Raw genomic sequence first — 167,621 nt, 5'->3', positions numbered from 1 at the left:
CAGGTGCACACCGAGGCGGTCACCCTCGCGGGCGACGGCCTCCAGAGCCCGTACGACCGAACCGGCCGCCGGCCGTCCCGGGGAACCCAGCGCGGGGGAGAGCAGCGCGTCCAGGTCGTCGATGATGACGACGAGACGGGCCAACGGGGGGCCCGGATCCGTCCGTTCGCGGGCAGCCGCCGGGCGCAGCCGCAGGGTCGAACTGGGGGGCGCGTCGAGATCCGCGGCGCCGGAGGCGGAGGAAGAGGCCGGGCCGGGCTTCGCTCCCGGGGTGGGTTTGGGCGTGCGCTGGGCGACCATCCGGCCCGACACCTCGCCGCGCGTGTGCCACTCCGCGAAGCCGAGCCGGCCCAGGAGCTCGGCCCGCCGCTTCAGCTCGGCGCTGAGCGACTGGGCGAACTCCCGCATCCGTACGGGGTCGTTGGCGGTGAGGTGGGTGGTGACATGGGGCAGGTCCGTACAGACCCGCAGCCCCTCCGCTCCTTGGCCCGCGCCGTGGCCCCCGGTGCTGTCCCGACCGTCCATCAGCACGATCCCGAGCCGGTCGGGGCGCTCCGCGGCGGCCAGGGACGCGGCGATCGCGCGGAGCAGCTCCGTACGACCGCTGCCGGGCGGGCCCTCGATCAGCAGGTGCGGGCCCTCGGCGGGGAGGTCCACGGCGACCGGGCCGCGCGGCCCGGCGCCGAGGACGGCCCGGCCACGGCCGCCGACCGCCTCCGTGTCGTCCGCTGCGTCCGCCCAACGGGCCATGAGCGACGCAGGGGTGGCCCGGGCCAGTCCCAACTCGTCCAGCAGACGGGCCGCTTGAGGGAGCGGCGCGGACACGCGCGCGTGGCGATCGGCGTGCGCCCCGTCCGTACGGAGAGGGGCGAGGGCGCGCGCGAAACGCTCCGCCCAGGCCAGTGACACCGCGTCCACCGCGGCGACCGTGCCGTGCCCCACGGGCCCGTCGGATCCCACCCGCATCAGCCGCAACGCCGTCGCCACGTCCCCGCTGAGCAGCGCGGCCGCTCCGCACTCCCGGAACGCCGGTGACGCCTCGCAGGCCGCCTCGTACGTCTCCGTCACCGGGGACGCGGGCGACGCGGACACGGTCTCGGCCAGACACACCACATGTATGCCTGCCCGCGCGCCCTCGTGCGTCAGCCGGAGCACCGCCTCCCGTACATCGGCGCCTCCGGGGTCCCCGTCCACGACGAGCACGGTGAACGGCCCCTCGAATTCCCGGTCCGCGCCCGTCGGGTCCTCGTCGCGGGCCCAGGACGGGCGCCGTGCGCCGCCCCGCGCGTCCACGGGGACGCGATCGGCCTTGTCGTACGCACCCCGGGCGCCGCCCGTTTCCGTCAGCTGGTCCTCCAGGCGGCGCAGGAGCTCGTCCGTGCGGGCCGTCGCCTGCTCACGGTCGTAGGCGAGGAGGAGACGGCAGTCCTGGCCGTGGGTGGGGCGCAGATGCGGGAGCCAGCCGAGCCAGGACCACTCGGCGGTGCGCTCCTCCACCGTGCGGGAGCGGTCCGCGCTGATCAGGACGATGTCGAGGGCGTCGGGGGAGTGCAGCGCGGCGAGCTGGGCGACCACTGAGCGGGCCAGCCCGGCCAGCCGCGCCCGCGGCCCCGCCAGGCCCAGTGAGCCGACTTCCCGCAGGCCCGCGGTCACCGGCACCGCCGGTACCAGCCCCGAACCGTCGGGCGCCGCCCGGTCCGCCGTGCCCAGCCGCACTGTCAGCGTCTCTGGGTGGCCCGGGCCACGCTCCCACAGCCGGGGTCCCGGACCCAGCGCGGTGAGCAGCAGCGTCGCGGGATCGGGCCAGCTCTCCGGGGCCTGCGTGGGCAGGGAGGCCGCCAGGAACTCCGCCGCCCCGCCATCCCCGTCCGTGTCGTACGGATCCCCCGGTCCGGTGCCCGGCAGCTCGCCCCGGCCGCCGGCCAGCCGACGCGCCCACGCGCCGAACCCGCCCCGCCTGCGCACACCGGGCGGTACGTCGGTGCCCCGTGTGGGGGTGCCTTTGCGGGTGCCCGGCTCATGGCCGGCCGCGGCTCGGGGTGTGGCTCCGTCCGTAGACGTGTCGGGGCCGGACGGCTGCGCGGGCCTGCTCTCGATCCGGGGCGCCCGGCCCTGCTCCGGCACGACCGGGCCGTGCTCCTGCGCTCCGGGGACGCCACCCGCGGCTCCCCACTCCGCCGATCCGAAGCCGTGATGTGTGTCACCGACGGGCGGCACGGGCAGCGCGCCGACACCGGAGGCGCCCCCCACGCGCGCGTGGGGCACGACAGGAGCGGAAGGACCGGCGGCGGCCGTGGGACCGGCGGGGGCGGCGGAGGACGACGTGGGGCCGGGGCCGGTGGGCGGCTTCGGGCGGGCGGCCGTACCGGTCGGGGTGGTGACCCTGACGTGGCCCTCCCCGTCGGGCGTCGTGCTCACCGGATCCGCGCCACCGGGCGGGGCCAGTCGCAGGGCGGACTCGCCGACGCGCAGGAGCGCGCCCTGCCCGAAGCGGACCGGGCGGGTGCCGACGGGGGTGCCGTCCAGCGTCGTGCCGTTCGTGGAGCCCAGGTCGGCGACCGAGACGCGGCCCTCGGGAGTGACCGTGACCGCGCAGTGCAGGCGGGAGACGTCGGGGTCGTCCAGCGGGACGTCCGCGTCGGCGGAGCGGCCGATGTCGATCCGGCCGCCGTGCAGCAGATGGACGCCGCCCGCGTCGGGGCCCGCGACGACATGGAGCCGGGCCGCGACCCCGTCCACGTCGGGACCGGGTTCGGCGGGGGAGCCCAGGGACAGCACGGCGCCGTCCGTCAGGGGCGGCTCGCCCAGCGTGCAGCGCTGGCCGTCGAGGCGCTCGGCGCCCGCGTACAGCACGACGGGACCTCCGCCGAGCTCGCGACCGCGGTCGTGCTGGCCTGCGCCCTCACCGCCGACCGCCGAGGCCAGACCCGCCGCCACCGCTGCCAACGCCGTCCCGGCGGGAGCGGTGACCAGCACATCGCAGGCCGCGGCCCGCCCCCGCGGCTCCGAGGGCGAGCCCAGCGGGTCTACGACGGTCAGCCGGATCTGCATCGCCGCCAGCGGTCCCTTCCGCGCAGGCACCCGCGAGGAGGGCGAGGCTGTGCCGCGGTCCCCCCACCGCAGATTCCCCCACCGCACACGGGCACGTCGGCCAGTACTGAAGGCATCCTCGCACCTGGCACTGACAACACGCCCGCCACCCACCGGCAAGTGATCTTGATTGGTCGGCTCTGCCCGTAAAAGTGCCTGACCAGTGCCCGACCGGTGCCCGCTTGAGATCGGTCACGTCGCCCCCGCGGGCGCCGTTCGGCAACCAACAGCCGAATGCAAGCGTCTTTCCATCGAACATGTACGGGAACGCGTACGTAAGCGCTTATGCGAACCACAGGCGCTCATGGGAAGCAGTGGAAAGCACAGGAAGACGACAGTCCAGTGCCAGGTGTCTCGGCACTACAGTGGGGCGGAAGCCGCCGCAGCACGCTGACGACGGCGGACGGACCAGGCAAGCAAGCAACAGGGAGCGCATGACGTGCGGCCGGTAGGGAGCAAGTACCTCCTTGAGGAGCCGCTTGGGCGCGGCGCCACAGGCACCGTCTGGCGAGCCCGCCAGAGGGAGACCGCGGGCGCCGAGGCGGCCGTCGCCGGCCAGCCCGGCGAGACCGTGGCGATCAAGGTCCTCAAGGAAGAGCTCGCCAACGACGCGGACATCGTGATGCGGTTCCTCCGGGAGCGCTCCGTCCTGCTGCGCCTGACCCACCCGAACATCGTGCGGGTGCGGGACCTCGTCGTCGAGGGCGACCTGCTCGCCCTGGTCATGGACCTGGTCGACGGCCCCGACCTCCACCGCTACCTGCGCGAGAACGGCCCGTTCTCGCCCGTCGCCGCCGCCCTGCTCACCGCCCAGGTCGCCGACGCGCTCGCCGCCAGCCACGCCGACGGCGTCGTGCACCGCGACCTGAAGCCCGCGAACGTCCTGCTCAAGCAGGACGGCGGCCAGATGCACCCGATGCTCACCGACTTCGGCATCGCCCGGCTCGCCGACTCCCCGGGCCTCACCCGGACCCACGAGTTCGTCGGCACGCCCGCGTACGTCGCGCCGGAGTCCGCCGAGGGACGCCCGCAGACGTCCGCCGTCGACATCTATGGCGCGGGCATCCTGCTGTACGAGCTGGTCACCGGGCGTCCCCCGTTCGCCGGCGAGTCCGCCCTCGAAGTGCTGCACCAGCACCTGAGCGCCGAGCCGCGCCGCCCCTCCACGGTCCCGGACCCCCTGTGGACCGTCATAGAGCGCTGCCTGCGCAAGAACCCGGACGAGCGGCCCAGCGCCGAGAACCTCGCCCGCGGGCTGCGCACCGTCGCCCAGGGCATCGGTGTGCACGCCAACTCCGCGCAGATCGCCGCCGCGGAGGGCGTGGGCGCGCTGCTCGCCCCCGACCCGGCGCCGCCCGCGGTGCCGGGCGTACCCGGTGCGGCCGACCCCACGCAGGTGCTGCCGCACGGCGCCCCCGGGGCGTACGACCCGAACGGCGCGACCAGCGTCCTGCCGCACACCGGCGCCCCCGGCATGCCCGGTGCCGCCGACCCCACCGCCGTACTGCCGCACCGCGGCGCGGCCGACCCGACCGCCGTCATGCCGCCGGTGCCCCAGCACCAGCCGGGCGGACAGCAGGGACAGCCCGGACAGCCGGGGCAGGGCGAGGACCCGCACCCCTGGCAGAACCAGCTGCGCGCGGCCCGGGACCGCAACGAGCAGACCCAGGTCCAGTACCTCGACCCCGACCAGGACCCGCTGCGCCGCCGTCCCCAGCGACAGGTCGCGCGGCCCCAGCAACAGCAGCGCCCGCCGCAGGGGCAGCAGCCGCCGCCCGGATACGGGTATCCGCAGCAGCAACAGCCGCAGCAGTACGCGCAGCAACAGCCGCAGCAGTACGCGCCCCAGCAGCAACAGCCGCAGCGCCGCCAGCGGCAGCAGCAGCCGCAGGGGTACGCTCTCGCGCCCCAGCAGCAGCCTCAGCGGTACGCGCCCCCGCCGCAGCAGCCCGAGGCGCCGGCGCCCCGGCAGTCGCGCGAGCCGCGGCAGCGCAGCGCCAACCCGATGAAGATCCCGGGACTCGGCTGCCTCAAGGGCTGCCTGTTCACGATCGTCATCCTGTTCGTGGCCGGCTGGCTGGTCTGGGAGTTCAGCCCGCTCCAGCATTGGATCGGGACGACCAAGGGGTACTGGGGTGTGCTGAAGGACGGGTTCCACACCGCCACCAAGTGGATCGGGGATCTCGGCGGTTCCGGGAATTAGCTCCCGCCAATTCCCTTTTGATTCCCGGTGAATCCCTCGCGGTTCCCCCACGACTCTGGGGATTTGTCGACATCTGACGGGTGATTTCCGTCTCCGGAGTGAAGGTTGGCTCTTCGGGCGCGTACTTTTAGCGGCAACACGCGTCAGTAGGAGCAGCCTTGGCACGGAAGATCGGCAGCCGGTACACCGCCCACCAGATTCTGGGGCGGGGCAGCGCCGGCACGGTGTGGCTCGGCGAGGGACCTGAGGGGCCCGTCGCCATCAAGCTGCTGCGCGAGGACCTCGCGTCCGACCAGGAGCTGGTGGGCCGCTTCGTACAGGAGCGCACGGCTCTGCTCGGGCTCGATCACCCGCATGTCGTGGCGGTACGGGACCTCGTCGTCGACGGCAATGACCTCGCGCTCGTCATGGACCTCGTACGGGGCACGGATCTGCGCACCCGGCTCGACCGGGAACGGCGGCTGGCGCCCGAGGCCGCGGTCGCGATCGTGGCCGACGTCGCGGACGGGCTGGCGGCGGCGCACGCGGCCGGGGTCGTGCACCGGGACGTGAAGCCGGAGAACGTGCTGCTGGACATGCAGGGTCCGCTGGGCCCGGGGGGCTCGCACCCCGCGCTGCTCACGGACTTCGGTGTGGCCAAACTCATCGACTCGCCGCGGCGGACCCGGGCCACGAAGATCATCGGCACGCCGGACTATCTCGCCCCCGAGATCATCGAGGGGCTGCCGCCGCGGGCCGCCGTCGACATCTACGCCTTGGCGACGGTGCTGTACGAGCTCCTCGCCGGGTTCACGCCCTTCGGGGGCGGGCATCCCGGTGCGGTACTGCGGCGGCACGTGACGGAGACCGTCGTACCCCTCCCTGGTATCCCCGAGGAGCTGTGGCAGCTGCTCGTGCAGTGCCTGGCCAAGGCGCCGGCGTCGCGGTTGCGGGCGTCCGAGCTGGGGGCGCGGCTGCGGGAGCAGCTGCCCTTGCTGGCGGGGATGCCGCCGCTGGACGTCGACGAACCGGACGGGGAGTCGGCGGAGGACGCCCCCGAGGCGGGCGAGACGGCGGAGCCGACGGCGCCGGCCTCGCGGGCACGGCGGGGGGCGGTGCCGTTGGTGCCGGGGGCTGCGCCGGACTCCAACCGGGACACGCATACCTCGATGCGGGTGCCGGGGCCGGACGAGCTGGCGGGTGGGGCGCGCGGGACGGCTCGGGTGCCGCGGGCGGCGGGGGCGCCTCGGCCGGGGTCGGCTCGGCACCGGGCGTCGGCGCGGCGACGTCGGATCACGTTGGGGGTGGCGGGGGTCGTTCTTGTCGCCGCGGTGGGGGTCGGTACGTGGCTGGCCACGTCGGGTGACGACGCGGGGGCGACGCCGCACGACACGAAGAACTCGGCCCCGGCGTCTCCCTAGCCCCCACACCGACCCGGGGCTCCGCCCCAGACCCCGGGTTGTTCGTCTGCCTGCGGGTGGGCGGGGGCTGGTCGCGCAGTTCCCCGCGCCCCTGGAGGCCGGGGCTTCGCCCCTGGCCCCGGCTGGGGGTTGTTCGGCTGCGGGTGGGTGGGGGCTGGTCGCGCGGTTCCTCGCGCCCCTGGAGGCTGGGGCTTCGCCCCTGGCCCGCTGACTGGTGGGTCTTCGCCTGCGGGCCGGTGGGGGCTGATCGCGCGGTTCCTCGCGCCCCTGGCCCCCGGAGGGACCCTGCGTCGCCCCCGTCGGACGAGGGGCAAGCCTCGCTTGCGGCAGCCGTTACGCTGGAGGCGTGGCAGTCGTCGATGTATCCGAAGAGCTCAAGTCCCTCTCCTCGACCATGGAGTCGATCGAGGCCGTCCTGGACCTCGACAAGCTGAGGGCAGATGTCGCCGTGCTCGAGGAGCAGGCGGCCGCGCCGTCCCTGTGGGACGACCCGGACGAGGCGCAGAAGATCACCAGCAAGCTGAGCCACCTCCAGGCGGAGGTCAGGAAGGCCGAGGCGCTGCGCGGGCGTATCGACGATCTGAGCGTGCTCTTCGAGATGGCCGAGGAGGAGGACGACCCGGACACCCGTGCCGAGGCCGAGTCCGAGCTCGTCGCCGTCAAGAAGGCGCTGGACGAGATGGAAGTCCGGACGCTGCTCTCCGGGGAGTACGACTCCCGTGAGGCCGTCGTCACCATCCGTGCCGAGGCCGGCGGCGTCGACGCCTCCGACTTCGCCGAGAAGCTCCAGCGCATGTACCTGCGCTGGGCCGAGCGCCACGGATACAAGACCGAGCTCTACGAGACCTCGTACGCGGAAGAGGCGGGCATCAAGTCCACCACCTTCGCCGTCCACGTCCCGTACGCGTACGGAACGCTGTCCGTGGAGCAGGGCACCCACCGCCTCGTGCGCATCTCGCCGTTCGACAACCAGGGACGCCGCCAGACGTCCTTCGCGGGTGTCGAGATCCTGCCCGTCGTCGAGCAGACCGATCACATCGAGATCGACGAGTCAGAGCTGCGCGTCGACGTGTACCGGTCGTCCGGCCCCGGCGGCCAGGGCGTCAACACCACCGACTCCGCGGTGCGCCTCACCCACCTCCCCACCGGCATCGTCGTCTCCTGCCAGAACGAGCGGTCGCAGATCCAGAACAAGGCGAGCGCCATGAACGTGCTCCAGGCCAAGCTGCTCGAGCGGCGCCGCCAGGAGGAGCAGGCCAAGATGAACGCCCTCAAGGGCGACGGCGGCAACTCCTGGGGAAACCAGATGCGTTCGTACGTCCTGCACCCCTACCAGATGGTCAAGGATCTGCGGACCGAGTTCGAAGTCGGTAACCCCGAGGCCGTTTTCGGCGGGGAGATCGACGGATTCATCGAGGCCGGAATTCGCTGGCGCAAGCAGCAGGAGAAGTAGTTCGAGGTATCAACATCACCTCGATGCCTCTTTGTCGACAAGGCAACTGCCGCCCATCGGGCGGCAGTTGCCTTTTGTGTGGGGGAATTCTGGGTTTTACGTCACAGTCACATGTCCGCACGGCGGGCAAATGTCGTTGATCCGGACATCGCGTACGCAACGACCTTGACGTTGCTGTGAAAACTGGGAATGGTGACGCGTGGCATGCGTATTTCTGGGGCGCATGTGAACCGGGGGGCTGAGAGCCACCTGTGACGCCGTGGCCCCGGGCGCTGCTCCATTGACGATCAGCTACTGGGGGTAGCAAACAAATGACCAAGAAGACGCGGATCCGCGTGGCACGCATAGCAGCCGGTGTGGTGATCGCCGCCGGTGCTTCGCTGACTGCCGCGGGTGCCGCCTCGGCTTCCGGCATCAACGTCGGTGTCACGCTCGACGGAGACCCGAGCGCCACCCCGACCGAGACGGGCATTCCCACCGACCCGGCCACCCCGACCGACCCGACGACGGACCCGGGCACGCCGACCGACCCGGGTACGCCCACCATCCCGAGCACGCCGACCGACCCGGCCACGCCCACCACGCCGCCGACGGACGAGCCCACCGACCCCACCGAGAACCCCACCGAGCCCACCGACCCGACGGACAGCCCGACGCACGGTTCCGGCACCGGCACCGGTGGCAATGACAGCAACCCCGACGGCGGCTCCAAGCCCGTCGAGCAGGGCAAGGGTTCCTCCGGTCTGACCGACACCGGCGCGAACACCTCGTCCGACACCTCCGCCCAGGGCAAGAAGGGGCAGCTGGCCGAGACGGGTGCCGCCGAGACCACGTTCCTGCTGGTCGGTGCCGCCACGATGATCGCGGGCGGTATCGGCTTCCGTCTGCTGCCGCGCCTCGCGAACGGCCGCGGCGCCGTTGCCTGACGCAGCTGATCGCAGCACGAGAGGGGCCCGGAGCAGCTTGCTCCGGGCCCCTCTCGCGTCAGGCACATCAAGGATGCTTTAAAAGGTGACCGCCTCGGATGGTGGTCACCTCAGACGGTGACCGCCATGGCGACCGCCTCGGATGGTGACTGTGGTCACACCGCCGCTCTCACGAGACTCATACCGTCTGGTGCGCCAGCAGTGCCACCGCCGCGATCAGCACGGCGAGCAGCGCGATCAGCGCCATCGGGTTCAGCCCCGCGAAGGGGCTCTCCTGCTGCAACCGCTCCCGGTTCGCGCGGCAGACCGGGCAGCGGCCCTCGCTGACGGGCGCCGCGCAGTTCGCGCACACCAATCGGTCGTACGTCATGCGCTTGCCCTCCTTGCGCCGTCCTCCGCCGTTTACATAACGCTGCGGGGAACGCAACCGTTCCCCTTCCACTGTGCCAGGTTCCGCGGGAAACGGCGCGGCTCGCCTTATCCTGCCCTGTGCTCCGCGGGTTAGGCGGGGAAACGGGCGCTTCCGGAAGGGCGGCCGGCGTCGGGATCGCGGCCGCCGACCGGTGGGGGCCGGGCGCGCAGCTCCTCGCGCCCCTACGGGGTGCCCGTACAAAGGCCCGTACAAAAGGGCCGCGCAAAAGACCTGTACAAAAACGCACAAGCCCCGCACAACCCCCGCTCAACCCTGACCGGCGACTGCGCTCGTGCACCCGGTTCGCGTATGGTCACGCTCACCTACCCCCGGCGACCCGTGGTGCATCCGTGATCCGATTCGACAGTGTCTCCAAGGTCTACCCCAAGCAGACCCGCCCCGCTCTCAGGGATGTCACCCTGGAGGTCGAGCGTGGTGAGTTCGTGTTCCTCGTGGGGTCCTCCGGCTCCGGAAAGTCCACCTTCCTGCGGCTGATCCTCCGCGAGGAGCGGACCAGCCAAGGCCAGGTGCACGTCCTGGGCAAGGACCTCGCGCGCCTCTCCAACTGGAAGGTGCCGCAGATGCGCCGCCAGCTGGGAACCGTGTTCCAGGACTTCCGCCTGCTGCCGAACAAGACGGTCTCCGAGAACGTCGCCTTCGCGCAGGAGGTCATCGGCAAGTCCCGCGGCGAGATCCGCAAGTCCGTGCCCCAGGTGCTCGACCTCGTCGGGCTCGGCGGCAAGGAGGACCGGATGCCCGGGGAGCTGTCCGGTGGTGAGCAGCAGCGTGTGGCCATCGCGAGAGCCTTCGTGAACCGGCCCAAGCTCCTCATCGCGGACGAGCCGACCGGCAACCTCGACCCGCAGACCTCCGTCGGCATCATGAAGCTGCTCGACCGCATCAACCGGACGGGCACCACCGTGCTGATGGCGACGCACGACCAGAACATCGTGGACCAGATGCGCAAGCGCGTCATCGAGCTGGAGCAGGGCCGCCTCGTCCGCGACCAGGCGCGCGGCGTCTACGGCTACCAGCACTGACGACGGTCCACGGAAAGGCTTAGCAGACGCCATGCGCGCCCAGTTCGTTCTGTCGGAGATCGGTGTCGGTCTCCGTCGCAATCTGACGATGACCTTCGCGGTCGTCGTCTCGGTCGCCCTCTCCCTCGCCCTGTTCGGCGGTTCGCTGCTGATGAGCGACCAGGTGAGCACCATGAAGGGCTACTGGTACGACAAGGTCAACGTCTCGATCTTCCTCTGCAACAAGAGTGACGCGGAGTCCGACCCCCACTGCGCCAAGGGGGCCGTGACCACCGAGCAGAAGGACCAGATCCTCAGCGACCTCAAGAAGATGACCGTGGTCGAGAAGGTCGCGTACGAGTCGTCGGACCAGGCGTACAAGCACTACAAGGAGCAGTTCGGCGACTCCCCGCTGGCCAGCTCCCTCACGCCGGACCAGATGCAGGAGTCGTACCGCATCAAGCTGAAGGATCCGCAGAAGTACCAGGTCATCGCGACCGCCTTCGACGGCCGTGACGGCGTGCAGTCCGTGCAGGACCAGAAGGGCATCCTGGACAACCTCTTCGGGCTGCTCAACGGCATGAACTGGGCCGCGCGCGCGGTCATGGCGATGATGCTCGTCGTCGCCCTGATGCTGATCGTCAACACGGTGCGCGTCTCGGCGTTCAGCCGGCGCAGGGAAACCGGCATCATGCGGCTCGTGGGCGCCTCCGGGTTCTACATCCAGGCGCCGTTCATCATGGAGGCCGCGGTCGCCGGACTGATCGGCGGAGGTGTCGCCTGCGGATTCCTCTTGGTCGCGCGGTACTTCATCATCGATCACGGCCTCGCGCTGTCCCAGAAGCTGAATCTGATCAACTTCATCGGCTGGGACGCCGTGTTCACCAAGCTGCCGCTCATCCTCGCGACGAGTCTGCTGATGCCCGCGCTTGCGGCGTTCTTCGCGTTGCGCAAGTACCTGAAGGTGTGACGCATGCCAAGGGGGCCGTACTGCCAACCGGCGGTACGGCCCTTTGCGTTGTCCTAGACTCACCGCCATGTCAGGCCGAGACCTGTTCTGCCAGCCCCGCCGCGCAGGCCGCGGGGCCGCCCTGACATTGCTTTTCGCGAGTGTCCTCGTCGCGGGGGCCGCGACCGGGTCCTTCGGTGATCCCGACCGGAAAACCGTGCCTCCTTCGGCGCGTTCGACCTCGGCGGCCCACCGCGAGACGGTCACCGACGCCGCCGCCGAGGCGATGGCCGACGGCAAGTCCCCCATGGAGGCCGCGGAGCGGGCCGTCAGCCGCAGCGGGGACCGCTGGGGCGCCGTTTACTCCCAGGGCGAGTACGAGGAGTTCGAGGAGGCCCTCGACGGTCAGTACACGGGCGTGGGGCTGTGGGCCCGGCGCGAGCGTGACGGCCGTATCGAGGTGACCCGGGTGCAGAGCGGCTCGCCCGCTGCCGCCGCCGGGATCCGCGCGGGCGACCGGCTGCGCAGCGTCGACGGCGAGAAGGTGGACGGCCGGCCGGTCACCGAGGTCGTCTCGTTACTGCGCGGGGACGCGGACGACGCCGCCGCCGGTACGAAGGTCTCCCTCGGCCTGGAGCGCGGCACACGCGCGTGGAGCGAGACGCTGCGCCGGGCGAGGCTGTCCACGGACTCCCTGACCGTCCACAAGCTTCCCGGCGGCGTCACCGTGATCAAGGTCGCCGCCTTCACCAAGGGCGTCGGCGACGCCGTACGGAACGCCGTCGAGCAGACCCCCGAGCACGCCGGGATCGTCCTCGACCTGCGCGGCAACTCCGGCGGACTGGTCACCGAGGCCGTCACCGCCGCCTCCGCCTTCCTCGACGGCGGCCTCGTCGCCACCTACGACGTCAACGGCGCGCAGCGCTCCCTGCACGCCGACCCCGGCGGCGACACCACCAGACCCCTGGTCGCGCTTGTCGACGGCGGCACGATGAGCGCGGCCGAAATGCTCACCGGGGCCCTCCAGGATCGCGGCCGTGCGGTTGTCGTGGGCTCCAGGACCTTCGGCAAGGGCTCGATCCAGATGCCGAGCCGACTGCCCGACGGCTCCGTCGCCGAGCTGACCGTCGGCCACTACCGCACCCCCGCCGGGCACGCCGTCGACGGGCGGGGCATCACCCCCGACCTGGAGGTGGACGCGGAGGCCCTGGAGCGGGCGGAGACCGTACTGAGCGGTCTCGGCGGCCCTTCGTAGTCGCCGGCTCGGTGCTCTCGTAATCGGCTTTCCCCCGGACCCCCCTGTAGTGCGAAAATGGCAGCACTATGAGTAAGGGAATGTACGTACCGAAGGAGTCCCAGCCCAAGCAGGGCGGAGGGGCCGCGAAGGCCAAGGACGGCAAGCGCAAGATCGTCGCGCAGAACAAGAAGGCACGGCACGACTACGCGATCATCGACACCTACGAGGCCGGGCTCGTGCTCACCGGCACCGAGGTGAAGTCGCTGCGCCAGGGACGCGCCTCGCTGACCGACGGCTTCGTCCAGATCGACGGGAACGAGGCGTGGCTGCACAACGCCCACATTCCCGAGTACAGCCAGGGCACCTGGACCAACCACACGGTGCGCCGCAAGCGCAAGCTGCTGTTGCACCGCGAGGAGATCGACAAGCTGGCGTCGAAGTCGGAGGAGACGGGTCACACGATCGTGCCCCTCGCCCTGTACTTCAAGGACGGCCGGGCCAAGGCCGAGATCGCGCTCGCCCGCGGCAAGAAGGAGTACGACAAGCGGCAGACCCTGCGCGAGAAGCAGGACCGCCGGGAGTCGGACCGCGCGATCGCGGCGGCGAAGCGGAAGCAGCGGGGCGAGTAGCCACGGGGAATACGGTGGCATCGACGTGCGTTGGTCACGTACGATGGGATCTGCACCTCACAGCGGGTGCGCAACCCTCCTCGGAGGGGCTTGAAAAAACAACATGGGGATGATCGGTTTCGACAGCGGCTGTCGAAGCAGGGGAAGCGTGTCGAGGAAGCGACAATGATCTCGTTAACCATATGTCGCAACCAATAATCGCCAATTCCAAGAGCGATTCCCAGTCCTTCGCCCTCGCTGCCTAATAACAGCGACTGAAGGACCCTAAATGGGTGTCAGCCCGGGGGTGTTCCCGACCCGGACCCTGGCATAATCTAGGGAACTAAACCATCGAGCCCGGTCACGGGGTTCGATGGGAAATCAAACAGTGGCTGGGCCCGTCGGCGACTTGTTCGCGTGATCACCGGGGCCGAGAAAATCGCAGCGAACTGCACACGGAGAAGCCCTGATTCTGCACCGGTGGACGCGGGTTCGATTCCCGCCATCTCCACGATCAGGAGGTCCTCCCGGACCTCCACATCCCATGTGGGCAAAGGCCTCGTCGCTTTCGAGCGGCGGGGCCTTTGTCATGCCTGGTGTGTCATGCCCGGCGTGTCATGCCCCGTGGCCGACGGCGCCGACCCTGCCGGGCGCTCGGCCGGGGGGCGGTTTTCGGCCGACTCTGGCGTGGGATGGTCTGCTGGGCCCACCTCGTCCGCCCCGAACAACTCCGCCAGGACCAGTGCCTGATGGCCGACGGCGCTGCGGCTCGGCGGCACCGCAGGGGGCCCGCACTCATCCGAGATGCTGTTGGTCAATTCGGGCTTCTGATCACTTCGCCCCGGCGGTCAAGAGATCGGCGGGGCGAAGTGCTGCGAAGTGGCTGGTGCGAGTGCGGGCTCGTGGTGTGCCGGTGAGGTGGGCGTCGATGCGGGCGAGATTGACGGCGACGCCGGTGAGCTGGTGTTGCAGGGTGGTCTTGGCCAGGCCCCGGTAGTGGGATCTGCCCAGGCCGCAGCGCTGGACAGCCTGGGAGACGGTGCCCTCCACTCCGGCACGGATCTTGTAACGGTCCTTCCACGCCTCGGTCTGCTGATCAGCTCCGGCCGCGCGGAGCGCGTGGTGGACGCGAGGGGCCCGCACTCACCTGAAGCGCGGGCCCTCTCCGTGCGCTGCGCTCCCGCCTCTCGGTTCAGCGCAAGAGCTATTACGTGCAAACCTGCTATCCGATATGAGGAGATGACACAGGGTGCAGCGCTTCAGTGACTTTGATTTCGGTGCCTCGTGGGTGATGAGTTTCTTCCACCAGGACGGGACTCACGACGGGGACACGGCCGCCGACATCGTCGCGAAACACCTCTCGGAATCGGCCGACGAGCTGGCACTGGCGGTCCGCCGCGATGCCCGGACACTCCTCGACAACCTCTCTTCGGAGACGCTCGAGGTGCTGTGGACGGCCGGAGCGCAGTACATGGCGAGCTTCGAGGGGACCTCGGGATCGGAGTGGACGCGGACGGTCATCGGCCTGTGTGATGCCCGGCTGGCCGCGAAGGCGGGCGTATGCCCGCTCACCGGGGCCGACGTGGAGGACGGCTGGGCGTGCCGGGACGCCGTCATCGCCGAGATCGAGCGGGCGGACTTCCTGGCCGTCGAGGTGCGCGAGGCGCTCGTCGACTGCGCTCGCCGCTGCACTCCGGATCTGGCGTTCCGGGTGCTACTGAGGGCCATCCTGAACGCCCCAGGTGGGTCGCTGTCTCCGGAGCAGTACACGAGGATGGAGACCATCGGATCGGCCCTCCACTACGGCGAGTTCGTGGTGGACTCCGTCGATTTCCTGGTCGAACAGGAGCCGCCGTCACCGGTGCGACCGTCGGCCGACGGCTGAACGCACCACAGGGACCGCACTCACCCGAGTGCGAGCCCCACTCTGCGCCCCCGCACCGGTCGAGTCTGTGATCCGGTGAATTCCTACTGACCCGGTGCCTGACTCCGTAAAGGACCCACCTGCCCGTGTTTCTGCTCCGTTTCCTCCCTCCGCTGCCCCGCGAGATATCCCTCGCCGTTGTCGGGCTTGTCTTCGGGCTGTTCCTGGCTGTGCACGGTGCCCAGCAGGCCTATGCCGAGGCGACCGGCGTCCCCGGCACGGTCACCCTCACCGACTGCACGCCGGCGACCGGTGGCTTGAGCGACCTGTGGCAGGACGGCTGGGCCTGCGAGGGCTCGTTCGCCGCCACCGACCACACCGTCAGCATCAGCAGCGTCGCCGTCGACGGGGTCATCGACACCCGCCCAGCCGACGGCACCCTGCCCGCCCTCGTCGACAGCTCCGGCGACCACACCGCGACCCGCGACGGCTCCGGCAGTTGGAAGATTCCGACGCTCACCGGCGTCGTCATCCTCGGCTTCACCGCTTGGCGGATCCGCTCAGTCAGGGCCCTGTTGCGCCTGCGCCGAGCCGTACGGACCCCCGAGTCGGCTACCTGACGGCTGGACGGGGACCTTGCAGTTCGAATGAGACCGTCTTGCCGATGCCGATGCCGATGCCGATGCCGAACGGGCGGGGTTCGCTGCCCCACTTGTCCGCCAGCGTGGCCACCAGGGTCAGGCCCCGGCCGGACTCGTCGTCCGGTGACGCGTCGCGGGGTGTGGGCAGCGTGTCGTTCGCATCCGTCACCGAGATACGGCCTGGGGGCGGCGTCGGCATGTGCGCTGGGTTCCTTGCGTGTGATTCTCCGTCGTTCGTCGTGATCAGGCTGGTGGCTGGTGCGTAGCCTCGGGAGGTCAGGTTGTGGCGTGAGGAGGCGGGGGTCGGCCGACGCTCAGGTTGTTGCAGGTTGCGGATCAGATGTGCGGGGCGCGGGGGAAGCTGGTGGCCGCGCATGAGTACCTGAAGCCGGAGCCGTTTCCTCAGCGCACGCAGCAGTACGTGTTGGTGGAGGCCGAGGCGATCACCGTGCAGTGGTACGAACCCGCCCCCGACGCACTTCAGCTTTGTGATCCACGAGGCCGCGCTGCGCTCGGTGGTTGGCAGCCAGAACGTTGTGCACAAGCAGTGCGATCACTTGCTGGAGATCGGGAAGCAGCGGCACCTCTCGATCCAGGTGCTGCCCTTCGCGACTGCTCCCACCGCGGCGCTCAGTGGTCCGATGGTCCTCGTGGAAACTGCCGATCACGAGCGCTACGCCTTTGTGGACGGGCAGTCGACAGGGGCTTTGTACTCCGGTGGAGACAAGCTCAGTACGCTGACGCAGCGCTATGGAATGATCCGGATGCAGGCACTTGGCGTTGAGGAGTCGGCCCGGTTCATCAGGAAGGTGGCGGGGGAGCTGTGAGTGACGAACTGGCATGGTTCAAGTCCAGCTATAGCGACTCCGAAGGGAGCGCCTGCCTCGAAGTCGCCTACACCTGGCGAAAGTCCAGCTACAGCGACTCCCAGGGCGGCGAATGCCTCGAAGTCGCCGTCTGCCCCCACACCACCCACGTCCGCGACTCGAAGCTCGGCGCTGGAAGCCCCCGCTTCGCGGTACCGGCGGACGCCTGGGCCGCGTTCCTCGCGTACGCCGCCCGCGAGGCCTGAGGCGGAGCGGCCGGTGACGGCGGCATGAGCACCGGTCACGAACCGCGTCACCTCCTTGTCCGTGCCCTCGGCACCCCGTCTCCGCTGTACGGGACGGACGCGGGCCCCCTCGCGGAGGTCGCCGACTTCACGCAGAGCGTGCCGGCCGATTCACTCGGACTCCCCGGCGAGTTGGCTCGCAAGCTGCTGTCCTGGTCACAGACGCGCCCACCCGGCGGGTTCACCGCAGGTCCGGCCTTGCGGAAGCACGTCGAACGGGGCCTGGAGGTCGCCCGGGCGTTGGCAGGACACCTGGGGTCCGCATGGGTGGTGCGCTACTGGGACGAGCGGCAGGACAGGGCAAAGTTCGTGTGCTGGGGGTGCGGACGCCTGGACTGGGCCCTTGAGGAGCACGGCGAGCCCCCGCACCCGCTCCACATCGTGGTCGAAGGCGAGTTCAAGTGGTACCCGCTCCGCGCCGAGGGATTCGGAGACTTCGCGCCGGACGGTCCCGTCGGCGGTCTCCATCTGTCCGAGGAACTGGTGGCCGACCTGTACGCGTGGGCGAAGAGCATCGACACCACGGTGAACCTGGACCTGCGGGACCGGGAGGACGGTAAGTACGACGACGAGTGGGAGCGGCTGTTCCACGAAGGGACGGAGCTGGCCAGACGCGTCGCGCGCGAGCTCGGCCCTGCCCGGAAGGTGACCTACAAAGGCCTGGCGAACGGTGGTCTGGCCGCCATGACGTCGGTCACCTGGCAGGGGGACCGGGAGGTGTGAAAGTCCGCTGGACGCGACCGGTGAAGTGCGGTTCGTGTATGCCGTGAGAGGCCTGAAAGGCTGGAGGGGACGACTGTGACGGGACGGCAGGAGCCGTACTACGTGGACTACGACGCGGACTTCGGGCTCAGTGGGCTGACCGAGGCGTTCACGCTCTCCCCCGCTCCGGAGAACACCGGCGCTGCACTCGGGCTCGTCACGGCGAAGCTCGACGCGTATGACCGTGAGTGTCCCGTGGGCAGCGTCGACCATCTCAGCGCGGATGAGCGGAGCATCCTCGGCTATGACACCAGCCACGACGACTGGGGGTACGCCGATGAGCTGCGCGAGGACGTGCGCGGGCTCGTCGAGTCCCCGCTGGCGGACGAGGCGATCCGGGCCGTGTGGCGAGCGGCCGCCGGAGGCGGGTGGGATCCCGCGGCGCACGGCATGAGCGCCCGTGACTGGCTGCGGCGCATCGACGAGACCTGCGCCGCGCGCCCGCCCCGGAAAATCCCCGGGCGACGCCCGGCACCTTCCTCGTGGTGGGGCGCCTGGCGGCCGGCGGCCGACGAGGTGCGTGACGACGTCGTCGCGGAGATCGCGGAGATCGCGGAGATCGCGGAGATCGCGGAGATCGCGGGCATCGCGGGCATCGCGGAGATACGGTCCTGTCGCGAGCAGTCGGCCGGTCCCCTCTCTTCCCCCGGTCCCCTCCCTTCCCCCGACACCCTGTCGGCCCTCGAAGAGGTGGCCGCCCGCGTGCATCCCGATCTCGGCTTCCGGCTCTTCCTCCGCGCGCTGAAGGTGCACTCCGTGCGGATCGAAAAGGCGCGCTACGACCGGTTCCAAGCGCTCGGTCAGAGGTTCGGCCACCCCGCTCCGCTCATCGACTTCGGTCTCGACATCGCGTGGCCGCCCATCGACACCGCCCGCCGCGATGCCACCTGGGACTTCGGGTTCTCCCACCTCGCCGGGCAGGCACATCAGGACTGGTGTCCAAACCGGGAGGAGATCCGGAAGGCAGCCGAGGGCGACGACATCGGACAGACCCCGGGCTCCGCGGCGGCCGTCCTCCTGGAGGACGCGCTCCGTCTGCTGCGGTCCGCACTGCCCGACGCCGCGGTCACCGCCCTGTGGGCCGGCGCCTCGGACAGGCCAGGGAGTACCGACGGCCGGGACTGGCTTCGGCTGATCGCGGACGTGTGCCGGGAGCGGCTGAGGGAGGCCGCCCCCACGTACACACCCTTTGTGGCGCCCGCCCGCACCGAACTCGCCGACACGGTGCTGCGGGAAGTCCGGGAGACAGCGCCCGCGGTGGTGGACAAGGTCATCAGCCCCCACTGGCATCCTGTTCCCGCCACGGACGTCATGGACCCGCTGGAACACGTGGTCACCCGGATCGATCCCGATCTCGGGTTCCGGTTGTTCCTCCGCGTCCTGAACGCGCTGTCCGTGCGACTCACGCAGGAGCAGTACGACCGGTACGAGGCGATCGGCGAGCGCTTCGGGTACGGCGAGTATCACGTCTCCGGCGTGGATCACCTGATCGAGGCCGGCTGACCCGCCTCAGCGCAGGGTGAACGTGGACAGCCGCACACCCCCGCTCAGCACCAGGTACACGCCCGTACGGCCCTTCGTCGCGCCGGAGAGGGCGGTGGTCACCGTCGTGTAGTCGTACGGGGATGCCGTGCCGTCCGTACGAGCGGTGCCGACGAGCGGGCCGGTCGGCGAGCCCAGCCGGACCTCGACCGTGCCGGACGAACCGGCGACGCGTGCGCTGAACTCGGACGCACCAGAACCCAGTTGGGCGTCCGCGAACTTCAGCCAGGCCCCGTCGGCCGTCGCGCCCACCGCCGTCCCGCGCGCCTTCGACTCGTCGACCAGGCGGACGGAACCGGGCGTGTAGTCGTCGAAGTTCTCGGCGCGCGTCACCTTCGTGAGGTCCCGGGGCGGGATCGTCTCGCCCCGCACCGTCCATGACGTCCGGGAGCGGATGTCCGAGGACGAGGCGCCGACCAGGACGTCGTACGTGCCGCTCTCCACCACCCACTTCGAGCGGGTGACGTCCCAGTGCGCGAGGTCCTTCGCATGGACCTTCAGCCGGACGGTCTTCGTCTCGCCCGGCTTCAGGGACACCCTCGCGTACGCCTTCAGCTGCTTCAGGGGCTGCTTGTCCCTCGATGCCCGCTGGTGGGTGTAGAGCTGTACGACCTCGTCGCCCGCCCGCCTGCCCGTGTTCGTGACCGCCACCTCATAGCCGCCGGAGACGCGCTTCAGCGTGCCGTAGCGGAACGTCGTGTACGACAGGCCGTAGCCGAACGGGTAGAGCGGCTGCCCCTGGAAGTACTGGTACGTGCGGTCGGACTTGATGATGTCGTAGTCGAGGATCGAGGGGAGGTCCGACGTCGACCGGTACCAGGTCTGGGTGAGGCGGCCCGCCGGGTTCGTGGCACCGTAGAGGACGTCGGCGAGCGCGTTGCCCGTCTCCTGGCCCGCGTGGGTGGTCCACAGGAGGGCCGGGACCTCCTTCTGGAGGGCGCCGAGGGTGGTCGGGTAGCTGTTCTCCACGATCACGACCGTCTTCGGGTTGGCCGCGCGCACCGCCCTGACCAGGGACTCCTGTGACGGGGCCAGGCCCATGTCCGTACGGTCGTGGTTCTCCCGGCCGTTGATCGACGGCATCGAGCCGACCACGACGACCGCTGTGTCCTTGCCCTTCACCGCGGCAACCGCCTCGTCCACACCGCTGCGGACGACGTCCTTGGAGTAGTGGGCGGCCTCCGACTTCTCGACCAGGCCCAGGGTGCCGTCGGGGCCCGTCGGGCCGAGGTAGACCGGGTTCGACCACCAGGACTCGGTGGTCTCGTATCCGGCGTACCGGAGCAGGTACGTGCCGTCGTCCTGCTGCTCCAGCTTGAACTGCTGCTGGACGTACCAACCGTTCGGCTGGACCTGGTCGTTGACGAAGTTCGACCAGTTGTAGCCGACGTACTTGCCGTTGGCGGCCGAGCGCAGGGTCACGATGCCGGAGCCCCAGTCGAACGCGTCGAACTGGGCCGCCACCCCTGTCTCGGTGCTCTCCTTCAGGGCTCCACCGGCCTGAGACGCCCCCGCCGTCACGTACTTCCCCGTCGCCGTGTCCTTCAGCGCGATGCGGTCGACGCCCTCGCTGCTCCCCACCGAGGTACCCAGCTTCGTGGCGATGCCGTCCGCGGGCGTGACCGCGTACGGCAGTGTGCCCGAGTACCAGTCGGTGTAGAGGGTGTCGGCGAGCGGTCCGACCACGGCCACGTTCTTCGCCGAGGTCTTCAGGGGCAGTACGCCGTTGTTCTTGAGCAGGACCGCGCTCTCCGCCGCCGCCTTGCGGGCCAGCTTCTGGTGGGCCGGGCTGTTGATCACGGACTGGTCGATCGAGCCGTACGTGCCGCCGTTCGGGTCGAACTCGCCGAGCCGGACGCGGACGGCGAGGATGTGGGAGACGGCCGTGTCGACGTCCGACTCCTTCAACAGGCCGGCGGTCAGGGCCGACGTGACGGCCGTGGTCGTCGGGGTCGGGTCGCCGTTGTTGTCCGTGAAGCTGTCGATGCCCGCCTTGAGCGCCGCCGCGTCACCCTCGGCGAGGGTGTCGTAGTAGTTCTGGGTGCCGGGGAGCAGGTTTCCCGGGGCGAAGGCGTCGGTGACGTTCAGGAGATCTCGGGAGGTCCACGTCCGCACGACGTCGTCCAGGTCCGGGTTCACCGTGTCGGGGCGGCCGTTGACCAGGTTGTACGACGCCATCACGCCCGTCGTCGCGTCCGCCTTGACGGCCGGCTCGAAAGCCGCCTCGTCATACTCGTGCTGGACGCGTGGGCGCAGGTCGGAGGACGTGGTCGCGCGGTTCACCTCGTTGTTGTTGGCGAGGTAGTGCTTGAGGGTGGGGGCCGTCTTGAGGTGGTCGGGGTCGCCGCCGGTCAGGCCCTCGCCGTACGCCGTGGAGATCGAACCGGTGAGGTACGGGTCCTCGGAGTAGCCCTCTTCGTTGCGTCCCCAGCGCGGGTCGCGCAGCAGGTTGACCACGGGCGCCCACAGGTTGAGGCCCCAGCCGTCGGGGCGTTCCCGCTGGAAGCCGCGCGCCTCGTCGCCGACCGCCGAGCCGACCTGCTGGATCAGTGCCGGGTCCCAGGTGGAGGCGAGGCCGATCGCCTGGGGGAAGACGGTCGCCTTGCCGAGCCAGGCGACGCCGTGCAGGGCCTCGGTGCCGGTGCGGAAGGACTGGATGCCGAGGCGGGGGATCGCGGGCTCGTACTGGTGGAGGAGGGAGACCTTCTCGTCGAGGGTCAGCCTCCCGAGCAGGTCGTTCACTCGTTCGGTGACGGTGAGACGGGGGTTGCGGAAGGCGTACACGGGGTCGTCCGCCCCCGCCGGAACGGTGGCCGTCAGACCGGCGGTCAGCGCGAGCGCCAGGACGAGGGAGGCCCGCTGTCTTCTCCTGCTTCCTCTGCTTCTCTTGCCTTTCCTCATGTCACGGCTCCTCAAGAGGTCAGCGTGCGCGGTGCGGTACTCGCGCGTTCCGTCAGCCGGGGTGCGAGGAGCGTGGCCTCGGGTACGTCGGTGCCGCCCAGCTTCTTCATCAGCAGTTCCACCGCCCGCGCGCCCACCTCGGTGGACGGGATGGCGACGGAGGTGACGGGGACACGGACGTTCTCGGCGAGCTCGTCCGGGCAGATCGCGGTGACGGAGAGGTCGACGGGAACGCGCAGGCCGAGCTGCTCGAAGGCGTCGATCAGCGGTTCCAGGACCGGTTCGTTGTGCACGACGACGCCGGTGAGCGCCGGCTGTTCACGCAGGAGCTGTTCGGCGATCCGGCGGGCGGCGGCGGGCGAGGCCTCGCAGGGGTGGACGGAGGACGCGAGCCCGTTCCGGTCGGCGGCGGCGGTGAAGCCCTCCACCACGCGCTGCGCGAACGCCGTCCCCCGTACGTACACCTCCGGCGGCGACCCGACCAGCGCCACGACCCGGTGCCCGAGCCCCGCCAGCCGCTCGACGCACAGCTCGCCGGCCGCCTTGAAGTCCAGGTCGATACAGGTCAGTCCGGCGGGCCGGGCAGGGAACCCGATGAGGACGGAGGGGCGGTCCAGGGCGCGCAGCAGCGGCAGCCTGGGGTCGTGGAGCTGGACGTCCATCACGATCAGGGCGTCCACGAGCGCGGTGTCCGCGACCCGCCGCAGCCCCTCCTCGCCCTCCTCCTGCGTCAGCAGCAGGACGTCGTGATCGTGTTGCCGCGCCGCCGTCACCACCGACACCGCGAACTGCATCACCACCGGCACGTGGATGCCCGCCCGCAGCGGCACCACCAGCGCCAGGACGTTGGACCGGCTGCTGGCCAGCGCCCGAGCCCCCGCGTGCGGGCGGTAGCCGAGCTCGCGGATGCTGGCCTCGATGCGCTGCCGGGTCTCCTCGGAGATGGGCCGCTTGCCGCTGAGGGCGTAGGAGACGGTACTGGGGGAGACCCCGGCGTGCCGCGCCACATCGGTGATCTTCACCATCACTCGGACTCCAGCTCCAGCTCCAGCTCCAGTTCGGGTTCCAGGTCCAGGGACAGGAATCCCGTCCCCGCCTTCGCCCGTACCTCGCGCCCGCCCGCCGCCAGCCCCCAGGGCGCCGCCGGATCACTCGACGAGGCGCGCAGGGTGTTGCCCTCACGGACGACGGTGAAGGCCACCCCGCCCACCGGCACCGTGACCTGGGCGCCCCGCTCCAGTCCGTACGCGCGCAGGGTGACGCCGTCGGCGTAGACGTAGTCGGGCCGGTCGTCCACCGCGCCCACCGGGATCACCGCGCCCGGCCGCACCAGCAGCGGCACGCTCAGGAAGCCGTGCCGCTCGCGCACCCAGCGCGGACCGGTCACCGTCCGCCCCGTGAGGAAGTGGGTCCAGGTGCCGTCCGGAACGTAGTAGGAGACGTCTCCCTCGTCGCTGAAGACGGGCGCGACCAGCAGGTCCGGGCCGAGCATGTACTGCCGTTCCAGGTGCGCGCACCCCGGATCGCCGGGGAATTCGAGGACCATCGCCCGCATCATCGGGACGCCCTCCGCGTGGGCGGCGCGCGCGGCCTCGTACAGATAGGGCATGAGGCCGAGCTTCAGCCGGGTGAACAGCCGCAGCACGTCCACGGCCTCCTCGTCGAACAGCCACGGCACCCGGTACGAGGACGAGCCGTGCAGCCGGCTGTGGGAGGAGAGGAGGCCGAAGGCGATCCAGCGTTTGAACAGGGCGGGTGTCGGCGTTCCCTCGAAGCCGCCGATGTCGTGGCTCCAGAACCCGAACCCCGACATCCCGAGGCTCAGCCCGCCCCGCAGCGACTCGGCCATCGACTCGTACGTCGCCTCGCAGTCGCCGCCCCAGTGCACCGGGAACTGCTGGCTGCCGGCCGTCGCCGAGCGTGCGAAGACGACGGCCTCCGCCTCGCCCCGGTGCTTGCGCAGCACCTCGAAGACGGTGCGGTTGTAGAGGTAGGTGTAGTAGTTGTGCATGCGTTCCGGGTCGGCGCCGTCGGCGTACGCCACGTCGACGGGGACCCGCTCGCCGAAGTCGGTCTTGAAGCAGTCGACGCCCTGGGCGAGCAGCGCCTCCAGTTTGGCGGCGTACCAGTCGCGGGCGGCCGGGCTGGTGAAGTCGACCAGTGCCATGCCCGGCTGCCACAGGTCCCACTGCCACACACTGCCGTCGGGCTTCCTGAGCAGATGGCCCAGGGCCTTGCCCTCCGCGAAGAGCGGGGAGCGCTGCGCGATGTACGGGTTGATCCAGACGCAGATGTGCAGGCCCTTGTCCTTCAGCCGGGTCAGCATGCCTTCCGGGTCGGGGAACACGCGTGGGTCCCACTGGAAGTCGCACCAGTTGAACTCGCGCATCCAGAAGCAATCGAAGTGGAAGACGGAGAGGGGGAGTTCGCGCTCGCGCATGCCGTCGATGAAGGAGGTGACGGTGGCCTCGTCGTAGGAGGTGGTGAAGGACGTCGACAGCCACAGGCCGAAGGACCAGGCGGGCGGGAGGGCCGGGCGGCCGGTGAGCTGCGTGTACTTGCGCAGGATGTCCTTCGGGGTCGGCCCGTAGATCACGTAGTACGTCAGCTGCTGTGTCTCGGCGCTGAACTGGACCCGTGAGACCGCTTCCGAGGCGACCTCGAAGGAGACCCGGCCCGGATGGTCGACGAAGACTCCGTAGCCCGCGTCCGTCAGATAGAACGGCACGTTCTTGTAGGCCTGCTCGGTGGCGGTGCCGCCGTCGGCGTTCCACATGTCCACGACCTGGCCGTTCTTGACGAGCGGGCCGAAGCGCTCGCCGAGGCCGTAGACCTGGGTGCCGACCCCGAGGTTCAGCTGCTCGCGCAGATAGTGGGCGCCGGCCGCGTCCCGCATGATGCCCATGCCCTTGGGGCCGCTGGTGGTGAGGACACGGCCGTGGGCGAGGAAGTCGACGTGCCAGGGGGTGGTGCGGGCGACCCGGACGGACAGGGCGCCCGCGGTGAGGGTCGCGTGCTCGTCGTCGTGCTCCACCGTGGGGGTGAACTCACCCCTGTGCAGCCCGAAGCGGGGGCCGCGCGGTTCCTCGCCCTGGAAGTGCGTGAACGTGACGCCGATGACGTCCGGCATCGGCGCGTGCGCGCTGATCGTCACGACCGGTCCCTTCAGCAGGTCGCCGCGGTGGCGGATGGGCTGGGTCGGCGCGTGGATGTCGAGGGTTCCCTGTGCTGCGCTGACGTCGAGGACCTCGACCGGGTGCGCCGCGGTGACGCCTTCGCGCAGCAGCCAGTAGCCGTCGGTGAACTTCACGCCCACACCCCTTACTTGACCGCGCCCACGGCGATGCCGCGGGTCAGCGTCCGCTGGAAGACGAGGAAGAAGACGATCGCGGGGAGGACGCCCAGGAGGGCCGCCGCGTTGGTCATGGTCGCGTCCATCAGGCGCTGGCCCTGGAGGACGCCGAGCGCCACCGACACCGTCTGGTTGTCGTTGGAGATCAGCATGACCAGCGGCAGCAGGAACTCGTTCCAGGTCCAGATGAAGAAGAAGACCAGGAGGACGCCGATGGTGGGGCGGCTGACCGGCACCACGATCCGCCACAGCACCTGCCACTTGTTCGCCCCGTCGATCCGGGCGGCCTCGATGATCTCGCGCGGGAACCGCCCGAGGACGGAGGACAGGAGATACGTGCCGAAGGCCGCCTGGACGACGGTGAACACGATGATCACGCTGAGCCGGGTGTCGTAGAGGCCCGCCTGCTTGCTCAGGTAGTAGATCGGGTAGACCAGCGCCTCCTGCGGCAGCATGTTCGCCAGCACGAAGAAGGCGAGGACCCAGGTGCGGCCCTTGATACGGCCGATGCCGATCGCGTACGCGTTCAGGACGGACAGCACGGCGGCGCCGATGGCCACCGAGCCGGAGATCAGGATCGAGTTGACCAGCTTCTGGCCGTAGTCGACGCGCTGCCAGAAGTCCTTGAGGCCGTCGAGGTAGAGGCCGTGGGGCAGGCTGAGGGGCCCGTTCGACGAGTACTCGGCCGGGGACTTGACCGCGTTGATCGCGACGATGCCGAACGGCAGCACCATGAACAGGGCCGCGATGATCAGGGCCACGAGGACGGGATAGCGGCGTACGGCGGTCATGCGCGGAGTCCTTCCTCGGCGTCCTCGGCGCGGGTCTGGAGCTTCAGACCGATCAGGGCGAGTACGAGGATGATCACGGTCAGCACAGTGGAGATCGCGGCGCCGTAGCCGACCTGGGTCTTCTCGAAGAAGGTGGTGAAGGAGAAGTAGGACGGCACGTCGGTCGCGCCGCCGGGACCGCCCTTGGTGAGGACGTACACCGCGCCGAACACCTTGAGGGCGGCGATCGTGCACCAGAGGAGGACGACGTAGATCTCCGGTCGGATCTGCGGCAGCGTGATGTGCCAGAAGCGGCGCCACCAGCCCGCGCCGTCCAGCTCCGCCGCCTCGTACAGTTGCGGGTCGACGCGTTGCAGCCCCGCCATGAAGACGACCAGCGGGAAGCCGATCTGCACCCACACCATCACGCCCATGACGCTGTAGAGGGCGAAGTCGGGATCGCCGAGCCAGTCCCGCTGGAGCGAGCCGAGGCCCACCGCCTTCAGGAGTTCGTTCAGGGAGCCGTTGTCGGGGGCGAGGATCCAGCTCCAGACGATGCCGGCGACGGCGATGGGCAGGACCTGGGGGAGGTAGAAGCAGGCGCGCAGGACGGCGGCGATCTTCGTACCGAAGTGCTTGCCGACGAAGTCGAAGAGGGCGGCGGCCAGCACGAGCCCGAGGACCGTCGGTACGGCGGCCATCGCGACGACCATGAAGAGGCTGTGCCGGAACGACGCCCAGAACTCGGAGTCGTCCATCAGCTGGCGGTAGTTGGCGAGCCCCGACCACTTCGGCGAGCCGACGCCCTGCCAGTCGGTGAAGCTCACGCCGGTGTTCATCAGGAACGGGACGACGATCACCGCGAGGAAGGCGAGGACGCCGGGGAGAAGGAAGAGGGCGTAGGAGGTGTGGGGGCGGCGCGGGCGCGTCGTACGGCCGTGGTGCCGTTGGTGCCCCCGCACCACCCGGCCGCCCCGTTCGACGGTGACCGTCATGTCTTCGGCGCGCCCTTGTCGTACGCCGTCTGGAGCGCGCTCAGATAGGCGTCCGGTTTCTCGTTCCCCGTGATCAGCTTCTGGGTCTCGGAGACGAGGACGTCGTAGAAGCCGGCGACCGGCCAGTCCGGGTAGAAGGCCAGGCCGTCCTTGCCGGAGAGCGTGTTGAAGTCGGCGATCAGGGTCTTCGCCTTCGGGTCGGTGATGGCGGCGGTGTCGGCGCCCACCGGGACCCCGCCCTTGTTGCCCAGCAGGTTCTGGATCTTCCGCGACATGGTGATGTCGATGAAGTCGTAGGCGAGGTCCTTGTTCTTGGCGCCCTTGGGGACGACCCAGAGGTTGCCGCCGGAGCCGAGGGTGAGATTGCTGCCCGGCCAGAGGAAGGTGCCCCAGGCGAACTTGTTCTCCGTCTGGAACCGCCCGTACCACCAGCTGCCGCTGAACAGGATCGGGCTCTTGCCCTGGATGAAGGAGACGCCCGCGTCCTCGGCCTTGAGCGAGGTGGACTTCTTGCTGATGTAGCCCTTCTTCACCCAGTCGGCGAAGGTCGTGGCGGCGTACGTCCAGGCGGCGTCGTGGAAGTCGGTCTTGCCCTTGTAGAGCTCGTACTTGTCGACCCACGAGCGGTCGGCCTTGGAGAGGGCGAGCTGGTACAGGTACTGCTGGGCCATGTACTCGGCGCCTGCGTTCGCCAGCGGGGTGATGCCCTTCGACACGAACGTGTCCATGGCGGCGGTGAGCTCGTCGAGGGTGGTGGGCTCCGCGATGCCGTACTTCTTGAAGAGGTCCTTGTTGTAGAACACCATCGTGTACTCGGCGTAGTTGGGCACGCCGTACCACTTGCCGGAGCCCATGACCCCGTTGGTGTCGTACTGGCTGGTGGTGCGCACACCCGCGCTGAGCTTCTTGTCCCAGCCGCGCTTGGCCGCCTCGGCGGTCAGATCTGTGAGAAGCCCCTGCTTGGAGAGCAGCCCGGCCGTCGCGTTGCCCTTGTTGTACTCCATGATGTCGGGCGCGTCGTTCGAGTTGAGGACCATCGGGGCCGTCTTCTGGATCTGCTCGAAGCCCTTCTCCTCGAACTTCACCTTGACGCCGGGATGCTTCGCCTCGAACTCCTTGATGGCCTCGTTCCAGGCCACGCCCATCGCGCTGTCCGGCCCTTCGTAGTGCCACAGCTTCAGTGTCTTGCCGTCCGAGGAACCGCTGTCCGAACTGCCGCAGGACGCCAGCAGCAGGGAGCCCGCCAGGGCCGCCGCCGCTGTCGCCACCGCACGCCTTCGTGTCGTCAACATCCATTGCCTCCGGGGGAGTTGGATGGGTTTCGGGACCGTCACGCAGCGTTCGTCGAATCGTTTCGATGCGTGACGTCGAAGCGCTTCGACGGGGGAAGGTATGTGGGGGTCCCGGGCGCGTCAATGGGGTGCGCGGGAATTGGGGCCGAGGGATTGGCGGCGGTTCGACGGGTCGGACGAGCGGTACGCGTCCCGTGTCCTTGACGCGCGTGTGGGCGTGATCGGGTACGCGGCCGTCACCGGGCCCTGAGTCGGGAGAGGGCCGGTGGGATCGCGAGGGAGATCGCCAGGGCGCTCCCCGCCGCCGCGACCGGCACCCCGTACCCCGCCGTCGCCGAGACGTGTTCGACCACCCAGCCGCCGGTCGCCGAACCGCAGGCGATCCCGCCGAGCAGGCCCGTCACCGCGAGGGTCATGCCCTCGTTCAGCCGGCCCTCGGGAGTGCGCTGCTGGACGAGGGCCATGCCGGTGACCATGGTCGGCGCGGTCGCGGCTCCGGCGAGCAGCAGCGCGCCCGCGAGGGCCGGGAGCGAGCCGGTCAGGGAGGCCGCGAGCAGAGGGAGGGTCAAGAGGGCCGTCATGGCGGCGAGGCACAGCGGATGGCGCCGCTCGGCCGGACCGGTCGGCTTCCGCGCCCCGTACAGCAGCCCCGCCACGCACGACCCGGCCGCCTGGAGGGCGAGCACCGCGCCCGCCGCCGACCGGTGCCCCTGCGCGTCCGCGAAGGCGATCGTGACGACCTCCATCGAACCGAACACGGCACCGGTGGCCAGGAAACAGAGAAGCAGGGGCGGCATTCCGGGGGCCCGGAGGGGCGACTTGGAGGGCGTACGGGGCTGAGGCGGCGGCTCCGTCGAACGCTGGGCGGCGAAGAGCAGCACGCCGGTCATCATCAGCACGCCGGCCACCAGCGTGCCCGCCTCCGGGAAGAACGTCCCGCACAGGAAGGCCGCGCACACCGGGCCCAGCATGAAACAGAGCTCGTCCGCGGCCTGTTCGAAGGAGTTCGCGGTGTGCGCGGCGGCCGGGTCGTCCCGGAGGAGGTGGGCCCAGCGGGCGCGTGACATGCCGCCCGTGTTGGGGGTCGTGGCCGTGGCGGCGTACGCGGCGAACAGGGTCCAGTCCGGCGCCCCGAAGCGCACGCACAGCAGCAGCGCGATGCTTCCCAGCAGGGCGAAGGCCGTGGCCGGCACCGCGATCCGGGCCTGACCGTGGCGGTCGACGAGCCGTGCGGTCCAGGGGGCGACCAGCGCGGTGGCCGCGAGACCGGTCGCCGTCACGGCGCCGGCGAGGGCGTACGAGCCGCGCGAGCCCGCGATCATGATCACCGCGCTGACGCTGAACATACCCATGGGGAGCCGGGCGAGCAGGTTCCCGACGGTGAAGGCGCGGGTGCCGGGGATGGTGAAGAGGCGGTGGTACGGGGTTGTCCGGCGGCGCGGGGCCTTCTTCCGGCGTGGGTGGAAGTCGGCGATCACCAGGCTGTCGCCGGTGGCGGTGAGCAGGGGCGCGAACGTGTGCTCGGAGGGCTGTTGCGGCATGGGTCAACCGTCGCCGGGTGTGGGGTGGACGGTCCAACACTTACTCCGTGGCCATTGACGCACCCGCGTTGTAAGTTCGCGCGATGCCCGCCCCTCTCCACCACCATCTCGATCCCCGGCTCCTGCGCGGGTTCCTCGTCGTCGCCGAGGAACTGCACTTCACGCGGGCCGCCGCCCGGCTGTACGTCGCCCAACAGGCCCTCAGCCGTGACATCCGGCGACTGGAGCGCGAACTCGGGGCGGAGCTGTTCGTGCGGACGACCCGGCAGGTGACGCTGACCGCCGACGGTGAGCGGCTGGTGCCGTACGCGCGACGGGTGCTGGAGGCGCAGGACGCGCTGCTGTCCGCGTTCGCGGGGGACGGACCGGAGCGGCCGCTGCTCGTCGACGTCAACTCCCCGGGCCTCGTCTTCGGCCGCGTCCTGGACCGGGCCCGTGCGCTCGCGCCCGACTGCGAGCTGATGGCCCGCTTCGAGAGCGGGCTCACCGGCGCGGCGGGGGAGATCCTCGCGGGGCGCCTGGACGCGTCGTTCGGACGGTTCGCGGGTCTCGATCCGGCGGTCCGGACCCGGCTCGAACAGCAGCCCGTACGGTACGAGCCGATGGCCGTGATCCTGCCCGAGGACCATCACCTCGCCGCCCTGGACGCGGTGCCGCTGGACGCGCTCGCGGGCGAGACCGTGTACGCCGGGGCGGGGAATCCGCGGACGCGGGAGTGGACCGACTTGGCGCTTCACCTTTTCGAGGGACGCGGTATCGCGCTGGCGCCACCCGCGCCGGTGGCCGTCGGAGCCGATGAGTTCCGGCGGGTCATGGCCAAGAAGCGGAACCCTGTCCTCGCTGTGGTGGATTTTCCAGCCATGTCTGAAACCGTGCGGAAACCGCTTGTTGGACCCGTTCCGTTGTCACCCGTGTCATTGGTGTGGCGGAAGGGGCTGGTGCACCCCGGGATCGATGCCCTTCGACGAGCCGCCGACGAGCTGGCTGCCGAGGAGGGGTGGCTGCGGCGCCCGGCGGACGGCTGGATTCCGGCCAGCGATGAGCTGGTGATGGCGGGGCAGGATTGACACATAAGCACACGGGTCTTCCCCGTGCGCTACATTCATCGTCCGGGTGCAGTGTGGTAAAGGGGGGCGCTCGGGACGGGTGGGGGCTCGTTCCGGACGACATATACGTAATGCCCGGAGTCGTGCGCGCACCCGAAACCTGTCCCTGGGGGGATGTGCGTGCACGTGGAGAAGTGGCGGAAAGACGCCCAACCTGATCACCGAGATGTCGATCAGGCGGAGGGGTGTGGAGCCGGGGAGCCGGCCGCGCCGACGGGGTCCGGAGAGTCGGTGGTGTGGCCCGAACCCGCCCGTGCGACGTCGACGTGGCCGCAGATCGCGGGCGGCGCCACCGTGGGGCTCGCCGCGGAAGCGGAATCTGACACCGACGTCGAACGCGGTGTCGAAAGAGAGCCTGGAGCTGGCGTGGAAGGCCGATCGGGATCGGGCGCCGATACGAGAACTGGGACGGAACGTGGACCGGGCGCGGAGGGTGTGCTCGGTGCGGGCCGGTTGCCGGGCGCGGGCCGTTCGTCCGGTTCCGAGGATCTGTCCGGTGTGGGTCGTCCATCCGGTTCTGAAGGTCTGTCCGGTGCGGGTCGTTCGTCCGATATCGGTCGTCGGTCGGGTGTTGAACAACGGTTCGGTGTGGACCGTCGGTTGAGCGCGGACGACGACGCGGGCGCGGACCGCCTCGGCGCGGAGCGTCACGACGAGGCGAACCATGGAGAAGAGGCGGAGCTGCGGGCCGAGGCGGGCCGTCGTACCGGGGTTGTCGACCGGGCGGCCGGACCGGACGACGTTGCCGGGGTGCCCGATCAGCCCGCCGGGCCGCGTGACCGTACTGGAGTGGATCGAGGAGAAAAGGCTGCCCTGGAGGCAGGGTTGGCGGGCCGGGCTGCGGCGGCTGCACGTGCCGGGGCGGACCGTCGTGCTGGGGCTGCTGGGGCTGCTGGGGCTGCTGGGGCTGCTGGGGTTGCCGGGGTTGCCGGGGTTGTCAAGGCTGCTGAGGTTGCCGGTGGGGCGGTCGGATCGGACGGCCTTCCCGGGGTGCCCGACCAGCCCGCCGGGCCCAACTCCAGCGCCGGGGTGCCCGATCAGCCCGCCGGACCGCGCGACCGGGCAGGGGCGGATGGGCGCGCCGAGGCGACCGGCCAGCCCGCCGGACCGCGTGACCGTGCCAGAACGGATCGGCGCGCCGGGGTGCTTGATCAGTCTGCCGGGCCGCACGACCGGGCAGGGGCGGATGGGCGCGCCGAGGCGACCGGCCAGCCCGCCGGACCGCGTGACCGCATTGCACCGGATCAACTCGCCGGAGTGCCTGACCAGCCCGCCGGACCGCGTGACCGTGCCAAAACGGATCGGCGCGCCGGGGTGCTTGATCAGTCTGCCGGGCCGCACGACCGGGCAGGGGCGGATCGGCGCGCCGAGGCGACCGGCCAGCCCGCCGGACCGCGTGACCGCATTGCACCGGATCAACTCGCCGGAGTGCCCGACCAGCCCGCCGGACCGCGCGACCGCGCCGGAGCCGATCGCCGCGTCGGCAAGGACGATCGACCGGCAACGGGTGGCTGGCCGGACGCGCGCAGGCGACCTGACAGCCTCGGTCGACCTGGCAGCCTCGGCCGACCCGACACCCTCGGCCGACCCGATACGCCCAGCCGATCCGACACGCCCGGCCGACCCGAGAGGGGAGGCTGGCCGGTCGTGGACCGGAGGCCGGACACGCTCGGTCGGTCGACCGTGGGCCGTGGGGCCGACACGCCCGCCAGGCCGGCGGCCTCGCCCTGGGAGCAGCCCGGTGAGCCGGGACACACCCACGATCCGCACGAGGTGACGGTTCAACTCGACGGAGTCGGACGGCGCAAGACGGAGGACTGGCTGGTTCAGCAGGCCAAGGACGCTCCCGGTGCCCAGGACGGCTCGGACGGCCCGGTGTTCGTCGACGAGTCCGGCCGCCGCAGCCGCAGGTTCCGCCGGCTCGGCATCCTCGTCGGCATCGCCTGCGCGGTGTACGCCGTCGTCATCGTCGCCACGCTGCTGTCCGGCAACTCCAACGCGCCCTGGCTTCCGGTGCCTGGCCAGCAGGACGACACGCCGGCCGGGAAGGTCGAGACCTCGCCACTGCCCACCGACTCGGTGTCGCCGTCCGGTTCGAGCGGCGCCGCACCCGGCGCGAGCGCCTCGGTGAGTGACGGTACGGCCCCGGCACCGGGTGTCAGCCCGACACCGGGCGCCTCCGCGAGCGCCTCCGCGAGCGCCACCGACCCGGGCACGTCCGCGGACCCGAAGCCCTCGACATCCGTCACCACCAGGCCGAAACCGAGCACCAGCACCACCAAGGACCCCGTCACCCCGCCGTCCCTCCCGGTATCCGACTCGCCCGACCCCAGCCCCTCGGAGGACGGCGCCGCCTCGCCGAGCCCCTCGGAGAGCACGGTCGGCGCCGGTGGCACCGACACGGTCGCCGACAGCCCCGCAGAACCGGGCCCCGTCGCGTCCGAGCCCGGCATCACCAGCTCCTCGTCCCCGGAGAACCCGGTGAGCCCGGCGACCCCGCAAAACCTGGAGAGCATCCTCTGATGGCATCCCGCACCAACGCGCACGGGCCCGCTCCCCGCGCGCGGCGTCCGGCGCCCGATGTCCGGCGCCGACGGCTGCCCATGCGCTGACTGCTGCCCTCGCGTGGCTGGGCGTCCTCGCCGTCCAGGCGGCCTGCGCGGCGTACGCCTTCCGGCTCGACCGTGAGCGCATGAGGCATCTCATCTCGCTCCCGCTCCAGCAGATCCTCTACCGGCAGTTGATGTACATGGTCCTTCTCCAGTCCTGGATCACCGCGCTCACCGGCGGCCGGCTGCGCCGGCAGAAGCTGCGGCGCACGGGCGTCGTGGAGGCACCGGGATCGATCCCGCGGCAGCGGACGGCACAGAGCGGGAACGATCGGAGGCCGGTCGCACGACCACGCACGAGTACACGGCGGGTGCGACACCGCCGCTGGGATCGGCCCGGATCCACCCCGAACCGGCACCATCGCCGACACCCGCGCCGGCACCCACCCTGGGATCGGCCCGGGGACCAGCCCCGGATCCGGCCCCGCGGTCCTCTGGGCGTCCCGCAACGCGTCCCCCGCTATCTGGCGATCTCCTGCTCGGCCCTGCTCATGGCCTTCGGCCTGTGGTGGGCCTCGGGGCACCTGGGCCCCGACGGCTGGGACCTGAACGACATCCCGCTCGCCCAGGCGGCCTGGTCCTTCGGCTTCGTCGTCATCCTGCTCCAGTACTCCCCGTCCTGGCAGGAACTCCCCGGCCGGCCGGCCCGCTGGGACAAGCTGATCACCCTGTCCAACAACCGGGCCGTCACGATCTACCTCTGGCACAACATGCTGATCATGGCCACGGTCCCGATCACCGACCAGGCCTACAACCTCCCGTTCATGCAGAGCGACAGCGCGGTGGCCGCGCTCGACTCCTCGTACAGGGTGTGGATGTTCCTCCTGGTCTGGCCCCTCATCGGCCTGACGATCCTGGCCTTCGGCTGGATCGAGGACATCGCCGCCAAGCGCAGCCCGAGGCTGTGGCCCAACGGCGCGAAGAGGAAGCAGGGCGGCTCGCGGGGGAGCCACCGGGTCTAGACGCAGGCAGGGGGGCGACGGCACCCCCGACGTCCTCACCCGGACGTTCACATCCGGAAGTCCTCACCGTCGCCCCCTCCCCCTCGTGAGAGCAACGTTCCTTTCCGGTCACTCACAGCCACAGCCTCGAAACGCGTCCTCCCTACCTTCGGGACTCAGCCAGTCGTTGTACGACACCTGGGCACAGCACCGGAGAACCGTGGAGGCGTCATGACAGCCCCTAGTACAGCCCCCGCAGCGAGCAGGGGAGGCCGCTGGATCCAGGAGTGGGATCCGGAGAACGAGACCTTCTGGAAAGAGACGGGTGAGAAGGTCGCGCGGCGGAATCTGCTCTTCTCCGTGCTCTCCGAGCACATCGGGTTCTCGATCTGGACCATGTGGTCGGTGATGGTGCTCTTCATGGGCCCCGAGTACGGGCTCACCCCGGCCGACAAGTTCATGCTCACCTCGATGGTGACGCTGGTCGGAGCCGTGGTGCGGGTGCCGTACACCTTCGCGGTGGCGATCTTCGGCGGCCGGAACTGGACCATCGTCTCGGCGAGCCTGCTGCTCGTCCCGAGCGTCGCCGCGTTCGCGGTGATGAAGCCGGGGACCTCCTTCAACACCTTCCTGCTGGTCGGGCTGCTCGCCGGCATCGGCGGCGGCAACTTCGCCTCCAGCATGACCAACATCAACGCCTTCTTCCCGTTGAAGAAGAAGGGCTGGGCGCTCGGCCTCAACGCGGGCGGCGGAAACATCGGCGTGCCCGTCATCCAGCTCGTGGCGCTCGCGATCATCGGCGCGAGCGGGGGGCCGAGGGTCCTGCTGGGGATCTACATTCCGCTGATCGTCGTCGCCGCGGTGCTCGCCGCCGTCTACATGGACAACATCGCGTCCGTGAAGAACGACACCGGCGCGGCCAGGGACGCCGCGAAGGACGCCCACACCTGGATCATGTCCTTCCTCTACATCGGCACCTTCGGGTCGTTCATCGGCTACAGCTTCGCCTTCGGGCAGGTGCTCCAGAACCAGTTCGGCCGCACTCCGCTGCAGGCGGCCTATGTCACCTTCATCGGCCCGCTGCTCGGCTCGCTGATCCGGCCCGTGGGCGGCTGGCTCGCCGACCGCTACGGGGGCGCGCGCATCACGCTGTGGAACTTCGTCGCCATGGCAGGCGCGACCGGTGTCATCGTCGTCGCCTCCACTCAGAAGTCGCTTCCCCTGTTCACGATCGCGTTCATCGCGCTGTTCGTGCTCACCGGGCTCGGCAACGGCTCGACGTACAAGATGATCCCGGGCATCTTCCAGGCCAAGGCCGTCGCCAAGGGCCTTGAAGGGGAGGAGGCGGCCTCCTACGGGCGGCGGCTGTCCGGGGCCTCCATGGGCCTCATCGGCGCGGTGGGCGCGCTCGGCGGCGTCGGCATCAACCTCGCCTTCCGGCAGTCCTTCCTTTCCTACGGCTCCGGCACCGGCGCCTTCGTGGCCTTCCTCGCCTTCTACGCGGTGTGCTTCCTGGTGACCTGGGCCGTATACCTTCGCGGCCCCGCCACCCAGACCTCCGCGGCCACGGCCGCAGAGGCGAAGCCGCAGCTCAGCTACGTCGAGGTCTGACGTAACACGGGCGACATCAAGGGGTACCGAGCCTGTCACGGGGCATTGACAGGCTCGGTCAGCCGTATCCGCACGAAGCCCCCAGCGCGAGACGAGAGCCATGGACGACGAACAGCAGCGACCGGCCCGGCAGGACTGCGGCCCCCTCGCGGGGTTCACCGTGGGCGTGACGGCCGCGCGTCGGGCCGACGAACTCGGGGCTTTGCTCCAGCGACGCGGCGCCGCCGTCCAGCACGCGCCCGCCCTGCGCATCGTGCCGCTCGCCGACGACAGCGAACTCCTCGCCGCCACCAAGGAGCTGATCGACCAGGCCCCCGACATCGTGGTCGCCACCACCGCGATCGGCTTCCGCGGCTGGGTCGAGGCCGCCGACGGGTGGGGGCTCGGCGAGGCCCTGCTCGGTCGGCTGCGCGGGGTCGAAGTGCTCGCGCGCGGCCCCAAGGTCAAGGGCGCCATACGGGCCCAGGGACTGACCGAGGAATGGTCGCCCTCCTCCGAGTCCATGGCCGAGGTGCTCGACCGGCTCCTGGAGGAGGGAGTCGAGGGCCGCCGTATCGCCGTACAGCTGCACGGCGAGCCGCTGCCCGGGTTCGTGGAGTCGCTGCGGGCCGCCGGAGCCGAGGTCGTGGGGGTCCCCGTCTACCGGTGGATGCCGCCGGAGGACATCGGTCCCGTCGACCGGCTCCTCGACGCCACCGTCACCCGGGGCCTGGACGCGCTCACCTTCACCAGCGCGCCCGCCGCCGCCTCCCTGCTGTCCAGGGCCGAGGACCGCGGCCTGCTGTCCGAACTCCTCGCCGCCCTCCACCACGACGTCCTGCCCGCCTGCGTCGGCCCCGTCACCGCGCTCCCTCTGCAGGCGCACGGCATCGACACCGTCCAGCCCGAGCGCTTCCGGCTCGGCCCCCTCGTCCAGCTGCTCTGCCAGGAACTCCCCGGCCGGGCCCGTACGTTGCCCATCGCCGGCCACCGGGTCGAGATCCGCGGTCACGCCGTGATGGTCGACGGGGCGCTGCGGCCCGTACCGCCTGCCGGGATGTCGCTGCTGCGGGCCCTGTCCCGCCGCCCCGGCTGGGTGGTCGCCCGGGCCGAGCTGCTGCGGGCGCTGCCGGGCGCCGGGCGGGACGAGCACGCCGTCGAGACGGCCATGGCCCGGCTGCGTACGGCACTCGGCGCGCCCAAGCTCATCCAGACCGTCGTCAAGCGCGGCTACCGACTCGCACTCGACCCGGCCGCCGACTCCAAGTACGCCGACGCGTAGGGCCGGTGGCGGTACAGGAGCAGGGCGCGGGCGAGGCAGGCCAGGGCGAGCGTCGACAGCAGCGCTCGTACGACGTTCCAGGCGACCCAGGTGTCCTCGAACCTCTGGCGTACGGCGGCCGGGTCGGCGATCGTCGCGGGGTTCCCGGCGTTTGCCAGGCGGTTGTTGAGCGGGATGTTCACGGCGAGCGTGAACAGGAAGGCCAGCGCGTACGCGGCGAGGGCGGCGAACACCCACCACCGGTGGGGGGACTTCCGCGACTGCCAGGCGCAGACCGCCGTGAGGACCAGTGCACCCATGAAGCTCAGGAAGAACACCGGGTTCTGGATCACGTCGTTGACGTTCTGCATGACCTCGATGAAGACGCGGTCGTCACTGCGGGCCAGTGACGGCATGACGTCGCAGGCGAAAATGTAGAAGACCCCGGCGATCAGGCCCATCGCGACCGTGGCCGCACCCAGGACACCTCCGGCGGTGCTACGCCGCCCCGTGCTGTTCTCTGTCATGTCATCGAGTCAACCGGCGTGGTGCGGCTGCGGACATGGCCGAGGCGCGCGGTCCCATAAGCGGGCGTCCACCCCCCTGACCGGCACAGGTCTTCCGGTCGCGGGTGCAGCCGTGCACTGTAGGGGGTACGACCCCTACCGACCCCTCACGGCGGTAACCCCAAGGTGGTGACAGGCGCATGGCATCGGGCATGGTCACGGCCTCGTACGAGCTGAGGTTCGACTCCGGGCGGATCTGCCTGGACCTCCTGGCGACCACCCACCCCGAGGAACGGCTCGACGCGGTGGACCGGCTGCGCGCCTGGATCACCCGCTCCGGGCTGGTCCCCGCGGGCACCCCGCTCGCGGCGGCCGACATCTCCTGGCTCGTGGGCTTTCACGAACTACGCGCTCATGTCGCCCAGTTGGTCCGCGGTGAGCTGGACGCGCGGCCCGCCGACACCGCGCTCGCCCGCGTCAACGCCGTCGCGCTCGCCGCCCCGCCCGCCCCCTGGGCCGTACGCGCGGACGACGGCTCGCTGCGGCGTCGGCTGCACACCCCGCCCGGCTGCCCCGGGCTGCTCGCCGTCATCGCCCGCGACGCCCTCGAACTGCTCACCGACCCGATGGCGCGCGCGAGCCTCAGACAGTGCGAGGGGGACAACTGCCCGATCGTCTACCTCGACACCTCCCGGGGGCGGCGCCGACGGTGGTGTTCCAGCGAGGTGTGCGGAAACCGGGAGCGGGTGGCCCGGCATCGGCGCCGGGCGGCCCTCGCCCGCGCGTGAACCGTGCGTGACGCGCGTGAAGCGTGTGTGACGCGCGTGAACGGTGTATGAAACGCGTCACAGCGTCCCGGTCTCGGCGACGCGATCCGGAGCCTTCGCTTCACCCCTATGTGATGTGTCGATCGCTTGAAGTGATCAACAAACTTCCTTCACAACTATTCCAAGAAATATGTCCCACCTCTTTGAACATGCGCACGCCCAGACACGTACTCCGGGACGAGCGACCGACTGGGGGATCCCCCGGACACCGGAGGTAGGCGTGCGCAAGGATTCCGCCGTGGCTGATGAACGAAGGTCAAGGGCCCGACATCGCATGAATCCGTCTGCGTCGGCTTCGTCGAACGAACCCGACGAGGAGCTGATGCGTGCGCTGTACCGGGAACACGCGGGTCCGTTGCTCGCGTATGTGCTGCGGCTGGTCGCGGGGGATCGGCAGCGTGCCGAGGACGTTGTGCAGGAAACACTCATCCGTGCCTGGAAGAACGCCGGTCAGCTCAATCGGGCGACCGGTTCGGTACGACCCTGGCTTGTGACGGTCGCCCGGCGCATCGTCATCGACGGCCACCGCAGCCGGCAGGCCCGGCCGCAGGAGGTGGACCCGTCACCGCTGGAGGTCATCCCCGCGGAGGACGAGATCGACAAGGCGTTGTGGCTGATGACACTGTCGGACGCGCTGGACGACCTGACCCCTGCTCACAGGGAAGTTCTGGTCGAAACGTACTTCAAAGGGCGTACGGTCAATGAGGCGGCCGAGACGCTCGGCATACCCAGCGGCACCGTGCGCTCCCGGGTGTTCTACGCCCTGCGGTCGATGAAGCTGGCGCTGGAGGAGCGGGGGGTGACGGCATGAACACATACGGGGGTTACGGAACGGGCGGTCCAGGAGCCATGCAGGGACCACGGGGACAACAGAACCCCGGTGACAACATTCACGAAACCGTCGGCGCCTACGCCCTCGGCATCCTCGACGACGCCGAAGCGACAGCCTTCGAGGCCCACCTCGCCACCTGCGAGTGGTGCGGCCAGCAGCTCGACGAGCTCGCCGGTATGGAACCGATGCTCGCCGCGCTCGCGGATCTGCCCGCCTCGCAGGGCACCCCTGCCATCGGTGAGTCGCTGGCCGCACGCCCGAGCCCACGGCTCGCGGAGCGGCTGGTCGACGAGGTGTCCGAGCGACGCGCGGTCAAGCGCCGGCGTGGCCTCTACCTGGTGGCGGCCGCGGCCGCGCTGATCATCGGCGGCCCGCTGACGGTGATGGCCGTCAACGGCGGCGGCAGCACCACCACCACCGCGTCGCCCGACAAGGCGATGGCCACCAGCCCGGCCAAGGCCGCCTTCGACGTCATGACGGACAAGAAGTCGGCCACGGACCCGAGCACCAAGGTCAACGCGGTCGTCGCGATCGAGAAGAAGGACTGGGGCACCCACGCAGTCCTCCAGCTCAAGAACGTCAAGGGCCCGCTGAAGTGCTCCCTGATCGCCGTCGGCAAGAACGGCGAGCGCGAGACGGTGACCTCCTGGGCCGTCCCGAACTGGGGCTACGGCATCGCGAACGCCAAGACGGAAGAGGCGAAGAAGCCCCTCTACGTCCACGGCGGCGCGGCCTTCAGCCCGAACGAGATCGACCACTTCGAGGTCATGACCTTCGACGGGAAGCGGCTCGTCGAGGTGAACGTGTGAGCGATCTCAGGGCGCGCACGTAGCCTCACGGGGTCCCCTTCGCGTACGGTTGACGGCTGCCCAGCACGTCAGAAGGGGGCCCGGTGGCCGCTCAGGCTCAGCAGGAAACCGCGCTCGACCAGATCCACGATTCCGCACAGGACGATTCCGTACGGGATCGTGAGATCAGCGTCGAGCAGCAACATCTGGACCGGGTGTACCGGCGCCTCGAGGAGAAGATCCACGAGGCGGAGTTCCTGATGAACGACGCCGCCCAGCGCGGCCAGGTCGGTACACCGGGGGCGCTCGCGGAGCGCGACGCCCAGGTGTTCCGCGCGGGGATTCATCTGAATCGCCTGAACAACGAGTTCGAGGACTTCCTCTTCGGCCGGATCGACCTGCTGCTGGGGAAGGACGGCCAGAAGGGTCCGGACGGCGCCTACACGGCCGTCGAACCGGCCGAGGGTGTCGTACAGGTGGACGAGACCGGTCAGTACGCCTCCATCGCCGAGACGCTCCACATCGGCCGCATCGGGGTGCTGGACGCGGACTACGCGCCGCTGGTCATCGACTGGCGGGCGCCCGCCGCGGCCCCCTTCTACCGCTCGACACCGGTCGACCCGGGCCGCGTCGTACGCCGCAGGGTCATCCGCTCCAAGGGCCGCAAGGTCCTCGGCGTCGAGGACGACCTGATGCGTCCCGAGCTCAAGGCCACCCTCGACGGCCGGGAACTCCCGGTGATCGGCGACGGCGCCCTGATGGCCGCGCTCGGCCAGGCCCGCAGCCACACCATGCGCGACATCGTGGCGTCCATCCAGGCCGAACAGGACCTGGTGATCCGCGCCCCCGCCGCGTCGGTGACCTACGTGGAGGGCGGCCCCGGCACCGGCAAGACGGCCGTGGCCCTGCACCGGGCGGCCTACCTCCTCTACCAGGACCGCCGCCGGTACGCGGGCGGCATCCTGATCGTCTCCCCGACCCCGCTCCTGGTCGCCTACACCGAGGGCGTGCTGCCCTCCCTCGGTGAGGAGGGCCAGGTCGCCATCCGCGCCATCGGCTCCCTCGTCGACGGCGCGGAGGCCACCCTGTACGACTCCCCGGCCGTCGCCCGCGCCAAGGGCTCGTACAGGATGCTCAAGGTGCTGAGGAAGGCCGCCCGGGGCGCGCTGGAGACGCCCGGCAGCGGCCCGGGCCGGTCCATCGCCGACCGGGACCGGTCGGAGCAGCTCGCCTTCGGCGAGGAGGCCGCCCCGGCCCCCGCGGGCACCCCCACCCGCCTGCGTGTCGTCGCCTTCGGGCGGCGCCTGGAGCTGGAGGCCGCCGAGCTCGACCGCATCAAGCACAACGCGCTGAGCGGGACCGCGCCGGTGAACCTGCTGCGCCCGCGCGCCCGCAAGCTGCTGCTGGACGCGCTGTGGGCGAAGTCCGGGGCCGGTACGCGGCACACGGACCCGGAGCTGGCCGCCGAGCTGCGGTCGTCCTTCGACGAGGACGTCGCCTCCGAGGACAGCTTCATCGACTTCGTGAACGCGTGGTGGCCGGAACTGACCCCGCGGGGCGTCCTCGCCGCCATGTCCGACGAGCGGCGCCTCGGCCGCTGGGCGCGGCGGATCCTCAACCCCGGCGAGGTGCGCCGGGTCGCGCGTTCGCTCAAGCGGGACGGGCTGTCCGTCCACGACGTGGCGATGCTGGACGAGCTCCAGGCGATCCTGGGGATGCCCGTCCGGCCCCGCAGGCGCCGCGAGCTGGACCCGCTGGACCAGCTCACCGGTCTTGAGGAGCTCATGCCCGTACGCGAGGAGTCGCAGCGCGAGCGGGCCGAGCGGCTGGCGCAGGAGCGCGTCGAGTACGCGCACGTCATCGTCGACGAGGCGCAGGACCTCACGCCCATGCAGTGGCGGATGGTGGGCAGACGCGGCAGGCAGGCCACCTGGACCGTCGTGGGCGACCCGGCGCAGTCCTCGTGGTCGGACCCGGACGAGGCCGCGGAGGCCCGTGACGAGGCCCTGGGGAGCCGTCCCCGGCGCCGCTTCACCCTCACCGTCAACTACCGCAACCCGGCCGAGATCGCCGAGCTGGCCGCCAAGGTCCTCGCCCTCGCCATGCCCGGCTCCGAGTCCCCCTCGGCCGTTCGGTCCACCGGGGTCGAGCCGCGTTTCGTGGCGACGAACAACGCGGGCGCCGTCGTACGGGACTCGCTCGCGGGGACCGTGCGCGCCGAGGCCGCGCGTCTGCTGGACCGTGTGGACGGCACGGTGGGCGTCGTGGTGGCCATGAACCGGCGCGAGGAGGCCGCCCGCTGGCTGGCCGGGCTCGGCGAACGGGTGGTGGCACTCGGGAGCCTGGAGGCGAAGGGACTGGAGTACGACGCGACGGTGGTCGTCTCGCCGGCGGAGATCGCCGACGAGTCGCCCGCGGGGCTGCGGGTGCTGTACGTCGCCCTCACCCGGGCCACGCAGCAGCTGACGATCGTCTCCGGCGACCGCGACGAACCCGACGCGAACGGGGTGCCGGATCTGCTCCGGGACTGACGCCCCCGGGGCCGACGCCCCAAATGAACTCTCGGGGTGGGAATTGCCTTACGGGGATCGTTTGTTACCTTGGATGTGACACCGGCCCGATCCAAGCCCCCGGGCCCAACCTTCGTCGCTACGAGCGACCACTTGCCGCGAGGCGAGCATGGCGGGTCGGTGTCACTGAACGAGGAGAGGCTCACGTCACCTGACGTGAGCCTCTTTCCTTGTCCGGCTTTCGTCGGCCGACCGTTTCCCCTGGGGGCACGTACTCTCGTATGGTGGAAGTTGTCTTCCGAAGTCGCGGACCTTGCCTGCGAACAAAACGTTCGCAATCCGGGGCGGCTACCACGTACTGGGGGGTAGGTGCGACGATCGGACGGCGTACCCGCGACACAGCAGTACACGGTGAAAGCAGAGGAAGTCGGCCATGGCAACGGCGCCCAGCGTCTCCTACTCGATTACGGTCCGGCTGGAGGTGCCCGCGAGCGGAACCGCGGTCTCCCAGATCACCACGGCCGTAGAGTCCCACGGAGGCTCGGTGACCGGCCTCGACGTGACCGCCTCAGGCCACGAGAAGCTCCGGATCGACGTCACCATCGCGGCGAGCTCCACGGCCCACGCCGACGAGATCGTCCAGCAGCTGCGTGGCATCGAGGGCGTCACCCTCGGCAAGGTCTCCGACCGTACGTTCCTCATGCACCTCGGCGGCAAGATCGAGATGCAGTCCAAGCACCCGATCCGCAACCGTGACGACCTCTCCATGATCTACACCCCGGGTGTGGCCCGCGTGTGCATGGCGATCGCCGAGAACCCCGAGGACGCCCGCCGCCTCACCATCAAGCGCAACTCCGTTGCGGTCGTGACGGACGGCTCCGCCGTGCTCGGCCTCGGGAACATCGGCCCCAAGGCCGCCCTCCCGGTCATGGAGGGCAAGGCGGCCCTCTTCAAGCGCTTCGCCGGCATCGACGCCTGGCCGCTGTGCCTGGACACCCAGGACACCGACGCGATCGTCGAGATCGTCAAGGCCATCGCCCCCGGCTTCGCGGGCATCAACCTGGAGGACATCTCCGCGCCGCGCTGCTTCGAGATCGAGGCCCGGCTGCGCGAGGCCCTCGACATCCCCGTCTTCCACGACGACCAGCACGGCACCGCGATCGTCGTCCTCGCCGCCCTCACCAACGCCCTGCGTGTGGCGGGCAAGGCCATCGGCGACATCCGGGTCGTCATGTCCGGCGCGGGCGCGGCCGGCACGGCCATCCTGAAGCTGCTCCTCGCCGCGGGCGTCAAGAACGCCGTCGTCGCCGACATCCACGGTGTCGTGCACGCGGACCGCGCGGACCTCGTCGACGCGGCCTCCGACTCGCCGCTGCGTTGGATCGCCGACAACACCAACCCCGAGGGCCTCACGGGCACGTTGAAGGAGGCCGTGCGCGACGCCGACGTGTTCATCGGCGTCTCCGCCCCGAACGTGCTCGACGGCGACGACGTGGCCGCCATGGCCGAGGGTGCCATCGTGTTCGCGCTCGCGAACCCCGACCCCGAGGTCGACCCGGCAATCGCCCGTCAGACCGCGGCAGTTGTCGCCACCGGCCGCTCCGACTTCCCCAACCAGATCAACAACGTGCTGGTCTTCCCGGGCGTCTTCCGCGGCCTCCTGGACGCCCAGTCCCGCACCGTCAACACCGAGATGATGCTGGCCGCCGCGGCCGCGCTCGCGGACGTGGTGACCGAGGACGAGCTGAACCCGAACTACATCATCCCCAGCGTCTTCAACGACAAGGTCGCGGGCGCGGTCGCCGGAGCGGTGCGCTCCGCGGCGAAGGCGGCGGGTGTGACCGCCTCGGAGTAGGGCACTCGGCGCTGGTGCGGGCGTCGCCGGGGGCTGCGGCCCACGGACCCCGCACCGGCCCGGACGGCCTCGTCCTCGAACGCAGGACGGGCCGGGCGCCCCCGCCGGATGATCGCGGCCGGTGGTGGTTCAAGCGGTGTGACTTGCTGTGACGATCGCCACGACCGCGGCGCGTCGGCGCGTCGCGGGATGCGGGGTCCCTGGCCGCCCTCTAGGGTGGCGGCCAGGCTCAGGCCTCCCAGGCCCTGCGGTCCGCTGCCGGGAGCGGACGGAGCGTCACCACACTGAGGCAGTGGCGCTTTTCGTGTGACTCCCAAGGGTGTTCGTGTGACTCCCAGGGGTGCCGGATTGGCTTTCCCGCCGCAGGTGGGGGCAGGATGCGTCTTCGGGCGCGAGGGTCTGGCTACGGACCCGGGTCCGGGGACCGACCGAGGGCCCTGGCAGCATCGGCTTCGCCGCATCCAACATGCGGCTCCGCCGCGTGGCACGCCTCAACGGCAAGAAGAACACGGGAGTAACAACATGAACCGCAGTGAGCTGGTGGCCGCGCTGGCCGACCGCGCCGAGGTGACCCGCAAGGACGCCGACGCCGTTCTGGCCGCGTTCGCCGAGACCGTCGGCGAGATCGTCGCCAAGGGCGACGAGAAGGTCACCATCCCCGGCTTCCTGACCTTCGAGCGCACCCACCGTGCCGCTCGCACCGCGCGCAACCCGCAGACCGGCGACCCGATCCAGATCCCGGCCGGCTACAGCGTGAAGGTCTCCGCGGGCAGCAAGCTCAAGGAAGCGGCCAAGGGCAAGTAAGCCGCGTCCGTGTGCCACGGGACGGCGCACGAACCGCAGTAACGCCAATGGGGCGGCCCCCTTGACCGGGGGCCGCCCCATCGTCGTACATACGCCTGGAGCTGTCGCCCGCGCGACAGCGTGGCTGTCCGGACGACAGGCAGCCGCGCTGTCCGGGCTAGCCGAGGATGACCCCCGGACCCCCGGCCGGGAGCAGCTGCCCGGGCCGGAGGGGAGAAGGTGAGGTCAGCCGAGCGCCTTGCCCGGCAGTTCCACCTTCGCGCCCAGCTCCACGAGCTTCTCCATGAAGTTCTCGTAGCCGCGGTTGATCAGGTCGATGCCGTGGACGCGGGACGTGCCCTGGGCCGCGAGCGCGGCGATCAGGTACGAGAAGCCGCCGCGGAGGTCGGGGATGACCAGGTCGGCGCCCTGGAGCTTGGTCGGGCCCGAAACGACGGCCGAGTGCAGGAAGTTGCGCTGGCCGAACCGGCAGACGGAGCCGCCGAGGCACTCGCGGTAGAGCTGGATGTGCGCGCCCATCTGGTTCAGCGCGGAGGTGAAGCCGAGGCGGGACTCGTACACCGTCTCGTGGATGATCGACAGCCCCGTGGCCTGCGTCAGGGCGACCACCAGCGGCTGCTGCCAGTCGGTCTGGAAACCGGGGTGGACGTCCGTCTCCAGGGCGATGGACTTGAGCTGCGAGCCCGGGTGCCAGAAGCGGATGCCCTCGTCGTCGATCTCGAACGCGCCGCCCACCTTGCGGTAGGTGTTCAGGAACGTCATCATCGAGCGCTGCTGGGCGCCGCGGACGTAGATGTTGCCCTCGGTCGCCAGCGCCGCGGAAGCCCAGGAGGCGGCCTCCAGGCGGTCCGGGAGGGCCGCGTGGGTGTAGCCGCCGAGCGAGTCCACACCGGTGATGCGGATCGTCCGGTCGGTGTCCATGGCGATGATCGCGCCCATCTTCTGCAGCACGCAGATGAGGTCCTCGATCTCGGGCTCGACGGCCGCGTTGGACAGCTCGGTGACGCCCTCCGCGAGCACCGCCGTCAGCAGCACCTGCTCGGTCGCGCCGACGGACGGGTACGGCAGCTGTATCTTCGTGCCGCGCAGCCGCTGCGGGGCCTCCAGGTACTGGCCGTCCTCCCGCTTCTCGATCTTCGCGCCGAACTGCCGCAGCACCTCGAAGTGGAAGTCGATCGGCCGGCCGCCGATGTCACAGCCGCCGAGACCCGGGATGAACGCGTGCCCCAGACGGTGCAGCAGCGGGCCGCAGAAGAGGATCGGGATGCGCGACGAGCCCGCGTGGGCATCGATGTCGGCGACGTTCGCGCTTTCCACGTGCGACGGGTCGAGGATCAGCTCGCCCGGCTCCTCACCCGGACGGACCGTCACGCCGTGCAACTGCAGCAGCCCGCGCACGACGCGCACGTCGCGAATGTCGGGGACATTGCGCAGTCGGCTCGGAGCGCTGCCCAGCAGGGCGGCGACCATGGCCTTCGGTACGAGGTTCTTCGCACCGCGGACACGGATCTCGCCCTCGAGCGGGGTTCCGCCGTGGACAAGCAGTACATCGTCAGAGCCGTTGACGGTCATGTATCTCGCGTTCCGATGAGTTGGGCAGGAGTATGCGTCGGCAGGCCGGTTGGGCGGGAGCCGAAGAGCAAGGGTAATCGCCGCCCACCCCCCTTAAGTAAGCCCAAGGACCACCCAGCAAGGTCATAGCTTGGCCACAACACGAACCGTTTTGAATCGGGCACACGGGGTCACCGGTGACCGTGTGCGCGGGGGGGCGCTCCTCTGCGCCCTGAGCTGCATTCACTCGGGTACGGGTATTGGGTCCCCCTACGCGGGGAAGATGCGGGATCATGTCTGGCATGACCGAGGTGTCCTCGCTCACAGGGCGGCTGCTCGTGGCCACGCCCGCCCTGGCGGACCCGAACTTCGACCGCGCGGTGGTGCTGCTCCTCGACCACGACGAGGAGGGCTCGCTCGGTGTCGTCCTCAACCGGCCGACCCCGGTGGACGTCAGCGACATCCTGGAGGCCTGGGCCGACCTGGCCGGGGAGCCCGGCGTCGTCTTCCAGGGCGGCCCGGTGTCGCTGGACTCGGCGCTGGGCGTCGCGGTGATCCCGGGCGGCGTCGCCTCCGGGGAACGCGCGCCACTGGGCTGGCGGCGGGTGCACGGCGCGATCGGCCTCGTCGACCTGGAGGCCCCACCGGAACTCCTCGCCTCGGCCCTCGGCTCCCTGAGAATCTTCGCCGGATACGCGGGCTGGGGCCCCGGTCAACTGGAGGACGAACTGACCGAGGGCGCCTGGTACGTGGTGGAATCCGAACCGGGAGACGTCTCCTCCCCGTCCCCGGAACGCCTCTGGCGCGAGGTCCTGCGCCGCCAGCGCAACGAACTCGCGATGGTGGCGACGTATCCGGACGACCCTTCACTCAACTGATGTCCGTGACCTTCAGTACCCTTGGCCCTTATGAGCACTCTTGAGCCTGAGACCCAGCCCCAGCGAGGCACTGGGACGGGGACCCTCGTAGAGCCGACGCCGCAGGTGTCGCACGGCGACGGGGACCACGAGCGCTTCGCCCACTATGTCCAGAAGGACAAGATCATGGCGAGCGCCCTCGACGGCACGCCCGTCGTGGCCCTCTGCGGCAAGGTGTGGGTCCCGGGCCGCGACCCGAAGAAGTACCCCGTGTGTCCCATGTGCAAGGAGATCTACGAGTCCATGGGCGCCGGCGGCGACAAGGGCAAGGGCGGCCAGGACAAGTAACGGGCGCCGCCGAGGACCGGCGGCCCGACGATCACAAGGCCCTCGGGGCGCGTTCCGGCGCGCCCCGAGGGCCTTTGCGTCGTGTGCGCCGATGGTCTTCGCGCCGGGTGCCGTTGCACATGGTGCGCCCCGTGGTCACAGAGTGGTTGAGACCTCTTGTGGACATGTTCATGTAGTCCATAGCCTCCGGTGTGTTGTGCAGAGCGAAACCGCCATTGCGTATGTTGCAACGCCCCCCATCGGAGGATGCTCGATGAAGCTCTCTGCGAAGCTGCCCGTGAAGCTCCCCGCCCGAACGGCCATCGCCCTCGCCGCCCTTGTCGTCGCCACCGCCTGCGCCCCCCAGACCTCCGGCAACTCCTCCTCCGGAAAGGACGAGAAGACCGGCACACTGCGGGTCTGGCTCTTCCAGGAGGTCAACAACGGGCCGAAGGAGAAGGTCGTCGACGCGGCCGTCAGCACCTTCAAGAAGACCCACAAGGACACCAAGGTCACCATCGAGTACATCCCCGTGGAGACCCGCGCCCAGCGCATGAAGGCCGCCTTCAACGACCCGAAGAGCGCCCCCGACGTCATCGAGTACGGCAACACGGACACCGCCGGATACGTCAAGGACGGCGGACTCGCCGACGTCACCAAGGAGTTCACCGACTGGAGCGAGGCCAAGGACACCGACCCGACCGCCAGGCAGTCCGTGACGGTGGACGGGAAGGTCTACGGCGCCCCGTTCTTCGTCGGCGTCCGCGCCCTTTACTACCGCACCGACATCCTCAAGGACCTCGGCCTCGAAGCCCCCAAGACCCAGGCCGAGTTGGTCTCCACCGCGAAGAAGATCCGCGCGGCCGAGCCCGGCCTCTACGGACTCGTGGTCGGCGGCGCGTACACGTACGGCGCGATGCCCTTCATCTGGTCCCAGGGCGGCGAGATCGCCCAGGGCAAGGGCGGCTCCTACGCCGCGACCATCGACAGCGCGGCCGCCCAGAAGGGCATCAAGGCCTACACCTCGCTGTTCGGCTCCGACAACTGTCCCGCCGCCAAGTGCGCGGGCATGACCGGCAACGACACCGTCACCGCGTTCTCCTCGGGCAAGGCGGGCATGGCCATCGGCGGCGACTTCAGCCACGCCGCGATCGAGGCCGGGAAGATCAAGGGCAAGTACGCGGTCGTGCCGCTGCCCGGTGTGAAGCCGGGCTCGGTGGCCCCGGCGTTCGCGGGCGGCAACAACATCGGCGTCCTGAAGAGCACCTCGCACCGCACCCTCGCCGTCGACCTGATGGAGCAACTGGCGAGCAAGAAGACCCAGAGCGAGCTCTTCGACGCCATGGGGTTCCTGCCGACGTACACCGACGTGCGGGACGAGGTCGCGAAGAAGCAGCCGTTCGTCGCGCCCTTCGTGAAGACCCTCGCCTCGGGCGCCAAGTTCGTGCCCGCCTCGGCCGCCTGGTCCCAGATCGACGCCTCGCTCGTCCTGCCGACGATGTTCCAGGAGGTCATCAGCGGCAAGAAGGACGTGGCGGCGGCCTCGAAGGACGCGGCGAAGAAGATGAACGACGCGTTCAGCTCCGTGGGGTGAGCGGATGACCACGCAAGAGGCCGTCGCCGAACCGGTCACGGTTCCGAAGGCCGTGGCCGGCGTCCCCGGCCGCCGGCGCGCCCGCTGGACCCCCTGGCTCTACCTCGCCCCCGCCCTCGTCGTCCTCGGCGCCCTGCTCGTCTACCCCATCTACCAGCTCGGCCTGATCTCGCTCCTGAAGTACACCCAGGCACAGGTCAGCGGCGGTGAACCGACCGCCTTCGAAGGATTCGGCAACTACACCGCCCTCTTCGCCGACGACCAGTTCTGGCAGGTCCTGATCGCCACGCTGGTGTTCGCGGCGGCCTGCGTGCTCTCCACCCTGGCCGTCGGCTGCGCCCTCGCCGTGCTCCTCACCCGCGTTCGGGCCCTGCCGAGGCTCGCGCTGATGCTGGCCGCGCTCGGCGCCTGGGCGACCCCGGCGGTCACCGGGTCCACGGTCTGGCTGTTCCTGTTCGACCCCGACTTCGGGCCCGTCGACCGGGTCCTCGGAATCGGCGACCACTCCTGGACGTACGGGCGCTACAGCGCCTTCGCGCTCGTCCTGCTCGAAGTGGTCTGGTGTTCCTTCCCGTTCGTGATGGTGACGGTCTACGCGGGGATCCGCGCCGTACCGTCCGAGGTGCTGGAGGCGGCCGCCCTGGACGGCGCCTCGCAGTGGCGGATCTGGCGCTCGGTGCTCGCACCGCTGCTCCGCCCGATCCTGGTGGTCGTCACCATCCAGTCGGTCATCTGGGACTTCAAGGTCTTCACGCAGATCTACGTGATGACGAACGGCGGCGGCATCGCCGGCCAGAACCTCGTGCTGAACGTGTACGCCTACCAGAAGGCCTTCGCCTCCTCGCAGTACGGCCTCGGCTCGGCGATCGGTGTGGTCATGCTGCTGATCCTGCTGGCGGTCACGCTGGTGTACCTGCGGCTGCTGCGCAGGCAGGGGGAGGAACTGTGAGCCTGATACCCGGCTTCGTACGGCGTCCCCGGCGTCCCCGGCGCCCCTGGCGACTCGCCGCCGAGGCGTCCGCGCTGCTGATCGCGGTGGTCGTCGCCTTCCCCCTCTACTGGATGGTGCTCGGCGCCTTCAAACCGGCCGGGGAGATCGAGTCCACCGAGCCCCGGCCGTGGACACTTTCGCCCTCCCTGGATTCGTTCCGGCGCGTCTTCGGGCAGCAGGAATTCGGCCGCTACTTCGTCAACAGCCTTGTGGTGGCGGGGTCCGTGGTCGTCATCTCGGCGCTGATCGCGTTTCTCGCGGCGACAGCGGTCACCCGATTCCGCTTTCGTTTCCGGACCACCCTGTTGATCATGTTCCTGGTCGCGCAGATGGTGCCCGTCGAGGCGCTGACGATCCCCCTCTTCTTCCTGATGCGGGACTTCGGCCAGCTGAACACGCTGGGCTCGCTGATCCTGCCCCACATCGCCTTCTCGCTGCCGTTCGCGATCTGGATGCTGAGGGGTTTTGTGAAGGCGGTTCCCGAGGCGCTGGAGGAGGCCGCGTACATCGACGGAGCGAGCCGTACACGATTCCTCTGGCAGATCCTTTTCCCGCTCGTCCTCCCGGGGCTGGTGGCCACGAGCGTCTTTTCCTTCATCTCCGCCTGGAACGACTTCCTGTTCGCCAAGTCCTTCATCATCAGCGACACCTCGCAGTCCACCTTGCCGATGGCCCTCCTCGTCTTCTACAAGCCCGACGAGCCGGACTGGGGCGGCGTGATGGCGGCGTCCACGGTGATGACGATTCCGGTGCTCATCTTCTTCGTACTCGTACAGCGACGCCTGGTCTCCGGCCTCGGCGGAGCGGTGAAGGACTGACGTGAACGATGTGATTCCGGCGCCCCGCGCCGTCGAGGGCCCCATGCGCTGCGGGGTCGAACTCGACTCGGAGACCACCCTGTGGGCCGCGCCCGGCACGGACGCCACGGAGCGCTGGCTGCGCGCCACGCTCGGCGCGGCGCTCGGCCTGCCGCTGCCACCAGGGCCGCAGCACGCCCGCAACGCCCTACGGCTGCTCCTCGACGACACCCTGGAACCGGAGGCGTACAAACTCAGCGTCGTCGTCAACTGGGGCATCGAGATCCGGGGCGGCAGTGCGGCCGGGGTGTTCTGGGGCGCGCAGACGCTGCGTCAGCTCCTCGGCCCCGATGCCTTCCGCCGTGCCCCCGTCCGGCCGGGGAGGACCTACGGAATCGCGCACCAGATCATCGAGGACGCCCCCCGATTCCCGTGGCGCGGCCTCATGCTCGATGTCTCCCGGCACTTCATGCCCAAGGACGGCGTCCTGCGTCACCTCGACCTCATGGCCGCCCACAAACTCAACGTCTTCCACTTCCACCTCACCGACGACCAAGGCTGGCGTGTCCAGATCAAGCGGTACCCGAAGCTGACGGAGGTCGGATCCTGGCGGGCGCGCACGAAATTCGGCCATCGTGCCTCGCCCCTGTGGGAGGAGAAGCCGCACGGGGGCTTCTACACGCAGGACGACATCCGCGAGATCGTCGCGTACGCGGCCGAGCGGCATATCAGTGTCGTCCCCGAGATAGACATCCCGGGACACTCGCAGGCCGCCATCGCCGCGTATCCGGAACTGGGCAACACCGACGTCATCGACACGACCTCCCTGACCGTCTGGGACACCTGGGGCATCTCCAAAAACGTACTCGCCCCCACTGACAACACCCTGCGCTTCTACGAGGGGGTGTTCGAGGAACTCCTGGAGCTCTTCCCGGCGGACGCCGGCCCGTTCGCGCCGTTCTCGGGGTTCTCAGGGTTCTCAGGGTTCTCGGAGTTCGTGCACATCGGCGGCGACGAGTGCGCCAAGGACCAGTGGAAGCAGTCGCCGACCGCCCAGGCACGCATCAGGGAACTGGGGCTCGCGGACGAGGACGAGTTGCAGTCCTGGTTCATCCGGCACTTCGACAACTGGCTCTCCGCGCGTGGGCGTCGGCTGATCGGCTGGGACGAGATCCTGGAGGGCGGGCTCGCGGCCGGGGCCGCGGTGTCCTCGTGGCGCGGCTACCAGGGCGGCATCACGGCCGCCCGCACCGGCCACGACGTGGTCATGTGCCCCGAGCAGCAGGTGTACTTGGACCACCGGCAGGCCGCGGGCCCGGACGAGCCGGTGCCGATCGGATATGTCCGCACCCTGGAGGACGTCTACCGCTTCGAACCCGTTCCGCCCGAGCTCACCGAGACGGAGGCACGGCATGTGCTGGGCACCCAGGCGAACGTGTGGACCGAGGCGATGGAGGACCCCGCGCGCGTGGACTACCAGACCTTTCCCCGGCTCGCGGCCTTCGCCGAGGTCGCCTGGAGCGCCCTGCCCGCCCCCGCCGAGCGGGACTTCGCCGACTTCGAACGGCGGATGGCCGCACACTACGGGCGACTTGACGCCCTGGGAGTGGCCTACCGCCCGCCCACGGGCCCCCTTCCGTGGCAGCGGCGCCCGGGTGTGCTCGGACGTCCGATCGAGGGGGCGCCCCCAAACGTGTGAGGAGACTCCCGACCGGCGTGTCCCGGCCCGCTCGCCCCGACACAGTGGCCCCACAAGGCAAAAGGCACCCAAGGGCCACCGAAGAGTGGCAATCCGCACCGATCGGCGATGCCGTAGGAAAACGGACCATCTCCCTGGTGAGGGGGCGAATGCCTCCTAGCGGACCCCCGCGTCGAGGGCCGGGGAAGATGTGCCAGAGTTGCCACGTCCGCCCTGTCAGCACGTACCGTACGCGCAACACAGGTGGGACCAGGTGGGGCAGCGGGAAGGGGCAGCCGGTTTGACCACGCACGCACCGCAGGCGGCGCAGGCCGTGACGCTGCCCGCCTCGCTGGACGAGGCAGTGGCGGCGCTGGCCGCCATGCCCGCCGCCGTCCCGGTGGCCGGCGGCACCGACCTCATGGCCGCCGTCAACTCCGGACAGCTGCGGCCCGCCGCGCTCGTCGGCCTCGGCCGGATCAGCGAGATCCGCGGCTGGCAGTACCAGGACGGCCACGCGCTGCTCGGCGCCGGCCTCACCCACGCTCGTATGGGGCGCCCCGACTTCGCGGCCCTCATCCCGGCGCTCGCCGCCGCCGCGCGCGCCGCGGGACCGCCGCAGATCCGCAACGCGGGCACCCTGGGCGGCAACATCGCCTCGGCGGCTCCCACGGGGGACGCGCTGCCCGTGCTGGCCGCCCTGGAAGCCACGCTGATCATCGCGGGCCAGGGCGGAGCCCGCCGTGAGATCCCGGTGTCGCACCTGCTCGCGGGCATGGAGATGCTCCGCGGCGGCGAACTCATCGGCTATGTGCGTGTGCCGCTGCTGCACGCGCCGCAGGTCTTCCTGAAGGCGACCGGACGCACCGGACCCGGGCGCGCCATCGCGTCCGTGGCGCTCGTCCTGGACCCGGCGCGGCGCGGCGTGCGGTGCGCCGTGGGCGCCATAGCGCCGATGCCGCTGCGGCCCCTGGACGCGGAGGCGTGGGTCGCCCAGCTGATCGACTGGGACAACAGCCGGTCGATCGTGCCGGAGGCGCTCAACGCCTTCGGGGAGTACGTCGCCGCGGCCTGCATCCCCGATCCCGTCCCGGCCGAGGACGGCTCCGTACAACAGCTTCCGCCGGCCGTACTGCACCTGCGGCGCACCGTCGCCGCGCTGGCCCGACGAGCACTGGGGAGGGCACTGTCGTGACCGACGACCAGCACGGAGAGGGCACTCCGCGGACCAGCGGCAGGTGGGACCCCCTCCCGCAGGGGGACTACGACGACGGCGCCACCGCCTTCGTCAAGCTCCCCGAGGGCGGAATCGACGCCCTTTTGGCGGAACGCGAGACGCCCCTCGCGGCGCCCGGCCACGGCTATGTGCCTCCCCGGATCGCCGCGGCGCCCCCGGCGGCCGACCCCAGGGCGACGGGCACCTGGGCCGCGCCGGCCGAGGCCGTCCAGTGGCCGGACCCCAACGCCGCGCACCAGGAAGCCGTACGCCACGAGACCGGGCGCCAGGAGTCCGGATATCAGCAGGCCGCGCACGACGGGTTCTCGTACCACCCCGGCGCCACCGGCCAGTGGGACTTCGGGGAGGCCGCCCGGGAGGGTGCCTCCTCCGGTCGCCACCCGGCCGACGCGCCCGGACACGACGTCACCGGACAGTGGTCGATTCCGGTCGCCGAAGGTGATCTTCCGGACGAATCGGGCGAGTTCACCACGTCGGCCCTGGTCGAGCAGTGGGGCGGCACCCCGCCCGCCACGCTCCCGGGCGGCGCGGCAGCGCCCTGGGCGACCACGGAGATCGGCGAGCCGTGGTCCGCCGCACCGCGAGCGGCGACACCCGAGGCCCCGGGGGCCTCTGAGGGCCCCGTGGAGCCCGCGCGGCACACGCATACGGAATCGGCCGCCGAGGCCGCCCAGACGGCCGCGCAGGCCGCTCACGCGGCTCCTGAGCCGGTCGCCGGGCCCATGTCCGCGACGGCCGAGGCGTACGGGACCCCGGACGGGGCCGAACCGGACCCCGACCCGGCCACGCAGGCCGTCCCGGCAGCAGTCCCGGAGGATTCCTCGGAGTACGTTTCGGAGCGTCGCTCCGAGCACCCCTCGGAGCACCCCGAGTCCCCCGCGCCGGACGCCCCCGGTGCGGAGGCGAGCGACCCGGACACCCCTGCGCCGCCCCCGCACGACGAACACCCCCTGGCCTCCTACGTCCTGCGCGTCAACGGCGCCGAACGCCCCGTGACCGACGCCTGGATCGGCGAGTCACTGCTCTATGTCCTGCGCGAGCGCCTCGGCCTCGCGGGCGCCAAGGACGGCTGCTCGCAGGGCGAGTGCGGAGCCTGCAACGTGCAGGTGGACGGGCGGCTCGTGGCGTCCTGCCTCGTGCCCGCCGTCACGGCCGCGAGCAGTGAAGTGCGTACGGTCGAAGGCCTCGCCGCCGACGGACAGCCCTCGGATGTGCAGCGCGCCCTCGCCAAGTGCGGCGCGGTGCAGTGCGGTTTCTGCATCCCGGGCATGGCCATGACCGTGCACGACCTCCTCGAGGGCAACCCGGCCCCCACCGAACTCGAGACCCGCCAGGCGCTGTGCGGCAACCTGTGCCGCTGCTCCGGCTACCGCGGGGTCCTGGACGCCGTACGCGAGGTCGTCGCCGAACGCGAGGCGCACAGCGCGGCCGCCGCCGAGGCCACGCCGGACGCGGACGAGCCGCGCATCCCGCACCAGGCGGGGCCCGGCGCGGGCGGCGTCAACCCGTCGGCGTTCGAGGACCCTTCTCCGTACGACTCCCAGGCGCCGTATGAGCAGCCGTACGGCCAGGACGGAGGCCAGGCGTGAGCAACGAGACCGCGACCGCGACTCCCGCGGCACCCGGCACCGGCCCCGAGCCGCTGCCGCACGGGCTCGGCGTGTCGCTGCCCGCCGCGGAGGCCCGCGCCAAGACGGAGGGCACCTTCCCGTACGCGGCCGACCTGTGGGCCGAGGGCCTGCTGTGGGCGGCCGTGCTGCGCTCGCCGCACCCGCACGCGCGCATCGTGTCCATCGACACCAGCCACGCGCGCGAGATGCCCGGCGTACGGGCGGTCATCACCCACGAGGACGTGCCCGGCGCCGCCCTGCACGGCCGCGGCCGTGCGGACCGTCCGGTGTTCGCCTCCGAGGTCGTACGCCACCACGGCGAGCCCATCGCGGCCGTCGCCGCCGATCACCCGGACACCGCCCGGATGGCCGCCGCGGCCGTCATCGTCGAGTACGAAGTACTCGACCCGGTGACCGACCCCGAGCAGGCGTTCGAGGCCGAGCCCCTGCACCCCGACGGCAACCTGATCCGGCACATCCCGCTGCGCCACGGCGATCCGGACGCCGTCGGCGAGATCGTCGTCGAGGGCCTGTACCGCATCGGCCGCCAGGACCCGGCCCCGATCGGCGCCGAGGCCGGACTCGCCGTGCCCCGCCCGGACGGCGGCGTCGAGCTCTACATCGCCTCCACCGACCCGCACACCGACCGCGACACCGCCGCCGCCTGCTACGGGCTGGAGCCCGAGCGGGTGAAGGTCGTCGTCACCGGAGTGCCCGGCGCCACCGCCGACCGCGAGGACCAGGGCTTCCAGCTCCCGCTCGGCCTGCTGGCCCTGCGGACCGGCTGCCCGGTGAAGATCACCGCGACCCGCGAGGAGTCCTTCCTCGGCCACGCCCACCGGCATCCCACCCTCCTGCGCTACCGCCACCACGCCGACACCGAGGGCAGGTTGGTGAAGGTCGAGGCGCAGATCCTGCTCGACGCGGGCGCCTACGCCGACACGTCCGCCGAGTCGCTGGCCGCCGCGGTCTCCTTCGCCTGCGGCCCCTACGTCGTCCCGAACGCCTTCATCGAGGGCTGGGCCGTGCGCACCAACAACCCGCCCTCCGGCCATGTGCGCGGCGAGGGCGCCATGCAGGTCTGCGCCGCGTACGAGGCGCAGATGGACAAGCTCGCCAAGAAGCTCGCCCTCGACCCCGCCGAACTGCGCCTGCAGAACGCGATGGCCACCGGGGACGTGCTTCCGACGGGCCAGACGGTGACCTGCCCGGCCCCGGTCGCCGAACTGCTCCAGGCCGTACGCGACTACCCTCTGCCCGCGCTCCCCAAGGACACCCCCGAGGACGAGTGGCTGCTCCCGGGCGGCCCCGAGGGCGCGGGCGAACCCGGCGCCGTACGCCGCGGGGTCGGCTACGGCCTCGGCATGGTCCACATGCTCGGCGCCGAGGGCGCGGACGAGGTCTCCACGGCCACGGTCAAGGTCCACGACGGTGTCGCCACCGTCCTGTGCGCGGCCGTCGAGACCGGCCAGGGCTTCACGACACTGGCCCGCCAGATCGTCCAGGAGACCCTCGGCATCGACGAGGTGCACGTGGCGCCGGTCGACACCGACCAGCCGCCCGCGGGCCCCAGTTGTCGTGGCCGCCACACCTGGGTGTCGGGCGGAGCGGTCGAACGCGCCGCGAAGATGGTCCGTACGCAGCTCCTGCAGCCTCTGGCGCACAAGTTCGGCATGTCCACGGAGCTCCTCCAGATCACCGACGGCAAGATCACCTCGTACGACGGTGTGCTCTCGACCACCGTCACGGAGGCGATGGACGGCAAGGAGCTGTGGGCCACCGCGCAGTGCCGCCCGCACCCGACCGAGCCGCTGGACGAGGCGGGCCAGGGCGACGCCTTCGTGGGCCTGGCCTTCTGCGCGATCCGCGCGGTGGTGGACGTGGACATCGAACTGGGCTCGGTACGGGTGGTGGAGCTGGCGCTCGCCCAGGACGTCGGCCGGATCCTCAACCCCGCCCAGCTCACGGCGCGTATCGAGGCGGGTGTCACCCAGGGCGTCGGTGCCGCGCTCACGGAGAACCTCCGCACCGCCCGCGGCCTGGTCCGCCACCCCGACCTCACGGGTTACGCCCTCCCGACCTCCCTGGACGCCCCCGACATCCGCATCGTCAAGCTCGTCGAGGAGCGCGACGTCGTCGCCCCCTTCGGCGCGAAGGCGGCCAGCGCGGTGCCGGTCGTGACGTCCCCGGCGGCCGTCGCGTCCGCCGTACGGGCGGCGACGGGCCGCCCCGTCAACCGCCTCCCGATCCGTCCGCAAGCCGCCGTGGTGACCACGTCATGAGTACCCCCGAGCCGACGACCCACGACCCCGAGCAGCCGCGCTACGAGCCTCCGCCGAGCGTCGGGAAGCTGGCGCTGTGGGTACTGCTCTTCGTCGTGGCGGCCGTGGTGGTCGTCCTGGGCGGCGTGTACTTCACCTGAGACGGCTGACGGCTGACGGCTGACGGTCGCGGCAAGGCGTCCCCCGATGGCTTGAACCCGCGTGTTTCCGGGCCGTACGACCTGCGTGCCTGCGGGTTTCCGGCGTTGTCAGTGGGGCGGCGTATGGTTCTCGGTCAGTGGGGAACTGCCGCTGGGCGGCGGCGAGTTCCCCGCGGGAAGCACATATGCGTTCACATGCGCGGGGGAGCCATGAGCACGACTGACACCGATGTCGTCGGCGCGATCACGCTGACCGAGGACGAACTGGATCCATACATCACGCACACGGACACACGACAGTGGCTGACGGGGCCCGGCCTGCCGGCCGAGGGCACACTGCTGGGCTTCGGCGCACTGCGGGAGCACGGGCTGCGCAGGGTCGCCGACCTGGCCGGTGACGCCGACAAACTCGCCACGGAGCTCCAGGACCAGCTGGTCGTGGGAGCCCTGCGGACCTTCGACCGGGACCTGGAGTCGATCGTCCTGGACGGGGCGACGGGGAAGGTCGCCACGACGTACTTCTTCTCCGACCCGGCTCTGATGGACCTCGCGCCCCTGGCCCCCTCCCTGGAAGCCCTGGTGCGCTTCTCGGCGGCGACAGAGGAACTGACGGCGTCCCGCGGACGGTTCGCCTCCTACGAGGGCCGGTTCGGCCCGAAGGCGGTCACGGAGGCCTCCGAGTCCCTCGCCGCGGTCTTCGAGGCGGGCGCGGGCGGCGAGGTGGCGCCGTACTGGCGGATGGCCGCCCTGATCCGCCCCCTCGCCCGGATCGCGGGCCCCGGCGAGGGCCTCACCCTCGACCTGCCCAAGCGGCTGCTGGACGAGGAGTTCGGCGCGGGCGCGATCATGCGCTTCGAGGACGTCGACTTCCCGCCCGCGCTCGTGCACGAGCCGACCCGTCGCTTCCTGCGCGAGACCGGCCTGCCCGAGGACGGCCTCCTCTTCCAGCTGGACACGGAAGTGCCCCTGCCGGCCCTCGCCGACTACTACGCGGACCAGCGCCCCGACGACTTCTCCGCCGACGAACTCCCCCCGACGGCCGACCGCCTGATACGCCTCGGCTACCTCATCGAGGACACCAGCCTCGTGGTGGACGGCACCACGGGCGCGGTCCTCGCCTGGAGCGAGCCGGACATCACCCTGCGCCCCCTCAACGCCGACATCTCCACCCTCGCCTTCACCCTCTGGCTGCTCCACCGTGAGAAGGCCCTCGACGCGACCCACGACCTCACCGACTCCTACGAGCAACTGGCCGCCACCATGGCCCAGACCCTCGCCACGGTCGACCCGGTCGCCTGCGACCCGACCCTCACGCTGGAGGGCGACGACGGCTGGCGTTACTGGCCGGAGATATTCGAGGACGAGGCGGGCGGCACCCTCCACGGCTAGCCGCCGGACGACGACACCGCCCACACCGCTCACACGCGAGAATCGGCCGCCCCCGCTCACGGGGACGGCCGACAGATCTCACAAGAGGCCGTGGCGGGAATTGAACCCGCGTAACTCCACTGTTCTCCCACCCTGAAGACGGCCCGGACGGATAGCGGGGCCGGGCGGCTGTCACCGGGCCGGTGGCGCTCGTGCTGCAGCGGGTTCCCAGGTGGGGAATGCGGCGTCTGTCGGGGGATCTCGGGCTGCTCGTAGGTGAACTCGTGTGGATTGAAGCAATAGTTGGCGCTTTGCAGCCCATGCCGTCGCCGCTGTGGCCCAGCGATGTCCTTGTATCTCCATACAGCGGTCAGACCTGAACTGCCTCACCTGGCCACTTGCTTGGGTACCGGCTGCGTCCATGTGTGGACCACTCACCGTCGAATTGCGAGATGTGGGTCACATCGGGGGCGTCGGTGTCACACTCCCGGGGCTCGCCTGCGTCTCAGGGGGAAACCGTAGCGACCGCGGCAGGAGGCACTCATGAGCTCTGACACCCGACCTGGCGCACTGTGGAAATCCCGGCCGGACGGCATAGATGGCGACACGCTCCCCGGCGCCCTGGTCAACGGCAGCCTCGCTGTTCGGGGCCGCAGCCGCACGGACAGCACCTCCGCACCATCGCAGTTCCGGTGACGCCGGACGTCTGCGGAGCCGAGCCTCGGGTCACGCAGGGGTCGTGTACGTCGAGTTCGACGGCAGCCTGAGCGGCTCGGGGCTTGATCGACATGGACGAAGATTCGCACTCACACAGGAGTCAGGATGAAGATCTCTCGGCTGGCCACAGCAACCGTTGCAGCCGGTGTCATTGCCACCATCGCTGCTGTGCCGGCAGTCGCCGCGGTCAACCAGCACCAGGACCGCATCACTGCGGTCACTCCGGCGAACTGGCACAACGACGGCATCACTGCGGTCACTCCGGCGAACTGGCACAGCGACGGCGTGCCGGCGGTCACTCCGGCGAACTGGCACAGCGACGGCGTGCCGGCGGTCACTCCGGCGAACTGGCACAGCGACGGCGTGCCGGCGGTCACCCCGGCGAACTTCCACACCGACGGCGGCAGCGCTCTTGCCCCGGCGAACTGGCACAACGACGGCGTGCCGGCGGTCACTCCGGCGAACTGGCACAACGACGGCATTACGGCCGTCACTCCGGCCAACTGGATAGCGAACGTCTGAAGCTGGCGCTGAAGGCTTCCGTACAGCCTTCCTGGTCACCGTCTTGCTCCCCTCGGCAAGGCGGTGTCAGACCGGCTGCGCGAGACGTGAGGGGCCGGGCCGACGGGTGCCGAGCGAACGACTCTGAACGGTCGCGTACGGCGACGAATGAGACGGACTGAGACGGGCGACCCGTCGCGTAGCGTCGCAGTGTGCTCGCACTTTTCGACCTGGACAACACTCTGATCGACCGCAGTGGGGGGCTTGAGGATTGGGCCCGCAGTTTCATGCGTTCGCGCCGGTTGCCTCACGAGGCGGAGTCGGTCATCTGTGATCGACTCCGGTAGCGGGCCTACCCGGCGGACTTCGTACATCTTCGGGAGGCGCTCGGTCTCAGCGACGATCCGGGCGACCTTTGGCACGAGTACGTCGATGGCGTTGCCCGTTCGGTGCGCTGCTTCCCTGGGGTTCGGGAAGGGCTCGCCGCCCTGCGGGGTGCGGGGTGGGCCCTCGGAATTGCGACGAACGGCGCGGTCGACATCCAGCGCGCCAAGCTCTACGCGACTGGGCTCGCCCCGCTCTTCGACGGCATTTGTATCTCGGGGGAGGTAGGGGCCTGTCAATCCCCTCGCAGCGTGGAGACGATCCATGCGGCCAGTCCCTCGGCGAGGGTGGCCCGGCTCGGAACCATGCGGGCGCAAGGCCGGTTACTGCCCGGAGAAGCGACGCAAGAACCCGGAGACGTCCATCACCAAGTGGCGCGCCGGCCGCCGCGCGGTCGGTCTTCCGGATCAGCTCGTCGACCTACTGCGGGCGCACCGCAAGGCCCAAGAGGCGGAGAGGCAGGCGGCAGGGAATTGCTGGGTGGAAGGTGGCTGGGTGTTCCCCGACGAACACGGCCGCAGTCCCTCCCATCGGAGGGACTGGACTGAGTGGAAGGCCCTACTGGGGGAGGCGAACATCCGAGACGGTCGTCTGCACGACGCGCGCCACACGGCCGCCACGGTTCTACTCATTCTCGGCGTACCCGAGCGCGCCGTCATGGGCCTCATGGGGTGGTCGACAACCGCCATGGCCGCCCGGTATCAGCACATGGTCGACGTGGCGCGGCAGGTAGACGGCCTGATCTGGAAACCGGATGAGGATGGGCCGGACGGCGAAGACGGTGCGGCTGGCGCACTCCTCCCGGCACACTGAGTGGTCTGGGGGCAGGCGTTCGGGTCTGCCCCATGGGCCTCTTAAATGCGCTATCTTCTCCGGCAGATGACGACGTGTCAGACGTCACTGAAGGAGTATGTCGGCACATGAAAATTGAACGTCGCCTTGGAGTATCTCCGCGGGCACGCAAGCAGTGTTTGAGCGAGGCGAATTGCCCGGACATCTTCGAGTTGGCCGATGGTAGATTCGTGATCATCGGGGATGACATCACGGCGGACGTGAAGTCGATCCTTCCTGAAGATGCGGGGATTGGGCCGAATGAGCGGGCCGTCGTTATCACTCGTGAAACGCTAACGGCAGCTCGGGGGGATATCCCGTCATCGTGACGTCTACGCCTGGCGGCGCAACGGAGTGGTGGACGCCGCGGCTTGGTATGCACGTTCAGCGATGACGGTGAACCGAGCCTCGGCGGAGTCTCCGGGCACTCGATTGGGGTCGTGAATCTGCTCCCAGAACTCCCGCCACACCGGTACGGTGAAGAGGGTTTGTAGCACCGCTTCGATCGCGGCGTCTGAGTAGTCGCCAACCTCGAAGGCGAGATACTGTAGGGACAGTACCTGGTTTATGTACAGGTACTGTTTCTTCTTTTCCTGCGGAAGGTCACCTGACAGCGTTGGCCATGTCGCCGCAAGGTCGGCGTCACTCATGGCATCTCTGAGGATCGCGATGTGCAATCCGCGGACTAGGGCCTCCGACGTGCGGTGGATTTCACTCTTCATCAACCTCGTTTCACTGCACTGCTCCTGCATGATCCGTTGTTGATTCTGCAGCACGAGACGTTGCATCTCTGACTCCTTCTCCTGCATGCGCATCGTGCGTGCCATGTAGAAGAGGAGGACGGTCGATGATGCGGCTGCAGCAGCGCCGAATGCCTGCCCCGCGTTGCTGCTGCTATTTCCCTGCAGGGCAGGCACTTGAACGAGCATCAGGCTGAGGAAAACACAGCCGACGCAGGAAGCAATGATCGTGGCGAAGGATAGGGCTACACGCTTACTGGCTGAACGCCATTGTCGCCCGTCCATCTGGCCCCCCGACACGGTATGCGCTGCCTGTATTATTTCCTGCCGGCAGAGGCGGAAACGCGCACTGTTTTGATGTCCTCCTGGTAGGAGCATCTTCGATCTATCTGGTTAAAAGATCTGAAGGCGGGATTGAGGGTCTTATGTCGCAAGGTGTGAAAGTGCTGGGAGTTGCGATATATGCTGAGTCTTATTCCGCTTATCGTGCAGAAGTTGCAGGGATAGGGTCGACGCTTTACTAGGATGCGTCGGCCACTGCTTCTTTATATGCTGCCGAACGGGGTGGTGCCTCGATGCGCCCGGTCATGCGCCTAGCCGTCGCAGGGGACCTGTGCGCACTGTCCCTGTGTGAGGAACCTGTAGCTGGCGACTGGCGGTCCTCATCCTCTCGTTAGGTGCAGTCGACTGAGACGGGAACTGAGACGAGCGACCAAAAGGGCGGCACTCCCGTAGGGGTGCCGCCCTTCCGTTTTGCCTGCTCAAGACACTTGAGGCCGTGGCGGGAATTGAACCCGCGTAACTCGCTTTGCAGGCGAGCCCCTGAACCACTCGGGCACACGGCCGTTCTCAGGTGCGGCACGGCTCACTCGTTCCGAACCTGATGGGTTGAACGTAGGCGGGGCGGAGGGTGGGCTCAAGGGGTGCGGGGGCGCTGCAACGGGACTGCCATACGCCGTTCATGAATACCGGTTCTCGGGCCCTGGGCGTACGACCAAAGGCCCAGACGATCACGGTCTCCGGACAGGAGTCACTGTCAGTTGTGGCCCTTACGCTGGCGGCCATGACAGCGCTGGAAGCACGTGATGCCGCGACCGCCCCGCCCGAGGACAAGGGCGAGGGAGGGGTGCTGAGCCGCCCCTACCGGGCGCTCAGCATCGGGATCGTGTTCGTGGAGCTGCTGATCGCCTTCGAGGCCACGGCCGTCGGGACGGCGATGCCCGTCGCGGCACGGGAGCTCGACGGGGTGTCGTTGTACGCGTTCGCGTTCTCGGCGTATTTCACGACGAGCCTGTTCGGGATGGTGTTCGCCGGGCAGTGGGCGGACCGCCGCGGGCCCCTGGCGCCGCTGACCACGGGGATCACGGCCTTCGCGGCGGGACTGCTGCTGTCCGGGACGGCCGGGACCATGTGGCTGTTCCTTCTCGGGCGGGCGGTGCAGGGGCTCGGCGGCGGGCTGGTCGTCGTGGCGTTGTACGTCGTCGTGGTGCGGGCCTACCCGGAGCGGCTGCGCCCGGCGATCATGGCGGCGTTCGCGGCGAGCTGGGTGATTCCGTCCGTGGTCGGACCGTTGATCGCGGGCACGGTCACCGAACATCTGGGCTGGCGCTGGGTGTTCACCGGGATACCGGTGCTGGTCGTGTTTCCGCTGGCGCTCGCGCTGCCGCGGATACGACGGCTGTCGTCCGGGCGGTCGGCGGACGCGGGGACCGCAGGTCGCGAGCCCTTCGAGCGGCGGCGCATCCGGCTGGCGCTCGGGATCTCACTCGGCTCCGGACTCCTCCAGTACGCCGCCCAGGACCTGGACCCGCTCTCGCTCGTCCCTGGCCTCGCGGGCGCCGCGCTGCTCGTCCCGGCCGTCCTCGGGCTGCTGCCGCGCGGCACCTACCGGGCGGCGCGCGGGCTGCCGTCCGTGGTGCTGCTGCGCGGGCTCGCGGCCGGGTCCTTCATCGCCGCCGAGTCCTTTGTGCCCCTCATGCTGGTCACCCAGCGCGGGCTGTCGCCGACGCTCGCCGGGTTCTCCCTCGCGGCGGCCGGCGGGACCTGGGCGCTGGGGTCGTATGTGCAGTCGCGTCCACGGACGGAGCCGTACCGGGACCGGCTGATGTTCCTCGGGATGGTGCTGCTCGCGGCGGCCATCGTCGCCGTGCCCAGCGTGCTGATTCCCGCTGTGCCCGTGTGGATCGTCGCCGTCGCCTGGGGGTTCGGCTGCTTCGGGATGGGACTGGTGATCGCCTCGACCAGCGTGCTGCTGCTGCGCCTCTCGACGCCGGAGGAAGTCGGCTCCAACTCCGCCGCGCTCCAGATCTCCGACGGCCTCTGCGACATCGTGCTCCTCGCGGCGGGCGGCGCGGCCTTCGCGGCGCTGGGCGGCGGCAAGGTCGCGGAGACGGCCACCTCCACGGCCGACGGTTCCCACCCCACCGCGTTCGCCGCCGTGTTCCTGCCGATGGCGGGGGTGGCGTTGGTGGGGGCCTGGGTGACCACGCGATTGCGAGAGCGGTGATCTGGGAAGAGAGCAGTGCTCCGGTTCGGCCGGGTGCGGTCATCGCGAACCGGCCGACCTCGTCCGGCCGACCTCGTACTGCCTGGTCATCGCCATGGCGGCCGGTGAAGAGCAGGACATCGGGGTGATCGGTGGGCGGTCGCGGGGTTTGTGAGGTGGGTCCCATCCGCGGGTGACCCGGCGTCGTCCGCGCGTTGACAGCTCCGGGGCGCCGGTAGGGTGGCCCGGTTGTCATACGTAGCCGAGCCGCTCGACCCAACCACGGAGACCGTGACTACCACCGCCGCCAGCGCATCCACCTCGCACCATCTCTCACCCGCCTTCCCCGGCCGCGCCCCCTGGGGTACCGCCAGCAAGCTGCGTGCCTGGCAGCAGGGGGCGCTGGAGAGGTACATCCAGGAGCAGCCGCGCGACTTCCTGGCCGTCGCCACGCCCGGCGCAGGCAAGACGACGTTCGCGCTGACGCTCGCGTCCTGGCTGCTGCACCATCACGTCGTGCAGCAGGTGACCGTGGTCGCGCCGACCGAGCACCTGAAGAAGCAGTGGGCGGAGGCCGCCGCGCGGATAGGGATCAAGCTGGATCCCGAGTACAGCGCCGGTCCGCTCAGCAAGGAGTACCACGGCGTCGCCGTGACGTACGCGGGTGTGGGCGTGCGGCCCATGCTCCACCGCAACCGCGTCGAGCAGCGCAAGACCCTCGTCATCCTCGACGAGATCCACCACGCCGGTGACTCCAAGTCGTGGGGCGAGGCCTGTCTCGAAGCGTTCGAGCCCGCCACTCGGCGGCTCGCGCTCACCGGTACGCCCTTCCGGTCCGACACCAATCCGATTCCCTTTGTGGCGTACGAAGAGGGAAATGACGGGATCCGGCGGTCTTCCGCCGATTACACCTACGGATACGGGTCCGCTCTGGGGGACGGGGTCGTGCGGCCCGTCATCTTCCTCTCCTACAGCGGCAACATGCGGTGGCGCACGAAGGCGGGGGACGAGATCGCGGCCCGGCTCGGCGAGCCGATGACCAAGGACGCCATCTCGCAGGCCTGGCGCACAGCGCTCGACCCGCGCGGCGAGTGGATGCCCAGTGTGCTGCGCGCCGCCGACCAGCGGCTGACCGAGGTCAGGAAGGGCATCCCGGACGCGGGCGCGCTCGTCATCGCCTCCGACCAGGACTCCGCGCGCGCGTACGCCAAGCTCATCCGTGAGATCACCGGGACGAAGGCGACCCTCGTCCTGTCCGACGACACGGGCGCGTCCAACAGGATCGACGAGTTCAGCCATAGCGAGGACCGGTGGATGGTCGCCGTCCGCATGGTGTCCGAGGGCGTCGACGTGCCGCGGCTCGCCGTCGGCGTGTACGCCACCACCATCTCCACGCCCCTCTTCTTCGCGCAGGCCGTCGGCCGTTTCGTACGGTCCCGGCGGCGCGGCGAGACCGCCTCCGTCTTCCTCCCGACCGTCCCCGATCTCCTCGGTTTCGCCAACGAGATGGAGGTCGAGCGCGACCACGTCCTCGACAAGCCCAAGAAGGAGGGCGAGGAGGACCCGTACGCCGAGTCCGAGCAGGAGATGGACGAGGCGAACCGGGAGCAGGACGAGGACACCGGCGAGCAGGAGCAGTTCTCCTTCGAGGCGCTGGAGTCCGAGGCCGTCTTCGACCGAGTGCTGTACGACGGCGCCGAGTTCGGGATGCAGGCCCACCCGGGGAGCGAGGAGGAGCAGGACTACCTCGGGATTCCGGGGCTGCTCGAACCCGACCAGGTGCAGCTGTTGCTCCAGAAGCGGCAGGCGCGGCAGATCGCGCACAGCCGCAAGAAGCCCGACGACGAGGCCGACCTTCTCGAACTGCCCGCCGAGCGGCGGCCCGTGGTCTCGCACAAGGAGATGCTGGAACTGCGCAAGCAGCTCAACACCATGGTCGGCGCGTACGTCCACCAGAGCGGCAAGCCGCACGGCGTGATCCACACCGAACTGCGCCGCGTGTGCGGGGGGCCGCCGAGCGCGGAGGCGACGGCGGGGCAGTTGCGGCAGCGGATCGCCAAGGTGCAGGAGTGGGCCACCCGAATGCGGTGACGCTGGGCGCTGTGCCTGGGCGGTCGCGGTTCGTGGGGCGCTGGTTGTGCTTCGGCTGTGGATCGCTTGTGGCTGGTCGCGCCCACGCGGCGGAGCCGCATGATGTCAGCGCCCCGCGCCCCTTTCAGGGGCGTGTTCCTGTGCGTGTGCGCCGTACGTACGAGGACAAAGGCCCTGCAAAGGGGAAGAGTCCGTACCAGGCCATGACCGGATTCTGGACGGAGACTTCCGCTGAGCGAACTGGCTCGCTACTGTCCCGCTACGCACACGCCCCGTGGCAGCGCCGCCGCGGAGCGCAGCCGTGTAGCGACTCCACCCGGGAAGAGCCCGGGTCGTCAGCCGACGGCGGCCTCTGAAGCGCGTCGCCGACGGGACTCGGAGACGCAACCGCCGCGAGGGGCCGCCGACCTCACCACTAAGGAGTGGGCGTCGTGACCGCGGAGACCTCTCAGACGCTCGACCGGGGACTGCGTGTCCTCAAGCTGCTCGCCGACACGGACCACGGGCTGACCGTCACCGAGCTCTCGAACAAACTGGGCGTCAACCGGACCGTTGTGTACCGCTTGCTCGCCACGCTGGAGCAGCACGCGCTCGTACGCCGGGATCTGGGCGGCCGTGCCCGGGTCGGGCTTGGGGTACTGCGGCTGGGGCGTCAGGTGCATCCGCTGGTACGGGAGGCCGCGCTGCCGGCGCTGCGCGCGCTGGCCGAGGACATAGGGGCCACGGCCCATCTCACGCTCGTCGACGGGACCGAGGCGCTCGCCGTCGCCGTCGTGGAGCCGACGTGGACGGACTATCACGTCGCCTACCGCGCCGGGTTCCGCCATCCGCTGGACCGAGGCGCCGCGGGCCGCGCGATCCTCGCCGCCCGGCAGCCCGGGCCGGCGGACGCCCCGGGATACACGCTCACGCACGGAGAGTTGGAGGCGGGTGCGAGTGGGGCCGCCGCTCCCCTGATAGGGGTGACCGGGGTCGAGGGCAGCGTCGGTGTCGTCATGCTCGCGGACTCCGTGCCGGAACGGGTGGGGCCGAGGGTCATGGACGCGGCGCGGGAGGTCGCGGACGCGCTGCGCTGACGCTCCGTACTGTGCGGACGCTCCGCATTCCGTGGCGCTGAGGCCCCGCACTCTGCCGCGCTGGCGCTCCGCGCTCCGTGGCGCTGAGGCCCCGCACTCTGCCGCGCTGGCGCTCCGCGCTCCATTGTGTTGACGCCCCGGACTTCGCCGCCCTGACCCCCCGCGCTCGGCCACACTGCCCCCCCGCGCCCTGTTGCGCCGACGGTCCTTGTTTCCAGTCACCCCCTGGCTTTGGCCGACCCGCCAAACCACCCCCGCCATCTCTGGCCGATGCGCCCACCGCCCGTCGCCCCGCCCTCCGCATCATCAGGGCACTGAAGGCGGAACGGTGAACGGTGGAGGGAGACAAGGCGTGGAGACGGAGACGGTACGTACACGGCCGGACGTCGGCCGAGGAGGCGGACGGGCGGCTCGGCTGACCCGGCGTCAGGACGTCGGATCGCTGGTCGCCGAGGCCGCCGGGAGCCCGCTCAGGCGGACGATGGGCGTCGGGCAGCTCACCCTGCTCAGCGTGGGCGCCACGCTCGGCACCGGCATCTTCGTGGTCCTCGGCCAGGCGGTGCCCGAGGCCGGTCCCGCCATCGTCGTGTCGTTCGTCCTGGCCGGTGTGACCGCGCTGTTCTCCGCGCTGTCGTACGCCGAGCTGGCCGGCATGATCCCGGGCTCCGGCTCCTCGTACAGCTATGCGTACGCCACCCTCGGCGAGCTCGTCGCCTGGGTGTGCGGCTGGTGTCTGATCCTGGAGTACGGGGTGTCCGTGGCCGCCGTCGCGGTCGGCTGGGGGCAGTACGTCAACGAACTGCTCGACCTGACCGTCGGGGTCACCCTCCCCGACACGCTCAGCGCGCCGCCCGGCGCAGGTGGTGTCCTCAACATCCCCGCCGCCGCCATCGTCGTCCTCGCCATGGTCGTGCTGCTGCGCGGAGCGAAGGAGAGCGCCGTCGCCAACACCGTCATGGTCGGTGTGAAGATCGCCGCCCTGGTGATGTTCTGCGCGGTCGCCTTCACCGCCTTCCGCGCCGGGAACTTCACGCCCCTCTTCCCGCTCGGCACCGCCGGCATGAGCGCGGGCGCCGCCTCGCTCTTCTTCTCCTACATCGGCTTCGACGCCGCCTCGACGGCGGGGGAGGAGGCGAAGAACCCGCAGCGCGACCTGCCGCGCGCGATCATCCTCTCCCTCGTCCTCGTCACCGCCCTGTACGTCCTCGTCGCGGTCGCCGCGCTCGGCGCGATGCCGTGGAGGAAGTTCGAGGGCACGGAGGCCACGCTGAGCCAGGTGCTCGTGCAGTCCGTCGGCGGCGGCAGCCTGTGGCCGATCCTGCTATCCATCGGGGCGGTCGTGGCCACCACGAGCGTCGTGCTCACCGTGCAGTACGGTCAGATCCGCATCCTCTTCGCGATGTCGAGGGACGGGCTCGTGCCGCCGCTGTTCTCCAAGGTGCACCCCACCACCGGGGTGCCGCGCGCCAACACGGTCATCGTCTCCACCTTCATCGCCGTGCTCGCCGCGCTCGTCCCGCTGGGCGCGCTCGCGGACGCCACCAGCATCGGTACGCTCTTCGCCTTCATGCTGGTCAACCTGGCGGTCGTCCTGCTGCGCCGCCGCAGCCCGGAGGCACCCCGCTCCTTCCGGGTCCCCTTCTCACCGGTGACGCCGATCCTGGGTGTGGGCTTCTGCGTCTACATGCTGTTCAGCCTGGGGTCGGACACGTGGGTCGCGTTCGGCGCGTGGATGGCCGTCGGCCTGGTGATCTACTGGTTGTACGGGATCAAGCACTCCAAGCTCGGAGACAAGCCCGGAGACAAGCCCGGCGAGAAAATCGGCGACAACCTCGGCGACGAGGAAGTGGCGTGAACACCCTCGACCTCACCGCCGACGTCGTCGCCCTCACCCGCGCCCTCGTCGACCTCCCCTCCGAGAGCGGCGAGGAGGCCCGGCTCGCGGACGCCGTCGAGGCGGCCCTCGCCGACCTCCCGCACCTCACCGTGGAGCGGATCGGCAACTCGGTGGTCGCCCGCACCGGCCTCGGCCACCCCGAACGGATCCTGATCGCGGGCCACTTGGACACCGTTCCCGCCGCCGGGAACCTGCCGTCCGTCCTGCGGGGCGACCTCCTGTACGGGCTCGGCGCCTGCGACATGAAGGGCGGCGTCGCCGTCGCACTCCGGCTGGCGGCGACGCTCCCCACGCCCACCCGCGACCTCACGTACGTCTTCTACGAGTGCGAGGAGGTCGAGGGCGACCGCAACGGGCTCGGCCGGATCGCCGCCGTACGGCCGGAGTTGCTGAAGGCCGACCTCGCGATCCTCATGGAGCCGTCCGACGCCGGGGTCGAGGCGGGCTGCCAGGGTGTGCTGATGGCCGACATCACGGTCCGCGGCGAGCGCGCGCACACCGCGCGCGCCTGGCGGGGTGTGAACGCCGCGCACCGCGCCGGGGCCGTCCTCCAGCGCCTCGCCGACCACATCCCGGAACGGGTCGTGATCGACGGCCTGGAGTACCGGGAGGGGCTGAACGCCGTCGCCGTACGCGCCGGGGTCGCGGGCAACGTCGTCCCCGACGAGTGCGTGATCACCGTCAACTCACGTTTCGCACCGAGCCGTTCGGCCGAGGAGGCGGAGAAGTACGTACGGGATCTCTTTCCCGAGGACGAGTACGAGGTCGACGTCACGGAGGTCGTGCCGGGCGCGCTCCCCGGGCTCGACCGGCACGCGGTCGCCTCGCTCGTCCGCATGCTGGACGCCACGCCGCGTCCGAAGCTGGGCTGGACGGACGTGGCCCGTTTCGCCGCCCTCGGCACGCCCGCCCTCAACTACGGCCCGGGCGATCCGGTCCTCGCGCACACGGCGGGGGAGTACGTCCCGGTGGCGCAGCTGCGGGCGTGCGAGAAGCGGCTGACGCGGTGGCTCACGCCGGGGGGCCGCTGAGCCACTCCAGCGGGAACTTGGTGGACTTACGGCTGTTCCACGTTGGCGTAGTGGGCGCCGCCCTCACCGACGCGGAAGTGCGGACGTGCGGACGTGTGTGCGGGTGCTGTCGCGGATGCTGGAGGTCTTCGAGGACGTGGACGTCAACTGACGGCCAGGACCGAAGGGTGGCTCAGCGGCGGCTGCCGAGTCCGCCCAGCGTCCGCAACTGGAGCCACAGCACCAGCCGTTCGTCGGGATCGTCGAGGTCGATGCCGAGCTGCTGCCGGGCCTGCCGGAGGCGGTAGCGGCAGGTGTTGGCGTGCACGGCGAGCAGCCGCGCCGCGCCCGCCATGTCGCAGCCCGCTTCCAGCCAGGCGACGAGGGTGCGGGCGTACTCGGTGCCGTGCTCGGCGTCGTACGCGAGGACCCGCCGCCACCCGCCCGCGCTCAACTCCCGTCGCTCGCCCAGGACTTCGGCAAGCCGCAGCAGGGTGACGCGCGGCCTCACCTCCTCCACGGTCGCCACCGGCAGCTCCGGGCCCAGGACCCGCAGCACGAGGTCGGCGTCGTCCCGGGAGGCCCGCACCTCCGCGAGCCCGGGGACCACGTCCCCCAGCCCGGCCCGTACGGGCACCCGCAGCGCCTGCCCGGCCCGCCCCACGATGTCCTCCGCCAGCCCTCTGTGCCGCGCCCCGCCACGCTCCCCGACCGCCGGCAGCAGCGCGTACACGACCCCGTCGACGAGGACGCCCGCGTGCCGCCCGTAGCGCGCCTCGCACTGGAGGCGTACGAGGTCCAGGAGCCGTAGCGCGGTCTGTTCGACGTCCGCCGCCGAGACACTGGAGTCCAGGACGAAGGCGGCCACGCGCACGGGCGCCGGGTTTCCGTCCGGGCCGAGGCTCAGCCCCAAGCGGTGGGCGGCGCCCGCCGGGTCGGCGGTGCCGTCGAGCAGGCGGCGCAGCAGGTCGCCGTTCTGGTGGCGGGCCAGCTCCTGCGCGGCGCGGGCCCGCAGCAGGAGCAGCGCCGCCGTGGACGCGCCCTGAGCGAGGGCCTCCTCGGCGTCCGGCGCGAGGCCGCCGTCGTCGACGACCCACAGCGAGCCGAGGGTCTCGCCGCCGGCCCGGACGGCGACGGCGAGCCGCGGCAGGTTGTCGCTGCCCTCCAGGGCGGGCAGCCGGACCACGCCCTCGGCCGCGAACAGCACCCGGTACTGCTCCGAGTTGGCGGGGCTCCCTGGTACCTGGAGGCCGAGGATGCCCGTGCGGCGGTCCTCGTCGACCGGCTGCCCGGCAACCGTCGAGTAGGCGAGGATCCGCTGCCGCGGGTCCTCGATCGCGGTGGCGCCGCCGACGGCCGCGGCCACCGCGTCGGCCAGCGCGAACAGATCCCCCAGACCGCTTCCGGCGGCCGAGGGCCGTGCGCCGATCGCGGAGGCGAGCAGCAGATGCACGTGGTGCCAGGCGGCGTCCTCGTCCACGGACAGCAGGGCCACACCCGCCGACTCCGCCTCCGCGAGCGGGCCGTCCGGGCCGCGTACGACCAGCCCGGTCATCCCCGCCTCCGCCGCCGCCCGCGCCAGCGGCCCCGCCGCGGACGCCCGCACCCCGACCGCGAGCAGCAGCGCCCCGGGCGCACGGGTCAGCGGCGCGTGGGCGTCGTACAGCAGCGCCTCGGTGACGGGCACGGTGAGCCCGGCGGGCGCGGTGTGCAGCCGTACGGAGGGGCCGCCGACGACATCCAGCAGGTCACCGAGGGTGCAGGCGTCCACGCGACTCCTTCCGGGGAACGGGAACGGGGATGGGGATGGGGATGGGGATGACAAGGATGGTCGGCCGGTTTCGGACGGGCGTGGTTGGCCGATCTCATCAGGAACGTACGCGCGTGTTGTCCTGATGTACAACGTGGGCGCCGCCGCGAGCTTCGAGACTCGGTTCCATGACCGAAGTGAGCATCCGTACCGTTCACGACGTCGCCGGGATCGGCGCGGTGGCCGACCTCTTCAGCGACGTCTGGCAGACGCCCCGCAGCAACCCGCCCTATCCGGCGGAGGTGCTGCACAGCCTGGTGCACGCCGGGGGTGCGGTGCATGCCGCGTACGACGGGACACGGCTGGCCGGAGCCGCCGTCGCCGTGTTCGGGGAGCCGGGACGGCAGGACACGTACTCCCTGGTCGCCGCGGCCGATCGCGGGGTCGGCCACGCCGTGAAGCAGGCCCAGCGCGCCTGGGCCCTGGAGCGCGGCGCCCGCACCATGCGCTGGACCTTCGATCCGCTGGTCGGCCGCAACGCCCGCTTCAACCTGGTCAAGCTGGGGGCCACCGGCACGGAGTACCTGGTCGACTTCTACGGGCCCATGGCGGACGGGGTGAACGACGGGGACGAGAGCGACCGGCTGACGGTGACCTGGGATCTGGCCGCGCCCCGCACGCCCAGTACACCCAGTACACCCGGGGAGACCGGCGATCGTGACGCCGCGCCCGCCACCCACCTCGCCCCCGACAACGCCTTCCTCGCCCGCCGCGACACCTCCGACCAGCACATCTGGTGCCGGGTCCCGGACGACGTCGTCAAGCTGCGCGCCGCCGACCCGGTGCTCGCGCTGCGCTGGCGCCACGCCGTCCGCGCGGTCTTCACGGAGGCCTTCGCCGAGGGGTACGTCGCCACGGGGATGTCCCGCGACGGCTGGTACACCCTCACCCGCCCCGTCACGGAAGGCGCCGCATGAAACTCGAACGCGTCGAAGTCGTCCACATCGCGCTGCCCCTCGTCACCCCCTTCCGTACCTCCTTCGGGACCATGACGACGAAGGACACCTTCCTTCTGCACGTCGTCACGGACGCGGCCGAGGGCTGGTCGGAGTTCGCCGCCGACCCCGAGCCGCTGTACTGCTCGGAGTTCGTGGCCGGCGCCGAGATCGTGCTCCGCGACTTCCTGCTGCCGCGCGTGGCCGCCCTCCCGCATCTCACGGCCGCCGCGTTCGCCCCCGCGATGGCGAAGATCAAGGGGCACGAGCTGGCCAAGGCGGCCCTGGAGACGGCCGTCCTCGACGCCGAGCTGCGCGCGCACGGCATGTCGCTCGCGACCTACCTCGGAGCCGTCCACGACCGCGTGCCCGCCGGAGTGTCGGTCGGCATCAAGGACTCCGTCCCGGCACTCCTCGACGACGTCGAGCGCTACCTCGCCGAGGGGTACGTCCGGATCAAGCTGAAGATCGAACCCGGCTGGGACCTGGAGCCCGTACGGGCCGTGCGTGAGCGCTTCGGGGACGCGCTGCCACTCCAGGTGGACGCCAACACGGCGTACTCGCTCGCGGACGCCGAGCACCTGCGCCGGCTCGACGCGTTCGGACTGCTGCTCATCGAGGAGCCGCTGGAGGAGAACAACCTCCACGCGCACGCGAGGCTCCAGCAGCGCATCGCCACCCCCGTGTGCCTCGACGAGTCCCTGCACAGCGCCCGCGACACCGCCTCCGCGATCGCCATGGACGCCTGCCGGGTCGTCAACGTGAAGCCCGCCCGGGTCGGCGGCTACCTGGAGGCGCGCCGCATCCATGACGTCGCTCACGCGCACGGGGTGCCGGTCTGGTGCGGCGGCATGCTGGAGACGGGCATCGGCCGAGCCCCGAACCTGGCCCTGGCGGCCCTGCCGGGCTTCACCCTCCCCGGTGACACCTCCGCCTCCAGCCGCTACTTCGCCGAGGACATCACCGAGCCCTTCGTCCTTCAGGACGGTCATCTGCCGGTGCCGCGCACTGAGGGCATCGGGACCGAGCCGCTGCCGGAGGCGCTGCGCCGCTTCACCACCGCCCGGCGGGACCTGTACGGAGGCCGCGCCGAGCGGTGACGTTAGATTGATCCTGTGCTCTCTCGCCTCACACGCCTCCAAGCCATCGCCGTCTGCGCCGCTCCCGTCGTGGCCCTGCTCGCCACGGCGGCGTTCGCGCCGCTGCCGTTCTCCGTGGCGCAGCCCGGCATGACGGCGAACGTTCTCGGCGAGAACAAGGGCGACCCGGTGATCACGATCAGCGGAGCGCCCACCCGCACGACGAGCGGGCAGCTGCGGATGACGACGATCGAGGCGACGGGGCCGGACGCGAGCGTCAGCCTCGGTGACGTGATCGACGGCTGGTTCCGTACGGACCGGGCCGTGATGCCGCGCGACTCGGTCTACCCGAGCGGGAACTCCGTCAAGGAGATCGAGCAGCACAACGCCGACCAGATGAAGCAGTCCCAGGACACGGCCACCGAGGCGGCACTGTCCTATCTGCACGAGAAGAACGACGTGAAGGTCACGCTCAAGCTGGCCGACGTCGGCGGGCCCAGCGCCGGACTGCTCTTCACGCTCGGGATCATCGACAAGCTGGACGGCGACGGCAGCGGCGGCGACCTCACGGGCGGTCGCAACGTCGCGGGTACGGGGACGATCGACGCCGACGGCAAGGTCGGCGCGGTCGGCGGGGTCGCCCTGAAGACGCAGGCCGCCCGGCGCGACGGCGCGACGGTCTTCCTGGTCCCGAAGGCGGAGTGCTCGGACGCCAAGTCGGAACTGCCCAAGGGCCTGCGACTGGTTCCGGTGACCACGCTCAAGGGCGCGGTCGACGCGCTGGTCTCCCTGGAGAAGGGGAAGGGCTCGGTCCCCAGCTGCTAGCGGGCCGCGCCAGCGAGCCGCTAGTGCGCGACGGCGACGCGGGGGGCGGCGGCGAGACGCAGGCCGACCTCCACGAGGGTCCAGCCGAGGCGGGTGCGGAGTTCGCCGGGGTGGCGGGTGGAGGTGGCCAGGCGGTGGGTTTCGGCCTGGGCCCGGAGCTCGGCGGCGCGGGTGTGGTGCAGGGTGAGGTGGGTTTCGGCGTGCGTCATGGGTGCGTCTCCGTTCGGTCCTGCGTGACGGGGAAGGCGTGGGTGTGGATGCGGACCTGCTCCGCGGCGGGGTCGTCCTCGGCGTCGGCGAGGGGTCGGTAGCTTTCGAGCAGGTCGTGCATCTTTTCGATGAGTTCGCGGGCCTGCCCGGACGTCAGTCGTAGGGTCCAGTCGCTCATGTCGCTGGCCCGGTACCAGTCCTCGGACCAGTCGTCGCGCGTACCCAGCCAGGTCGACAGCTCACGCGTGTGCGTGGTCGCGACCTCGTGCAGGTACATGTCGGCCGCTCCGCGGACCGTCGGGTCGCCGTCCTTGAGCAGGTTCGCATCGAAGTACACGCCCTGGTCGACGGCTTGCCACCAGCGCTCACGGCCCTTGCCCCGCTCGGGCGCGTCCTCGACGAAGCCGTGCGTGGCGAGCTGCCGCAGGTGATAGCTGGTAGCCCCGCTGGACTCGCCCAGCCGCTCGGCGAGCATCGACGCGGTGGCGGGCCCCCGCTGCCGCAGCGCGTACAGCAACTGCATGCGCAGGGGGTGGGCGATGCCGCGCAGTGTGCGGGCATCGAGGGTGCGGACCAGTCGTTCCTCGGGCAGCGGTTCCTTGGGCTCTTCCATGCATGCAAAGGTAGCGTTGCAAAGAAGTAGTTGCAAGGATTTCTTTGCAAGCACTTCGTTGGAAGCCGTCGTCCTGCTCGCCCTCCCTTGACGAATCGTTCCCAAAGGTTGAGCGGGAGTGAGCCTGTTGCCAGCGTGCAGCTGAGCATGAAAGGGCGAGGGTGCCCCGGGGTTCACGCCGGGGAGGAATCGCCTCTTGTGGCTGCGACGCGGAGTGTCACCGCATCTGCACTCGGCGGGCGCGGAGTGCCCGCACGGCTGCCTAGGCCAGGAAATACGAACAGCTGCCCGGCAGGTCACTGAGCCGTACAAGCTCGGCCGTTCACGGCCGAGAGGTGACGCCACCTCCCCGGTCGTCGGTCAGTGCTCGGTCGCCGCCTGCTCAACCAGCGGGATGATCCGCAGCGGAACGGGGTTCTCCATGACGATCGCCGTGGAGGCCCGGACGATGCCATCAAAACCGACGACCCGGTCGATCACGCGTTGGAGATCGGCGTTCGAGCGGGCCACCAGGCGGCACAGCATGTCGCCGCTGCCGGTGGTCGTGTGCAGCTCCAGCACCTCGGGGACGGTCGCCAAGTGCGCCCGTACGTCCGTGCCTTGTCCCTGCCGGATCTGCAGCGTCGCGAAGGCCGTGACGGGGTAGCCGAGCGCGGCCGGATCCACCTGCGGACCGAATCCCCGGATGACTCCATTCGATTGAAGGCGGTCCAGCCGGGCCTGCACGGTGCCACGCGCGACCCCGAGCCGCCGGGACATCTCCAGCACGCCGATGCGCGGCTCCTCGGCCAGCAGCACGATGAGCCGGCCGTCCAGGTGATCGATTGCCATGCCGCCCTCCCGGGTGGTCATCATGTACAGAACGCCCGCAGGCATGGGCGTTTTGCTGAGCATATTGTCCAGCTCTCACGCAAACTATTGCGCACCTTGTGGAACGGAGAGAGTCTGCGGCCATGACGCAGACCACACACCTCACTCCCGACACCGCCCGGCAGGCAGACCCCTTCCCGGTCAAGGGAATGGACGCGGTCGTCTTCGCCGTCGGCAACGCCAAGCAGGCCGCGCACTACTACTCCACGGCCTTCGGCATGCGGCTGGTCGCCTACTCCGGACCGGAGAACGGCAGCCGTGAGACGGCGTCGTACGTCCTCGAGAACGGCTCGGCACGCTTCGTCCTCACCTCCGTCATCAAGCCCGCCACCCCCTGGGGCCACTTCCTGGCCGAGCACGTGGCCGCGCACGGCGACGGGGTCGTCGACCTCGCCATCGAGGTCCCGGACGCGCGCGCCGCGTTCGCGTACGCCGTCGAGCACGGCGCCCGCCCGCTCGCCGAGCCCTATGAGCTCAAGGACGAGAACGGCACCGTCGTCCTCGCCGCGATCGCCACGTACGGCGAGACCCGGCACACGCTCGTCGAACGCACCGGCTACGACGGCCCGTACCTCCCCGGGTTCACCGCCGTCGCCCCGATCGTCGAACCGCCCGCCCACCGCACCTTCCAGGCCATCGACCACTGCGTCGGCAACGTCGAACTCGGCCGCATGAACGAATGGGTCGGCTTCTACAACAAGGTCATGGGCTTCACGAACATGAAGGAGTTCGTGGGCGACGACATCGCGACCGAGTACAGCGCGCTGATGTCGAAGGTCGTCGCCGACGGCACGCTCAAGGTCAAGTTCCCGATCAACGAGCCCGCCATCGCCAAGAAGAAGTCCCAGATCGACGAGTACCTGGAGTTCTACGGCGGCGCGGGCGTCCAGCACATCGCGCTGAACACCAACGACATCGTGCAGACCGTACGCACCATGCGCGCGGCCGGGGTCCAGTTCCTGGACACGCCCGACTCGTACTACGACACCCTCGGCGAGTGGGTCGGCGACACCCGGGTCCCCGTCGACACCCTGCGCGAGCTCAAGATCCTCGCCGACCGCGACGAGGACGGCTATCTGCTCCAGATCTTCACCAAGCCGGTCCAGGACCGTCCGACCGTCTTCTTCGAGATCATCGAGCGACACGGCTCGATGGGCTTCGGCAAGGGCAACTTCAAGGCGCTCTTCGAGGCGATCGAGCGGGAGCAGGAGAAGCGCGGCAACCTGTAGGGATCAAACGCGGATATCTGTCACCTGTCATCTGTCAGCCGTTATCTGTCACCTGTCACCTGTCACCTGTCACCTGTCACCTGTCACCTGTCAGCGTGACGCCGAGTGCCCCGGTGTTGGTGTCGGTGTCGGTGCCGGTGTCCGCGCCGTGCTGGGTCGACGGGGCGCCCTCGGGGCCGACGGGTTCGCCGGATTCACGGCAGTGCCCGGCGGCCCCGCCGCCTCCTCCGGCTCCGTCGGGGTCTCGTCCTTCGGCTCGGGCGGCGGCTCCGCGGGCGGCTCGCCGAGGGCGGCCAGGGCGTGCCGGGCCTGGGGGGCGAGGACGGGGGAGAAGTACGGGTTGATCTGGAGGGACTCCGCGACGTGGCGGCGTGCGGGCGCGAGCTGGCCCAGCTCGCGTTCGATCTGCCCCCGGTGGAAGACGTACAGCGCGCTGCGGACGCCGCCGCCCTTCGTCTTGTCCGTCGCCGTCGTCGCGAACTTCAGCGCCTCCTCGTCCTCCTCGGCCCGGTGCAGCGCCCATCCCAGCGCGTCCGCGACGGCGACACCGGGCTGGCGCTTCCACTCCTCGCGCAGCCGGCGCACCGCGTCGTCCGGATCGCCGTGGTCCGCCTCGAACAGCCCGAGGACCAGTTCGTCGTCGACACCGGCCGCGGCGTCGGTGCGCACCCGCTCCCGCAGTAGGGCGTACTGCGTCTGTGCCGCGTCGCGCTCCCCCAGCGTCTCGTACAGCTCGCCCAGCTCCAGCGCGTACCGCGGATCGGGCTCCTGGGCGAGCGCCGACTGGTATGCACGCAGCGCCTCCGCGTTGCGTCCGAGCGCTGCCAGCGCACGCCCCTGTCCGGCGAGCGCGCCGTGCTGGTCGGGGTCGTTGCTCAGCGCGGCCTCGTAGTAGCGCAGCGACTCCTCGCGGTCCCCGCGCTCCCAGGCGAGCCGGCCCGACTGCGCCAGCCAGGTCGCCCGCTCGGCCGGAGCGGTGGCGCCCGCCGTCGCGTCCGCGAGGGAGGCCACCGCGTCCTCGCGCCAGCCGCGGTCCCAGTACACCTGGGCGGCCTCGGCCAGCACCGGCGGCCCGTGGTGCAGCCTCTGGAGCTTCTCCAGCGCGCCGCGGCTCGCGTTGTAGTCACCCAGACCGGTGCAGGAGTCGATCAGCAGCGGATACGCCGTCCACCGCTTCGGCGCCAGCTTCAGTGCCTCCTCGGCCCACTTCCGCCCGGTCCGGAAGTCGTTGCGGGCGTTGGCGAGCGCGGCCAGCCCCTCCAGCGCCGTCGGGTTCCCCTTCGGCTTCGTCTGCAGTGATGTGCGCAGCGCCTGCTCGGCCTTCGGGAAGTACGCGGGCGTGGCAGTCCGCTGCCCCTGCTCCACGTACGCCGCGCCGAGCACCGCCCACGACCGCTCGTCGCGCGGATGGGCGCGCAGATGGGCCTCGTGGTCGCCGATGAGCGCCACCAGATCGGGCAGCGCGGCGGGCACCCCGGCCCCCACCGCCGTCCCCGCCCGTGCCACCGGACCCGACGACGGCGGCGCCGCTGTCCGCCGCGCCGAGGGCACCAGCACCAGCACCCCGCCGAGGACGACAGACCCCGCGACCAGGCCGATCAGCACGTGCTTGGCGACGGAGGGACGCCGCCCGGAGGGCCCCTGGGGCGCGAGCCCCGTGAGCACCGGCTGTCGCTCTTCGATCTCCATGCCGCTCACTGTGCGTCAATACGAAGACCACACCCCGGCACGCCAAGCCCCGCGTGGATGGGGTTCACACCGATGGCCCCGAGTGCGACGCTGTGATCATGAGCCGTATCGAAGCCCCGCGCGACGAAGTCACCGGCAACCTCGTGGACCGCCTGCTGAGCGGCCTGCCGGCCGAGGCCGTCCTCATCGACCCGGACGTCACGGCCTCCTACGCGAACGACATGGCGAGCTTCTGCGAGGCGGGCACCCCCGCCGTCGTCGTCCTGCCCCGTACCGTCGAACAGGTCCAGCACGTCATGCGGATCGCGACCGAGCTGCGTGTCCCCGTCGTCCCGCAGGGCGCCCGCACCGGCCTGTCCGGCGCCGCCAACGCCTCCGACGGCTGCATCGTGCTGTCGCTGGTGAAGATGGACCGCATCCTCGAGATCAACCCGGTCGACCGGATCGCCGTCGTGGAACCCGGCGTCATCAACGCCACCCTCTCCCGCGCCGTGAACGAACACGGTCTGTACTACCCGCCGGACCCCTCCAGCTGGGAGATGTGCACGATCGGCGGAAACATCGGCACGGCCTCCGGCGGCCTGTGCTGTGTGAAGTACGGGGTGACGGCCGAGTACGTCCTCGGCCTCGACGTGGTGCTGGCCGACGGACGGCTCATGTCCACCGGACGCCGTACGGCGAAGGGGGTCGCCGGGTACGACCTCACCCGCCTCTTCGTCGGATCCGAGGGCTCGCTCGGCATCGTCGTACGGGCGATCCTGGCGCTCAAGCCGCAGCCGCCCCAGCAGTTGGTGCTGGCGGCGGAGTTCGGATCGGCGCGGGCCGCCTGCGACGCCGTGGTCCGGATCATGGAGGGCGGGCACGTCCCCTCCCTCCTGGAACTCATGGACCGTACGACGGTCAAGGCCGTCAACGACCTGGCCCACATGGGCCTGCCGGAGACCACCGAGGCGCTCCTCCTCGCCGCCTTCGACACCCACGACCCGGCCGCCGACCTGGCCGCCGTCGGCGCACTGTGCGAGGCCGCGGGCGCGACGCAGGTGGTCCCCGCGGAGGACGCGGCGGAATCCGAACTGCTGCTCCAGGCGCGGCGGTTGTCGCTCACCGCGCTCGAAGCGGTCAAGGGCACCACGATGATCGACGACGTGTGCGTGCCGCGCTCCCGGCTCGGCGACATGCTCGAAGGCATCGAGCGCGTCGCCGAGAAGTACTCCCTGACCATCGGTGTCTGCGCGCACGCGGGCGACGGCAACACCCACCCCACCGTCTGTTTCGACGCCGACGATCCCGACGAGTCGCGGCGCGCCCGCGAGTCCTTCGACGAGATCATGGCCCTCGGTCTGGAACTCGGCGGCACCATCACCGGTGAACACGGCGTCGGAGTCCTGAAGAAGGAGTGGCTGGCGCGCGAGCTCGGACCGGTGGGCGTGGAGATGCAGCGCGGCATCAAGGCCGCCTTCGACCCACTGGGCATCCTGAACCCGGGCAAGGTGCTTTAGGACCCCGCCTCGGCCGTTTCCGCGGGCCGAGTGCGGTCACCCCCGTCACTTCCGTCACTCCCGTCACCCCTCTCACCCCCGTCACCCCCGGCCCCGTTCCGGTGAAGTCGGTCCAGGAGGGCCAGTTCGTCCTCGCTCAGCCGCAGGGCGCCGGCGGCCACGTTGGCGGCCAGGTGGTCCGGGTCGCCAGTGCCGGGGATGGCCAGTACATGCGGTCCGCGATGCAACGTCCAGGCCAGCCGGACCTGCGCCGCGCTCACCCCGTGGGCCCGTGCGACGGCCCGCACCTCGGCGGCGTCGGCACCCCGCGCGCCCGCCGTGCGCCCGGCCCCGGCGATCGCCGGGCCGCCCCAACTCGCCTATCCGGCGGGGGCGTCGGCACCCTGTGGGAACCCCGGCCGCCCGCCGGGACCGATGCCCTCGCCGCCGTACTCGGCCGCTCGCGGACCCTGCTGCTGACCGAACTGGAGACCCCGGCCTCCACCACCGAGCTGGCCCACCGCACGGGGCTCTCGCCGGCCGGGGTGTCCCAGAACCTGACCGCACTGCGCGACGCGGGCCTGGTCAGCGCGCACCGGGCCGGTCGCTCGGTGCTGTACGCGCGCACATCGGTCGCGGAGACCCTGCTGGCCGCGGGCCGCCCGTAGGGCACCGGCGCTCGGCGGATTCACACGCCGTCCGTCGACTCGTCCGACGGCCACGGGTCGCGCAGCCACAGGTCGTCGGCCGGGGTCGGGGTCAGCAACTCGGCGAGGCCCTCGTCGATGCCGAGCTGCCCGGCCTCGAAGCCCGGCGGGACCGCCCGCAGGGTGCGCTCCAGCCAGGCGGACATCTGCGCGGTGGGCGCTTCGAGGAGGGCGTCTCCGTCCGGGGAGCTGAGCGCCATCAGGACGACGCTGCGGCCCGCGACCTTCGTCGGCCACACCCGTACGTCGCCGTGCCCGCACGGCCTGAACACCCCCTCGACGAGCAGTTCACGGGCGAAGGTCCAGCTGACGGGATGGTCGGAGCCGATGTGGAAGGTGATGTGGACGGCGTACGGGTCGTCGGAGCGGTAGGTGAGCCGGGCCGGTACGGGGATGCTGCGTTCGGGCGACAGGACGAGGTTGAGCTCGAGTTCGCGTTCCACCACGGTGTGCATGTCGATGCGCTTCCTTTCGGGTACGGGGCCCTCAGGGCGGGCCCGTACGAGTGGAGAGCGCGATCACACGGAACCATTACGCGGGTTCGAAGAAGTTTTTTGGCAGGCGTTCCGAGGCCGTGTTCCGGGCGGCGACCGCTTGTGGCGGAACCTTGCTCGAAAGAGGTGGGTACGGCGGGAGCGCCGCTGACAGGCGCGCCCGTCTGATAGATGTGGAGCCCCTAAAAACCCCCGAGCAGATACGGGACGACGGACATGAGCGCCCCAACCCCGGCCCCCGGCGACGACCGGCCCCGTGAAGGGTATTACCCGGACCCTTCCATTCCTGGATATGTCCGGTACTGGAACGGTGCCTCCTGGGTACCGGGTACGAGCCGTCCCGCGCCCTCCGACGGCGTACCGCTCACGCCGCCGTCCGGCAACCGGCCCACGGCCCCCGTTCCCGCGCCCGCTCCGGCCCCCGCCGAGGAGACCGGCCCGCACTTCTTCGACGAGGATCCGCAACCCGCGGCCGAGCCGCGCCGGGTGAGCCCGGCCGAGGCACAGCACGGCAGCAGGCCCGAGCCCGCGGCCTCGTGGGGCGCCGACCGCTCCCAGCAGTCCGGCTTCGGCGGCGAGCAGGACCGCCGGGTGTCCTGGGGCGGGCCCCCGACGGCCGACCCGCGGCTGGCGCACGCGGCCGAACCGGGAGACGCGGTCGTCCAGCCGGACGGTGAGTCCGCCCGCGCCGACGGCACGGCGACGATCCCGCCCGCGGACTTGGGCGGCGCCGCGCAACCTCCCGCGTCCGGCGGCACCGTGGTGTTCCGCCGCCCGACGGGACCGGCGCGGACCACCGGCGCCGAGGGCGCGTCCGCGGCCCCGGCGAGCGGCGCGCAGTTCGGCGGCACCGGTCACCCCGACGGTGCCGCGGAACCCGCTCCTTCCGAGGGCACCATGATCTTCCGCCCGTCCGCCCCGCGCACGGGGCCGCAGCGCGGGGCGCAGACCGGGGGCACGACTCCGGCCACCGGCGCACCGGGGGCGGACACGCCCGCGGCGGGCGGCCAGGCCGGGGCCGGGGGTGGCTTCGGCGCCGGGCAGGCCGCCCAGGCCGCGGCGGAGGCGGCGGCCCAGTCCGCCGCCGCGCGGCAGCCGGCCACCCCCGCACCCTCCACCCCTTCCACCCCTTCCGCCCCCTCCACTCCTTCCGTCCCCCAGCAGTCCACCGGCCCCGCCGCCACGCCTCTCACCAGTGGCCCCGGTGGGGGACAGCCGTCCTGGGCCCAGCAGGTGCACCGGCTCGCGGGTGACCCGGGCGCCGACGGGCAGCCCGTCGTGCCGTGGAAGCCGCCGGTGGACGACGTGTTCCAGGCCGCCGCCCGCAGACAGTCCGAGGCGCGCCCGGCGAGCCTCGGCAGGCGGCTGCTGGCCCGGATCGTGGACACCGCGGTCCTGGCGACCGTCACCGCCGTGGCCGCCGTACCGCTGGGCACCAAGACGATCGACCACATCAACGAGAAGGTCGACGCGGCCAAGCGGTCCGGCCAGACCGTCACGGTGTGGCTGCTCGACGGCACGACCGCGGGCTACCTCGGGATCGTCCTGGCCGTCCTGCTCCTCTTCGGCGTCCTCTACGACGCGCTGCCCACCGCCAAGTGGGGCCGCACCCTGGGCAAGAAGGTGTGCGGCATCGAGGTCCGGGACATCGAGGGCCACGAACCCCCGTCCTTCGGGCGGGCCCTGCGCCGCTGGCTCGTCTACGCCGTCCCCGGCGTCCTCGTCATCGGTGTCGTCGGCATCCTGTGGTGCCTGTTCGACAGGCCCTGGCGCCAGTGCTGGCACGACAAGGCGGCCCACACCTTCGTGGCCGCGTAGCCGCCCGTACGCCGTCGTAGTGGCCTGACTCTCCGCGCGGCGGCGCGGCCGCCGGGGGCCCGGTCCCCCGGACGGCCGCTCGCCGGATGCGCGGCGGCGGGGTTCGCGGTCGACTCGGGCCATGAGCAGCGAACCGCCGCCCCCGGGTTCGGGTCAGCCACCGGACGAGGATCCGTTCAAGAAGCAGCCCCCGCCTGCCGAGGGCGGCGGCTCCCCGTACGACGGCCCTCCGCCGCCGACACCGCCCCAGGGCTCCCCGTACGACTCCCCGTACGGCGACCAGCCGCCTCCGCACGGCGGCGGCGACCCTTACGGCCCCGGCGGTCCCTACGGCGGTGACCCGCTGGCCGGCATGCCTCCGCTCGCCGACAGCGGCAAACGCACGGTGGCGAGGATCATCGACATGATCCTGGTGGGCATCGTGGTGTGGCTGCTGTCCTGGGCCTTCGGGGTCATGCAGTACAACATGAACGCCGACAAGATCGAGTACAGCAGGGGCTTCGGGCAGTCCGTGATCGCCGCGGTGCTCTACGTCGGCTACGACACCGTCATGATCAGCAAGTCGGGGCAGACCCTCGGCAAGAAGCTGTTCAACCTGCGCGTGGCCAACCTCGACAACGGCTCCACGCCCTCCGTGCAGACCACGCTGGTCCGCTCGCTGGTGCTGTGGATCCCGTTCGCGTTCTGCTGCGCGTGCATCTGGACCGCGATCGCGGGCGGTTGGAGCTTCTTCGACAAGCCCTACAAGCAGGGCCTGCACGACAAGGCGGCCAAGACGGTGGTGGTCAGCACGGGCTGAACGGGCTGACGTACGCGATCAGCCGCACTCCACGAGGAGACGGCTGACCGGGACAGCGGCGGGTTCGTGGAATCACGGGCCCGCCGGTTCGCGTACGGCGGAGACAGACGCCGACGACACGGACACGGACAGGGACGCGGCGACGGACGCGGTCTCGCGCTGTGCGGGCACCCGCTCCTGAACGGGGGCCGGTGCGGGAGCCGGTACGGCGGCCACGGAGCCGGAACGCACGCGCTTCGGCAGCGGAACCGTTACGGCGACGAGCAGTCCGAGAGCGAGTGCCGAGAGGGTGATCACCGCGATCCCCAGGCCCGAACTCGTCTGAGACAGCAGCAGCATGGCAAGGGTGGAGAAGATCACGGTGCAGGAACCGTAGGCGAGCTGTGCGGCGGTCGGACGAGGCATGGCGATTCCTCGGGGTGGGGGTACTCCCCCCGTGCCTCTCGCGATGGGGGAGGATGCGGACAACAACGGGATCGGACGGCGACCGGGACGATCGACAACGGGAGTGGGGCCGCCGATCAGGGTGGGGCTGCGAATCGTGGGACGACAACGGTGTCGACTTGTCAATCCGTTGACATTCCAACGTTCCGCCAATCGACTCTATTCGCCTGCATGCCCGAGTGGAACGTCCGGTAAGCGTGACCTTACCCACGGTGCCGGAGCACAGGGGGCGCACGGAGTCATCGCGTCCACCAAGTGGACGGACGGACGCGCCCGTTGAGAGAGCCGATCACGGTTCGGATAGCGAACTGCCGCTCCGCATAGTGCAGTTGCCAGGTTCAAGTCAAGATCTGTCTTTTCTTTGGTAACTCCGGTCGAATGTCGTCACTTGACACGCGTATACGCGCGCGGACCTCCATCACCCCGGGATCCCCCCATCCGCGCGAACGGAACGCAGGGGAGGACTTCAAGTGACCAGCAGACCATGGACGTTCAGAGCGGCCGCGGTGGGTGTGGCCCTCGCGGCGGCCACCGCCACGTTCTCGACGTTCGCCGTTGCGCAGGCGGATGATGCCGCATCGGCGGCGGCCTCGGCGAGCGCGAACCGCCACGAGCCCCAGCCGGCCGGCAACGAGGCCGAACACGACCTCGACGGCCCGCTCAGCAAGACCCAGGAAGCACAGCGCGAAGAGGCCCTGAACCAGGTCATATCCGGGGACGCGAAGGTCCAGGACCGGAACGGTTCGCGGGTCGTCAAGCTCAAGGGCAAGAACAAGTACGTCGAGCTCGGCCGCGAGAAGACCGACAAGATCTTCACGATCCTGGTCGAGTTCGGCGACCAGGTCGACAGCCGCTACGGCGGCACCGCGGGCCCGCTGCACAACCAGATAGCCGCGCCCGACCGCACCCAGGACAACAGCACGGCCTGGCAGGCGGACTACAACCAGGCGCACTTCCAGGACCTCTACTTCGGCACCGGCAAGAACACCGAGTCGCTGAAGAAGTACTACGAGAAGCAGTCCTCGGGCCGCTACTCGGTCGACGGCGAGGTCACCGACTGGGTCAAGGTCCCCTACAACGAGGCCCGTTACGGCTCCAACAAGGCGTCCACCGGCGCCTGGTACGCGGTCCAGGACGGTGTCACCGCCTGGGTCGCCGACCAGAAGGCGGCCGGCAGGTCCGACGCGGACATCAAGGCGGACCTGGCCAAGTACGACCAGTGGGACCGCTACGACTACGACGGCGACGGCAACTTCAACGAGCCCGACGGCTACATCGACCACTTCCAGATCGTGCACGCCGGTGAGGACGAATCCGCGGGCGGCGGCGCGCAGGGCGAGGACGCGATCTGGGCGCACCGCTGGTACGCGTTCGGCACCGACGCGGGCGCCACGGGCCCGGCCGGCAACAAGCTCGGCGGCGCCGCGATCGGCGACACCGGCATCTGGGTCGGCGACTACACCATCCAGCCGGAGAACGGCGGACTCGGCGTCTACGCGCACGAGTACGGCCACGACCTCGGTCTGCCGGACGAGTACGACACCACCAACTCGGCCGAGAACTCCACGGGTTTCTGGACCCTGATGTCCTCCGGTTCCTGGCTCGGCACCGGCAAGAACGCCATCGGTGACCTGCCCGGCGACATGAACGCCTGGGACAAGCTGCAGCTCGGCTGGCTGAACTACGACACGGCGAAGGCCGCGACGAAGTCGAAGCACAAGCTGGGTGTCGCCGAGTACAACACCAAGAACAAGCAGGCCCTCGTGGTCTCGCTGCCGGACAAGGCGGTCACCACCCAGATCGTCACCCCGGCGCAGGGCTCGACCCAGTGGTGGAGCGGCAGCGGCAACGACCTCAAGAACACGCTGACGCGTTCCGTCGACCTCACCGGCAAGTCGTCGGCCGCCCTCACGCTCGACGGCTGGTACGACATCGAGGCCGACTACGACTACCTGTACACCGAGGTCTCGACCGACGGCGGCGCCAACTGGACCGCGATCGACGGCACGGTGGACGGGCAGCCGATCCCGCGCGACGGCAGCGGCAAGCCCGCGCTGACCGGCACGGTGGACGCGTACAAGAAGCTGTCGTTCCCGCTTGACGCCTACGCGGGCCAGAAGATCGACCTGCGTTTCCGCTACCAGAGCGACGGTGGCGTGGCGCTGAAGGGCTTCGCGGCCGACGAGATCGCCGTGACCGCGGACGGTTCGGCGCTCTTCTCGGACAACGCCGAGACCGCGGACGCCGCGTGGACCGCCGCCGGCTTCTCCCGCGTCGGCGCGTCCTTCACCGACGACTACCCGCAGTACTACATCGCGGAGAACCGTCAGTACGTCTCGTACGACAAGACCCTCAAGACCGGTCCGTACAACTTCGGCTTCTCGACGACGCGTCCGTCCTGGGTGGAGCACTACCCGTACCAGAACGGCCTGTTGATCTGGAAGTGGGACACCTCGCAGAAGGACAACAACGTCAGCGCGCACGCGGGCTACGGGCAGATCCTGCCGGTCGACTCGCACTCCACCGCGCTGAAGTGGTCCGACGGCACGCTGATGCGCAGCCGGATCCAGTCCTACGACTCGCCGTTCAGCCTGTACCGCACGGACGGCCTGACGCTGCACAGCGCGGACGTGGCGACGAAGATCCCGTCGAAGCCGGGGGTGCCGGTCTTCAACGACCACACCAGCACCTACTACGACACGACGGCCCCGACCGCGGGTGTCAAGATCACTGACACCAACACCAAGATCAAGATCGTCAAGGAGGCCCGCGACGGGTCGACGATCTCGCTCGAAGTGGGCCCCGCGGTGAAGTAACCGGCATTTCCGCAGGTCAGAAGCGTATCGGCGGCGACCCCCTGGCGGGTTGCCGCCGATCGTGTTTAGGTGCGTCCTGTGGATTTCTTATTGACACCGGTGCGCACGGGGGTGTGACTGCATGGCCGCAGGAGGTTTCTGCAAGCTGCCGAACGGCAGCGTGGTGGTGGCGCTGAACCTGCCCAGCCCGGCGGGCCCGGGGCCCGGCTGCGTGCGCTTTCTGGTCCTGGCCCAGAACCGCGCCCGGGCCCTGACACGCCTGCGCAACCTCGGCCTGCGCGCGGTCTACCTCCGGGGGAACGCGGCCCCGCCCACCCCCGACGAGATCACCGCCGTCCTGCACCACCCCGACGGACTCATATGGCGCACCACCCCTGACAGCGGCGTCCAGGGCCCCGACCTCACCCAGGAACTGTGGCGCCCGTTCAAATCCCTCCTGAGGTGCCCGGCGGCACCGGCGTAGGGCCCTGTGGCGCCTTTCAGGCCACGGGTTGGACCATGGGTCAGACCACGGGCTTGCCTGTGAGCTCCACCCCGGCCGCCCGCAGCTCCTCCAGCGCCCGGTCCGTGGTCTCCTCGGAGACTCCGGCCGTGAGGTCCAGGAGGACCTGGGTGCGGAAGCCGCCCCGGACCGAGTCCAGGGCGGTGGCGCGGACGCAGTGGTCGGTGGCGATGCCGACCACGTCCACCTCGTCGATCTCGCGGGCGCGCAGCCAGTCACCCAGCGCGACCCCGTTCTCGTCGGCGCCCTCGAAGCCGCTGTAAGCCGCCGCGTACGCGCCCTTGTCGAAGACGGCGTCCACCGCGCCGGAGGCGACCGCCGGAGCGAAGTTCGGGTGGAACCCGACCCCCTCCGTGCCGGCCACGCAGTGCGCCGGCCAGGAGTGGACGAAGTCGGGGTTGTCGGCGAAGTGGCCACCGGGGGCGATGTGGAGGTCACGCGTGGCGACGACATGCCGGTAGCCGGCGGGCGCCTGCCCGATCAGCTCCGTGATGGCGGCGGCCACATCGGCGCCTCCGGCCACCGCGAGGCTGCCCCCCTCGCAGAAGTCGTTCTGCACGTCTACGACGATCAAGGCGCGGCGCATGGTCGGTGTCCTTCGACTGTGTCGACTATGGGGTCGGTGAATGTGGCAGGGGGTGTGCGGGACCGGCCTGTGGAGCCGAGCCTAGAGACTTCACGTGCGGCGCGGGAGGGGCATTCGGTTACGGCCTGCTGCGGCGGCCGGTGCGGTGTGCGTGTTGCCGTTGCATTCCCGCTGACCGCCCGTTCATTCGTGTTTGCCCAAGGGTGGCCGGAGACGGCCGGAGCGCCGCCCGCGCGCGCTCCGGCGCACCCCGCGCACACCGCAGGGGCCGTATCAGATGTATTCCGTCGGAATGACCGGTTCCCCGCGCGAGAGCTGTGTCGCCGACAGCGGCAGGTTGGCGCGGGAGGCCGCGTGCCGGTCACGTACGACGTCGAGGGGCTCGCGGGAGAGGACCTGCCCGCCCTTGACGAGCTCCACCAGCAACTGTCGCTCGGTGAGCCCCACGGGGACCGCCCCGGTACCGATCACCTCGGCCTCGGCGACCCCCCGCTCGTCGAGCCGGCGCGCGGCCCACTTGCGCCCGCCGATCGAGGTCTTGCCGCCGGTGGACTTCTTGGCCACGGGCGCCAGCGGAGCCTTCGGGTCCGCCGATTCGGCGCGGGCGACCAGCTTGTAGACCATCGAGCAGGTGGGATGGCCGGAACCCGTCACCAACTGCGTGCCGACCCCGTACGCGTCGACGGGCGCCGCCGCCAGCGAGGCGATCGCGTACTCGTCCAGGTCCGAGGTCACGATGATCCGCGTGTCCGTCGCGCCCAGCTCGTCGAGCTGCTGCCGCACCCGGTGCGCGACCAGCAGCAGGTCCCCGGAGTCGATCCGTACGGCCCCGAGCTCCGGCCCGGCGACGTCGACCGCCATCCGTACCGCCTCCGCGACGTCGTACGTGTCCACGAGCAGCGTCGTCCCCCGGCCCAGCGAGTTCACCTGGGCCTGGAAGGCGTCCCGCTCGCGGTCGTGGAGCAGGGTGAAAGCGTGCGCGGAGGTGCCGACGGTCGGGATGCCGTAGCGGAATCCGGCGGCCAGGTCGGAGGTGGTCGTGAAGCCCCCGATGTACGCGGCCCGCGCCGCCGCCACCGCGGCCAGCTCATGCGTCCGCCGGGCGCCCATCTCTATCAGCGGCCGGCCCCCGGCGGCCGAGGTCATCCGGGAGGCGGCGGCCGCGATGGCCGAGTCGTGGTTGAGGATCGAGAGGATCACCGTCTCCAGGAGCACGCACTGGGCGAAAGACCCCTCGACCCGCACGATCGGCGAGCCCGGGAAGTACACCTCGCCCTCGGGATAGCCCCAGATGTCCCCGCTGAAGCGGTACGAGGCGAGCCACTCCAGGGTCGGCTCGTCCACGATGGCGTTCTCGCGCAGGAAGCCGAGGACGTCGGCGTCGAAGCGGAAGTTCTCGACGGCGTCGAGAACCCGCCCGGTGCCCGCCACGACGCCGTAGCGCCGCCCCTCCGGCAGCCGCCGCGTGAAGACCTCGAAGACCGAGCGTCGCTCGGCGGTCCCCGCGGCCAGTGCGGCCCGCAGCATCGTCAGCTCGTACTGGTCCGTGAAGAGCGCCGTCGAGGGAACGTCCACCGGCAGCCCAAGGTCCGCTGTGTTCATAAGGCTGGATGGTACCCCCATCTCGTCACTCTGACGATTTGTGGGGGCCGTTGTATTCCGGTTGTATCCCGTTGTATTCCGGGGGTCCGTTTGTGCGGGCCCCCCTCTCTGGTGGCAGCATGGGCCGTGTGACCGCTCCCGCACCCCTAGAGATCGAAAAGACCGAGTCGGCGGAGGAGGTCTTCGCCGTACCCGAGCCCGACGTCCCCTGGCTCACCATCGTGCACAACGACCCGGTCAACCTCATGAGCTATGTGACGTATGTCTTCCAGACGTACTTCGGCTACACCAAGGACAAGGCCACCAAGCTCATGCTCGACGTCCATCACAAGGGCCGGGCGGTCGTCTCCAGCGGCACGCGCGAGGAGATGGAGCGCGACGTACAGGCCATGCACGGCTACGGTCTGTGGGCCACCCTTCAGCAGGACCGGAAGTAGCGGGACCGGAGGCCGTCGGACCGGCGGCCGTCGGACCGGCAGCAGCCCGAGCCCTCCCTGTAAACCGCGAGCAGGACCGGAAGTAGCGAACTCACTCCATGCCAGGACACTTCGAACCGCTCCCCGGCGGCGGCGCGGCCGTCGCGCTCGACGAGGTCGAGATCTCCATCATCCGCTCCCTCGCCGTACAGCTCCTGGAGCTCATCGGTCCCGGCCCCGCGGAGAACGCCCCCGACGACCCGCTCGCCGAACTGTTCGCGGAGGGCCCCAGCGAACCGCCCTCCGACCCCGTGCTCCAGCGCCTCTTCCCGGACGCCTACAGCGGCCCCGACGTCGAGGCGTCCTCGCCGGAACAGGCGGAGGAGCAGCGTGCGCACTCCTCCGAGTTCCGCCGCTTCACCGAGAACGACCTGCGCGCCGGCAAGCGCGAGAACGCCCTCACGGTGATCCGCTCGCTGGACGCCCTCACCCTGGCGGGCGACGGCGGTGCGGTCCTCAAGCTCTCCCCCGGGGAGTCCGAGCAGTGGCTGCGCGCCCTCAACGACCTGCGCCTGGCGATCGGTGCCCGGCTCGACGTCGTCGAGGAGGAGGACACCGACCTCCTCTACCGCCTCCCGGACGAGGACCCTCGCAAGCCGATGGTGATGGCGTACCTGTGGCTGGGCGGTCTCCAGGAGACGCTCGTCGAGACGCTGATGCCCTGATCGGGCACCGAGATGCCCTGATCGGGCACTGAGTGGGGAAGCGGTCGGTGAAGCGGCCGGTATGCCCTGATCAGGGGTTGGTTCAGGGTTCAATCGGTGTTCGCTCAGAGGACGCTCAGATCCGGATAACGATCCCGTCACCGTCCTGGCCTGGTATGCACACCTGAGTGCTGTTTGTCCGCTTTTCCCTGTGGCATGCCTTACATCACCCGCAGGCTGCCCATCTTGCGGCCGTGATAGATCTTCACGACCGCCCGACAGGACAACACCCATGTCCGGTCGGGTGCGCCACCGAGCCGGCGACCGCCGGCCAGGCACAGCTCCATCACATCCGGGGGGATCGGAACCCGATCCGAAGCCAGAGGACTGGCTCGGACCGGCATGGAGAAAGGCGCACCACACATGACCTCATCGCAGGTCGACAAGACCGACGAGCCGCGTGCCGGCAGTGAGGCCGTGGGCGGCGACGCCCCCGAAGAGGGGTACGAGCGCGGGCTCGGCAGTCGCCAGGTCCAGATGATCGCGATCGGCGGCGCCGTCGGCGTCGGCCTCTTCCTGGGCGCCGGGGCGAACATCGCCAAGGCGGGGCCCAGCCTCATCTTCATGTACGCCCTCGCAGGCGTGATCATCTTCTTCATCATGCGGGCGCTCGGCGAGCTGCTCCTGTACCGCCCGGTCTCGGGCTCCTTCGCGGAGTACTCCCGCGAGTTCCTCGGCCCGTTCTTCGGCTACTTCACCGGCTGGACGTACTGGCTGATGTGGGTGGTCACCGGCATGGCGGAACTCACCGCCGCCGCGATCTACGTCCACTACTGGTTCCCGTCCGTCCCCCAATGGGTGACGGCGCTGGTCTTCCTGATCGTCCTCTTCGTGGCGAACCTGATCTCGGTGAAGCTCTTCGGAGAGATCGAGTTCTGGTTCTCGATGGTCAAGGTCACCGCCCTGATCGGCATGATCGTGATCGGCCTCGGCGTCCTCACCTTCGGCTTCAGCTCGGCCGGTGACACGGCCTCCGTCGCCAACCTCTGGCAGTTCGACGGCTTCTTCCCCAACGGCATCGGCTCGTCCCTGATGACCCTCCAGGGCGTCATGTTCGCCTACCTCGCCGTCGAGCTCGTCGGTGTCACGGCGGGCGAGTCCGAGGACCCGGAGAAGACCCTCCCCAAGGCGATCAACACCCTCCCGTGGCGCATCGCGCTCTTCTACGTCGGCGCGCTCACGGTCATCCTCTGCGTCGTGAAGTGGACGGAGTTCGCCCCGGGCGTCAGCCCCTTCGTCGAGGCCTTCGCGAAGATCGGCATCCCGGCCGGCGCCGGCATCGTCAACTTCGTGGTCCTGACCGCCGCCCTGTCCTCCTGCAACTCCGGCATGTACTCCACGGGCCGCATGCTGCGCACCCTGGCGGACAACGGCGAGGCCCCCAAGGTCTTCAGCAGGCTCTCCTCGGCCAAGACCCCGGCGATCGGCATCACCGTCTCCATGCTCTTCATGGGCATCGGCGTGATCCTGAACTACATCGTCCCGGAGAAGGCCTTCGGCTACGTCACCTCCGTGGCCACCGCCGCCGGCATCTGGACCTGGCTGATGATCCTGGTCAGCCACATCCTCTACCGCCGCGCGGTCGACGCCGGACGCCTGCCCGCCTCCTCCTTCCCGGCCCCGGGCGGAGCGAAGTGCAGCTGGATCGCGGTCGTCTTCCTGCTCTTCGTCACAGGCCTCATCGCGTACGACGCCGACTCCCGCGTCTGCCTGTACGTGATGGCCGGCTGGGCCGCGGCCCTGGCCATCGGCTGGTGGGTGCTCAAGGCACGCAACCCCCAGGTCACCGAGGGCCGCGAGCCGGCGTTCGAGAAGGTCGGCTGACCTCCCCGGTTCAGCATGGCCGGCCCTCCCGGTTCAGCATGTGGGCCGCTCCGTACCACCCCTCGGTACGGAGCGGCCCTTCTGCTTATCCTGACCGACATGCTGACCATCACCCAGGCCCTCGTCGACCAGATCGTCGCGCACGCGCGCCAGGACCACCCCGACGAGGCGTGCGGCGTCGTCGCGGGCCCGGCCGGCTCGGGCCGCCCCGAGCGCTTCATCCCGATGCTCAACGCCGCCCGCTCGCCCACGTTCTACGAGTTCGACTCCGGCGACCTGCTGAAGCTGTACCGCGAGATGGACGACCGCGACGAGGAGCCGGTGATCATCTACCACTCCCACACGGCGACCGAGGCGTACCCCTCCCGCACCGACATCTCGTACGCCAACGAGCCCGGCGCGCACTACCTCCTCGTCTCCACGGCGGACGCGGACGACGCGGGTCCGTTCCAGTTCCGCTCGTACCGGATCGTCGAGGGAGAGGTGACGGAGGAGGAGGTCACGGTCGTGGAGGCGTACTGATCCCGTCCTTACTCGGCCCCTATCCCGAACTTCGGGCAGAATTCATCCACCATCTGAGATCACATTCCGGGACCCGGACGGGGAATCGATACGATGAGCCCATGGTTTCCCAGGACGTGAGCGACAAGACGCCGGGCATGCTGCTCGTGGCGCGGCTGCACGTCGACCTGTGCAGGCTGCAGAGCGCCATCTGTAGGCGCTGAACCCTGCCGCCGTACGGCCGTGAGCCACGGCTCCGCGGGGCCGCAACCGGCGTCCCGCCCTGCTACTTCCGCGCTGCCGCGCGCCCACCGACCTGACTTTTCCTTCCGACAGGAGCCCGCAACCATGGCCATCGAGGTCCGCATCCCCACCATCCTCCGCACCTACACCGGCGGCGAGAAGGCCGTCGAGGGCGGCGGCGCGACCCTCGCCGAGCTCTTCGCCGACCTCGAGACCCGGCACGCGGGCATCCAGGCCCGGATCGTCGACGACGGCCAGCTGCGCCGCTTCGTCAACGTGTACCTGAACGACGAGGACGTCCGCTTCCTCGACGGCATCAACACCAAGCTCACCGACGGCGACAACGTGACGATCCTGCCGGCCGTGGCCGGCGGCATGGTCTGATCGGCTGCTGATCGCTGATGCGCTACGACTCCCCGCTCGCCGCGGTGGGCAACACCCCTCTGGTGCGCCTGCCACGGCTTTCGCTGTCCGCCGACGTCCGGATCTGGGCGAAGCTGGAGGACCGCAACCCCACGGGTTCGGTCAAGGACCGCCCGGCCCTTCACATGGTCGAACAGGCGGAGAAGGACGGCCGGTTGACGCCGGGCTGCACGATCCTGGAGCCGACGAGCGGGAACACCGGCATCTCGCTGGCCATGGCGGCGAAGCTCAAGGGCTACCGCATGGTGTGCGTGATGCCGGAGAACACCTCGCAGGAGCGGCGGGACCTGCTGGCCATGTGGGGCGCGGAGATCATCTCCAGCCCCGCGGCCGGCGGTTCCAACACCGCCGTGCGCGTCGCGAAGGAACTGTCGGCCGAGCACCCCGACTGGGTGATGCTCTACCAGTACGGGAACCCCGACAACGCGGGCGCCCACTACGCGACGACGGGCCCCGAGATCCTGGCGGACCTCCCCTCCATCACGCACTTCGTCGCCGGCCTCGGCACGACGGGCACCCTGATGGGCGTCGGCCGCTACCTCCGGGAGAACAAGCCGGACGTGAAGATCGTCGCCGCGGAGCCGCGCTACGACGACCTGGTGTACGGCCTGCGCAACCTGGACGAGGGGTTCGTCCCCGAGCTGTACGACGCGTCGGTCCTCACCTCCCGCTTCTCGGTCGGCTCCGCCGACGCGGTCACCCGCACGCGTGAGCTCCTCCAGCAGGAGGGCATCTTCGCGGGCGTCTCCACCGGGGCCGCGCTGCACGCCGCGATCGGCGTCGGCAAGAAGGCGCTCGCCGCCGGTGAGTCCGCCGACATCGTCTTCGTCGTCGCCGACGGCGGCTGGAAGTACCTGTCGACGGGCGTCTACACCGCCGCGACCACAGAAGAAGCCATCGAAACCCTCCAGGGCCAGCTCTGGGCGTAGGCCGCACGGGCGGCGGCCAGGACGTTCCTCGCCCCCGCCGCCCCTGCCCGTCCCATCCTCCTGGGGCTCCGCCCCAGACCCCGAGGGGTGGTCTTTCGACCGCGGGCCGGTGGGGGCTTGGCGCGCAGTTCCCCGCCCCCTGAAGGGGCGCTGGCGCGCATCTTTCAGCCCGTCCGGCGTTTGAGGACGAGGCCGTTCAGGCCGATCGGGGGGTTTGGGGGCGGAGCCCCGGGGATGGGACGGGTAGGGGCGGCGGGGGACAGCCTCAGCCGGCCAGGTAGCGGACCTGGTCCCAGAGCACCGGATCCACCACCCCCACCCGCCGCCGGAACTCCCACAAGGGCACCTCGCGCAGCTCATCCGTCTCCAGGAAGCTCGCCCGCCCATGCGCATCGCCGACGGCACCCGGCGGCAGTGGAATCACCCCGGCCCGCTCGTCGTGGTACTTGCTCGTGATCTTCGCGACGGTCACCCGTTCGCCCCGCACGGCCAGCACCAGACACGGCCGGTCCTTCTCCCCGGGCCCGTCCTCGTACGGAACCTTCGCCCACCAGATCTCCGCCGGCCGCGGCCGAGGTATCCGCAGCCGTTCCCGCCGCCCGGGCGGCCGAGTCCGACCGGCGGCCCGGTCTCCTCGGCGCCCACGGCGTCCACGGCGCCCCCAGCCGTCCACCAGCGTCGCGACCAGCGCGAGCAGCACCACGGCCGCCAACGCGAGCCACCAGGACGTGTCCATACCAAAGAAGGTACCGGCGCGCACTCCGCCCCGCCCCCTGCCCGCGGAACCCAGGCATCCGACCTCCGGTCGACCATCCATCCGAACCGGTGACACCACAGGTGAGTTCGCCCACAACAGCCCCTGGTGGAGGAGCGACCCGCCCTTTTGCGCCTTACGCTCGACGGACCGCACGACCCCCGTTCCCGTATCTGCATCCGAGTACCTGCACCCCGCATCTACTCTCTGCACTTCCTGTCAGCGCGGAGGTTCCAGCTCTTATGAAGCTCACCGTCGTCGGCTGCTCGGGGTCGTTCCCGTCCGCGGAATCGGCCTGCTCGAGCTACCTCGTCGAGGCCGACGGCTTCAGGCTGCTTCTCGACATGGGCAATGGTGCCCTTGGCGAGCTGCAGCGCCACTGCGGTCTCTACGACCTCGACGCGATCTTCCTCAGCCATCTGCACGCCGACCACTGCATCGACATGTGCGCGTACTTCGTCGCGCGCTACTACCGCCACGACGGCGGTCGCTGCGACCCGCTCCCCGTCTACGGACCCGAGGGCACGGAACAGCGACTGACCACCGCGTACGCGGACACTCCCACCGCCTCCTCGATGAGCGAGGTCTTCGACTTCCACACCGTCAAACCGGGCACGTTCGAGATCGGCCCGTTCACGGTGCACACGGAGCGGGTGCGCCACCCCGTGGAGGCGTACGGCATCCGTATCGAACACGACGGGAAGTCGCTGACCTACTCCGGGGACACCGGTGTCACCGACGCGCTGGACGAACTCGCCCGGGACACCGACCTGTTCCTCTGCGAGGCCGCGTTCACGCACGGCAAGGAGAACATCCCCGACCTGCACCTCAACGGCCGCGAGGCGGGAGAGAGCGCCAGCCGCGCCGGCGCCCGCCGCCTGCTGCTCACCCACATCCCGCCGTGGACGGACCCCCGGATCAACCTGGCCGACGCCCGCGCGGTGTACTCGGGCCCCGCGGATCTGGCGACGCCCCGATCGACGTACGAGATCTAGAAGCCGTCGTAGGGGATTCAGAGGTTGTCGCCGTCTCAGGGGATCCAGAGGCCGTCGTAGGAGAGGCCGCAGGAGAGCCGGAAGTCGCCGCGGCGTCGGAGCCGCGGCCACCCGTACGTACGAAAGGGCCCCCGGAGGATTCTCCGGGGGCCCTCGGTCGTGTGCGGGGGGCTACTTGGCCTCCGCCTTCAGCAGCTCCGCCAGCTCCTCGTCGGACTCGCGGCCCGGCGTGGGGAGGTTCCACTTCGTGATCGCGAAGCGGAAGACCGCGTAGTAGACCACCCCGAAGCACAGGCCCACCAGGACCAGGCCCCACGGGTTGGTCGCGATGCCGAGGTTCAGGCCGAAGTCGACCGCGCCGGCCGAGAAGCCGAAACCGTCCTTCATGCCGAGCGCCCAGGTCAGCGCCAGCGAGATGCCGGTGAGGACCGCGTGGATGGCGTACAGGACCGGCGCGATGAACATGAACGTGAACTCGATCGGCTCGGTCACACCCGTCACGAACGAGGTCAGCGCGATCGAGAGCATCATGCCGCCGACGACCTTGCGGCGCTCGGGACGGGCGCAGTGCACGATCGCCAGGCACGCGGCCGGGAGGCCGAACATCATGATCGGGAAGAAGCCGGTCATGAACTGGCCCGCGGTCGGGTCGCCGGCCAGGAAGCGCGCGATGTCACCGCTCTTGCCGTGGTAGTCGCCCGCCTGGAACCACGGGTAGGAGTTCAGCAGGTGGTGCATGCCGATCGGGATCAGCGCGCGGTTGGCGACACCGAAGATGCCGGCGCCGACGGCACCCGAACCGACCAGCTTCTCACCGAAGTTGTGCAGACCCGTGCCGAGGACCGGCCAGATGTAGCCGAAGACGATGCCGATCAGCAGACCGGCGAACGCGGACAGGATCGGGACGAGCCGGCGGCCGCCGAAGAAGCCCGCCCAGTCGGGCAGCTTCGTCCGGTAGAACTTCTGGTACAGCAGGGCGACGACTATGCCCATCACCACACCGCCCAGGACCTTGGCGTCCACGGGGGCGTTCACCATGACCACCTTGCCGTCGACGGCCGTGGCCACCTTCGGCAGGTTCTTGTCGGTGAACGTCGCCAGCACGTTCTTGAAGACCAGGTAACCGACCACCGCGGCGAGCGCCGTCGAGCCGTCCGACTTCTTCGCGAAGCCGATCGCGATGCCCACGGCGAACAGCAGTGCCATATTGTCGAGGATCGCGTTGCCACCGGCCGTCATAAAACCGGCGATCTTGGTGAGGAACGTGGGGAAGGACGCGCGTCCCAGCATGTCGGTGTTGCCGAGACGCACGAGGAGCGCGGCAGCGGGCAGTACGGCGACCGGCAGCATCAGGCTACGGCCGATGCGCTGCAGGACAGCCATCGCGCCGGAGCCCTTCTTCTTCTCGGCCGCGGGAGCGGCACTGGCCGTGGACACAACTTCCTCCAGTGTGCGTGGTCTATACCACTCGGTGGTGTAGACCTGTTGTAGCACGGTGAAGGTGAGATAAGGAACCCGCGAATTTTGTGGCCTGGGTCATAAGGGGAGGAATCGGTTCCGGGCGCGACGAAGCCGCGCGACCGGCACCCACCGGCCCGCGGTTCGTGAACGAACGGCCTACGCCTTGGTCGTGTCCTCGTGCTCCTCCTCCGACTCCCTCCCCGGAGTCTTCAGGTCGAACTTCGTGATCGCGAACCGGAAGATCACGTAGTACACGACCGCGAAGCACAGCCCGATCGGCACGATCGCCCACGGCCTGGTCGCCAGATGCCAGTTGATGACGTAATCGATGACCCCGGCGGAGAAGCTGAAACCGTCGTGCACGCCCAACCCCCAGGTCACCGCCATCGACACCCCCGTCAGCAGCGCGTGGATCGCGTACAGCACCGGCGCGACGAACAGGAAGGAGTACTCGAGCGGTTCCGTGATGCCCGTGACGAACGAGGTCAGCGCGACCGACAGCATGAGCCCGCCGATCTCCTTGCGACGCTCGGGCCGGGCGCAGTGCGTGATGGCCAGGGCCGCCGCAGGCAGCGCGAACATCATGATGGGGAAGAAGCCGGACGTGAACTGCCCGGCGTTCGGATCGCCCCACAGGAACATGTTGACGTCACCGTGCACGGTCGTCCCGTCCGGCGCGGTGTAACTGCCGAACTGGAACCAGATGGGCACGTTCAGGAACTGGTGCAGGCCGATCACCAGCAGCGCCCGGTTGGCCACCCCGAAGACACCGGCACCCCAGGAGCCCAGCCCCACCAGCCAGTCGCTGAAGTGCTCAAGACTCCGTCCCACCGGCGGCCAGATCCACAGGCACAGCACGGCGAACGCGATGGCCACGAACGCCATGATGATCGGCACCAGCCGCCGCCCGTTGAAGAACCCGAGCCAGTCGACCAGCCTGGTGCGGTGGTAGCGCTGCCAGAAGTACGCGGTCATCAGTCCCATGGCGATGCCGCCGAAAACCCCCGGATTCTGGTACGTGAACGGGGCCACGGAGAAGTCGGCCGCCTGGCAGCCGATGTTCGTGAGGGCCTTCATCCCGCCCGTGCAGCTCACCGGGAACTGGCGCAGCACGTTGTAGTAGACGAGGAAACCGGCGACCGCCGCGAGCGCCGTCGACCCGTCCGACTTCTTCGCCATGCCGATGGCCACGCCCACGCAGAACAGCATCGGCAGCCCGAGCGAGCCGTCGAGCAGCGCGCCGCCCGCGCCCCGCATGATCTTGGAGACATTGCCCCAGCCGAGCCCCTTGTCGCCGAACACATCAGGCTGGCCGAGCCGGTTGAGGATGCCCGCGGCCGGCAGCACGGCGATCGGCAGCTGGAGGCTGCGGCCCATCTTCTGAAGACCCTGGAACAGCTTGTTCCAGCGGGCCCGTGCGGGCGCGGGGGCGCTGTCGGCACTCATGGGCGTCCTCCGGACGGGGCCGGGTTGGCGACTGCACGCCCACTGGTGTAGACCAGTCGACGAACGGTTGCGCTGTCGTGAACGCCATCATTCGGTACGCGCGACATGGCCGCTCGCAAAGATGGGCCAACTGTGGGTTACTGCGACAAAGCGGTTCTGATCAGGGAGTAGGACATGGCCACGAAGGCTGAGAAGATCGTCGCCGGGCTCGGCGGCATCGACAACATCGAAGAGGTCGAGGGCTGCATCACCCGCCTGCGTACCGAGGTCGTGGACCCGAGCAAGGTCGACGAGGCCGCCCTGAAAGCCGCCGGCGCCCACGGCGTCGTCAAGATGGGCACCGCCATCCAGGTCGTCATCGGCACCGACGCCGACCCCATCGCCGCGGACATCGAAGACATGATGTGACCGAGAAGACGTGATGTGAACCGACGCGAACCGACGTGAGTCGATCTGGGTCGATGTGAGTCGAAGGGGCACCCTTGAGCCCCGTACCTCACCCTTGAGGGGCCGCTTCCACAACCGGAGGCGGCCCCTCGGCCGTATGCCGCTAGGCTCAACGCCATGTCTCGAATCGACGGCCGCACCCCCGAACAACTGCGCCCCATCACCATCCAGCGCGGCTGGAGCAAGCACGCCGAGGGCTCCGTCCTCGTCTCCTTCGGCGACACCAAGGTGTTCTGCACCGCCTCCGTCACCGAGGGCGTCCCACGCTGGCGCAAGGGCAGCGGAGAAGGCTGGGTCACCGCCGAGTACTCCATGCTTCCCCGCGCCACGAACACCCGCGGAGACCGCGAGTCGGTCCGCGGCAAGATCGGCGGCCGTACGCACGAGATCTCGCGCCTCATCGGCCGCTCCCTGCGCGCCGTCATCGACTACAAGGCGCTCGGCGAGAACACCATCGTCCTCGACTGCGACGTCCTCCAGGCCGACGGCGGCACGCGCACGGCGGCCATCACCGGCGCGTACGTGGCGCTGGCCGACGCGATCACCTGGGCGCAGGCCAAGAAGCTGGTCAAGCCCGGCCGCAAGCCCCTGACCGGCACCGTCTCCGCCGTCTCGGTCGGCATCGTCGGCGGGATCCCCCTCCTGGACCTCTGCTACGAGGAGGACGTGAAGGCCGACACCGACATGAACGTCGTCTGCACCGGCGACGGACGCTTCGTCGAGGTCCAGGGCACCGCGGAGGCCGAGCCCTTCGACCGCAAGGAGCTGAACGCCCTGCTCGACCTCGCCGTCGCCGGCTGCGACGAGCTCGCGGCGATCCAGCGGGCGACCCTCGAGGCAACCGCGGAATAACCCTTCGCGTTCTTAGGGGTACGGGCGTACGGTCCAGCCGTGCGCCCCCGTCGGCCCCCGCACGGGCCGAGCCGACCGCGCCACAGGGTCGACCACATGTTTGTCCACGGGGAGGGACCGTTCCATGGCCGCGCGCCACCGACGCCGCACAGTCGCATTCGCCGTCGCCGCCGTACTCGTCGCCCTGCCGGCGGCCGTCGGCTGCGACGCCGTCAACAAGGCCCTGGACTGCGTCCAGACCGCCGACTCCATCGCCGACAGCGTCACCGACCTCCAGCAGGCCGTCGAGAACGCGGCGAACGACCCGACACAGACCGACGAGTCACTCAACGCGATCGAGAACAACCTCGACAAGATCGGCGACAAGACGGACAACGCCGACGTCAACAAGGCGGTCGACGACCTGAACAAGGCCGTCGGCAACGTCCGTACGGCCGTCAAGAACGGCGACAACACCCCTGACGTCAGCCCGGTCACCGACGCGGCCGGAGAACTGACGAAGGTCTGCACGCCGTGACGAGCGGCTCTCCGGCCCCTGGATACTGGTCCCCATGACCCGCCTGATCCTCGCCACCCGCAACGTCGGAAAGATCACCGAGCTGAAGGCGATCCTCGCCGACGCCGGTCTCACCCATGACCTCGTCGGCGCGGACGCCTACCCGGACATCCCCGACGTCAGGGAAACCGGTGTCACCTTCGCCGAGAACGCCCTCCTCAAGGCCCACGCCCTGGCCCAGGCCACCGGCCTGCCCGCCGTCGCCGACGACTCCGGCCTCTGCGTGGACGTCCTGAACGGCGCCCCCGGCATCTTCTCCGCCCGCTGGGCAGGACGGCACGGGGACGACAGGGCCAACCTGGACCTCCTCCTCGCCCAGCTCTCGGACATCGCCGACGAGCACCGGGGCGCCCACTTCGCCTGCGCGGCGGCGCTGGCTCTCCCCGACGGCACGGAACGAGTGGTCGAGGGCCGGCTGCGGGGCACGTTGCGCCACACCCCGGTCGGCACGAACGGCTTCGGCTACGACCCGATCCTCCAGCCGGAGGGGGAGAAGCGGACGTGCGCGGAGCTCTCCCCCGAGGAAAAGAACGCGATCAGCCACCGGGGGAAGGCGTTCCGGGGGCTGGTGGCGGTGGTTCGGGAGTTGTTGGGCTGAGACACGGAGAGGGGCCGCCTCGCCGGACGGCCCCTCTGTGCGTGCGGCCGGTGGGACTCGAACCCACACGGGCTTTCGCCCACGGGCTCCTAAGGCCCGCGCGTGCTGCCAATTTCGCCACGGCCGCGTACGCCGCCATGCTACCGGTCCCGTGGCGATTGCCTATCTGGTGTGTCGACGACCTCCTCGACACCAGGTGCTGGTGATCGCGTGACAGTTGGGGCACAGCAAACGGAGGTTCTCCGGGCGGTCGTCGCTCCAGTCTCCGTTGATGTGGTCGACTTCCAGCGTCATGGGTTTTCCGAGCCACGCAGATCCAGTGCCGCACTCGGCACATTGCTCGGGTATGCCGATTTGGCGGAGCGCTCGGCGTAACTGCGAAGTCCTAGTCCGGCGCTTCCCGCTGTGCTGGATCAGAATGTCCTCCGGCCGTTTGGCAGGCGAAGTACCCGGCCTTCCCCGCTGGTGTGCCTGCCCCAGGAAGTGAGTGGTCGGGAGGCATTCTTCGGTGATCCACTGGCGAAACATCGCGCGTTGGCTGCCGTTGTCCGGGCGGCCGAGGTGGCGAAGCGCTTCGGCAATGGAGAACGACTCTGCCACGGCCACGCGCAGTTCGTCAGACGTAGGCCGAGTCTGTTTGGTATGGCTGCCGCAGTGGCGGAAGTGCGAGATGTCGATCCCGAACTGAGCGAAGCGTCTCGTCAGGTAGCGCCGGAGGTAGCCGTATGGCTGGGTGCCGAAGAAGGCGATGACCTCGTCGATGTCGGAGCACTGTTCGGCGGCTTGCGTCATCCGCTCGCGGGTGTACTGCACACCACTGCTCATGAGGCGCCGCCCTTGGCGCGTCCTTTGGCGCGACCGCGGTAACTGTCCGTCGTGGAGTGGCAGTTGGGGCAGAGGAACCGGAGGTTCTCGATGCGGTTGTCGCGCCAGTTGCCGTCGATGTGGTCGACCTCCAGGGGGAGGGGGTGACCTCGCCAGGTCGGCTCCGTGCCACAGCGCGCGCAACGTTCGGGCACGCCCAGGGTCGTCATCGCCCGTTTGAGTTGGCCGCTCGGGATGCGCCGGGCATGACCAGCCGACTGCTCGACGAGCAAGGCCTCCGGCGTCCGAGGTCGTCTGGTCTCCCCACGTTGGGCCGGGACTTGGAAGTGCGAGGTGTCGATGCCGTACGCCTTGATCCGGCGGTGGATGTTGGTGTGGTGACCGCCCACCGGGTCGAGTCCGAGTCGGCGCAGCACGTCGTACACGCTTGTCGATGCGGAGACGACCGGTTCAAGGATCTCCTTGGTCCACCGCGCTCCCTCATGTTCGAAGTGAGAGGTGCCCACGCCGAGCTTCTTCATCCGCTCAAGGATGTACCGCCGCGTCGAACTCTTCGGATCCACCCCCAGTTTCGTCAACGCCTCCGACAACGTCCGAGACGACCTCGCCGCCTCCTCCAACCGCTCCTTGGTGTACGGGCTGACCGGCATGTTTCCCCTCCGTTCCGACCGCGCGTTCGCAGCCTCGTACGGAGTAACGAACCGTTTATCGGATGGTCACGTCCGGCTTTTGGTACTCTGCTGATCAGTAGTCACGCCTTTCGGATTCGGACACGACGTCCGCCCGGGAGGCTTTTTTCATGCCCCGGACCCGAAACCTTTGGAGGGGGACCATGTCCGACACGACCGTGCGCCTCGCCCACGTCACCGACCGCCCCGTACTCGACCGTCTCTGGGCGCTGTTCCAGCACGATCTGTCCGAGTTCCGGGGCGTGTTGCCCCGTCCGGACGGGTCGTTCCGCAGTGAGCGGCTGGAGGCGGTGTTCGCGGACGGTGACCGGGCGCCGTATCTGGTGACGAGCGGTGAACGCCCCGTCGGGTTCGCCTTCGTGCGAGGGCTGGACGGTCCGGTCCGCGTGCTCAGCAGCTTCTTCGTGGTGCGCGGGGCGCGTCGGACGGGGATCGGGCTGCGTGCCGTCCGTGAGGTCGTCGCCCGGCATCCGGGACCGTGGGAGGTCGCCTTTCAGGACGACAACCCGGACGCCGTGCGCTTCTGGCGCCGCGTCGCCGCCGATATCGCGGGTGATGCCTGGAGGGAGGAGCGCAGGCCGGTGCCTGGGCGACCGGACCTGGCTCCCGATGTGTGGATTTCGTTCTGACGCGGCGGGAGTGCGTGCCTCAGTGTCCCGACGTCACCTTCAGGCCCACCACGGCCACCAGGAGCAGGCAGACGAAGAAGATGCGGGCGGCGGTCGCCGGTTCGCCGAGGACGAGCATGCCCAGTAGCGCCGCGCCGGCCGCGCCGATGCCCACCCAGACGCCGTAGGCGGTGCCGATGGGGAGGGACTTGGCGGCGTAGGAGAGGAGGACCATGCTCGCGACGATGCCCGCGCCGGTGAGAACGCTGGGGACGAGGCGGGTGAAGCCGTCGGTGTACTTCATGCCGACCGACCAGCCGACTTCGAGCAGCCCGGCGACGAGCAGCAGGATCCAGGCCATGGGAGGCACCTCCGTGAGTGATCAACAGGGGTGCGTCGTCTTTGCCTGGGAGCCTTTTCGCTCTCCGCCCGGTACGGCGCGTCTCGTCGGGTCCTTCCAACGTCTTCCACGGTAGCAAAGCGCAGGCAAAAGGGGCTGGTGACCATGGTCACCAGCCCCGTCATGTCGGTTACGCCCTACAAATACAAGCCGGTCGTGTCCTCGGAGCCCTCGAAGCGGTCCGCTGCCACGGCGTGCAGATCGCGCTCGCGCATGAGCACGTACGCGATCCCCCGCACCTCGACCTCGGCCCGGTCCTCGGGGTCGTAGAGGACACGGTCGCCCGGTTCCACCGTCCGTACGTTCTGCCCGACCGCGACGACGTCGGCCCAGGCGAGGCGTCGGCCGACGGCCGCCGTCGCGGGGATCAGGATGCCGCCGCCGGAACGCCGCTCGCCCTCGGCGGCGTCCTGCCGCACCAGCACGCGGTCGTGCAGCATCCGGATGGGCAACTTGTCGTGGTGGGGGGTCTGCTTGTCCCGATTGGCGCTCACGCCCAGAACCTACCTGCCTTTGAGCCGTCCGTACGCAGCCGGGTCGAGCCGGCCGAGCCGAGTCGAGCCGGGGTCGAGCCGTTGTCAGCGCTTGCGTCGCCGTGAGCCCGCCACCATCAGGCCCACGACCCCGACCGCGACGAGTGCGAGGGGCACGATGCGCTCCAGGCGCGGCGCGCCGTCCTCGGTGACGAACTGCCCCTTCACATCGCCGACCACCCGGTTCACGCCGACGTAGGCGCGGCCGAGCGTGTGGTCGATCTGGGAGGCGACCTTGGCCTTGGCGTCCCCGACGATCGTCTTCGGGTGGACGCGCACGCCGATCTCGTCGAGCGTCTCGGCGAGTGTTTCGCGGCGGCGCTTGATGTCCGCCTCGATCTGCGCCGGAGTCCTGGTATCCGACGTTCTCGACGTATCCGACACCGCGCTGCCTCCGTGGTCGTGTTCCGGTCTCTGCCTCTGTGCCGTCGACAGTCTGTCAGTTCGGGCCGCCGCTCACCCCTCGGCACCCCCATTACGCTCGTTCCCGTAGTTCCGTAAGCATTCACCCCGGCCACGTGAGGTTCCGATGAGCGAGCGACTCCAGCCTGGCGACACCGCCCCCGCCTTCACCCTGCCCGACGCCGACGGCAACGAGGTCTCCCTCGCCGACCACAAGGGCCGCAAGGTCATCGTCTACTTCTACCCGGCCGCCCTGACTCCCGGCTGCACGAAGCAGGCCTGTGACTTCACGGACAACCTCGACGTGCTGGCCGGTGCCGGGTACGACGTCATCGGCGTCTCCCCGGACAAGCCCGAGAAGCTCGCGAAGTTCCGCGAGAAGGAGTCCCTGAAGGTCACCCTGGTCGGCGACCCCGACAAGACCGTCCTGGAGGCGTACGGCGCCTTCGGTGAGAAGAAGCTGTACGGCAAGACGGTCGTCGGCGTCATCCGCTCCACGGTGATCGTGGACGAGGAGGGCAAGGTCGAGCGGGCGCTGTACAACGTCAAGGCGACCGGGCACGTGGCGAAGATCATCAAGGATCTGGGGATCTGAGTCCGGGCGCGGGTCATTGCGCGGGTCACTGTTTTCGTGACGTCAGTGCGCTCAGTGGCCCCGCTCCCGCGGTCGTCCCCGCCGTACCGCCGCCGTCCGTGGTCCCGCCCGACGGGGCCGCGGTGTCGCCGCCGGTGGTGGTGCCCGCGTCCGTGGTGCCGCCGGTGGTCGTTCCGTCGGTCGTGCCGCCGCCGGTGGTGGTGCCGCCGTCGGTCTGGCCCTGCGTCTGGCCTTGGATCTGACCCTCCGTCTGGCCCTGGGTCTGGCCGTCCGTCTGGCCCTGGGTCTGCCCCTGGGTCTCGTCCGGGGGCGGGCTCTGGGTGGCCGTCTCGCCCGTGGTCTGGCCCCCGTTGTCCTGGCCGCCGGTGCCGGGGGTCTGGTCGGTGGGGCCGGTGCTCGGGAGCTGCTGCTCCTCCGCGCCCGGCTGGAGCTGGAGGTCGAAGTCCTTCGCGCTGCTGCCCTTGAGCGCGGCCTTCGTGTACTGCGCCCAGATCTGCGCCGGGTAGCCGCCGCCGTTGATGCGGGCCTGGCCGAGGGCGCCGTAGAGCGACTCGTGGGTGCCGGTGTCGGGGTCCTGGCCCATGACGGAGACGACGGTGGCGAGGTCGGGGGTGTAGCCCGCGAACCAGGCCGCCTGGTCCTCCTCGGCGGTGCCGGTCTTGCCCGCGGCGGGCCGGCCGGCGGCCAGCGCGGCGGTACCGGTGCCGCCCTCGACGACGCTCTGCAGGATGGACGTGGTGGTGTCGGCTGCCTCCCGGGGCACCGCCTGCTCGGTGTCCTGCTTGGGCAGGCTCACGGCCGGCGTGCCGTCCTTGGTGACCTTCTCGACGAGCGTGTACGTGCCGTGCTTGCCGTGGTTGGCGAGTGTCGCGTACGCCTCCGCCATGTCGAGGACGCTGGCCGTGGACGGGCCGAGCGCGATGGACGGGGTGGCGGTCAGGTCGGGAGTGTTGGAGGGGATGCCGAGGGCTTCGGCGGTCTGCTTGACCTTGCCGGGGCCGACGTCGACGGCCATCTGCGCGTACACCGCGTTGACGGACTTGTCGGTGGCGGTGCGTACCGCGATGGGCCCGTACGAGATCTTGTCCTCGTTCTCGGGCGCGTACGAGCCGCCGTTCCAGCCCTGCACGGGGCGCTTGTTGGTGCCGTCGTAGACCGTGTTCGGGGTGATCGTGCGGCCGTCCTGCGTCTGCGAGCCGTTCTGCACGGCCGAGGTGAACACGAGCGGCTTGAAGGTGGAGCCGACCTGGTAGTCACGGCGTGTCGCGTTGTTCACGTACTGCTTGGTGTAGTCGATGCCGCCGTACATCGCGACGACCTTGCCGGTGGCCGGGTCGATGGAGACGCCGCCGGCGCGGACGTACCGGTCGACCTTGCGGTTCTTCTTGTCGAGGTTCGACATCACCTGGTCGTCGACGGCCTTGACGAAGGCGTTCTGCCTGGACTTCTGGAGGGTGGTCGTGACGCGGTAGCCGCCGGTGGTCAGGGTGTCCTCGTCGATGATCTTGTTCGAGACGAGGTAGTCTTTGACCGCCTGCACCAGGTAGCCGCGCTGGCCCGACATGGCGGCCGCGACCACTTCCTGCTTGGGCTGCGGGAACGTGGCCTTGGCCCGGTCCGCCGGGGTCAGCCAGTTCTTCTTGACCATGCCGTCGAGGACGTAGTTCCAGCGGGCGAGCGCCGCGGACTTGTTCTCGGGGTGCGCGACCACGTCGTACTCGCTCGGCGCGTTCAGGAGCGCGGCGAGGTAGGCACCCTGACCGATCGTCAGGTTCTTGGCGTCGACGCCGTAGTACGCCTGGGCGGCGGCCTGGATGCCGTACGCGTTGCGGCCGTAGTAGCTGGTGTTGAGGTAGCCCTCGAGGATGTCGTCCTTGCTCTTCTGGCGGTCGAGCTTGATGGAGATGAAGAACTCCTTCACCTTCCGCGTGGCGGTCTGCTCCTGGCCCAGGTAGTAGTTCTTCACGTACTGCTGGGTGATCGTCGAACCGGACTGCTTGCCCTTGCCGGTGACGGTGTTCCAGCCGGCGCGGATCATCGCCTTGGGGTCGACGGCCGACTCGGTGTAGAAGTCGCGGTCCTCGGCGGCGAGCGCCGCGTGCTGGGCGTCCTTCGAGATCTGCGCGAGCGACACGTTCTCGCGGTTGACCTCACCGTCGCGGGCGAGCTGGCTGCCGTCCGCGTAGAGGTAGACGTTGCTCTGCTTGGTCGCGGCGGCGTTCGCGGACGGGATCTTGACCAGGTAGTAGCCGAGTGTGAACAGGCCGATCACGAGCAGTATCGCGCCGAGGAACGTGCCGAGCACCATCCGCCAGGTCGGGATGAGCCGCCCCCAGCCCGTCCGCTTCCGCCTGGGCTTCTTCCCCGCCTCGCCCGGCATCCCCGGCGTGTCCGTCCCACCCGGATCGCCCGGTGCGCTGTCGCTGCCCGGCCCGCCCGGTGCCGCTTGAGGCGCCGGTTCCGGTTCCGGTTCCCTCAGGGCCCAGCCCTGGCTGCTCTGCTGCGGCTGCGGCTTGTCACTCATCTGTTCGCCGGACTCCTGTTTCGCATCGTACGTTCCCGTACGCCCTCATACGCCTGGTGCGCCCCCTGATGAAGACTGTCGCACCAAGCGTTCCGTTCCCGGATCCCGGCACGTGTCGCGCCTGAAAATGCCTGGCAGGCGAAGCCGGGCGGGGCTAGGCTCCTGCGCTTCGGCCACAACGGCCCTTTTGACGCAAGGAGGACATCCTCGTGGGGACAGGGCGGTTGTACACGGCCGTCGCGATGGGCGGGTTCCGGCGCTACGCCACTTATCGGACGGCGACGGCGGCGGGGGTGTTCACCAACACCGTCTTCGGGCTGATCCTGGCGTACGTCTTCATGGCGTTGTGGGACGAGAAACCGCACCTCGGCGGCTATGACCAGGCCCAGGCGCTCACCTATGTGTGGCTCTCCCAGGCGCTGCTCATGGCGATGGCGACGATGGGCGGCGGCTTCGAGGACGAGCTGATCGAGCGCATCCGTACGGGTGACATCGCGATCGACCTGTACCGACCCGCCGACCTCCAGCTGTGGTGGCTGTCCCAGGACGCGGGGCGGGCCGTGTTCCATCTGCTGGGGCGCGGAGTGGTGCCCCTGGCGTTCGGTGCGCTCTGCTTCGAACTGGCGCTCCCCGCCGACCCGCTGACCTGGATCGCGTTCCTGGTCGCGGTCGCGCTCGGAATCGTCGTCAGTTTCTCGCTCCGCTACCTGGTGGCGCTGTCCGCGTTCTGGCTGCTCGACGGGGCGGGCGCGGCGCAGATGTCCATGATCGCGGGTGTCTTCTGCTCGGGGATGCTGCTGCCGCTGAACGTCTTCCCGGGCGCGCTGGGCGAGGTCGTACGCGCCCTGCCCTGGTCGTCCCTGGTCCAGGGCCCCGCGGACGTTCTGCTCGGCACCGCGGATCCCCTGGCCACGTTCGCCTTCCAGGCGAGCTGGGCGGTGGGGCTGCTGGCTCTGGGCCGGCTGATCCAGTCAGCGGCGACACGGAGGGTGGTGGTGCAGGGTGGCTGACTCGGCGGAGGTACCGGAAACCTCACGGGGCTCAGGGGAGTCGGTCATCTCCGGGGAGCGGGCGGCTTCGGCGGTCCTGGGTGCGCCGCAGGGGACGTATGCCCGAGTGCGGGACGGAGTCCGCGCCTACTGGTTGATCGCCGGGATGTGGATCCGCTCCACGATGGCCTACCGTGCCTCCTTCGTGATGACCACCTTCGGGAACTTCGCGGCGACCGCCCTCGACTTCGTCGCCATCCTGCTGATGTTCTCGCGGGTCGACCGGATCGGCGGCTACAGCCTGCCGGAGGTCGCCTTCCTGTACGGCGTCTCGGCGACCTCCTTCGGGATCACGGACCTGGTGGTCGGCTCGATGGACCGGCTCGGACGCCGGGTGCGCGACGGCACCCTCGACACGCTCCTCGTACGCCCCGTCCCCGTACTCGCCCAGGTCGCCGCCGACCGCTTCGCGCTGCGCCGCCTCGGCCGGGTCACCCAGGGGCTGCTGGTCCTCGGGTACGCGATCGGCGTGCTCGACATCGACTGGACGCCGCTCAGACTGCTCATGGTCCCGCTGATGCTGCTGTGCGGCGCCGCCATCTTCGCGGCCGTGTTCGTGGCGGGCGGAGCCTTCCAGTTCGTCGCGCAGGACGCCTCCGAGGTGCAGAACTCCTTCACGTACGGCGGCACCACGCTCCTGCAGTACCCGCCGACCGTCTTCGCCAAGGACCTGGTGCGCGGGGCCACCTTCGTGCTCCCGCTGGCCTTCGTGAACTGGCTGCCCGGGCTGTACGTGCTGGGCCGGCCCTACCCGCTCGACCTGCCGACCTGGATCGCCTTCACCCCGCCCCTGATCGCGGCGGGCTGCTGCGCGCTGGCGGGGATCGCCTGGCGGGCGGGACTTCGTTCGTATCGCAGCACGGGGAGTTGAACCGACATGGAAACAGGCCTGATGACGGACCCGGTCAGGGATCCGGTGGGCGACTTCATCCAACTCGACGGCGTCGAGAAGGTCTTCGACGTCCGCAAGAAGACCGGCTTCCTGCGCAGCGAACGGCGCCAGGTACGGGCCGTGGACTCCCTCTCCTTCACCGTGGCGCGCGGTGAGATGGTCGGCTACATCGGCCCGAACGGCGCGGGCAAGTCGACCACCATCAAGATGCTCACCGGCATCCTCACCCCGAGCGCCGGCCAGCTGCGGGTGGCGGGCATCGACCCGTCCCGTGAGCGGACCCGCCTCGCGCAGCGCATCGGGGTCGTCTTCGGGCAGCGCACGACCCTGTGGTGGGACCTTCCGCTGATCGACTCCTACCGGCTGATGCACCGCATGTACCGGATCCCGGACGCCCGTTACCGCGAGAACCTCGACCGCTGTGTCGAACTCCTGGATCTGGAAGCCCTGTTGGACGTGCCGGTGCGCCAGCTCTCACTGGGGCAGCGGATGCGCGGCGACATCGGGGCGGCGCTGCTGCACGACCCCGAGGTCCTCTACCTCGACGAACCCACCATCGGCCTCGATGTGATCAGCAAGGCCAAGGTCCGTTCCTTCCTGCGGGACCTGAACGCCGAGCGCGGCACGACGGTGCTGCTGACCACGCACGACCTCACCGACATCGAGCAGCTGTGCCGGCGGGTGATGGTCATCGACCACGGGCGGCTGATGTACGACGGTCCGCTGACCGGGCTGCACGAGGTGGGGGAGAGCGAGCGGACCCTCGTGGTCGACCTGGAGCGGGAGCTCCCGCCGATCGAGGTGGACTCGGCGCGGGTGGTGAAGGTGGAGGGGCCCCGGCAGTGGCTCGCCTTCCCCGCGGCGGCGTCGGCGGCGGAGCTGGTGGCGCGGATCGCGGCCGAGTTCCCCCTGGTCGACCTCTCGGTGCGGGAGCCGGACATCGAGGCGGTCATCAGCCGCATGTACGCGGAGAAGGCTCTCTCGTAGGCTGGCTCCCATGACCGAGGATGAGCCTTCCAGGGGAAGCGACGACCAGCGACCGACGCCGCCTGACCCCGGATCCCCGAGCCCGGAGCTCCGGGCCTCCGACGCCGATCGTGAACGAGTCGCCGAACAGCTGCGGGACGCCCTCGCGGAGGGCCGCCTCGACATGGAGGAGTTCGAGGAGCGGCTGGAAGCGACGTTCAAGGCACGGACGTACAGCGAACTGGCGCCGCTCACCCGCGATCTGCCCGGCGTGCACGCCGTGGCCCCGGTCTCCATGGTCAAGCAGCCCGAGGAGAGCGGGAGTTGGGCGGGGCGGATCGTCGGCGGCGAGGGCTCGTCCTCGTGGGGTGTCGCGATCCTGTCGGGCTTCGAGCGCAAGGGCGGCTGGACGGTCCCCAAGCGCTTCAACTCCTTCGCCTTCATGGGCGGCGGCGAGATCGACCTGCGCGAGGCGAACTTCGCGGACCGCGAGGTCGTCGTCAACGTCGTCGCCGTCATGGGCGGCGTGAACGTCATCGTGCCGCCCGGCGTCGAGGTCGTCGTCCGCGGCATCGGCATCATGGGCGGCTTCGACCACCGCGAGGAGGGGCGGGCCGGGGACCCGGGTGCCCCGCGCGTGATCGTGACGGGCTTCGCCTTCTGGGGCGGCGTCGGCGTGGAGCGCAAGCTGACCCGTGCCGAGCGGCTGCGCCTGAAGGAGGAGCGCCGCCAGGAGAAGCTGGAGCGCAAGAGCGCCCGCAAGGAACTGGAGGGCTCACGGCGGGACGGCCTCGGCGACATGTTCGACGTCCTCGACGACGCCCACGACCTCATCCGCGAACGCCACGAGGAACGCAGGGAGCGCCAGGAGGAGCGCCGGGAACGGCACCGGGAGCGCCGGGACGAGCGGCACAGGCGAAGGCACGGCGGTTAATAGGCGCCCCTTCGGGGGCGCGGGGCTGTGACATCGTGCGGCTCCGCCGCGTGGGCGCGACCAGCCACAACGGTGCCGCAGCCGAAAAACGACCGGACGCTACAGCTCCGCAGGCGCCGCCCCCTTCAGATCCCCGAGATCGAACACCTCCGCCATCCGCTCGTACCCCTTGTCACTGGGATGCAGATGGTCCCCGGAGTCGTAGTCGGCCCGCAGCCGCCGCGGATCGTACGGATCCCGCAACGCCTCGTCGAAGTCGACGACGGCGTCGTACACCTTCCCCGCCCGGATCTCCGCGTTGACGGCCCGGCGTACGGCGTCACGCGACCGTGAGTACCCGCGGTGCCCGCCGAAGGGCATCAGCGGCGCCCCGACGACCCGCAGTCCGCGCGCATGCGCCCGCCGCACCATCTCCCGCAGTCCGTCGGTGACGGCCCGCGGATCGACCTCACCCTGGTTGCGCAGGATGTCGTTGACGCCGAGGTCGATGACGACGGCCTTGACGTTCGTACGGCCGAGCACGTCGCGTTCGAGACGGTTCAGGCCGCTCGGGTTGTCGGCGGGTCGGCCGAGTCCTTCGGCCAGGACCTGGTTGCCGCTGATGCCCTGGTTGACGACGCTGTAGCGAGGCAGGTCGCCGGAGCCGGCCGCGGTGCGCAGCCGGTCGGCGAGGACGTCCGTCCAGCGGTGGTTGGCGCCCTCCGTGGAGGTGATGCCGTCGGTGATCGAGTCGCCCAGGGCGACGACGGTGCCGACGGATTCGGCGCTCAGTACGTCGAGGGCGGTGAGGTAGCGCCAGTGCGGGGTCTGCTCGGTGTAGGCGGTGGCGGTCACGTCCTCGGTGCGGTCGCCCTGGGCGGCGTACGAGATCTGCCGTGCGTGCGGGTGGTAGGTGACCGGGCCGGACGGGGTCGGGGAGTACGTGGTCACGAGGACGTCGGAGTCGCGCGGGATGCGCACGCGGACGGCGTCGCTCATGATCTGCGCTCCGGCCGGGACGATCACGGTGGTGCTGCTGGAGAAGGTGAGGCGGTGCATGGTGTCGGCCACCGCCGCCGCGTCGTTCTCGGCCGCGGCGACGGCGATCGAGGCGTGCGTGATGTTCAGCGGCTGCTGTCCGTAGAGGTTGGACAGGGTGATGCGGGCTTCGGTGCCGCCGACGTCCGTGTGCACGACGTTGCGCAGGGAGCGGCCGGCCATGCCGTTCGTCTCGGTGCCGGGCTCGGCTCCGGCGGGGGAGGCCGACCAGGTGCCGACCCAGGTGCCGGCTGAGGCGGGGGCGGCCGAGTCGCGCGGGGCGCGGTTGTCGGCGGTGGCGTTACGGGTGCCGCCGGTGCCGTCGTCGGCGGCGACACCCACGTATATGGCTCCGGATATGGCCACGATCATGGCGATGACGGCGGCCAGCAGGGCATAACCATGACGCTTGGTCATGCGGTGCGTGTCTCCTCGGGCGAGGGGAGCCCGAGGCTCCGAAGTGATGATCACATGATGCGGTACGGCGTGGAGAGGAAATCGACGGGACCCCCTCCCGTGGCCTCGAACGACCCTGGGACGCCCCGGAGGTGTCCCTGAGACGCCCCTGAGATTTCCCGGAGACGGCCCCAGGATTCCCCTGAGTTCCCCCCGCCCGAACAGACGCAGGGAACTCCTGTTCCGTTCCGGGAGTCGGTCAGGAAGGGACAATGTGTACGGAGCCCTCGGACGGCGCGGCGAACGGGTGGAGTGAATGGAACGAACAGAACCGGAAGACGCGGGCGCCGAAGGGCAGCCCGCCCGGTCCGGCGCCTCCGGCAACCGCGCGACGACCGCCGTCGACCAGGCCGAACGCGCGACGGCCGGCCCCGCCCGGGAGCGGCGCGCGACCACGGCACCCGGCCCGCCGAACCGCGCGATGACGTCGTTCAGCCCCGCCGACGAGGAGAAGCGTCGCGGTGTCCGCCGAATGAAACTGACGGCCACCGGCCTGCTGCTCTTCGTCGCCCTCGTGTACGTCCTCGCGAAATGGGCGTCCCACGAGGGTGCCGGCCCCTGGGCCGGCTATGTCGCGGCGGCCGCCGAGGCCGGCATGGTCGGCGCGCTCGCCGACTGGTTCGCCGTCACGGCCCTCTTCCGCCATCCGCTCGGCCTGCCCATCCCGCACACCGCGATCATCCCCACCAAGAAGGACCAGCTGGGCGTCTCGCTCGGCGAGTTCGTGGGCGAGAACTTCCTCTCCTCCGACGTCGTACGACAGCGCCTGCGCGCCGTGGGCATCGGCAGCCGCCTCGGTGCCTGGCTCGCCGAACCGGAGCACGCCGACCGGGTCACCGCCGAGCTCGCCGCCGCGCTCAGAGGCGCCCTGACCGTGCTGCGCGACTCCGACGTGCAGGCGGTGGTCGGAGAGGCGATCACCCGCCGCGCCGACGCCCAGGAGATCGCGCCCGGCATAGGGAAGATGCTGGAGAAGATCGTCGCGGACGGCGGCCACAAGCGATTCGTGGACCTGGTCTGCATCCGCGCCCACGACTGGCTGGTGCTCCACGACGAGCAGGTCATGGACGCGATCCAGGGCGGCGCGCCCGGCTGGACCCCGCGCTTCGTCGACAAGAAGGTCGGCGAGCGGGTCTACAAGGAGCTGCTCCGCTTCGTCACCGAGATGCGCGACGCCCCCTCCCACCCGGCCCGCGGCGCCCTCGACCGCTTCCTCACCGACTTCGCCTCCGACCTCCAGTCCGACACCGACACCCGCGCGCGCGTGGAGCGCCTGAAGGGTGAGGTGCTCGGCCGCGGCGAGGTCCAGGACCTGATCGCCTCCGCCTGGACGGCCGTACGATCCATGATCGTGTCCGCCGCCGAGGACGAGCGCAGTGAGCTGCGGCTGCGCGTGCGGGCCTCCCTGCTCTCGCTGGGCGCTCGCATGGCCACCGACCCCAAGCTCCAGGCCAAGGTGGACCGGTGGGTCGAGGGCGCGGCGGTGTACGTGGTGACGACGTACCGGACCGAGATCACCTCCCTCATCACCGACACGGTGGCCGGCTGGGACGCCGAGCACACGACCAGGAAGATCGAGGCCCACATCGGCCGTGACCTGCAGTTCATCCGGATCAACGGCACGGTGGTGGGCTCGTTGGCCGGGTTGCTGATCTTTACGGTGTCGCGGATCGTGGGGGCGTAGATCCCTCTCGGGAAGGCGTGACCGCACTCGGGCGGGCGTAGGCCGTGCTCCGGAGGGAACCCGGGCAGGCGTCGCTCGACGAGGAGGGAGCCTCATGTCCACCGTTGAGGAAAAGGGCCGGGGGGAGGGCCGGGATCAAGGCGGGGGCCGGGTCACCACCGCCGTTCCCGCTCGTCTCGACCGCCTCCCCTGGTCACGCTGGCACTGGACCGTGGTGATCGGCCTCGGCACGGTGTGGATCCTCGACGGACTGGAAGTCACGGTCGTCGGCAACATCGCCGGACGCCTCTCCGAGCCCGGCAGCGGCCTGCCGATCACCTCCGCGCAGGTCACCGGCACCGCGGCCGCCCTCTATGTCGCCGGCGCGTGCGTCGGGGCACTGTTCTTCGGCCGCCTCACCGACCGCTTCGGCCGCAGGAAACTGTTCATGGTCACCCTGGCGGTGTATCTGGGGGCCACGGCTCTGACCGCCGTCTCCTTCGAGCCCTGGTGGTTCTTCACCTTCCGCTTCCTCACGGGCTTCGGCATCGGCGGCGAGTACGCGGCCATCAACTCCGCGATCGACGAGCTGATCCCCTCCCACTACCGCGGCCGGGTCGACCTGATCATCAACGGCAGCTTCTGGCTGGGCGCGATCGGCGGCTCCCTGCTGTCGATCGTCGCGCTGGACACCGACCTCTTCCCGGCGAACATCGGCTGGCGGCTGACCTTCGCGCTCGGCGTGGTCCTCGGCCTGGTCATCCTCCTCGTACGCCGCAATGTCCCGGAGAGCCCACGGTGGCTGCTGATCCACGGCAGACAGCAGGAGGCCGAGCAACTGGTGGCCTCGGTGGAGGAACGGGTCCGCGCCGACCTCGGCGGCCGCGAACTGCCGCCTCCCGCCGGGGAGATCACCATCCATCAGCGCAAGAGCATCGGCTTCCTCACCATCGCCCGCACGGTCTTCGCGACCTACCGCAAGCGCGCCGCGCTCGGCCTCTCCCTCTTCATCGGCCAGGCGTTCCTCTACAACGCGATCACCTTCGGCTTCGGCGCGATCCTGACGAAGTTCTACGACGTCCCGGCGGGCGCCACCGGCTACTACTTCGCCGTGATCGCGTTCGGCAACTTCCTCGGCCCGCTGCTGCTCGGCAAGCTCTTCGACACGGTCGGCCGCCGCCCGATGATCTCGTCGACGTACCTGCTCTCCGGGCTGCTGCTGTTCGGCACGGCCTGGCTGTTCGGCCGGGGCTCGCTGAGCGCGGTGACCATGACGGCCTGTTGGTGCGTGGCCCTCTTCTTCGCCTCGGCGGGCGCGTCGAGCGCCTATCTCACCGTCTCCGAGATCTTCCCGATGGAGACCCGCGCGATGGCCATCGCCTTCTTCTACGCCATCGGCACGGCGGCCGGCGGCATCAGCGGACCGCTGGTCTTCGCGAACCTCACCCAGTCCGGCGTGGTCGGCGACACCGTGCTGGCCTTCCAGATCGGCGCGGGCCTGATGTGCGCGGCGGGGCTGGTCGCCGCGTTCCTGACGGTGAAGGCCGAACGACGCTCGCTGGAGGACATCGCGACCCCGCTGTCGGCGGCGGCTCCGGCGGACTCCGCCTGAGCACATGACCTGAGTACGGGACGTGAGTACGGGAACCTGAGTACGCGTACTCTGTCGGCCCGCCGCCCGGGCGGGAACCCTCGTACGCATGACCGAGAAGCTGTTAGGCCCTCTGCGAACGCGCCCCTGGCCGGAACGCTGGCTGACGCGCGTGCTCGGCGCCGCCCTCTCCGGCGCGGCGTACCTCCTCTGCCTCCCCTGGGACCTGCGCAACCGCCCCGGGGCGACCGGGGCGATCACCGAGACGACCTCGATGACCGTCCTCGGCGCCGTCCTCCTCGGCGTGGCCCTGCTGCTCCTGGCCGCCTACCTCGGCCGCCGGGACGCGCTGGCCTGGCCCCTGCTGCTGGTGGCGGGGCCACCGGCCGCACTGATGTACATCTCCTTCCACTCCCACCCGGAGCCCCCGGACGCGGCGGTCTGGCCGCTCACCTGGGCCTTCTTCACGCTGGTGGTCGCGGCGGGAGTGCTGATCGCGACGGCGGTGGCGAGGCGGTACCGGGCGGCGGACTGGGCGAAGTCCTCGGAATCCTGGGACTCCGAGGGCTCCGAGGGCTCCGCGGGCTCCAGGGCCTCCGGGGACTCGTCGGACGAGGCGCTCAGCCTCGCCCGGTGGTGGTGATCGCCCGGCGGGGGAGGACTGGCGAACCCTGGAAGTGACGATCTATGGAGCGTAGAAGCGACGATTCACGAACCGTAGAAGTACCGCGTGCCCTTCTCGATGAAGTACGCGGCGTAGATACGCCCGAGGGCCGGCTTGCCGCGGTACATGCCCACGTACGGGCGGGAACTGTCGACCACGACGGGCCGTGTCATACAGGCGAACCGGACACGCTGGCGCTCCTCCGCCCACCGTACGGCGGCCGGGTCTACGCGGTCGCTGACCAGGACGGGGAAGGCGCCGACCCCGTTCTGCAGACCGACGGGCAGGCCGCCCTTGGTGTCCTTGGCGTACTTCGTCACCTGTTCGGTGAAGCCCTCGACGACCGGCACGGTGATCTCCGGAACCGCGGCGGCCACGGTGAACAGATGCAGCTTCGTCGCCATCCAGCGCAGCCGGAAGTCCGACCGCCGCCCCACCAGCACGGGCACCCCGGCCCAGTCCTCCCAGCGGGTGGCGCAACCGTCGGCCGTCAGCCGGCCCTCCAGGGTGGCGAGGTAGGCCGCAGGGGCCGAGGGCGTCGACGGATCGTGTGGTTCGTACACCTGTCCATGCATGAGCCGGATCCTAGGGCTAGGCGCCCGTGGTGGACCCCGGTCGGACAATCATCAGGATCGTGACGGTGGCCCAGAGGAGGTTGAAGAGCCCGGTGAACATGGCGAGCCGGGCGGTGTCCCGCGGGCCGACACGGCTCGCTCCGGCGTTCGCCGCACCCTGCGCGCCTTCCCCCACGCCTTCCTCTATGGACTCCTCCATGCCCTCCATGAGCGCGGTCTGCCGGGGCAGAACCAGCGCGGCGAGGACGACGGCGGCCAGGGCCGTCAGCGCGATCGAGACGATCAGCCAGGTGTCGCCGAGCACGCCCATGTTCTTGGCCGTGGCGAACCCGAACACGGGCACGGCGACGCCGACCGTCGCGTACACACGGCATATGCGGTGCAGCACCCGGACGGTGGAGAGGGCCTGGGCGTCTTTGGGCTCGGCGAGCGCCTTGCGCGCACTGGGCGGGAACATGCTGGCGGCGACGGTGACGGGTCCGACGGCGACGATCGCGGCGAGGACGTGCACGGCGAGAAGGAACTTGTTCACGGGCTGACGCTAGGGGCTCACGCGATCTTGCAGAAGCGGCACTTCTGCCAGGGTCCAACGGATTCTCGCCAGCCGCCCAGCCGCCCAGCCGCCCAGCCGCCCAGCCGCCCAGCCGCCCAGCCGCCCAGCCGCCCAGCCGCCCAGCCACCGTGTCACGGGGAGTCGGCGACCCGAACGCAGCCGTACGAGGCTGTAGGCGCCCCACGAGGCCATGACGCCACGAGGCCACGACGCCACGAGGCTAAGGGCCCCGCTTGGCCACAATCCGCCGTATGCCTACGCTCTGGCCATGCACACCGTGGCCGTACTGGCGCTCGACCAGGTCATCCCGTTCGACCTCTCCGCCCCGATCGACACCTTCGGCTGGGCTCGGCTGCCGGACGGCCGGGAGCCCTACCGGATCCGGGTCTGCTCGCCCACGGCGGACCAGGAGGTGAGCGCGGGCCCGTTCACCATCCGCGCCCCCTACGGCCTGGAGGCGCTGGCCGAGGCCGACACGATCATCCTGCCCGGCGTCGCGAACCCGGCCGCCCCGCTCCCGCCGGGCGTGACGCAGGCGCTGCGCGCGGCTGCCGCGAACGGCACCCGGATCGCCTCGATCTGCGTGGGCGCCTTCGTCTTCGCCGCCACCGGCCTGCTGGACGGGCTGCGCGCCACCACCCACTGGGTCGCGGCGCAGGACCTGGCGGCCAGGTACCCCGCCGTGACCGTCGACCCGAACGTCCTCTACGTCGACAACGGCCAGTTCCTCACCTCGGCGGGCGCGGCCGCCGCTCTCGACATGTGCCTGCACATGATCCGCCAGGACCACGGTTCGGCGGTCGCCGCGCACGCGGCGCGGATGTCGGTCATGCCGCTCGAACGGGAGGGCGGCCAGGCCCAGTTCATCATCCACGACCAGCCCCCGGTACCGGCCGGCACCACGATGGAGCCCCTCCTCGCCTGGCTGGAGGAGAACGCGGAGCGTGAGCTGACCCTGGAGGACATCGCCGCCCACGCCGGCATGAGCACCCGTACGCTCAACCGCCGCTTCCGCGACCAGACCGGCACCACACCGCTCCAGTGGCTGTACCGCGCCCGGGTCCGCCGCGCCCAGTACCTCCTGGAGACGACCACGTACCCGGTCGAACGCGTCGCGGCCCAGGCGGGGTTCGGTTCACCGACGGCGTTCCGGGAGCGGTTCAAGCGCGTGGTGGGAACGAGCCCGTACGCGTACCGCCGCGCGTTCCAGAGCACGGGACCAACCCCGGTTCCGGTTCCGGTCCCAACCCCGGTCCCGGTCCCGGAATCCGTGTCCGCTGCCGCAGCCTCGTAGGCCCTCAGACCTTCAAGCCATCCGACCTTCAAGCCCTGCGACCCTCAAGCCTTCCGACCCTCAGGCCCGTGGTGCTCTGCGCTTGCTCAGGCCCGGCGGTCGGCCACGGCCCACGAGGCGAGGGCCACGGCACCGGCGACGCCGAACACGGAGGGCCAGGCGCCCACCTTCTTGGCCAGCGGGTGGGACCCGGCGAAGGCGGCGACGTACGCGACGGTCAGCGCCCCGGCGGCCTTCCCACCGGCCTGCCGCCGCCACTGCTGCGCGGCCGTGGCCCCGGCGGCCGCCAGCACCACTCCGCCGAGCTGCCGCTTCTTGGTCCACCGGGCCACGCCGTACCCGCCGATGAGCCCACCCGCGGCCACCGCCGCGGCCGGTACCTTCGCCATTGCTGCCTCCCGCTCCTGCCTGCGTCTGTCGAACAAACCGAGGCTAACGCGCACGAACGGACACCCGACGACCGCCCTACCCCCGCCCTACCCCCGGGCGACCGTGCGGGGACTGTTGTAGGCGGACACGCTGAGCGCCGGACGGTTCGACGGCAGCGCGTGAGCCGGCCAGGACAGGGTGACCGTCCGCGACTCGCCGGGCAGCAGCCAGAGATAGTTGTCGCTGTACAGCGTCGGCAGGACGCGGTCACCGCTGTGATCGTCCAGCAGCGACATCCGGACCATCGGGGCGAGGACCGACCCACGGTTCTTGACGACAGCGGTCAGTTCACGCCGGGTACCGGAGCGCGACACGCGGGTGATCGAGGCCGAGAGCCTGACCTTCGGGAGGTCGTTGAGTGCCTTCATCGCGGCCGGAGTCCGATGGCGCCAGTAGGTGTTGGCCGAGAGCGTACGACCCGCGTGGTCCTCAAGGGTCAGACGCAGCAGGTGCAGATCGGGCAGGTCGTCGCTCCAGTCCACGGCGAAGGAGCGGGTGGTGGTGGCCGACGCGACATCGACCACGGCCTTCCTGCTCCCGCCGACCTGGCGACCGGTGAGGTCGTGGATCCGGGCGGTGACGGTCGCGCCCTCGACCGCGCGGCGCGTGTGGTTCACCACGAGGAGCTGCCATTTCAGCGGGTCGGCCTGGACGTGCAGGGGCTCGCAGGCGGTGCGGGCACCGTAGTAGGTGCCGTTGACGTCGAAGTCGTAGTCATAGGTCTGCCAGACGGTGCTGTGCCAGGCGGGGTGGGACATCCACAGCATGAGGCCGCTGGCGTCGTCCCACAGGTGGGCGTTCCACGCCTCGAACATGCTGCGCGCGTTCTCGTAGTTGACGAACTGCGCCTTGCGGGCGAAGTCGTCGAGGTCCGTCGCGGTGCCCAGGCGCGCCTCGATCGCCGCCCGGTACTGCTGCGGAGCCTGATTCCCGCGTTCACTCCAGTCGTGGTAGTACCACGCTCCGCCTATCGGCCACTCCTTCTCGTCGCCCACCAGATTGCGCATGCTCTCGGCGGTGGAGACGACCGGCATGCCGATCTCGGTGTGGAACCCGAAGCTGTTGCTGCCGTAGGTCGACGGGTCGTAGTACTTCTCGGGCTCCACCCAGTTGTAGGGGCCGCCGCCGGTGATGATGCCTCCGGCGGAGTTGTTCTGGTAGAGGATGCCCGGGGCCTGCTGCTCGACTGCGTCGCGCATGCCCTTGTCGATGGCGGCCGGCGGGTCGCCCTCGTTGGCGCCGCACCACACCACCACGCAAGGGTGGATGCGATAGCGCAGTACGGTGTCATGCGCGATCGCGTTGAACGCGTCATGGTCCGGCGGGTCCATGGCCCAGGCATTGGGGAAGTCGTTCCACACCAGGATGCCGTGTTCGTCGCAACTGGCGTAGAACTCCTCCCGGTTGATGCTGCCGACCCAGTTGCGGATCATCGTGAAGTTCATGTCGCGGTGCATGCGCACCGCCGCGTCCATCCGCTCGGCCGGCATCCGCCGCAGCAGTTCGTCCCAGCCCCAGTTGCCGCCCCGGGCCAGCACCCGTACGCCGTTCACGCTGATCTTCAGCGGCACAGGGCTGTTGTCCACCGACTTCACGTCCGTCCAGGTGTCACCGTCGGGCGACACCTGGATGACGTACGTCTTCGGATAGGCCTGCTCCCACAGGATGGCCACGCGGTCGAAACTCTGGGCGGAGCCGAGGTCGACCTGGATCCACTGGTGGTCCTCGTACTGCGACGACCACCGGCTGTCGGGGCTGCCGTCGGTGGCGGCGGCGGCCGGATGGTCGGACTCCTCCGTGGAGGCCGTGGCCGCCTTGTGCAGGGCCAGGTCGGTGCCCGGGCGGGAGCTGTCGATCACCGACAGGGACCACAGGGAGTTGCCCCAGCTGGTGTGGCGCACACCGCAGTTGATCCGCACGAAGCGGGCCGTGCGGGCGGTGAAGTCCTCCACCTGCAGGCTCGCCCGGTCGGTGTTGAACGGCAGCGGTACGGCGGTGTTGTCCACGGACTTCACGTCCGTCCAGGTCGAGTCGTCCGTGGACACCTGGACCACGTACGTCCGGGCGTAGGCCTGCTCCCACACGAGGTCGACGCCGTCGAAGGACTGCGGGGACCCCAGGTCCACGCGGATCCACTGGTCGTCCTGGTAGGCCGAGGACCAGCGGGTGCCGGGGTCACCGTCGGTGGCGTTGCCGGGGCCGTGGTCGTCGCCGTCCGTCGTGGAGGAGGTGGCGCTCGCGTGCAGGGCGAGGTCGGTGCCAGGCCTGGCGCTGTCGGCCACGGACAGGGTCCACAGGGAGTTGCCCCAGTCCGTGGCCCTGGTCAGGCACTTGACCCGCACATACCGGGCCTGCTGCCTTCCGACCTCCAGCGACTGGGCGCAGGCGTCGCCGGACGAGGTGAAGGGCAGCGGCACGTCGTACTCGTAGCCGAACTGGCGGATACCGAAGCGGGTGGTGCGCCGGTCGCTCTCCGTCCCGTTGACCGAGGCGGCCAGGGTGAGGTCGTGAAGGTCGGGGCTGCCGAGCCCGTTGGGCCACCACAGTGCGGGGTTGCGCAGCCGCAGCCGGCTGAAGGCGTCCGGAGCGAAGGTGACGTCGACGCTCCGGCCGGCCGGGACGGTGACGGCCTTGGAGACACGTATGTCGCCGAAGAACGCGGAGACGGTCGTGGTGTGCTCGGCCGCATCGGCGTTACGGACCGGGACGGTGATGGTGAGTTCGGCGACGGAGGTGTCGGGCAGGTTCGGCAAAGCCGTGTCCACCCGGGGGTCGCCGATGACCACGGGACCCGTGGATCTCAGCCGGACATGGTTCCAGATCCCCGAGACCCGGTCCCGTACGGCGGGCATCCAGTCCCAACCCGAAGCGGCCAGATACGTGGGCGAGTTGAGGTTCATCTGGCCCGCGCCCGCGTCCACCCAGGACTCCCCGGCGGGACCCTTGTCGCCCGGGCTGCCGGGGACGGGCATCGGCGTGATCTTCACCGCCAGCGCGTTCTCGCCCTTCGCGGCGATCCACGCCGTCACGTCATGGGCCGAGCGGGCGAACGGGTAGGTGAGACCTCCCACCTGGTGGCCGTTGAGCCAGATGTCGGCCTGATGGTTGATGCCGTCGAACTCCAGCCAGACCCTGCGGCCATGGCCGGTGCGCAGTCCGGACGGCAGGTCGAAGTCACGCTTGTACCACCAGGAATGGCGGGAGAGCGCCTCGGGGATGTGCAGATTGTTCAGACCGGCGACCGGGTCCGGGAGCTTTCCCTGGTCGACGAGCGAGGCGAGGACCGTGCCGGGCACGGTGGCGGGCAGCCAGCCGCTGGTGTCCACGGCCGGCTTCGACAGGTCGGGGCCCTCGCCGTCGGCCCAGTCGTCCAGGGTCAGCCGCCAGCCGGACTCCAGCGGCACCGTGCCGTCCGCCGCGACGGCCAGCTGCGGAGCCTCACCGTGCTGGATTCCCCAGTCGGTCCAACCGGTGGCCGAGGGCCGCCGCCCGCCGACCGTGCCATACACCTCGAAACCGTTCAAGCCGAGCGGATTGGGACTGGACCGCCGCTGAGCCGTCATCCGCACCCACCGCGCCGTCACCGACCGGGCCAGCGGGATGTCCACCACACCGCCCGTACCGGCGGTCGTGCGGTACACGCTCGTCCAGGAGTCGCCGTCCGTGGACGTCTCGACCACGAAGGCGAGCGCGTAACTGGACAGGATCTCCTTGCCGGTGGTGCCCTCCGCCTTGTTGCCGGTGGCCGGGGGCGTGAAAACCGGATCACTCGCATCGGCCTCGAAGGTGAGGCGAACCCGCGTGACCCGGCAGTCGGCCTGCAGATCGACCGAGATCCACTGCGGATCGTCCCCCGCCGCCGCGCGCCATCCGCTTCCCCGGACCCCGGGCGACGCGAGACGGTCGACCACGAACTCGCCCGGAGCCGGCGCGTAGTCCGTCGAGGAGACCTCGACGGGCCGGTAGGCGGCGAGTTCACCAGACGGCGCCGCCGTGGCGAGCGCGTCACCGCGCCCGGCGGCCGTACTCGTCGCCGGGAACAGAGCGTTCAGCCCAAACCCGCCGAGAAGAGTCGAACCCGTAGTGACCACCGACCGCCGGGAAGGACCGGAAGGATCCCGCGGCGCATGCGACTGACCTGCCATGAACGTGAGTCCCATCAGAAAACAGCGCGGCCGGCGAACACGCGGAGGTGCCGGAGCCGTGGCATGACAACGTTGCCAGAGGTTGTGACAACGTTGCCAAAGGTGGCCGCGCGCCCAAGCTCCTGTCAAGACCTCTCACACGATCACCGTGTTCTGACGGCTCGCCCACCGTGCCCCGCTGACGGTCACCACACGCAGAGCAGCAAGTCTCCCTGCGGCCACGGGAGTCATGAAGCAGAGCGTGGAACCTCCTGCGTGCAGCCCCAAGGCGTGGCCTTCGCTGAAAGCCGTCCGCCGAACCAGCGAACCAGAACGGTTGATCACTCACTCCCGATAAACGGGCGGCGCATTCCTGTACGTATGCCCGGTGGGACTCGTCCAACTGGCGATCCCCGTATGCGGATCCCGCGTCACCCTCCACCCGGGATGGTGGGTCTTCAGCCGATGATGCCGCCGACACAACGGCTGCAGATTCTCGGGAACCGTCAGCCCACCCGCCTCAGGACGCTCGTGATCGAACGGCTCGACGTGATCGACATCGCAGCGATGCGCAGGCATCCGACAACTGGGAAAGGCGCAGTACTGATCGCGGGCAATGACCTGCCGCTCGGCATCGGCCGTGGGCCGATAGGTGGTCGGATCAACCTTCACGAGCAGCCCACTGTCAGGATCAGTAATGAGCCTCCGCCAGATCGTCCCCGGAGCAAAAGCGATCTCACGCGCCTGCCCCACGGTGATCGGCCCGTACCCCTTCAGCTCGGCCGACCCCTCCTCGGCCCCCACCAGAACATCAAGAGGCACAGTGACCTGCACGACGGCAGCAGCCCGACCGCGCGCCGGACCGCCGCAATCTCCCGCCACACCACTCCGGTTGACCACGAGGTCGTACAACGCGTCGGCACGCTTCTGCGCCAGAGTCCGCCCGTCATTGTCGAAGGTGGCCGCATGTGCATCGACGGCCTGTCCCATCTCAGCAGCCTGCTCAGCAGGCAGGACGGCGCCGAAGAGGGCCATCTCATCCTCTCGCGGATAAAAGACAGTCTCCCGTTCCACCTTGCGCCGCCGATGCCGCTCCGCAGCCCCGTCCGGATCGGCCTTATGAATCTGCCGACGCAATAAGGCCCGCGTCTGCCCGACGGCCAACTCCGGCATCTTCGCGACCACGACGGCCTCAACCTGCCCAGCCGTGTCCGGCTCGAGAACCGCACACAATTCCGTGACGGCCTCAGCCTGCAGATAGGAGATCTCCCCACGCTTCAGCAACTCCAGAGTCGCCGGATACCGAGCGCACAGCTGCTGCGCCACATCGAGCCGCCGCGAAGCGGTACCGCTGGCCAACCGCAAGGCACAAGCCACTTCATCGCTCGCGGCGTCCCACTCCCGCAGCAGCCGAGCATCGAACGCCTCACCGGCCGCGGCAGCATCGGCCCCAGAATCCGCGTAATCCCCGATCGCCGCCAACACCTCGACCTGCATCCCCTGCATCCAGGCAAGATGCCTCTCGAACACGGCCAGGGCATCAATCCGCCCCCGCGCCGAAAGCCGCTCACCTGCCAACTCGACCAACAGCCCCAGGGTCTCCACCGAAGGCGCGCACGACCGCAATTCGGCGATCCACTCATCTGCCACCGCAGACGACACATCGATTTCGGAGTCCACCACAACAGCCACCGCGCTCACCCCCGTCCCCCATGAGAGCGCCGAACCTCACCCACTGACCAACGGTCCGACCCCTCCATTATCGCTCACGGAGAGTGATATCCCCAGCTCATTGCCACATTTCATCCGTCAGAATGATCCACCCCGGAACCGGGAACTCCGCCTGTCGGCGGCCAGCCGCCGGTCCAGACAGCACACCATCCCAGCCGGTGCCACGCCGAGATGACGAGCACCCTGGTCCACCCGGACCACCCCAGACGCGCTCGCGCCCCACCCACCATCCGGAAGCCGCCAAACCAACCCGGCGTGCCCAGACGGTGGAGGGCATCCCCGAACCACAAACTTCCGGCACCCGGCAACGCGAAGAAACCTCACCCTCGCTTCCCCCGCCGCCCCCTTTCGGGCCGCCCGGCCAAGAGCACTCCGCGGTGGAGGGGGGAGAGTCAAGAGTGGAGCGAAGCGCAATCGGCGCAGCCGACGCCCGAAGGGCGCTCTTGACGCTCGCCCCGGAACCGCCACACTCAGCAAAACCGGGCGGCCTTGGGTGCCTTGATGCCAACGTGACGCGACCGGGCGTGATCGTCGCCGCGGCGACGGATCAGTTAGTCGTTGCTCCAGAACACCATGGCCTTGGTGATCAGGTCCTTGGCGACGTCGCCGTAACAGGCAACTCTGCTCAGAGCGTTGAAGGCCTTGTTGTGGAGCGCGAGTTCATCCGGCTCGGTGACGTCCACACCGGTGGAGACGAGTTCGTAGTGAACTCTGGCATCGTCGTACACACTGAAGCCGGGCATAGGGATCACGCTCACCTCGGCAGTGGCGGCCAGGACGCCGAGGGAGAGCGAGGGCAGGTCGATGTCCCTGAGGAGTCGTTCCAGCTGCTCGCGCATCACCTCCGGTCCACCGATGTTCGTGTACAGAGCCTGTTCGCCGAGGATCACGTCATAGTGGTGCTCACCGTCGTACAGCACCTGCTGTCGCTCCATCCGCTTGGCCACCCCTGCCGGAACGTCGTCCGGAATCCCAAGGAATTTGACGACCCGGCGGAGGATTTCGGTCGCGTAGGCCTCGGTCTGGAGGGTGCCCCAGATCATCGTGGGGACGTACCCCTTGCCATGCCGAGTCTGTTGGTACCAGCGGATCACCTCGTCCTGGATGTCTTCGGTTCCACTGGACAGGCGCTGTTGCCACGGGACGGAATGGGCCATCGCCCCTCCCTTCAGTCGATGACAGTGATGACGATTCCTTGTCGCGTCTGTCGTACTCCTCGCCGACCCGATTCGTCTTGTCACACTTTCCGCAGATCACAGCGAAGACTCTTCTTCCGCACCGCTTTCCAGTCGCGGTACAGCAGCTGCGCTGCCGGGCACGTCTGGTCAGGTGACGCTCTACAGTCGCGGCAGGCCAGGCAGTGATCAACGAGGGCGCTGAAAGCATCGACGACTTCGCTGGTTGCTTCCGCACTCATCGCGAGTACTCCGTTCGCGGGCCGTACTGCGCGTCGACTGCGGTCTGTAGTGCCTGACGCAGATGCTCTGGCGGCGTGAATGGACGATCGGCTGGTGGCCTCACAACCCAGTGCAGATCCACTTCCCTGGAGTTGAGGGGCGGGACAACGACGTAGGTGGCGGACCCGCAGGCGGTTGTCTCACGTACATCCCAACCGGTCGTCGACGACGGCTCGGTCAGAAAGTAGTAGGTGCGGCTCCACGGATCGCAGATCACTGCTCCCGATGCGTCTCCGAGTAGAGCGAGTGCAGCAGCGCCGAGAGTGCGGCCTGTCCGAACGGCATCGAAGTGGGTGCCAGCCTCGACGTGCCAGATTGTTCCTTCGGGCGGTAGCCATGGCGGCTGGGGCGTTACGGGGGCGTTCACGCGGCAACCGCTTCGCTTCGTCGTTCGCAGGTCGCGATCTGCCACGCGTGCGTGCTGGCGCGGAGCGCCCCGGGCGCAGCCACGCGTAAGTTCTTGGCGATGGCTCTGCGGCCGAAGCGGGCCTCGGCGTGCAGTCGAGTGATGCCCATGCTGCCCTCGATGAGGATGAGCGTGAGCGGGGTTGCGTCAGGCATCCCTGTTCCCATCTGCTGGTTCCAATGCCTCGCACAGATGGTGGGGGCCTGCAAGGGCCACAAGTACCCCAGTGAGGGGTAGCCGGCTGGCAGCTCAGGTGGCAGCGCACCACTCGGCGAAGTTCGTGAGCGTCTCGGAGTCTGCACGCTTGAGCCGCCGCAACGTAGCAGCGTCTTCACGGACCCATGGGTGCTCCCGCGTGTGCTGCGGGGCGATCTGACGGGCGACCTTCAAGGACTCGAAAGCATGGTCTGCGAGCCCAGACCACAGTTGGGCTCGGCCCAGTTCGATGTAGAACCCGGAGCGTCGCTCGGCGGGCAGATCGGCGGGTGGCTTCCAATCACGCGCGACGGTGAGAGCACGGCTGACGTGGTCGTCTCCGAGGCTGACGGCGACGGACACCTCGTGGATGCGGACGGAGTCGGGTCCGAACGCCGTGCCGTGGTAGATGGACTCGGATACTTGGTCCGCGAGGGTTCGAGCTTCGTCAAGGTGGGTTTCCGAGGCCGTGGCGTCACCCGCCCGCCCGGCGATGACCGCAGCCCTCATATGGAGGGCGCCTCTTGCCGCAATGGCCGACGCCGTGTTCGGGACGGGCGCCGAGTCGATAGCGTGATCGAGGGCGCGCAGCCCGGAGGTATGGGCGCGTGCGGCGAAGAAGGTCTCTGTTCGTACGTAGGCGACGGATGCGGTGAGCAGCGGATCGTCTGCGGCGGGGGTAGCCCACCGCATCAGCTCGACCAAGCGCGCGGACAGGTCATGGGCACCGAATTTGAAAGCGACGGCGTCCGCTGCTCGATAGGCGGTGACCAATAGCGCGGCCGGTCCGTGCTGCTCGTGGGCGGGGGCTTGGTGGTAGGAACGAGTCAGTTCGGCGAGCAGGTCGGGGAGTTCGCGGACGATGCGTGTGTACTGGGCCGCAAGGCGCCAGCGAGCGGCCTGGGCGACAGCAGCTCGCAGCTCATCGAAAGGGCGAGTCGGACCGTCGTCCGGGACGTCGTACGTGGCGATCGCTGCGGAGAGCGCGGGCATCGCTTCGTACACGCGGGTGTGCACAGGGCCGCGGTCGACGCGCAGACGGCTCGGATCGATGCCGAGAGCGGCAGCGAGGGCTTCGAGAACGGCATTGCTGATGCCGCGCTCGCCGCGCTCGATCTTGCGGATGGTGCCGAGTGCGACGCAGGCGGCGTCGGCGAGTTGCTCCTGCGTCATCTTCGGGCGCATGACGCTGCGGTAGTAGGCGATCCGCTTGCCTACTCGACCGTTGGCATGTGCGGGCATACAGGCTCCAGCTCGAGATGTCTGCTGCGAACCGTACCCGGTCCGCAACGCAGCGTGTTCATGAACGGTCCTGCCGGTCCTGGTTGATGCGACAGCTTCCTTGCATTCACCTGGCGATGATTGTGGTGAGCTGAGTGAGGCTGTCGATTCGCCAATCGGCCGCCGTTCTCAACTCCTGCTCGTCCGCCCATAGATGGCCCCACGGCCCGCGACGGATGTGCGCCGTCCGGAGCCCGGCCGCCTTCGCCGGGAAGATGTCATTGGTCGGGTGGTCGCCGACGTACACCGTTTCTCCCGACGCGGCTTGAGCCACTTCCAGCACGCGCTCGAAGAACTCTGAGTGCGGTTTTGCCACACCCCAGTCCCCAGAGGTGACGACGAGATCAACGGGCAGGTCGAGTTCACGCAACAGCTCGCCCGCGCGGGAGGTCTGGTTTCCGGCGATGATGACGCGGATGCCGAGCTTGCGCAGCCCGGACAGGGAGGGACGGACGTCGCCGTACAGATCCGTCTCGTCGAGGAACTCACCCCGGCCGGCTGCCTCACGGGCGTGGTACTCGGCCGCCACGTCGATGCCGGGGCGAGCGAGCCGTAGGGCGTCTGCGTTGTCGCGGCCTTGAGCGACCACGGCTCCCACGAGGGCGGAGAGGGTGTGACGGGGGATGTCGAGCCAGTCCGCCCACGAGTGCCAGTAGCGGTCGTCGCGGGTGATGGTCTCGCCGACATCGAGGACGATGGTCTCAATCACCCCGGGAAGCCTACGGCGTCATGCTCTGGTACGAGGAGACCTGAGCGCTCTGTCGGCGATAGGGGCATATGTTGGGGCCACGAACACGGGCGCTCTTTTACTGCCCATGGAAGAGTCGGCATTGCACTAACAACTGCTGAACGTCTCTGCCCTCAGCGCTCCAATAGCCCCGCGCCCACGGCCCGTACGAACGCCTTCCAGGCAGGGCTACGTATGGCAACGACCGGAGCATGGGGCTTCTTGGAGTCGCGCACGAGGGTGCCGTCATCGCCAGGGGCGCACTCGACGCATTCGGTGCCGCTACCACCGCTGTAGGACGACTTGAACCAGTGGGGTGCCAGCGGTCCGGGCATCAGGACTCCTTGCTTATGCGGTGGACGAGCGCTGCGGAGGATTCGAGATCGAGTGCCTGAGCGCTGAGGTACTCGAACGCCAATCTATAGCGCCCCAGTTCCTGTGGCTTCTCCATGAAGAGCCCGCCGCCGAGGATGTCTACGTACACCACGTCCAGCTCAGGCGATGGGCCGCGCAAGACCGCGAAGCTGCCAACTGCGGCTGCGTGAGCTCCTGTTGAGAACGGGAGTACTTGCGCGGTGACGTGGGGCAGTTCCGACACGGTCAGAAGATGCTGAAGCTGCTCATGCATAACCTTGCGTCCACCGACACTTCGACGAAGCGCCGCCTCGTCGATCACACACCAGATGTGCGGCGGTTCATCGCGCTGAAGGAGCTCTTGTCGCTTCATGCGGATGTCGACCATGTGCTGCACCTCCCTCTCTGAACACTGCATCTCTGAGGCGCGGTGTACGGCCTCGGCGTAGGCGCGGGTCTGGAGGAGGCCAGGGATGTACATGCTGGCGTAGTGGTCTTCGCGTACCACCTCGTCCTCAAGCGTGAGCATGAGATTCATGGACTCGGGGATGGGATCGGCGAGCGACCTCCACCAGCCTTGAATCTTGGCCCCCTTCGCGAGTTCGACGAGTGCAAGGCGTTCTTCGTCAGACGTGCCGTACTCACGGCACAGTGCGTCAACGGCAGGCCACTTGACTGATCCTTCTTTGGTCTCATAGCGGCTGAGCGTCGCCTTTGAGATGCCTACCCGTGCGCCGGCGTCCTCCAGGGTCAGGCCCTTGCGTTCACGGAGGCGGCGCAAATCGGCGCCAAGCTGGCGTCTGCGAGTGGTGGGCCCAACTGGCATATCCCGCACCTTTCGTGTTGATCTCTCAGATCCTGCTGCCTGCCCGATCGTGACAGCAACACAGCGTGCGCCGGGGCGCGCGAAGGGTGGCTGCGCTCCTGGTCGCTCCTCTCAATCACATGATGAGAGTTCCATTTCGAGAGTTCCAATGTCACTCTCAGTATTGCATCGATTGCAAGGTGCAACTCGACGTGCGAGGAGAGGACTTGACGCATGGACTGTGCGGGTTGTGTGCCGAGGAAGCCGTGGGACATCCCGTTCGTAGCGGAGCCGAGGGAAGTGTCCGCTCTGCGTCGCATCATGCGGCTTCATCTGGGCCTTTGGGGACTGTATGAGATCACCGAGGCAGCGCAACTGTGCGTCACCGAGCTGGTTTCCAACGTCATCACGCACGTGGGTGCCGGCACCCCGACCACGCTCGCCGTCTCCATGAACGGCACCTACCTGCGCATCGAGGTCCAGGACCCCGACACCCGTGCCCTGCCAACCCTCATCCAGGCGGGAGTCGACTCTGAAGGCGGACGGGGCATGGCTCTCGTTAATGCCACCGCCGACCGCTGGGGTGTCCAACTCCACCCCGACCGAAAGGTCACCTGGTGCGAGCTGTCCACCGGACTGACCTCGCCCAATGGCCACAGCGGGGGTGCTCGTGTGGCAAGAACAGGATCGATGCTCGCCTTCTACGGCGCAGCGAAGACACCTGGCCCTCAGGGCCCAAGCCCGCTGAGCGTGGCCGTAGCGCAGGAGGCAGCGATTGACGCCATCGCCGACCTTCTCCACTGGCTTCGCGTGCATGGCCTTGATGCCGATGAAGCCCTCGATCGAGCCCAGATGCGCTTCGAGTCGGAGGCGGAGCAGACAGGAGGTGAGGAGTGAGCATCACCCAGCAGCAATGGCGGAGTACGTCCAGACGTCCGCTGGGATTTCGTGTGCCAACTTCCACGTAATCGCCATCGGTTTGCTCCCCTTGTGTTCGACGTACTCAGCCGGGCCGAGCAGCATCCACGGTTGGGCGCCGCCGATGTCGGTGCTCTTGTAGCGGCGGACTAACAGTAGGACGTGGCTACCTTCGGCCGCGTGGTGTTGGTAGCGCAGGCCCGTGGCGGATGTGGCCGAGGTCTGGTTCTGGGACTCCCAGTGGAAGAGGGTCTCGCTCAGCGCGTAGTCGTGGTAGCGGGTCTGGGGAGAGAAGTCCTTGTCGTCCTTGTCCAGAGTGATCATCAGGGCATCGGTCTTCGCGGACTCGCACCACTTCACGCCCTCGCGGAAATCTCCCGGCATGAAGCCGCCGATGTAGGACTGGCCGAGTGCGGGGAGGATCTCCTCTCTGCTGTAGGAGGCGTGGATGGTCAACGGCAGACCGGTTTGGCCGCCGATGCCAAGGAGCGGGATCGGGATGTGCTCGGTATGGGCAAGGTTGTACTCAAGCACCTGGCGGAGCTCGCGGCGTACGGCGTGCTGGCCTCGGAGTGTTGCGAAGCCAGTGTCGTAATCCTTGAATCCCTTACGGGTGACGCCTCCGAGAGGCCAGAGCTGGAAGAAGAGCATCCGAGCGTAGGCCTGTCCCCGTTCGTCGAGTTCGCCGTACGAAGGGGCGTCATCCTCCAACATGCGGGTGTACGCATCGACGCGCAGGGGGTCGTCAACGTGGATGAAGGCAGGCACGCGCTTAAGCAGAGCCGCTTCGCCCTCTGGAGGCTCGCCCTTGAGGAGTCCGGCACGCCGGAGCAGTCCCGTCCAGGAGTTGCCATTGCCGCGATACAGCTCCTTCAGCTCGCGCCCGCTCTCGTAGAGATAGGTGCTCAGCCGAGGCTCGGCGTAGGTCGCGACTTCGCGGGCTAGGGCAGTGACGTTGACACCGATCTGATCCTTGATGTTGTCGATGACGGCCTTCTTGGCCTTCTCCTCAAGGATGATCTGGCAACCGGAGGGAAGTTGCGGGAAGTCATGCTCGATGTTGTCCAGGAGCCGTTTGCGGGTGAGGTTCGTCAGGGCCCGGAACTGGTTCTCGAAGCGGAACTCCTTGCGGTGCTGTCCGATGAAGTCGAGCACCGTGAGCACCGCTTTGTTCTCGCTCCGGCGAAGACCTCGGCCGAGTTGTTGGAGGAACACGGTTGCACTGGAGGTAGGGCGCAAGAGGAGCAGGGTGTCTACGTCGGGGATGTCGAGTCCCTCATTGAAGAGGTCCACGGAGAAGATCACTTGCAGCGCGCCGGACTTAAGGTCTGCGAGGGCTTGCCTACGCTGTTCGGCCGGAGTCTCGCCGGAGAGGGCCACGGCGTTCAGACCGGCGGAACGGAAGTACTCGGCCATGAAGTGGGCATGCGCGACCGAGACGCAGAAGCCCAGCGCTCGCATGGCGCCAGGCTCGACGAGCTTCTCCTCTACGGCCTTCACGATGAGTCGCGCCCGCGCGTCATTGCCGGTCAGGACGTTACTCAGGGCGGCGTCGTCATAGGCGCCGCGTTTCCACTCCACCGCACTCAAGTCGGTGTTGTCGCTGATTCCGAAGTAGTGGAAAGGGCTGAGGAGCTCGTTCTCCAGGGCCTCCCACAGGCGCATCTCGGCAGCTATGCGCCCGCCGAAGAACTCGTCCTGGATGCTCCTACCGTCCATGCGCTCGGGCGTCGCGGTCAGCCCAAGCAGCTCCAGCGGTCGGAAGTGATCAACAATCTTTCGGTACGTCGGCGATGTGCCGTGGTGGAATTCATCGATTACGATCACGTCGAAGTGGCCGGCGTCGAGCTGATCCAGTGCTCTAGCGTTAAGCGATTGAACGCTGGCAAAGACGTGGGACCAGCGCTCCGGGATCTCCCCACTGTGGAGTGACTCGCCGAAGTTTGCGTCCACCAAGACGTCTTGATAAGTCCGCATCGACTGTTGCAAGATTTCCTTGCGGTGCGCGACGAACAGCAGGCGCAGATCCCGGCCGTATTTCTTGCGTAGGTTCTTGTAGTCGAGCGCCGCCATTACCGTCTTCCCGGTCCCCGTCGCGGCAACTAGGAGATTCCGGTGCCGGTCGTGTACCTCTCGCTCCACGTCCAAGCGCTCCAGCATGTCGCGCTGGTGCGGGTACGGCCGTACCTCCAGGCCAGACAGAGTGATCCTGCGGTCCGCGGCTGCGATGGACGATGTCCCGCCCGCAATGGCCAACGCCTCCTGGAGTCTGGTGCCGTCAGCGTCGGGGTCGTACGTCTCGAATGACGGGTCGTTCCAGTAGGCGTCGAAGGTCGCATCGAATTTCCGCAGTACGTCAGGCGTGGCGATGGACGACAGCCGGACGTTCCACTCCAAGCCGTCGAGCAATGCGGCCTTGGAGAGGTTGGAGCTACCGACATAGGCAGTGTCGTATCCACTGTTGCGACGGAAGAGCCACGCCTTGGCGTGGAGACGTGTCGTCCGCGTTTCGTAGTTGACCTTGACCTCGGCGTTGAACTCCCGCACCAGCCTGTCCAGCGCCCGTCGCTCGGTCGCCCCGATGTAGATCGTCGTGATGACACGTATGGGAACGCTTCGTTCGTGAGCCGCTCTGAGTGACTGCTCGATGATGCGTAGCCCATGCCACTTAACGAAGGCGCAGAGCAAGTCCACGCGGTCGGCTGTGGCGAGCTCTGCACGAAGCTCAAAGCCGAGACTTGGATCGTCCGGGGAGTTGGTGATCAGAGCCGTATCGGACAGCGGGGTGGCTGGACGGACAGCGAAGACGCCGGGCGCCTCTTGCCTTGTCAGCGCGAGAAGTTGGCGAGGTCCTGTGGCCACGAGATCCACCCACTCCCGTGCTCCGTCGAGGGTGCTGATGGACTCAAGGATGTGGTTTGCGGCGTATACCCGCTCCTCGGCAGGGAGACTCTGTAGAACGCGGCGCACCGTCCGGGCGATGTGTCTTGCCAGAACGTGGGGAACGGACTCGGCTCCTACCGTGTCGCTCGTCGGATGCCACCCGAGGCTCGCGAACTCCTTCAACTTTTGCTCGAAGCGCACCGTGATGAGCTCCTCGTACACCCCCACAGCAGGCTGCGTCAGATCCCCCGGCTCGGACACTCTGGCTCCCTTGATCGCTCAGACAGCTGTGCCCATGTGTAACAGATGCCACTGACAGTGGGCAGGCTATGACCGACCGCTGGACGTACCCAACTGTGCTTCGTCGGACAGAGGCACGATCGCCGCGAGAGCCGTGCCGTGCCCATCGGTGATTAGGTGACGCTTGGGACCCGACCGACCCCGGTCCCCCGCCGGGTTTCCTTTCGTAGCTGCAGAAACCTGTTGACTACCCTAGAATCATTTCATGCCTCAAGAGAAACTTGGAAGAATACTCGGCTCAGTTGCCATGCGAATGCGTGCAGATTTTGAGCAATCAAGGAATTTCAGCCACAACGGCGAAGCGGGCACCTCCCGAGAAGCTCTGGTTCGCGAGTTTCTCGCTAGCTATTTACCATCCCACGTGGAAACGGTGCATAATGCCGAAATCATCACTGCCTCAGGTGAGACCTCTCCTCAATGTGACATCGTTCTCGCGGATCGAGGAACCCCACCCTTCACCACTCTGAACGGGTACCGAATCCTCCCAAATGAGTGCGTTTATGGCGTCGTTGAAGTGAAGACCAAACTGGATAAGGAACAACTCGTAGACGCGTGCAACAAGATCAGCAAACTGCGGCACATGTCGAAGGGTTCCTATCGTCCGACGCCTGGTCTCATACCGCGGAAAACGTCGGCGTATGGGAAAGTCTACGACTTCTTCCCAACCTCTGGGATCATCGTCGCTTTTGATAGTCTGAAATTAGAGACCATCGGTAGCCATCTTATGGACTGGTGTCAAAATCGGCCTCCAGTCGAATGGCCTGATAGCGTGTGGGTGCTAGGTAAGGGGCATTTGCAATGGCAGAATCCTGACAATCACCTTCTCGAGCGTTCGCCCGAGCCGGGGTCTCTACTCGCGCAAATCGATACGGATACATCTCAGGACATTCTCCTAGCTCTCGCGCTACACTTGAACATTCATTTTTCCGATGCCTGGATGAATCCGATCGACCTCGTACCATATGCGGGAGCCGCTCGCCTTGGCGTCATTTCACGTCGATGGCGCATGACTCCCGCAGGTAGGCCCCCTAAGATGTTGGAAGGGTTATGAGCAGAAGGCTCCGAAGATCTATTCAGCCGGCACGGATTCCCCGATGAAGCTACCATTTTCTGATCTGTAAACTATTTCCACCCCGCAGGATTCGCACAGATCGAACATATCCAGATCAGGTTGTGCGGGGAGGAGGATGACACGCTTGGGTGGCTCTGTGTGGTCCTTAGTCCGCACATAGCGGCTGTAGTCCAGAATCTGACCGAGAGCCATCCTTACGTCCTCGCGGGCGCTAGATCCCTTAGCTTCGTAGAGTACGTGTTCCGTTGCGTCATAGAGATCTGTCCTCAGAGTGGACGTAAGACCCTTGACTTTAATCTGGAAGGCACCAGTCTTGCGTCCCATAGATTTAAGATAGGCCATGTAGGTGCGCGTCAACTCGGCTTCACGGCGCACAACGATGTGGGCTGCGGCCGACGCGCGAAGACTCATCTTCTTATTGAAGGCCTCCGGAGTGACGAAAGAGCCGCTGGTAGCGGCATTCTCGTTAGCCTTTCGCAAAGAGCTGGATTTTTTTCTACGCTGCTTGGAAGTTGACAGCGCCCCAGTAGTTGCAGGATCGGTTTGAAGGGTCGCTGCAGTAACTACCTCGAATGGGACGAGTTCCCATGTGGTCTCTTTTGCGGGTGGGATTAGGTTCTTTGAAGAGTGCTGGACTTCCCCGTCCGGTCGAAGGCGAAAAACGATTACATTGCGTTGTCTTCCATCCTCGCCGTGCACTCTGCGCCACACATAAGGTTCCAATGCGTCCAGAGTGAATTCCCCGAGATACCGATGCGTCTTGGTGTCGCTTTTGGGAACCCGGCCGACCTGTGTGAAAACTCGCAATGTGCGGCTCTGTTCAGCGTGGCGCAGGATGGCTCGGTTGCCTGTGCCAGCGAGTCCGGCGAACGTCTGATTGCCAGACTTTCCAGCCCCGGTGTACTCGAAGATGGGCCCCAGGTCGTCTTCCTCTGCCAGCCAACCGTCGTAGTAGCCGTTGGCCTCTCCGACGGTGGGGTCCGAGTAGAGGTTGACGCTACGCTTTTCGATTGAGGGGCATATGCCGCCCTGCGTGCTTCCTCCGAACGCCTGGATGATCTCTGCTCGCGTGTGCACATTTCCAGGAACAATCGTGTCAACTTTTGTCTCCATGTCATGACTCTAACAACTACCAAGGCAGTGACTTGAGTTGTGTTGGTGCAGAGCCAGCAGGCGAGTTCGCGGAAGGCTCCGCGGGTGTTGGTGCGTGGTTCCCAGTGCAGGTGCCAGAGGCCCAGGGCTCCGTCGTTCTCGTGATCGGCCGGGAACGATCACGTGGGTCGGAGGGTTGCCAGCGGCCGGGTCATGTCCCGTCCGTGATGGCGTAGGACCTCGGCGATGTTGTCCCGCCCCGCCAGGCGGAGCGCGCCGATGGCCAGGTGTCTCAGGGAGGCCATCGCCCGCGGTGCACTACCGGTCCACACCCGCGAGGTGTCCTCCCCGAATGTCACATCCCTGACGTGGTGCTCGGGATTCTCGATGGCCCAGTGCTCGCGTACGCGTTCCGCCAGGTCGGCGGGTGTCGCCTGGTGGGCTGTCAGGCTGGTGACCACGTGGACGCGTTCAAGCGACACCATTTCGGTGCGCACCGTGCGCCGTCGGCGGACGGTCTACAGTGCCTGGCCGGCGTGCGGGAACGGCAGCCGCGGCACGGTGACGGCCTTCAGGCGGCGGATCTCGCGCGGCCGTGGGCGGTGGTGCGGGTGCGGTCCATCAGCGGCACCTCTGTCCAGGGCAGGTGGGAAGAACCACCGCTGCGTCGCCTGACAAATCTGGGGCCGAGGCGGTGCGATATCAGGCCGGTCCGCAACTTTGGGTGACGGCGGCTCAGCCCACCGCCCACCTTTCAATGACCCTTTCAGTGACCGAGCCCTGACACCGAGCCACGTGAAATCCCGAGGCTAACTGGGGCGGCAAAGCAATGGCTTGGCCAGTTGGGCGCATGGGCGGTCGCCGTGGGAGCGGATGATGTCCTTGCCGACCTCGTTGGCGAGGTAGCGGAGGAATCCTGCGGCGAGGGAGTTCGCGGGCGGCTCTCCGTAGGTGTACGCGTACTCGGTCTGCCAGTACGGATAGGCGCCCTCGTCCGCGCCTTCGAGGGTGGCCGGGTAGCCGTCGATGCGGATTTGCTGGACGTCGTCGTGTGCGGTGGCGGCGCCGACCTCGCTGTGGCCGAGGGCTCCGGGTGTTGAGGCCACGGTGCTCAGGAGGGTCTCGGTGTCGCTGACCTCGCAGCGGCCGGGCTTGGTCTCGTCCAGTGCCGTGCAGTCGTTCGCGGTGACGGCCAACAAGGGCTTGCTGTCCAGTACTTGGCGTTCCAGTGTGGTTCGGGTACCCGAGCCGGGGTTGCGGCTGACGAGGTGGATGGGCACGTTGTTGCCCTTCACCTGGTTCCAGTTGGTGATCTTTCCGGCGTAGATGTTCCTGATCTGTTTCAGGGACAGGTCCTGGACGCCGGCGTCCTTGTTGACGACCAGGGCGAACAGAGACAGGGCAACGGGTCTGGGGAGTAGCTGTGGACGGCCGTCGCTCTTGGGGCCGTCGCTGAAGGCCAGCCGGTCGCCCAGTCCCTGGCTGCCCGTTAGTTTGGTCTTCCCGCCCGCCGTGGCGAGGGCGTCGAGCCCCGACACGCTGCCGTGGAACGTGTCGGTGGTGATGGGTATGAAGGCGTCGGGGCAGGTCCTGTGGTACTGCTTCGCCGCCTCCTGGAGCACTGGCGCGAACGCGGTGGAGCCGGACAGGGTGAGCGTCCCGGTGGCGCAGTCCAGTGGTGCGGCCGTGGCATCGTGCCTGGTGAACGTGAGGATGGACTGGACGGCGCTGACCATGACGAGGAGGGCGAGCACCCACCTGACCGGCTTCGAGGCGAACGGGTAGTACTCGGTCTTCTTGATCTTCCCGCGGCGTACTCCGCCCACGATGCTCGCGACGACCTCGGGCTCGGGGAACTCCTCGTCCGTGAAGCTCTCCTCGCGTTCCAGGACCGCCAGCACCTTGTAGTGGTCGCCGCGGTTCAGTTTCACCTTGGGCAGTTCGATGACGCCGTCGGTGACCCCGAGGCCGGGGACACGCGGTGTGGGGTGCTGGTCGTCGCTGCTCGGCGTGAAGAAGCCGCGCAGCTCGTTGCGGCTGAGTTCGGTCACGACCATGCCGACGACGCGGCGGCCCCTGCACTTGACCTGGATGCCCGCGTGGCCCCGGTCGGGCGCCAGGTAGCTGTTCTCCACGATGGGGGCCCAGCCGCTGTTCTCGATCCGCAGCAGCACGAAGGACGGGTCACGCAGCGGGCCGCCGTTGGCCCGCTGCATCTGATGAAGCACCCCGGCGTACGGTAAGGCGCGTTCGTCCCGGGCGGTCGTGTCCATCTGGACTCGGTAGCCCAGCCGTTTGCGGCCGACGAGGACGAACTCCCAGAGGGCCGCAATCCCGGGAAGGGCCAAGCCCACTACGGCGAACGCGAGTTGCCAGGAACCGTTCACGGTCGACTCCCGCAGAAGAAGGGGCTGGGAGGGCCATGGTGGCGGTCGGGTTCCCGGGGCGCCGGGGGTGCTCAGATCCTTGCGATTGATTTCACCGGGGCGTCACCTGGGACACCTGGGGTTCGCCAGGCAGGGCGACGCCATGACTTCGGGAGCCGGGGGCAAGCTGATGACGCCCGGTATCCCCGGCCCCGAGGCCGAGGAGCCGAGGAGTCGGGGAGCCGGGGGGAAGAGAGTCGCGTTACTCGGCGGTGGCTACTCGGCGGTGGTTCCGTGGCACTCCCCATAGCCGCGCTCCGACCCGCACCAGCACTCAACCGCCCGCTGCGGCGGCCAAGCCACCGCCAGCCCTCGCGCCGCCAGTGTCGTCGCGTACTGCGGGAGCAGGGTCGCGTCCGACGGGGAGGAGGCTTCCGACGCGGCGAAGGCCTCGTAGGACGGGACGGTTCCCGTGACGATGCCGAGGTTCGGGGTGCCGGAAGTCGCCAGTTCCCGTAGCGACGACTCTATGGTCGCGAGGTGTTCGTCGTGGGACGGGTACTCCGAGGAGAGGGTGGGGTACGCCGTCAGGAGTTCCGTCAGTTCGGTGGTCGGCCAGTGGAGGATCGCCACCGGGAACGGGCGGGACAGTGCCTCCCTGAACGTGCCCAGCTCCGCCCTCAGGCGGGAGATTTCCGCCTGGAGTTCGGCAGGGTTGTCCGAGCCGAGGGACCAGACGCGTTTCGGGTCGTGGAGTTCGTCCAGGGAGACCGGGGACGAGTGGAGGGTGTCGGCCAGGGTGTCCCAGTTGTCGTGGGCCGCGCCCAGCATGCGGCGGACGCGGTGGCGGCCGAAGAGGAGCGGGTGGGTGGAGTACGGGGGCTCCGACGTCTCCGTGAGGAGGAGCTGCGCGGCCTGGGTGAACGTCTCCTGCGCCGCTTCCAGTTCGTCGTGGGACTCCAGGGCCTCGGCCACGATCACCCAGGGGGCCGGGTCCCGGGGCGACGCGGCGCGGATGCCGTCGATGATCGCCCGGGCCTCGGCCTCGTGGCCGTACTCCCACAGGTTCGACGCCTTGAGGGCGCGGACCAGATGGGGGTGCTCCAGGGGCGTCGAGGACGACAGCAGGCGGTCGTAGAGCGCGGTGGCTCCGGGGCGGTCGCCGGCCAGTTCGAGGTGGGCCGCGGCCTGCACGAGCAGGTGTTCGGCGTCCTCGGGGTAGAGGCCTGCGGTCCGCTCCAGGCGCGCTGCTTCGGCGTTGTGGTCGACGTGCTCGGCAGACGTGTCGGGGCGCATGGGGGACACCGTACTGCCGATGCCGTACGAGGGAGAGATACCTGCAGGCCAGAGGGCGGGATCTCTTCGTTGCCCTTGGGTGCCGAAGAACGGTTCGGGCGGTCATGGGGCTGGTGAGTTCGGGGCGCAGCCCTTATCTTGCGGGCCCGGTCGGGGAGGCGAGGCGGTCAAGGAGGCGAGGCATCGGTATGTGGGCTCCCGGCATCGTGCGGCGCGGCCTCGGGGCTCCCGGCGTCGTGGATCACGGCACTCGGCGGCGGCGGGCCGCGTACCGGCGGGTGGTGTGGGGCGGGGGCGAGGTTCTCGTCACCGTCGGCCTCCTTCTCCTGCTTCTCGTCGTGCACCAGCTCTGGTGGACCAATCGGCAGGCCCGGGAGGGCGCCGAGAGGAAGGTTCAGGCGTTGGAGAAGGGGTGGGGGAGCGGGGAGGACGAGGGACAGGGACAGGGAGAGGCACAGGGCGCGGGTGCGGGGGTGTCGGGTGCGGGGAGTGGGTCGGGTGATCCGGCGGGGGGTGGTGCGTCCTCCGGTGGTGGCTCCGGGGCGTCCACCAGGAGTGGGCGGGCTCAGGGAACGCCACGGTCGTCCCAGGCGTACGCCGTTCTCTCCATTCCCCGGCTCGGTCTTCGTGTGCCCGTCGCGGAGGGGGTCAGCAAGCGGGATGTCCTCAACAAGGGGTACGTCGGGCACTACCCGCACACCCAACAGGCCGGACAGGCCGGGAACTTCGCGCTCGCGGGGCATCGGAACACTCATGGGGAGCCGTTCCGGTACATCAACCGGCTGCGGCGGGGGGACGAGATCGATGTCGAGACGGCGGCCGGGCGCTACGTCTACGTCGTCGACAAGACGCTTGCGCAGACCTCCGCGAATGACGGAGGGGTCATTCGGGAAGTGCCGCGCAGTACCGTTCGGCCCGCCTACGGGTACAGCGCGCCGGGGTACTACATCACCCTCACCACCTGCACACCCGAGTACACCTCCCGGTATCGGCTCGTGGTGTGGGGCACGTTGACCTCCATGCGCCCCCGTTGACCACGATCACCGCCCCGCCCGGGGAACGGTCCCGCCGAGGGTGCGCTCCCGTCCGGGGAACGGTCCCGTCCGGGGAACGGTCCCGTCCGGGGTGGGCTCCTGCCCGGGGAACGCTCCCGCCGAGGGTGCGCTCCCGCCCGGGGAACGGCCCCGTCCGGGGTGCGCTCCTGCCCGGGGAACGGTCCCGCCCGGGGAACGCTCCCGTCATCCGACGGAACCGTCCTACCCGGAGAGCGGCCCCGTCCTACCCGGAGAGCGGCCCCGCCCGGGGACCGGCCCCGCAAGGCAAGCGTCAGCCCCGCTCCCGAAGGGCCAGCACGCTCGCGCCCGCCACCAGCGCCAGCCCCGCCGAGACCGCGATCGCGATGTCCGCGCCGTGCGCGAGCCCGCCCGTGGAGGTGACGATCGCGATGGTCAGGGCCACGCCGGCGCAGGAGCCGATGTAGCGGAACGTCTGCTGCGCGCCCGAGCCCATCGCGGCGCGGGTCGCGGGGACGGACTCGACCGCGACGAGCGGCAGTGCGGCGTTGAGGAGCCCGCTGCCGACGCCGGAGACGAGGAAGCCGGGCAGCAGGCGGGTCCATGAACCGGCGTCGAGCGCGCCGAGCATCGTCAGGACGCCGGCCGCGTGCAGCGCGAAGCCGAGGGCGAGTTGGTGGCGCGGGGAGATCCGGCCCGCGAGGCGCCGCGCCTGCAGGGCGACCCCGAACGACAGCCCGGACCAGAGCAGGAACAGCCACGCCGTGTCCAGCGCGGACAGGCCCAGGGTCTGCTGGAGCAGTGCCGGCAGGAAGCTGAACAGGCCGATCACCGCGAGACCGGTGAACAGACCGCTCGCGGAGGAGGCGAGGAAGCGGCGGTGGCGGAGCAGGGAGAGGTCGATCATGGGCGTACGGGTTCGGTGTTCGACGAACGCGAACGCCGTCGTCAGGACGGCGAACGCCGCCAGCAGGAGGCCCACCGACGGGCGCAGCCAGCCGTCCCGGCCCAGGGTGAGCGCGGCCACCAGGGCGACGAGCGCCAGGCCGAAGGTGAAGGCGCCGGCCAGGTCGGGGCGACCGCCTCGGGAGGCCCGGGACTCGGTGAGGGCGCGGGTGCCCAGCAGGGCGACCAGGAGCGCGGCGGCACCCAGGACGGCGTACGCGATCCGCCAGTCCGACGTCTGGGCGATCGCGCCGGCGAGCAGCGGGCCCAGGGCTATGCCGCCGCTGACGAACGCGCCCCACACGCCGGTCGCGTGCAGTCTGCCGCGGGCGGTCGGGAAGGCGTGGACGAGCAGGCCCAGGCTGCTGGCGAGGATCGCGGCGCTCGCCGCGCCCTGCGCGACGCGGGCGAGCGTGAACAGCCAGGTGGAGGTCGCGAGCGCGCCGAGCGCGGTGGTGATGCCGAGGGCGACGGTGCCGGAGAGGAAGATCCGGCGGCGGCCGTAGTCGTCGGCGAGGCTGCCCGCGACCAGGAGCAGCGCGGCGAGGCCCAGCGGGGTGCCGTTGAGCAGCCAGGCCTGGGCGGAGACGGGGGTGTGCAGCGCGGCGGCGGTGTCGGGGAGCGTGACCATCGGCGCGGTGTACGTCATCAGGGCCACGGCGGTGGCGGCGCTGGTGACGGCGAGGGTGGCGGTCGCCCGCGGGGGTGTCTCGGGGTGTGTGCCGGGGGGTGCCGAAGACGCCTTCGCGGTGGTGGCGTGGTCGAGCTGGGACATGGTCTGCCCTTCGGGCTCCGGAGCGGATCGATGGAGGGGTAGGTTCAGTCAATGAACCACCCCCGTGGGTCGACCGTAGCACCTTAGGTTCGTTCATTGAACCGACAGGTCGAAAAGTGGCTACAGTGGGGCCATGGCTCTCGGCAAGGACTACGCGACGCAGGAGTGCTCGATCGCCCGCGCGCTCGAGATCGTCGGCGAGCGGTGGACGCTCCTCGTCGTGCGCGACGCGCTCTACGGCGTACGGCGCTACAACGACTTCCTCGTCCACCTCGGCATCCCGCGCGCCGTCCTCGCGTCCCGCCTCCAGGCGCTGACCGCCGAGGGCATCCTCGAGAAGCGCCGCTACCAGGAGTCGCCGCCGCGCGACGAGTACGTCGTCACCGACCGCGGCATCGCCCTGTGGCCGACCCTGCGCTCGCTCGGGCGGTGGGGCCGCGAGCAGCTTGGCGAGGCGCGGCTGCGCTACTTCCGGCACGCGACCTGCGGTACGGAGCTCGGCCCGTACGGCGAATGTGCCGCGTGTGGAACCGTCGTACCCGTCCCGGACGTCGAAATGGTGCCGGGACCCGGACTCGATCCGGACCCGGCGGATCCGGTCAGCCGGGCGCTGCTCAAGCCGAAGCGGCTGCTGGAGCCGATCGACACCGGTCACGTATAAGACCGACACCGGTCGCGCGAGAGCAGGTACGGGGGACGTGAGCCCGCGTACGAGAGGGCGAGAGGAGGGGCGGTCCGTGGTCCGGAGCTCGGCGAACGCGCGAAATCCGCGCCCTGTCGCCCTTCTGCTCGTGCTGCTCCTCGAACTCGCCGTGCTGGACGCCGGCAGTCTCCCGGCAGCCGTCGCCGTCGCGTTCACCGCGACCGCCGCGGCCGGGCTCGCCGTCTGCGCCCTCGTCGGCTCGCGCCGCGCGTCCGCCGTCCCGCGTACGCGGGTTCGTACGGCGATCCGCGACCGTGAGCACCGTACGGCGTTCCTGCCTCAACGCGATCCCGACGCCTCGGGGCGCCCGCGCCCCCGAGCGCCCGGGCGGGCCCTCCCGACGGCCGCCGCGTAGGGATCCCGACAGGAACTCGCCAGTCGTACAACCCCTGTCCGCGTACCCCCGCGCGGGTCGTCATGCCGACGCGTCACTTCTCATTCCGGCACGACGAGACCCCCGGAGGGCTCACCCATGTCCACCTTCATGTCTGCCTTCATGTCTGCCTCCATGCCTGCCTCCATATCCGCTTTCGCGCCCACACCCATGTTCGCTTTCGCCGGGCTGGTCGAGCGGCTCGCCGATCTGCTCGAACCGCTGTTCCACGCTTCCGCGGCCGCCGCCGCGATCGTCCTGTTCACCGCGCTCGTACGACTGCTCGTGCATCCCCTGTCCCGGGCGGCGGCGCGTGGACAGCGGGCGCGTGCCGCGTTGCAGCCGCGGATCGCCGAGCTGCGCAAGAAGCATCGGAAGGATCCCGAGAGGTTGCGGAAGGCGGTGCTGGAACTGCACGAGAAGGAGAAGGTGTCGCCGCTGTCCGGGATTCTGCCCGGGCTTCTTCAGCTGCCGGCCTTCTTTCTCCTGTACCACCTGTTCTCCAGCTCCACCGTCGGCGGTGAGGCCAATGAGCTGCTGAGCCACCAACTGTTCGCCGCGCCGCTCGGCGACCGGTGGGCCGACGCGCTCGGCGGCGGTGGAGTGTTCGGTGCCGCCGGGCTCGTCTACCTCGGTCTGTTCGTGGTCGTCGGCGCGGTGGCCACCTTCAACTACCGGCGTACGAAGCGGACGATGGCCGCCTCGGCGCCCGCGGCCGGCGGGGCGGAAGTGCCCGGCCTCGGTGCGGTGAGCGCGTTTGCGCCGTTCCTGTCCTTCTTCACGCTGATCACCGTGGCGGTGGTGCCGTTGGCCGCCGCGTTGTACGTGGTGACCAGTACGGCCTGGAGTGCCGTGGAGCGAGTGGTCCTGTATCCCTGAGGGCGTGATGGCGGTCCAGTCCGTGAACGGGGTATTGCGGAGTGGACGTGCAGCTTGGAGGATCGACCAGTCCTCCGATGGCTGCACCCATCGGTGGCTGCCCGCGATCGAGGGAGATTGATCATGAAGCTGCTGCGAGTCGGTACGGCGGGATCGGAGCGGCCCGCGCTGCTCGACGCCGAAGGGATCCTCCGGGATCTGTCGGGTGTCGTGCCGGACATCGACGGGGCGCTGCTCGCCGACGACGCGGCGCTCGGGCGGGTCCGTGCGGCCGCGGAGTCGGGGGAACTGCCCGTGCTGGACGCGGACGGGCTGCGCGTCGGGCCGCCGCTCGCCCGGATCGGCAAGATCGTCTGCATCGGGCTCAACTACCACGATCACGCTCGCGAGACCGGGGCCGAGCCGCCTGCCGAGCCGGTGATCTTCTTCAAGGCGGCGGACACGGTGGTCGGGCCGGACGACACCGTGCTCGTGCCGCGCGGGTCGGTCAAGACCGACTGGGAGGTCGAACTCGCGGTCGTCATCGGGCGTACCGCCCGCTATCTGGAGTCGCACGAGGAGGCGCTCGCGCGTGTCGCCGGGTACGCGGTGGCGCATGACGTCTCCGAGCGGGAGTTCCAGATCGAGCGCGGGGGGACGTGGGACAAGGGGAAGAACTGCGAGACGTTCAATCCGCTGGGGCCGTGGCTGGTGACGGCGGACGAGGTTTCCGACCCGCAGGATCTTTCGCTGAAGCTGTGGGTGAACGGTGAGCTGAAGCAGGACGGGACCACGGCCGAGCAGATCTTTTCGGTGGCGGAAGTGGTCCGGTACGTCAGTCAGTTCATGACGCTCTATCCGGGGGACGTCATCAATACGGGGACGCCGGCGGGGGTTGCCTTGGGGCAGCCGGAGCCGAAGCCGTATCTGCGGGCCGGGGATGTGGTGGAGTTGGAGATCGGGGGGTTGGGCAGGCAGCGGCAGGAGTTCAAACCTGCGTAGGCACTCCGTTGGGTTTGGCGGGGGGTGCGGGTGGGGTCGGGGTGCGTTGTCGGGTGCCGGTTTGTTGTGGCTGGGCGCGCCCATGCGGCGGAGCCGCACAGTGAAACAGTCCCGCGCCCCTAAAGGCCTGCGGTCACCCGTGCTGCCAAGGCTCCGCGGCTCCTCGCGCCCCCAAAAGATTGCGCAGTTCCCCGCGCCCCTAAGGGAATTCGCAGTTCCCCGCGCCCCTGAGAAGAACAGGGGCGCGGGTGTGAGGCCTAGCTCTCCAGGAACTGTTGGAGCGCCTTGACGACCATGGCGTGGTCTTCCAGTTGGGGGAGGCCCGAGACCACCACCGTGCCGATGACGCCCGCGCCCTCGACCGTGAGGGGGAACGCGCCGCCGTGGGCCGCGTAGGTGTCGGGGTCGAGGCGGGAGGAGGCCTCGAAGGTGGTGCCCTTGGCGCGGAAGCGGGTGCCGACGAGGAGCGAGGAGCAGCCGTAGCGCTCGACGACGCGGCGCTTGCGGTCGATCCAGGCGTCGTTGTCCGGGGTCGAACCGGGCAGGGCCGCGTGGAAGAGCTGCTGGCCGCCGCGGCGGATGTCGACGGCGACCGGAGCGGCGGCCTCGCGGGCCATGCTCACGAGCAGAGTGCCCAGGGTCCACGCGTCGTCGTACGTGAAGTGGGGGAGTACCAGTTGCCGCTCCTGGGACTCCAGTTCCGTGATCTGTTCCGCGAGCGGCCGCGCGGTGTCCTCGGTGCTCACAGGGACACCGCCGTGCCCTCGGTGGCGGAGCGGCGGGCCGCCTCCAGGACGTCGAGGGCGGCCGCGGCCTCCTGCGCGGTGACCGGGTTCGGGGCGCCGTCGCGGAGGGCGGCGGCGATGGCCGCGTAGTACGCGGGGTACGCGCCGGGGAGCGTGGGCTCGGGGCGGCCGCCGCCCGTGAGCGGGGACTCTCCGGAGCCGACGCGGCCCCACAGGGACTCGGGCTCGACACCCCACTCGGCGGTCGCGCCGGGACGCCTGCCCTCGCGCAGGTCCGCCTCCTGCGGGTCGAGGCCGTGCTTCACGTAACCGGCCGCCGAGCCCAGGACGCGGAAGCGCGGGCCGAGTTGGGCGGTCGTCGCGGAGACGTAGAGGTGGGAGCGGACGCCGTTCGTGTGCGTGATCGCGATGAAGGTGTCGTCGTCGGTCTGCGCGCCGGGGCGGCGGACGTCCGTCTCGGCGTACACCGAGGCCGCGGGGCCGAAGAGGACGAGGGCCTGGTCGACGACGTGGCTGCCGAGGTCGTAGAGGAGACCTCCGATCTCTGCCGGGTCGCCGGACTCGCGCCAGCCACCCTTGGGCTGCGGGCGCCACCGCTCGAAACGGGACTCGAAGCGCCATACGTCGCCCAGCTCGCCCGCGTCGAGCAGCTTGCGGAGGGTCAGGAAGTCGTTGTCCCAGCGGCGGTTCTGGAAGACGGACAGGAGCAGGCCGCGCTCGTCCGCCAGCGCGGCCAGCTCGCGGGCCTCCGCCGCCGTACCGGCGAGGGGCTTGTCGACGACGACCGGCAGGCCCGCCTTGAGGGCGGCGGTCGCGAGCGGGACGTGGGTCTTGTTCGGGGAGGCGAGGACGATCAGGTCCAGCTCGTCGGCGCGCGCCCAGAGCTCTTCGGGCGTGGCGGCGAACGAGACTCCCTCGCCGAACTCGGCGCGGGCCTGCTCCTGCCGCTCCGGGTTCGAGGTGACGATCGTGTCCAGGGCCAGGCCCTCGGTCGTGGCGATCAGCGGGGCGTGGAAGACGGAGCCCGCGAGGCCGTAACCGACGAGGGCCACGCGGAGGGGAGGAGTACCAGTCATGACGTCCACTTTCGCAACGCTGTTGCCAAAGTGCAAGCGCGGGGGACAATGGCGTACGTGAACAGGACCAACGCCGAGTCCGGAGTGAATCTGCTCGCCCTGCGCAGCCACAACGCCGCGCTCGTGCTCGATCTGCTGCGCACGGCCGGGGAGGGCGGCATCAGCCGTCTCGAACTCGCCGAGCGCACCGGGCTGACCCCGCAGGCCGTCAGCAAGATCACCGCTCGGCTGCGGGCGGACGGGCTGGCGGCGGAGGCGGGGCGCCGCGCGTCGACCGGCGGCAAGCCGCGGACCGTGCTGCGGCTCGTGCCCGAGGCCGGGCACGCGGTCGGGCTCCACCTCGACCGCGACGAGGTGACGGTCGTGCTGTGCGACCTCACCGGCGCGGTGGTCTCCGAACGGCGGGTTCCGCTCGATCTGGGGGCCGGGGCGGAGGCGGTCGTCGAGTCGGCGGCGGCGGAGGTCGAGGCGCTGCTCGCGGGCGCGGGGGTGTCCGTACTGGGCGTGGGTGTCGCCCTGCCGGGGCCGCTCGACCATGCCCGGGGTGTGCTGCATCGGGTCACCGGGTTTCCCGAGTGGGACGGGTTCCCGCTGCGGGATGCGCTGGCGGGGCGGCTCGGGGTGCCCGTGGTGGTGGACAAGGACACGAACGCGGCCGCGTTGGGGATCGCGGTGGTGGGGAGTGGGAGCGAGTGGGGGAGTGGGAGTGGGACTGGGACTGGAGTCGGGGCGTCGGGAGGTGTCCCCGCCGGCTCTCCTGGCTCTCCTGGTTCTCCCGGCTCCGCTGACTTTCCCGGCTCCGTCGGCTCTACCGGCCCCTCCGTCCCCTCCGTCCCCTCCGTCCCCTCCGTCCCCTCCCGCCCTCTCGAATCCTTCGCCTATCTGCATCTCGGTACGGGGCTCGGGGCGGGGCTCGTGATCGGTGGGGGCGTGCACCGGGGGGCGCGTACCGGGGCGGGGGAGTTCGGGCATCAGGTCATTCAGCTGGACGGGCCGCAGTGCGGCTGCGGCAACCGTGGCTGCATCGAGGCTCTGTGCCTCGCCGCGGTGGACCGCGGTGCCGTGGGTGAGGCGGCGCGGGTGCTCGGGGTGGGCGCCGCGAATCTGGTGGGGCTGCTGGACATCGACCTCGTGCTGCTCGGCGGGCGTACCGTCGCGGCGCATCAGGAGGCCTTCGTACGGGGTGTCGGTGCCGTTCTTGAGGAACGGGCTCGGCTGGAGGGCGTGGACGACGGGGCGGTTCCGGTGCGGGTGGCGCCCGGTGGGGCGCGCGGGGTCGCGGAGGGCGCGGCGCAGTTGCTGCTGGCGCCGTTGTTCGGGCGCGGGGAGGGCTGAGCGGGGCGGCTGTTCGGGGCGACCTCCGGGGCCGGGTGGCTCGGCCGTTCGGGGGGATTTCGGGAGCCGGGCGGGGTGTGTCGCGGGCGTGGCGGGGCGGTGGGCGCCGACCGGTGTGGGACGGTCACGGGGCCGTTGCCCTGTACGCCGTCGCCTTCACCGCCCGACGCTCCCGATCCCCCTCCCGCCGCCCTTGATCGGCAAAGGCCCCTCATGCGACTGCGCAAGACCAGCCCCTTAGCCCTGACCGCCGTTGCCCCCGCCCTGGGCCTCGGGCTCGCACCGCCGCCCGCCGCACAGGCGCTCACGCCTCTCGGGCCCACCGCGAGCCCTCGCCCCACCTGTGCCGCGCCCGACACCCGGGCCTTCCCGATCAAGACCCGGATCCACGGCGGTCCGGACGCCTATGACGTCGGCGGCGACTTCCGGACCTGGTACATCGACCTGACCAACACCACCGCGCACACCTGCGGCAACATCCACCCGATCGTCGTACTCGTGGACAGCAAGCGGGTGCTGCGGCCGGAACAGACGCAGCTGGAGTTCTACGAGGGGGAGCGCACGCATCCCGTCGAGTTCGAGAAGAGCGACCAGGACGAGAACGTCGGGGCGTTCGACGACGGGTTCCCGGGGTTCACGGTCGGACCCGGCCGGACGCTCACCGTGAAGGTCCGGCTCTCCGTGACCTCCGACGCCGCCGTGCCGAACGACGTCGTCGCCAACGCGGCCGTGGTGCAGCGCCACAACAACGACGGGGACTGGGTGGGGGAGTCGAACGCGTACCGCTTCCGGATCGACGACGAGAGCAAGACGAGCGACGGCGACGTTGTGGAGGCAGGGGGCACCGGGGGCACGGGGGGCACTGGTGACGGCGGTGACGGTGGGGGCAGCGGTGGCGTCGGCGATGGCGGAGGTGACGGCGGAGGCGGCGGCGGTACGAGCGCGGCTCCCGACGCCAGCGGCACCGGCACCGGCACGGGAAGCAGCACCGGTAGTAGCACCGGCGGCGTCACCGGCACCGGCACCAGCAGCCCCACCGGCGCCGGTGATGGTGGCGACGGCGGTGACGGCGGTGACGACGACGGCGGCGGTCGCGACGGCGGCGACCATGACGGTGACGCCGCGGGAAAGGAACGGGACGGGTCCTCGTCCGCGGACGAGCTGGCCATGACCGGGCCGCGCGGAGCCGCCCTGGCGGTGGGCGCCACCCTGCTCGCCGCCGGGGGCGTGCTGCTGGCGGCCTCCCGCTGGTCCCGGTCCCGGCGTCGCTGAATCCTCCCACCGGCGCACCGCCCGTACCGCATCTGCGACCATCCCCCCGTGGACTACCCGAACGACCAATCGCCCGGCGCCCCCGTCCGCTCCGGCATCCCGGAGCACGGCCGTATCCCGAAGTACTACGCGGTCAAGGCGCACATCGCCGCGCTGATCGAGGAGTTGGGCGAAGGGGGACCCCTCCCCACCGAACGCGATCTCGCCGAGAAGTACGAGGTCGCCCGCGAGACGGTACGGCAGGCCCTGCGGGAGCTGCTGCTCGAAGGGAAGCTGCGGCGGCAGGGGCGCGGCACGGTCGTCGCGGGACCGAAACTGGAGCAGCCGCTCTCCCTCGCGAGCTACACCGAAGGCGTACGGCGGCAGGGGCGCGCCCCCGGTCGTACGCTCATCTCGCTCGACCGCTTCCCCTGCCCGCAGGCGCTGGCCACCGAGGCGGGGCTGACGCGCGGCGAGCCCGTCTGGCACATGGAGCGCGTGCTGCTCGCCGACGACGAGCGGGTCGGGCTGGAGAGTACGTACGTCGCCGTGGCCCGGGTGCCCGACCTCGACCGTGACTTCGATCCCGACTCCTCCTTCTACGCCTACCTCCACGACCGGCTCGGCATCGCGTTCGGTGACGCGGACGAGCGGATCGAGACGGTGCTGGCGACGCCGCGCGAGGCGCTGCTCATCGGTACGCCGCCCGCGCTGCCGATGCTGCTGATCCACCGGGTCTCGCGGGACACGAAGGGGCGGCCGCTGGAGCGGGTGCGGACGCTATACCGGGGGGACCGTTTCTCGTTCACGGCCCACCTGGGCAGTTGACGTTCACCGCGCACCCCGGCTGCTGACGTTCCGTGCACCTCGGCGACCGACGCGCGGCGTGCCGGGGCGGCCTCGGGCCCGTCGATTCGGCCACGTAGCATCACGAGAAGATAACGGGTCTAGCCCAAACGTGATGGGTGGTTCACCATCTGATTGCTGTCCGGACCCCTTTGATTCCCCCTTCCCGAGGAGCGTGGCCGTCGTGAGAGTGATAGTCGTCGGAGCCGGCGTGGTGGGCACCCTGCACGCCTGGCACGCAGTGGAACGCGGCCATGAGGTCGTACAGATCGAGCGTGAGGCGGAGGCCCGCGGGGCCTCGCTGCGCAACTTCGGGCAGATCTGGGTGAGTGGTCGCGCCGGGGGAGAGGAGCTGGAGACCGCCCTGCGGGCGCGGGAGCTGTGGGAGGAGATCGGGGCGCGCGTCCCGGGCCTGGGCTTCCGGGCGTGCGGGTCGCTGACCCTCGTGCGCAACCCGCGCGAACTCGCCGTCGCCGAGGCCGCCCTGGCCCGCGAGGACGCCGCCGCCCGCGGCTACAAACTGCTCACGGCGAACGAGGCGCGCGCCGTGAACCCCGCCCTGCGGGGTGCGTTCGAAGCGGCCCTGTTCTGCGAGCGCGACGCGGCCGTCGAGCCGCGCACGGCCCAACTCGCCCTCCGCGCCGAACTGTCGAAGTCCCCGAACTACACCTTCCTGCCGGGGCGTGAGGTCCGTGACGTGGTCGGAGAACACGCCGTGCGCGACGACCACGGGGACGTCCACACCGGTGACGTCGTCGTGCTGTGCACGGGGGCCTGGCTCGGCGGTCTCGTACGGGAGCTGGCCGGGCCCGAGCTGCCCGTACGGCGGGTGCGACTGCAGATGATGCAGACCGAACCGCTGGGCGAGCCGCTCACCACCTCCGTCGCCGACGCCGACAGCTTCCGGTACTACCCCGCGTACCGCAGCCCCGCCCTCGACGAGCTCGACGCGCACCAGCCGCAGGCCCCGATCGCCGCCGCGCACCGGATGCAGCTGCTCATGGTGCAGCGCGCGGACGGCGGGCTGACCATCGGCGACACCCACGAGTACGAGCACCCCTTCGCCTTCGACACCCTCGAAGACCCCTACGACCACCTCACCGAGGTCGTCGAGTCCTTCCTCGGCCGCCCGCTGCCGAGGATCCGGCGCCGCTGGGCCGGGGTGTACGCGCAGTGCACCGACCCGGGCCGAGTCGTGCACCGGCAGCGGGTGCGGGAAGGGGTGTGGCTGGTCACCGGGCCCGGCGGGCGCGGCATGACCTGCTCGCCCGCCATCGCCGAAGCGACCGCCGACGAGCTGGGATGGTGAAGGAGATGACCGAGGACATACGACTCGTCGTGCTCGACATGGCGGGCACCACGGTTGCCGACGGCGGCCTGGTGGAGCAGGCCTTCGCCGTGGCCGCAGGGGAGCTGGGCGTCGAGCCCGGGTCCGCCGACCACGCCGGGAAGCTCGATCACGTCCGGGCCACCATGGGCGAGTCCAAGATCTCCGTCTTCCGGCACCTGTTCGGCGAGGAGTCCCTCGCCCGGCGGGCCAACGCCGCCTTCGAGAAGGCGTACGGGGAACTCGTCGACGGGGGGCGCCTCGCGCCGATCACCGGGGCGCGCGAGGCGATCGAGGAGCTCCAGGCGGGCGGCCGTACCGTCGTCCTGACCACCGGGTTCGCCCGCGTCACCCAGGACGCCATCCTCGACGCCCTCGGCTGGCAGGGGCTGGTGCCGCTCACACTGTGCCCGGCCGACGCCGGAGGCCGCGGGCGGCCGTACCCCGACATGGTGCTGGAGGCCTTCCTGCGCACCAAGGCGGCGGAGGGCGTCCAGCAGGTCGCGGTCGTGGGCGACACCTCGTACGACATGCTCAGCGGTGTACGCGCCGGGGCGGGCGTGGTGGCCGGTGTGCTCACCGGGGCGCACGGTGACGAGGTGCTGCGCGCGGCCGGGGCCGGTCATGTGTTCGGCTCGGTGGCCGAACTTCCCGCCCTGCTCGACGGACCCACCGGAGCCGATCCGCTTCCTGGAACCGACAGGTCGCCGGAACCGTGAGCGAGGTGCGGTGGCGTGGGGCCACGCACCGGCTGCACGTCGACGTGGCGGGCCATCGGGTCATGGCCGACCTGCGTGAGTTGCGGGAGCCTCCGGCGCACGGGGACTCCGTACTGCTGCACTTCGCGCCCGGCGACGCGGTGCTGCTGTCGGCGGGGGTGGCCACGGATGGCTGGGCCCTGACCAAGCTCATGGACGGCGTCGCGCTCTTCGAGCCGGACTGGGCCGACATCGACAAGAGCCTGACCTCGTACGTCGAGGACTGGAAGACGGCCACGGGAAGCCGGCACTCCACCCTGACTAGGCTGGGGGCGTCGGCACATCGTCGTTCCGGCGCCCCCGGATCGTGTGCGTATGTACGCCAGGACGGCAGTACGCCAGGACGGCAGGAGAACCAGCACCATGGCAGAGCGCAAGCCCATCGAGTCGTGGCTCACCGACATGGACGGCGTCCTCATCCACGAGGGTGTGCCGATCCCCGGCGCGGACGCCTTCGTCAAGAAGCTGCGGGAGTCCGGGAAGCCGTTCCTGGTGCTCACCAACAACTCGATCTACACCGCTCGCGACCTGCACGCCAGGCTGCGGCGTATGGGCCTGGACGTGCCGGTCGAGAACATCTGGACCTCCGCGCTCGCCACCGCCAAGTTCCTGGACGACCAGCGGCCCGGCGGCACCGCGTACGTCATCGGCGAGGCGGGCCTGACCACGGCGCTGCACGACATCGGGTACGTCCTGACCGACCACGAGCCGGACTACGTGGTCCTCGGCGAGACCCGTACGTACTCCTTCGAGGCCATGACCAAGGCGGTCCGGCTGATCAAGGGGGGCGCCCGGTTCATCGCCACCAACCCCGACGAGACCGGCCCGTCCACCGAGGGCCCGCTGCCCGCCACCGGCGCGGTGGCCGCGCTGATCACCAAGGCGACCGGCAAGCAGCCGTACTTCGCCGGCAAGCCGAACCCGCTGATGATGCGGACGGGGCTCAACGCCATCGGGGCGCACTCCGAGACCAGCGCGATGATCGGCGACCGGATGGACACGGACGTCCTGGCCGGCCTCGAGGCGGGCATGGTGACCTATCTCGTCCTCACCGGGCTGACCACCCGCGAGGAGATCGAGCAGTACCCCTTCCGGCCCTCCAGGATCGTGGACTCGATCGCGGACCTCGTCGAGCGGATCTGACGCCGTCCGGACCGAGGGCCACCGGCCCGCCCCAAACCATTCGAGACCCGTTTGGAGCAGTCGGGGGCGTTTGAGGATGCGTCCCGGGGTCCGGAGGGGGAGTCTCCAGGTATCTGGAGGTTCACGATGGGTTCATGTCGACTCGCTCTCTGTGCGCGACTCACTCTCTGTGCCGGTGCGGTGCTCGCGGCGGCGTTCACTCCCGCCGCGTACGCGGCGGACCGCGGAGTCTCCGTCTCTCCCGCGTCCCCGGCTCCCGGCAGCGACATCCAGCTGCGGGCGCTGGGCTGTACGGGAACGACCGGTACCGCGGTCTCTACGGCGTTCGTCGCGGACGCGCGGCTCACCGGCCAGGGCGGGGTGCTCGTCGGTGACACCCGCGTCCGTTCGTCGGCCACGGCCGGTACCTACGAGGTCAAGGTCAGCTGTGACGGCCGCCAGGACCGGGTGAGCGGCACGGTCACGGTCACCGCGCCGGGCGGCCCGACCTCCCTGAGGTCCGCCCTCGCCGTCCCGACCCCCTTGAGGTCCGTCCTCGCCGTCCCGACCGGCCTGGCCTCGCCCGTCGCCCCCGTGCACGCGGGCGGCGGCGGCACCGCGCACTTCGCCTCCGTGGACGCCCGCTCGTCGAGCCCCGGCACCAAGCACGCGGTGATCGGCCTCGTCCTCGCGAGCGCCGCCGCGGTGGCGGTCGCGGTCCGCAGCGCGCGCCGGGGCCACGACACCCGAGACTGACATGTCCGACGACATGCCCGAACACGGGCGTTCCTCCGGCGCCGGCCGGCTGCTGACCGGTGTCGCCTGGGCGGTACTGCTGCTCGGGCTGTGGCTGTGGGGCCGTGACCTGACCGACGTACGGCAGGGGATAGCGGCGCCGACGACGGGGGACATCGCGGCGGTCGGACGACCACCCGAGGTACGTCTGCCGCCCGCGCTGAAGCCGCTGACGAACGCCGCGCCGCAACGCATCGACATTCCCTCGATGGGGGTGCAGGCACCGGTCGTGGGCCGCGGGCTCGACGGGCAGGGGGCGATCGATCCGCCGCCCTTCGACCAGCCGGGCGTGGTCGGCTGGTACGCCGCCGGAGTGCGGCCGGGGGCGGCCGGGACCGCGCTGTTCGTGGGGCACGTCGACACCGAGACCCGGCCCGCGGTCTTCTACAAACTCAGCACGGTACGGCCGGGGCAGACGGTCCGGGTGGTCCGGGACGACGGGACGGTCGCCGAGTTCACCGTGGACGACGTGCAGGTCTTCCCGCGCGAACACTTCGACGCCCGACAGGCCTACGGGCCACGGGAGTCGGGGCGGGCCGAGCTGCGGCTCGTCACCTGCGGCGGCACCTTCGACCGGGTGAGCCGCACTTACACCGCGAACGTGGTCGTGTCGGCGTACCTCACGGGCCGCGGACGATGATTCGGGTGACCCGCGGACCATGAATCGTGTGTCCGCGGACCGTGATTCGGGTGCCTGCGGCCGGTGCCCCGGTCACCCGTTCCACCTGGCCCGGTCGGCGGCCCGCTCCCCCAGGAGCCGCCGACCGGGCTGGTCCTCGACCGCGCGCGCACGGGCTGCGGGAGTAACCCGGCGGTCGGCGCGGGAGGTTCAGGGTCCGTTTGAGGCAACTCTAGAACGTATGAGCGTTCTGGCCTAGGACCTGTCCCCGGGGCTGTAACAGCTCACCGACAAGGGGTGGGCGATCTCGTGGGCGAGGCGCCACCTATGTCACGATTGACCCCAAGGACAGTGCACCCGAGGGGGAGTTGCATGTACGGCAGTAAGGGGGCCGGGGCTCGGGCGTCCGTTGCGGTGATGGGGGCGTTGCTGGTGCTCGCGGGGTGTTCCTCCGGGGGCGGCGGCGACAAGAGCGACGGTTCCGGTTCCAAGGTCACACAACAGCCCAAGAACTCCGACCCGTTCTGGGTCAACCCGGCGGGCAACGCGGCCGAGCAGGTCGCCGCGTACGTCAAGGCGGGCAAGAAGGACGACGCCGAGCAGATCCGCAAGATAGCCGAACAGCCGACCGGCGAGTGGATCGGGCCGGAGAACCCCGAGCAGGAGGCGCGCGGTTTCACCGAGGCCGCGCAGCAGGCCGACCGGGCGGCCATCCTGGTCCTCTACAACATCCCGCACCGCGACTGCGGCCAGTTCTCGCAGGGCGGCGCGGCGGACGGCGACGCCTACAAGGCCTGGATCGACGGGGTCGCCCGCGGCATCCAGGACCGGCCCGCCACGGTGATCCTGGAGCCGGACGCCATTCTGCACCTGGTCAACCAGTGCACTCCGGCGCAGTTCCAGGAGGAGCGGTACTTCCTCCTCGAGAGCGCGGTCACCAAGCTCAAGGCCCTGAAGAACACGAAGGTGTACCTCGACGCGGGCAACGCGGGCTGGGGCCACCCCGACCAGATCTTCCAGCCGCTGAAGCGGGCGGGCATCGACCAGGCCGACGGCTTCTCCGTCAACGTCTCCAACTTCTACTCGACCCAGGACTCCATCGCGTACGGCAGGCAACTGTCCGCGAAGGTCGGCGGCAAGCACTTCGTCATCGACACCAGCCGCAACGGAAACGGCCCCTACACGGCCGGCGGCGCGGACGAGAACTGGTGCAATCCGCCGGGGCGCGCGCTGGGCGAGACCCCGACGACCAAGACCGCCGATCCGCTCGTCGACGCGTATCTCTGGGTCAAGCGGCCGGGGGAGTCGGACGGCGAGTGCAAGGGGGGCCCGCAGGCGGGCGACTGGTGGCCCGAGTACGCACTGAGGCTGGCCAAGGCATCCAAGTAACGCCAGTTCCCCGCGCCCTTGATCTTTGAGGGGCGCGGGGAACTGACATCATGCGGCTCCGCCGCGTGGGTGCGACCAGCCACAACGAACCAGCAGCCGAGAACGGGCCCGCGGAAGCGCTACGGAACCTTCACCCACTGCGCCTTGCTGGGCGTCCCTTGATCATCAGTCACGAACAGCATGTACCAACCGGACTCCACGAGATTCCGGTTCTTCGGCACGGTCACCGTGACCCCGTTCTTCGTCTTCTTGAAGTCCAGCGCGATGGAACGCTGGTCGACGTCGGTGACGTGCGTGGACGCGCTCGGCCGGATCAGCCGGGCCGTCCTGATGGTCGACGCGTGCTGCGAGGTGAACGTCGCCGAGCCGCCGCGCGCGATCGTCTTCGGGCCACCGGTCAGATCGGGCCGCGAGTCCCGGTAGAGGTACGGCGGCGTGTAGATCTCGATGCGCTGCTCGAACGTGGCCGGTTTGGTGTTGGCCTTGTCCGCGTAGAGCGAGTTGGAGCCGAAGAACATCACCCGGCCGTCGGGCAGCAGGATCGAGCCCGAGTGGTAGTTGCGGCCCACCAGCGGATCGGCGACCTGGTCGAAGGTGTTCGACTTGGTGTTGTAGATCCGCGCCTGAAGGATGTTGGAGGCGCCGCGCCCCCGGTAGTCCTCGGAGCCGCCGGAGACGAGGACGGTGTCGTCCGGCAGGATCGAGGACTGCGGGTAGCGGGTGCCCTTCTCCAGCTCGGGCCCGTCCACGAACCTCGGGTTCTTGTCCTTGAGGTCGATCAGCCGGGTCTTCTTGCTGGACAGCTTGGACTCGCCGACCCCGCCGCCGCCGATCACCATGTACTTCTCGTCCTGCGCGGGCGGCAGCAGCACCGTGCCGGACGTCTCCATCATGTTGGGGTCGCTCAGGCCCGGCAGCTTGGTGAACTTGTTGCTGGCCACGTCCCAGACACCGGGGTCGCGGCCCACGTTGTCCGGTCCGTAGCCCGCGTTCGAGCCCGAGTAGAACATCTCGCCGTTCTGCATCAGGGAGATCGCCGGGTAGGTCGGGAACTGGCGGATTCCCTTGGTGTACGTCCATTTCTTGGTCTTCGGGTCGAACACCTCGTTCTTGCCCGGGACCAGCTGGCCGATCTCGTCCAGACCGGAGAGGCTGAGGATCTTGCCGTCGCTCATGGTGGTGAGCGTCGGGTACCAGCGGGCCTCGTTCATCGGGTCGACCTTGATGTACTTCTCGGCGACCGGATCGAACTCGTACGCGTCCCGGATGCCCTGGAAGTCCTTCTTGTCCAGGGCGAGCTTCTGCGCGATGCCGTAGGTGTTGCGGGCGTCGGCGCCGGTCAGGCCCTGGATGCGGTAGTTGTCCTGGGTGCCCGTCTCGTACTTCTGGCCGCTCTGCTGTGCCTCGACGTAGATACGGCCGAGGCCCGGGTCGTTGCGCAGGAACTTGCCGGTCGCCTTGTCGAAGACCTTCGTCGCGCGCGGGACGAGCACCGGGTCCTTGGAGACGAACGTCTTGCCGTTCTCCTTGCCGGTGAACTTGGTGCCCGCGGGCAGTGTGATCGGCTGGTCCGGGTTCTCGTTGTGGACGACCATCAGGCCGCCCGCCTTGGTGACGTCACCCTTCAGGGTCTCGTACCGCTTGGTGCCGCCCGCGATCAGCAGATTGCCGTTGGCGAGCTGGGTGTGGCCCGTGCAGAACAGGTCGGCCGGCGTCGGGATCTTCTTGATGGTGCCCTTGACCGGGTCCCAGATCCGCGTGTCGAACTTCTTCGCGTCGAAGTTGTCCTGGTTGTTGCCCGAGCCCGCGATCAGCAGGATCTTGCCGGTGTGCAGCAGGGCCGCGTGGATGGTGTTCTGTCTGTACTCCTCGGGGAACTGGATGATGTCCCAGTGCCCGTTCTTGGCCTTGTACTCGGGCTTGTTGATCGTGTACTCGTGGTATTTCTCCGTGCTGAAGCGGTACACCCACGGCCCGTTCATTCCGGCCAGCGCGAGCACCACCGCCCCGCCTATCGCAAGACGACGAGCACGGCGGCGACGGGCACCGTCTTTCATTTCTTACGTCCCCCAAGGGAAATCTGCATGGTCTGGTCATTGCCTCCGCCGCTGCCGCCGCCCTGTGCCGCCGCCCAGCTGGGCTTGTGCTGCGGGGCATGCGGCGCGTGCGGGGCGTGCGGAGCGTGCTGCTCCTGCTGGGGCGCCGAGGCCTGAGCGGGCAGCGGCACCGTCTCCTCGGGTGAGGCGGGCGGCACCGACGGCTTCTTCTTCGCCTGGCGCAGCGCCCACTGCCAGGCGAGGATCGGCGAGGCGGTGATCAGCAGGGCGAAGGAGGCCCAGGTGATCATCGCGGGGTGGGAGTGCCCGAGCAGGAGTCCGGCGACGATCGAGCCGGCGAAGACCAGGATGAAGAACAGGTGGATCCGGAAGGTCCCGAACAGTGTGTCGGGGCTGGCCGAATCCCCCTTGGGGGTCACCACGAACTTGCTCTTGCGGCGCAGCACCGCGTCCATCAGCGAGCGGGCGTAGATCGGCGCGGAGAGCGCCGACATGATCATGCCCGCCACGCCGCCCGAGCCCTCGGGCTCGTGCGGGGAGACGTTGTGCCGGCGGTTCCACACGTACAGGCCGATCTGCAGCGCGGAGGCGTTGCCGTACAGCATCAGCCAGACCGTCGGGTCGATGTTCACACCGGAGGCGCCCAGGCCCAGGAAGAGTGCGCAGCTGAGGGCCGCGAGGATCCAGTTGAGGGCGGACATCGGGTAGAAGATGATCATCATGGTGTAGTTGAAGAGTTTGCTCGGCGGAAGCGAGAAGAAGCCCTTCCAGTACTGCTTGAGGATCGTCTCGTAGGTGCCCCGGGACCAGCGCAGCTGCTGGGTGAAGAAGTCCGTCCAGGCGTTCGGGCCCTCGCCGACCGCGAGGACGTCCGGGGTGTAGACCGAGCGCCACTTCCTGCCCGTCGCCGGGTTCTTCGCGCGGTGCATCTCGAAGCCGGTCGCCATGTCCTCGGTGATCGAGTCGTACAGACCGCCGATCTGCTTGAGCGCCTTGATGCGTACGGCGTTGGAGGTGCCCACGAACATCGGCGCGCCGTAGCGGTTGCCGGCCCGCTGGATCAGCGCGTGGAAGAGGAACTGCTGCGACTCGGCGGCCTTGGTGATGGGGTTGTCGTAGTTGCCGTAGACCTGCGGGCCGATGACGAAGCCGATGTCCGGGTCGCGGAAGAAGCCGAGCATCCGCTCCAGGTAGTTGGGGAGCGGCACGTGGTCGGTGTCGACCGAGGCGAAGAAGTCGTACTCGTCGCCGTGCGCCTCCAGCCAGGCGTTGTAGTTGCCGTGCTTGGTCTTGGCGCGGTGGGGGCCCTTGGCCTGGTTCCACTTCGCGACGCCCTTGCGGGAGAAGTGGTGCACGCCCAGGCGCTCGCAGACCTCCTTCACCTCCGGGTCGTCACCCTCGTCGAGGAGCCAGATGTGCAGAAGACCCCGGTGGCGCAGCTTGACGGCCGCCTCCAGGGTCTTGGTCACCATGGCGAGGGGTTCCTTGCCGGGTACGAAGGAGGTGAGGAAGGCGACTCTGGTGCCGGTCTCAGGGACCACCGGGATCGGGTCGCGGGCGACCAGGGTGGCGTGCGCGTTCGACAGCACGTTCATGCAGCGGAAGAACTCGATCAGACCGATCGAGACCAGCATCACGATGTCGAGCACCGGCAGGAAGTCGTAGGCCGGGTAGTCGCGTTCGGTCCAGTGCTCCGGCTGGAGCAGCCAGCCCAGCAGGATCAGCGACAGCAGCGGCGCGGCGCCCAGCATCAGAGCGGCTCGTACGCGGTGCGGCTCCTGGGACAGCAGCGAGCGGTACTGCACCTTGTACGGCTTGTTCGGATCGGGCTGTGTGAGGGGACCCGCGAGCCGGCTGTAGTGCTCGTAGTCGTATCTCGGCAGGGTCTTCTTGATCCTGCGGAAATTGCTGCCGGTCCGGTGCGATGGCATCCGGAGCTGGGTCGTCTCAGACGGGTCGAAGTTCTGCCGGGCGCCCTTCGGCGTCGACGTCATGAGTCATTCCCCCCGCACGCACGTCCAGGTGCGTGTTCGTCGGTTCTTGTCGCCCGTTCGAGTCCCCCTTGACCGTCACGGACGCATGCTGGCAGGTCGGCACCACCACATCCTCCACACAATGGAGACATAGAAATGCGACCTTCCGGTTGCATGATGCCCCCCTCGGCATCGATTCATGAACGGGGCCCCCAACCCCCCATGGTCGCAACCGGCCATACCCCCAACTGTCACGTATCGACAGTCCCTTGAAGCCCAGGGTTCTACGGTGTTCATCATGATCGCAAGATGCGAAACGCGGTGTTAACCGGTCATACGCGCTAATTGGGACGCGTGTACGAAGATGGGGTCACCGCCCCATACGCCGGGCGCATATGCCCGGCCCGTATGCGCCCCTGTGCACCTCTTTGCACTGCGTGTCCCCGCCGGGGGGCTCGCCCCGCCCGTAAAGCCGAAGGGCCCCTCACGCTGGTGAGGAGCCCTTCGGTGTCGGTGCGCCGCCAGGGACTCGAACCCCGGACCCGCTGATTAAGAGTCAGCTGCTCTAACCAACTGAGCTAGCGGCGCCTGCTGACCCGAGAACTCTACCCGACCGGAGAGGGTGCTCCGGACCACAGGGGTGCCGTGAAGTGAGCGGCGAGGTGTCCCGGACCGGCCGAAAGTGGTCCCTGTACATCATTCGGACCGTCAACATGCGACAAGAGACGACAGTTGCGAAACTGGCGAGTGTGCAGAAGTGCGGAGATATGGACCTGTGGTGTGAGGGGAATCTCATGGAGTCTCCGGTGTTCGAGGAATTCGATCCCGCGAGCGATTGCGATTGCCCCGGATGCGTGCACTGGCGGCGCGTCATTCCCCCTTCCGTACTGCCCGGGCCCGTGGGACACCCGGCGGCGCGGGGCGCGCTGCTGCTGGCCGCGGCGGGCACCGTCCTCGCCGCGGGCCAGTCGGTGCCGGCCGTGGCCGCCGCGCACGGACCCGCCCGGCCGGGCGACCCCCGAGGTGACGAGCCCGGCACCCCGCAAGGTGACAAGGCCCCGCTGCACGGCGTGGACGGGGGCCCGACGGGGCCCGCGAAGCCCGGGGCCGGGGGCGAGCTCCCCGCGACCACCCGGGCGGCGATCATCAACCGGGCCAAGAAGTGGGTCGCCTCGCGGGTGCCGTACAGCATGTCCGAGTACTGGGCCGACGGATACCGGCAGGACTGTTCGGGCTTTGTCTCGATGGCCTGGAACCTGCCGGGAAACGAGTGGACGGGCAGTCTCGGCACGTTCGGCGTACGCATTTCACGCGACCAGTTGCAGCCCGGCGACATACTCCTCTTCCACAATCCGGCGGATCCCGAGAAGGGCTCGCACGTCGTTCTTTTCGGCGGCTGGTCGGACTACACCCACACGTATTACCTCGCCTATGAACAGACGCGCCCGCACACCCGCGGGCAGTCCACTCCGTACGCCTACTGGACCAACTCGGACCGCTATGTGCCCTACCGCTACAAGGGGCTGGCCGAGGGGAAGAGCGGCGCGGCCGCCTCGGCGCCGGGGGTCACGAGCAGCCGCTACCCGGGCCGGTCCTTCTTCGGCCCCGGCGCGGACAACCCCCAAGTCACCCGGCTGAGCAGGCTCCTCGTGGAACGCGGCGCGGACCGCTTCTACTCGACCGGATCCGGATCGAGCTGGTCGGACGCGGACCGGCGGGCCACCCAGGCGTTCCAGCGGGCGCAGGGCTGGCGCGGCACGGACGCGGACGGGCTGCCTGGGCCGGGGACCTGGTCCTACCTGGTGGGGAGGAAGGGCAGGGACATTTCGGCGACGGGGAGGCCCGCGCCGGGGGCCCCGTCGGTGGGCGGACCGGGGACGAAGGGGTTCTCGGCCCCGTCCGTGCCCGCCGCCCCCTCCGTCCCGACCATTCCGTCCGCGCCGTCTGTTCCGTCCGCGCCGTCTGTTCCGTCCGCGCCGTCTGTTCCGTCCGCGCCGTCTGTTCCGTCCGCGCCGTCTGTTCCGTCCGTGTTGTCCGTGCCCCGCTATCCGGGGCGCGGGCTGTTCCGGCCGGGCGCCGACAACGAGTTCGTCACCCGACTCGGGGAGCAACTCGTGAAGAAGGGGTTCGGCAAGTACTACACGTCGGGTCCGGGGTCGCGCTGGGGCGAGGCGGACCGGCGGGGCGTCGAGGCGTTCCAGCGGACGCAGGGCTGGCGTGGCGGCGCGGCGGACGGCTGTCCGGGGCCGGAGACCTGGCGCCGGCTCTTCTTGTGACAGGGCCGGGATCACTCTTCCACGCGCGGAGGCATGGAGGCAGCTATGAGTACGACGACTTCACCCACCCCGGAGTCCGGGGGGACGCCGGAGGGCGGCGCTTCCCGGTCCGCCCGGCTCATCCACAACCAGGCGACCAC

At 69.7% G+C, this 167,621-nt stretch carries 144 protein-coding genes, 3 tRNA genes, 1 other RNA gene and 7 pseudogenes; 97 read left to right on the top strand and 58 right to left on the bottom strand.

From position 1 onward, the window contains the following. Positions 1-3,051: FHA domain-containing protein (locus tag ACFVWD_RS14270; protein WP_389596122.1), on the bottom strand; the 3,051-nt coding region annotated here is incomplete at its 3' end. Between the two features lie 478 nt (positions 3,052-3,529). Here ACFVWD_RS14270 and ACFVWD_RS14265 point away from each other — a divergent pair. The 4 genes from ACFVWD_RS14265 to ACFVWD_RS14250 all read left to right on the top strand — a co-directional run bounded on the left by ACFVWD_RS14265 (position 3,530) and on the right by ACFVWD_RS14250 (position 9,072). Next, a complete protein-coding gene (locus ACFVWD_RS14265) occupies positions 3,530-5,293 on the top strand; it encodes a serine/threonine-protein kinase (protein ID WP_389596108.1) in 1,764 nt (587 codons plus the stop codon). 158 nt (positions 5,294-5,451) lie between these two features. Next, a complete protein-coding gene (locus ACFVWD_RS14260) occupies positions 5,452-6,693 on the top strand; it encodes a serine/threonine-protein kinase (RefSeq protein WP_384910838.1) in 1,242 nt (413 codons plus the stop codon). Between the two features lie 346 nt (positions 6,694-7,039). After that, the gene (gene prfB, locus ACFVWD_RS14255) at positions 7,040-8,146 is read left to right on the top strand and encodes a peptide chain release factor 2 (RefSeq protein ID WP_054229629.1); all 1,107 of its coding nucleotides are present in this window, start codon (positions 7,040-7,042) and stop codon (positions 8,144-8,146) included. A gap of 311 nt (positions 8,147-8,457) precedes the next feature. Continuing rightward, positions 8,458-9,072, top strand: coding sequence for an LPXTG cell wall anchor domain-containing protein (locus tag ACFVWD_RS14250; protein WP_389596106.1), 615 nt, complete (start codon positions 8,458-8,460; stop codon positions 9,070-9,072). A gap of 178 nt (positions 9,073-9,250) precedes the next feature. Here ACFVWD_RS14250 and ACFVWD_RS14245 read toward each other — a convergent pair whose 3' ends face one another. Then, positions 9,251-9,442, bottom strand: coding sequence for a hypothetical protein (locus tag ACFVWD_RS14245; protein WP_095854342.1), 192 nt, complete (start codon positions 9,440-9,442; stop codon positions 9,251-9,253). A gap of 392 nt (positions 9,443-9,834) precedes the next feature. Here ACFVWD_RS14245 and ftsE point away from each other — a divergent pair, with 392 nt between their 5' ends. The 5 genes from ftsE to ssrA all read left to right on the top strand — a co-directional run bounded on the left by ftsE (position 9,835) and on the right by ssrA (position 13,811). Then, positions 9,835-10,524: a cell division ATP-binding protein FtsE gene (ftsE, locus tag ACFVWD_RS14240; RefSeq protein ID WP_067379910.1), complete on the top strand. Its 690-nt coding sequence runs from the start codon at positions 9,835-9,837 to the stop codon at positions 10,522-10,524. Positions 10,525-10,555: 31 nt separating this feature from the next. Further along, a complete protein-coding gene (gene ftsX, locus ACFVWD_RS14235) occupies positions 10,556-11,473 on the top strand; it encodes a permease-like cell division protein FtsX (RefSeq protein WP_389596104.1) in 918 nt (305 codons plus the stop codon). Between the two features lie 67 nt (positions 11,474-11,540). Beyond that, positions 11,541-12,707, top strand: coding sequence for a S41 family peptidase (locus tag ACFVWD_RS14230; protein ID WP_389596102.1), 1,167 nt, complete (start codon positions 11,541-11,543; stop codon positions 12,705-12,707). Between the two features lie 68 nt (positions 12,708-12,775). Beyond that, entirely contained in the window at positions 12,776-13,318 is a 543-nt protein-coding gene (smpB, locus tag ACFVWD_RS14225) for an SsrA-binding protein SmpB (protein ID WP_054229635.1), read from the top strand. 105 nt (positions 13,319-13,423) lie between these two features. Then, positions 13,424-13,811: a transfer-messenger RNA gene (gene ssrA / locus ACFVWD_RS14220) on the top strand. Between the two features lie 317 nt (positions 13,812-14,128). On the opposite strand, the pseudogene ACFVWD_RS14215 reads toward ssrA, so the two are convergent. Next, a pseudogene (locus ACFVWD_RS14215) lies at positions 14,129-14,422 on the bottom strand (transposase); the annotation flags it as partial. A 124-nt stretch (positions 14,423-14,546) separates the two neighbouring features. On the opposite strand from ACFVWD_RS14215, the gene ACFVWD_RS14210 reads away from it, so the two are divergent. After that, positions 14,547-15,182, top strand: a complete 636-nt coding sequence (locus ACFVWD_RS14210) for a hypothetical protein (protein WP_389596101.1) — start codon at positions 14,547-14,549, stop codon at positions 15,180-15,182. A gap of 125 nt (positions 15,183-15,307) precedes the next feature. After that, entirely contained in the window at positions 15,308-15,781 is a 474-nt protein-coding gene (locus ACFVWD_RS14205; protein ID WP_389596099.1) for a hypothetical protein, read from the top strand. Here the strand turns inward: ACFVWD_RS14205 and ACFVWD_RS14200 are convergent. After that, positions 15,774-16,001: an ATP-binding protein gene (locus ACFVWD_RS14200; RefSeq protein ID WP_389596098.1), complete on the bottom strand. Its 228-nt coding sequence runs from the start codon at positions 15,999-16,001 to the stop codon at positions 15,774-15,776. The genes ACFVWD_RS14205 and ACFVWD_RS14200 overlap by 8 nt on opposite strands. Positions 16,002-16,290: 289 nt before the next feature. Here ACFVWD_RS14200 and ACFVWD_RS14195 point away from each other — a divergent pair, with 289 nt between their 5' ends. From ACFVWD_RS14195 to ACFVWD_RS14180, 4 genes are all read left to right on the top strand, one after another. Next, complete coding sequence (locus ACFVWD_RS14195; RefSeq protein ID WP_389596096.1) at positions 16,291-16,629, top strand: Scr1 family TA system antitoxin-like transcriptional regulator; 339 nt, start codon at positions 16,291-16,293, stop codon at positions 16,627-16,629. After that, positions 16,626-16,874, top strand: coding sequence for a DUF397 domain-containing protein (locus tag ACFVWD_RS14190; RefSeq protein WP_389596094.1), 249 nt, complete (start codon positions 16,626-16,628; stop codon positions 16,872-16,874). The genes ACFVWD_RS14195 and ACFVWD_RS14190 overlap by 4 nt, the downstream gene beginning before the upstream one ends. A gap of 24 nt (positions 16,875-16,898) precedes the next feature. After that, a complete protein-coding gene (locus tag ACFVWD_RS14185; RefSeq protein WP_389596092.1) occupies positions 16,899-17,636 on the top strand; it encodes a hypothetical protein in 738 nt (245 codons plus the stop codon). 75 nt (positions 17,637-17,711) lie between these two features. After that, positions 17,712-19,178 carry a hypothetical protein gene (locus ACFVWD_RS14180; protein WP_389596090.1) on the top strand — a complete coding sequence of 489 codons (1,467 nt, stop codon included), beginning with the start codon at positions 17,712-17,714 and terminating at the stop codon, positions 19,176-19,178. Between the two features lie 6 nt (positions 19,179-19,184). On the opposite strand, the gene ACFVWD_RS14175 is transcribed toward ACFVWD_RS14180, so the two are convergent. The 7 genes from ACFVWD_RS14175 to ACFVWD_RS14145 all read right to left on the bottom strand — a co-directional run bounded on the left by ACFVWD_RS14175 (position 19,185) and on the right by ACFVWD_RS14145 (position 30,068). Beyond that, a complete protein-coding gene (locus ACFVWD_RS14175; protein ID WP_389596088.1) occupies positions 19,185-22,118 on the bottom strand; it encodes a glycoside hydrolase family 3 C-terminal domain-containing protein in 2,934 nt (977 codons plus the stop codon). Between the two features lie 11 nt (positions 22,119-22,129). Further along, positions 22,130-23,143 carry a LacI family DNA-binding transcriptional regulator gene (locus ACFVWD_RS14170; RefSeq protein ID WP_101404882.1) on the bottom strand — a complete coding sequence of 338 codons (1,014 nt, stop codon included), beginning with the start codon at positions 23,141-23,143 and terminating at the stop codon, positions 22,130-22,132. Further along, entirely contained in the window at positions 23,143-25,428 is a 2,286-nt protein-coding gene (yicI, locus tag ACFVWD_RS14165; protein WP_389596087.1) for an alpha-xylosidase, read from the bottom strand. The genes ACFVWD_RS14170 and yicI overlap by 1 nt, the downstream gene beginning before the upstream one ends. Positions 25,429-25,439: 11 nt before the next feature. Then, the gene (locus tag ACFVWD_RS14160; RefSeq protein ID WP_168492121.1) at positions 25,440-26,261 is read right to left on the bottom strand and encodes a carbohydrate ABC transporter permease; all 822 of its coding nucleotides are present in this window, start codon (positions 26,259-26,261) and stop codon (positions 25,440-25,442) included. Next, a complete protein-coding gene (locus ACFVWD_RS14155) occupies positions 26,258-27,235 on the bottom strand; it encodes a carbohydrate ABC transporter permease (protein ID WP_389596085.1) in 978 nt (325 codons plus the stop codon). The genes ACFVWD_RS14160 and ACFVWD_RS14155 overlap by 4 nt, the downstream gene beginning before the upstream one ends. Further along, entirely contained in the window at positions 27,232-28,527 is a 1,296-nt protein-coding gene (locus ACFVWD_RS14150; protein ID WP_389596083.1) for an ABC transporter substrate-binding protein, read from the bottom strand. The genes ACFVWD_RS14155 and ACFVWD_RS14150 overlap by 4 nt, the downstream gene beginning before the upstream one ends. Positions 28,528-28,763: 236 nt before the next feature. Beyond that, a complete protein-coding gene (locus ACFVWD_RS14145; RefSeq protein ID WP_389596081.1) occupies positions 28,764-30,068 on the bottom strand; it encodes an MFS transporter in 1,305 nt (434 codons plus the stop codon). Positions 30,069-30,151: 83 nt separating this feature from the next. Here ACFVWD_RS14145 and ACFVWD_RS14140 point away from each other — a divergent pair, with 83 nt between their 5' ends. The 5 genes and pseudogenes from ACFVWD_RS14140 to ACFVWD_RS14120 all read left to right on the top strand — a co-directional run bounded on the left by ACFVWD_RS14140 (position 30,152) and on the right by ACFVWD_RS14120 (position 37,596). Continuing rightward, positions 30,152-31,135, top strand: a complete 984-nt coding sequence (locus ACFVWD_RS14140) for a LysR family transcriptional regulator (protein WP_389596079.1) — start codon at positions 30,152-30,154, stop codon at positions 31,133-31,135. 1,686 nt (positions 31,136-32,821) lie between these two features. Next, positions 32,822-33,697 (top strand): hypothetical protein, encoded by an 876-nt coding sequence (locus ACFVWD_RS14135; protein WP_389596077.1) that lies wholly within the window; start codon positions 32,822-32,824, stop codon positions 33,695-33,697. Positions 33,698-34,220: 523 nt separating this feature from the next. Beyond that, positions 34,221-34,745: pseudogene (locus tag ACFVWD_RS14130) on the top strand (acyltransferase); the annotation flags it as partial. Between the two features lie 210 nt (positions 34,746-34,955). Next, on the top strand, positions 34,956-36,335 hold the full coding sequence (locus tag ACFVWD_RS14125) for a nitrate/nitrite transporter (RefSeq protein ID WP_385376987.1): 1,380 nt from the start codon (positions 34,956-34,958) through the stop codon (positions 36,333-36,335). 100 nt (positions 36,336-36,435) lie between these two features. Beyond that, positions 36,436-37,596: a uroporphyrinogen-III synthase gene (locus ACFVWD_RS14120; RefSeq protein WP_389596075.1), complete on the top strand. Its 1,161-nt coding sequence runs from the start codon at positions 36,436-36,438 to the stop codon at positions 37,594-37,596. Here the strand turns inward: ACFVWD_RS14120 and ACFVWD_RS14115 are convergent. Continuing rightward, a complete protein-coding gene (locus tag ACFVWD_RS14115; RefSeq protein ID WP_389596074.1) occupies positions 37,545-38,102 on the bottom strand; it encodes a DUF1772 domain-containing protein in 558 nt (185 codons plus the stop codon). The genes ACFVWD_RS14120 and ACFVWD_RS14115 overlap by 52 nt on opposite strands. A gap of 179 nt (positions 38,103-38,281) precedes the next feature. Between ACFVWD_RS14115 and ACFVWD_RS14110 the strand changes: the two genes are divergently transcribed. The 6 genes from ACFVWD_RS14110 (at position 38,282) to ACFVWD_RS14085 (ending at position 45,697) form a co-directional block, all read left to right on the top strand. Further along, positions 38,282-38,869, top strand: coding sequence for a CGNR zinc finger domain-containing protein (locus tag ACFVWD_RS14110; protein ID WP_389596072.1), 588 nt, complete (start codon positions 38,282-38,284; stop codon positions 38,867-38,869). Positions 38,870-39,182: 313 nt separating this feature from the next. Then, positions 39,183-39,719 carry a sigma-70 family RNA polymerase sigma factor gene (locus tag ACFVWD_RS14105; RefSeq protein WP_054229655.1) on the top strand — a complete coding sequence of 179 codons (537 nt, stop codon included), beginning with the start codon at positions 39,183-39,185 and terminating at the stop codon, positions 39,717-39,719. Between the two features lie 38 nt (positions 39,720-39,757). Continuing rightward, entirely contained in the window at positions 39,758-40,549 is a 792-nt protein-coding gene (locus ACFVWD_RS14100; RefSeq protein ID WP_389596070.1) for an anti-sigma factor family protein, read from the top strand. Between the two features lie 83 nt (positions 40,550-40,632). Beyond that, a complete protein-coding gene (locus ACFVWD_RS14095; RefSeq protein WP_389596068.1) occupies positions 40,633-43,059 on the top strand; it encodes a HelD family protein in 2,427 nt (808 codons plus the stop codon). A gap of 412 nt (positions 43,060-43,471) precedes the next feature. After that, entirely contained in the window at positions 43,472-44,893 is a 1,422-nt protein-coding gene (locus ACFVWD_RS14090) for an NAD-dependent malic enzyme (protein WP_389596066.1), read from the top strand. Positions 44,894-45,415: 522 nt separating this feature from the next. Beyond that, a complete protein-coding gene (locus ACFVWD_RS14085; protein WP_007382399.1) occupies positions 45,416-45,697 on the top strand; it encodes an HU family DNA-binding protein in 282 nt (93 codons plus the stop codon). 225 nt (positions 45,698-45,922) lie between these two features. On the opposite strand, the gene murA is transcribed toward ACFVWD_RS14085, so the two are convergent. Further along, complete coding sequence (murA, locus tag ACFVWD_RS14080; RefSeq protein ID WP_101404898.1) at positions 45,923-47,269, bottom strand: UDP-N-acetylglucosamine 1-carboxyvinyltransferase; 1,347 nt, start codon at positions 47,267-47,269, stop codon at positions 45,923-45,925. A gap of 281 nt (positions 47,270-47,550) precedes the next feature. On the opposite strand from murA, the gene ACFVWD_RS14075 reads away from it, so the two are divergent. From ACFVWD_RS14075 to ACFVWD_RS14000, 16 genes and pseudogenes are all read left to right on the top strand, one after another. Further along, positions 47,551-48,126, top strand: a complete 576-nt coding sequence (locus ACFVWD_RS14075; protein ID WP_054229660.1) for a YqgE/AlgH family protein — start codon at positions 47,551-47,553, stop codon at positions 48,124-48,126. A gap of 30 nt (positions 48,127-48,156) precedes the next feature. Then, positions 48,157-48,453, top strand: coding sequence for a DUF3039 domain-containing protein (locus ACFVWD_RS14070; protein ID WP_075029065.1), 297 nt, complete (start codon positions 48,157-48,159; stop codon positions 48,451-48,453). 253 nt (positions 48,454-48,706) lie between these two features. After that, positions 48,707-50,026 carry an extracellular solute-binding protein gene (locus ACFVWD_RS14065; protein ID WP_389596064.1) on the top strand — a complete coding sequence of 440 codons (1,320 nt, stop codon included), beginning with the start codon at positions 48,707-48,709 and terminating at the stop codon, positions 50,024-50,026. Positions 50,027-50,030: 4 nt separating this feature from the next. Then, complete coding sequence (locus ACFVWD_RS14060) at positions 50,031-50,975, top strand: carbohydrate ABC transporter permease (RefSeq protein WP_389596062.1); 945 nt, start codon at positions 50,031-50,033, stop codon at positions 50,973-50,975. Positions 50,976-50,977: 2 nt separating this feature from the next. After that, on the top strand, positions 50,978-51,835 hold the full coding sequence (locus ACFVWD_RS14055; RefSeq protein ID WP_389596120.1) for a carbohydrate ABC transporter permease: 858 nt from the start codon (positions 50,978-50,980) through the stop codon (positions 51,833-51,835). Position 51,836: 1 nt separating this feature from the next. After that, a complete protein-coding gene (locus ACFVWD_RS14050) occupies positions 51,837-53,513 on the top strand; it encodes a beta-N-acetylhexosaminidase (protein ID WP_389596060.1) in 1,677 nt (558 codons plus the stop codon). 280 nt (positions 53,514-53,793) lie between these two features. Further along, complete coding sequence (locus ACFVWD_RS14045) at positions 53,794-54,687, top strand: xanthine dehydrogenase family protein subunit M (RefSeq protein WP_101404900.1); 894 nt, start codon at positions 53,794-53,796, stop codon at positions 54,685-54,687. Further along, entirely contained in the window at positions 54,684-56,318 is a 1,635-nt protein-coding gene (locus ACFVWD_RS14040) for a 2Fe-2S iron-sulfur cluster-binding protein (protein WP_389596058.1), read from the top strand. The genes ACFVWD_RS14045 and ACFVWD_RS14040 overlap by 4 nt, the downstream gene beginning before the upstream one ends. Next, positions 56,315-58,621, top strand: coding sequence for a xanthine dehydrogenase family protein molybdopterin-binding subunit (locus tag ACFVWD_RS14035; protein ID WP_389596056.1), 2,307 nt, complete (start codon positions 56,315-56,317; stop codon positions 58,619-58,621). The genes ACFVWD_RS14040 and ACFVWD_RS14035 overlap by 4 nt, the downstream gene beginning before the upstream one ends. Beyond that, positions 58,618-58,761, top strand: a complete 144-nt coding sequence (locus ACFVWD_RS14030) for a hypothetical protein (protein ID WP_266582713.1) — start codon at positions 58,618-58,620, stop codon at positions 58,759-58,761. Before ACFVWD_RS14035 ends, ACFVWD_RS14030 begins: the two co-directional genes overlap by 4 nt. Before the next feature lie 210 nt (positions 58,762-58,971). Next, complete coding sequence (locus tag ACFVWD_RS14025; RefSeq protein ID WP_389596054.1) at positions 58,972-60,150, top strand: SUKH-4 family immunity protein; 1,179 nt, start codon at positions 58,972-58,974, stop codon at positions 60,148-60,150. Positions 60,151-60,672: 522 nt separating this feature from the next. Then, positions 60,673-60,825: a hypothetical protein gene (locus ACFVWD_RS14020; protein ID WP_389596052.1), complete on the top strand. Its 153-nt coding sequence runs from the start codon at positions 60,673-60,675 to the stop codon at positions 60,823-60,825. 126 nt (positions 60,826-60,951) lie between these two features. After that, the gene (locus ACFVWD_RS14015; protein ID WP_389596051.1) at positions 60,952-61,368 is read left to right on the top strand and encodes a hypothetical protein; all 417 of its coding nucleotides are present in this window, start codon (positions 60,952-60,954) and stop codon (positions 61,366-61,368) included. 428 nt (positions 61,369-61,796) lie between these two features. Further along, positions 61,797-61,898 (top strand): annotated as a pseudogene (locus tag ACFVWD_RS14010) (HAD family hydrolase); the annotation flags it as partial. 133 nt (positions 61,899-62,031) lie between these two features. Beyond that, positions 62,032-62,544: pseudogene (locus ACFVWD_RS14005) on the top strand (tyrosine-type recombinase/integrase); the annotation flags it as partial. 107 nt (positions 62,545-62,651) lie between these two features. Continuing rightward, positions 62,652-62,891 carry a hypothetical protein gene (locus tag ACFVWD_RS14000; protein WP_093627200.1) on the top strand — a complete coding sequence of 80 codons (240 nt, stop codon included), beginning with the start codon at positions 62,652-62,654 and terminating at the stop codon, positions 62,889-62,891. A gap of 3 nt (positions 62,892-62,894) precedes the next feature. Here ACFVWD_RS14000 and ACFVWD_RS13995 read toward each other — a convergent pair whose 3' ends face one another. Both ACFVWD_RS13995 and ACFVWD_RS13990 read right to left on the bottom strand, forming a co-directional pair. Continuing rightward, positions 62,895-63,479: a DUF6082 family protein gene (locus ACFVWD_RS13995; RefSeq protein WP_389596049.1), complete on the bottom strand. Its 585-nt coding sequence runs from the start codon at positions 63,477-63,479 to the stop codon at positions 62,895-62,897. A 596-nt stretch (positions 63,480-64,075) separates the two neighbouring features. Beyond that, positions 64,076-64,147, bottom strand: a tRNA-Cys gene (locus ACFVWD_RS13990). Between the two features lie 218 nt (positions 64,148-64,365). On the opposite strand from ACFVWD_RS13990, the gene ACFVWD_RS13985 reads away from it, so the two are divergent. The 5 genes from ACFVWD_RS13985 (at position 64,366) to dapE (ending at position 71,882) form a co-directional block, all read left to right on the top strand. Next, the gene (locus tag ACFVWD_RS13985; RefSeq protein WP_389596047.1) at positions 64,366-65,808 is read left to right on the top strand and encodes an MFS transporter; all 1,443 of its coding nucleotides are present in this window, start codon (positions 64,366-64,368) and stop codon (positions 65,806-65,808) included. A gap of 270 nt (positions 65,809-66,078) precedes the next feature. Beyond that, a complete protein-coding gene (locus ACFVWD_RS13980) occupies positions 66,079-67,878 on the top strand; it encodes a DEAD/DEAH box helicase (RefSeq protein ID WP_389596045.1) in 1,800 nt (599 codons plus the stop codon). A 431-nt stretch (positions 67,879-68,309) separates the two neighbouring features. Then, positions 68,310-68,954: an IclR family transcriptional regulator gene (locus tag ACFVWD_RS13975; RefSeq protein ID WP_101408088.1), complete on the top strand. Its 645-nt coding sequence runs from the start codon at positions 68,310-68,312 to the stop codon at positions 68,952-68,954. 352 nt (positions 68,955-69,306) lie between these two features. Beyond that, positions 69,307-70,809 (top strand): amino acid permease, encoded by a 1,503-nt coding sequence (locus ACFVWD_RS13970; RefSeq protein WP_389596044.1) that lies wholly within the window; start codon positions 69,307-69,309, stop codon positions 70,807-70,809. Further along, the gene (gene dapE, locus ACFVWD_RS13965) at positions 70,806-71,882 is read left to right on the top strand and encodes a succinyl-diaminopimelate desuccinylase (RefSeq protein WP_389596042.1); all 1,077 of its coding nucleotides are present in this window, start codon (positions 70,806-70,808) and stop codon (positions 71,880-71,882) included. Before ACFVWD_RS13970 ends, dapE begins: the two co-directional genes overlap by 4 nt. Positions 71,883-72,054: 172 nt before the next feature. On the opposite strand, the gene ACFVWD_RS13960 is transcribed toward dapE, so the two are convergent. Then, positions 72,055-73,632 carry a PucR family transcriptional regulator gene (locus ACFVWD_RS13960; RefSeq protein WP_389596040.1) on the bottom strand — a complete coding sequence of 526 codons (1,578 nt, stop codon included), beginning with the start codon at positions 73,630-73,632 and terminating at the stop codon, positions 72,055-72,057. Positions 73,633-73,799: 167 nt separating this feature from the next. Here ACFVWD_RS13960 and ACFVWD_RS13955 point away from each other — a divergent pair, with 167 nt between their 5' ends. Genes ACFVWD_RS13955 through ACFVWD_RS13945 form a run of 3 tightly spaced genes read left to right on the top strand, consistent with a single transcriptional unit; the run spans position 73,800 to position 76,510 of the window. Further along, the gene (locus ACFVWD_RS13955) at positions 73,800-74,588 is read left to right on the top strand and encodes a chorismate synthase (RefSeq protein ID WP_389596039.1); all 789 of its coding nucleotides are present in this window, start codon (positions 73,800-73,802) and stop codon (positions 74,586-74,588) included. Further along, complete coding sequence (gene menC, locus ACFVWD_RS13950; protein WP_389596037.1) at positions 74,585-75,706, top strand: o-succinylbenzoate synthase; 1,122 nt, start codon at positions 74,585-74,587, stop codon at positions 75,704-75,706. The genes ACFVWD_RS13955 and menC overlap by 4 nt, the downstream gene beginning before the upstream one ends. 15 nt (positions 75,707-75,721) lie before the next feature. Further along, complete coding sequence (locus tag ACFVWD_RS13945) at positions 75,722-76,510, top strand: PDZ domain-containing protein (RefSeq protein ID WP_168508928.1); 789 nt, start codon at positions 75,722-75,724, stop codon at positions 76,508-76,510. Between the two features lie 20 nt (positions 76,511-76,530). Here ACFVWD_RS13945 and ACFVWD_RS13940 read toward each other — a convergent pair whose 3' ends face one another. The 3 genes from ACFVWD_RS13940 to ACFVWD_RS13930 all read right to left on the bottom strand — a co-directional run bounded on the left by ACFVWD_RS13940 (position 76,531) and on the right by ACFVWD_RS13930 (position 78,164). Next, entirely contained in the window at positions 76,531-76,719 is a 189-nt protein-coding gene (locus ACFVWD_RS13940; RefSeq protein ID WP_389596035.1) for a hypothetical protein, read from the bottom strand. Continuing rightward, complete coding sequence (locus tag ACFVWD_RS13935; protein ID WP_389596033.1) at positions 76,716-77,333, bottom strand: ArsR/SmtB family transcription factor; 618 nt, start codon at positions 77,331-77,333, stop codon at positions 76,716-76,718. The genes ACFVWD_RS13940 and ACFVWD_RS13935 overlap by 4 nt, the downstream gene beginning before the upstream one ends. A 360-nt stretch (positions 77,334-77,693) precedes the next feature. After that, positions 77,694-78,164 (bottom strand): Lrp/AsnC family transcriptional regulator, encoded by a 471-nt coding sequence (locus ACFVWD_RS13930; RefSeq protein ID WP_054229681.1) that lies wholly within the window; start codon positions 78,162-78,164, stop codon positions 77,694-77,696. A gap of 122 nt (positions 78,165-78,286) precedes the next feature. On the opposite strand from ACFVWD_RS13930, the gene hppD reads away from it, so the two are divergent. Then, a complete protein-coding gene (gene hppD, locus ACFVWD_RS13925) occupies positions 78,287-79,432 on the top strand; it encodes a 4-hydroxyphenylpyruvate dioxygenase (protein ID WP_389596031.1) in 1,146 nt (381 codons plus the stop codon). 90 nt (positions 79,433-79,522) lie between these two features. Here hppD and ACFVWD_RS13920 read toward each other — a convergent pair whose 3' ends face one another. After that, positions 79,523-81,121: a tetratricopeptide repeat protein gene (locus tag ACFVWD_RS13920; RefSeq protein ID WP_389596029.1), complete on the bottom strand. Its 1,599-nt coding sequence runs from the start codon at positions 81,119-81,121 to the stop codon at positions 79,523-79,525. Between the two features lie 92 nt (positions 81,122-81,213). On the opposite strand from ACFVWD_RS13920, the gene ACFVWD_RS13915 reads away from it, so the two are divergent. Continuing rightward, positions 81,214-82,620, top strand: a complete 1,407-nt coding sequence (locus ACFVWD_RS13915; protein ID WP_097284911.1) for an FAD-binding oxidoreductase — start codon at positions 81,214-81,216, stop codon at positions 82,618-82,620. 89 nt (positions 82,621-82,709) lie between these two features. Here the strand turns inward: ACFVWD_RS13915 and ACFVWD_RS13910 are convergent. Then, positions 82,710-82,961: pseudogene (locus ACFVWD_RS13910) on the bottom strand (aldo/keto reductase); the annotation flags it as partial. Positions 82,962-82,965: 4 nt separating this feature from the next. On the opposite strand from ACFVWD_RS13910, the pseudogene ACFVWD_RS13905 reads away from it, so the two are divergent. Beyond that, positions 82,966-83,267, top strand: a pseudogene (locus ACFVWD_RS13905) (winged helix-turn-helix domain-containing protein); the annotation flags it as partial. 20 nt (positions 83,268-83,287) lie between these two features. On the opposite strand, the gene ACFVWD_RS13900 reads toward ACFVWD_RS13905, so the two are convergent. Continuing rightward, positions 83,288-83,761 carry an SsgA family sporulation/cell division regulator gene (locus tag ACFVWD_RS13900; protein ID WP_389596027.1) on the bottom strand — a complete coding sequence of 158 codons (474 nt, stop codon included), beginning with the start codon at positions 83,759-83,761 and terminating at the stop codon, positions 83,288-83,290. A 255-nt stretch (positions 83,762-84,016) separates the two neighbouring features. Here ACFVWD_RS13900 and ACFVWD_RS13895 point away from each other — a divergent pair, with 255 nt between their 5' ends. Further along, on the top strand, positions 84,017-85,618 hold the full coding sequence (locus ACFVWD_RS13895) for an RDD family protein (RefSeq protein WP_389596026.1): 1,602 nt from the start codon (positions 84,017-84,019) through the stop codon (positions 85,616-85,618). Between the two features lie 121 nt (positions 85,619-85,739). Then, positions 85,740-86,417, top strand: a complete 678-nt coding sequence (locus tag ACFVWD_RS13890) for an RDD family protein (protein ID WP_389596024.1) — start codon at positions 85,740-85,742, stop codon at positions 86,415-86,417. A 72-nt stretch (positions 86,418-86,489) separates the two neighbouring features. On the opposite strand, the gene ACFVWD_RS13885 is transcribed toward ACFVWD_RS13890, so the two are convergent. Continuing rightward, a complete protein-coding gene (locus ACFVWD_RS13885; RefSeq protein ID WP_389596023.1) occupies positions 86,490-86,822 on the bottom strand; it encodes a hypothetical protein in 333 nt (110 codons plus the stop codon). Positions 86,823-87,331: 509 nt separating this feature from the next. Between ACFVWD_RS13885 and ACFVWD_RS13880 the strand changes: the two genes are divergently transcribed. Further along, positions 87,332-89,677, top strand: a complete 2,346-nt coding sequence (locus ACFVWD_RS13880; RefSeq protein ID WP_389596022.1) for an immune inhibitor A domain-containing protein — start codon at positions 87,332-87,334, stop codon at positions 89,675-89,677. A 121-nt stretch (positions 89,678-89,798) separates the two neighbouring features. After that, the gene (locus tag ACFVWD_RS13875) at positions 89,799-90,140 is read left to right on the top strand and encodes a hypothetical protein (protein WP_389596020.1); all 342 of its coding nucleotides are present in this window, start codon (positions 89,799-89,801) and stop codon (positions 90,138-90,140) included. 40 nt (positions 90,141-90,180) lie between these two features. Here the strand turns inward: ACFVWD_RS13875 and ACFVWD_RS13870 are convergent, their stop codons facing one another. Next, on the bottom strand, positions 90,181-90,765 hold the full coding sequence (locus ACFVWD_RS13870) for an isochorismatase family protein (RefSeq protein ID WP_101404923.1): 585 nt from the start codon (positions 90,763-90,765) through the stop codon (positions 90,181-90,183). A gap of 273 nt (positions 90,766-91,038) precedes the next feature. Continuing rightward, a complete protein-coding gene (locus ACFVWD_RS13865) occupies positions 91,039-92,367 on the bottom strand; it encodes a nicotinate phosphoribosyltransferase (protein WP_389596018.1) in 1,329 nt (442 codons plus the stop codon). Positions 92,368-92,486: 119 nt separating this feature from the next. On the opposite strand from ACFVWD_RS13865, the gene clpS reads away from it, so the two are divergent. From clpS to ACFVWD_RS13830, 7 genes are all read left to right on the top strand, one after another. Then, a complete protein-coding gene (gene clpS / locus ACFVWD_RS13860; protein WP_352049040.1) occupies positions 92,487-92,804 on the top strand; it encodes an ATP-dependent Clp protease adapter ClpS in 318 nt (105 codons plus the stop codon). Between the two features lie 98 nt (positions 92,805-92,902). Then, on the top strand, positions 92,903-93,508 hold the full coding sequence (locus tag ACFVWD_RS13855; RefSeq protein ID WP_389596016.1) for a DUF2017 domain-containing protein: 606 nt from the start codon (positions 92,903-92,905) through the stop codon (positions 93,506-93,508). Positions 93,509-93,910: 402 nt separating this feature from the next. Continuing rightward, positions 93,911-95,371, top strand: a complete 1,461-nt coding sequence (locus tag ACFVWD_RS13850; protein ID WP_389596015.1) for an amino acid permease — start codon at positions 93,911-93,913, stop codon at positions 95,369-95,371. A 99-nt stretch (positions 95,372-95,470) separates the two neighbouring features. After that, on the top strand, positions 95,471-95,893 hold the full coding sequence (locus ACFVWD_RS13845; RefSeq protein ID WP_389596013.1) for a Mov34/MPN/PAD-1 family protein: 423 nt from the start codon (positions 95,471-95,473) through the stop codon (positions 95,891-95,893). A gap of 101 nt (positions 95,894-95,994) precedes the next feature. Further along, positions 95,995-96,096 (top strand): putative leader peptide, encoded by a 102-nt coding sequence (locus ACFVWD_RS13840; RefSeq protein WP_389596011.1) that lies wholly within the window; start codon positions 95,995-95,997, stop codon positions 96,094-96,096. A 124-nt stretch (positions 96,097-96,220) separates the two neighbouring features. Next, entirely contained in the window at positions 96,221-96,499 is a 279-nt protein-coding gene (locus tag ACFVWD_RS13835) for a MoaD/ThiS family protein (protein ID WP_054229696.1), read from the top strand. Positions 96,500-96,516: 17 nt separating this feature from the next. Further along, positions 96,517-97,467, top strand: coding sequence for a PLP-dependent cysteine synthase family protein (locus ACFVWD_RS13830; RefSeq protein ID WP_168508914.1), 951 nt, complete (start codon positions 96,517-96,519; stop codon positions 97,465-97,467). Between the two features lie 265 nt (positions 97,468-97,732). On the opposite strand, the gene ACFVWD_RS13825 is transcribed toward ACFVWD_RS13830, so the two are convergent. Continuing rightward, the gene (locus tag ACFVWD_RS13825) at positions 97,733-98,203 is read right to left on the bottom strand and encodes a type II toxin-antitoxin system PemK/MazF family toxin (RefSeq protein ID WP_389596009.1); all 471 of its coding nucleotides are present in this window, start codon (positions 98,201-98,203) and stop codon (positions 97,733-97,735) included. A gap of 260 nt (positions 98,204-98,463) precedes the next feature. Here ACFVWD_RS13825 and ACFVWD_RS13820 point away from each other — a divergent pair, with 260 nt between their 5' ends. Then, positions 98,464-99,216 (top strand): MBL fold metallo-hydrolase, encoded by a 753-nt coding sequence (locus ACFVWD_RS13820; protein WP_389596007.1) that lies wholly within the window; start codon positions 98,464-98,466, stop codon positions 99,214-99,216. A gap of 171 nt (positions 99,217-99,387) precedes the next feature. Here ACFVWD_RS13820 and ACFVWD_RS13815 read toward each other — a convergent pair whose 3' ends face one another. Beyond that, positions 99,388-100,653, bottom strand: coding sequence for a PTS transporter subunit EIIC (locus ACFVWD_RS13815; protein WP_389596005.1), 1,266 nt, complete (start codon positions 100,651-100,653; stop codon positions 99,388-99,390). Positions 100,654-100,833: 180 nt separating this feature from the next. Further along, positions 100,834-102,123, bottom strand: coding sequence for a PTS transporter subunit EIIC (locus ACFVWD_RS13810; RefSeq protein ID WP_389596003.1), 1,290 nt, complete (start codon positions 102,121-102,123; stop codon positions 100,834-100,836). A 174-nt stretch (positions 102,124-102,297) separates the two neighbouring features. Between ACFVWD_RS13810 and ACFVWD_RS13805 the strand changes: the two genes are divergently transcribed. The 4 genes from ACFVWD_RS13805 (at position 102,298) to rdgB (ending at position 104,576) form a co-directional block, all read left to right on the top strand. Continuing rightward, the gene (locus tag ACFVWD_RS13805; RefSeq protein ID WP_030569190.1) at positions 102,298-102,531 is read left to right on the top strand and encodes a glucose PTS transporter subunit EIIB; all 234 of its coding nucleotides are present in this window, start codon (positions 102,298-102,300) and stop codon (positions 102,529-102,531) included. Positions 102,532-102,687: 156 nt separating this feature from the next. Continuing rightward, the gene (gene rph, locus ACFVWD_RS13800; RefSeq protein WP_385369327.1) at positions 102,688-103,422 is read left to right on the top strand and encodes a ribonuclease PH; all 735 of its coding nucleotides are present in this window, start codon (positions 102,688-102,690) and stop codon (positions 103,420-103,422) included. 124 nt (positions 103,423-103,546) lie between these two features. Beyond that, the gene (locus ACFVWD_RS13795; RefSeq protein WP_389596001.1) at positions 103,547-103,939 is read left to right on the top strand and encodes a hypothetical protein; all 393 of its coding nucleotides are present in this window, start codon (positions 103,547-103,549) and stop codon (positions 103,937-103,939) included. A gap of 34 nt (positions 103,940-103,973) precedes the next feature. Beyond that, positions 103,974-104,576 carry an RdgB/HAM1 family non-canonical purine NTP pyrophosphatase gene (gene rdgB, locus ACFVWD_RS13790; RefSeq protein ID WP_389595999.1) on the top strand — a complete coding sequence of 201 codons (603 nt, stop codon included), beginning with the start codon at positions 103,974-103,976 and terminating at the stop codon, positions 104,574-104,576. Between the two features lie 42 nt (positions 104,577-104,618). On the opposite strand, the gene ACFVWD_RS13785 is transcribed toward rdgB, so the two are convergent. The 3 genes from ACFVWD_RS13785 to ACFVWD_RS13775 form a co-directional block, all read right to left on the bottom strand. Continuing rightward, positions 104,619-104,703, bottom strand: a tRNA-Leu gene (locus ACFVWD_RS13785). Positions 104,704-104,738: 35 nt separating this feature from the next. Continuing rightward, positions 104,739-105,401 carry an HNH endonuclease gene (locus ACFVWD_RS13780; protein ID WP_389595997.1) on the bottom strand — a complete coding sequence of 221 codons (663 nt, stop codon included), beginning with the start codon at positions 105,399-105,401 and terminating at the stop codon, positions 104,739-104,741. After that, positions 105,398-106,051, bottom strand: a complete 654-nt coding sequence (locus tag ACFVWD_RS13775) for an HNH endonuclease (RefSeq protein WP_389595995.1) — start codon at positions 106,049-106,051, stop codon at positions 105,398-105,400. The genes ACFVWD_RS13780 and ACFVWD_RS13775 overlap by 4 nt, the downstream gene beginning before the upstream one ends. A gap of 182 nt (positions 106,052-106,233) precedes the next feature. Between ACFVWD_RS13775 and ACFVWD_RS13770 the strand changes: the two genes are divergently transcribed. Next, a complete protein-coding gene (locus ACFVWD_RS13770; protein WP_389595993.1) occupies positions 106,234-106,719 on the top strand; it encodes a GNAT family N-acetyltransferase in 486 nt (161 codons plus the stop codon). A 19-nt stretch (positions 106,720-106,738) separates the two neighbouring features. On the opposite strand, the gene sugE is transcribed toward ACFVWD_RS13770, so the two are convergent. The 3 genes from sugE to ACFVWD_RS13755 form a co-directional block, all read right to left on the bottom strand. Continuing rightward, positions 106,739-107,059 (bottom strand): quaternary ammonium compound efflux SMR transporter SugE, encoded by a 321-nt coding sequence (gene sugE / locus ACFVWD_RS13765; RefSeq protein ID WP_389595991.1) that lies wholly within the window; start codon positions 107,057-107,059, stop codon positions 106,739-106,741. Between the two features lie 176 nt (positions 107,060-107,235). Continuing rightward, complete coding sequence (locus tag ACFVWD_RS13760) at positions 107,236-107,538, bottom strand: GroES family chaperonin (protein ID WP_389596118.1); 303 nt, start codon at positions 107,536-107,538, stop codon at positions 107,236-107,238. 138 nt (positions 107,539-107,676) lie between these two features. Beyond that, positions 107,677-108,015 carry a DUF3618 domain-containing protein gene (locus ACFVWD_RS13755; protein WP_389595989.1) on the bottom strand — a complete coding sequence of 113 codons (339 nt, stop codon included), beginning with the start codon at positions 108,013-108,015 and terminating at the stop codon, positions 107,677-107,679. 145 nt (positions 108,016-108,160) lie between these two features. Between ACFVWD_RS13755 and bcp the strand changes: the two genes are divergently transcribed. After that, positions 108,161-108,628: a thioredoxin-dependent thiol peroxidase gene (bcp, locus tag ACFVWD_RS13750; RefSeq protein ID WP_067379715.1), complete on the top strand. Its 468-nt coding sequence runs from the start codon at positions 108,161-108,163 to the stop codon at positions 108,626-108,628. A gap of 25 nt (positions 108,629-108,653) precedes the next feature. Here bcp and ACFVWD_RS13745 read toward each other — a convergent pair whose 3' ends face one another. Then, positions 108,654-111,152, bottom strand: a complete 2,499-nt coding sequence (locus ACFVWD_RS13745; RefSeq protein WP_389595988.1) for a transglycosylase domain-containing protein — start codon at positions 111,150-111,152, stop codon at positions 108,654-108,656. A gap of 242 nt (positions 111,153-111,394) precedes the next feature. Between ACFVWD_RS13745 and ACFVWD_RS13740 the strand changes: the two genes are divergently transcribed. From ACFVWD_RS13740 to ACFVWD_RS13725, 4 genes are read left to right on the top strand one after another with little or no spacing between them, the layout of a single operon-like run. Next, entirely contained in the window at positions 111,395-112,162 is a 768-nt protein-coding gene (locus ACFVWD_RS13740; RefSeq protein WP_389596116.1) for an ABC transporter permease, read from the top strand. 46 nt (positions 112,163-112,208) lie between these two features. Further along, positions 112,209-113,072 (top strand): ABC transporter permease, encoded by an 864-nt coding sequence (locus tag ACFVWD_RS13735; RefSeq protein ID WP_389596114.1) that lies wholly within the window; start codon positions 112,209-112,211, stop codon positions 113,070-113,072. A gap of 6 nt (positions 113,073-113,078) precedes the next feature. Next, entirely contained in the window at positions 113,079-114,080 is a 1,002-nt protein-coding gene (locus ACFVWD_RS13730; RefSeq protein ID WP_389595986.1) for an ATP-binding cassette domain-containing protein, read from the top strand. A gap of 10 nt (positions 114,081-114,090) precedes the next feature. Continuing rightward, positions 114,091-114,993, top strand: coding sequence for a DUF1707 domain-containing protein (locus ACFVWD_RS13725; protein ID WP_389595984.1), 903 nt, complete (start codon positions 114,091-114,093; stop codon positions 114,991-114,993). Between the two features lie 99 nt (positions 114,994-115,092). Here ACFVWD_RS13725 and ACFVWD_RS13720 read toward each other — a convergent pair whose 3' ends face one another. Next, a complete protein-coding gene (locus tag ACFVWD_RS13720) occupies positions 115,093-116,427 on the bottom strand; it encodes an SGNH/GDSL hydrolase family protein (RefSeq protein ID WP_389595982.1) in 1,335 nt (444 codons plus the stop codon). Between the two features lie 295 nt (positions 116,428-116,722). On the opposite strand from ACFVWD_RS13720, the gene ACFVWD_RS13715 reads away from it, so the two are divergent. The 3 genes from ACFVWD_RS13715 to ACFVWD_RS13705 all read left to right on the top strand — a co-directional run bounded on the left by ACFVWD_RS13715 (position 116,723) and on the right by ACFVWD_RS13705 (position 120,363). Continuing rightward, entirely contained in the window at positions 116,723-118,150 is a 1,428-nt protein-coding gene (locus ACFVWD_RS13715; protein ID WP_389595981.1) for a DUF445 domain-containing protein, read from the top strand. Positions 118,151-118,244: 94 nt separating this feature from the next. After that, positions 118,245-119,741 carry an MFS transporter gene (locus tag ACFVWD_RS13710; RefSeq protein ID WP_389595979.1) on the top strand — a complete coding sequence of 499 codons (1,497 nt, stop codon included), beginning with the start codon at positions 118,245-118,247 and terminating at the stop codon, positions 119,739-119,741. Between the two features lie 88 nt (positions 119,742-119,829). Further along, entirely contained in the window at positions 119,830-120,363 is a 534-nt protein-coding gene (locus ACFVWD_RS13705) for a hypothetical protein (protein WP_389595977.1), read from the top strand. A gap of 65 nt (positions 120,364-120,428) precedes the next feature. On the opposite strand, the gene ACFVWD_RS13700 is transcribed toward ACFVWD_RS13705, so the two are convergent. Both ACFVWD_RS13700 and ACFVWD_RS13695 read right to left on the bottom strand, forming a co-directional pair. Continuing rightward, complete coding sequence (locus ACFVWD_RS13700; protein WP_389595975.1) at positions 120,429-120,959, bottom strand: levansucrase; 531 nt, start codon at positions 120,957-120,959, stop codon at positions 120,429-120,431. Positions 120,960-120,975: 16 nt separating this feature from the next. Next, on the bottom strand, positions 120,976-121,491 hold the full coding sequence (locus ACFVWD_RS13695; protein WP_389595973.1) for a hypothetical protein: 516 nt from the start codon (positions 121,489-121,491) through the stop codon (positions 120,976-120,978). 289 nt (positions 121,492-121,780) lie between these two features. Here ACFVWD_RS13695 and ACFVWD_RS13690 point away from each other — a divergent pair, with 289 nt between their 5' ends. Continuing rightward, positions 121,781-122,806: a GlxA family transcriptional regulator gene (locus ACFVWD_RS13690; protein ID WP_389595972.1), complete on the top strand. Its 1,026-nt coding sequence runs from the start codon at positions 121,781-121,783 to the stop codon at positions 122,804-122,806. Positions 122,807-122,892: 86 nt separating this feature from the next. On the opposite strand, the gene ACFVWD_RS13685 is transcribed toward ACFVWD_RS13690, so the two are convergent. The 9 genes from ACFVWD_RS13685 to ACFVWD_RS13645 form a co-directional block, all read right to left on the bottom strand. Further along, entirely contained in the window at positions 122,893-123,195 is a 303-nt protein-coding gene (locus ACFVWD_RS13685) for a hypothetical protein (RefSeq protein ID WP_075029125.1), read from the bottom strand. Between the two features lie 87 nt (positions 123,196-123,282). Then, complete coding sequence (locus ACFVWD_RS13680) at positions 123,283-127,380, bottom strand: discoidin domain-containing protein (RefSeq protein WP_389595970.1); 4,098 nt, start codon at positions 127,378-127,380, stop codon at positions 123,283-123,285. 324 nt (positions 127,381-127,704) lie between these two features. After that, positions 127,705-129,051, bottom strand: coding sequence for a DUF222 domain-containing protein (locus tag ACFVWD_RS13675; RefSeq protein WP_389595968.1), 1,347 nt, complete (start codon positions 129,049-129,051; stop codon positions 127,705-127,707). 590 nt (positions 129,052-129,641) lie between these two features. Beyond that, on the bottom strand, positions 129,642-130,247 hold the full coding sequence (locus ACFVWD_RS13670) for a DUF5753 domain-containing protein (protein WP_389595966.1): 606 nt from the start codon (positions 130,245-130,247) through the stop codon (positions 129,642-129,644). Between the two features lie 663 nt (positions 130,248-130,910). Further along, positions 130,911-131,108, bottom strand: coding sequence for a hypothetical protein (locus ACFVWD_RS13665; protein ID WP_389595965.1), 198 nt, complete (start codon positions 131,106-131,108; stop codon positions 130,911-130,913). Positions 131,109-131,202: 94 nt separating this feature from the next. Continuing rightward, a complete protein-coding gene (locus ACFVWD_RS13660; protein ID WP_389595963.1) occupies positions 131,203-132,390 on the bottom strand; it encodes a helix-turn-helix domain-containing protein in 1,188 nt (395 codons plus the stop codon). Positions 132,391-132,496: 106 nt separating this feature from the next. Then, complete coding sequence (locus ACFVWD_RS13655) at positions 132,497-133,138, bottom strand: HAD family hydrolase (RefSeq protein WP_389595962.1); 642 nt, start codon at positions 133,136-133,138, stop codon at positions 132,497-132,499. A 152-nt stretch (positions 133,139-133,290) separates the two neighbouring features. Further along, the gene (locus ACFVWD_RS13650; protein ID WP_389595960.1) at positions 133,291-133,491 is read right to left on the bottom strand and encodes a DUF397 domain-containing protein; all 201 of its coding nucleotides are present in this window, start codon (positions 133,489-133,491) and stop codon (positions 133,291-133,293) included. After that, positions 133,491-134,336: a helix-turn-helix domain-containing protein gene (locus tag ACFVWD_RS13645; protein WP_389595959.1), complete on the bottom strand. Its 846-nt coding sequence runs from the start codon at positions 134,334-134,336 to the stop codon at positions 133,491-133,493. Before ACFVWD_RS13645 ends, ACFVWD_RS13650 begins: the two co-directional genes overlap by 1 nt. A gap of 213 nt (positions 134,337-134,549) precedes the next feature. On the opposite strand from ACFVWD_RS13645, the gene ACFVWD_RS13640 reads away from it, so the two are divergent. Then, the gene (locus tag ACFVWD_RS13640; RefSeq protein ID WP_389595958.1) at positions 134,550-135,212 is read left to right on the top strand and encodes an ATP-binding protein; all 663 of its coding nucleotides are present in this window, start codon (positions 134,550-134,552) and stop codon (positions 135,210-135,212) included. Positions 135,213-135,215: 3 nt separating this feature from the next. Here the strand turns inward: ACFVWD_RS13640 and ACFVWD_RS13635 are convergent, their stop codons facing one another. Continuing rightward, positions 135,216-138,377, bottom strand: a complete 3,162-nt coding sequence (locus ACFVWD_RS13635) for a DUF3427 domain-containing protein (RefSeq protein WP_389595956.1) — start codon at positions 138,375-138,377, stop codon at positions 135,216-135,218. A 244-nt stretch (positions 138,378-138,621) separates the two neighbouring features. On the opposite strand from ACFVWD_RS13635, the gene ACFVWD_RS13630 reads away from it, so the two are divergent. After that, positions 138,622-139,467, top strand: coding sequence for a DUF6602 domain-containing protein (locus ACFVWD_RS13630; protein WP_389595954.1), 846 nt, complete (start codon positions 138,622-138,624; stop codon positions 139,465-139,467). Between the two features lie 18 nt (positions 139,468-139,485). Here ACFVWD_RS13630 and ACFVWD_RS13625 read toward each other — a convergent pair whose 3' ends face one another. The 4 genes from ACFVWD_RS13625 to ACFVWD_RS13610 form a co-directional block, all read right to left on the bottom strand. After that, positions 139,486-140,601 (bottom strand): hypothetical protein, encoded by a 1,116-nt coding sequence (locus tag ACFVWD_RS13625; RefSeq protein ID WP_389595952.1) that lies wholly within the window; start codon positions 140,599-140,601, stop codon positions 139,486-139,488. A 158-nt stretch (positions 140,602-140,759) separates the two neighbouring features. Further along, positions 140,760-141,065, bottom strand: a complete 306-nt coding sequence (locus ACFVWD_RS13620; RefSeq protein ID WP_389595950.1) for a transposase — start codon at positions 141,063-141,065, stop codon at positions 140,760-140,762. Between the two features lie 324 nt (positions 141,066-141,389). Further along, complete coding sequence (locus ACFVWD_RS13615; protein WP_389595948.1) at positions 141,390-142,967, bottom strand: substrate-binding domain-containing protein; 1,578 nt, start codon at positions 142,965-142,967, stop codon at positions 141,390-141,392. A 255-nt stretch (positions 142,968-143,222) separates the two neighbouring features. Continuing rightward, positions 143,223-144,242 carry an SEC-C metal-binding domain-containing protein gene (locus ACFVWD_RS13610; RefSeq protein ID WP_389595947.1) on the bottom strand — a complete coding sequence of 340 codons (1,020 nt, stop codon included), beginning with the start codon at positions 144,240-144,242 and terminating at the stop codon, positions 143,223-143,225. A 188-nt stretch (positions 144,243-144,430) separates the two neighbouring features. Between ACFVWD_RS13610 and ACFVWD_RS13605 the strand changes: the two genes are divergently transcribed. After that, positions 144,431-145,276, top strand: a complete 846-nt coding sequence (locus tag ACFVWD_RS13605) for a class E sortase (RefSeq protein ID WP_389595945.1) — start codon at positions 144,431-144,433, stop codon at positions 145,274-145,276. A gap of 292 nt (positions 145,277-145,568) precedes the next feature. On the opposite strand, the gene ACFVWD_RS13600 is transcribed toward ACFVWD_RS13605, so the two are convergent. Next, the gene (locus tag ACFVWD_RS13600) at positions 145,569-146,975 is read right to left on the bottom strand and encodes an MFS transporter (protein WP_389595943.1); all 1,407 of its coding nucleotides are present in this window, start codon (positions 146,973-146,975) and stop codon (positions 145,569-145,571) included. A gap of 133 nt (positions 146,976-147,108) precedes the next feature. Between ACFVWD_RS13600 and ACFVWD_RS13595 the strand changes: the two genes are divergently transcribed. The 4 genes from ACFVWD_RS13595 to ACFVWD_RS13580 all read left to right on the top strand — a co-directional run bounded on the left by ACFVWD_RS13595 (position 147,109) and on the right by ACFVWD_RS13580 (position 149,911). Then, positions 147,109-147,636, top strand: a complete 528-nt coding sequence (locus ACFVWD_RS13595; RefSeq protein ID WP_389595941.1) for a winged helix-turn-helix transcriptional regulator — start codon at positions 147,109-147,111, stop codon at positions 147,634-147,636. Between the two features lie 76 nt (positions 147,637-147,712). Further along, complete coding sequence (locus tag ACFVWD_RS13590) at positions 147,713-148,033, top strand: DUF6412 domain-containing protein (RefSeq protein ID WP_389595940.1); 321 nt, start codon at positions 147,713-147,715, stop codon at positions 148,031-148,033. 189 nt (positions 148,034-148,222) lie between these two features. Next, a complete protein-coding gene (locus ACFVWD_RS13585) occupies positions 148,223-148,930 on the top strand; it encodes a YidC/Oxa1 family membrane protein insertase (RefSeq protein ID WP_389596112.1) in 708 nt (235 codons plus the stop codon). Positions 148,931-149,053: 123 nt separating this feature from the next. Next, a complete protein-coding gene (locus ACFVWD_RS13580; RefSeq protein WP_060898963.1) occupies positions 149,054-149,911 on the top strand; it encodes a fumarylacetoacetate hydrolase family protein in 858 nt (285 codons plus the stop codon). Between the two features lie 257 nt (positions 149,912-150,168). On the opposite strand, the gene ACFVWD_RS13575 is transcribed toward ACFVWD_RS13580, so the two are convergent. Together ACFVWD_RS13575 and ACFVWD_RS13570 are read right to left on the bottom strand one after the other, a co-directional pair. Further along, positions 150,169-150,657 (bottom strand): heme-degrading domain-containing protein, encoded by a 489-nt coding sequence (locus tag ACFVWD_RS13575; protein ID WP_389595939.1) that lies wholly within the window; start codon positions 150,655-150,657, stop codon positions 150,169-150,171. Then, complete coding sequence (locus ACFVWD_RS13570; RefSeq protein WP_389595937.1) at positions 150,654-151,733, bottom strand: Gfo/Idh/MocA family oxidoreductase; 1,080 nt, start codon at positions 151,731-151,733, stop codon at positions 150,654-150,656. The genes ACFVWD_RS13575 and ACFVWD_RS13570 overlap by 4 nt, the downstream gene beginning before the upstream one ends. 48 nt (positions 151,734-151,781) lie before the next feature. Between ACFVWD_RS13570 and ACFVWD_RS13565 the strand changes: the two genes are divergently transcribed. The 10 genes and pseudogenes from ACFVWD_RS13565 to ACFVWD_RS13520 all read left to right on the top strand — a co-directional run bounded on the left by ACFVWD_RS13565 (position 151,782) and on the right by ACFVWD_RS13520 (position 161,175). Further along, entirely contained in the window at positions 151,782-153,068 is a 1,287-nt protein-coding gene (locus ACFVWD_RS13565) for an ROK family protein (protein WP_389595935.1), read from the top strand. A 213-nt stretch (positions 153,069-153,281) separates the two neighbouring features. Continuing rightward, positions 153,282-154,340: a hypothetical protein gene (locus ACFVWD_RS13560; RefSeq protein WP_389595933.1), complete on the top strand. Its 1,059-nt coding sequence runs from the start codon at positions 153,282-153,284 to the stop codon at positions 154,338-154,340. Between the two features lie 48 nt (positions 154,341-154,388). Beyond that, positions 154,389-155,147, top strand: a complete 759-nt coding sequence (locus tag ACFVWD_RS13555) for a GntR family transcriptional regulator (protein ID WP_389595931.1) — start codon at positions 154,389-154,391, stop codon at positions 155,145-155,147. A 202-nt stretch (positions 155,148-155,349) separates the two neighbouring features. Further along, a complete protein-coding gene (locus ACFVWD_RS13550; protein WP_389595929.1) occupies positions 155,350-156,474 on the top strand; it encodes a TIGR03364 family FAD-dependent oxidoreductase in 1,125 nt (374 codons plus the stop codon). A gap of 5 nt (positions 156,475-156,479) precedes the next feature. Beyond that, on the top strand, positions 156,480-157,211 hold the full coding sequence (locus ACFVWD_RS13545) for an HAD family hydrolase (RefSeq protein WP_389595927.1): 732 nt from the start codon (positions 156,480-156,482) through the stop codon (positions 157,209-157,211). Then, positions 157,199-157,417 (top strand): annotated as a pseudogene (locus ACFVWD_RS13540) (TOBE domain-containing protein); the annotation flags it as partial. The gene ACFVWD_RS13545 and the pseudogene ACFVWD_RS13540, both read left to right, overlap by 13 nt. 196 nt (positions 157,418-157,613) lie before the next feature. After that, positions 157,614-158,393, top strand: a complete 780-nt coding sequence (locus ACFVWD_RS13535) for an HAD-IIA family hydrolase (RefSeq protein ID WP_168491935.1) — start codon at positions 157,614-157,616, stop codon at positions 158,391-158,393. 180 nt (positions 158,394-158,573) lie between these two features. Beyond that, positions 158,574-159,128 carry a hypothetical protein gene (locus ACFVWD_RS13530; RefSeq protein ID WP_389595926.1) on the top strand — a complete coding sequence of 185 codons (555 nt, stop codon included), beginning with the start codon at positions 158,574-158,576 and terminating at the stop codon, positions 159,126-159,128. 13 nt (positions 159,129-159,141) lie between these two features. Then, complete coding sequence (locus ACFVWD_RS13525) at positions 159,142-159,807, top strand: class F sortase (protein WP_389596110.1); 666 nt, start codon at positions 159,142-159,144, stop codon at positions 159,805-159,807. A 351-nt stretch (positions 159,808-160,158) separates the two neighbouring features. After that, positions 160,159-161,175 carry a glycoside hydrolase family 6 protein gene (locus ACFVWD_RS13520; protein ID WP_389595924.1) on the top strand — a complete coding sequence of 339 codons (1,017 nt, stop codon included), beginning with the start codon at positions 160,159-160,161 and terminating at the stop codon, positions 161,173-161,175. Positions 161,176-161,294: 119 nt separating this feature from the next. On the opposite strand, the gene ACFVWD_RS13515 is transcribed toward ACFVWD_RS13520, so the two are convergent. The 3 genes from ACFVWD_RS13515 to ACFVWD_RS13505 form a co-directional block, all read right to left on the bottom strand. After that, positions 161,295-163,232 carry a galactose oxidase-like domain-containing protein gene (locus tag ACFVWD_RS13515; RefSeq protein WP_389595922.1) on the bottom strand — a complete coding sequence of 646 codons (1,938 nt, stop codon included), beginning with the start codon at positions 163,230-163,232 and terminating at the stop codon, positions 161,295-161,297. Next, positions 163,229-165,226 (bottom strand): glycosyltransferase family 2 protein, encoded by a 1,998-nt coding sequence (locus ACFVWD_RS13510; RefSeq protein ID WP_389595921.1) that lies wholly within the window; start codon positions 165,224-165,226, stop codon positions 163,229-163,231. Before ACFVWD_RS13510 ends, ACFVWD_RS13515 begins: the two co-directional genes overlap by 4 nt. Positions 165,227-165,719: 493 nt before the next feature. Further along, positions 165,720-165,793, bottom strand: a tRNA-Lys gene (locus ACFVWD_RS13505). Between the two features lie 206 nt (positions 165,794-165,999). On the opposite strand from ACFVWD_RS13505, the gene ACFVWD_RS13500 reads away from it, so the two are divergent. Beyond that, on the top strand, positions 166,000-167,481 hold the full coding sequence (locus ACFVWD_RS13500; RefSeq protein WP_389595919.1) for a peptidoglycan-binding protein: 1,482 nt from the start codon (positions 166,000-166,002) through the stop codon (positions 167,479-167,481). Positions 167,482-167,621 lie beyond the last annotated feature (140 nt).

Source organism: Streptomyces sp. NPDC058086 (assembly GCF_042885015.1).
Classification (GTDB): domain Bacteria; phylum Actinomycetota; class Actinomycetes; order Streptomycetales; family Streptomycetaceae; genus Streptomyces.
This window is presented reverse-complemented; position numbering and strand designations above follow the sequence as displayed.

Coding starts and splice junctions, on each gene's coding strand:
- ACFVWD_RS14120 (WP_389596075.1), top strand. CDS start 36,436: ATGGACGACGAACAGCAGCGACCGGCCCGGCAGGACTGCGGCCCCCTC.
- ACFVWD_RS13825 (WP_389596009.1), bottom strand. CDS start 98,203: ATGGACACGTCCTGGTGGCTCGCGTTGGCGGCCGTGGTGCTGCTCGCG.
- ACFVWD_RS13720 (WP_389595982.1), bottom strand. CDS start 116,427: ATGACCAAGCGTCATGGTTATGCCCTGCTGGCCGCCGTCATCGCCATG.
- ACFVWD_RS13730 (WP_389595986.1), top strand. CDS start 113,079: ATGGAAACAGGCCTGATGACGGACCCGGTCAGGGATCCGGTGGGCGAC.
- ACFVWD_RS13820 (WP_389596007.1), top strand. CDS start 98,464: ATGAAGCTCACCGTCGTCGGCTGCTCGGGGTCGTTCCCGTCCGCGGAA.
- ACFVWD_RS14085 (WP_007382399.1), top strand. CDS start 45,416: ATGAACCGCAGTGAGCTGGTGGCCGCGCTGGCCGACCGCGCCGAGGTG.
- ACFVWD_RS14125 (WP_385376987.1), top strand. CDS start 34,956: ATGACAGCCCCTAGTACAGCCCCCGCAGCGAGCAGGGGAGGCCGCTGG.
- ACFVWD_RS14015 (WP_389596051.1), top strand. CDS start 60,952: ATGAAGATCTCTCGGCTGGCCACAGCAACCGTTGCAGCCGGTGTCATT.
- ACFVWD_RS13740 (WP_389596116.1), top strand. CDS start 111,395: ATGGGCGGGTTCCGGCGCTACGCCACTTATCGGACGGCGACGGCGGCG.
- ACFVWD_RS13705 (WP_389595977.1), top strand. CDS start 119,830: ATGACCGAGAAGCTGTTAGGCCCTCTGCGAACGCGCCCCTGGCCGGAA.
- ACFVWD_RS13955 (WP_389596039.1), top strand. CDS start 73,800: ATGACCGAAGTGAGCATCCGTACCGTTCACGACGTCGCCGGGATCGGC.
- ACFVWD_RS13870 (WP_101404923.1), bottom strand. CDS start 90,765: ATGCGCCGCGCCTTGATCGTCGTAGACGTGCAGAACGACTTCTGCGAG.
- ACFVWD_RS13895 (WP_389596026.1), top strand. CDS start 84,017: ATGAGCGCCCCAACCCCGGCCCCCGGCGACGACCGGCCCCGTGAAGGG.
- ACFVWD_RS14155 (WP_389596085.1), bottom strand. CDS start 27,235: ATGACGGTCACCGTCGAACGGGGCGGCCGGGTGGTGCGGGGGCACCAA.
- ACFVWD_RS13890 (WP_389596024.1), top strand. CDS start 85,740: ATGAGCAGCGAACCGCCGCCCCCGGGTTCGGGTCAGCCACCGGACGAG.
- ACFVWD_RS13795 (WP_389596001.1), top strand. CDS start 103,547: ATGGCCGCGCGCCACCGACGCCGCACAGTCGCATTCGCCGTCGCCGCC.
- ACFVWD_RS14140 (WP_389596079.1), top strand. CDS start 30,152: ATGCCCGCCCCTCTCCACCACCATCTCGATCCCCGGCTCCTGCGCGGG.
- clpS (WP_352049040.1), top strand. CDS start 92,487: ATGGGCCGTGTGACCGCTCCCGCACCCCTAGAGATCGAAAAGACCGAG.
- ACFVWD_RS13545 (WP_389595927.1), top strand. CDS start 156,480: ATGACCGAGGACATACGACTCGTCGTGCTCGACATGGCGGGCACCACG.
- ACFVWD_RS13560 (WP_389595933.1), top strand. CDS start 153,282: ATGCGACTGCGCAAGACCAGCCCCTTAGCCCTGACCGCCGTTGCCCCC.
- ACFVWD_RS13690 (WP_389595972.1), top strand. CDS start 121,781: ATGCACACCGTGGCCGTACTGGCGCTCGACCAGGTCATCCCGTTCGAC.
- ACFVWD_RS14200 (WP_389596098.1), bottom strand. CDS start 16,001: ATGCCGACGCCGCCCCCAGGCCGTATCTCGGTGACGGATGCGAACGAC.
- ACFVWD_RS13520 (WP_389595924.1), top strand. CDS start 160,159: ATGTACGGCAGTAAGGGGGCCGGGGCTCGGGCGTCCGTTGCGGTGATG.
- ACFVWD_RS14020 (WP_389596052.1), top strand. CDS start 60,673: ATGAGCTCTGACACCCGACCTGGCGCACTGTGGAAATCCCGGCCGGAC.
- ACFVWD_RS13710 (WP_389595979.1), top strand. CDS start 118,245: ATGTCCACCGTTGAGGAAAAGGGCCGGGGGGAGGGCCGGGATCAAGGC.
- ACFVWD_RS13500 (WP_389595919.1), top strand. CDS start 166,000: ATGGAGTCTCCGGTGTTCGAGGAATTCGATCCCGCGAGCGATTGCGAT.
- ACFVWD_RS14030 (WP_266582713.1), top strand. CDS start 58,618: ATGAGTACCCCCGAGCCGACGACCCACGACCCCGAGCAGCCGCGCTAC.
- rph (WP_385369327.1), top strand. CDS start 102,688: ATGTCTCGAATCGACGGCCGCACCCCCGAACAACTGCGCCCCATCACC.
- ACFVWD_RS13760 (WP_389596118.1), bottom strand. CDS start 107,538: ATGCTGCACGACCGCGTGCTGGTGCGGCAGGACGCCGCCGAGGGCGAG.
- ACFVWD_RS13935 (WP_389596033.1), bottom strand. CDS start 77,333: ATGGAAGAGCCCAAGGAACCGCTGCCCGAGGAACGACTGGTCCGCACC.
- ACFVWD_RS14025 (WP_389596054.1), top strand. CDS start 58,972: ATGAGCACGACTGACACCGATGTCGTCGGCGCGATCACGCTGACCGAG.
- ACFVWD_RS13585 (WP_389596112.1), top strand. CDS start 148,223: ATGTTCGCTTTCGCCGGGCTGGTCGAGCGGCTCGCCGATCTGCTCGAA.
- ACFVWD_RS14115 (WP_389596074.1), bottom strand. CDS start 38,102: ATGACAGAGAACAGCACGGGGCGGCGTAGCACCGCCGGAGGTGTCCTG.
- smpB (WP_054229635.1), top strand. CDS start 12,776: ATGAGTAAGGGAATGTACGTACCGAAGGAGTCCCAGCCCAAGCAGGGC.
- ACFVWD_RS13680 (WP_389595970.1), bottom strand. CDS start 127,380: ATGGCAGGTCAGTCGCATGCGCCGCGGGATCCTTCCGGTCCTTCCCGG.
- ACFVWD_RS13660 (WP_389595963.1), bottom strand. CDS start 132,390: ATGCCCGCACATGCCAACGGTCGAGTAGGCAAGCGGATCGCCTACTAC.
- ACFVWD_RS13850 (WP_389596015.1), top strand. CDS start 93,911: ATGACCTCATCGCAGGTCGACAAGACCGACGAGCCGCGTGCCGGCAGT.
- ACFVWD_RS13565 (WP_389595935.1), top strand. CDS start 151,782: ATGGCGTACGTGAACAGGACCAACGCCGAGTCCGGAGTGAATCTGCTC.
- ACFVWD_RS13525 (WP_389596110.1), top strand. CDS start 159,142: ATGCCCGAACACGGGCGTTCCTCCGGCGCCGGCCGGCTGCTGACCGGT.
- ACFVWD_RS13885 (WP_389596023.1), bottom strand. CDS start 86,822: ATGCCTCGTCCGACCGCCGCACAGCTCGCCTACGGTTCCTGCACCGTG.
- ACFVWD_RS13665 (WP_389595965.1), bottom strand. CDS start 131,108: ATGCCTGACGCAACCCCGCTCACGCTCATCCTCATCGAGGGCAGCATG.
- ACFVWD_RS14105 (WP_054229655.1), top strand. CDS start 39,183: ATGAATCCGTCTGCGTCGGCTTCGTCGAACGAACCCGACGAGGAGCTG.
- ACFVWD_RS13835 (WP_054229696.1), top strand. CDS start 96,221: ATGGCCATCGAGGTCCGCATCCCCACCATCCTCCGCACCTACACCGGC.
- ACFVWD_RS14150 (WP_389596083.1), bottom strand. CDS start 28,527: ATGTTGACGACACGAAGGCGTGCGGTGGCGACAGCGGCGGCGGCCCTG.
- ACFVWD_RS14060 (WP_389596062.1), top strand. CDS start 50,031: ATGACCACGCAAGAGGCCGTCGCCGAACCGGTCACGGTTCCGAAGGCC.
- sugE (WP_389595991.1), bottom strand. CDS start 107,059: ATGGCCTGGATCCTGCTGCTCGTCGCCGGGCTGCTCGAAGTCGGCTGG.
- ACFVWD_RS13940 (WP_389596035.1), bottom strand. CDS start 76,719: ATGACGCACGCCGAAACCCACCTCACCCTGCACCACACCCGCGCCGCC.
- ACFVWD_RS13600 (WP_389595943.1), bottom strand. CDS start 146,975: ATGTCCCAGCTCGACCACGCCACCACCGCGAAGGCGTCTTCGGCACCC.
- ACFVWD_RS14160 (WP_168492121.1), bottom strand. CDS start 26,261: ATGACCGCCGTACGCCGCTATCCCGTCCTCGTGGCCCTGATCATCGCG.
- ACFVWD_RS14100 (WP_389596070.1), top strand. CDS start 39,758: ATGCAGGGACCACGGGGACAACAGAACCCCGGTGACAACATTCACGAA.
- ACFVWD_RS14110 (WP_389596072.1), top strand. CDS start 38,282: ATGGCATCGGGCATGGTCACGGCCTCGTACGAGCTGAGGTTCGACTCC.
- ACFVWD_RS13610 (WP_389595947.1), bottom strand. CDS start 144,242: ATGCGCCCCGACACGTCTGCCGAGCACGTCGACCACAACGCCGAAGCA.
- ACFVWD_RS13780 (WP_389595997.1), bottom strand. CDS start 105,401: ATGAGCAGTGGTGTGCAGTACACCCGCGAGCGGATGACGCAAGCCGCC.
- ACFVWD_RS13700 (WP_389595975.1), bottom strand. CDS start 120,959: ATGCATGGACAGGTGTACGAACCACACGATCCGTCGACGCCCTCGGCC.
- ACFVWD_RS13805 (WP_030569190.1), top strand. CDS start 102,298: ATGGCCACGAAGGCTGAGAAGATCGTCGCCGGGCTCGGCGGCATCGAC.
- ACFVWD_RS13630 (WP_389595954.1), top strand. CDS start 138,622: ATGCCTCAAGAGAAACTTGGAAGAATACTCGGCTCAGTTGCCATGCGA.
- ACFVWD_RS13770 (WP_389595993.1), top strand. CDS start 106,234: ATGTCCGACACGACCGTGCGCCTCGCCCACGTCACCGACCGCCCCGTA.
- ACFVWD_RS13640 (WP_389595958.1), top strand. CDS start 134,550: ATGGACTGTGCGGGTTGTGTGCCGAGGAAGCCGTGGGACATCCCGTTC.
- ACFVWD_RS14170 (WP_101404882.1), bottom strand. CDS start 23,143: ATGGTGAAGATCACCGATGTGGCGCGGCACGCCGGGGTCTCCCCCAGT.
- ACFVWD_RS13775 (WP_389595995.1), bottom strand. CDS start 106,051: ATGCCGGTCAGCCCGTACACCAAGGAGCGGTTGGAGGAGGCGGCGAGG.
- ACFVWD_RS13985 (WP_389596047.1), top strand. CDS start 64,366: ATGACAGCGCTGGAAGCACGTGATGCCGCGACCGCCCCGCCCGAGGAC.
- ACFVWD_RS14175 (WP_389596088.1), bottom strand. CDS start 22,118: ATGAGGAAAGGCAAGAGAAGCAGAGGAAGCAGGAGAAGACAGCGGGCC.
- ACFVWD_RS13670 (WP_389595966.1), bottom strand. CDS start 130,247: ATGGCCCATTCCGTCCCGTGGCAACAGCGCCTGTCCAGTGGAACCGAA.
- ACFVWD_RS13595 (WP_389595941.1), top strand. CDS start 147,109: ATGGCTCTCGGCAAGGACTACGCGACGCAGGAGTGCTCGATCGCCCGC.
- ACFVWD_RS14245 (WP_095854342.1), bottom strand. CDS start 9,442: ATGACGTACGACCGATTGGTGTGCGCGAACTGCGCGGCGCCCGTCAGC.
- ACFVWD_RS14000 (WP_093627200.1), top strand. CDS start 62,652: ATGAAAATTGAACGTCGCCTTGGAGTATCTCCGCGGGCACGCAAGCAG.
- ACFVWD_RS13685 (WP_075029125.1), bottom strand. CDS start 123,195: ATGGCGAAGGTACCGGCCGCGGCGGTGGCCGCGGGTGGGCTCATCGGC.
- hppD (WP_389596031.1), top strand. CDS start 78,287: ATGACGCAGACCACACACCTCACTCCCGACACCGCCCGGCAGGCAGAC.
- ACFVWD_RS13580 (WP_060898963.1), top strand. CDS start 149,054: ATGAAGCTGCTGCGAGTCGGTACGGCGGGATCGGAGCGGCCCGCGCTG.
- bcp (WP_067379715.1), top strand. CDS start 108,161: ATGAGCGAGCGACTCCAGCCTGGCGACACCGCCCCCGCCTTCACCCTG.
- ACFVWD_RS14075 (WP_054229660.1), top strand. CDS start 47,551: ATGACCGAGGTGTCCTCGCTCACAGGGCGGCTGCTCGTGGCCACGCCC.
- ACFVWD_RS13605 (WP_389595945.1), top strand. CDS start 144,431: ATGTGGGCTCCCGGCATCGTGCGGCGCGGCCTCGGGGCTCCCGGCGTC.
- ACFVWD_RS13845 (WP_389596013.1), top strand. CDS start 95,471: ATGCTGACCATCACCCAGGCCCTCGTCGACCAGATCGTCGCGCACGCG.
- ACFVWD_RS14230 (WP_389596102.1), top strand. CDS start 11,541: ATGTCAGGCCGAGACCTGTTCTGCCAGCCCCGCCGCGCAGGCCGCGGG.
- ACFVWD_RS13645 (WP_389595959.1), bottom strand. CDS start 134,336: ATGCCAGTTGGGCCCACCACTCGCAGACGCCAGCTTGGCGCCGATTTG.
- ACFVWD_RS13855 (WP_389596016.1), top strand. CDS start 92,903: ATGCCAGGACACTTCGAACCGCTCCCCGGCGGCGGCGCGGCCGTCGCG.
- ACFVWD_RS13620 (WP_389595950.1), bottom strand. CDS start 141,065: ATGGTGTCGCTTGAACGCGTCCACGTGGTCACCAGCCTGACAGCCCAC.
- menC (WP_389596037.1), top strand. CDS start 74,585: ATGAAACTCGAACGCGTCGAAGTCGTCCACATCGCGCTGCCCCTCGTC.
- ACFVWD_RS13510 (WP_389595921.1), bottom strand. CDS start 165,226: ATGACGTCGACGCCGAAGGGCGCCCGGCAGAACTTCGACCCGTCTGAG.
- ACFVWD_RS14065 (WP_389596064.1), top strand. CDS start 48,707: ATGAAGCTCTCTGCGAAGCTGCCCGTGAAGCTCCCCGCCCGAACGGCC.
- ACFVWD_RS13535 (WP_168491935.1), top strand. CDS start 157,614: ATGGCAGAGCGCAAGCCCATCGAGTCGTGGCTCACCGACATGGACGGC.
- ACFVWD_RS14145 (WP_389596081.1), bottom strand. CDS start 30,068: ATGCCGCAACAGCCCTCCGAGCACACGTTCGCGCCCCTGCTCACCGCC.
- ACFVWD_RS14070 (WP_075029065.1), top strand. CDS start 48,157: ATGAGCACTCTTGAGCCTGAGACCCAGCCCCAGCGAGGCACTGGGACG.
- ACFVWD_RS13810 (WP_389596003.1), bottom strand. CDS start 102,123: ATGAGTGCCGACAGCGCCCCCGCGCCCGCACGGGCCCGCTGGAACAAG.
- ACFVWD_RS13900 (WP_389596027.1), bottom strand. CDS start 83,761: ATGCACACCGTGGTGGAACGCGAACTCGAGCTCAACCTCGTCCTGTCG.
- ACFVWD_RS13920 (WP_389596029.1), bottom strand. CDS start 81,121: ATGGAGATCGAAGAGCGACAGCCGGTGCTCACGGGGCTCGCGCCCCAG.
- ACFVWD_RS13875 (WP_389596020.1), top strand. CDS start 89,799: ATGGCCGCAGGAGGTTTCTGCAAGCTGCCGAACGGCAGCGTGGTGGTG.
- ftsX (WP_389596104.1), top strand. CDS start 10,556: ATGCGCGCCCAGTTCGTTCTGTCGGAGATCGGTGTCGGTCTCCGTCGC.
- ACFVWD_RS13865 (WP_389596018.1), bottom strand. CDS start 92,367: ATGAACACAGCGGACCTTGGGCTGCCGGTGGACGTTCCCTCGACGGCG.
- ACFVWD_RS13830 (WP_168508914.1), top strand. CDS start 96,517: ATGCGCTACGACTCCCCGCTCGCCGCGGTGGGCAACACCCCTCTGGTG.
- ACFVWD_RS14250 (WP_389596106.1), top strand. CDS start 8,458: ATGACCAAGAAGACGCGGATCCGCGTGGCACGCATAGCAGCCGGTGTG.
- ACFVWD_RS14185 (WP_389596092.1), top strand. CDS start 16,899: ATGAGCACCGGTCACGAACCGCGTCACCTCCTTGTCCGTGCCCTCGGC.
- ACFVWD_RS13715 (WP_389595981.1), top strand. CDS start 116,723: ATGGAACGAACAGAACCGGAAGACGCGGGCGCCGAAGGGCAGCCCGCC.
- ACFVWD_RS13745 (WP_389595988.1), bottom strand. CDS start 111,152: ATGAGTGACAAGCCGCAGCCGCAGCAGAGCAGCCAGGGCTGGGCCCTG.
- rdgB (WP_389595999.1), top strand. CDS start 103,974: ATGACCCGCCTGATCCTCGCCACCCGCAACGTCGGAAAGATCACCGAG.
- murA (WP_101404898.1), bottom strand. CDS start 47,269: ATGACCGTCAACGGCTCTGACGATGTACTGCTTGTCCACGGCGGAACC.
- ACFVWD_RS13625 (WP_389595952.1), bottom strand. CDS start 140,601: ATGGAGACAAAAGTTGACACGATTGTTCCTGGAAATGTGCACACGCGA.
- ACFVWD_RS13930 (WP_054229681.1), bottom strand. CDS start 78,164: ATGGCAATCGATCACCTGGACGGCCGGCTCATCGTGCTGCTGGCCGAG.
- ACFVWD_RS14090 (WP_389596066.1), top strand. CDS start 43,472: ATGGCAACGGCGCCCAGCGTCTCCTACTCGATTACGGTCCGGCTGGAG.
- ACFVWD_RS13725 (WP_389595984.1), top strand. CDS start 114,091: ATGACCGAGGATGAGCCTTCCAGGGGAAGCGACGACCAGCGACCGACG.
- ACFVWD_RS13570 (WP_389595937.1), bottom strand. CDS start 151,733: ATGACTGGTACTCCTCCCCTCCGCGTGGCCCTCGTCGGTTACGGCCTC.
- ACFVWD_RS13515 (WP_389595922.1), bottom strand. CDS start 163,232: ATGAAAGACGGTGCCCGTCGCCGCCGTGCTCGTCGTCTTGCGATAGGC.
- ACFVWD_RS13650 (WP_389595960.1), bottom strand. CDS start 133,491: ATGCCCGGACCGCTGGCACCCCACTGGTTCAAGTCGTCCTACAGCGGT.
- ACFVWD_RS13840 (WP_389596011.1), top strand. CDS start 95,995: ATGGTTTCCCAGGACGTGAGCGACAAGACGCCGGGCATGCTGCTCGTG.